At 71.1% G+C, this 230686-nt stretch carries 167 protein-coding genes, 11 pseudogenes and 1 riboswitch (2 of these 179 cut by a window edge); of the genes and pseudogenes, 94 read left to right on the top strand and 84 right to left on the bottom strand.

What is annotated here, in order from left to right:
* Positions 1-184, top strand: the 3' portion of a protein-coding gene (locus tag OG247_RS34295; protein ID WP_327255842.1) for an ABATE domain-containing protein. Its footprint begins 362 nt before the window's first position; only the last 184 of its 546 coding nucleotides appear in the window; the start codon falls outside the window, past its left edge; it ends in the stop codon at positions 182-184.
* A 73-nt stretch (positions 185-257) separates the two neighbouring features.
* Here OG247_RS34295 and OG247_RS34290 read toward each other — a convergent pair.
* From OG247_RS34290 to OG247_RS34280, 3 genes and pseudogenes are all read right to left on the bottom strand, one after another.
* Positions 258-516, bottom strand: a pseudogene (locus OG247_RS34290) (flavoprotein); the annotation flags it as partial.
* 132 nt (positions 517-648) lie between these two features.
* Positions 649-1050, bottom strand: a complete 402-nt coding sequence (locus OG247_RS34285; protein ID WP_327255841.1) for an NUDIX hydrolase — start codon at positions 1048-1050, stop codon at positions 649-651.
* Between the two features lie 94 nt (positions 1051-1144).
* Positions 1145-1540, bottom strand: a pseudogene (locus OG247_RS34280) (transposase); the annotation flags it as partial.
* Positions 1541-1924: 384 nt separating this feature from the next.
* On the opposite strand from OG247_RS34280, the gene OG247_RS34275 reads away from it, so the two are divergent.
* Positions 1925-3160: an IS110 family transposase gene (locus OG247_RS34275; RefSeq protein ID WP_327250255.1), complete on the top strand. Its 1236-nt coding sequence runs from the start codon at positions 1925-1927 to the stop codon at positions 3158-3160.
* A 33-nt stretch (positions 3161-3193) separates the two neighbouring features.
* Here the strand turns inward: OG247_RS34275 and OG247_RS34270 are convergent.
* A pseudogene (locus tag OG247_RS34270) lies at positions 3194-3565 on the bottom strand (helix-turn-helix domain-containing protein); the annotation flags it as partial.
* A 42-nt stretch (positions 3566-3607) separates the two neighbouring features.
* Between OG247_RS34270 and OG247_RS34265 the strand changes: the two are divergent.
* The 3 genes and pseudogenes from OG247_RS34265 to OG247_RS34255 all read left to right on the top strand — a co-directional run.
* Positions 3608-3798, top strand: a pseudogene (locus OG247_RS34265) (transposase family protein); the annotation flags it as partial.
* An 871-nt stretch (positions 3799-4669) separates the two neighbouring features.
* Positions 4670-4852: pseudogene (locus OG247_RS34260) on the top strand (CorA family divalent cation transporter); the annotation flags it as partial.
* Between the two features lie 574 nt (positions 4853-5426).
* The gene (locus OG247_RS34255) at positions 5427-6407 is read left to right on the top strand and encodes an LnmK family bifunctional acyltransferase/decarboxylase (protein WP_327255840.1); all 981 of its coding nucleotides are present in this window, start codon (positions 5427-5429) and stop codon (positions 6405-6407) included.
* An 18-nt stretch (positions 6408-6425) separates the two neighbouring features.
* On the opposite strand, the gene OG247_RS34250 is transcribed toward OG247_RS34255, so the two are convergent.
* Complete coding sequence (locus tag OG247_RS34250) at positions 6426-7649, bottom strand: beta-ketoacyl-[acyl-carrier-protein] synthase family protein (RefSeq protein WP_327255839.1); 1224 nt, start codon at positions 7647-7649, stop codon at positions 6426-6428.
* Between the two features lie 320 nt (positions 7650-7969).
* Here OG247_RS34250 and OG247_RS34245 point away from each other — a divergent pair, with 320 nt between their 5' ends.
* The gene (locus OG247_RS34245) at positions 7970-8197 is read left to right on the top strand and encodes a phosphopantetheine-binding protein (protein ID WP_327255838.1); all 228 of its coding nucleotides are present in this window, start codon (positions 7970-7972) and stop codon (positions 8195-8197) included.
* Positions 8198-9445 (top strand): cytochrome P450, encoded by a 1248-nt coding sequence (locus OG247_RS34240; RefSeq protein WP_327255837.1) that lies wholly within the window; start codon positions 8198-8200, stop codon positions 9443-9445.
* Here OG247_RS34240 and OG247_RS34235 read toward each other — a convergent pair.
* Both OG247_RS34235 and OG247_RS34230 read right to left on the bottom strand, forming a co-directional pair.
* Positions 9417-9701 carry an acyl carrier protein gene (locus OG247_RS34235; protein WP_327255836.1) on the bottom strand — a complete coding sequence of 95 codons (285 nt, stop codon included), beginning with the start codon at positions 9699-9701 and terminating at the stop codon, positions 9417-9419. The two genes, OG247_RS34240 and OG247_RS34235, sit on opposite strands and share 29 nt — an antisense overlap.
* The gene (locus OG247_RS34230; RefSeq protein WP_327255835.1) at positions 9698-11446 is read right to left on the bottom strand and encodes a fatty acyl-AMP ligase; all 1749 of its coding nucleotides are present in this window, start codon (positions 11444-11446) and stop codon (positions 9698-9700) included. The genes OG247_RS34235 and OG247_RS34230 overlap by 4 nt, the downstream gene beginning before the upstream one ends.
* A gap of 363 nt (positions 11447-11809) precedes the next feature.
* Between OG247_RS34230 and OG247_RS34225 the strand changes: the two genes are divergently transcribed.
* The 6 genes from OG247_RS34225 (at position 11810) to OG247_RS34200 (ending at position 18762) form a co-directional block, all read left to right on the top strand.
* Positions 11810-13033 (top strand): wax ester/triacylglycerol synthase domain-containing protein, encoded by a 1224-nt coding sequence (locus OG247_RS34225; protein WP_327255834.1) that lies wholly within the window; start codon positions 11810-11812, stop codon positions 13031-13033.
* Between the two features lie 53 nt (positions 13034-13086).
* Entirely contained in the window at positions 13087-14076 is a 990-nt protein-coding gene (locus tag OG247_RS34220; RefSeq protein WP_327255833.1) for an SDR family oxidoreductase, read from the top strand.
* A gap of 50 nt (positions 14077-14126) precedes the next feature.
* Complete coding sequence (locus tag OG247_RS34215) at positions 14127-14744, top strand: HtaA domain-containing protein (RefSeq protein ID WP_327255832.1); 618 nt, start codon at positions 14127-14129, stop codon at positions 14742-14744.
* 360 nt (positions 14745-15104) lie between these two features.
* Positions 15105-16433, top strand: coding sequence for an FAD-dependent oxidoreductase (locus tag OG247_RS34210; protein ID WP_327255831.1), 1329 nt, complete (start codon positions 15105-15107; stop codon positions 16431-16433).
* A 161-nt stretch (positions 16434-16594) separates the two neighbouring features.
* Complete coding sequence (locus tag OG247_RS34205; protein ID WP_327255830.1) at positions 16595-17434, top strand: methyltransferase domain-containing protein; 840 nt, start codon at positions 16595-16597, stop codon at positions 17432-17434.
* A 416-nt stretch (positions 17435-17850) separates the two neighbouring features.
* The gene (locus OG247_RS34200; RefSeq protein ID WP_327255829.1) at positions 17851-18762 is read left to right on the top strand and encodes a hypothetical protein; all 912 of its coding nucleotides are present in this window, start codon (positions 17851-17853) and stop codon (positions 18760-18762) included.
* Between the two features lie 98 nt (positions 18763-18860).
* Here OG247_RS34200 and OG247_RS34195 read toward each other — a convergent pair whose 3' ends face one another.
* Entirely contained in the window at positions 18861-19709 is an 849-nt protein-coding gene (locus OG247_RS34195; protein ID WP_327255828.1) for a terpene synthase family protein, read from the bottom strand.
* A gap of 642 nt (positions 19710-20351) precedes the next feature.
* Here OG247_RS34195 and OG247_RS34190 point away from each other — a divergent pair.
* A complete protein-coding gene (locus tag OG247_RS34190; protein ID WP_327255827.1) occupies positions 20352-20906 on the top strand; it encodes an EF-hand domain-containing protein in 555 nt (184 codons plus the stop codon).
* Positions 20907-21062: 156 nt separating this feature from the next.
* On the opposite strand, the gene OG247_RS34185 is transcribed toward OG247_RS34190, so the two are convergent.
* Positions 21063-21464, bottom strand: a complete 402-nt coding sequence (locus OG247_RS34185; protein WP_327255826.1) for a hypothetical protein — start codon at positions 21462-21464, stop codon at positions 21063-21065.
* A gap of 266 nt (positions 21465-21730) precedes the next feature.
* Here OG247_RS34185 and OG247_RS34180 point away from each other — a divergent pair, with 266 nt between their 5' ends.
* The 4 genes and pseudogenes from OG247_RS34180 (at position 21731) to OG247_RS34165 (ending at position 25272) form a co-directional block, all read left to right on the top strand.
* Positions 21731-21886 carry a hypothetical protein gene (locus OG247_RS34180; RefSeq protein WP_327255825.1) on the top strand — a complete coding sequence of 52 codons (156 nt, stop codon included), beginning with the start codon at positions 21731-21733 and terminating at the stop codon, positions 21884-21886.
* A 209-nt stretch (positions 21887-22095) separates the two neighbouring features.
* A pseudogene (locus OG247_RS34175) lies at positions 22096-22287 on the top strand (CorA family divalent cation transporter); the annotation flags it as partial.
* Between the two features lie 491 nt (positions 22288-22778).
* Positions 22779-24278, top strand: coding sequence for an arylsulfatase (locus tag OG247_RS34170; protein ID WP_327255824.1), 1500 nt, complete (start codon positions 22779-22781; stop codon positions 24276-24278).
* Positions 24279-24360: 82 nt separating this feature from the next.
* A complete protein-coding gene (locus OG247_RS34165; RefSeq protein WP_327255823.1) occupies positions 24361-25272 on the top strand; it encodes a formylglycine-generating enzyme family protein in 912 nt (303 codons plus the stop codon).
* Between the two features lie 87 nt (positions 25273-25359).
* On the opposite strand, the gene OG247_RS34160 is transcribed toward OG247_RS34165, so the two are convergent.
* Positions 25360-27354 carry a SpoIIE family protein phosphatase gene (locus tag OG247_RS34160; RefSeq protein ID WP_327255822.1) on the bottom strand — a complete coding sequence of 665 codons (1995 nt, stop codon included), beginning with the start codon at positions 27352-27354 and terminating at the stop codon, positions 25360-25362.
* A gap of 182 nt (positions 27355-27536) precedes the next feature.
* Here OG247_RS34160 and OG247_RS34155 point away from each other — a divergent pair, with 182 nt between their 5' ends.
* On the top strand, positions 27537-28868 hold the full coding sequence (locus OG247_RS34155) for a hypothetical protein (RefSeq protein ID WP_327255821.1): 1332 nt from the start codon (positions 27537-27539) through the stop codon (positions 28866-28868).
* 60 nt (positions 28869-28928) lie between these two features.
* Here OG247_RS34155 and OG247_RS34150 read toward each other — a convergent pair whose 3' ends face one another.
* Complete coding sequence (locus OG247_RS34150) at positions 28929-29861, bottom strand: HAD family hydrolase (RefSeq protein WP_327255820.1); 933 nt, start codon at positions 29859-29861, stop codon at positions 28929-28931.
* 450 nt (positions 29862-30311) lie between these two features.
* On the opposite strand from OG247_RS34150, the gene OG247_RS34145 reads away from it, so the two are divergent.
* The 3 genes from OG247_RS34145 (at position 30312) to OG247_RS34135 (ending at position 31937) form a co-directional block, all read left to right on the top strand.
* The gene (locus OG247_RS34145; protein ID WP_327255819.1) at positions 30312-31148 is read left to right on the top strand and encodes a YhjD/YihY/BrkB family envelope integrity protein; all 837 of its coding nucleotides are present in this window, start codon (positions 30312-30314) and stop codon (positions 31146-31148) included.
* A gap of 148 nt (positions 31149-31296) precedes the next feature.
* Positions 31297-31443, top strand: a complete 147-nt coding sequence (locus OG247_RS34140; RefSeq protein WP_327255818.1) for a hypothetical protein — start codon at positions 31297-31299, stop codon at positions 31441-31443.
* Positions 31440-31937: a GAP family protein gene (locus OG247_RS34135; protein WP_327255817.1), complete on the top strand. Its 498-nt coding sequence runs from the start codon at positions 31440-31442 to the stop codon at positions 31935-31937. Before OG247_RS34140 ends, OG247_RS34135 begins: the two co-directional genes overlap by 4 nt.
* A gap of 93 nt (positions 31938-32030) precedes the next feature.
* Here the strand turns inward: OG247_RS34135 and OG247_RS34130 are convergent, their stop codons facing one another.
* Positions 32031-32603 (bottom strand): potassium channel family protein, encoded by a 573-nt coding sequence (locus OG247_RS34130; RefSeq protein WP_327255816.1) that lies wholly within the window; start codon positions 32601-32603, stop codon positions 32031-32033.
* A gap of 179 nt (positions 32604-32782) precedes the next feature.
* Between OG247_RS34130 and OG247_RS34125 the strand changes: the two genes are divergently transcribed.
* Both OG247_RS34125 and OG247_RS34120 read left to right on the top strand, forming a co-directional pair.
* Positions 32783-33172: an SHOCT domain-containing protein gene (locus OG247_RS34125; protein WP_327255815.1), complete on the top strand. Its 390-nt coding sequence runs from the start codon at positions 32783-32785 to the stop codon at positions 33170-33172.
* Between the two features lie 241 nt (positions 33173-33413).
* Positions 33414-34505: a DUF2254 family protein gene (locus OG247_RS34120; protein ID WP_327255814.1), complete on the top strand. Its 1092-nt coding sequence runs from the start codon at positions 33414-33416 to the stop codon at positions 34503-34505.
* 101 nt (positions 34506-34606) lie between these two features.
* Here the strand turns inward: OG247_RS34120 and OG247_RS34115 are convergent, their stop codons facing one another.
* Complete coding sequence (locus tag OG247_RS34115) at positions 34607-35221, bottom strand: STAS domain-containing protein (protein WP_327255813.1); 615 nt, start codon at positions 35219-35221, stop codon at positions 34607-34609.
* Between the two features lie 417 nt (positions 35222-35638).
* Between OG247_RS34115 and OG247_RS34110 the strand changes: the two genes are divergently transcribed.
* Both OG247_RS34110 and OG247_RS34105 read left to right on the top strand, forming a co-directional pair.
* Complete coding sequence (locus OG247_RS34110; RefSeq protein ID WP_327255812.1) at positions 35639-36319, top strand: GAP family protein; 681 nt, start codon at positions 35639-35641, stop codon at positions 36317-36319.
* Between the two features lie 70 nt (positions 36320-36389).
* Positions 36390-36520: pseudogene (locus OG247_RS34105) on the top strand (CorA family divalent cation transporter); the annotation flags it as partial.
* Between the two features lie 355 nt (positions 36521-36875).
* Here the strand turns inward: OG247_RS34105 and OG247_RS34100 are convergent.
* Entirely contained in the window at positions 36876-37337 is a 462-nt protein-coding gene (locus tag OG247_RS34100; protein WP_442813490.1) for a DUF7144 family membrane protein, read from the bottom strand.
* Between the two features lie 253 nt (positions 37338-37590).
* Here OG247_RS34100 and OG247_RS34095 point away from each other — a divergent pair, with 253 nt between their 5' ends.
* The 3 genes from OG247_RS34095 (at position 37591) to OG247_RS34085 (ending at position 39189) form a co-directional block, all read left to right on the top strand.
* Positions 37591-38082, top strand: coding sequence for a DUF1269 domain-containing protein (locus tag OG247_RS34095; RefSeq protein ID WP_327255811.1), 492 nt, complete (start codon positions 37591-37593; stop codon positions 38080-38082).
* A gap of 185 nt (positions 38083-38267) precedes the next feature.
* Positions 38268-38891 (top strand): hypothetical protein, encoded by a 624-nt coding sequence (locus OG247_RS34090; protein ID WP_327255810.1) that lies wholly within the window; start codon positions 38268-38270, stop codon positions 38889-38891.
* A gap of 55 nt (positions 38892-38946) precedes the next feature.
* Positions 38947-39189 carry a tautomerase family protein gene (locus OG247_RS34085; RefSeq protein WP_442813679.1) on the top strand — a complete coding sequence of 81 codons (243 nt, stop codon included), beginning with the start codon at positions 38947-38949 and terminating at the stop codon, positions 39187-39189.
* Positions 39190-39686: 497 nt separating this feature from the next.
* Here OG247_RS34085 and OG247_RS34080 read toward each other — a convergent pair whose 3' ends face one another.
* The 4 genes from OG247_RS34080 to OG247_RS34065 form a co-directional block, all read right to left on the bottom strand.
* Entirely contained in the window at positions 39687-41006 is a 1320-nt protein-coding gene (locus tag OG247_RS34080; RefSeq protein ID WP_327255808.1) for a Dyp-type peroxidase, read from the bottom strand.
* The gene (locus tag OG247_RS34075; protein WP_327255807.1) at positions 41006-42160 is read right to left on the bottom strand and encodes a DUF4331 family protein; all 1155 of its coding nucleotides are present in this window, start codon (positions 42158-42160) and stop codon (positions 41006-41008) included. The genes OG247_RS34080 and OG247_RS34075 overlap by 1 nt, the downstream gene beginning before the upstream one ends.
* Positions 42161-42167: 7 nt before the next feature.
* A complete protein-coding gene (locus OG247_RS34070) occupies positions 42168-42752 on the bottom strand; it encodes a hypothetical protein (protein ID WP_327255806.1) in 585 nt (194 codons plus the stop codon).
* Between the two features lie 75 nt (positions 42753-42827).
* Complete coding sequence (locus OG247_RS34065; protein ID WP_327255805.1) at positions 42828-43640, bottom strand: SDR family oxidoreductase; 813 nt, start codon at positions 43638-43640, stop codon at positions 42828-42830.
* A gap of 193 nt (positions 43641-43833) precedes the next feature.
* On the opposite strand from OG247_RS34065, the gene OG247_RS34060 reads away from it, so the two are divergent.
* From OG247_RS34060 to OG247_RS34050, 3 genes are all read left to right on the top strand, one after another.
* A complete protein-coding gene (locus OG247_RS34060) occupies positions 43834-44280 on the top strand; it encodes a GlcG/HbpS family heme-binding protein (RefSeq protein ID WP_327255804.1) in 447 nt (148 codons plus the stop codon).
* Between the two features lie 2 nt (positions 44281-44282).
* Positions 44283-45677 (top strand): dihydrolipoyl dehydrogenase family protein, encoded by a 1395-nt coding sequence (locus OG247_RS34055; protein ID WP_327255803.1) that lies wholly within the window; start codon positions 44283-44285, stop codon positions 45675-45677.
* Positions 45678-45811: 134 nt separating this feature from the next.
* Entirely contained in the window at positions 45812-47623 is a 1812-nt protein-coding gene (locus OG247_RS34050; protein ID WP_327255802.1) for an SLC13 family permease, read from the top strand.
* Positions 47624-47823: 200 nt separating this feature from the next.
* Here OG247_RS34050 and OG247_RS34045 read toward each other — a convergent pair.
* Both OG247_RS34045 and OG247_RS34040 read right to left on the bottom strand, forming a co-directional pair.
* Positions 47824-48137: pseudogene (locus OG247_RS34045) on the bottom strand (glycoside hydrolase family 15 protein); the annotation flags it as partial.
* Positions 48138-48232: 95 nt separating this feature from the next.
* Positions 48233-49066 carry a class II glutamine amidotransferase gene (locus OG247_RS34040; protein ID WP_327255801.1) on the bottom strand — a complete coding sequence of 278 codons (834 nt, stop codon included), beginning with the start codon at positions 49064-49066 and terminating at the stop codon, positions 48233-48235.
* Between the two features lie 285 nt (positions 49067-49351).
* Here OG247_RS34040 and OG247_RS34035 point away from each other — a divergent pair, with 285 nt between their 5' ends.
* On the top strand, positions 49352-49780 hold the full coding sequence (locus OG247_RS34035) for a hypothetical protein (protein WP_327255800.1): 429 nt from the start codon (positions 49352-49354) through the stop codon (positions 49778-49780).
* Between the two features lie 215 nt (positions 49781-49995).
* Here OG247_RS34035 and OG247_RS34030 read toward each other — a convergent pair whose 3' ends face one another.
* Both OG247_RS34030 and OG247_RS34025 read right to left on the bottom strand, forming a co-directional pair.
* Entirely contained in the window at positions 49996-51093 is a 1098-nt protein-coding gene (locus OG247_RS34030; protein WP_327255799.1) for a hypothetical protein, read from the bottom strand.
* A gap of 181 nt (positions 51094-51274) precedes the next feature.
* Positions 51275-51550: a hypothetical protein gene (locus OG247_RS34025; RefSeq protein ID WP_327255798.1), complete on the bottom strand. Its 276-nt coding sequence runs from the start codon at positions 51548-51550 to the stop codon at positions 51275-51277.
* A gap of 1693 nt (positions 51551-53243) precedes the next feature.
* Here OG247_RS34025 and OG247_RS34020 point away from each other — a divergent pair.
* The 4 genes from OG247_RS34020 (at position 53244) to OG247_RS34005 (ending at position 57697) form a co-directional block, all read left to right on the top strand.
* Positions 53244-54113 (top strand): cytochrome P450, encoded by an 870-nt coding sequence (locus OG247_RS34020; protein WP_327255797.1) that lies wholly within the window; start codon positions 53244-53246, stop codon positions 54111-54113.
* Positions 54114-54145: 32 nt separating this feature from the next.
* The gene (locus OG247_RS34015) at positions 54146-54907 is read left to right on the top strand and encodes an enoyl-CoA hydratase/isomerase family protein (protein ID WP_327255796.1); all 762 of its coding nucleotides are present in this window, start codon (positions 54146-54148) and stop codon (positions 54905-54907) included.
* A 184-nt stretch (positions 54908-55091) separates the two neighbouring features.
* Positions 55092-56861 (top strand): hypothetical protein, encoded by a 1770-nt coding sequence (locus OG247_RS34010; protein WP_327255795.1) that lies wholly within the window; start codon positions 55092-55094, stop codon positions 56859-56861.
* 332 nt (positions 56862-57193) lie between these two features.
* The gene (locus OG247_RS34005) at positions 57194-57697 is read left to right on the top strand and encodes a GNAT family N-acetyltransferase (RefSeq protein ID WP_327255794.1); all 504 of its coding nucleotides are present in this window, start codon (positions 57194-57196) and stop codon (positions 57695-57697) included.
* 16 nt (positions 57698-57713) lie between these two features.
* On the opposite strand, the gene OG247_RS34000 is transcribed toward OG247_RS34005, so the two are convergent.
* The 8 genes from OG247_RS34000 to OG247_RS33965 form a co-directional block, all read right to left on the bottom strand.
* Positions 57714-59018 (bottom strand): hypothetical protein, encoded by a 1305-nt coding sequence (locus OG247_RS34000; protein ID WP_327255793.1) that lies wholly within the window; start codon positions 59016-59018, stop codon positions 57714-57716.
* 10 nt (positions 59019-59028) lie between these two features.
* Positions 59029-59826 (bottom strand): ABC transporter permease, encoded by a 798-nt coding sequence (locus OG247_RS33995; protein ID WP_327255792.1) that lies wholly within the window; start codon positions 59824-59826, stop codon positions 59029-59031.
* Positions 59820-60608 (bottom strand): ABC transporter permease, encoded by a 789-nt coding sequence (locus OG247_RS33990; protein ID WP_327255791.1) that lies wholly within the window; start codon positions 60606-60608, stop codon positions 59820-59822. Before OG247_RS33990 ends, OG247_RS33995 begins: the two co-directional genes overlap by 7 nt.
* A complete protein-coding gene (locus OG247_RS33985; protein ID WP_327255790.1) occupies positions 60605-61609 on the bottom strand; it encodes an ABC transporter ATP-binding protein in 1005 nt (334 codons plus the stop codon). The genes OG247_RS33990 and OG247_RS33985 overlap by 4 nt, the downstream gene beginning before the upstream one ends.
* A 9-nt stretch (positions 61610-61618) precedes the next feature.
* Positions 61619-62629, bottom strand: coding sequence for a hypothetical protein (locus tag OG247_RS33980; RefSeq protein WP_327255789.1), 1011 nt, complete (start codon positions 62627-62629; stop codon positions 61619-61621).
* 7 nt (positions 62630-62636) lie between these two features.
* Positions 62637-63707, bottom strand: a complete 1071-nt coding sequence (locus tag OG247_RS33975; protein ID WP_327255788.1) for a nitroreductase family protein — start codon at positions 63705-63707, stop codon at positions 62637-62639.
* Positions 63708-63720: 13 nt separating this feature from the next.
* A complete protein-coding gene (locus OG247_RS33970; protein ID WP_327255787.1) occupies positions 63721-64809 on the bottom strand; it encodes a SagB family peptide dehydrogenase in 1089 nt (362 codons plus the stop codon).
* A gap of 198 nt (positions 64810-65007) precedes the next feature.
* Positions 65008-65148 (bottom strand): hypothetical protein, encoded by a 141-nt coding sequence (locus OG247_RS33965; RefSeq protein ID WP_327255786.1) that lies wholly within the window; start codon positions 65146-65148, stop codon positions 65008-65010.
* A gap of 761 nt (positions 65149-65909) precedes the next feature.
* Between OG247_RS33965 and OG247_RS33960 the strand changes: the two genes are divergently transcribed.
* On the top strand, positions 65910-66326 hold the full coding sequence (locus OG247_RS33960; protein WP_327255785.1) for a VOC family protein: 417 nt from the start codon (positions 65910-65912) through the stop codon (positions 66324-66326).
* A gap of 34 nt (positions 66327-66360) precedes the next feature.
* Here the strand turns inward: OG247_RS33960 and OG247_RS33955 are convergent, their stop codons facing one another.
* Complete coding sequence (locus OG247_RS33955; protein ID WP_327255784.1) at positions 66361-66924, bottom strand: pyridoxamine 5'-phosphate oxidase family protein; 564 nt, start codon at positions 66922-66924, stop codon at positions 66361-66363.
* A 214-nt stretch (positions 66925-67138) separates the two neighbouring features.
* Between OG247_RS33955 and OG247_RS33950 the strand changes: the two genes are divergently transcribed.
* Both OG247_RS33950 and OG247_RS33945 read left to right on the top strand, forming a co-directional pair.
* Complete coding sequence (locus OG247_RS33950; RefSeq protein ID WP_327255783.1) at positions 67139-68002, top strand: hypothetical protein; 864 nt, start codon at positions 67139-67141, stop codon at positions 68000-68002.
* Between the two features lie 119 nt (positions 68003-68121).
* Positions 68122-68346 (top strand): hypothetical protein, encoded by a 225-nt coding sequence (locus OG247_RS33945; RefSeq protein WP_327255782.1) that lies wholly within the window; start codon positions 68122-68124, stop codon positions 68344-68346.
* Between the two features lie 22 nt (positions 68347-68368).
* Here OG247_RS33945 and OG247_RS33940 read toward each other — a convergent pair whose 3' ends face one another.
* The 13 genes and pseudogenes from OG247_RS33940 to lpdA all read right to left on the bottom strand — a co-directional run bounded on the left by OG247_RS33940 (position 68369) and on the right by lpdA (position 111213).
* Positions 68369-69250 carry a helix-turn-helix transcriptional regulator gene (locus OG247_RS33940; protein ID WP_327255781.1) on the bottom strand — a complete coding sequence of 294 codons (882 nt, stop codon included), beginning with the start codon at positions 69248-69250 and terminating at the stop codon, positions 68369-68371.
* Positions 69251-69330: 80 nt separating this feature from the next.
* Complete coding sequence (locus tag OG247_RS33935) at positions 69331-70125, bottom strand: SDR family NAD(P)-dependent oxidoreductase (protein WP_327255780.1); 795 nt, start codon at positions 70123-70125, stop codon at positions 69331-69333.
* A 67-nt stretch (positions 70126-70192) separates the two neighbouring features.
* Positions 70193-70411 carry an acyl-CoA carboxylase subunit epsilon gene (locus OG247_RS33930; RefSeq protein ID WP_327255779.1) on the bottom strand — a complete coding sequence of 73 codons (219 nt, stop codon included), beginning with the start codon at positions 70409-70411 and terminating at the stop codon, positions 70193-70195.
* 23 nt (positions 70412-70434) lie between these two features.
* Entirely contained in the window at positions 70435-72021 is a 1587-nt protein-coding gene (locus tag OG247_RS33925; protein WP_327255778.1) for an acyl-CoA carboxylase subunit beta, read from the bottom strand.
* A gap of 42 nt (positions 72022-72063) precedes the next feature.
* On the bottom strand, positions 72064-72831 hold the full coding sequence (locus OG247_RS33920; RefSeq protein WP_327255777.1) for a 4'-phosphopantetheinyl transferase family protein: 768 nt from the start codon (positions 72829-72831) through the stop codon (positions 72064-72066).
* A 4-nt stretch (positions 72832-72835) separates the two neighbouring features.
* Complete coding sequence (locus OG247_RS33915; RefSeq protein WP_327255776.1) at positions 72836-74272, bottom strand: MFS transporter; 1437 nt, start codon at positions 74270-74272, stop codon at positions 72836-72838.
* Positions 74269-75057 carry a thioesterase II family protein gene (locus OG247_RS33910; protein WP_327255775.1) on the bottom strand — a complete coding sequence of 263 codons (789 nt, stop codon included), beginning with the start codon at positions 75055-75057 and terminating at the stop codon, positions 74269-74271. Before OG247_RS33910 ends, OG247_RS33915 begins: the two co-directional genes overlap by 4 nt.
* 38 nt (positions 75058-75095) lie before the next feature.
* Positions 75096-80036: pseudogene (locus tag OG247_RS33905) on the bottom strand (acyltransferase domain-containing protein); the annotation flags it as partial.
* 35 nt (positions 80037-80071) lie between these two features.
* A complete protein-coding gene (locus tag OG247_RS33900) occupies positions 80072-88696 on the bottom strand; it encodes an SDR family NAD(P)-dependent oxidoreductase (RefSeq protein ID WP_327255773.1) in 8625 nt (2874 codons plus the stop codon).
* A 39-nt stretch (positions 88697-88735) separates the two neighbouring features.
* Positions 88736-94282: pseudogene (locus OG247_RS33895) on the bottom strand (SDR family NAD(P)-dependent oxidoreductase); the annotation flags it as partial.
* 153 nt (positions 94283-94435) lie between these two features.
* Entirely contained in the window at positions 94436-107755 is a 13320-nt protein-coding gene (locus tag OG247_RS33890; RefSeq protein ID WP_327255771.1) for a type I polyketide synthase, read from the bottom strand.
* Positions 107756-107921: 166 nt separating this feature from the next.
* Entirely contained in the window at positions 107922-109727 is a 1806-nt protein-coding gene (locus tag OG247_RS33885) for an acyl-CoA dehydrogenase (RefSeq protein WP_327255770.1), read from the bottom strand.
* Positions 109728-109812: 85 nt separating this feature from the next.
* A complete protein-coding gene (gene lpdA / locus OG247_RS33880; RefSeq protein WP_327255769.1) occupies positions 109813-111213 on the bottom strand; it encodes a dihydrolipoyl dehydrogenase in 1401 nt (466 codons plus the stop codon).
* Positions 111214-111615: 402 nt separating this feature from the next.
* Between lpdA and OG247_RS33875 the strand changes: the two genes are divergently transcribed.
* Complete coding sequence (locus OG247_RS33875) at positions 111616-112155, top strand: ArsR/SmtB family transcription factor (protein ID WP_327255768.1); 540 nt, start codon at positions 111616-111618, stop codon at positions 112153-112155.
* Positions 112152-113456, top strand: coding sequence for an MFS transporter (locus tag OG247_RS33870; RefSeq protein WP_327255767.1), 1305 nt, complete (start codon positions 112152-112154; stop codon positions 113454-113456). Before OG247_RS33875 ends, OG247_RS33870 begins: the two co-directional genes overlap by 4 nt.
* A 134-nt stretch (positions 113457-113590) precedes the next feature.
* Here the strand turns inward: OG247_RS33870 and OG247_RS33865 are convergent, their stop codons facing one another.
* The gene (locus OG247_RS33865) at positions 113591-113821 is read right to left on the bottom strand and encodes a hypothetical protein (protein ID WP_327255766.1); all 231 of its coding nucleotides are present in this window, start codon (positions 113819-113821) and stop codon (positions 113591-113593) included.
* 91 nt (positions 113822-113912) lie between these two features.
* On the opposite strand from OG247_RS33865, the gene OG247_RS33860 reads away from it, so the two are divergent.
* The 7 genes from OG247_RS33860 (at position 113913) to OG247_RS33830 (ending at position 120644) form a co-directional block, all read left to right on the top strand.
* Positions 113913-114287, top strand: a complete 375-nt coding sequence (locus tag OG247_RS33860; RefSeq protein WP_327255765.1) for a helix-turn-helix domain-containing protein — start codon at positions 113913-113915, stop codon at positions 114285-114287.
* Positions 114284-115495: a hypothetical protein gene (locus OG247_RS33855; protein ID WP_327255764.1), complete on the top strand. Its 1212-nt coding sequence runs from the start codon at positions 114284-114286 to the stop codon at positions 115493-115495. The genes OG247_RS33860 and OG247_RS33855 overlap by 4 nt, the downstream gene beginning before the upstream one ends.
* A gap of 737 nt (positions 115496-116232) precedes the next feature.
* On the top strand, positions 116233-117453 hold the full coding sequence (locus tag OG247_RS33850; RefSeq protein WP_327255763.1) for an ATP-binding protein: 1221 nt from the start codon (positions 116233-116235) through the stop codon (positions 117451-117453).
* Positions 117450-118298: a roadblock/LC7 domain-containing protein gene (locus OG247_RS33845; protein ID WP_327255762.1), complete on the top strand. Its 849-nt coding sequence runs from the start codon at positions 117450-117452 to the stop codon at positions 118296-118298. The genes OG247_RS33850 and OG247_RS33845 overlap by 4 nt, the downstream gene beginning before the upstream one ends.
* A complete protein-coding gene (locus OG247_RS33840) occupies positions 118291-118683 on the top strand; it encodes a DUF742 domain-containing protein (protein ID WP_327255761.1) in 393 nt (130 codons plus the stop codon). The genes OG247_RS33845 and OG247_RS33840 overlap by 8 nt, the downstream gene beginning before the upstream one ends.
* Before the next feature lie 4 nt (positions 118684-118687).
* Positions 118688-119248, top strand: a complete 561-nt coding sequence (locus tag OG247_RS33835) for a GTP-binding protein (RefSeq protein WP_327255760.1) — start codon at positions 118688-118690, stop codon at positions 119246-119248.
* A gap of 10 nt (positions 119249-119258) precedes the next feature.
* Positions 119259-120644: a cytochrome P450 gene (locus OG247_RS33830; RefSeq protein ID WP_327255759.1), complete on the top strand. Its 1386-nt coding sequence runs from the start codon at positions 119259-119261 to the stop codon at positions 120642-120644.
* A 266-nt stretch (positions 120645-120910) separates the two neighbouring features.
* Here the strand turns inward: OG247_RS33830 and OG247_RS33825 are convergent, their stop codons facing one another.
* Together OG247_RS33825 and OG247_RS33820 are read right to left on the bottom strand one after the other, a co-directional pair.
* The gene (locus OG247_RS33825; RefSeq protein WP_327255758.1) at positions 120911-125668 is read right to left on the bottom strand and encodes a HEAT repeat domain-containing protein; all 4758 of its coding nucleotides are present in this window, start codon (positions 125666-125668) and stop codon (positions 120911-120913) included.
* Between the two features lie 60 nt (positions 125669-125728).
* Positions 125729-126700, bottom strand: coding sequence for a helix-turn-helix domain-containing protein (locus OG247_RS33820; protein ID WP_327255757.1), 972 nt, complete (start codon positions 126698-126700; stop codon positions 125729-125731).
* A 121-nt stretch (positions 126701-126821) separates the two neighbouring features.
* On the opposite strand from OG247_RS33820, the gene OG247_RS33815 reads away from it, so the two are divergent.
* From OG247_RS33815 to OG247_RS33790, 6 genes are all read left to right on the top strand, one after another.
* Positions 126822-131159, top strand: a complete 4338-nt coding sequence (locus tag OG247_RS33815; RefSeq protein ID WP_327255756.1) for a S8 family serine peptidase — start codon at positions 126822-126824, stop codon at positions 131157-131159.
* Positions 131160-131363: 204 nt separating this feature from the next.
* On the top strand, positions 131364-132695 hold the full coding sequence (locus OG247_RS33810; RefSeq protein ID WP_327255755.1) for an NAD(P)/FAD-dependent oxidoreductase: 1332 nt from the start codon (positions 131364-131366) through the stop codon (positions 132693-132695).
* Between the two features lie 291 nt (positions 132696-132986).
* Positions 132987-135488: a protein kinase domain-containing protein gene (locus OG247_RS33805; RefSeq protein ID WP_327255754.1), complete on the top strand. Its 2502-nt coding sequence runs from the start codon at positions 132987-132989 to the stop codon at positions 135486-135488.
* Positions 135489-135571: 83 nt separating this feature from the next.
* The gene (locus tag OG247_RS33800) at positions 135572-136330 is read left to right on the top strand and encodes an RNA polymerase sigma factor (protein WP_327257733.1); all 759 of its coding nucleotides are present in this window, start codon (positions 135572-135574) and stop codon (positions 136328-136330) included.
* Complete coding sequence (locus tag OG247_RS33795) at positions 136327-137256, top strand: hypothetical protein (RefSeq protein WP_327255753.1); 930 nt, start codon at positions 136327-136329, stop codon at positions 137254-137256. The genes OG247_RS33800 and OG247_RS33795 overlap by 4 nt, the downstream gene beginning before the upstream one ends.
* 175 nt (positions 137257-137431) lie before the next feature.
* Positions 137432-138547, top strand: coding sequence for a TDT family transporter (locus tag OG247_RS33790; RefSeq protein WP_327255752.1), 1116 nt, complete (start codon positions 137432-137434; stop codon positions 138545-138547).
* A gap of 118 nt (positions 138548-138665) precedes the next feature.
* Here OG247_RS33790 and OG247_RS33785 read toward each other — a convergent pair whose 3' ends face one another.
* The 3 genes from OG247_RS33785 to OG247_RS33775 form a co-directional block, all read right to left on the bottom strand.
* Positions 138666-139346: a disulfide bond formation protein B gene (locus tag OG247_RS33785; protein WP_327255751.1), complete on the bottom strand. Its 681-nt coding sequence runs from the start codon at positions 139344-139346 to the stop codon at positions 138666-138668.
* 12 nt (positions 139347-139358) lie between these two features.
* Positions 139359-139517: a hypothetical protein gene (locus OG247_RS33780; protein WP_327255750.1), complete on the bottom strand. Its 159-nt coding sequence runs from the start codon at positions 139515-139517 to the stop codon at positions 139359-139361.
* A 112-nt stretch (positions 139518-139629) separates the two neighbouring features.
* Complete coding sequence (locus tag OG247_RS33775; protein WP_327255749.1) at positions 139630-140550, bottom strand: LysR family transcriptional regulator; 921 nt, start codon at positions 140548-140550, stop codon at positions 139630-139632.
* 132 nt (positions 140551-140682) lie between these two features.
* Between OG247_RS33775 and OG247_RS33770 the strand changes: the two genes are divergently transcribed.
* From OG247_RS33770 to OG247_RS33760, 3 genes are all read left to right on the top strand, one after another.
* Positions 140683-141945: a VWA domain-containing protein gene (locus tag OG247_RS33770; RefSeq protein WP_327255748.1), complete on the top strand. Its 1263-nt coding sequence runs from the start codon at positions 140683-140685 to the stop codon at positions 141943-141945.
* Positions 141945-142727, top strand: coding sequence for a hypothetical protein (locus OG247_RS33765; protein WP_327255747.1), 783 nt, complete (start codon positions 141945-141947; stop codon positions 142725-142727). Before OG247_RS33770 ends, OG247_RS33765 begins: the two co-directional genes overlap by 1 nt.
* Positions 142728-142856: 129 nt before the next feature.
* The gene (locus OG247_RS33760; RefSeq protein ID WP_327255746.1) at positions 142857-143630 is read left to right on the top strand and encodes a methyltransferase domain-containing protein; all 774 of its coding nucleotides are present in this window, start codon (positions 142857-142859) and stop codon (positions 143628-143630) included.
* Between the two features lie 11 nt (positions 143631-143641).
* On the opposite strand, the gene OG247_RS33755 is transcribed toward OG247_RS33760, so the two are convergent.
* The 4 genes from OG247_RS33755 to OG247_RS33740 form a co-directional block, all read right to left on the bottom strand.
* A complete protein-coding gene (locus OG247_RS33755; RefSeq protein ID WP_327255745.1) occupies positions 143642-147325 on the bottom strand; it encodes a pentapeptide repeat-containing protein in 3684 nt (1227 codons plus the stop codon).
* The gene (locus OG247_RS33750) at positions 147322-148410 is read right to left on the bottom strand and encodes an AAA family ATPase (protein ID WP_442813678.1); all 1089 of its coding nucleotides are present in this window, start codon (positions 148408-148410) and stop codon (positions 147322-147324) included. Before OG247_RS33750 ends, OG247_RS33755 begins: the two co-directional genes overlap by 4 nt.
* Before the next feature lie 93 nt (positions 148411-148503).
* The gene (locus tag OG247_RS33745; protein ID WP_327255743.1) at positions 148504-150576 is read right to left on the bottom strand and encodes a VMAP-C domain-containing protein; all 2073 of its coding nucleotides are present in this window, start codon (positions 150574-150576) and stop codon (positions 148504-148506) included.
* Entirely contained in the window at positions 150573-151838 is a 1266-nt protein-coding gene (locus OG247_RS33740; protein ID WP_327255742.1) for a hypothetical protein, read from the bottom strand. Before OG247_RS33740 ends, OG247_RS33745 begins: the two co-directional genes overlap by 4 nt.
* A 331-nt stretch (positions 151839-152169) precedes the next feature.
* Between OG247_RS33740 and OG247_RS33735 the strand changes: the two genes are divergently transcribed.
* Positions 152170-154521, top strand: coding sequence for an immune inhibitor A domain-containing protein (locus tag OG247_RS33735; protein ID WP_327255741.1), 2352 nt, complete (start codon positions 152170-152172; stop codon positions 154519-154521).
* A 39-nt stretch (positions 154522-154560) separates the two neighbouring features.
* Here the strand turns inward: OG247_RS33735 and OG247_RS33730 are convergent, their stop codons facing one another.
* The 4 genes from OG247_RS33730 to OG247_RS33715 form a co-directional block, all read right to left on the bottom strand.
* Positions 154561-154938 (bottom strand): VOC family protein, encoded by a 378-nt coding sequence (locus OG247_RS33730; RefSeq protein WP_327255740.1) that lies wholly within the window; start codon positions 154936-154938, stop codon positions 154561-154563.
* Between the two features lie 70 nt (positions 154939-155008).
* Positions 155009-156505, bottom strand: coding sequence for an NAD(P)/FAD-dependent oxidoreductase (locus tag OG247_RS33725; protein WP_327255739.1), 1497 nt, complete (start codon positions 156503-156505; stop codon positions 155009-155011).
* Positions 156506-156670: 165 nt separating this feature from the next.
* Entirely contained in the window at positions 156671-158263 is a 1593-nt protein-coding gene (locus OG247_RS33720) for an esterase/lipase family protein (RefSeq protein ID WP_327255738.1), read from the bottom strand.
* A gap of 108 nt (positions 158264-158371) precedes the next feature.
* The gene (locus tag OG247_RS33715) at positions 158372-159331 is read right to left on the bottom strand and encodes an oxidoreductase (protein WP_327255737.1); all 960 of its coding nucleotides are present in this window, start codon (positions 159329-159331) and stop codon (positions 158372-158374) included.
* Positions 159332-160132: 801 nt separating this feature from the next.
* On the opposite strand from OG247_RS33715, the gene cbiE reads away from it, so the two are divergent.
* The 4 genes from cbiE (at position 160133) to OG247_RS33695 (ending at position 163576) form a co-directional block, all read left to right on the top strand.
* Positions 160133-161368: a precorrin-6y C5,15-methyltransferase (decarboxylating) subunit CbiE gene (gene cbiE / locus OG247_RS33710; protein WP_327255736.1), complete on the top strand. Its 1236-nt coding sequence runs from the start codon at positions 160133-160135 to the stop codon at positions 161366-161368.
* Between the two features lie 59 nt (positions 161369-161427).
* Entirely contained in the window at positions 161428-162177 is a 750-nt protein-coding gene (cobM, locus tag OG247_RS33705) for a precorrin-4 C(11)-methyltransferase (RefSeq protein ID WP_266903575.1), read from the top strand.
* The gene (locus OG247_RS33700) at positions 162167-163042 is read left to right on the top strand and encodes a cobalt-precorrin-6A reductase (RefSeq protein WP_327255735.1); all 876 of its coding nucleotides are present in this window, start codon (positions 162167-162169) and stop codon (positions 163040-163042) included. Before cobM ends, OG247_RS33700 begins: the two co-directional genes overlap by 11 nt.
* 177 nt (positions 163043-163219) lie before the next feature.
* Positions 163220-163576 carry a hypothetical protein gene (locus OG247_RS33695; RefSeq protein ID WP_327255734.1) on the top strand — a complete coding sequence of 119 codons (357 nt, stop codon included), beginning with the start codon at positions 163220-163222 and terminating at the stop codon, positions 163574-163576.
* A gap of 77 nt (positions 163577-163653) precedes the next feature.
* Here OG247_RS33695 and OG247_RS33690 read toward each other — a convergent pair whose 3' ends face one another.
* The 3 genes from OG247_RS33690 to OG247_RS33680 are packed head-to-tail and all read right to left on the bottom strand — an operon-like array spanning position 163654 to position 167107.
* Positions 163654-165141, bottom strand: a complete 1488-nt coding sequence (locus OG247_RS33690) for a precorrin-2 C(20)-methyltransferase (RefSeq protein ID WP_327255733.1) — start codon at positions 165139-165141, stop codon at positions 163654-163656.
* Entirely contained in the window at positions 165138-165785 is a 648-nt protein-coding gene (locus OG247_RS33685) for a precorrin-8X methylmutase (protein ID WP_243338785.1), read from the bottom strand. Before OG247_RS33685 ends, OG247_RS33690 begins: the two co-directional genes overlap by 4 nt.
* Positions 165782-167107 (bottom strand): cobalamin biosynthesis protein CobG, encoded by a 1326-nt coding sequence (locus OG247_RS33680; RefSeq protein ID WP_327255732.1) that lies wholly within the window; start codon positions 167105-167107, stop codon positions 165782-165784. Before OG247_RS33680 ends, OG247_RS33685 begins: the two co-directional genes overlap by 4 nt.
* A gap of 477 nt (positions 167108-167584) precedes the next feature.
* A riboswitch (cobalamin riboswitch) is annotated at positions 167585-167687 on the top strand.
* 53 nt (positions 167688-167740) lie between these two features.
* Here OG247_RS33680 and cobN point away from each other — a divergent pair.
* Positions 167741-171358 carry a cobaltochelatase subunit CobN gene (gene cobN / locus OG247_RS33675; RefSeq protein ID WP_327255731.1) on the top strand — a complete coding sequence of 1206 codons (3618 nt, stop codon included), beginning with the start codon at positions 167741-167743 and terminating at the stop codon, positions 171356-171358.
* A gap of 30 nt (positions 171359-171388) precedes the next feature.
* Entirely contained in the window at positions 171389-171871 is a 483-nt protein-coding gene (locus OG247_RS33670) for a hemerythrin domain-containing protein (protein ID WP_327255730.1), read from the top strand.
* 41 nt (positions 171872-171912) lie between these two features.
* Here the strand turns inward: OG247_RS33670 and OG247_RS33665 are convergent, their stop codons facing one another.
* Complete coding sequence (locus OG247_RS33665; protein WP_243338778.1) at positions 171913-172131, bottom strand: hypothetical protein; 219 nt, start codon at positions 172129-172131, stop codon at positions 171913-171915.
* 300 nt (positions 172132-172431) lie between these two features.
* Here OG247_RS33665 and aroD point away from each other — a divergent pair, with 300 nt between their 5' ends.
* Complete coding sequence (gene aroD / locus OG247_RS33660; RefSeq protein WP_327255729.1) at positions 172432-173169, top strand: type I 3-dehydroquinate dehydratase; 738 nt, start codon at positions 172432-172434, stop codon at positions 173167-173169.
* A 201-nt stretch (positions 173170-173370) separates the two neighbouring features.
* Positions 173371-175590 (top strand): terpene synthase family protein, encoded by a 2220-nt coding sequence (locus OG247_RS33655; RefSeq protein ID WP_327255728.1) that lies wholly within the window; start codon positions 173371-173373, stop codon positions 175588-175590.
* A gap of 43 nt (positions 175591-175633) precedes the next feature.
* Here the strand turns inward: OG247_RS33655 and OG247_RS33650 are convergent, their stop codons facing one another.
* From OG247_RS33650 to OG247_RS33620, 7 genes are all read right to left on the bottom strand, one after another.
* Positions 175634-176905: a GNAT family N-acetyltransferase gene (locus OG247_RS33650; RefSeq protein WP_327255726.1), complete on the bottom strand. Its 1272-nt coding sequence runs from the start codon at positions 176903-176905 to the stop codon at positions 175634-175636.
* Between the two features lie 101 nt (positions 176906-177006).
* Positions 177007-178296, bottom strand: coding sequence for a YncE family protein (locus OG247_RS33645; protein ID WP_327255724.1), 1290 nt, complete (start codon positions 178294-178296; stop codon positions 177007-177009).
* Between the two features lie 120 nt (positions 178297-178416).
* A complete protein-coding gene (locus tag OG247_RS33640) occupies positions 178417-179580 on the bottom strand; it encodes an XdhC family protein (protein ID WP_327255723.1) in 1164 nt (387 codons plus the stop codon).
* Between the two features lie 82 nt (positions 179581-179662).
* The gene (locus tag OG247_RS33635; protein ID WP_327255722.1) at positions 179663-181126 is read right to left on the bottom strand and encodes an NCS2 family permease; all 1464 of its coding nucleotides are present in this window, start codon (positions 181124-181126) and stop codon (positions 179663-179665) included.
* 381 nt (positions 181127-181507) lie between these two features.
* Complete coding sequence (locus OG247_RS33630) at positions 181508-183913, bottom strand: xanthine dehydrogenase family protein molybdopterin-binding subunit (RefSeq protein ID WP_327255721.1); 2406 nt, start codon at positions 183911-183913, stop codon at positions 181508-181510.
* Positions 183914-183915: 2 nt separating this feature from the next.
* Positions 183916-184524, bottom strand: coding sequence for a (2Fe-2S)-binding protein (locus OG247_RS33625; protein WP_243338761.1), 609 nt, complete (start codon positions 184522-184524; stop codon positions 183916-183918).
* A gap of 2 nt (positions 184525-184526) precedes the next feature.
* Positions 184527-185423 carry an FAD binding domain-containing protein gene (locus tag OG247_RS33620; RefSeq protein WP_250744166.1) on the bottom strand — a complete coding sequence of 299 codons (897 nt, stop codon included), beginning with the start codon at positions 185421-185423 and terminating at the stop codon, positions 184527-184529.
* A 254-nt stretch (positions 185424-185677) separates the two neighbouring features.
* On the opposite strand from OG247_RS33620, the gene OG247_RS33615 reads away from it, so the two are divergent.
* Together OG247_RS33615 and OG247_RS33610 are read left to right on the top strand one after the other, a co-directional pair.
* Positions 185678-187357, top strand: a complete 1680-nt coding sequence (locus tag OG247_RS33615) for a PucR family transcriptional regulator (RefSeq protein WP_327255719.1) — start codon at positions 185678-185680, stop codon at positions 187355-187357.
* Between the two features lie 189 nt (positions 187358-187546).
* Complete coding sequence (locus OG247_RS33610) at positions 187547-188344, top strand: hypothetical protein (protein ID WP_327255718.1); 798 nt, start codon at positions 187547-187549, stop codon at positions 188342-188344.
* Positions 188345-188941: 597 nt separating this feature from the next.
* Here OG247_RS33610 and OG247_RS33605 read toward each other — a convergent pair.
* On the bottom strand, positions 188942-189670 hold the full coding sequence (locus OG247_RS33605) for a GntR family transcriptional regulator (RefSeq protein WP_442813677.1): 729 nt from the start codon (positions 189668-189670) through the stop codon (positions 188942-188944).
* Between the two features lie 51 nt (positions 189671-189721).
* Here OG247_RS33605 and OG247_RS33600 point away from each other — a divergent pair, with 51 nt between their 5' ends.
* Positions 189722-190636 (top strand): (2Fe-2S)-binding protein, encoded by a 915-nt coding sequence (locus tag OG247_RS33600; RefSeq protein WP_327255716.1) that lies wholly within the window; start codon positions 189722-189724, stop codon positions 190634-190636.
* 16 nt (positions 190637-190652) lie between these two features.
* Here the strand turns inward: OG247_RS33600 and OG247_RS33595 are convergent, their stop codons facing one another.
* Positions 190653-191042, bottom strand: a complete 390-nt coding sequence (locus OG247_RS33595; RefSeq protein WP_327255715.1) for a VOC family protein — start codon at positions 191040-191042, stop codon at positions 190653-190655.
* A gap of 333 nt (positions 191043-191375) precedes the next feature.
* Between OG247_RS33595 and OG247_RS33590 the strand changes: the two genes are divergently transcribed.
* Positions 191376-192461, top strand: a complete 1086-nt coding sequence (locus OG247_RS33590; RefSeq protein ID WP_327255714.1) for a DUF2637 domain-containing protein — start codon at positions 191376-191378, stop codon at positions 192459-192461.
* A gap of 53 nt (positions 192462-192514) precedes the next feature.
* On the opposite strand, the gene OG247_RS33585 is transcribed toward OG247_RS33590, so the two are convergent.
* The 4 genes from OG247_RS33585 to OG247_RS33570 form a co-directional block, all read right to left on the bottom strand.
* Entirely contained in the window at positions 192515-192901 is a 387-nt protein-coding gene (locus OG247_RS33585; RefSeq protein ID WP_327257732.1) for an ATP-binding protein, read from the bottom strand.
* 210 nt (positions 192902-193111) lie between these two features.
* Positions 193112-194854: a pyruvate dehydrogenase gene (locus OG247_RS33580; RefSeq protein WP_327255713.1), complete on the bottom strand. Its 1743-nt coding sequence runs from the start codon at positions 194852-194854 to the stop codon at positions 193112-193114.
* Positions 194855-194926: 72 nt separating this feature from the next.
* Positions 194927-195796, bottom strand: a complete 870-nt coding sequence (locus OG247_RS33575) for a protein phosphatase 2C domain-containing protein (RefSeq protein WP_327255712.1) — start codon at positions 195794-195796, stop codon at positions 194927-194929.
* A 1655-nt stretch (positions 195797-197451) separates the two neighbouring features.
* Positions 197452-201258, bottom strand: coding sequence for a S8 family peptidase (locus OG247_RS33570; protein ID WP_327255711.1), 3807 nt, complete (start codon positions 201256-201258; stop codon positions 197452-197454).
* Between the two features lie 201 nt (positions 201259-201459).
* On the opposite strand from OG247_RS33570, the gene OG247_RS33565 reads away from it, so the two are divergent.
* The 3 genes from OG247_RS33565 to OG247_RS33555 all read left to right on the top strand — a co-directional run bounded on the left by OG247_RS33565 (position 201460) and on the right by OG247_RS33555 (position 203438).
* Positions 201460-202437: a helix-turn-helix domain-containing protein gene (locus OG247_RS33565; RefSeq protein ID WP_327257731.1), complete on the top strand. Its 978-nt coding sequence runs from the start codon at positions 201460-201462 to the stop codon at positions 202435-202437.
* 24 nt (positions 202438-202461) lie between these two features.
* The gene (locus OG247_RS33560) at positions 202462-202953 is read left to right on the top strand and encodes a DUF456 domain-containing protein (RefSeq protein ID WP_327255710.1); all 492 of its coding nucleotides are present in this window, start codon (positions 202462-202464) and stop codon (positions 202951-202953) included.
* A gap of 107 nt (positions 202954-203060) precedes the next feature.
* Entirely contained in the window at positions 203061-203438 is a 378-nt protein-coding gene (locus OG247_RS33555) for a PPOX class F420-dependent oxidoreductase (protein ID WP_327257730.1), read from the top strand.
* Positions 203439-203592: 154 nt separating this feature from the next.
* Here OG247_RS33555 and rsgA read toward each other — a convergent pair whose 3' ends face one another.
* A complete protein-coding gene (gene rsgA, locus OG247_RS33550; RefSeq protein ID WP_327255709.1) occupies positions 203593-204717 on the bottom strand; it encodes a ribosome small subunit-dependent GTPase A in 1125 nt (374 codons plus the stop codon).
* A 341-nt stretch (positions 204718-205058) separates the two neighbouring features.
* Between rsgA and OG247_RS33545 the strand changes: the two genes are divergently transcribed.
* Both OG247_RS33545 and OG247_RS33540 read left to right on the top strand, forming a co-directional pair.
* Positions 205059-205991 carry a TetR family transcriptional regulator gene (locus OG247_RS33545; RefSeq protein WP_327255708.1) on the top strand — a complete coding sequence of 311 codons (933 nt, stop codon included), beginning with the start codon at positions 205059-205061 and terminating at the stop codon, positions 205989-205991.
* 98 nt (positions 205992-206089) lie between these two features.
* On the top strand, positions 206090-206506 hold the full coding sequence (locus tag OG247_RS33540) for a VOC family protein (protein WP_327255707.1): 417 nt from the start codon (positions 206090-206092) through the stop codon (positions 206504-206506).
* Here the strand turns inward: OG247_RS33540 and OG247_RS33535 are convergent.
* Together OG247_RS33535 and OG247_RS33530 are read right to left on the bottom strand one after the other, a co-directional pair.
* The gene (locus OG247_RS33535) at positions 206422-207183 is read right to left on the bottom strand and encodes a helix-turn-helix domain-containing protein (protein WP_327257729.1); all 762 of its coding nucleotides are present in this window, start codon (positions 207181-207183) and stop codon (positions 206422-206424) included. The two genes, OG247_RS33540 and OG247_RS33535, sit on opposite strands and share 85 nt — an antisense overlap.
* 157 nt (positions 207184-207340) lie before the next feature.
* A complete protein-coding gene (locus tag OG247_RS33530; RefSeq protein ID WP_327255706.1) occupies positions 207341-208465 on the bottom strand; it encodes a YihY/virulence factor BrkB family protein in 1125 nt (374 codons plus the stop codon).
* A gap of 17 nt (positions 208466-208482) precedes the next feature.
* On the opposite strand from OG247_RS33530, the gene OG247_RS33525 reads away from it, so the two are divergent.
* The 14 genes from OG247_RS33525 (at position 208483) to OG247_RS33460 (ending at position 222264) form a co-directional block, all read left to right on the top strand.
* The gene (locus OG247_RS33525) at positions 208483-210138 is read left to right on the top strand and encodes an acyl-CoA dehydrogenase family protein (protein WP_327255705.1); all 1656 of its coding nucleotides are present in this window, start codon (positions 208483-208485) and stop codon (positions 210136-210138) included.
* A 391-nt stretch (positions 210139-210529) separates the two neighbouring features.
* Positions 210530-211795: a helix-turn-helix domain-containing protein gene (locus OG247_RS33520; protein ID WP_327257728.1), complete on the top strand. Its 1266-nt coding sequence runs from the start codon at positions 210530-210532 to the stop codon at positions 211793-211795.
* Positions 211796-211800: 5 nt separating this feature from the next.
* Positions 211801-212364: a GNAT family N-acetyltransferase gene (locus tag OG247_RS33515; RefSeq protein ID WP_327255704.1), complete on the top strand. Its 564-nt coding sequence runs from the start codon at positions 211801-211803 to the stop codon at positions 212362-212364.
* A gap of 242 nt (positions 212365-212606) precedes the next feature.
* Positions 212607-212690 carry a putative leader peptide gene (locus OG247_RS33510; RefSeq protein ID WP_312847410.1) on the top strand — a complete coding sequence of 28 codons (84 nt, stop codon included), beginning with the start codon at positions 212607-212609 and terminating at the stop codon, positions 212688-212690.
* Between the two features lie 209 nt (positions 212691-212899).
* Positions 212900-214609: a nitrite/sulfite reductase gene (locus tag OG247_RS33505; RefSeq protein WP_327255703.1), complete on the top strand. Its 1710-nt coding sequence runs from the start codon at positions 212900-212902 to the stop codon at positions 214607-214609.
* Entirely contained in the window at positions 214606-214785 is a 180-nt protein-coding gene (locus OG247_RS33500) for a DpnI domain-containing protein (RefSeq protein WP_214956597.1), read from the top strand. The genes OG247_RS33505 and OG247_RS33500 overlap by 4 nt, the downstream gene beginning before the upstream one ends.
* Positions 214782-215495: a phosphoadenylyl-sulfate reductase gene (locus OG247_RS33495; RefSeq protein ID WP_327255702.1), complete on the top strand. Its 714-nt coding sequence runs from the start codon at positions 214782-214784 to the stop codon at positions 215493-215495. The genes OG247_RS33500 and OG247_RS33495 overlap by 4 nt, the downstream gene beginning before the upstream one ends.
* Before the next feature lie 101 nt (positions 215496-215596).
* Positions 215597-216142 (top strand): adenylyl-sulfate kinase, encoded by a 546-nt coding sequence (gene cysC / locus OG247_RS33490; RefSeq protein ID WP_327257727.1) that lies wholly within the window; start codon positions 215597-215599, stop codon positions 216140-216142.
* Positions 216139-217077, top strand: coding sequence for a sulfate adenylyltransferase subunit CysD (gene cysD / locus OG247_RS33485; RefSeq protein WP_327255701.1), 939 nt, complete (start codon positions 216139-216141; stop codon positions 217075-217077). Before cysC ends, cysD begins: the two co-directional genes overlap by 4 nt.
* Before the next feature lie 2 nt (positions 217078-217079).
* Positions 217080-218420 (top strand): sulfate adenylyltransferase subunit 1, encoded by a 1341-nt coding sequence (locus OG247_RS33480; RefSeq protein ID WP_327255700.1) that lies wholly within the window; start codon positions 217080-217082, stop codon positions 218418-218420.
* Between the two features lie 211 nt (positions 218421-218631).
* On the top strand, positions 218632-219759 hold the full coding sequence (locus OG247_RS33475) for an aliphatic sulfonate ABC transporter substrate-binding protein (protein ID WP_327255699.1): 1128 nt from the start codon (positions 218632-218634) through the stop codon (positions 219757-219759).
* A gap of 33 nt (positions 219760-219792) precedes the next feature.
* Positions 219793-220587: an ABC transporter ATP-binding protein gene (locus OG247_RS33470; protein WP_327255698.1), complete on the top strand. Its 795-nt coding sequence runs from the start codon at positions 219793-219795 to the stop codon at positions 220585-220587.
* Complete coding sequence (locus OG247_RS33465) at positions 220574-221476, top strand: ABC transporter permease (protein WP_327255697.1); 903 nt, start codon at positions 220574-220576, stop codon at positions 221474-221476. The genes OG247_RS33470 and OG247_RS33465 overlap by 14 nt, the downstream gene beginning before the upstream one ends.
* Positions 221477-221481: 5 nt before the next feature.
* Complete coding sequence (locus OG247_RS33460) at positions 221482-222264, top strand: sirohydrochlorin chelatase (RefSeq protein WP_327255696.1); 783 nt, start codon at positions 221482-221484, stop codon at positions 222262-222264.
* A 249-nt stretch (positions 222265-222513) separates the two neighbouring features.
* On the opposite strand, the gene OG247_RS33455 is transcribed toward OG247_RS33460, so the two are convergent.
* Entirely contained in the window at positions 222514-223518 is a 1005-nt protein-coding gene (locus OG247_RS33455) for a ketopantoate reductase family protein (protein WP_327255695.1), read from the bottom strand.
* A gap of 45 nt (positions 223519-223563) precedes the next feature.
* Here OG247_RS33455 and OG247_RS33450 point away from each other — a divergent pair, with 45 nt between their 5' ends.
* The gene (locus OG247_RS33450) at positions 223564-224421 is read left to right on the top strand and encodes an aldo/keto reductase (RefSeq protein ID WP_327255694.1); all 858 of its coding nucleotides are present in this window, start codon (positions 223564-223566) and stop codon (positions 224419-224421) included.
* Positions 224422-224439: 18 nt separating this feature from the next.
* Here the strand turns inward: OG247_RS33450 and OG247_RS33445 are convergent, their stop codons facing one another.
* Both OG247_RS33445 and mgt read right to left on the bottom strand, forming a co-directional pair.
* Positions 224440-225012 (bottom strand): DUF1697 domain-containing protein, encoded by a 573-nt coding sequence (locus OG247_RS33445; protein ID WP_327255693.1) that lies wholly within the window; start codon positions 225010-225012, stop codon positions 224440-224442.
* Positions 225009-226291 (bottom strand): annotated as a pseudogene (mgt, locus tag OG247_RS33440) (macrolide-inactivating glycosyltransferase). The gene OG247_RS33445 and the pseudogene mgt overlap by 4 nt, the downstream one beginning before the upstream one ends.
* A gap of 121 nt (positions 226292-226412) precedes the next feature.
* On the opposite strand from mgt, the gene OG247_RS33435 reads away from it, so the two are divergent.
* Positions 226413-227285, top strand: a complete 873-nt coding sequence (locus tag OG247_RS33435; RefSeq protein ID WP_327255691.1) for a phosphotransferase enzyme family protein — start codon at positions 226413-226415, stop codon at positions 227283-227285.
* A gap of 23 nt (positions 227286-227308) precedes the next feature.
* Positions 227309-227965: a hypothetical protein gene (locus OG247_RS33430; RefSeq protein ID WP_327255690.1), complete on the top strand. Its 657-nt coding sequence runs from the start codon at positions 227309-227311 to the stop codon at positions 227963-227965.
* Positions 227966-227985: 20 nt separating this feature from the next.
* Here the strand turns inward: OG247_RS33430 and OG247_RS33425 are convergent, their stop codons facing one another.
* On the bottom strand, positions 227986-228588 hold the full coding sequence (locus OG247_RS33425) for a DUF2867 domain-containing protein (protein WP_327255689.1): 603 nt from the start codon (positions 228586-228588) through the stop codon (positions 227986-227988).
* A 100-nt stretch (positions 228589-228688) separates the two neighbouring features.
* Between OG247_RS33425 and OG247_RS33420 the strand changes: the two genes are divergently transcribed.
* Positions 228689-229246: a TetR/AcrR family transcriptional regulator gene (locus OG247_RS33420; protein ID WP_327255688.1), complete on the top strand. Its 558-nt coding sequence runs from the start codon at positions 228689-228691 to the stop codon at positions 229244-229246.
* Between the two features lie 47 nt (positions 229247-229293).
* Here the strand turns inward: OG247_RS33420 and OG247_RS33415 are convergent, their stop codons facing one another.
* Together OG247_RS33415 and OG247_RS33410 are read right to left on the bottom strand one after the other, a co-directional pair.
* Positions 229294-230013: an exonuclease domain-containing protein gene (locus tag OG247_RS33415; RefSeq protein WP_327257726.1), complete on the bottom strand. Its 720-nt coding sequence runs from the start codon at positions 230011-230013 to the stop codon at positions 229294-229296.
* A gap of 115 nt (positions 230014-230128) precedes the next feature.
* Positions 230129-230686 carry the 3' end of an SAV2148 family HEPN domain-containing protein gene (locus OG247_RS33410; protein WP_327255687.1) on the bottom strand. 723 nt of this gene lie beyond the right edge of the window, so 558 of the gene's 1281 nt are visible here — the last part of the coding sequence; its start codon lies off the right edge, out of view — the gene reads right to left on this strand; it ends in the stop codon at positions 230129-230131.

The raw sequence follows: 230686 nt of genomic DNA, 5'->3' as shown, positions 1-230686 counted from the left end.
GGCGGCCGCCGCCCGGCAGGCACTCCTCCTCGCAGCCGGGCCGGAACAGGAAAGACTGCGGCGCTGCCACGCGCCCAGCTGCGGCATGTTCTTCCTCGCCCGGCGCCGCGACCAGGCATGGTGTTCGCTCGGCTGCGGGAACAGGGCGCGCTCGGCCAGACGAAAGCCGCAGGCTCCAGCCTGACTCGCCACCGCGGGAGTCCCCGCACGCATCAGAGCCCTGGGGCAGCCGCTTCGACTCCACCCAGGAAGCCTTCGAAGCTGGCTGGCGCGACGGCGATGGCGTCGGCCCTCGCGTACGACCGCGCGTCGCCGGGTGAGCGCCAGACGGATCGGATAACCAATCTGTTCCTCGATCGCCTGGCAGTCGAGGAAGTCGATGGCCTGCGGGGTGGCGATGACCCCGACTTCCCAGCCCCGCTCTTGTGCGGCAGTGATGAGTTTGCCGACATCGCCGGCGATCCCCGCAGCGCAGACGACGACGTACAGGACAGGCTTGCGTTGCGGCTCAGTCACACAGGTACGCCCGGTCGGCGGCTCAAGCGGTCGAGCTCTGGCTCGATACGACAACGGCCTCAGACAGCCATCTCGTGGGCCAGGTCCCGGACCGTCGGCTCCCGGCCCATCTGCGGCTCGCAGATGGGCCGATCAGCCGAGTACACCGTCCAAGTACGCCTCCACCGGTCCGAAGAGTCCGTGCGGCACATACGCCGAAATCTGGCCGCGTGTAACCCACGCGATCTCGGCGACTTCCCGCTCTGCCGCGACGTGCGCCGTACCACTGAGTACATCGCAGGCCGTGTAGGACACCAGCCGGCCGGTGGCGGGGTGGACCCGCTCGCCGAGCAACTCACGCGCAATCACCTGCAGACCGGTCTCTTCCTGCGCCTCCCGGACAGCAGCAGCCTCGCGTGACTCCTCCGGCTCCACCTTGCCAGCGGGGAACTGCCAGGACAGTTGCCCCTCCGCGATGCGACGCCGCACCAACAGCAGCCGCCCCTTGTGCACCACAACAGCGGCGGCAACGGGTCGCTCAGACTCGTCGGCCACAGAGACCACTGCCTCCTCATTCCACCTAAGGGTTGTCCCGTAATTGATCTTTGGGTGGATCGGGACAGGGCCGGCTGGCCGTTGGCGGGTGCTGCTACGCGGCCTGGACGAGGTTGTGGAGGTGGGCGATGCCGAGCATGGCGTGGTGGACGCCATCGCCTTTGAGGCGGCAGTCGCGCAGGATCTTCCAGTTCTTCATGCGGGCGAAGACGTGCTCGACGCGGGCGCGGACCAGCTTGTGGTCATGGTTGTGTTCGGCCTGCCAGTCGCTGAGTTTGCCGCCTTGGGGGCGGCGGTGCGGGATGACGAGGCCGGTGCCCGGATAGCCGCCGTCGGCGATGGTGGTAGTCCTGCCGACGGCGGCCTTGGCGCCGGACTCAGCCCAGGCCTTGCAGTCGTTGCGGTTCCCGGGGAGGGGCTTGCCGACCGTCACGACCAGGCAGGTGTGGGCGTCGATGACGACCTGATGATTGGTGGAGTACCGGTAGTTCTAATAGGTCATCGGTGACCCAGGCGCGTGAGTGCAAGGGCCACCAGGCGAGGTCGAGGCCCGGATCCCTCCGGTCAGGCCGGCCCTGCCTCGCCCGCGCCCTGCCGGGCGGAGACCTTCGGTAGTTCCGTGGCCTTGACCTCTCGTCAAAGACCGGTCCCGCCCGGCAGAGGCTCGAATATCACCAGCTTTCATGTTCTCAGCCCGCCGGCAGGGGCCGACCTCTCAACAGTTCGCGAGCCGATGAGCTCTCCAACAGACCGAGGTCCCTGCCGGTCGCTGGAGACACGAACGGCTCATGAGATGGCGTGCCCAGAGCACTTCTATTAGAGCGCCGCGTGCTCCGCATGGGATCGACCTGCAGGTTGAGACGGAGGCACAGTGTTGAGCGAGATCTTCTGTGGAATTGACTGGGCGGAGGGACACCACGACATAGCCCTGGTCGACCAGGACGGATCCCAGGTCGCCAAGCTACGGATCAGCGACGACAGTGCCGGCTTCCACGCACTGATCGAACTCTTGACCAGGCATGGCGACTCCGCAGAGCATCCGATCCCCGTTGCGATCGAGACGCCACGCGGCCTCCTAGTCGCCGGCCTGCGGGCAACGGGCCGACAGGTCTACGCAATCAACCCCCTGGCCGCGGCCCGCTACCGCGATCGCGCCAGCGTCTCCCGAGCCAAGTCCGATGCAGCGGACGCCCGTGTTCTAGCAAATGTCCTTCGAACCGACCGGCACGCCCACCGCCCCCTACCCGACGACAGCGAGGCCGGGCAGGCCGTCGCTGTCCTGGCCCGCGCTCACCAGGACGCCATCTGGGACCGGCAGCAGATGATGAACCGGCTCCGGTCGCACCTGCGCGAGTACTATCCAGCCGCTCTCATAGCCTTCCATGGCCCCGGCAAACCGGGACTCGACTCGCCACGTGCCCGCGTGATTCTCACCGCTGCACCGACGCCGGCCGACGCTGCCGTACTCTCCCGCAGCCAGCTGCGTGCGTTGCTCAAGCGGGGCGAGCGTCCGCGCTGCGGAATCGAGGCTGAGGTCGAGCGGCTTCGGGCAATCTTCCGCGCGGACTACCTGAGGCAGCTGCCGCAGGTCGAGCAGGCCCTGGGGCACCAGGCAGTAGCGCTCATCCGCCAGCTCGATGCCTCATGCAACAGCGTCGCTCAGCTCGCGGCGGCGACGGAGGAGGCATTCCTCGCGCACCCAGATGCCGAGATCATCACCAGCTTCCCTGGGCTGTCTGTGCTTTCCGGAGCGCGAGTTCTCGCCGAGCTCGGAGATGACCGCGAACGCTTTGCGGATGCCCGCGCCATGAAGGCGTACGCGGGAGCGGCCCCTATCACCCGGGCCTCCGGGCGAAGCCACGTAGTGGTCGCACGGACCGTCAAGAACCAGCGCCTGGCCTCAGCCGGGCACATGTGGGCCTTCGCAGCCCTTCGCACGCAGGCTCCACGCGCCCACTACGACCGGCGGCGCGCTGGTGGAGAGCGCCATACTGCAGCTCTCAGGAACTTGTTCAACAAACTGCTCGGCTGCCTCTATCACTGCCTGCAACGCCGCACGCTATTCGACCCCGATCGTGCTTTCGCGGCACCCCTGGAGCTCGCCGCCTGAGCACCTACTTGACCTACCGACGACATGAGATGTCTTGGACTTCTCCGCGATGGCGTGGTCGCGGGTGGGGACGAGGGTGCCGTCGACGATCAGAATGGTGCCCTTGGCGAAGCGTCGCCGGGGCTTGAGCGCGAGCAGCGGGCCGATGTGGTCGATGATGCGGTCGGCCGCCGATTTGGATACCCCGAACAAGGGGGCGATCTGGCGCAGGGTCAGGTTCGTGCGCCAGTAGGCGGCGACGAGCAGCACTCGGTCCTCCAGCGGGAGGCTCCAGGGCCGGCCCGGGCGCACCGCGTCAGCACCCTCCCGGCGCAGCAACGTCATCAGCTTGCGGAAGTCACGCGGGCTCAGCCCGGTGAACGGGGCTATCCAGGACGGCTCTGACGCCGTGATCACACCAGCCACAGCAAGAGCTCCCACCCGCGACCAGGAGCCCCGTTCACCGGGTTGTGTCCGAGGCAGTTCATCAAGTTGTCCACCACGCTGCGGTGGGAAGGTGCAGGTTCGGTCCGCAAGGGTCGGCCCTGAGGTCTGCCGCTGGAGGACCGGGTCCTGCTGGTCGCCGCATACTGGCGGGCCAACCTCCGCTGCGGCAGTTGGCGCTGCTGTCCGGAGTGTCGAAGTCGGCTGCCGACCGCAACGCCCCTGCGATGGCGCCGCAGCAGCGAATCGGTGGTGGCGACCAGCGCGGCGGCGGCCAGGTTCGCGGGGCAGCTCGGTGATCAGCGCCGCGAGGGCGTGTTGCTGGCGCAGTTAGGAGAGCAATCGCCGGCTGCCACGGTCAAGATGATCCCGAGGACGATGAGAGCCAGGACGATCCAAGCTACATGGGCGAAGTCCTTGCCAACTGAAAGTTTTGGAGCGCTGCTCTGTGGGACCTCATTGTGGCTCTCGGGCTCGCCACTGGGTCCGTCGTGTCCCTCTGCCGCCATCGTGTCATCCCCCGTCGCGGTGTGTCCTCTCATGGCACGACGCCAGATCTCGTCCGTCAAGGCCTGCGGCGGGTTGCTATAGAGAAGAGCCGCACCGGCTTGACGGATCGTCACGGACGGGGAGGGAGTGGACGCTGCGCTCTGGCCGGTTCAAGGCGACGACGTCCACCACGCCATGCTCGGCATCGCCCGCCTCCACAACTTTCTCCAGGCCCCATAGCCCGACCCACCGGCGATCAGCCCACCTTGTCCCGGCCATCTCAACGGTCAATTATGGGACAGCCCTTAGACTCGCGCAGGGACGTCCGCGATCGCCAGGTCGTACCGTTCCCTCTTCTTGCGTCGCGTAGCCATCCCTACCGCCGGGATCACGGTCCCAGCCAGCGGCAATCCGCCGCCACAAGCTGCCTCCGCTGGGGGGAATCTGGGGGGAATGAGGCCTCGCTGGGGGGCGGCTGGGGGGAATCGGCTGCATATGCAGGCAGCAGGGTGAAAGCTTCGGAAAGGTCGATCGCTGCAGGTCAGACCGCATGCGTAGGCGATTTCCGCAGGTCAGCGGGGTGAGGGTGACGACTTCAAGAAGGTTTCCTCATGGGCTGCCATTTTGTTTGCACCCACACTCGTCGGAACCATCTACGGCATGAACTTTGAGTCCATGCCTGAGTTGGACTGGGCCTTCGGATACCCCCTTGCGATCTGCCTTATGGGGGTGATTTGCGCCAGCTTGTACGTGATTTTCAAGCGACGGGACTGGCTCTAAGCCCTTCGCGTGACGCTCAGTCATCCTTCGCACTTCGCTTTCGCATCACTCACAGATCGACCCAGAAGCAGCCGTGGGGGGATTCTGGGGGGAATAGATGCGGGTGATCTCCTCACCTTGCCTCACACGGGCCCCTGACCAGGTCTTTTGTGGCGTCGACAGGCTCTGGGGGGAATCTGGGGAGAATCGAACGGCAGTCGGCACCTTATGCCTGCCGCAACGAGCCCGCCCGGCTTCCTGTGCAGCACTCCCTGCAGAGACCGCCGACCCTCCGGTGCATCACAGACAGTGACCTCCATGCACTCGCCGTCTACCGGCCTTCGGGTGGACACGGCACCGCGGCGACCGCAGCGGCGCCCCCACACCTCTCGGTCACCGGGCACCCTGCATGGCGGTCGCGCGTGGGCGTAACCGTTTGTCACGGTGGTCGTTCTGGGGAGCGTGGCCTGGGTTCGCTCGGTGGGATCAGCCACCGCGGTGGGCCGTCCGCCTTCGATTGACACCCGCCCTTGGTCGACCCGCCGACGGTCCGGTCCGGGGGGGGCGTGGCCGTAAGGGTGCAGAGGAGTTTCCCGTGACCGACCTGTCTGCATGGTCCGTTTCGCCGCTTGTCCTCGCACCTCTCGAGCTGACAGGGCCTGCCTCGGTTCGGCGGCTGGTGACTGTCACGCCGGGGATGTGCGGGTCCCTCAAAACGTTGGCTGCGACTGCCGGGGACTGGACCTGGGAGACCGTGAGTGCCGTCTGCGGGCTCGACGTGTTCAATGCCCGGGAAGTCGGAGGGGCACCCGCGTACCTGGCGTTCTACTACTCCCGGATCGTCTCGCGCGACTTGCAGCCCCGGCAGCTGACGTTCGGGGACAGGATCGAGGTCCAGTCCCAGGTTTTCGATGCCGGCCCGTTGTCCGTGGTGACCGTTCACCGGATCCGGCGCGTCGCAACTGCCGTCGACGCAGAAGCCGTTCCGTTCGATGCGACCGAGGCTTTCGCGAATCCTCGGCCCGACTGCCTTTACGTGGAGAACCTCAATGTCTGGCTCTCGCGGAGGGTCGGCGGCGGCAACACCAGTCTGGTCTATGCGCCGCCCGTGGGGTTCACGCAGGCTTCCCTCCCGAAACTTCCGCCCTCTTACTCGCCTCGTGCTTCGTGCGCCTCGGCACGGTATGCGCATGTGCTGCCGGATCCCGGGCGGGAGAGCTGGGTGCGAGTCTGCCCTGATCTTGTGGTCGACCATCCCGTGGACTTGGTCGACGACGTCAACGGCGTCGGCCTGCTCTACTTCGCGTCGTTCTTCTCGGTCGCCGAACGGCTTCAGCTTCGCCAGTGGCGTGCGCTGGGCCGGTCCGGCCGTGCTTTCCTCGACCGTCGTATCGGCGATTTCCGGATCTGTTATCTGGGCAACGCCGACATCGACGCGACGCTCAGCCTGCGACTGCGTACGTCGCGTGATCCCCTCGACCCGAAGCAGGAGAAGAGCGACGTCCTCGTCCGGGATGTCTCTACGGACCGCACCATCGCCGTGGTGAGTTCTCGCTGTCAGGTTCCCAGCAGCTGATCGGGCTTGCCGGCTGTGTCACGGCGCGCGGAAGGCCAGAACCACGTTATGGCCGCCGAAGCCGAAGGAGTTGCTCAGCGCCGTGCTCACGCGCTGATGTGCCGGCGTCTTGGTGACGAAGTTGAGGTCGAAGGCCGGGTCGGGGTCGTCGAGGTTGGCGGTAGCGGGGACCACGCCGTGTTGCAGGCTGAGAATCGTCAGGCAGGCCTCCACGGCTCCCGCGGCGGCCATGGCATGGCCGAGGACGCCTTTGGTGGAGTTGACGAGCGGGCCATGTGGCAGGACGGCCCTGATTGCTCGGGCTTCGACGGCGTCGTTGAGGAGCGTCGAGGTTCCGTGGGTGTTGACGTGGCCCACGTCGTACGGGGTGAGGCCTGCGTCGGCGAGCGCGTTGCGCAGAGCCTGTTCGGCTCCGCGGCCTTCGGGGTGACAGGCGATGGGGTGGTGGGCGTCGGTGGTGGACCCGAATCCGGCGAGCAGGGCTCGGGGCCGGTGGCCCCGGGCTGCGGCGTCGGTGGCGCGCTCCAGGATGAGTACGGCGGCTGCCTCGGCCATGACGAAGCCGTCGCGGGCCTGGTCGAAGGGGCGGGACGCGGCGGCGGGGTCGTCGCACCGCTTGGAGAGTGTGCCGAGTTGGGCGAGGCCCGTGGCGATCAACGGGGTGTTGCAGGATTCGGTGCCGCCTGCGATGACGATGTCGCACTGGCCGGAGGCTAGGAGGTCGCGGGCCAGTGCGATGGCGGTGGCGCCGGAGGCGCAGGCTGTGGCTGCCACCAGGCTGGGGCCCTGGGCCTGGAAGGCGATCGCGACCTCGCCGGCTGCGGTACTCGGCGCGATCATGGGGATCACCAGGGGGGATACGTGCCTGGGTCCCGCTTCGCGCATCAGCAGGTATTGGGTCTCCCAGATGTCGGTGCCGCTCAGTGCGCCGCCGATGACGACGCCCACGCGGGTTCCGTCCCAGGTGGTGTGATCGAGCCCTGCGTCCTGGAGCGCCTCCTTGGCCGCCATGAGGGCGAGTTGGGTGGCCCGGTTGAGCCGGTGGGCGGTCCGGCGCCCCAGTGCTGCCGGAATGTCCACAAAGGGGAGGGAGCAGCAGAAGTCGACGGGCAGGCCTGTGAGGTGGGGCGCGGTGGCCGCGGTGGGCTTGCCAGCGCGGACGCCCTTCCACGTGGTCTCCGTGTCGGTTCCGGCGGGGGTGAGCATGCCGATGCCCGTGACGGCGATGTCGGGGCGGCTCACCGTACGTCCCGCCGCGCTGCGTCCTTGGCACGGAGCCTGGCGGTCGGCGGCTCGTTCTGGAGGTGCCGCGCCTGTCCGGTGCGGGCTGAAGGGTCCACGGGTTCCTCACGGGGGTTCGCCCGTGGCGGGCGGGAGCCGCGGGCGGTGATCGGGGCACCCCGGGAAGCAGGGAGGCCGCAGCGAGTGCCGCCGGTATGAACGAGCCGTCGGGCCACTTGGTTACACGGCCGGCGCCTTCGGCCGTGGCGGGGCGTGACCGCCGTGGCTGTCCCGTAGTTACAGGGCTGTCCCTCGACAACAGCGGTGAAGGTGGAGAACCCATGTACGACAGGCTCGTGGCTCTGATGTTCCAGATGGGCATCGACACGTCCCAGGTGACACCGCAGAGCACCTTCCGTGCGCTGGAAATGGATTCGCTGTCCATGACGGAGGTGGCGGTAAGCGTGTTCAACGAGAGCGGTGTGATGGCTGAGAACCTGAGCTTGGACATGACGCTGGGCGAGGCCGTGGAGCAGTTCGCACTCGCGGGCGCGGCGCAGGCCTCGTAGATGGGGTCGGCGGATGCCGTCGAGGCGGCGCGGCTGGTTCTGGCGCTGCGAACGTGCGAGGACCAGGCCGCGGTGTACGCGCGTCTGGCGCAGCTGGGGCCGGTGCACGTGATGCCGTGGAAGGCCGTCGTGGTCAGCGACTACACGCTGTGCCGTCGGGTGCTTCTGGACCGACGGTGCGAGGTACTGGACGCGTCGTGGCGCGATCGTCTCACGCCGGGTTGGCGCGCCAATCCGTCCCTGGTCGCCTTCCACTCCTCGTTGCTGACGACGAACCCGCCCCGCCATGCCCCGTTGCGCGGCAGCCTCACGGCCGGACTGTCGCCGGGGCAGGTCACGGCGATGCGCCCGGCCGTGACGGCGGCCGTCGAGGGATGCCTGGACGACCTGGCGGGCGTCGTGGCCCGCGAGGGGGAGGCAGACCTCGTCTCCGTACTGTCGGAGAGGCTTCCCGGCGAGATGCTGTGCGCCTGGATGGGCCTGCCCGCCCATGATGCCCCGCACCTGATCCGCCTCGCCCGCCGCTGGTCCGTCGCGTGCGAACTTGGCCCCACACCCGCGCAGCTGGCGGATGCCGATCGCGCGTATGCCGGCTTGCGCGACTACCTTCTGCCGCACCTGCTGCACCGCTCCCACACGCCGGGTGAGGACGCCCTGTCGCAGTGGCTGGCGCCCGCGCCGGACGGCGGCGGACTCGATCCGGCTGAGGCTGTGACCCACGCGGCCCTGATGTTCCTGGGCGCGAAGGACCTGACGGCCCTCATCACGTCCGCGGCGCACACCCTGCTGACCGATGCCTCGCTGGCCGGCCGGCTGCGCGAGGATCCTGCGGCTGCGGTGACCACCGCCGAGGAACTCGCCCGGCAACGGCCGCCCATCGCGGTTCTGACCAGGGTCGCCACCGCGGGAATGCGCCTGGGTGACGTATCCGTGGAGGCCGGCCGCATCGTGCACACCCTTCTGCAGCCCGCGAACTGCGGCGGGCCGCCGGCGGGCACCGCTCTGGCGTTCGGCGCCGGCGCCCACTACTGCCCGGGAGCTTCCCTGACCCGGCTCTGTCTCCGGACGCTCCTGCCGCACCTCGCCCGCCGCGTCCCGGACTTGAGCCTGGCCGCCGCTCCGTCGACCGTCGAGGGGGTGGTCTTCCCTCGGCTGCGGAGTCTGCTCGTCGGCGCGGCCGCGGTGCGACAACGCCGGGTCGGGCGGGGGCAGGCCTCTGTCAGGGAGTTGGGGGTTGCTCCGAAGTGACCTCGGTCAGGCCTGTGATGTACGCGGAGAGCGACTCGACCGTGGGATGGCGGCGCAGGTCGGCGACAGGAATCGCCACGCCGTAGCGGCGTTCGAGTTCCGCTGTGATCAGCACCTCTTCCATCGACGTGACGCCCAGTGCGTCCAGCGGCACGGCGGGATCGATGTCCGCAGTGGCAACTTCCAGGAGCGCGGCCAGGTGGCCGGTGAGCCAGTCGGCGATCTCCGGGCAGGTCGCGGCCGTCGGGGCGGTCACAGGCTCTCCTGGGTGTCGGTCGGGGTGGGCAGGGTCGGCTGGTCTGCGAGGTAGCGGGCTCGGCAGTCACCGCGGCGGAGCTTTCCGCTGGTCGTGCGCGGCAGGCTGCCGCGCTTGGCGGCGATCACGGTACGGGGCCGGACGCCGTGGTGTTCGGCAACCGCTCGCTGGACGCGACGGCGCAGGGCGATGTCCTGGGCGGTGTTGGGGCCGGCGGTGAGCTCGACCATCACGATCAGCTGGTCGCCGTCGTCGCCGGGAACGGAGAAGGCCGCGACCCCGGCGGGTACGGCTTCGGGGATGGCGCGACGGACGGTGTCCTCGATGTCGGCCGCCGCGTGGTTGGCGCCGTGGATGATGATGACGTCCTTGGTCCGTCCGAGGACGAAGACTTCGCCGTCGTGGAGGAAGCCGACGTCGCCGGTGCGCAGCCAGCCCGGTTCGCTGCCCTCGGCGGTCTTGAGGGTGCGGCCGAAGAAGTGGGCGGTCGGCTGGGACTGGCGCCAGTAGCCGGCTGCCACATTGGGGCCCCGGACCCACAGTTCGCCGGTATAGCCGCCGGTCTGTTCGACGCCGGTCTCGGGGTCCGCGATGCGTACCTCCTGGCCGACGGGCCGTCCGCAGCCCACCACGACCGCCGTCGGCCAGTCCGTCGCCGCCTCGTCGGCGGGCAGGATACGGACGCGGCCCGCGGTGAGCTGGTGGCTGTCGAGGGTGAGCTCGGTCCACCTCTGGCCGACCCTGTTGCAAGCGACCAGTACGGTGGCCTCGGCCAGGCCGTAGCTGGGTTTGACCGTGTCCGGCGCCAGACCGGAGGCGGCGTAGGTGTCGGTGAAGCGGCGCAGAGTGTCGACGCGAACCGGCTCGGCTCCGTTGGTTAGGACACGGACGCTGCCGAGGTCCAGGCCGGTGGGGGCGGGGGCCTTCCGTACGCACAGGTCGTAGGCGAAGTTGGGTCCGCCGCTGAAGTGGGCGCGGTGTGCGTCGAGCAGCCTCAGCCAGCGCAGGGGGCGTTGGATGAATGCCAGCGGGGACATCAGGGCCAGGTGCGTGCCGGCGACCGCGGGTGCGAGGACACCGATGGACAGGCCCATGTCGTGGAAGAGGGGCAGCCAGCTCGCGATGGGGGTACCGGAGCTCAGACCGCAGCCCTCGATGACCTGGCGGGTACTGGTCATCAGGTTCGCGTGGGAGATGACGGCCCCGCGAGGGCTGCCGGTGGAACCGGAGGTGTACTGGAGGTAGGCGGGATCCTGTGGCGCGGGCGTGAGCCCGGACCATTGAGGTGCGCGGGACGGGTCGTTCTCCTCGACCACCCACACCGGCACCCGCCCCTCGGCGAGTTCCTGGCAGGCGGCCGTCTGGGGCCGTGTGGTGAGCAGACAGGCCGGCTGGGCGTCGGCGAGCATGCCCTCCAGCTGGCTCCTGCGCCGTGGGTCCTCGGGCGGGAACAACGGCACCGCGATCATCCGCGCGTACATGCAGGACAGCAAGGCGAGGCTGTACGCGGTGCTCTGGGGGCAGAGCACCGCCACTCTCGAGCCGCGTGGGAAGGATGCTTCCAGGGCGGCGGCCAGCGCTCGGACACGCAGGTCCACTTCGGCGAAGGTCAGCGTCTGCCATTCCCCGTCCGGGTCATGGCTGTAGTTGACGAAGCTGAGTGCCGGGTGGTCCGAACGGCTCACTGCGTGCCGTTGGAAGATGTCGGGCAGGCTCTGCCACTCACGAATCTCTGGGTCAGGCATTCCACACGTCCGGCCGTCATCGACTGTCACTGCCCGGCCAGGAACGACTGGGCGGTACAGCTCATCTCACGACGACGGCGCGTCGCCACAGGCAGGACGCTGTCTGTGGCATCCGGGTGATTCATTCCCCTGATCGAGTCGGATGGCTCGACGCACCACTGGTGTTACCGGTAAAGGGAACCTCTCCGTGTCGCGTCGACGGTGTACGCGGCCGCGCTCCCGTGCCGTGATCAGTGTCCTAACCGGACTGGCGATCGTTGGCCGCGATGAGGACACCGCCTGTTCCGCGCCCGACTTGGCCGCGGCACGCGCCGGCGCCGATCGACCGGAGGCTCGCAAATGCCAGGCAGGAGTGGAACGGAAATGACACAGCAGATCGGCCTGGGGGAAAACAGCGGTGTCCAAGTGTCGGAACGACGCACGGAACCAGTCGACAACATTAGGGAGTTCACCAGCATCCAGGACCGGGGAATGCTGGAGTGGGCGCGACGGCGCCCGGATGACGGCGTCGTGATCGGAGTGGCGCTGCGCCTACGCGGAGCCCAGCCGACTCCCGAGCGTCTCGCCGACCTCGTCACGACGCGCCTGCCCTGGCTGCCCGCGCTTGCCGAATGTCTGCGCGGTCCCGACCGCGAGGAGTGCTGGCATCCGGACGGCGGCTTCCAGGCCGCACGCCACGTGTACCGGCTCGAAGCGCAGGGTGATCGGCGTCCGCTTCTGGAAGTGATCACCAACCAGCCCGTGTGGGAGGACCAGCCCCGTTGGGGGCTGTGGCTGATGGACGGCGAACGCCCTGACGAGTACTGGCTGGCCTACCGGGTGCACCACGCCGCGCAGGACGGCGCCGCGGCCGCCCATACCGTCCGGCGCCTCTTCGACGCCCGCACCCCCGTCCCGGCTTCCCCCGAACGGGACCGTGGAGTCGGCGGACACTGGGCGGCCGCCCCCGATCCGGTCGATGGGCGGCTGCTGGCCACTGCCGAGGTGAGCGCTGAGGCCGTGCGTGCCGTCTCCCGGGCTTCGGGCGCTTCCCTCAACGACGTCTACCTCACCGCGCTGACCGGAGCCCTGCGTGCCTGGCTGCCCGCTCCCGACCGCGGCCTGCCCGTGCCTGTGCGGGTCCCGTTCAATGTCCGTCTGCGCGGTGAGCGGGCGGATCGCGGCAACCGGTTCGGGTACGCGCGGCTGCTGCTGCCCGTGGAGGAGCCTTCCGCCGCAAAGCGGCTGGCTGCCATCGTCGAGCAGACGCGGCTGTGGCCCAGGGACCGCAACCGCCGGCTCCTGGACGCGCTGCCCGACGCGATGCTCCTCCCGCACATCGCCACGTTCCTCAGTCCGCAGGACGCTCTCGCGACCGTCACCATGCTGCAGATCCCAGGCCCTCTGGCCCTGGACGGCTCCCCCGTGACCGGTGGCGTCGCGCTGCCCCCGCTCGTCAGCGGCTACCTGTTCTCCAGCGTGCTGTTCCTCCACGGCACCCGCGCCACGGTCTCGTTCACCGCCGAGAAGGGGCACGAGCACGTACGTGACCTACCGCGCCTGTGGGTACGCGAACTGACTGCTCTCGCCCACGCCACGCCCGCATGACCTGGCCAGCCGCCCGAACACCATCGACCAGCCCCTTTCGCTATGAGGCACCTGTGAATCGCTCGCGCCCCACCGTCCTGCTCACCGGCTCCACCGGCGTGATCGGGTCCGCTCTGCTGCCCTCTCTCGCCGCCCGCTACGAGGTCCTCGCCCTCGTGCACCGTCGTCGGCCCGAGGGGGTCGCGTGCGTAGAGGGCGACCTCACTATGGACGGACTCGGGCTGAGCGAGTCCGAGTGGAGCGAACTGGCCGGGCGCATCGACAGCATCGTCCACTGCGGCGCTCTCACCGACTTCTCGGCACCTGACCTGCGAGCCTTCGCCGACATCAACGTCGAAGGGACCCGCCGAATCCTCCAGCTCGCCCAAGACGCCGACGTCCCTGTGGTCCTGCTCTCCTCGGCCTCGGCCGTCATGGACGTCACCGAAGACGATCTGGCCGCCCGCAACCTGCGTGCCTACGGCCGGTCCAAGCGGCGTGCCGAGGAACTCGCGATCGACAGCGGCCTGCCCGTCGCCATGGTGCGCACCGCTCTCATCTTCGCCGAGCGCACCGCGGTCGCGCCGCCCGTCCGGCAGTTCCCCCACACGCTCTTCGACATCCTGCTGCGCGGGCGCACGGGAGGACTGCCCGTCCAACCCGACCACTGGTGCGACATCGTCCCCATGGAAACCCTCGTCGCCTACCTCACCGCGCTGACCGAGGTCCAACTCCGCGGTGACGCCGCCCTCACGTCCGGAGTTCACTGGGTCACCGCCGGGCCGGCCCGCCTCACGGCAGCCGACGTGGCCGACGCCTGCACCAAAGTCCTCACGGCCGCGGGCCGACCACCCAAGGAGCCTCTCCTGTCGCCGCCTGCCGTGGCGCGCACACGAAGCCACGGGCTGGCCCGCCTGGCCCAGCTCGGATTCCAACCGCCCGAGCGGGCACCCCTACCCTGCGACCTCGTACGTCTCCTCCCGGCCCAGCTGAACCGCGACGCGGTACTGGAGGCCCTTGAACACAACGTCCGGCTATGCGCGGACGCCTTCCCGCGCGGGTGATCACGAGGCGCGGGCCGCTTCCCCGCGGAGCGGCCGTCGTTACCGGGGGCATGAAGATTCTCGGTTCGAAGAAGCGCGTGGCGGTGCTCGCCCTCGCCATCGGGGCCACCCTGGCCGCCACCGCCGTCCAAGCGGGGGCCGTCAAGGCGGAACTCCCCTTGCAGGGAAGCGGCACCGTCTGCCTGACTCAGGAAGCGGCCCGCGCCCTGGACGCCCAGCACGTGACGATCTCGGCCACGGGAGCGGCCACCGGCAGCGGGAACTGTGTCACCTTCCCCGGCTCGGGCACCCTCTCCCCCGACCTCACCGGGGGAGAGCTCCCACTCCAGGGCGGTATGCGCTTCGCCCGCGGAGGGTCACACCTCGACATGACGCACCTGGTCATTCACATCCGCCTGGGCAAAGGCCACACCAGCGCGGACATCGCCCAGAACGGAGCGCCAGGCAAGAACACCACGGTCTTCCTGTTCCCCGTCTCCCTCAGCAAGGTTTCCTTCACCCCCGCCACCGTGGACACCAAGGACATTCCCCTGACCCTCACGAGCGAGGGCGCAACGGCCTTCGCCGACACCTTCGGTGTGGCACCGCTGCCGGCGGACGCCCCACTGCTCGCCTTCGACGGACAGGCCAAGATCACCAGCCCGTTCGAGGGTCTACCGAAGCCCTGAGCGCAGAAGAGATTGACTCGGAGCACGGCGCAGCAGCGTATCCGTGGGCGGGCTCCTCACCCCGAGGTGCCCGCCGGGGTTCGGTGGTCTCGGCTTGGAGGCACCGCCCATCGGGACCCCCGCTTGGCCTTCGACCGTGCTCAGGGAGAACTCGTGACTCCTACTCTTGGCCACCTCTGACGACAGCTGACCGTAAATGCACTGTCGCTGCCCGTTGCCCTCCGTAGACGATCACCACGTGAAGCATGCCGGCTAGCCGGAAGCAGCACACGTGTCCTTAAGGCAGACAGCCAACGTCGTGGTGCGCGGATAACGGCGTTGTCGACTCCTCGCCTTCGACTCAGGTGGAGGAGTGCTCCCGTGGCGGATGTGCGCCCAGGCAGACAGCAGGCCATCGTGCTGGGTGCGGGCTTCGCCGGGTTGGTCGCGGCTCGCGTGCTGGCCGACCACTTTGATCGTGTCGTGGTGATCGAGCGCGACGACTTGACTGGCGAAGGCGCGCGGCGCGGGGTGCCACAGAGCCATCACCCCCACGCCTTCCTGGCTCGCGGCCATGAGATCCTCCAGCAGCTCTTCCCGGGTCTTGCCCCGGAGCTCCTCGCGCTCGGGGCCTGTGACGCGGAGATGCTGAGCGAAGTCCGGTACGTCTTCCAGGGACATCCGATCAAACAGGTCCCCATCGGCCTGCACGTCACTCTCGCTTCCCGACCCTTCATCGAGGCGCAGATGCGCCGCCGCGTGGGGGAGCTGGCGAACGTGGAAGTACGTGAGCGGTGGGAGCTGACCGGGATCACCGCTGAGGGGTCGCGGGTGACCGGGGCACGGATCGTTTCCCTGAACACGGGGGTGAGCGAGACACTCAGCGGCGACTTGGTGGTGGACTGCCTGGGTCGCAGCGGGCGTAGCAGTGCATGGCTTGAGGAGCTGGGATTTGCCCGGCCCGGCGAGGAGCGGGTGCGCAGCGGTCTGACGTATGCAAGTGGGCGGGTGCGTTTGGCAGGTGGTGCGCCTTCGGGGGACCGGACGGTGATCGTGACGGCGGTGGCGGGGCGGGCGCGGGGGCTGGTTCTGATTGAGCAGGAGCGCGGGGAGTGGATGCTCTCGGTGCACGGCTACGGGCCCGGGAACGTTCCGCCTTCGGATGAGGCGGGGTTCATGGAGTTCGCGCGGGACCTTGCGCCCGCGGATGTCCGGCAGGCGCTTGAGGGTGCGCAGTTGCTGGGCGGGGTGGAGTTGTTCAAGGTTCCGCACAGTACGCGGCGCCGCTTCGACAAGCTGCGCCGCCTGCCGGGAGGGCTCGTCGCGCTCGGGGACTCGCTGTGCAGTTTCAATCCTGTCTACGGGGCGGGTATGACGTCGGCGGCCATGCAGGCGATCACCTTGGGTGAGTGTCTTGTGGCGACGCGGTCGCGGTCGCAGGCGCTGCCCCGCGCCTACTTCCGGGCGGCCTCCCGGGTGGTCAGCCAGCCCTGGTGGTTCGCGCTCCTGGCCGACTTCCTACTGCCGGAGGTCGACGGTAAGCGGCCGTTCGGGATGTCGGTAATCCGTCGGCATCTGACCAGGACGCTGGCTGCCGCCGAACGCGACGGTGAGCTGGCCGGGGATCTGTTTCGCACCATCGGGATGGTCGCGCCGATCACCCGGCTGGTGTCGCCCCGCTCCCTGCTGCGTATCTATCGCCGCCGGTGAGCGCCGGATCCGTGGGCTGCTACCGGACGAGGCCCGCGCACCGCCCGTGACGGACGGGCACCAGGCCTTGCGGCCACCGAATGGTCACGGAAAGTGGCAGGCCGAGCGCCTGCCGGCTGTTGTCACTCAACCAGTTACTGCGAAGACCACAGGGAGTTGCCGTGCAGGACAAGCGCAGGCCCACGCCGTATTCGTCGAGCGTCTCGATCGGCCAGTTCTATGACCAGATGGGGGCGTTCTTCGCGACGCTGTTCGGGGAGAACATCCACTTCGGACTCTTCGACCGGGACGATGCGTTGTCGATGGCGCAGGCGCAGAGCCGCCTGACCGACCGTCTGCTGGACCTACTACAGCTGGAGGAAGACAACTACCTGCTCGATGTGGGGTGCGGTACGGGGCATCCCGCGATACAACTCGCCGAGCGTACGAAGGCCACGGCCCTGGGCGTGAGCGTCAGCCCCTCGCAGGTGGAGGCCGCCATCGCGAAGGTTCAGAACGCGGGCCTGTCATCGAGACTGGCGTTCGCCGTGGCCGATGCCATGGACCTGCCGTACGAGGCGGGGACCTTTGACGCGGCCTGGGCGGTGGAGATGCTCTTCCACGTACCCGACCGACTTCAGGTGCTGCGCGAGATGGGGCGCGTCGTCAAGCCGGGCGGGCGCCTGGTACTCAGTGACTTCGTCGAAGTGCAGCCCGTCACGGACCAGGAGTGGGATCTCCTCGCGCAGGGGTTCGCGTTCTCCTCCCTGCTGCACCCGGACCGCTACGGCGAGGTGGTGGCCCAGGCCGGGCTCGAGGTGGTGCAGGTTCTGGACGTCACCGCCCAGACGCGGCAGAACATGCGGTGGATCGAGGAGCGGTACGCGGCTGACAAGGAGCGTCTTGCCGGGGTCTACGGTGCCGATTTCGCGGCCCAGATGGACCGACTGCTGCCGGTCGGGATGTCCATCTACACCGAAAAGCTCGGCTACGTAATCGTCGAAGCCCGCCGGCCCGCGTAGGGGTCGACCCCGGCGGCAGCGGCGGCACCGGAGGGCGCCCGTGGGCCCGGTTCGACGTGTTGGTTCCGGTCCCGGGTGACAGATCCGCCCAGGCCCGGCACAGAGCCCTGCTGACGGTGGGGCGTGGGGACGGCCCGGCTCGGTCCGGCGCCGGGGAGGCGGGGACAGTGACGGTGTCGATACCCGAGTACAAGAGATTTCCGTCGGCTGCCGAGCCGGGGCTTGTCCGGCGTGCCGTTCAGCGGGCATCGGCTTACCTGCAACGGTCCATGGAACAGGAGGAAGCACCCTCAGCGCTGCTCGCATTGGACCCCGGTTTTGGGGAGATCCTGCCAACGGCCGCGGCGCGCAGGGTACTTCGCGATCGCTTCGGACAGGACCCCGGCTTCGACCTGGGCGCCGAAGCCTTCTCAGCCATGCTCACCTTGACGTTGTTCCCTCCGTCGTGGGGCCGGCCCGCGTCCGCACTGGTCCGCCAGGTCGAGGCAGCCCGATGGGAGTCCAGGTACCGCTTCTTCACTGATGCCAACAGCTTCCCCGCGGACACCGACTGCACCGGCCTTGCCCTCAGCGCCCTCCACGAGCACGGCCGGCTCTCGTCTGCGGACCTGAAAGTGAGCGTGCACGACCTCCTGCGCTCTGCGGCCGAGTGCTCGCTCCCCCGCAGGGACAGCCGGGCCGACGATGCTCTCCATCCCGGCGTCCCCATGGTCTATTGGGAGGACGGACGCGAACCCCGCACGCTCAACCGCGGCCGCAAACACGACGCGGTCGCCTGCGCCAACGCCCTGTACGCCATCCATCTGGCCGACCCCCAGACCCTCACCGGCGCACAAACGGTCATCAGCGCCTCGATGCGCTACCTCACCGACCACCTCACCTCCCGCCGCTACCTCGACGGCACCCGCTACTACCCCTCCCCCGACGCCTTCCTCTACGCCGCATCACGCCTGTGCGCACGCTTCCCCTCCAGCACTCACGCACTGACCGGCCACCTGCGGCGGGCCTGGCAGGAGCGCGAGGAGTACGCCGACACGCAGGCCGCCCCTGAATCGGGGCCCGGAATGCCGTTGGACCTGGCGTTGCGGATGCTGACCGCCGGCAACCTCGCCCTCACCACCGGACAGGACCAGCGGCGACGGCTCCTCGCACGGGCACAGCGGCCGGACGGATCCTGGGCCGCCTGTCCCTACTACCGCATGGGCCGCTTCCCCGTGTTCTTCGGCTCCTCCTACCTCACCACCCTCTTCTGTCTCCGAGCACTCACCACGCCGGAGAGCGCCACCGTCACCAGACCACGCCAGGCCCAATGGAACGGGGACCGCTGATGCTGCTATGGGATTCCCCTCCTGCATCCGCTTCCAGCGAGGTGTCCGTCGCGCCCGGCGGCACCGGCCGCATTCCGTAAGGGGTGCGGGCCCGAGCGTCAAGGCCGGGTCGGTGTCTGGGCAACGACGGATGTGTTCGTCCCCGAGGCGAACCGGCCGGTGGTGGACAGCCAGTGCAGCGTCGCGGACATGAACTGCTCCACCAGAGCCACGTAACGTCTCAGCTCTTTCCCCCGGTCCGCCGGCAGAGGCGTGGTCCGCAGGGCTTGTGCCAACGAGGCGAAGTCCCGTCGACGCTGGTCGATCATGGCCCGGGCCCGGACACGCGCCACGGCCGCGGAACAGCAGCTCTCCCGGGCGATGACCGCCACGAGGTTGTCCTGGCCCGCCAGCTCATCGTCCGCGCCCGAGGCCAGATCGTTGGCCCACCCCGCGATGTCGGCCAGCGCCCACCGAAGATCCCGCACCCGCAGATCCACCCGTGGATCCTCCACCATAAGCGCGTGGCCGGTGCGCTCCAGGACAGTCAGCATGGGCACAAGGGTGATCGTGCGACGGCGCAGCCGCACATAACCCGCCACCGACAAGGCGGCGGCCCCCACCTGTCGCAGGGCGACCTCCTGCTCCGTGGCATCAAGGAAGTCCGTGTACTCCCGGGCGAAGCGCTCCCTCCACCGGTCCGGCATCCCCAACGCGGTCCGCTCCCACAGCCCAGCCAGCACCGACACATGAGGCGACATCACCCTGGCAGACGGGGCGGCACCGGGCTGGAGTACCTGCCGCAGTGGCGTTGCGAATGCCTCCAACGACGGTGGGGAATGAGCCAGTCCACTGCGATCGATAAAGTCGTCCACCCAGCAGATGAACACCGCCCACTGCACCGTGAGCAGCACATCCGCCTCGGCCCCATGCGGCAGAGCGCCACCGGCCAGCACGTCCAGGCGCATCGCGGCCAGCCGACGCTCCCCCGGCTCATCCGCCACCAGGCCATGTGCCCGAGCCCACTCCAGCACCTGCCCGAAGTCAAGGCTCCCAGGGCCTGATCTACCGTCACCCATAATTCGATCTTGTCAGAGCCCGCCCGCGACGGTAACGGCGTAAAAGAGTCAGGATCCACCAACACAAGCGCGCCAGCGCCCCGTCAAGCGCAGCCAACTCTCGCCGTTCAAAGCGACGCCCTGAATGCTTCCCCAGCAGCCTGCAGCCAGCCCCGCCCCGCCGGGAAGAACCCCCGACCCGGCGCCCGAACCAGTAGGACGCGCACATCACCTCCACCACGCGTGCGGCTCGGCATGCCCTTCACTGGCCGGCCCCACGGCTGCGCCCGATGAACGACCCGCCGCCCGCAGCCATCATCGTGCCCATCATCCCCTTGAAAGCGCCGTCGAACAGGGTCCTGTTGTTGGCGGAGAACGTCAGCGTCTTGCCCTTGTTGACGTGAGCGGACAGCCCGTATGCGTGTCCTGCCCTTCACTCGGAGTGCTTCCCGCAGCCTGTTCCGGGAACGACTCCTCGTGTCTGCTCGTAGCGTTCCTCGTGATCGCTGCCCGCCGTCCTGCGGGCGGCCTGTGCATTGAGGAATCCCGCACATGAGCACTGTGGTGACACGCCAGAAGTTCAGCACCCTGTTCGACTGGTTCGACCAGGACGGCGACGGGCAGCTGACTCAGGGCGATCTGAAGGCCACCGCGCTTGTCTTCTCGCGGGCGGCGGCCGAAGACGACCACGACAACGTCAAGGCCATCCACGACGCGTTCGAGCAGTGGTGGCAGCTGCTGCTCCAGCACGGTGACACCGACGGGGACGGGCGGGTCTCCCGGGAGGAGTTCATCACCGTGATGGAGGTCAACGTCACCACCCCCGAACACTTCGAGAGCGCCGTCATGGCAATCGCCGACGCGGTCATGAACGCCCTGGACACCAACGGCGACGGAGTGCTGAGCCAGGAGGAGTACGTGCGCCTCTACGACACCCTCGGCGTGCCGGGGGAGCTGTCGGCGCAGGCATTCACCCGGGTGGACCTGGACGGGGACGGGGTGATCAGCTTCGAGGAGTACAGGGCGGCAATCGTCGAGTTCTACCTGAGCGCCGACCCCCAGGCCGCCGGCAACTACCTCCTCGGACCCGTCCCCGCCTCGGCCTGACCGGCTTGAGCCTCCGAGGAAGGCGACGGCCGCCAAGCGCCCCGTGACGCCGCTCCTAGGCCTCTGTGCCGCTGCCCTCACCGCGGGCTTGGGCCAGGCCGCTGCGCGACCTGGCTGCTGGCAGGACTCGAGGAGGACGGGCAGGAGTAGGCGGCCCTAGTCGCGGAGCAAAAGAGCCTCAGGTCCGGTGCCGGTCAGGACGAGGGAGTCCTGGAACAGATTCAGCTCGATGGTCTGCGACCTGGCTTGAGCACTGGCGGGGCGGCCCGCGTATTCGGCAAGGACTGTGCCCGAGCCGTCGACGACGGTGATGAGGGAGGGGACGACGTTTCCGCCGGTGACGACGAGCTGCGGAACGGTGCCGATGTAGCGGATGCTGAGGGTGCCGACGTCCTCCGCGGCAACCTCGGCCGCCGGGACCTGGGTCAGACCAATCTCACTGTCGGGCTCGATCTCGGTCACTGGGATGCCGCTCAGCTCGGGCTGGGTGGCGCTGCCCCCGGTTCCGGGGATCGCCCCAAGGTCGGTGACTTCCGGCTGGGGCGTGGTGTCGGACATTTCGTCTCCTTGCTGGTCGGCGAGCTGCCTTCCCGCACTGAGCGTTGCAGCTCTGGCTGAACCAACCAGCAGATCCGGAGGGGAACGGCCGAAAACGGGTGGTGACGCAAAAGAGCTGGCGTGTGCGCGGCCGGAACTCTGGCGTGACACCCGGGCTCTGGGCCTCGGGTCGGTCAGCGCAACGACCGAACAGCCCGAAGGGCAGCTCGGTTCAGCCACCTGCGGGAACACCCTTTACCGCCACCAGCTTTGGATAGCTTCCCACCATGTATATGCAGATAGATCCCTTAAGGCCTGGGAGAGGCCCCGGCCGGGCGATCGCGGCCAAGACCGTCGACCTCAAGGGCGAGGACTGGAACCTGATCTCACTCGCCGAGCTCCTCCAGCCCCGCCTCGCCGCTCCCCTGAGTAACCTGTTGTGAGCGACGTTGGACGGCCCCCGACCTGCGGTGCTCCTCTTGGCGAGACAGTGTCCGCTGGGGGGAATCTGGGGGGAATGAGGCCTCGTGGGGGGGCGGCTGGGGGGAATCGGCTGCATATGCAGGCAGCAGGGTGAAAGACTCCGAAAGGTCGATCGCTGCAGGTCAGACCGCCTGCCTAGGCAATTTCCGCAGGTCAGCGGTGTGTGGGTGACGACTTCAAGAAGATCTCCTCGTGGGCCGCCATCCTGTTTGCACCCACACTCGTAGGAACCATCTACGGCATGAACTTTGAGTCCATGCCTGAGTTGGGCTGGGCCTTCGGATACCCCCTTGCGATCTGCCTCATGGGGATGGTCTGCGTCAGTTTGTACGTAATTTTCAAGCGGCGGGACTGGCTCTAACCCCTCGCATGACGCTCAGCCATCCTTCGCACTTCGCTTTCGCATCTCTCTCAGATCGGCCCAGAAGCGGCCGTGGGGGGTTTCTGGGGGGAATCGACTGTCAGCCTGCGCCTCGTGTCCGCCGCAACGGACGTCCGGATTCGTTGCCGAAGAGGAAGCCTCCCGAGTGCTGGGCGGCGATGGCTGCGGCCGGGGAACTGCTGGCGGCCGAGGACGGCCCGGACTAGGCAGAGGCGACGGCAGAACCGACAACATTGCCGGTCGCCGGCGACCGCCGTCGACGCTCGTACGGGTTGAACGGGTCCAGGCCTGGTTGGCAACACGGTCCTGTGACGGAGACAACCAGGGCCGGCCCATCGGTGCGGGCGTGACCGGCGGCCGACGGTGAGCGGTGGTCCGAGACCCCACCCGTTTGCCGTAACCCGCCGGGCTGCGGGGCCGGTCGCGCCGTACGTTCGCTCCAGGGGGCCGTGGCGAGCGAGGAGAAATCCGTGGGCGAGCAACCGAATGTCCTGGTGCTGTGGGGCGATGACATCGGCATCACCAACCTGAGCTGCTACAGCGACGGCCTGATGGGGTACCGGACGCCGAACATCGACCGGATCGCCGAGGAGGGCATGCGGTTCACCGACTACTACGCCGAGCAGTCGTGCACGGCGGGCCGCTCCTCCTTCATCACCGGACAGAGCCCGTTCCGGACGGGGCTGTCCAAGGTGGGCATGCCGGGGGCCTCCATGGGCATGCGCTCCGAGGACCCGACCCTCTCCCGGGTACTGAAGTCGTCCGGCTACGCCACCGGGCAGTTCGGCAAGAACCACCTGGGCGACCGGGACGAGCACCTGCCGACCATGCACGGCTTCGACGAGTTCTTCGGGAACCTGTACCACCTCAACGCCGAGGAGGAGCCCGAGGAGCGCGACTACCCGACCCCGGAGGAGTTCCCGGACTTCCGTGAGAGGTACGGGCCGCGCGGCGTGCTGCACAGTTGGGCCGATGGCAAGGGCGGCCAGCGGATCGAGAACACCGGGCCGCTGACCCGCGAGCGCATGAAGACCTGCGACGACGAGTTCGCGGACGCGGCACAGGACTTCATCCGTCGCCAGCACGGCGCGGACAAGCCGTTCTTCCTCTGGTTCAACACCACGCACATGCACTTCCGCACACACGTCAAGGAAGAGATCCTGGGACAGGCCGGGCGCTGGCAGTCCGAGTACCACGACGCGATGATCGACCACGACCGGGTGATGGGCTCGATGCTCGACCTGCTCGACGAGCTCGGTATCGCGGACAACACGATCGTGGTCTACGGGACGGACAACGGCCCGCACGCCAACACCTGGCCCGACGCGGCCACCACCCCGTTCCGCAGCGAGAAGAACACCAACTGGGAGGGAGCCTTCCGCGTCCCCGCCCTGGTCCGCTGGCCCGGGAAGATCAAGGCGGGCACGGTCTCCAACGAGATCGTCTCCGGACTCGACTGGCTGCCCACCTTCGCCGCGGCGGCCGGCGAGCCGAAGATCGCGGAGAAGCTGAAGGCCGGCTGCACGCTGGACGGACGCGAGTACAAAGTCCACCTCGACGGGTACAACCTGCTCCCCTACCTGACGGGGCAGGAGGAAAGCGGCCCGCGCAAGAGCTTCTTCTACTTCTCCGACGACGGTGAGCTGACCGCGCTGCGCTACGACAACTGGAAGCTGGTGTTCATGGAGCAGCGCGCCCCGGGCACACTGCAGGTCTGGGCCGACCCGTTCACCGTCCTGCGCGTCCCCAAGATCTTCAACCTGCGCACGGACCCCTTCGAAAGGGCCGACGCCACCTCGAACACGTACTTCGACTGGATGATCAGTCACGCGTTCCTACTGGTGCCCGCACAGCGGGTCGTCGGCGAGTTCCTGGAGACCTTCAAGGAGTTCCCGCCCCGGCAGAAGGCGGCGAGCTTCAGCATCGACCAGGTCTTCGCCAACCTGACCGCGGGCATCACCAGTGCCTGAAGCGTCCACCGTCCCACTCGCGGAGGTGCGGTTTTCCGGACCGGAAGGTCCGGAAAACCGCACCTCCGTCGTCCCCCCGGGGATGACGGCCCTCACCGGCGGCCGCTTCCGCATGGGCTCCGACCGGCACTACCCGGAGGAGGCACCCGCCCGCGAGGTGAGCGTGGGCGCGTTCGCCATCGACCGGTTCCAGGTGACCAACACGCAGTACGCGGAGTTCGTCGCCGCCGCGGACTACGTCACCGTGGCGGAGCGCCCCCTGCGCACCGCCGATCACCCCGGAGTGCCGGCCGCGAGGCTGGCCGCGGGCTCGCTGGTGTTCCGGCCGACGCATGGACCGGTCGACCTGCGCGACCTCAGCCAGTGGTGGGCGTGGACCCCGGGTGCGAGCTGGCGGCGGCCGGAAGGGCCCGGCAGCGGGTTGCGGGGCCGCAAGCAACTGCCGGTCGTCCACATCGCGTACGAGGACGCCGAGGCGTACGCCGCCTGGCGGGGACAGCGGCTGCCCACCGAGGCCGAATGGGAGTACGCGGCGCGCGGTGGACTGGACGGCGCGGACTACACCTGGGGAGACGAACCCCTCCCTGAGGGACGACGGCTCGCGCACTGGTGGCAGGGCGACTTCCCCTGGCGCAGCACCCGCCCCGGAGGCGTCTACGGGCCCGCCCAGGTCGGGAGCTACCCCGCCAACGCCCATGGCGTCCACGACATGGCGGGCAACGTCTGGGAGTGGACGGCCGATTGGTACGCCGCACCCGAGGGAGCCACGGCTCCGTCGTGCTGTGGCCCGAGCGAGCCCCGGGGCGGTACGGAACAGGCGAGTGTCGACCCCTCCCAGCCCGGCAGGCCGGTGCCGCGCAAGGTCGTCAAGGGCGGATCCTGGCTCTGCGCCGACGAGTACTGCCGTCGGTACCGGCCCGCCGCCCGCAGACCCCAGCCGGTGGACACCGGCATGAGCCACATCGGATTCCGCTGCGCGGCCGACCTCACCTGAGGCCGAGGCCGGGGGCCGAGCCCGGGTCCGACCCTGAGGCGGGGACGAACCTGAGGCCGAATCGCGTCCACCGCCTCCCGGGACGGATCACCGCCCCGGGAGGCGGACGCTCGCCCAGACCGTTTTCCCCTCCGCCGTGTGGCGGACGCCCCAACTGTCCGTGAGGTTCGCACAGATGTAGAGTCCCCGGCCGCCCTCGTCGCCCTCCCGGGCGTGCCTCAGGTACGGGGCCGTGAGTGAGGCATCCGTGACCTCGCAGGTCAGCAGGTGCGGCTCCCGGATCAGCCGCACGGCGATCGGCGCGGCTCCGTAGCGGATGGCGTTGGTGACCAGTTCGCTGACGACCAGCTCCACCGTGAACGGGTCGACCGGTGTTCCCCACCGCTCCAGGCAGCGGGCGGCCTTGCGACGGGCATCGGACACGGCCGCCGGGACCGCCGACTGATCCCACGCGGACACCTGCTCGTCGGGAAGGCGCCGGGTCCGGGCCACCAGAAGCACGTCGTCGGGATCGAGGAGCATCTGCAAGGAGTCCGCCATGTCCTCGGGGCGCTGCTCCGGATGCGACAGCGCCTGCGTCAGCCGCTCCACGGGAAGGCCGGGCGCTCCGGCCCCGCGCGAGGCGAGGCACACCGTACTGCCCGCCGGGAGGGTGTACGCGGCGCTCGGAAACGGCGGCCCGTCGGCGCCGAGGAACGGTCCGACCGGAACGGGCGCCGGTTCCACGGAACCGTCCGGACGCACCGTCACGACGAGGCAGTTCCCCGCCCGGGCGATGTCCAGCCGCCCACTCACCGGGTCGTGCACCGCGATCACGCAGCCGGCGGCGGGTTCCGCGACGTCAGCAAGCCCGCGCTGTTCGCGTACGAGCCGACGCGCGGTCACATGCAGTCGGGCCAGCAGTTCGTGCGGCTCCAGATCCAAGGCGGCCAGCGTGTGCACGGCCGTCCGCAGTTGGCTCATCGTGGCCACCGCGTTCGCTCCGGACTGCTCCACCCGCCCCGCCACCAGGGCCACGCGCGCGGAGGACAGCGCGATGGTGTCGCACCACGAACCGGCTCCGCTGCCTTCCGGACGGTGCCGTTGGCAGACCTCCGCCGCGCTGTGCGTCGTCTCCGGCTGCCGGCGCGGCCAGCTCTGCAGAGCGGTCATGACGATGTGCTCGCGCGAGTGCCGCAGGGCGTTCTCCAGGCACAGCGCCGTGCGGGCGGCGACACTCGCGGCCAGCGGGAGATCCTCGGAGACGAACGGGTCGGTGCCGGGCGGCCGGTGGAACGCGACGGCGCCGAGCACTCTGCCTCGTACGGTCAGGGACGCCACGAGGGCCTCGGATGACGGGGCGCCCTCCGGGGAGGTGCGCAGCACCGTCGGCTCGCCCGGCAGGTGCTCGCCGAAGAGCCCGGGCAGCAGTACGGAGCCGACGCCCGGAAGGTGGGCAGCCCCGTCCTGCCCACCCGTGGCAGCGCAGCGCAGGACCGGCGCCGTCGTCCGCACCGACAGGTCCGGATCCGCACCGCGCAGCACGTCGTCCGTCAGTGCGACCACCACCGAGTGCGCGAATTCCGGCACCGTCACCTCGACCAGGTCCTTCGCGGTGCGCAGCACGTCGAGACTCCGGCCCACGCGCTCCCGCGCGGCGTGCAACAGGCGCAGGCGTCCTTCGGCCCGTTCCCGTTCCGTGACGTCGACCGCAGTGGTGACCACACCGATCGGCCGGCCCCCGCGATCCGTCAGCCGGAACGTGGAGGTCGAGAAAACGTGTTCCCGGCCGGGATCGGACGGCGGCCGTCCCCGGACGAGGACGTCTCGCCTCGGGATCCCCGTGGACAGCACGTCGCGCAGGGCGTCCTCGTCCAGGTCGGCCGCGAACGGCGCGTACGCCTCGGACACGGGCATGCCGACGACCTGGTCCTGTGTGACGCCCCGCATCCCGGCGGCCACGGTGTTCACGCGTACGACGCACAGGTCCGGGTCCAGGACGTGCAGCCCGACCGCCGATTGGGTGAAGACGGCATCCAGTACGGCCTCGTCCAGCCCGTGCAGGGGAATGTCATCCGCATCGGACGGCTGGGGGGAGGACATGTCCACCTCGCCTTCCCGGATGCGGGGATGTTCCGTTTCGGATCCTCGCACGGCGGCCGGGGACCCGCATCCCGCCGGGGCGGCTACGGGCCCCGTGCCGGACCGACGCCGAATGGCGGTGTCCACGACAGTGGATTTAGCTGAAGCCCTGGATCCGAAAGTGGGAGAGGCGAGGGCGCGCCATGAGTCAGGCCGATGACGTCGGGAACGGAGCGCTGTCCGAGGGCGAGAGAGCCGAGCTGTCCGAACTGCGTCGCCGCGTGGGCACGCTGGAAGCCCAAGGACCCAAACCCGGGAAGCACCGCGCGCGTTCGTTCCTCGCCGTGGTGCTGATCACGATCGCGGCGATCCTGGCTCCGCTGAGTGTGGTCGCCGTCTGGACGAGCGACATCGTCGGGGACACCGACCGCTATGTGGCCACCGTCCAGCCCCTCGCCTCCGATCCCGACGTACAGGCCGGCGTGACGAACCGGGTCGCCAACGCGGTCATGGAGCACGTGGACGTGCCGCTCCTGCTGGAGCAGGTGGCCCCCGACGACCGCCCCCGGCTCGAAGCCCTGCTCGGCAGGCTCGACGGCCCCCTGACGAGCGGACTACGAGGGCTGGTCGAATCGGTGACGTCGAAGTTCGTGGCGAGCGACGCCTTCGCCACGCTCTGGACGGAACTCAACCGCCGGGCCCACCAGACCGTGGACAAGGCGCTGACCGGCAGCGGGGGCGGCGCGGTCGAGCTGAAGGGGGACACGGTCACGATCGATCTCGCCCCCGTTGTGGAGCAGGTCAAACAACGGCTCGTCGACAGCGGACTGACGGTCGCCTCGAAGATCCCCGAGGTGCACACCGACTTCACGGTCATGACCTCCGACCAGATCGGCAAGGCCAGGACCGGCTTCCGGCTCCTGCAACTCATGGGCGCCTGGCTGCCGGTCATCACGGTCGTCCTCGCCGCCGGCGGCGTACTGCTCGCCGCACGCCGACGCCGGGCCCTGGTCACCGCCGCGCTGGCCGTAGCGGTCGCCGTCGGCCTCCTGGGCATCGGGCTGCACGTTTTCCGTACGTTCTACCTGGACGCCCTGCCCGCGTCGGTCAGTCCCGCGGCGGCGGGCTCGGTCTACGACGCGCTCGTCCGCTTCCTGCGCACCAGCGTCCGTACGGTCGTCACGCTGGGCGTGATCGTGGCCGTGGGCGCCTGGCTCAGCGGCTCCGGCGGGCGAGCCGTCAGGGCGCGGCGGATGTGGCGCTCCGGGATCGGCGCCGTGAGGGGAGCCTCGGGCTTGTCGACCGGCCCGGTCGGTAGCTGGGTCCACCGCCGCAAGACCCGGCTGAACTGGGGCGTGGTGGTACTTGCCGCCGTGGTCTTCGCGGTATGGGACCACCCGACCGGCATGGTCACCGTCTGGCTGGCCCTCGCCGCGCTCGCGGCGCTGGCCGTCGTCGAGTTCCTCGCATCGGACGGTGCTGTGTCCCGGAGGGGGGAGCCGGCTGAGGCTGCGGATTCCGGAAGCCGGCTGTAGGTGGGGGAGCTCTTGGGGACCCTGTCCCGTGCTCTTTGCCCCGCCGTTTCCCCGTTCCGTTCAGGGAGCGTCGGGGTAGACCCGGGCCCAGTCCTCCCTGACACTGACGGTCAGCCACGCCTGCCGCTCAGCCTCGGCCAGGGCCCGCTCGGCGCCGGCGTCGTAGGGGATGTCGTCCCGGGTTCCGTCGTCGTGGTGGATGAGGAGGGCCAGGCCGTGGGGCGCCGAGGCGGCGTAGGTGAGCATTTCGATGTCCCCGTTGGAGTTTCCGCAGGCGAGCACCGGATGGCGGCCCAATCGGCTCCAGATCTGCACCGGTTTCTCCGGGCCGTCGTCCAGCACGCGGATGGCGTCGCCGTATACGACGGTCCGCTGGGTGTCGGACCAGCTCGCATCGGCCGTGGACCCGATGACCTGCTCGGGCCGAACGCCATACACCTCGGCTGCGATGACCCGCATGAAGTCACGCCCGCCGCCGGAGACGATCACGGTGGCGAATTCTCTGTCCCTCAGGTAGGCCAGAAGTTCCAGCATCGGCTGGTACGCGCACGCCGGATAGGGACGCCGCAGGACCGGATGGCGGGTGGTACGGAAGAATTCCCGCATCATCATGGCCACCGCGTCGGTGTCCAGGCCCCGCTGCGTGGCGATCACCGCCTCGGCGAGGACGGGCAACCGGGTGTCGTCCCCTGCGTAGTGGTCCGCGACCACCGAGGCGATCCACGCCGGATCGCCTGCGAGCACGGAAGCGTACGGTTCACGGTCCGCCAATGCGGGATCGGCCTGCGCCATCTGCCGCCACCGCTCGGTGAGGTAGTGCAGTTGTACGGGCATCGGCCTCTCCGGCCAGAGCGTGCCGTCGTTGTCGAAGACGGCGACCCGGTCGGGAGGCTCCAGGAAGTGCTCCCCGGCGGTCGTCACGGCCTCGACGAAGCGCAGCAGAGCCGTGCGGGTCTCTCCGTCACGCCAGGACGGGAGCACTGGATGACTCATCAGTGGATCCTCGGGTCGTGTAGTAGGGGGCAAGGCCAACAGAGCGGGGAGGCGGGCAGCTCCCCTCACCGTGCCCCAGCCCTCCCCCGCCCACGGGCAGCGACGCGCTCGGGCGGCGGGATGCCGCCGGACGGTCTAAAGCGGCGTGCCTCTGGCCCGGCGAGATCCCGAGGTGCTGACCAGGGCGCAGTCCCGCACCCTGTATGAGGGAAGGATCTGCACCATGTCGACTTCTGGAGGAACGCCGATGAGTGTGAGCGGCACACCTCTCGACACTGGCACGCCGCGCCCTTCCTGATGGGGGATGGGGAGTCCGGCAACCGTCGCGTGGACGGGCCGGACGCGGCGGACGCGACGGACAAGGACGTCGCGGCGCAAGACCACACGGCGGACGCTTCCGGTCGGAGTGCTGCCCTTCGGTCGTCTTGGTGGCGCGCAAAGTCCCGTGACGTGACGGTGACCGCACGGCGGCTGCAGCGCGGTGCCGAAGTCCGCTTCCCCGTGATCACGCATCTGACCGCTCGGATGCTTTCGGTGAACATCCTGGACGCCGCCACCCGGCTGGCAGCCCAGTGTTTCCTGACCGCGATCCCGCTCCTCTTCGTGTTCGGTTCCTTCGCACCACAGGGCGTGCAGAACCAGCTCCTCAGTTCCGTGCGCGCCGTCTTCGGGCTCGAGGGTGCCGCGAACGACCAACTGGAGCAGGTGTACCAGTCGGGCACCGAGTCCTTGCAGGAGGCCACCGGTGTCGTCGGGTCCTTGATGGTGGTGCTTTCCGCCACGGCGGTGAGCCGTGCGATGCAGCGGTTGTGCAGGCGTGCGTGGGCGATTCCCAAAGGGGGAATGAAAGTCGCCCCGTGGCGTTGGTTCGTCTGGATTGTCGTATGGCTGGCTGTCCTGGTGGTGCAGGCTCCGCTGCGTGACGGTTTCGGTACCGGGCTGTGGTTGGGTGTTCCCCTCACGTTGCTGTGCCAGACAGCCTTGTGGTGGTGGAGCCAGCACCTGCTACTGGGAGGCGCCGTCCGCTGGCCTCCGCTGCTGCCCGGTGCCGTGCTCACGGCGTTCGCGGTCACCGCACTGTCCGTCGGGGCCCAGTTCTACATGCCGGCGGCGCTCAACCGAACGCTGGCCGAATACGGGTCGCTGGGCCTGGTCTTCACCTTTCTGTCGTGGCTGATCGTGGTCTGCGCGGCGGTCGCTGTCAGCATCACCGTGGGTGCCGTTCTCGCGCAGGAAACGCACCTGGCCCACCGCCTGGGGAGCCCGCCCGCACGGCTGGGCGAATGAAGCCGGGCAGGGAGGGCGTTCGAAACCCAGCCTCCCCTGGGGCGGGCCGGCTGGTTGCCGGGGCAAGGCGGGCCGGGTTCATCAGCCGTCATTCGGATCCGGCCGCACGGCACGCGGCGTCGCGCATCGGTGAAGAGAGCGCACACACATGACACTCGACCTGATCCTCATCGGCCTGGCCATCACGCTCATTCCCTTTCCGGGCATGGCCCTGATCCTGCTGCTGTCCCCGGCGGTGGCGTACGGAAGGGGCTCGCCTTCATCCTGGGGTGGCTCGCGTGCCTGGTGCTGGTGATCTCCTGCGTTCTGCTGTTCACCGGCGGATCACCGCCCAAGGCGCACACCGCTCCCTCGACCGCCGCCCTCGCCGTCAAGCTGGCCATCGGAGTCGGTCTGATCGTCTACGGCACGCACAAGAAGCGAAGGGTGAGCCGTCCCAGGGAAGACCCGGCCTGGCTGGGGAGAGTGCGTCACACCTCGGGGTGGTCGGCGGCCGGCATGGCCGTCCTGCTCCAGCCGTGGGGCCTGGTCGCGGCGGGGTGCGCGATCGTGATGAACGCCGACCTGTCCCACACGGTCACCTGGCTGACGCTGATGCTCTACTGCCTGCTGGCCACCTCCAGTCTTCTGGCGATGGAGTCGTACGCGAAGTTCCGGCCCGCTCGCGCCGAGGCCCGGCTCCAGGCCCTGCTCCACGCGATCACGAGCCACCAGGACCAGGCCGTCGTCGTCCTGTCGCTGGCGGTGGGTTTCTGGCTGGCGGGCAGGAGCCTCTACGAACTCACCTGACAGCGGTGGTCCACGGTCGCAGGACCGCAAACGGGCGCGCGGGTGCTCGCTGCCGAGGGCCCTGAGGGTATGCAGACGCAAGCCATGCGAGGCTCACGGTGCACGTTCCTCCGGCGCGGATGAGGACCGACGCCGTTCCAGCCCGAGCCGTACCGCCCCCACCATGACCTTCGCGATCAGGCCTACCAGGATGAGGTCGGCCACCATTTGGAGCGACGCCGGCACCCGAGCCGTCTGCGAGACCGGCACGATGTCGCAGAAGCCGACGGTGGCGAAGACGGTCAGCGTGAAGTACAGGGCGTCGGTCCTGCTGAGCGGTTCCGAAAAGGAGCGGGCTCCTTGCTCTCGTGCGTACAGAAAGTATGTGGCCGCGAACAGCAGCAGAAAGATCGGGATGGCAGTGGTCAGCACTTCGATCGCACGCAAATGGCGGTGCGGCGAACGGATGACGCTGACCGCTTGCAGGGCGAGCAGTGCGCCGATTCCCAACAGGCCCAGGACGAGCACCGTGACGGTGCGCTGGTCGAGACCGCGGTCGAAGGGGAGCAGGAAGTACCCGATGGTGGTGGCTGCCACCACGACCGTTGAACGCCGGAGTGGCAGGAGCAGGCGCATGTGGTGCGGGTGAAGCCACCGGCCCCGGTCACTTCGCTGCGGCGTGCTCATGAGGGCCGCGGCTCCTTCTCGCTTCCATGCCGACGCTGTCTCCCGGCGCCCTCCAGCTCCGCGATCCGGTGGTGCAGATCCGCCGACTCCGTCCGCTCCTCGGATTCGATCAGCGGATGCGGCGGGGGGAGGGCGGAGGTATGACTGAAGGGGAAAACACACCTGAACGGAGCGGCCACGTGGACGACTATCCGCTACTGAACGTCTTCCTCACGATGATGTATTTCTTCCTCTGGATGATGTGGTTCTTCCTGCTCTTCAAGGTGATCACTGACATCTTTCGGGACCACTCCCTGAGCGGGTGGGCGAAGACCCTGTGGCTGATCCTCGTCATCGTCCTGCCGTACGTGGGCGTGTTCATCTACCTCATCGTCCGGGGCCGCACCATGGGCAGCCGGGACGTCGAGGAGGCCGGCGAGCGGGAAGCGGCGTTTCGGAAGTACGTGCAGGAGGCGGCCGGCTCCGGCAGCAGCCACGTGGACGGCCTGGCACGCCTGGCAGACCTCAAGAACAAGGGCGACATCAGCGCGGAGGAGTACGACCAGGCCAAGGCGAAGCTTCTCGCCTGACCTAAGCCGGTCGGCCCCTTCGGAGTACGGGGGTACGCCGACGGGCAGAGAGGGACATGTCGTGGCCGACCGGTCAGCGCCGCCTGCCCGCAAGCACCCCAACAGCCCCGTGGGGTTGTTCCATCGCCCGCGCCGCACGCTCCGAAGTGACCTGGCGCAGGCTGTCTGCATGGGGGCGGGCCTGCTCGCCGGCCTCGCTGCTCCCTCGATTGAATATGGCCCGCTGACAGACTCAGGGCCCGTGATCAACCTCCTGTTCACCATCGGCTTCGGCGTGATCAGCCTGGTCAGCATCATCTTCTCGCTGTTGTTCCTGGTCGTGCAGTGGGCGTCCACCACTTTGAGCCCGCGTCTCGGACTCTTCCGCGACGACCCGCTGGTATGGCGGACCTTCGCCGTCGCCATCGGCGCCTTCATCTTCTGCGTCACCGCCGCACTGGCCGTCGGCACCCGCGACCGCGTCTCGGTGGCAGTACCGGTCCTGGCCATGGTGCTGGCCCTGGCGACCCTGGCGCTCATGCGATCCCTCCAGGTCAGGGCGTTCAGCTGGATCCAGCTCTCCTCCTCCCTGGAAGCCATCGCAAACCGGGGCCATCAGGTTTTCGACAGCCTCTACGCAAAGCCCCACGACAGCACGGCCCGCCAGAACTTTTCACCGGCCGGTCCGGGGCGCGTGGTGCGGTGGCCGCATGCCGGCACGCTGCTTCAGCAGATCGATGTCTCCCGACTGGTGGAGAAGGCCCACCAGCACGACAGTGTCGTCGTCCTCACCCAGCCACCGGGGCACCCCCTCGTCCGGCAACTGCCCGTGGCCCGCGTCCACGGCGGCGACTTGCCCGACGATGCGGTCCTGGCCGCGCTCCTCCCGGGCGCCGAGCGCTCCTTCGACCAGGACCCGGGACTGGCCCTGCGCCTGCTCGCCGACATCGCCTTGCGCGCTCTCTCACCAGCGGTCAATGACCCCGCCACCGCGGTCCAGGCCATCGACCACATCGAGGACACCCTGCTGCGCCTGGCAACCCAAGATCTCGACGTCGGACAGGTCCGCGACACGGAAGGCGTGGTCCGGGTGATCGTCCCCGTGCCCGACTGGAACGACTACCTACGCGCCGCCCTCGATGACGTGGTCGTCGCCGCTCGAAACTCACCCATGTGTCTGCTCCGACTACGAACCCTGCTCCAACGGGTGCTGGACGCCTGCCCGCACGAGCGCCGCGCCCTCCCGCAGGAGCGGCTCACCTGGGTCGAGGGCCAAGCCACCGAGCGGTTCCCCGTGGTGTGGCGCGCGGCCGTCGGCGGCGAATGGCGTGCCGATGGGGAGAACCGCGGCTAGGACTTGCTTTTCCGGACGATTACCGGTGGGTCCGGACCGTCGGGACCGCAGCGAGCGGCCGAAAACCGCGGTCGCGGGAGGGCCGAACGGGATGTCGCCGGTCACTCGGGTGCGGAGCGGACCCGGTAAGCGGCTACGCCTGCGCGCACGGTGGGAAACATGTGGACCTCGCCGAACTCGGCTGCGAGACCGGTGTCTTTGAGGACCCGGCGCAGCGAGGCCTTGGGCCGGGCCAGGGCGAGCACCACGTCTCGCTTGGCGAGTTCGCTCCGCAGTTCGCGCAGGGTGTCGATGGCGGTGGCGTCGATGTAGGTGACGGCTTCGGTGTTGACGATCACCCAGCACACCGGGACGTCGGCTCGTGCCTCCAAGGCCTTGATCCGCTCGGCGAAGAACGGCACGTTGGGGAAGTAGAGGCCGGCGTCGAAGCGGTAGACCAGCAGGCCGGGCAAGGTCTGGCCGCCTTCGTTCTCGTCGATGTCGCGGTAGCCGTCGATGTCCTCAAGGTGGCCCAGGACGGCGTCGTGCGGACGCACGGTGCGGTAGACGAAGACCCCGATCGACAGGGCGACGGCCACCAGCAGTACGTTGAGTACGCCTACGGCGAGCACGACGATCAGCGCTGCGACCGCCAGGGCTGCCTCCGCGTCGCGGATCCGACGCAGCCTCAAGATCGCGCCGAAGTCGAAGAGTCTGAGGGCTAGCTCGCGCGTCACCTCGTCGTGCGACCGCCCTTGTGGGTGGGAGCGCCCCCGGCACACATCGCCGCAATATCCGCGGGCGCCGTTGCGTGGATCTTGTCCGGCTATCTCATTCTCGGCTCCCGCACCGGGGCGCGCCATGCGGGGCGGGCACACGGCGGCCGCCGATGCGAGTGCCCAGCTCGAGACGGGCGCGCGATGCCCGTCCAGGTGTCGAGCCCTTGCCAGGTCTGGCGCTCCGGTGCCATCCGGGCGGAGCGGGCACGGCGCCTGGGGTGCGGGGGGCGAGATTTGCTCCTAGCGTCGGCTGTGGGCAGCGAGATATGTGGCTCCGCATCTGCCGGGTGGGTGTGCGGTCGTCCCTGTGATGCGGACGCCAGGTATGCCCGAGGCCCCCGTCAGCCCCGCAGCGCTTGATCAAGGAGGTGTGCGGTGGGAGACGCGATCGGGCAGATGCTGCCCTCCGCTGTTGGTATCGCGATCAGCCCCATGCCGATGATCGCAGTCATTTTGATGCTGGCCACCCCCAAGGGGCGCACCAACGGTCTCGCGTTCGCCGCGGGGTGGACGGTGTCGCTGGCAGTGGCAGCCACGGTGCTGGTGCTGCTGGGCACCGGAGCTGACGCCGCAGACGTTGACGGTGGCCCGGCTGCCTGGACCAGCTGGCTGAAGCTGGCTCTGGGCGTGCTGTTCATTCTCCTCGCGTTCAAGCAGTTCCGAGGCCGGCCCCGGGAGGGCCATCCCACCCCGATTCCGAAGTGGATGGCGGCGATCGACCGGTTCACGCCCGGCAAGGCCGTGGGTCTGGCCGCTCTCCTGGCGGTGGCCAACCCGAAGAACCTCGTCCTACTTCTCGGCGGCGCGGTCGCCATCGCCGGCAGCGGCGCCGACACGGGCGGGAAGACGGTCGCGGTGGTCGTGATGGTGCTCGTGGCCTCGCTCTGCACGGCCGTACCGGTCACCGTATTCCTGTTCGGCGGAGCGCGTACGGCAGGGATTCTCGGCGGTTGGAAGACATGGATGTCCGCGCACAGTGCAGCAATCATGGCTGTCCTGTTCGCCGTGTTGGGCTCCAAGTACGTCGGTGACGCGGTCTCCGGCCTCTCGGCCTGACTTCCGGGAACGTTGAACGGCGCACCCGGCTGAAATAGGCGCTGGGAGGACCGCCACGTGGCGGAACTCTGCTCCCACACTCGTCGGAACGATTTACGGCATGAATTCAACACCATGCCCGAGCTGCAGTGGGCCGGCGGATACCCCTTCGCCATCCTGCTGATGGCGGTGGTATTCGGCGTAGGAGCTTACGAGGCGTGACGAGGGCGGTCGGGTCGAGGCAAGAGCCTGCCGGGCCGCCCGGCCGCCGAGGTCGTCGCCTGCGGGCAACAGTAGCGAGCAAGGCAGGGACGCTCCGCTGTTCAGCCAGGTCGCCAGGTCGCCAGGAGCAGGTGTGGCGCGTTCCGGACGCCCCGGGAAGACCGATCCGGCGAGCAGCGCGCTCCCCTCTCCGGGAGCTGTCCAGGCCGAAGGTGTTGGATAGCAGCGCAAGTCGTGGCCGGCGGCCCCTGCCGCGCGGGCAAGGAGAGCCGCAGGGGTGGACAGCGGAGGGGTGAGCACCACGGCGAAGTCGAGGGGCGCGACATTGAGCCCCTCGACGCAGGCCGTGATCAAGTCATCGGGGTCCCGGACGGTGGTCGTGGCCCGCGTGCGCTTCACGGTGCATACCCATGCACAGCGCCCAGACGATGAAGATGTTGACGGCAACCAGCACCAGGGCCCACAAGGGGTAGTACGGCACCCACAGGAAGTTGGCGATCGCGCCCAGCCCGGCGACGGCAACACCGAAGAAGCGTGCCCATAGGGCTCCGCTGAACACGGCGCAGCCGGCAAAGACGAGGACGATGCCCAGAATGAGGTGTACCCAGCCCCAGCCGGCAAGGCTGAACTCGAACACGTAGTGGCGCGTCGCAATGAACAGGTCGTCCTTGGCGATGGCCGCGATCCCTTCGAAGAGCGCCATCACTCCACCGAAAATCATCAAGGCTGCCGCCAGGACGGTGGTGCCCGATGTGGGCGCGTGCCAGGGGCTCGGGGGTGCGTCGCTTGCGAGGGGCCTGCTGTCGTCACTGGCCATTGCGACCTCCATGGGTTGCAGAGTCGGCCTGGCATGCTGGGACCTGAATGTGATCCTCCGTTTCAGCGTGTCACGCCAGCCTTCCATCGGCATTCCGACTGACGACGCTCACGACGCCGGTCGCGTCCGTGAGACGCAGAAGCGCCGGTAGGACCCGCCGTCGAGACGTGTCCAGGGCGACGGGATGCCGAAGAACCGGCGAAGGCTTAGCGTGCACTGAAGTCCCGTCGCCGATCCGGAAGCGGAGGCGTTCATGTCGGAGCTCATGGTGATTGGGTACGACGATCCCGAGACGGCCCGGCGGGCCTACGCCACCGTGCAGGAGCTTCACCGACATCGCGTCATCAGCGTGAGCGGTCTGGCGGTGGTGTCGGTGGACACGCAGGGCGAGACGCACGTGGACACGCCGAGCCGTCTCATCGGCCCGTCGGCTGCGGCGGGGGCCGTGTGGGGCATGGTCTTCGGCGTGCTGTTTCTCCTGCCCGGCGTCGGGCTCGTGGCTGGTGCGGCGGTCGGTGGACTGCTGGGGAAGCTCGGTAAGTCCGGTGTCGATGACGCATTCCGCCGGCGCGTCCAGGATCTCCTCACGCCCGGGCACGCGGCCTTGGCGATCATGGGCCTGATGGTGTCGGAGGAAAGGTTCGCCGATGCCATGCGGCCGCACGGCGGCACGGTGTTGAAGACCTCGCTCCGCGCTGCGGAGGAGAGTGAGCTGGCCGAGCAGCTCGGGGGTTCTCAGCTGTAGGTGTGCGAGGCGACCCCTGGTGGTCACACCTCGAAGGCGCGGCCGGAGTCGGGCGGGGACCCGTCGGGCGCGGTGCCGCTCGGCCTGCGGCGACCCCAGTCGGTCCACCCCGGTCGCGGCGGTCGAGGACGGCATCGAGCATGAGGTGATGGCTGCGTGGGCTCGTCAGCGTGAAAGGAAGCCTTATGACCGTGTCCGGGAAGCGTTCACCGGTTGGGCGGGGCGTGACGGCTCTCGCCTTGACGCTGGTCACCGTGGTTTCAGGGGTGGCCGCGCTGGCCTCGTGCAGTACGGGTGAGGGGGATCAGGCCAACAGGACGTTCAGCCCCCGGCCGACGCCACCCGATACCGCTTCCTTCTCCGGTATGCCGCCTTCCCTGATGAGTTCGGCCGCGGCGTCCGCACTCGCGTCGGCGTCGGCTGCGGCCTCGTCCGCGTCTGCCGCCGCTTCTGCTTTCGAGGCTTCGGTGTCGGCTGAAACACTGCGGGCGAACGAGGCTGCTGCCGCAGTGCTGGAAAAGGTGTCGGGTGGCGGCAATGCGGGGGCCGATGTCTCGCTGCGCGGCAAGCCCAGGGCGGAGACCGGGGGACTTCTGGCGGTCATCGTCAGCATCACCAACCGTACGGACAAGAAGGCGTCGTACGCCGTCCAAGTGGACTTCAGGGATGGCGCCGGCAAGGTCGTGGAGAGCAGGATCGTCGGAGCGGAGGGCCTTGAGCCTGGCGAGCTGGCCCAGCCTCTCGCCATCAGCCGCAAGCCCGCCGACTTGAACCTGACACCGCGGATCGAAAAGGCCCAGCGGTACTGATCGCGCGCCCTCGCGAGGCAGTGCCGACGTGCGCGCCGACCGGTCGGCGCATGCCATGCGACCAGGGCGGAATGCGCCCTCTGAGAGGGAGTTGGACATGCCGTTCATCGAGGTCAAGCACATCGCGAGCTGCAGCGCTGAGCAGAAGCGTGCGCTCGTTCGAGAGCTCACTTCCGCGTACGTCAGGGCCATCGGTACGGACGAGGGAAAGGTCTGGGTGACTCTGCAGGAGTTCGAAGCCCAGGACTGGTCGACTGGTGGTGAGCTGGTCAGTGATCGCGATGGTGCGTCTGGCTGAGCGCCTCAGGTCGGCGTGCCGCCGGCGGGGGTGTGCCGAGCCATCGGGCGGCGGCCGGGCACCTGGGCGGCGAGGTAGCCGGACGCGATTCCTCCGCTCAGGACTGATGCCGAGGAATCCGTAGGCGTTGCGCAGGTCTTCGTCGCTGGAGTCGAAGACCTGCGTGAGTTCCTCCAGGGAGGCGCCGCGCAGCCCGAGTACGGCACGGACGGAGTCGATCAGTTGCTCGCGGATCGACTGCGGTGAGAACGCGGCGACGACGAAGAGCACCGGCACCGCGGTCATGAAGACTTCGGCGCCGAGGCGGTTGGCGGAGTCGACGACACGGGCGTCCACCATCTGCCGGGAGAAGGCGTGCAAGAGACGGGTGTGGCGCCGCATCGCGTGGGAGCCGGTCCGGATGGCGGCTCGTGTGCGGTGGAGGGCGGCATGTCTCAGGTGTCCCCCAGCCGCCGCCTCTCGGGGGTTCGGCGGGCATTCGCTCACGCCCCCCGCAGTCAGTCCGTCAGCCGGCTGAGCCAGCGCAGCGCGGTGAAGCTGGGCATGAAGAAGTAGTCGCCACCACGCGTGACGACGAATGTCGGAAGCTCTGGGAGCCGGCGCCGGATGGGTCGCTCCGGGATGGTGAACACCCCTTCGCCCTGGTTCGCGCCGCACAGCGGGTCCTTTTCCTCACCGTGGCCGATGAAGATCCCGCTGTTCACCCACTCCTCCTGGACGAACTCGAACTGCCTCCGCAGCGACGCGCCGACACACGCGAAGATCATTCCCCGGTCGACGGCGTCGTCCTCCACCACTCCCTCAGGCAGCGGCGGTCCGTAGACGACCTCCCGGCGCAGCAGCCGGTGCCGACGCGGGTTGCCCACGACGTCGGCGTCACGGGGGTTCATCCGCCGCACGTGGGAGCCGACCGGGCACTTGAGGCCTCGTTCGTCCCCATCGGCTTTGAACGCGAAGTCATTGTTGCGGCTGGGGTCTGCCCCCAGGTCCGGGTCGTCCTGGTCGGGGGCGAGGGTGAGGGGTGCACCGCTGCGCCACCTGCCCATGATCTTCGCAGCGACCAACTCCTCGTCACCGGGGGCTGCGGCCTGTTCGCGTACGTACTGGCGGAAGGCGGCAACGCGCTGGTGGAGCTTGCGGATGACGAGATAGCTGCCGTTATGGCCGAGAGCCGCCGGCTGGGGCATGGGAGGGATCCGGCCGCTCTCGTCGGGGTAGCCGAGAATGAACTCCCCCGCCTTGAGGGGTTCTTCCCGCGGGTTGGAGCCCGGGATGCCGCTGCCTTCGACAGCGGGGTGGCTGACATTGTCCTTGAAGCCGAAGGGCTCGCGCCCGTCGGATGACCGGCAGTCCAGGCGGTAGAGGACCGTAATACCGCCGCGGGACAGCATGGCCTCGGCTCGCTCCAGCTGCGCGTCCAGCCGCTCCTGATCGGGAGCCATCGAGGTCAGGACCATGTGGACGTCCGGCGAGCCCAGCGGCGCCTCCCAATGGGTCGGCGCGCTCTCGCCGACGTCGTGGAGCCGATCGGCCTGAGCTGCCATGCCCGCCCTGAACTCGGGGGCGAAGCTCTCCAGGGATGCCTGGGGCGCGCCCAGTGCCTGCATGCCCTTGTAGGTGAGGGCAACGCTCAGCCATGCGTCGGCTTCGGGGCTTGCGGGTTCCTCGGCCGTGCGGAGGGAGGGGATCAGCTGGGCGAGCAGTTCACGTCCGGACTCGGCGTTGTCGATGCGCAGGAGCGTGAATACGCCGACGTAGGGGCACGGGAGTGGGTGCAGGACCCCGCCTTGGATGTCCTCGAGTTGCAGTGAAGTCATCACGGGCGGCCCGTCCTTGCGGCGGCGGGAGTGGGAGCCGGATTGGGCGGGGCCAGATACGGGAAGTCGTTGGTCGCAGGTACGGTCGCCTGGTCGACGCCGTCACTGATGCGAGGCCCGTTGCCGGCGCTGATGAACAGGGTGTAGTAGGAGTCGAGGAAGTCGTCGTTGAGGGCCCGGCCGCCGCAGTTGCCGTGCGGGCGGTCGGCGAGCATGTCCTGCTCGATGCCGAACCAGGTGTCCTCGGCGAACGGCTTGGTCACGTCCACGACGAGGAAGTCCTCGAGCAGCAGGTCGACGAGCGGGTGGTTGCCCTTATCGTCCGGCGGCCAGTCGGTCTTGCCGTCCAGGCCGTCGTAGAAGCTCAGGTTGGCACCCAGCCGGCTTCGGTAGGCATCCAAGTAGTCGTCCCTGAGATGGAATGCGTCTTCCTGGTTGTAGAGCTCGCGCAGATCGATGGTCCGGTTGAGCGGGTCGTATCCGGGCCACTGCATGCCGATGTTCTTGATCTCTGGGCGGCCTACGCGTTCCAGGCGGACCGGTCGCTTGCCGGCGGCCAGTGTCTCGCCGACGACCGCGACCAGGGAGCGGTCCGGGAGCCAGCGGGCGCAGTCGACCTCCACGACGATGCCGAGCACGTTGGCACCGTCCATCGTGTTCGTGGTGACCTTCCCGAATGCCGGTTTTCCGGTGGTGACGGTCTCCATGATCGATTCGAGCTGGAAGATGAACGGGTCCGAAACGAGACCGGCGAACATCCGTAGTCCGTCACCGTCACCGTCGCTGCCAGAGCGGTCGTGGACGATCGCGCGCGCCTCGTGATGGGTGGGTGTCGTGCAGGTGCCCACCTGCGCGGGGCGACCACCGCCCGTCGGCGCGGAAGGCTCCTGGAAGGTGCATTCCAGGACCAGCTCGGTGTCATCGGCGCCGACGTCGAACCGCGCCTTCGCTCCCGTCGCAGCGACCGAGACGGGACGGAGCCGGAATCTGCACACCACATCGTCGGCGAAGAACGCGGTGTCGTCGGCTCGGGGGAACACGGTCATCACCAGCGTCAGATGGCCCGAGCGCCCTGGGCTGGGAAAGGCGTAGAGGTCGCAGATGTCGGAGGCCGGATCCTCCAGCGCACGCGGCGACGACAGGTGATCGGACATGGATTCTCTAGCCCGCCGCGTGGTCGAGCAGGGCCTGGAACTGCGGAGTGCCCAGCAGCTCCTGAAAAGCAGGGTCGCGCACGGCCCGCTGGAACTCCGGGCTGTCCAAGAGGGCCTCGAAGTCGTTCTTCAACGCCAGCGCCTGCTGGATCTCCGGCACGGTGCCGTCGTAGAAGCGCATGTACTCGACTGCGGTCTCCTGGTGGTCGATCAGGTAGTCCAGGATGCCGGGATCGCGCATGCCGCCTGCGGGGAAACCCTCGATGTGCTGGAAGATCATGTCGAAGGCCGGGGCGTTGTGTTCGGCGAACGCCTCGATGTAGGGATCCCACTCACCGTCGTAGTTCGTGCAGAACAGCATGCGGGTGTCGTTGTCGAACAGGACCCACCGCCGGTCGTGCAGGGTGCCGATGAGCGTCCCGGCGTGCGCCTTCTGCTCGATCGGCCACTGGTCCAGCTTCTCCAGCGTCTCTCTGATCTGCTTCTCGTGGCCCTCCTTGACCTTCCAGAAGGTCGTCAGCTCGCCCGTGGAGCCCTGCTTCTTTCCAGGCCGCGTCCGCTGCGGCTGCGCCGCAGTCCTGTCCTCCGCCATGTTCCGATCCCTTCGTGAGTTCGCGCGCGCTTCTCGCGGGCTGACTGAGTTTCTGCCGATATCCCCTGCACGGCCTCAGCCGGTGTCGCCGTTCCCCGGCAGTGGCTGCGTACGCGTCCAGGCGTCGCGTTGACGCTGGCGCACCAGGTCTTCCGACTCCTGCGGATGCACATTGCGGTAGCGCCCGGAGTCGGCGGTGACCATGTGCACCATGGCTTTGACCAGGTCGGCAGGGTCGTGCTGTGTAGCGAACCGTTCGTCGAGTCGGGCCATGTCCTGCGGCCGGGTGAAGTGGCGCGCCGGGTCGTACCAGCGGTCGCGGCTGCGCACCATCTCGTCGTTGAAACCGGTCCCATAGGGCCCCGGGTTCAGGGTCGCCACCTGCACACCATGAGGGGCGAGCTCGTTGCTCATCGACTCCGCGATGCCCTCCAGCGCGTGCTTGGAGGCGGCGTACGCACCCAGGTACGACCCGGCGGTCAGCCCGGCGATCGACGACACGAAGATCACCCGGCCGCGGCCCCGCTCCACCATCCGGCGTACAACGCCCTGGGTCAGCGACAGGGTGCCGAAGACGTTGACCTCGAAGACCCGCCGCACCAGATCGAGCGGAATCTCGGAGATCGGGCCGCCCTCACCGATCGCCGCGTTGTTGACCAGCACGTCGATGTCCCAGCCCGCGGCCGCCTGCCGGTCTGCCTCTGACAACAAGTCGAGCTTCTCCACGCGCAGATCCCCGCCGCGTGCGGCCGCGGCACTCTTCAGCTCGGGGATCTGCTCGGCATGGTGCACGGCGGCGATGACCGACTGTCCGTTCGCCATGAGTTCCAGTGCGGCGTCGCGGCCGAAGCCTGATCCCGCGCCGGTAATGAGAACGGTCTTCGCCATGCCTCAGCTCCGAGTCATGTCCGGGCCCGCGGCGGAAATCGCGGGCCGAGGTCAAGCAGGGGTGCCCACACGCGGCAACCGGGTCCATCAATGCCGCAACCGGTACAGATCGAAACAAGTCGCGACAAACCTCACCCTGGGCAGAATGGCCATGGCGTCACATACCGGCGCACCCATCGTTACGGAGGCGCCGATGCCACACGTCCTGTCGCTGCCGAGCAGCACGCGCATGACCGCCGCCGGCATCACCGCGGCGCGTGAGCTCGGCATTCAGGTCTCCATCGCGGTCGTCGACGCCGGCGCACACCTCATCCACTTCATCAGGATGGACGACGCGATGCTCGGCTCCATCGACTTGGCTCGGCAGAAGGCCAGAGCCTCCCTGCTCTTCCGCCGACCCAGCGCCGAGCTGGGTGAGATCACTCGGCCGGGCGGGCGCGCGTACGGGCTGCAGTGGAGCAACCAGGGGTTGGTCTGTGTCGGCGGCGGGCTTCCCGTTGCCGACGAGTCCGGCACCACCGTCGGCGCGATCGGAGTCTCCGGCGGCAGCATCGAGGAGGACGTCATCGTCGCCGAAGCGTGCCTGAACTCCCTCGCGGACAGAGCGGGCGACGAACCGGCGCCGGAGCCACGACGGTGAGGGTGCTGGTCGTGGGAGGCGGCGCGGCGGGCGTCTCAGCGGCGATGCAGGCGCGTGAGCTGGGCGTAGATGTCGTTCTGCTGGAAGCAGCCGAGGTAGGCGGCACCAGCCTCAACCACGGACCCGCCCCGGTCCGCACCTTGGCCCGCGCAGCCCGTCTGGCCAGGGACTGGAACTCATGGGCCGACTTCGGCCTCGAAGGCAGCCGGCCCGTGCCCAACCTGCCGGCAGTCCTCGCCAACAGCGCCCGCGTCTCCCGCTACGCCCGCGACCGCAAACACATGAGTGCCCGGCTTCGCCACTTCGGCATCGAGCTGACCGAGAATCTCGGTCCGGTGCAATTCCTCGACTCCACCACCATGGCGGCCGGGGACGGCCGTACCTGGACTGCCGACCGGATCATCCTGGCCGTCGGAGGCCATGCGGCAAGCCTTCCCGTCCCCGGCGGAGAGCTGGCTCTGACCTACAGCGACCTTCCCACCCTCACCGCCTTGCCCGGCACGGCGGCCGTCATCGGCGGAGCCGACACCGGCTGCCAGATCGCTTCGATCCTGGCCGACCTCGGCTCACGGGTCAGCCTGTTCGAAGCGGGCCCCCACCTGCTCCCCCACGCCGACACCAGTGTCTCCACGGGCATGCGCGACGCCTTCCGCAGCCGAGGCATCGAGGTCTTCGCCGCCACCCCGGTCCAGTCCCTGGAAGGCGCCGGGGGCCGCGTACGGCTGCGCCACCAGGACACCGAGACGCCGTTCGACGCGGTGTTCGCCGCCATCGGATGGCCGGCCGACATTCAGCATCTCGGCCTGCCGCGAGCTGGTGTCACGGCGGAGCCGCACGCCATTCCGGTCGACGCCCACCTGCGGACCAACGTCGAGCACATCTACGCGGTGGGAGACGCCAACGGCCGCTCCAAACTCGTCCAGACCGCCAGGCTGGAAGGCCGCGTGGCGGCAAAGAACGCCGTCAACGGACCCACCGCCGTCGCCACGTACACGGTCGTACCCACGGGCAGCTTCACCGACCCCGAGTACGGCCAGGTCGGCCTCACCGAAGCACAAGCGGTCGACCGGCACCGTGCTGTCACCGCCACCGCGCTGTACGAGAACCTGCTGCGGCCCGTCACAGACGGACGCCCCGAGGGCTTCTGCAAGCTCATCGCCGACGCTGACCGCCACACCATCCTTGGAGCCCATGTCCTCGGTGAGTACTCGGCCGAAATCGTGCAGGTCGTCGCCACCGCCATGGCATCCGGCATGAAAGTCGAACAGCTCGCCGATCTTCAGTTCTCCTTCCCCACCTTCACCGAGGCAGTGGCCATGGCAGCCCAGAAGATCTGCCGCGACATCGGGATCGGCTCCTTCCCAGCCGTCTGGAGCGACCTGGAATCCGAGGGGTAGCGTCACCGTGATGGGCGAGAGCAGGTGGCAAAGACGTCTCCATGCGGGCGCAGGCGGCGCTGCTGGTGTATCCAAGGCCCGAGGAGGGCCAGCGGGCAGGATGTGCACGTGAGCCGCCCGGCAGGACGACGCCCGTGAACGACTCGACCCTGTGCCTCCTCGTGCTGGCCGCGGTCATCGCGCTGTTCGTCTGGAACCGGCTGCCGGTAGAGATCGTCGCGCTCGGCTCCGCCCTGCTCGTGTACGCAGTCGGCTTGATCTCCGTCGACGAGGTCTTCGCGGGCTTCGGAGACCCCGTGGTCGTATACGTCGCCTCGCTGTTCGTCGTCGGCGCGGCCCTCCAGGCAAGCGGCCTCACCGCGTGGGCAGAGCAGGAGCTTGCTGCCCGCGCGGGAACCGGCGAGAGACGCCTGCTCGCAGTGACCATGCTCCTGGCCTCGGCGATCGCCGCCCTCATCTCCGTGACCGGAGCGGTGGCCGCACTTCTGCCCAGTGTCGTCATGGTGGCCGTCCGGCTCGGACTGCCACCGTCCAAGCTCGCCATGCCGCTCGCGTACGCCAGCCACGCCGGGTCCCTTGTCGTCCTCACCGGCAACCCGATCAACGTCCTCGTTTCCGAAGGCGCCGAGGACTCGGGAGGCCGCCCGTTCAGGTTCTTCGAGTTCGCAGCGGTGGGCATCCCCTTGGTCGCGGGAACCGTCACCATCGCGGTGGTCTTCGGCAGTCGGCTGCTACCTCGACGCACGCCGAGCACGATGCCCGCAGACCTCAGCCGCCACGCCAGAACCCTGATCGGCCACTACGGCCTGGAAGAGGACGCGATCGGCCTTCAGGTACCACCCCTCTCGCCCCTCATCGGAACGCCGGCAGATCACTTGCCCGCTCTCGTCACCCCTGGCGTGTCCGTCGTCGGAGTGCTCTCCGCCGAGGCGGACGAACTTCTCGGCGACGCCCCCGTGCGCCACGCCGACACCATCCTCGTCCGCGGCGAGCACGAACTCGTGAAACGGTTCGCCGACCGATACCGCCTGCTGCCCCTGCCCGGACTGGTAGACCACCGGCTGAGCCGCGCCCTGATCAACCAGGAACGCGGAATGACCGAAATCGTCATCAGTCCCCGATCCGGGCTGGCCGGAGAGACCGTCTTCCCTGGCATGACATCAGCCGACGGAGAGCTCGTCGTCCTCGCGGTCCAGCGCCGGGGCCACGACATCGGCCCGGGGCCCGGTGTGCTCGCCGCCGGTGACACTTTGCTGCTCCACGGTCCCTGGCACGCCCTGAGCCGTACGACACGACGAACGGCCGACCTCCTCGTGGTCGACGCCCCCTCCGCCCTCAGGCGCCACGTACTGCCACTCGGTCCACGCGCCTGGCGAGCGCTGTCCGTCCTCCTGGCCATGGTGGTCCTCCTGGCAACAGGTGTGGTTCCGGCAGCCGTGGCGGTGCTGTTGGCCGCGATCGCCTTCGTCCTCCTGAAGGTACTGAGCACGACAACCGCCTACGACAGCGTCTCCTGGACCACCGTGATCATCGTGGGCGGCATGTTTCCGCTGTCCATCGCCGTCAAGGAGTCCGGGGCCGCCGACGACATCGCCGGCTTCGTGGTGTCAGCAGCGGGAGGTAACGGCTACCTGCTGCTCCTCGGCGTGTTCCTGCTCACCGCCGCGCTCGGCCAGTTCATCAGCAACATGGCCACGGCCATGATCATCATCCCGGTGGCCGTCTCCGCGGCCCAGAACATCGGCGTCTCCGTGCAACCCGTGCTCATGACCGTGGCGGTCGCCGCAGCGGCCTCGCTGCTGACGCCCGTCGCCACCCCCGCCAACCTCATGGTCATGGCCCCGGGAGGCTACAGATTCGGTGACTACTGGAAGCTCGGGCTGCCCGTCATGGCCTGGTTCCTCGCGGTGACCCTGCTGATTGTTCCGGTCGTGTGGCCGCTTTAGCCGCCACAGCGCGGTCGTCGGGCTTGAGTAGCGCTCCGCCTCCACTCGGCTGATCCTGGAACCGGCAAGAGAGCAGACGCCCTTGGCCGGCAACCTGCTGTGAGCTCGCCAAGGCTTCACGCCTGCGTCTGCGGTGACCACACAGCATCCCGACGCTATTTGCCCACCTCTTGTCACGGCAAACGGGGCCCCGAGCCGCAATCGCACGTGAGGTCGTGGGGCGCCCGGCCGTAGTCGAAGCGCGGGCGGCACTCCAGGATGAAGCGCACGGTCCCGCCCGCGTACCACCCGGATGATGCGCACTACTTGGTGTCGGTCGGTGGGCGTGTGCGGCTCGCGGACGGGCATGAAGTCGATGACCTCGCCCACGCCGTCGGGGGTGAGGAAACGGGTGATGAGGACTGCGGTGTCGGCCAGGTAGAGCTGGCGGGTGATGGCGTCGGCGCTGTCCGGCGGTTCGGGTCTGCAGGTCCCCGATCAGACCGTGCTCGGGGATCGGCGGGTAGGGGCGCATCGGCCCTCCGCATGGGGCCGCCGCTGCCCGGCCGGGCAGCGGCGGCCCGTCTGCGAGCCCTGTAAACAGTCCGCGTTCGAGCCTCAACGGTCGTGTCAGGGAGGCGCTGGGGCGAAGGGGTACAGCTCGTCAGCGCCGGGCTGGACGATGCCGTAGCTGCTTTCCGGTACTTCGTTCCAGGCGCCGGGCAGATCACCGAGAGGTTCGGACACGATGAGGCGGGTCTCTTCGGAAATGTCCCGCAGGAACGCGACATCGGGGTGCAGTCTGCGCAGTGCGTCCACCCTGCTGCTGTAGAAGAGCGACCGGGAATCGTGCGCGCTGGAGTAGCGGAAGGCCCAGACGCGTTCGCCGTCGGTGATGGCGAGCGTCATCTGGAGCGGCAACTCCACGCCGTGGTCGCGGCCGGCGCGCTCCACCACTCCCGCCATCCGCGCCACGGCGGCGGGCGGGTCCTGGTCCAGGCCGAAAGTGAGGGCCAGGTAGAACATCACCTCGGAGTCCGTGGTCCCCTCGATGTCGGCGTACAGCGCGGGGTCGACGAGCAGGGTGAGGTCACGGCGCATGAGGTGGAATCCGGAAATGGCGCCGTTGTGCATGAACATCCAACGGCCTTGCCGGAACGGGTGGCAATTCGACTGCTGCACCGCCGTCCCGGTCGACGCCCGGATGTGGGCGAAGAACAGCGATGAGCGGACATGGTCCGCCATCTCCCGCAGGTTGCGGTTGTTCCAGGCGGGACCCACGTCCCTGAGAAGCGCCGGAGAGTCGTTGTCCTCCGTGTACCAACCGATGCCGAAGCCATCCCCGTTCGTCGTCTCCACACCGAGCTTGGAGTGCAGGCTCTGGTCGATCAGGGAGTGGGCCGGTTTGTACAGGATGGTGTCGAGCAGCATGGGCGTCCCCGAGTAGGCGAGCCATCGGCACATGTGCGATCACCTCACCTGGGTCCTTGCAGCACGGCGGGAAGGGAATGCGCTTCCCGAGCGCCACCGGAATGGCGCCGCTCAATGAGCTCGCGCGTCATCTCTTTGCCGGAGCCGCCCTTGTGAGTTCGAGCGCCCCTGCATGTCATGGACTGCCGCGTTTTGCGGGCAACGTCGCTTGGATCTCGTCCGGCTCTCTCATTTTCGGTTCCTTCTGCGGGCAGCGCCACGCGGGCGGGAGCAGAGCGGCCGCCGACCGCTACGCGCCACATTGCCGCGCCGGGCTGGATGCGCAGGCACACCCCGCTGCTGGGCCGGCTCCTCGAGCAGCTCGCGACCGTACGAGTTCTGGACTGTGCGACCAGGCTGGCCGCCCGGGCCTTCCTCGGTGCGCTGCCGGCTGTCCTCGTCGCCGCCGCCGTCGCACCCGACTGGCTCCAGGACGAGCTGGTCTCCTCCATCCGCGCGACACTGGGGCTTCAGGACGCCGCACTGGACGAGGTGCGCGCCGTCTACTCCGCCACCGACCCCACGACCGTGGCCGGCACCAGTGGGGTGGGGATCCTGTTGTCGGCGACCGCCGCAGCGCGAGTCTGTCTTGTGCCCCGGGCAGCGTACGACGACGGCCCCGAGCAACAGCAGACTCGCCGAGCTCCTCCAGCCCGACTTGCCACCTGCTCCCGCCCCACCGCCACTCCCCTGAGCAACCTTTCGTGAGCATCATTGGACGGCCCCCCACCTGCGGTGTCCCTCTTGGCGAGACAGTGTCCGCTGGGGGAATCTGGGGGGAATGAGGCCTCGTTGGGGGGCGGCTGGGGGGAATCAGCTGAACACGTAGGCAGCAGGGTGAAAGACCAGGAAAGGCCAAGCGCTGCAGGTCAGACCACCTGCGTAGGCAGTTTCCGCAGGTCAGCGGCGTGTGGGTGACGACTTCAAAAAGATCTCCTCATGGGCTGCCATTTCCAGCGGCGGTGCTCGTTGAAGTCGTGGGCGGTCAGGTAGCCAATGACGCAACCGTTCGCCTGCAGCAGGTACGCCCGCACATTCTGCGGGGTCGCCTCAGGCTCGCCAAGGTGGGACCACGAGGGGAAGTCGTAGTGGTTCTCCCTCTGCGGCATCCGCGCAACCTTGTATGCCAGTTTCCTCCACGCGATAGGTGACTGCGTCGTCACGACGGCCAGGTCACTCCACCATTCGAGGTTCTTGGGCGCTCGGATACCGAACGCCCACGCCACATGGTGGGCGTTGTGCGCCTTCCCGTCGTCCGAGAGGTCTTTCAGGCTCATGCCGCAGGGACAGGCGTTGCCGGTCGGCGTCTCCGCAGGGCGGAACTGCACGGGTGTCGCGCCGTAACTGAGGTCCTGGTCTCTGCCGCCCACCCAGGGCCGGAAGGGGGCATCATCCGACTCGACATACCCGGTCCACCGGTCCACCCACCCAGGATACTGCGCGGGGAACATCTCCCGGATCTGCTTCTGAGCGGACGGCAGCGTCGGGCGGACCCACACACTTCCAGCAGTCGCCCGGCCGTTGAGGCGCACTCCGTACTTCTTGGCCTTGCCCCGTAGAAACCTCAGGAACGCGTGGGGCGGCGCGTCAAAGTCGATGCCTCGGATCAGCTCCCGCTCGCCGGGAGCGAGCCAGTCATCGACCGGGAGCGCCAGTCGGTCGGCGAGCGCGTGGAGCTCGCCGTAGTCGTGGTCGATCTCGGCTAAGCGCAGCGCTTCGACCGCAGCCTCGACGTGCGGGAACTGGACATGCAAGGTGACCCAGCGCGGGCCGCCCACGAACCAGAACTCGCCCGGGTAGCCGTCGCACCGGATGCGCTCGATACAGGCGCTGCGTGCCCGTTCGACCGCCTCCTCGTAGGCGGCGGGCAGTTCAGAGTCGTACCCCCGCGAGGTCAAGGCGTCCACGTACCCATCGCGATCGAGCTCGATCTTGGCATACCAGCGGAAGGCCCGAACGCCGATCCTCCGGGAGCTCGGGTCGCGTCGATCAGGGTCGAGGTAGGTAGTTCGCTCGGTCATCCGCTCTGCTCCGCAGCTCTAGCCGGATCGGTCAGCACCGATCATTCCGGCCGCCGCAGGCCTCGGGAAGAGCGCTATCGGACGAGGGCCGGGCTCATATCCCTGGTTCTGGGCGGCCGCCGTCGGCCCTGGATCTCAGATGGACTGTGAGACCGCCCCACGTAGCCAGGCCCGTGGTTCGTCAAGCTTCAGTGAGGCCGGTCAAGGTCCGCTGAGAGGAGACCAGGCTCTCAGGAACGTACTCGGGCACCGTGCCGAGCAGTGCGTCGATGGCCACGCTGCCCTTGCCGCCGGCCTCCGGCGTGAAGTGGGCGTAGTGGTCGAGGGTGATGGTCGGACTTGAGTGACCGAGCCACCGGGCCAGCGTGACGATGGACTCGCCCGCTTCGAGAAACCGAGGCGTAAGTGTGCCGGAGCACGTGGAAGCCGTCCTTCCACGAAGCCTTCCACCGCGCACCCTTCTCCCGTACGGGAATGACTCCGGCCGCGGCGAGGGCCGGCTTCCAGGCCTCGTCGTTGAAGATGTTGGCGCGGATGGCGTTGCCGTACGTCGTCGTGAGGACGAGCGGGGAGCTCTGCTTCTCCCGGTCGGGCTCCGGTCCGCCCCAGGGGAGCTCGACGTCGACCGCCGGATGGTCGAGGAAGTACGCGGCCAGTTCCGTGGCCGCCGACCGGGGCATGTCGACTGGCCGTCTTCCCGGGGGAGCCCTTGGGGTCGGCGCCCCCTCACCGTCCACGGGCGCCAGGAGGTCGGCGACAGGGCGCCGCTACGGCCCCGACCGGACGAACCGCGAACCGTCGGGCGCTAGAGCGGGCGCCACCCGGAAGTTCGGAGGAAGCGTCATGAGGAAATCCCGACGAGCCGCAAATGGCATAATCCCGGCAAACGTGACACAAGATGTCATCGGTGAGTTGATCGAGGCTTACGCGATCTGCTCAGGCTGTGAGAGCCTCACTTTCGGCTTGAAGATCACGAGTGAGCTCGTCAGGGCAGAACCGTGCCCTGACGGGTGCGGCGGGAGCATCACGTGGGTGGGAAATCACCGGAGACTGATCTGAGCGCCCAAGGGACGACAAAAGGGGCTAAGCAAGTGCCCGAGGCACACAGGCTGTCCAGGTCGCAGCCAGACCGCGCCAAATGGACATACGGAAAGATCCTTGATGCGGCCGGCCTTGTATTCGAGCGGGATGGATATCAAAGAAGGACCTCGCGGTAGCGATCCTCGAATCGACCCTTCAGGTCGACGGGCTTATCCCGCAGGAAATCAAGCTTCAAGAGTTGGTCGACACCGGATTGATCCCGAGTCACAGGATCCCTAGGGACCCGAAAATCATGGCTGCATTGCGCCTGTCGCCGACCCATGAGGCGCGAGATGTGTACGGAACTCCCTGGCCTGAATGGATCAAATTCAACACCGCCCAGCTGAACGAAGCCCAACGACGAGGCGAGGTGCGACGATATACGAGAATCTCATGACCGTAATCGCACATCCGCGGATTCTCAAGCAGATCGGCCACCCAGCCACTCGAGGCCGGGATCCCTATCAGGCCTTCCTCGACCAGGGTCCTGAGGGCCTGCGACCCTTCCCCGAAGCGCGTGTGAACCCAGGACGTTTTGCGCCGTCTGTTCACAAAAGCGACAATCCTTCGAACTCTCAAATGTGCGGTGTGGCGCAGATCGGTGTGGGGAAACTCTCCTTTTGCGTGGACGTTCAACGGTGAGGGTAGGCAGCACTGGCTGTCACTGTTCGATCTTGCAAGAAAGAGTTATTTTGAATACTTCCACGGCTACTGTCGGCGTCGACCGGCGGGCGTTAACGGCTCTTTTTTCTCGGCTGCGAACAGAGGCGGGACAGTCGGATCCGCTGCCCGCCTATCGGCAACTCGCGGAAATGGGAGAGCTTATCCCGGCGCCATGGGGCGGATACATTGTCACGTCCTACGCTCTCTGTGACCAGATCCTTCGAGACAAGGCTTGGAGCGTTCCCGACGCCGATTGGCGGACAAACAAATCGGCTCGATGGAATTCACCCGCCTCGCAGCAGATGGCCGCGTCTCTGCCGATGCTCAACCCGCCCCAGCACACGAGGGAACGGCGGTCTCTGGGGAGCCTCTTCCCCCACAGCTCGCTCGAAGTCCTTCGTCCGTCCGTGGAGCGGGCCGTCGACCGGCTGCTCACCGACTTCACCGACCAACTGCGCCATGGGTCAGCCGATTTCCACACACTCGTCAGCGAAGAACTGCCCATCATCACCATCGGCGAGTGGATGGGGATACCTGCCACCGACTACGGACTCCTGCGCACCCTGACGCATGACCAGGTTTTCGCGCAGGAGCTCTTCCCCACGCCGAGCCAGCTGGCCCTCTCCGATAGCGCTACCAGGCAACTGCGAACCTACTTCGCCGAGTTGATCCGTGCGCGCCGTAAGGAACCAGGGAACGACCCGGTTTCGGAGTGGCTTCGGACCTGGGATGCGCTCGAACCTGACCGGCACCGCGCAGACGAAGCCGTTCACGCTCTCGCGCTCTTCATGATTCTCGCGGCGCTGGAGACAACCTCGCATGTCCTGTCCACGTCGGTGCGCCTGCTCCTCGAAGACCCCGAGCATCTGGAATCACTGCGCCGTGACCCCGAACTCGTCCCGGGCGCCGTCGATGAAGTACTGCGCTACGACGCCCCTATCCACATGATCAGCCGTGTGGCCCAGACGGGTACCCAGCTCGGAGACACCCTGGTGCCGGCCGGCCAAATGGTGCAGCTCATGGTGGGGGCCGCCCATCACGATCCCGCACGCTACCCCGACCCCTATCGTTTCAGCCTCCGTCGCGGAGCGTCCCACCTGGCCTTCGGAGCAGGAATCCACTACTGCGCGGGCAACGCCCTGGCGCGGCTGGAAGCTGTCACCCTGCTCACCTCGCTCCTCAGTCGCTCGATACGGCCGCGCCTGAGCGGGCCCCCGCGATGGGCGCCCCGCGTGGCCTTCCGACGGATTACGTCCCTGCAACTCACCCTCACCTGACCACCGACTCGAGAAACGAGACACAGCCCCACATGTTCACGGACTTCAAGGCCCTCCAGGTGACCGACGAAGGGCCCATCCTCAGGGTGCAGCTCAACCGCCCCGAGACAGGCAACAGCGTCGACGGCCAGATGCTCAGCGAACTGCTGCAGGTCCTGCGCGCCTTGGAGGACGACACCACCGTCCGCGTGATGGTGCTGTCCGGTGCGGGAGACCATTTCTGCCAGGGAGGTGACCGCGCGGAGTTCCCCGCACTGCTGGAGAGAGACCCATCCGGCTCCGAGCTGAGGTCCCTCGCCGAAAAGGCCCAGCGGGTGTGCTCGACGCTCTCGCAACTGAGACTTGTCACCATCGCCCGCCTCCACGGCGATGTCATAGGCGCCGGCCTCGGCCTCGCGGTCTTCTGCGATCTGCGCGTCGGAGCAGACACCTGCCGATTCCGGATGCCGGAGGTTGGCCTCGGAGTCCCGCCCGCCTGGGGCGGTGTCCTTCCCCGTCTCGCGGAAGAGGCGGGGCAGGCCTGGGTTCGCCGACTCCTGCTCACGGCCGAGCGGTTCGACGCCGCCAGGGCGGAGCAACTGTCCATCCTGCATGAGGTGGTGCCTGCAGGTGATCTCGACGCTGCAGTCGCGCGCTGGGCGAAGCCGATCATTCGCCGTGACCCGACTACCGTGCGGATCACGAAGAGCATGCTGAACGCGCGCGCAGGCGCAACTCAGCTTGCCGTCGCCTCGCACTTCGACGACGAGTTGCTGACGGCTGCTGTCGCCAGGCGGGCGTTGCATCGGCGGTGACTTCAGCCAGGTGCAACGCCCGCCTGCGAGCGACTGGGGTGGCTGCCCGAACCCCTTCGCCATCCTGTTGTGAACGCTGCGGTGTGCTGGGCCCCTTGTGGTCGGTTGACAACTGTCGGCGGAGCCCGGCTCGGGGCGTCTGATCTTGAGACGGGCCGACGCACGGATGCATAGGGTGAGCGTCGTGACTGATTCCCCCGACGTGCGTCCGGCCACCGACGCGCATGCTGCCCTCATCCCCACCTTGTTTCCGGTGGCGGGTGCGGATGCTGAGCTCGTCTCCATTGGAGAGCGCTACTGGGCCTTGGCCGGGTTCCACCCTGAGCTCGGGACGGCGGTGTGGTGTGAGAAGACGGCGCAGATCGACACATCCGGTTGGGGCCGGCAGATCTATGCCGTCGCCGCCGCAGGGGTGCGGGCCGTGGTGGAGGGAGTGGCCTGCGCGAAGTGTGGAGGGCAGCTGAGCCTTACTTCGCGTACTGCCTTTCAGCAGTTGTGCGACGGCGGGCAGCAGGTCTGTGTCGACTGCACGGAGTCCTTGCTGGCGGCAGTGAAGGTGGTGCTGAATCCGGCGCGCAAGGCGAAGCGGGAAAAACAGAAGGAGGCGGAGGCGGCCCAGCGGGTCATCGCCGAGGCTCGGTCCCGGTGGCATCAGCAGCAGTCGAACGAGATGGTCGCCGGGTATCCCGTCGAGTTCCCTTCCATTTCGCAGGAGCTGCCGGTGGCCGGGATCCGGGAGATGGTCGGGGCTTTCGCTCTCCTGCGCTACGCGCCCGCATCGGATCCGTTCAGGAGCGTGGGCTCCTGGCCAGTACCACTGCACCCGGACAGCGAGGAGATTTCCAAGCTCCTCGGGTCGTTGGTGCGGGCATCCCTCATCGCCATCCATCCGTCGAGCCCTGCAAGTGCGGTGGTGTGGGAGCCGGCTTCCTTCGAGGATGCCGTTCGTGATGCCGGGGGTGACCTCGGCGCAGTTCCACAGCCCGAACTGACACACCAGTTCTATCCCACGGTCGCTCACTACTTCGCGCCCATCGGAACGAGCATGGGCAAGGCCGTGGAGGGGCTCGACGGGCATCTCGCCGCTGCGCTGGCGCCCATGGACATGACGGCGGGCGAGCAGGACGAGCTTTTGGCAGTTGCCCACGAGCTGCTGGTTGCCGAAGGGCTGCGCTACTTCGAACACCGGCTTGAGGAAGTACGACTGCCGGCAGTACCGGACAATCACGTGGCACGGCTCAGGACAGCGCTGGGCAAGGTGGCTGAGTGCCGTCCCCTGGGGGAGATCTACAACCTCGTCTGGCGGGTGACTCGGGGCGCGGCAGAGGCTGCGCAAAAGAACCCGCAGGCACCACGGGCCAACCTAAGCACCCACGCCCTCAACCAGTTCGAAGGGCACGTCCAGCGGGCGGTCGACGAGCCGGGCTGGGAGATCAAGCCCTTCAGCGAGATCCAAGGGCTCGGCCTCGCGGCGATGACCCGAACGCTCTTCTACAACGTACTGGACGTGCATCCCTGCGAAACCAGCTTGGCCGAGCTGGAAGTGAACTTGCCGGAACCCCGTCGTGAGGTGTCTGCCCGGGGCGTGAACCCGCCGCCCTTCGACGCGGCGGCCGATGACCCGCTCGCGGAGCTGATCGTGTGGCTGTCGACGGCTGACGGCTGGAACCCTCAGGACGTCCTAGAAGTCCTCGACGGCCTCAAGCAGGCACGCGACGACGGGGACTGGTTCGAAGGAAGGGTTCTGGCCAAGGAAGCGGCCAAACTGCTGGATCTCTACCGGCGCCTGGCGCCCGCCATCGGCGTCCGCAGCGCCATGCTGTCCGTGCTGGCGGCCACGGAGATGCTTCTCCACCCTGTCAGCGTCGGAGAGACGCAGATCGCCTCGGGCAGATGGATCTCGGCCAAGATCGTCGCCGTGCTCGTACCCGAGACCGCTGGTTCGGACACCTGAAGCGGGCCCATGCGTCGTGATCGTCATCTACTCGGGGCCCACGGCCTGGCTCCGGCTGGGGTCAATCGGCTGCGCAAACGGGGCAGCAGGGTGAAAGCCTCGGAAAGGTAGGCCTAACGAGTCCGGTGACAGCAGGCGCGAGGCTCAATCTGCCGGTCCCGGGCGAGCGGGCCGCGCTGTCGCACAGGCCTTTCCGCCGGTTGGGGACGGCTCCTCGATCGGAAGTTGCGACCTATCCGGCAGAGACCATTGGGGATACAGGCCCGGTTCAAGATCCAAGTCGGATCGGATCAATGGGTGGCTATGATGCGGTGATGGTGATACTCCGAGAGATGAACGAAGCCGACATCGACCCCGTGGCAGCCCTGCGCGTGCGCGGATGGCAGTCGGCATACGTCGATATCATCCCCCAGTCTTACCTGGATGGGATGTCCGCCGAGAATGACGCTCAGCGTCGCAGGGAGGGGTTCGCATCATCGAGAGGATCGGTGGTGGACCTGGTCGCGGTCGACGAGGACGGTGTTCCCGTCGGCTGGATCTGCTTCGGCCCGTATAGGGGCGAGACGGATGCCCCGATTCCTGGCGAGGTGTACGCCGTTTATGTCGAGCCCACGCTGATGGGACGGGGCATCGGCCGCGCCTTGCTCGATGCGGTACACGATCACACCGAGGCAAAGCAGTTCGAAACCATGCAGTTGTGGGTACTGCGGGACAACTCTCGCGCCCGACGGTTCTACGAAGCAGCCGGCTATGCGGCGGACGGCGCGGAGGAGAGCGAAATGTACGGCGATGTCGCAGCCACCGAGCTGCGGTACCGGCGTTCCATGCCCTCCTAATCCGCCTTATCCGCCTTCAGTTCGTCGCCCCACGGAGGATCGTCTCGCACCAGCCCGCGATCTGCTGTCCCAAGGCAGGGGGCACGAATGCTGTGGACGTCCGTCCTGTTTCCCATGCCGCGGTGGCCTGGATAGCGCTTCCCACCACGATCCCCGCCCTGGCCTCCTTGGTCACGTCGGCGGGCCGGCCGTACCGCATCCAGGCCCCGACGAAGGGCCGCGCGAGATCTGCCTGCGTGTGCCCGGCCAATGCACCGGCACGGTGTGACAGGAGGCGTGCCAGCAGGGTAAAGGGGTGACCGATGTACGTCGGATGCCATTCGGACACCTGAATACGACTGCCCTCGGCATAGGTCGTAAAACCGGTCATGGCACCGTTGACGAGTACGTCGGGCAGGACTGATGCGTTGAGCACGTCACTCGCTGCGGACACAGAGTCCTGAATCCACTCGAGTGAACGCGCGCCGAACCCCCGGCCGAGAGTCTCCTGTGATTGCCATTCCCGCAGGCAGTCACCGAAGCGCGAGGCAAGCTCCGCGGTCGAGATCGCGGTGACGGAGCTTCGCGCCATGGATGAGCGGATCTGCAGCTCGGCCATGGATTCCATCGCGGTGGCCCAGTGGTTCAGATCTCCCAGCTTTGCCAGACTGGTGCCGAGGGGAGCTTCCCTGAGCTCGGCGCCCAGGTCAGGGAAGGAAGCGATGAGATCCGGCCGGCATCCCCGCAGGAGTCCCCTCGACTCCGCGTCGTGCAGGGCATCGCCCGCCCACTGCGCCATGCCATGAGCCGCGGTATGGATCTCGTACATCCCGTGGCTGTTGGCGGCGCGGACGGTAAGACTTCCCCTACGCAGTTTGTACGGCTGAATGTCTGTCGGCTCCCCGAAATGGGCATCCAGCCGGCGGCGCAACGCGTTGAACCAGTCCGGCCTGGACCAGGGCAGGTGCGGCGCCTCAAGGATTTCCTCGACCACCGAATCGTAGAAGTGGTCCGAGGCCCCTGCCCCCCTCAGGGCGGTACGCAGAGCGTGGATCACGCCGGCGCGGTTCTCGTCGACGGGAATCCACAGCTTCTGGGCGAATGAACGGCCTTGGGCTTCGGCAACGAACAGGCGCTCCTCACCCCCTGGTATGTCTATCACCTGTCGCAGGAAGAGGAGACCTCCCAGCTCTTCCTGCAGACGCTGCGTGACGTGCACCGCTTCCCGGCAGTTTTCGTCGACGTCGACGGGGATCACGGCCGGAGCCCCGTTGATCCCGGCGACCATGTTCTTTCCGTTCTGGGGACGGAGCAGCATGACTGCGGCATTGATTCTGCTCATGTGGTGTCCTTCACCCCTCACGGCGCATTCTCGATTCAAGGCGGCTGAACGAAGCCAGCATGACGAGCGCCCACCCTGCTGCGACCAGGAGTTCGCTCCCCGCGTTCCAGAGAAGCGATGAACCGAAGTCCTGTACATCCATATTTCGTACGCCTGCGGCAACATGCCGCACGGGTAGCACATGCGAGGCGAGCTGCACCCCGACGGGAAGGACCGAGAACGGAACGACCAGTGCGGCGCCGATGGAGATCGTGCTGATGGCTACGTTCATCAGCAGGAAGACGTTGCTGACGACAAGTCCCAGCACTCCCAGAGCCATTCCGAAGAACGCCGATGACAGGCATCCGAAGAACAGAAGGATGACGAACGTGGCGAGTTCCCGGGGAGGCAGTGTGACACGGAGCGCGATCATTCCCGCCACAAGGGTCAGTGCCGATGCCACGATCCCCATGAAGCTATAGGGGATCGCTCGCATGAGCAGCAGGTAGCTCCTCGAACGGCGGCTGACGAGAAGGTGCTCGAACGTGCCGAAATGACGTTCACTCGTCAGAGCCATGACACCGCCCGCGACAGACGGTCCGCATGCGGCGAGCATGGCTCCACCGAGCAGGAAAAATCGCGAGTTCTCCACTCCAAGACTCGATCCGAGGAATGCGAAAAAGATCATCTCCATGATCGGGGTGGCCACCATGGCCAGTACGAACTGCCCTGGCGTGAGCCAGTTGAACAAGGCGCGGAACGAGAGGAACGAGGTCTTCCAGCAGGAGATCGCCTGCGCGGCGAGACCTGGTTGGGAACGGGTCACCACAGGTTCACTTCTCCCTTGTGCCGCGACCGCTTGGCTACGACGTTGATCGCCCACGAGCCCACGAACAGGTAGACGAGGCCCACGGCCGCACACCATGCCAACTGGGGTAGGTACGGCGAGCCGGCCGCGGCCGCCCGTACCGCTTCGGCACCCCAGGACATGGGGAGGATGCGGGAGACCGGGCGTAGCGGCTCGAAGAGACCGGAGACCGGGACCATGATGCCCGAGACCATCCACAGCGGCGCGATCATCGGTGAGGCCAGGCTCTCGGCCCGCCGTGCCTGAACAAACAGCGCCGCGACGAGTAGGCCGAAGGCACCCATCGACAGGGTGGTCACCACCGCGGCCAGCGTCATGCCCGCGACGTCCGCCGGAGCGACCCGTACGTCGAACACGAGCACTCCCCACAAACAGGTGAGCAACATCGATGCCGCTCCGAATACCGAGGCCGCCGTGGTGATGGGGATGACGATGGAGGAGAACTTTTTGGGCGAGCCCAGTAGGAACTCCAAGGTGCCCTGATGCCGCTGAGCCTTGATGACGGTGCCCGCGCCGAACATGATGGTGCTCCACATGCCCATGAGGCCGACGCCGATCATGAGGTTGAGGAGGTTGTGTTGTCTGCCGCCTGCCACATAGAGGAAGTAGGCGATGCAGGCGTAGAAGACCGGGGTGATCAGGTTCAGTGCGACGTCCGATGTCTCACGGCTCAGGTCACGGATGTGGAACCAGGTGGCTGTGGCGAACGAGACGGCGCCGTTGAGTACTCCTGCCGAGTTCACTCGGTTGCTCCCGTACTGCCCTGGCTGACAAGAGTGACGTAGGTGTCTTCCAGGGTCGGCTCCCGCAGCGACAGGTGAAGCAGCGTTGGTGCTCCGGCGCTTTCGAGCCCCTTCTTCACGATCGCTTCGGCTTCTTCCGGGGCGGCGAGGGACGTCCGGACCGTCAGCAACTCCCGGTCACCGAGGGGCTCAAGTGAAGCGTCGATGATGGATGGATGCCGAGTCAGGCCCTCACAGAGTGAGGAGTTCAGACCTCGGGTCTCGACCCGCACCACGATCCCGGACTCCGCCGCCGTGGCCAGTTCCCTGGCAGTGCCTTGCACGACGATCTGGCCATGGTTGATCACGGCGAGACGGTCGCAGAGCTCCTCCGCCTCGAACATGTAATGCGTCGTCAGCAGAACGGTCTTCCCCGTCTCCCGGAGCTGCAGCACCACCGACCTGATGTTCCGGGCAGCGACGGGGTCGAGTCCATTGGTTGGCTCGTCGAGGAAGACGACGCTGGGGTCGTGGAGGAGGCTGCGGGCTATGTGGAGTCTTTGCTTCATCCCGCGTGAATAGGTCTCCACCCGGTCCGTTCGACGGTCGGTGAGATCGACGAGCTCGAGCAGTTCGGCGACACGCCGGGACTGCTCGCGCACGGGGATCTCGTACAGGTCTGCGAAGAAGAGCAGGTTGTCCCGGGCGCTGAGCCGGTCGTAGAAGCCCTTCTCGCCACCGAAGGCGTAGCCGATGTGGGCCCGAACGCTGTGCGGGTCGGCCGCTACGTCGATGCCGTGGATGCGCACCGCCCCGCTGCTGGGCATGAGCAGCGTGGTGAGGATCCTGACAGTCGTGGTCTTTCCGGCTCCGTTCGGGCCGAGCAGTCCGAAGAGACTGCCCCGCTCGATCTCCAGGTCGATACCCCGAAGGGCGAGGACTTCCTCGTGAGTCCTACCGAGGAAGCGGCCCTTCCTGGAGTCGAAGCGCCGATGTAGATTCTGAATGGATATGGCAGACATGACCGATCATCAACCTCGTGTTCGCAGCTGGACGCGGTACTTGCGGAGCCTGGGGCCCAGCGCCTGATCGTCCTTCGACAGTGCAGGCTCCATACGGCCCGCGGTCACTGTGAGGCCAACGCCCATGCTCTCGCAGACCTGGTGGAGCGTCTCGGTCAGGTGGCCCAGGTCCAGTAGGACCGTGGGATAGACCTGGCTGGTGCGGTACCTCCAGTGGGCGCGCTCGATCGCCAGGTGGATCGACAGATCGAAGTCGCCGCCGGCGGACGGCTCCGGCGCGTCGCCGGTGTCCGGGTCGCAGACCAACGTCGGCAGAGCGACCAGGCTGTGCTCGCTCGCTTGGTAGTAGTAGGTTGTCCGCTTCCCGGATAGTCGCGAGGTGCTCACCGAGATGTCGAATGGGTGCGACGCCCCGAAGGACGGTGTTGTCCGACGGCTCCGCGGCAGCGGGCCGAAGTCCATCTCCGACTGCACGCCATGAGTCAGATACAGCAGCCGGCCGAGTTCACCAAGGAAGCCTGCTTCGGCATCCGGACCGCGGCGAGGAAGGAGAATCCTTGCCCATGCCGCCGGCGCCGGCGTGGATGACGCGGGCGGTTCGGCCTCGGCGGCATAGCTGTACATCAGCTTCATGTCGGCATCCCTCGTCCCGGAGTCCCGGTAGTCCGCCGGCGGCGAGATCATGGCCCACTGCCGATCCCGCAGGCTGCCGGCATCCCGCTCGGGGGGACAGAAGCCAGGGTCGACGAGAACGCCTCCTTCCACCAAGGAACGCAGGCAGAAGTCGAGGTGCTCCGCCGGCACACCGGCGCCTCTGAGGAGGTCAGCGGCAAACTCGGGCGTCACCGTTCCCGTTGAGGCCAGCCCGGTCAGCGCCCGCCCAAGCCATTCGGGAAATGTGTTCAGCATGCGCTGGCCGCCTCTGGCGGGGTCGTCCATGAGCCACTCGTCTCCCACCCGTACCAGGGACAAGGTGGGGGACAGCTGCCACACGTCGGCGACCGCTTCGATCTCGCTCATGGGCCGCCTACCCCGCGGTGAGGAGGTAGATCCCGGTCTCCTCGAATCGCTTCGTACCTATGAGGCTGTCGGTAAGAGCGGCGTAGTGGGCAGGCGTGGGAAACGTCTCGAAGCCCAGGGAAGTCCAGGCAAGCAAGTAGCGCTGTGCGAACTGGCCCAGGCACTCCATCATTGACCGATATCCGTGCGGGTTGTTCACATAGCGATACAGGTGACGCTCCCAGACAACTGAGAGAAGGAGGGAGCACGAGCCCGAACTCGCCCGCGACTGACCAACGAAAGCGGTCTGCACCTCATCCCTCAGGTCACCACTCCGGATGAGCCCGAGGCCGTGACCATCGGGATCGTAGTGGTAGATGCCGGGCTCGAGGCCTTCGACGTCATAAACAATGACGCTGGTTTCCACGTCGCCGAAGCTGTTGTGCATGAGCGCGGAGGGAGTCTTCTCGAAATTTGCCTCCGCTGCACGCCGCTGAGTGACGAGAGGAACGTTGACGTCCGTCAGTACGCGGCTGAGCTGTGCCGCTGTCATCCTCTGCTTGGTCCAGGGGCGGTGGCTGCGACGCGACAGCAGGACGTCCGCCAAGTCGCGGTCCGCCGGCTCGGCCGGTGCCGGCAGCGGCTGGTAGGGAACGTCCAGAGTCTTCCAGAAGGCCGGCGGGCGACGTTCCGCAATCCGGGCACGGAGGACCTCCTCGCTGTCGGCGGGCGCAGGTGATCCCACGACGTCCGAGTAGATCTGACGGTCTGCCATGAGGTGATAGACCAAGGCATCGGTCCAGCCGTACTTCTGCCACACACCGACTTGCGGCATGAGCTCGTGCTCGCTGTCCGACGGCCGGAAGATCCGAGTGTCGATCATGCGAGTCACCAGATGTTCGATGCTCCGCTCATCGGCTCCCAGGGCTTTCCGAAACCTGGCGACCAGCTCTTCTCTGCTGGTCGGTTCGCTCACCGAGGCGAGGACGGGAAGGCACCGGACGTCTGGCAGCCCGTACGTCTTGCCCTCGAGGAGCAGGTCGCATTGCAGAGGGTCCTCGAGACGGATCCGCATAAATTCATTCAGGAGATAAGTCACGATCCGATTCCTCTCAGGCCAGAAGCATGAAGGCCATGGTGGGCTCCGTCAGCCTCGGGTTTCCGAGCTTCTCACTGACTTCGCGATCGGCCACCGAGAATCCGCGGAAGAATTTGTGACCGAGCGCCCTGGCGGCGAGAGAAGCAGTCTCCAGAATGTGACCCACATCATGATGGATCGGTCGGTACGAATAGTTCTCCCGATACCGGTACATGCTCCGCTCCACGCGACTGGTGAGAACGATGGCCATCGTAGGAGAAATCCTCATCCACTCAGGCTTTCCGGCGATATTACGGGCGACCCAGTCCTGGTCGACGTCGCTCGTAATGAATTCCAGGACATGATCCCGCACGCCGTAGTGATATACACCTGCGGCGAGATGCTCGGCGTCGAGAATAATGAGATACGCCTCAGTGGGATGGCGAGCTCCGCCCGACGGACTGACCTTCCGCACTTGATCGCCCAAGGCCGGCGTCTTCTTCAGTCCGATCTGACCGAATGAGAAGTACAGGAAAGTGGAGAGGTCCTGCATGCTCATCGGAGCGCTCGGCTGGTCGGGGATGCCGGTTCTGGACAATACCTCGTGAAGCGTGACGTTAAGAGTCTTACAGGGCTCCGGCAGGGTGACTGTCGAGTTTGACATCGGGGCCTTGTGGATGGCCGGCTGCGATTCTTCCGCAAGATACTGATGCATGATCGCAATATCGGCCTGCGCACCGTCGCGACTTCGATAGTCGACCCGCTTGATCGAATCCGAAAGCACCTGGTACGTGAAGGCTTCTTGCCAGCCATGCGAGGACCAAAGCGGTGTGGCATCGAAGGTGTCCACCTGCTCGGGATCCTCGTCGGAGACCAGGACCCCTCCCTTGACCAGCCGCTTCACCTCCGTACGGGCAGCAGGTTCGGAGATCTCGACGATGCCGGCCAACCGGCCGACGACCTCGTCCTCGGGCTCCCACCCAGACAGGCTTACCAGGAAATCTACGAGCCGGGAGTCTCGCAGTGCACTGCCGTCGTACAGGACGCCTTCGCGTGGGCTATGGAACTGCAACTTATCCCCGATAGCCTGGAACTGCAGGTCCAGAGCGCGACGCACTTTCACTTTGCCTCCTGTCGTAGAGTCCGAATCCGCACGCTTCCCGTGAAACAAGTGGTGGGCCCGGCTGGAGCCTGGGCCCACCACTTAGGAACTACCAATCCGTTCGCGAGCATCAACAGCGTGAGTTGAGAAGCAGACGCGAGCGGTCGCCCGACTTTCCGATTTTCATCGGGAAGTCTGACAGTTAACGCTGTCGGCGTATCAGCCAAGCTGCTTCATGCCGGCGACAGGCTGGAACTCGGCCAGGTCCAGAGCGAAAACCTCGGCCTCGACAATGTCCTCCACGAGGATCTCGCGGACAGCCTCGACAGTCTCGTTAACAGCCATGAAGAACTCCTTCATTTGAGAGAGCCCCCGTCTGGGGACGTCTGATGATCTTCACCTTGGAGCGAGATTGTCAATAGCTTTGTAGTTTGCTCCATTGTCAAATCGAGCAAAATTCCGACACAGCGGACATCCGCGCCCGGCCCGGCCGGTTGCCTACCGCTAAAGGTGCATACCGGTCGCACGCGACAAATGAGCAACCCAGATCAAAGGACCTATGCAAGTAGGGAGTTGCTTCCCCTCCAGGCCGGCTGGTGCGAATTTCCCGGACGAGATCCATGACCAACTCTGCGCGGAATTCGTGGTGTTGCCCATACAGCTGAACGAATGGCTGGGGCGGAGGGCCGACGAGGGCCGAGGGCCGGCCCGACCAGTCGATCGTCACCAGTGCCCGACGACCTCGCGCATGTCGGCGTGGCGTCCGTGATCGCAGAGCTGTTAGCGGAGTTGGGGCCGGGAGGCCCGCAGAGACGCCGAGCTGCTCGACCGGCCGCGCCGGCGGGCTGTCGGTGCGGGCGCGAAGTGCAAGTTCGTCTTCGTCGACCGGCTCCTTGTCGCCCTGGTCCGTCTACGGCACGGCGTGACACACGTGGCCCTGGTCATCACCGACGAGCAAGGCCGGCTGCTGTTCTGCGGCGAAGTCCGCCGGTTGCACGAGGTCGTGGGCAGGCCCTACGGGTCTGCGACACGAGGTGGGCGGACGGGCGGGGGGAAGCCTCCGTGCGCACGCGGCGCACGTAGGCTGCCCGCACTGACCATTCGCCTCAAAGGGAGTGAACGTGGCTTCTCGCCTGAACCCGTACATCAGCTTCGCCGGCGAAGCGAAGCAAGCCATGGAGTTCTACAAGGAGGTGTTCGGCGGCGAGCTGGCCGTTCACACCTACGGCGGATTCGGCTCCGAGGCACCCCCCGGATACTCCGACAAGATCATGCACGGCATGCTCGAGACCACCAGCGGATTCACCCTGATGGGCGCCGACAATCCGCCCGGGACGGAACACAAGCCCGGCAACAACATCGCGGTGAGCCTGAGCGGTGACGACATGGACGAGCTGCGGGGCTACTGGAGCAAGCTGTCCGACGGCGGCACGGTGGCCGTCCCCCTGGAGAAGCAGATGTGGGGCGACGTCTTCGGCATGTGCACGGACAAGTTCGGCATCACGTGGATGGTCAACGTCAGCGAACAGCAGAGCTGATCCGGCGGCTTCGGGGTCCGAGGGCGTAGGTCTCTCAGCGGGCGAAGTGCCAGCGCGTCTGACTGAAGCTCTCGCCTCTGCCGAATCCGAAGGCGGTACGGGGCACCACCTCGAAGACGACGGCACGGCCCGCGTCCTCGGTCTCCTCCGTCGGTGGCGGGGCCGCCGTCGTCGTAGCGGTGCTGAAGGCCCCGTCCCGCACCTCGAAGTGCCATTCCGGGCCGTACTTCGCCTCCCAGGCCGCCGCCAGCCCGACCAGCCGCTCCTCGTCGGTGACCCGGACCGCCGCGCCCTCGACCACCAGGTCACAGCCGTCGGCGTAGGCGTTGGTGCCGGTGGTGAGGACGACGTTCGGGTTGGCGGCGAGGTTGAGCCGCTTGCGCTCCCGCTCGCCGGTGGTGAAGTGGAGCGCGCCATCCGTCCACACCGCCAGCAGCGGGGTGACATGGGGGCGGCCATCGGGACGGACGGTCGTCAGCCAGAAGATCTCGGCCTCCTCCAGGCGCGAGACGGCTTCCGCCCAGGGCGTGGCGGTGGCGTCGGGGGAGCTGTAACGGGCGTCAAGATCGGTCTGCGGTTCCTGTGCCGGTGCCGGCATGGCGGACTCCTCATGACTCTGGGTCCTCAACGTCGGTTCTTCACATGGTCCCTCTCCCCTACGGACCCCGCCCGCCGAACGGAGCAGCCCGACAGGCCGGAATCTGCCCGAAAGCGATGCCGGGCCCTGAGCCCGGGTGCGCGCCCCTGCGCACTTGCGTGCTCCGCCCACCTCGCCCGTACCTTCACGGCGTCCGGAGCGCTGGTACGAGCTGTTGGGGGAAGCGTTGAAGCCTGCCAAGAAGGTACTTCTGGATCTCGTCGAGTCGTCGAACGTCTCCGTCCGCTCCAGTGATGAGCTGGTCGGGAAGGTGGAAAAGGTCATAGCTGCGGATGACAAGGTGAGGGAGGAGAACGGGGACGAACTCCTTCGGCGCAAGCCGCGCCTCGCGGCGATCCCGCGGACGGAAATCAGCCGCCAGATGGAAGTCACCCTGTGGGACGTCCTTCATACGCTGGGCAGGGCGACAGCGCTGTCGGGCAGGGGTGCGGGGCGGGGGTTGGCCGAGCATTCCGTGACGATCCTGCCCGCGGACACCGTACTGCGCGCGGGGTGGGCGCTCACCAGCAAGGAGAAGGGCCAGAAGGTCAAGTACCGCTACCGTCCTCAGTACTTCGCCGAGGTCTGGCGACCCGGTGAGCCGTCCCTGGTCATGCCCATCGCGTGCAAGGGCAACCACGGCAACGCCGCTACTTCGGCGGGCCAGTTGGCATCGGCCTCAGTCCATGCCGAGGCGGTGCATATCGGTGGTTGGAACGAAACCCCGAGCCTGCTGTTCAGCACGGAGTTGCCGACGGACGGCACCGTGACCGTCCATACGCTCCAGGCTCCGGGCCGAGGCGCCTGGCTGGCCGGCGCTTCCGGGGAATCGGAAGCGAATCTGGGTTCCGGGCCCGCACAGGAGAACGTCATACCGGGCATCCAGCCGCCTCCCAAGGGCGACCTGATACCCGCGCCCGTACCCGGCTGCCAGGTCACGCCCAAGTACTACACCTGGTTCCAGGAGACTCTCGGTCACACCGCGGTGGCCGGCCTCATGGCCTTCACCGGCTCCGGCAAAGCCACCGCCGTCACCTGACCGACCGGCAGGGCAGCAAGCGCTTCGACGGCTTCGAGCATGCCGCCAGCACCAGCGTCCAGGACATCAGCCACGAACTCCTCGGAACCACGTACGCCGGCACCGACCACGTCTTCCGGTTGAACGGCCCCCGGGTCGAGGCGTTCTCCGGCGTGGATGCGCGGCTCTTCGGGCTTCTCTCCGAAGGGTGCGTCGAGGAGTACCGCGCCATCGTGCACGCGACCCGCCGCACTTGGCCCCTACTCGCCTGGGACGAGAAGTGGGGTGGTCCCGTGTCCGTGCAGGCCGACGGATCCGTACTCGCCATCCGGCTGCTGCCGGGCCAGGGTCGAGCACGCCGTTGACGCGGTCCCGAGGGCGTCTTGGTCAGCGCGTGCGGTCGTCGGCCGGGATGGGAGAAGGGGCCTTGGTGGCCCAGGCCAGCAGCATCCGCAGGGCGTCGTGCGAGGGGCTGCCCGGTTCGGCGGCGTACGTGATCAAGGCCTGGTCCGGGTCGTCCGTCGGGCGCAGGGTCTCGTAGGCGAGTTCCAGATCGCCGACCACCGGATGGTGGAATCGCTTGGTGCCCGAGGTCTTGTCCTGCACCGGGTGCTCGGCCCACCAGCGGCGGAAGTCCTCGCTCTTCATCGACAGTTCGCCGATCAAGCTCGCCAAATGGGGGTCCTCGGGGTGCCGTCCTGCGGCCAGGTGGAGGTAGGCCACGTTCTCGCGGGCGCAGGAGGTCCAGTCCGCGTACAGCTCGCGGGTCGTCTCGTCGAGGAAGGTGATCCGGGCGATGTTGCGCTCGGCTCGGTCCAGATCCGCGTAGTCGCCGAAGAGGGCGGCTGCTGCCGCATTCCAGGCCAGTATGTCCATGCGTCGGCCCATCACCATCGCCGGCATGTCCACCAGATCGTCCAGCAGCCGCTGGAGCATGGGGCGCACGCGTTGCGGCCGGGTCTGGCGCGGGGGAACGTGTCGTGCGGCGGACTGCGGTCGGGCGAGGCGGTGCAAGTGCCGGGCGGCATCAGCGTCCAGCCGCAGGGCGCGGGCGAGGGCGTCGAGTACCGCGCCCGAGGGGTTGGGTACGCGGCCCTGTTCCATCCGGGTGTAGTAGTCGACGCTCACTCCGGCGAGCTGTGCGATCTCCTCGCGGCGCAGGCCCGCGACCCGGCGCCGGCCTCCGAAGTCCGGCAGTGCAACGTCTTCGAGGTGCAGGAGGGAGCGGCGGCCTCGGAGGAACTCGCCCAGGTTGACAGCTGTGCTCATACGGCGATTGTCGCCGGTTGTGATGGGTGGCTGCCTGGCCCTGCCGGGGCCAGGCAGGGCCAGGCAGCCACCATTCGCTGTCAGCAGGTGGGGATGGCGGTCACCAGGCCTCCGTCGACGGCGATGTCCTGGGCGGTGATGTAGGACGACCGCGGGGAAAGGAGGAAGGCCACGGTCTCGGCGATGTCCTGGGCCTGGCCGAGCCGCCCCAGCGGCACCTGGGCGCGGATGGCATCGTGCGAGGCAGGGTCCGGGTTGGCGGCATCGAACATCTCGGTGACGATGTAGCCCGGGCTGATCGAGTTGACCCGGATGCCGCGCCCGGCGAGATCACTGCCCAGGGTGCGGGCCAGATTGTGGACGGCAGCCTTCGTGGCCGCATACACCGGTGCGACGGCCAGGCCCCGGTGCAGGGTCCACGAGGCGTTGATCACGATGGAACCGCCACCCGCCGCGTCGAGCAGCGGCAGCACCTTCTGGACCGTGAAGAACACCCCCTTGAAGTTGACGTCGACACTGAGGTCGAAGTCCCGCTCGGTGACCTCGCCACTGCGCTGGAACACGCCGACTCCGGCATTGGCGAACACCCCGTCCAGACGTCCGTGTCGTTCACGGATCAGGGCGGCCAAGCGGTCGAGATCGGTGAGGCTGGCGGAGTCGGCCCGGACGGTGAGCAGACGGGCACCCCGGTCGGACGCCGCGTCCAATTGTTCGGCTGCGCGGGCGAGTCGGGCATCGTCGCGGCCGGTGATGACGATATGGGCGCCGGCTTCCAGGAGCAGACGCGCGGTTGCCAGGCCCATCCCGCTGGTTCCGCCGGTGATCAGGACGACACGGTCCTGGAAGCCGGCTATTCCACTGTTGCTGTCGGTCATGACCACAGCTTCGCCACCCGGATTCGGGCCAACCAGGACCAGATCAACCTGGGTCTCCCAGAGCCTCCTAGCCCTGCCAGCTGCGGGGGCCGCGGAAGCCGGGGGTGCGTTCCAGGCGGCGCCAGCCGGCCTGGGAGCGGGCGGTCGCGGTGGTGGTGTCTTCGGGGGTGGCCGCGGCGCGGGCGAGGAGGATCGCGGTGATCGCGGCCAGCTCCTCGGGCTCGGCGTTGCCCTTCTCGACCTTCAGTAGCGTTGCGGTGGCCCCGTGCGTGGAATGTGGGCTCATCGGTGGCGGTTCTCCTTCGGGGGCTACTGGGGCGGGTTGCCGTGCTTGCGCGAGGGCAGGTCCGCGTGCTTGTTGCGGAGCATCGCGAGGGCCGCGACGAGGACCTCGCGGGTTTCCGCGGGGTCGATGACGTCGTCGACGAGGCCGCGCTCGGCCGCGTAATAGGGGTGCATCAGCTCGGCCTTGTACTCCTTGACCATGCGCGCACGCATCGCCTCGGGGTCCTCGGCGTCGGCGATCTGCTTGCGGAAGATGACGTTGGCCGCGCCCTCGGCGCCCATCACCGCGATCTCGTTGGTGGGCCAGGCGTAGGTGAGGTCGGCGCCGATGGACTGGGAGTCCATGACGATGTACGCGCCGCCGTAGGCCTTGCGCAGGATCAGCGAGATCCGCGGAACGGTCGCGTTGCAGTACGCGTACAGCAGCTTCGCGCCGTGGCGGATGATCCCGCCGTGCTCCTGGTCGACACCCGGCAAGAAGCCCGGCACGTCCAGCAGGGTGATGATGGGGATGTTGAAGGCGTCGCAGAGCTGGACGAAACGCGCCGCCTTCTCCGAGGCGTGGATGTCCAGGACGCCGGCGAGGTGGCCGGGCTGGTTGGCGACGATGCCCACGACCTGGCCGTCCATCCGCGCGAGCGCGCAGATGATGTTGCGGGCCCAGCGCTCGTGGATCTCCAGGACGTCGCCCTCGTCGACGAGTTCCTCGATGACCTTGAGCATGTCGTACGGGCGGTTCCCGTCGGCGGGGACCAGGTCCAGCAGGACCTCCGAGCGGCGGTCGGCCGGGTCCGCGGTCTCGTGGACCGGGGGGTTCTCGCGGTTGTTGGAGGGCAGCATCGTGATGAGGTAGCGGACCTCGGAGATGCAGGTCTCCTCGTCGTCGTACGCGAAGTGCGCCACGCCCGAGGTCTCGGCGTGCACGTCCGCGCCACCGAGGCCGTTCTGGGTGATCTCCTCACCGGTCACCGCACGGACCACGTCCGGACCGGTGATGAACATCTGCGAGGTCTCCCGGACCATGAACACGAAGTCCGTCAACGCCGGCGAGTACGCCGCGCCGCCCGCGCACGGCCCCAGCATCACCGAGATCTGCGGGATGACACCCGAAGCCTTCGTATTGCGCTGGAAGATCCCGCCGTACCCGGCCAGCGCCGAGACACCCTCCTGGATACGAGCGCCGGCACCGTCGTTGAGGGACACCAGCGGGGCACCCGCCGCGATGGCCATGTCCATGATCTTGTGGATCTTCGTCGCGTGGGCCTCGCCCAGCGCCCCGCCGAAAATCCGGAAATCGTGCGCGTACACGAAGACCGTACGGCCCTCGACCGTGCCCCAACCCGTGATCACACCATCGGTGTAAGGCTTCTTCGCCTCCAGACCGAACCCCGTCGCCCGGTGCCGGCGCAGCTGCTCGACCTCCTTGAAGGAACCCTCATCGAGCAGCAACGCGATCCGCTCACGCGCGGTCAGCTTGCCCTTGGCATGCTGCGCCTCGGTCGCCCGGTCACTCGGGCCACGCCGCGCCTGCTCACGCAAGTCATGCAGCTCGGCCACGCGGCCGCACATGGCGGCGGCCCGTATGTCCGCGCCTTCTTCGTTCCCGTGCATGTCGCACCGAATCCCTTGAACAGTGTTGGTTGAGCGGACGTCTCACGTGACGCCGAGAGAGCCGATGGAGACGGTGCGGAGCGTGGGCCCGTTCCCGGTGTTCCCGGTGTTCCCGGTGTTCCCCAGGACGGCGACCGCCCCGCGGTGCGAGGGGCCGCAGGGGACGTCGGTGATGGTCCAGCCGGCCGGCCTTCGGCGGATCTCGGCGCCCAGATAGTCCAGCGAGGGATCCCGGCTCAGCCCCGTGCCGATTCCCTTGAGGTACGCCTCTTTGCGCACCCATATCCGGCAGAAGGCCTCGCGGCGCGCCTCGTGCGGCACGTTCGTGAGCTCGAGAGCCTCTGCGGGGTGGAGTGACGGGAGACAGGTCGTCACCGTGTCGCTCCGGGGCAGCCCCTGTACGTCGACCCCGACCGGGGCCGAGGCCACGGCGACCAGCGCCGTGCCGTCGCTGTGCGAGAGGGAGAAGTGCAGTGCGGGGTCGGTCTCCCCCACGGCGACGGCGGGCCTGCCGTGCGCTTCGCCGCAGCCGGGGCACGGTTCCCGGACGAACCCGACCTCTCGCGGGGGCACGTTCAGATACCCACCGATGATCATCCGCAGGGCCACGTGCGAGGCGACGTAGAGCGAGGCGTGCTCCGGGCGGTCGAACGAGGCGCCCCGCTCCCGCTCCCCCGGATCAAGCACGGACTGGTCGAACCGGTCCGCCCCCATTCCATCGGGCACCTTGATCAGCCAGAGGTCCGGCTGAGGCGTCGGCGGGGAGTCGGGGCCTTCCTTCAGCCTCGGCATCGTGATCACGAGACTCATCAACCTAGTTGGATACCGCGGAGGCTTCCTGCTTCGGCGCAGGCTGCGGCTGCGGTTGCCCCGCGGCCGCCTTCCGCGGGCGCGGAATCGCAAGGGCGACCAAGGCTCCCGCGGCCAGGACCGCGGCCCCGACCCACAGGCCCGGGATCATGCCGTCGGTGAAGTGCTGCGGGGTGTCGTAGGAGCCGGAGCCGGAGAAGATGCTGGTGGCCACGGCGATTCCGAGGGCGCCACCGAGCTCTCGTACGGTCGTGTTGGCTCCCGAGGCCTTGCCGGCCATCTGCGGCGGGACGGAGCTCATGACCACCATGGCCGTCGGCGCGAACACCAGGCCCATGCCGGCACCCGCCAGCACGAACGGGCCGACGTACTCCCAGTCGGACGCGCCCACTCCGGCGACCGCGGCGAACCAGGCCAGGCCGGCACCGGAGACGAACAGGCCGGCCGCCATCAGTACGCCGCTGCCGATCCGCGGGGCGAACTTGCCCGCGAAGGGGGCGACGAGCATCGGCATGACCGCCCACGGCAGGGTCCACAGGCCGGCCTCGAAGGCGGAGTGGCCGCGGGCGACCTGGAGGTACTGGGCGATGAGGAAGATCGGGCCGAAGAGGCCGAAGAAGACGGCGAGGGAGACCACGTTGGCGAGCGAGAAGGCCTTGATCCGGTAGATGGCCAGCGGCAGCATCGGCGACGGGGCCTTGCGCTCCCACAGCAGGAACACGACGAACAGAACGGCGGCGGCCACGAAGGCCGCCACGACTCCCGCCGAAGTCCAGCCGTCCTCGCCGCCCTTGACGATGCCCCAGACGAGGGCGAGCACACCGGCGCAGGCCAGGACCAGACCCGGGATGTCGAGCTTGGCGGCCGCTCCGCGGCTCTCGTCCAGCACCTTGAGCACGAGCGGTACGGCGATCAGGCCGATCGGGATGTTGACCAGGAAGATCCAGTGCCAGTCGAGGCCGGTGGTGATGGCGCCCCCGACGAGCGGTGCGAGGGCGACGGCGAGGCTGCTGATCGCGCTCCACAGGCCGATGGCGACGCCGCGCTTCTGCGGCGGTACCGAGACCGTGAGGATGGTGAGCGAGAGCGGCAGCACGGCGGCGGCGGTGACGCCCTGCAGGGTGCGGAAGACGATCAGGGCGGTGGTGGAGTCGGACAGTCCGCAGCCGAGGGAGGCCAGGGTGAAGGCGGTGATGCCGATGACGAAGACCTTGCGCCGGCCGTAGCGGTCACCGAGTCCGGCGGCGGTCAGCAGGAAGCCCGCGAAACCGAGTACGTAGGCGTTGGTCACCCACTGGAGGTTCTCCACCGTGGAACCGAGGTCGTGGCGGATGGAGGCCAGGGCGTTGGTGACGACCAGGTTGTCCAGGGCCACCATGAACATCGGCAGTGAGACCGCGAGAACGGTCAGCCCGAACGACGGGCGGGGACGGGATGTCAACGGATCCTCCGTGCTGCATGGGTGAACGAGCGGATGTCTTCGGCGAGGGCCGCGGCGACCTGCGGGCGGTGCGACTCGGTGAAGAAGTGGCCGCCGGGCAAGGTGCGCAGGCCGAAGCCCCCTGCGGTGGTCTCCTCCCAGAGCCGTGCGCCCCCTTCGGTGGTCTGCGTGTCCGCGCTGCCGATCAGGGCGCTGACCGGACAGCGCAGCCGGGGAGCCGCGGCCCGGAAGCGGTAGGTCTCCAGCGCCTCGTAGTCGCCGCGTACGGCGGGCAGGATCATGCGGCGCACGTCGGGGTCGGCGAGGAGCTCCGGGGCGGTGCCGCCCAGCTTGCGGATCTCCTCGATGACCCCGTCGTCGTCACGCAGGTGCACGCCGAGGGAGCGCGGTACCGACGGGGCCTGCGCTCCGGAGACGAGGAGACCCGCCAGTTCGACGCCGGGGAAGGCGTCTTCCAGGCGCCGGGCCGTCTCGTACGCGACGAGGGCGCCCAGGCTGTGGCCGTAGAGCACCAGGGGCCGCCCGGTGTACGCGCCCAGGAGGGCGGCGGCCGCGTCGGCGAGCGCGTCGAGGCGGGTGGCGGGGGCTTCGGCGTGCCGGTCCTGGCGTCCTGGGTACTGCAGGGACCAGACCTCCGCGTGCGCGGAGAGGTCGCCCGACAGGGGGCGGAAGGCGGTGGCCGCTCCGCCGGCGTGAGGGAAGCAGACGAGTACCGGACCGTCGCCGTCCGGGCCCGGATGGTACTGCCGCAGCCACAACTCGCGCTGGGACGTTGTCGATTGCATGCGGGGACGTTCGCTCTCGGTGGTGTGGGGACGGGGGGTCATATGAGGCCGCCGCGCAGCCACGCTTCGACGGCGTCGGCGGTGGTCCGTACGTGCTCGTCGAGCATCGTGAAGTGGTCGCCCGGGACTTCGGTGCGCCGGGTGGTGAACTCCCAGCCGGGCCGGCCGCCTTCGGGCGCGGACTCGTCGGCGGGGACGCCGGGGACGGCCTCCTCGGCGCGCAGCAGCAGAGCGGGCGTACGGTGCGGGGCGGGCCGCCAGTCGGTGTGGATGCCGATGTAGCCGCCCATGGCCGTGAGCCGGGTGTCGTCCAGCGGCACGAACAGGTCCTCGTTGGCGACCATCTGGGAGGTCATGAGCGGCAGGCTGTAGCGGTCGGCGGTACGTGAGTACGTGTCCAGCAGGACGACGCCCACGGCCGGCCGGCCGAGCTCCTCGAGGTACTGGGCCACCCGGTGGGCGATCCAGCCGCCCGAGGAACGGCCCAGCAGCACCACGGGGTTGCCGCCGGACTCCTCCAGCACCACCTCGGCGTGGGCGCGGGCGAGCGCCTCGCGGTCGGCGGGGAGCGGCTCGCCTTCGAGGAATCCGGGGTGCGGCAGGACCGTCACGTCGCGGACGCCCTGGAACGCGGAGGCGAACTTCAGGTACTCGTGCGGGCCCGAGATGGCCCCGAGCGAGGGGAAGCAGAAGATCGCGGGGCCCTCTTCGCCCCGGGCGAAGCGCACCGGGCTCGGCCAGCGCGCCGCGTCCTGCCGCCGCGAAAAGACGGGCTGGAGCCGTGAGGCGGCCACCAGCAGCTGCACGGCCTCCACGGGCTTGCCCTGCTCGCAGCCCTGCCGGAACAGGGCCGTCAGGCCGCCGCCCGCTCCCCCGGCCGGACCGGACCGCGAGCCGTCGGCGAAGGCCTCCATGAGGTGGCGGGCCAGCAGGGAGACCGTCGGGTGGTCGAAGACCATGGTGACGGCCAGCGGCAGCCCGGTCTCCTCGCGCAGCCGGGTCCGCAGCTGGGTCGCGGTGATCGATTCGATGCCCAGCTCGATGAACGACCGGTCCGGGTCCACGGCGTCGGCCGAGGCGTGTCCGAGCGCGGAGGCGACGGCGCCCTGGACGAGGCGCCGCAGCGCTTCCTCCGCCTCCAGGGGAGGCAGCGCCGCGACCCGGGCACGCAGACCCTCGACGCCGCCGGGGGCGGAGTTGACGGCCTGCCGCGGCCGGGCGGCCACCGCCCTGGGGCGCATCGCCGGTCCGGCCCCGCCGCCCGCGGCGGCGTCGGCTCCGTCGGCGCGGGCGGGCGGCTCGGACCGTGCGAGGTGGATCGTCCCCGCGGTGAGGACCCGGCCGCCGGCCGCGTCCACGGCGGTCAGCGAGGCGGTGTCCACGCCCGTGCGGACGATCCGTACACGGAGCGCGGTGGCGCCGGTGGCGTGCACGGCCAGGTCCGTCCAGCGGTCCACGAGCAGCGTCCCGTCCGCCTCCTGGGCGGCCTGTGCGAGGAACGGGTGCAGCGCGGCGTCGAGCAGCGCGGGGTGGACCGCGAAACCGGCCTCGGACTGCCCGTCCGGGAGGGCGGTCTCGACGAAGAGCTCCCCCTCGGCGTGCCAGGCCTCGGTGACCAGTCCGAAGGCCGAGCCGTGGCCCAGGCCCCGGGCGGCGAGGACCTGGTACAGCTCGTCGACGGAGACGGGCTGCGCGTGCTGCGGCGGCCAGACGTCGAGACCGGTGGCGTCCGGCCGTGCGGAACCTCCTCGCCCTTCGGGCCCTTCGGTGGTGAGCACGCCGCGGGCGTGCCGGGTCCAGGCCTCGGCGTCCGGAGCGTTCTGCGGTCGCGTGTGGACGGAGAACCGCCGGCTGCCGTACTCCTCCTGCCCCGCCTCCAGCACCAGGCGCAACTGGACGGCGCCCTGACGGGGAACCAGGAGCGGGGCTTCGTGTTCCAGCTCGACGAGGTGCGGGCAGCCGGCCTCCGCGCCCGCGCTCAGGGCGAGTTCGGCCAGGACGGAGCCGGCTACGGCGTGAGCTCCGTGCACGGTGCGGTCGGCGAGCCAGGGGTGCGTGCGCAGCGACAGCCTGCCGGTGAACAGCAGCTGCCCGCTGCCGGGAACTCCCACGGCCGCGGCGGCCAGGGGATGGCCGACGGAGGTCAGACCGGCGGAGGCGACGTCCCCGACACCGCCGGACTCCAGCCAGAAGTGCTGCCGCTGGAAGGCGTACGTGGGCAGGGGTACCCGGCGCGGCGCGCGTGCGGAGGTGGCGGTCCAGTCGACCGCGCCGCCCCGTACGTACAGCTGCGCGACGGAGGTGAGGAAGCGGTCCACACCGCCCTGGTGGCGGCGCAGGGACTCGACGACGGCCGGCGGGCGGCCGGCGGGGGCCGCGGACTCGAAGGTGTCCTGGAGCCCGATGGCCAGTACCGGGTGCGGGCTGATCTCGACGAAGAGGCGGTGTCCTTCGGTCAGCAGGCCCCGCACGGTGTCCTCGAACTGGACGGTGTGGCGGAGGTTGCGGTACCAGTACGCGGCGTCGAGCCGGTCACCCTGTCCGCCCTGACCGTCCTGACCGCCCTGTCCGTCCTGTTCGCCCTGTTCGCCTGTGACGGGCCGGCCGGTGACCGTGGAGTGGAAGGGGATGCGGGGAGTGCGGGGGCGGATGGGGGCCAGGAGTTCGGCCAGACGCTCCTCGATGGCCTCGACGTGCGCGGAGTGCGAGGCGTAATCGACCGGGATACGACGGGCCCGCACATCGGCGGCCTCGTAGACGGCCAGGAGCTCCTCGAGCTGTCGCGCACTACCGGAGACGACGGTGGAACGGGGACCGTTGATCGTGGCGATGGACAAGTCGTCCCACGATGTGATCCGTTCGCGCACCTCGGCGGCGGGCAGCGGCACGGACACCATTCCGCCGTCCCCGGCGATCTCCACAAGAGCCTGACTGCGCAGAGCGACCACGAGCGCCGCATCCTCCAGGGAGAGCGCGCCGGCAACACAGGCCGCCGCGATCTCGCCCTGCGAATGCCCGACCACCGCAGCCGGCTCGACACCGTGCGAACGCCACAGCTCCGCGAGGGAGACCATGACGGCGAACAGAACGGGCTGGACCACATCGACACGCTCGAAGCCCGGAGCGCCCTTCGCACCACGCAGTACGCCGGTCAGCGACCAGTCCACGTACGGCGACAACGCCGCCTCACAGGACTCGATGCTGTCACGGAACACGGGTGACCGGTCGAGGAGACCCACGGCCATACCCACCCACTGCGACCCCTGCCCCGGAAACACGAACACGGGCTTTCCCGCGGTCTCGGAGGCGACGCCCTGCACGAGGCCGGGTGCTCCCTCACCATGGGCGAGTTCCTTGAGCAGGACGGCGAACTCCCCGGCGTCGGCCGCGATCAGCACCGCTCGGTGCGCCAACTGGGCACGGCCGGTGGCCAGCGAGTGGCCGACGTCGGCGGGATCCAGTCCGGGATTTCGGTCGAGGTGGGCGAGCAGCCGCTCCGCCTGGGCGCGCAGGGCGGCGGCGGTGCGGCCGGAGAGCGTCCACGGGACGGGCCCGGTGGATGCCGCCGCCGATCGCGCGTCCCCTGCGGCACGGTCCTCCGCGGCGCGGTCCTCCGCGGCGCCGTCTCCCACCGAGGCGTCCTCCGCCGTGACGACCTCATCGGGCGCCTGCTCCAGGACCACGTGCGCATTGGTGCCGCTCATACCGAAGGAGGAAACGCCGGCCCGGCGGGGGTGCTCGTTCTCGGGCCAGTCGCGCGCCTCGGTGAGCAGCTCGACCGAGCCCGCCGACCAGTCGATGTGCGGGGAAGGAGAGTCGATGTGGAGGGACTTGGGCAGGGTCGACTGCCGCAGGGCCTGCACCATCTTGATGATGCCGGCGGTCCCGGCGGCCGCCATCGTGTGCCCGATGTTCGACTTCAGGGAGCCCAGGTAGAGAGGCTGGTCCTCGGGCCGGTCCTGGCCGTACGTCGCCAGGAGGGCCTGCGCCTCGATCGGGTCGCCCAGCCGCGTGCCCGTACCGTGCGCCTCGACCGCGTCCACGTCCCGCGGCTCGAGGCGCGCATCGGCGAGCGCGGCACGGATGACCCGCTGCTGCGCCTTGCCGCTGGGGGCGGTGAGGCCGTTGGTGGCTCCGTCCTGGTTGACGGCCGTACCGCGGATCACCGCGAGCACCTCGTGGCCGTTGCGCCGGGCGTCGGAGAGCTTCTCGACGAGCAGGGTGGTGACCCCCTCGCCCCAGCCGGTGCCGTCGGCGGCGGCCGCGAACGACTTCGAGCGGCCGTCGCCCGAGAGGGCGCCCTGCTTGCTGAACTCCACGAAGGCGCCGGGTGTCGACATGATCGTCACGCCGCCCGCCAGCGCCATCGCGCACTCTCCGCGCCGCAGTGCCTGCACCGCGAGGTGCACGGCGACCAGCGAGGAGGAGCAGGCCGTGTCCAGGGTGACGGCGGGCCCTTCGAGGCCCATGAAGTAGGCCACCCGCCCGGAGGCGACGCTTCCGGAGACGCCGGTGGAAAGGTAGCCGCCGACCCCCTCGGGGAGTTCGGCCACGTTGGAGGCGTAGCCGTGCGAGTTGACCCCGGTGAACACGCCGACAGGTGTGCCGCGAACAGCCGACGGACTGATTCCGGCGTGCTCGAACGCCTCCCAGGCCGTCTCCAGGAGGAGACGCTGCTGGGAGTCCATGGCCAGGGCCTCGCGGGGGGAGATGCCGAAGAAGTCGGCGTCGAACTCCGGGGCGTCGTAGAGGAAGCCGCCCTGGTGAGTGACCGATTCGCCGTCGTCCAGCTGCCAGCCGCGGTTCACGGGGAAGCCGCCGATGGCGTCCCGCTCCTCGGTGACCAGCTGCCACAGCTCGTCCGGGGAGGTCACACCGCCGGGCAGCCGACAGCTCATGCCGATGATGGCGATCGACTCCCGGTTCTTGTCCTCCACCTCGCGCAGCTGGCGCTTGGTCTCGCGCAGGTCGGCGGTGGCGCGCTTCAGATAGTCGAGAAGCTTTTCGTCGTTGGTCACGGCATCTCCAGTTCCGCGTCGAGAAGTTCGAAGAGGTCTTCGGCGGAGACCTCGGTGAGGTCGGCGTCGCCGTCCGCGTGTCCGGACGTCCGGGCGGTCTTGTCGTTCCAGGCCGAGAGGAGTGCGCGCAGCCGCCTGCCGATCTCTTCCTGCTCCGTCGTGGCGGCCTCGGCGGAGGCGAGCAGCCGCTCCAGGCGGTCGATCTCCCTGTTTACAGAGACCGGGGCCTCGGAGACCGCGGCCTCAGAGGCACTCGCGGCCACCTCTACCTCCTCTCCGAGCCTGGCGATCAGGTCGGCCGGGGTGGGGCAGTCGAACATCAGGGTGGGCGGCAGTCTGAGGCCGGTGGCCGTGACCAGCCGGTCTCGCAGTTCTATCGCGGTGAGCGAGTCGATTCCCAAGTCCTTGAAGCTTTGTGTCATGTCGATGTCCCCGGGTTCGTCATGTCCGAAGACGTGCGCCGCGATGCGGCGGACGATGCCGGTGAGCCGGCGTTCGGCCGCATCGGCGGTGAGCCCGGTCAGCAGCGACAGGTCGGCCGCCTGCTCCGGCTCGGGCTCCTCCTGGGGCAGTACGGCCGCCGGTTCGCCGGTGGCAGCCGTCGGCCGGGGGGCGTCCAGCCAGTAGCGCCGGTTCTGGAAGGGGTAGGTGGGGAGCTCCACCTTGCGGGCCCCGGACGCCTCGTCCAGGGGGATGCCTTGGGCGAGCAGACCGGTCACGGCACTGGTGAGCGTCTGCGTCTCGGGGCGGCCGCGACGTAGCGTCGGTACGAGGGTCACGCCCTCGGACGCGCACGATTTGGCCAGGGCAGTGAGGGTGGCATCGGGGCCGACCTCGATGAAGCGGGTCGCGCCGTGGGCCTCCAGAGCTCGTACGGCGTCGTGGAAGCGGACGGTCTGACGGACGTGGCGGATCCAGTAGTCGGGGGAAGCGAACTCCTCACCGGGAATCAGCTCGCCCGTGACGGTGGAGACCACCGGCAGATCGGGCTTCCCGAAGGACAGGCTTTCCACGACCGTGCGGAACTCGTCGAGCATCGGGTCCATCAACGGCGAATGGAAAGCATGACTCACCTTCAGACGACGGGTCTTGACACCCCGCTCTTCGAGAATGGCCACCACCTCGGCCATGGCACTGTCGGCGCCGGAAAGGACCACGGACTGAGGCCCGTTGACCGCGCCCAGGCTCAACACGTCCTCACGGTCGGCGAGCAGCGGCGTGACGTCCTCTTCGGAGGCCGTCACCGCGACCATGCCCCCACCGGCAGGCAGGGCCTGCATCAACGCGCCCCGTGCGACGACGAGTCGTGCGGCGTCGGCGAGGGAAAGCACGCCGGCCGCGTGCGCGGCAGCGATCTCACCGATGGAATGCCCCGCCAAGACGTCAGGGCGCACGCCCCATGACTCCAGGAGCCGGAACAGCGCCACTTCGAGAGCGAAGACAGCCGGCTGCGTCAGCTCCGTGCGATCGAGAACACCGTCCGCACCCTCGAAAACGTCCTGCCTCAACGACCCAGCCAGGAACGGGTCGACAGCCCCACACACCGCATCGAAAGCCGACGCGAAGACAGGGAAGGCGTCATACAACTCACGCCCCATCCCGACCCGCTGCGAACCCTGCCCCGTAAACAGGAACGCCTGCAGGCCGGCGTCATCGGAGTGCTGTACGGAGCCCGCGACCACCTCGCCCGCCGTGACCGCGGCAAGGCCGGTGAGGAAGTCCTCGTGGTGCCGGCCGAGCACCACGGCCCGGTGGTCGAAGGAGGAGCGGGTGGCAAGCAGCGAGTAGGCGACGTCCATCGTGTCCAGCTCGGGGTGCGCGCGCAGGTGGTCCATGAGCCGCTGTGCCTGGTCGCGCAGGGCGGCCGGAGACTTCGCCGTGAGGGTCCACGGGACCAGCGCGTCAACGCTGTTCCGCTCGGAGGGCGTGCCCTGGCTTTCCTCTGCGGGTGCTTGTTCGAGGATGACGTGGGCGTTGGTTCCGCTGATGCCGAAGGAGGAGACGGCGGCGCGGCGCGGCCGGCCGGTCTCCGGCCACTCCCGGGCCTCGGTGAGGAGTTCCACCGCCCCCGCCGACCAGTCGATCCGGGAGGAAGGCTCACTCACGTGCAGGGTCCGGGGCAGGAGTCCGTGCTCGATCGCCTGGACCATCTTGATGATTCCGCCGACGCCCGCCGCCGCCTGCGTGTGCCCGATGTTGGACTTCAGGGAACCGAGGTACAGCGGACGGTCCTCCGTCCGCTCCTGCCCGTACGTCGCGAGCACGGCCTGGGCCTCGATCGGGTCACCGAGCCGGGTACCCGTGCCGTGCGCCTCGACCGCGTCCACCTCCGCGGCGGACAGACCCGCGTCCGCCAGCGCCGCACGAATGACACGCTGCTGCGAAGGACCGTTGGGGGCGGTCAGACCGTTGCTCGCACCGTCCTGGTTCACGGCGGAGCCCCGTACGACGGCCAGGACCCGGTGCCCATTGCGACGAGCGTCCGACAGCTTCTCCAGGAGCAGCATGCCAACGCCCTCACCCCACCCGGTGCCGTCCGCGTCATCGGAGAACGACTTGCAACGCCCGTCCGTAGCCAGACCGCGCTGACGGCTGAAGTCGATGAGGGCGGTCGGGGAAGCCATCACCGTGGCGCCTCCGGCCAGGGCGAGGGTGCACTCGCCGCGGCGCAGTGCCTGGGCGGCGAGGTGCAGGGTGACGAGCGAGGAGGAGCAGGCGGTGTCGACCGTCATCGCGGGGCCTTCGAACCCGAAGGTGTAGGAGACGCGGCCGGAGGCCACGCTGCCCGAGGCGCCGGTACCGCGGAAGCCTTCCAGCTCCTCGGGGAGTACGGGCAGGCGGCTGAGGTAGTCGCGGTACATCAGGCCGGTGTAGACGCCGGTGCGGGAGCCGCGCAGGGACAGCGGATCGATGCCCGCCCGTTCCAACGCCTCCCAGGACGTCTGCAGCAGCAGCCGCTGCTGCGGGTCCATGACGAGGGCCTCGCGCGGGGAGATCCCGAAGAAGGCCGGGTCGAAGTCGGCGGCGGTGTGCAGGAATCCGCCCTCACGGGCGTACGAGGTGCCCCGGTGGTCGGGGTCCGGGTGGTAGAGGTTCTCGGTGTCCCAGCCGCGGTCCTCGGGGAAGGGCGTGATGCCGTCCCCGCCGGACCCGACGAGCCTCCACAGGTCCTCCGGCGATTCCACCCCGCCCGGGTAACGGCAGCTCATGCCCACGATCACGATCGGGTCCTCGGCGGAGTCCCCCGAGGCCGGAGCGACGGTGGACGTGGCCGGCGCGGACTCGGCACCGTCGCCGAGCAGTTCGCGGAGCAGGTGAGTGACCAGCGCCCCCGGGTTGGGGTGATCGAAGACCAGCGTCGCGGACAGGCGCAGTCCCGTGGCGGTGTTGAGCGCGTTGCGCAGCTCGGTGGCGCTGAGGGAGTCGAAGCCCAGGTCCCGGAAGGCGCGTCCCGCGTCCAGCGACTGGGCGTCGCCGTGGCCGAGCACGTTGGCCACGTGGGTGAGGACGAGGTCCAGCACGGCCGTGGAGCGCTCCTCGGCGGGCAGCGCGAGGAGTCGGTCCCGCAGTCCGGACTCGCCGCGCGGCGTGGCTGCCGCGCGGGAGACGCTACGGGGCTGCGGGGCGCGGACCAGTCCGCGCAGCAGCGGCGCCACCGGGCGTGCCGGGTCCCGCGGTGCGGAGGTGTCGATGGGGACGGGGACGAGGGTCGCGTCGGCGTGTGACAGGGCCGCGTCCAGCAGGGCGAGACCCTGCTCGGGGGTGATCGCGGAGATGCCGGTGCGCGCCATCCGGGCGAGGTCGGCGTTGTTGAGGGTGGCTCCCATGCCGGCGGTGTGCGTGGTGTCGGCCCACAGGCCCCAGGCCAGGGAGAGGGCGGGCAGGCCCAGGTGGTGACGGTGCTCGGCGAGAGCGTCGAGGTAAGCGTTGGCGGCCGAGTAGTTGGCCTGCCCCGCACTGCCGAAGACACCGGCGGCGGAAGAGAAGAGGACGAAGGCGGAGAGGTCCAGTCCCCGCGTGAGCTCGTGAAGGTTCCAGGCCGCATCGACCTTGGGTCGCAGAACCTTCTCGATGCGCTCCGGAGTGAGCGAGGTCAGCACACCGTCGTCGAGGACACCCGCGGTATGGACCACCCCCGTGAGATCGGCCACGGAGCCCAGGAGTCCGCGCAAGGCCTCACGGTCAGAGACGTCGCACGCCGCCACGGTCACCTCGGCGCCCAACGCGGCCAACTCTTCCGCCAGTTCACCGGCCCCCTGCGCCTCCAGACCGCGTCGGCTGGTCAGGAGCAGACGGCGTACACCGTGTTCCGACACCAGATGCCGGGCCACGAGCGCACCCAGCGTGCCCGTACCACCGGTCACCAAAACCGTCCCGGAACCGAATCCGGTGCCCCCTCCGGTCGGCGCGGGCACCCGGGCCAGCCTGGCCGCCCGTACGACACCGTCACGCACGGACAGCTGCGTCTCGTCGCCGCCCAGCAGAGCGGCCGCGGCCCCGGCCGCCTCGACCTCGTCCACGTCCACCAGGCCGAACCGCCCGGGGTTCTCCGCCACCGCCGAGCGCACCAGGCCCCGCAGGGCGGCGGAGGCGGGCTCGCGGTCGGCGTCCCGCGTCAGGACCACCAGCCGCGCGTCCGCGAACCGCTCGTCCGCCAGCCACCGCTGGAGCAGTGCCAGTCCCTCCCGTACGACCGCTTGGGCGGTGTTCGCGTCGGCCCCGTTCACTTCGACGAAGGGAGCCACCACCACCTCGGGTACCGGCCCGTCAGCGGTGAGCGCGTCGAGGTCGGCGACGGCCGCGCAGCCCAGGGACGCGGCGAGGGCAGCGGCCGCCCCGGTCGAGCCGAGGACCGCCGTACGGACATCCGCGCGCGGCCCGGTCACCGGTACCCACTCCACCCGGAACAGCGAGTTCCGGTGCGCGGATCCTGCCAGCTGCCCGGCCGAGACCGGGCGCAGGGCCAGTGCCTCCACCGAGGCGACGGGCGCGCCGGTGGTGTCGGCCAGGGCGAGGGACACGGAGTCCGTACCCGGAACCGGGGCGATGCGCACCCGCAGCGCGGAGGCTCCGGCGGCCCGCAGGCGGACTCCGGACCAGGCGAAGGGCAGCCGGGCGGTGCCCTGCTGGTCGCGGAACCACAGGGCGTGCAGCGCGGAGTCGAGGAGTGCGGGGTGCAGCCCGTAGCGTGCGGCCTCCTGCGCCTGAGCCTCGGACAGCGCGACGTCGGCGTAGACCTCCTCACCCCGACGCCAGACGGCCCGTACACCCTGGAAGGCCGGACCGTACTCCAAGCCCGCTTCGGCCATGGCGGCGTACAACCCGTCCACAGCAACCGGCTCGGCACCCCGCGGCGGCCACACGCTCAAGTCGAAGCCGGCCTCCCCCACCTCCACCTCCACCGACAGCACACCACTCGCATGCCGCACCCAAGGACCGTCCTCCTCCGTACGGGAGTGGAGGCCGGCGGTGCGCCGTCCGGCCGGGTCCGCCGCGCCCAGCGTCAGCTGGACCTGGGTGCTGCCCGTCGCGGACAGCACCAGCGGTGCTTCCAGGGTGAGTTCTTCGAGGGTGGGGCTGCCGGCCCGTTCCCCGGCGTGCAGGACGAGTTCGACGAGTGCGGCGCCCGGCACGACGACGCTGCCGAAGACGGCGTGGTCGGACAGCCACGGGTGGCTGCGCAGCGACAGGCTTCCGGTGAACAGGTGCTGGTCGGCGTCCGCCAGGGTCACCCGTGCGCCCAGCAGCGGGTGACCGGCGTCGGCCAGTCCGATCGCGGAGGCGTCGCCCGCGCTTGCGCCTCCGGCCAGCCAGAAGCGCTGCCGCTCGAAGGCGTACGTGGGCAGGGCGACGCGCGGATCGGCGCCGAGCCCGGCGAAGAGGCCGGACCAGTCCACGGATATGCCTCGGGTGTGCAGCCGGGCGAGCGCGGTGACCAGCGACTCCAGTTCGCAGCCGCCCCTTTGCAGGGCGGGGACCAGCGCGTCGGCATCGGTGTCGAGGAGGCAGTCCTGACCCATCTGCGTCTGCATGCCGATCGGGCCGACCTCGAGGTACGTCGCGACGCCTTGGGCCTCCAGGGTGCGGATGCTGTCGTAGAAGCGGGCACCCTCGCGGATGTGGCGCACCCAGTACTCGGCGCCCGGGACCTCTCCGTCCGGGAACTGCCGACCGGTGAGCCCGTCGATCATCGGAACGGTCGGCATCCGGTAGTCGAGACCTCGGGCGAAAGCGTCGAACTCGCCGAGCATCGGCTCCATGTGCGCGGAGTGGAAGGCGTGGCTGACCTCGACCCGGTGGGTCCTGCGGCCCCGCTCGCGCCAGTAGGCGGCAGTCGCCTGTACGGCTTCCTCCTCGCCGGAGACCACCACGGCGCGCGGGCCGTTGACCAGGGCGAGGGAGAGCCGGCCGGCGATCCCGAGTTCGTCGAGGCAGGCGCGGACCTCGTCCTCACCGGCCTCCAGCGCGATCATCGCGCCCCCTTCGGGAAGCGCCTCGATCAGCCGGCTGCGCGTGGCGAGCAGCCGCGCGGTGTCCTCGAGCGGGAGGACCCCGGCGGCGTACAGGGCGGCGTAGTCACCGAGCGAACCGCCGGACACGATGTCGGGCCGCAGACCCCAGTGCGCCAACAGCCGGTACAGGGCTGCTTCCAGCGCGAAGATCGCGGGAGCCGACCACCCGGTGCGGTTGAGGAGCGCCGCCTCCGGTGTGCCTTCGGCGGCGAAGACGACCTCCTTGAGCGGACGCCCCAGGTGCGGATCGAGGACCGCGCACGCCTCGTCGAACGCCTCGGCGTAGACGGGGAAAGCGTCGTACAACTCACGGCCCATGCCGGGGCGCTGGCTGCCCTGGAAGGTGAACAGGAAGGCCAGCGCGCCTTCGACGGGGGTGCCGCGGACCAGTCCGGGGGTCTGCTCGCCGTGGGCCAGGGCGTCGAGGCCGTCCAGCAGTTCGCCTCGGTCGCGGGCGAGGAGGGCGGCGCGATGGTCGAGGGTGGCGCGGGTGGTGGCCAGGGCGGCGGCCAGGTCGGCCGGCCGGAGGTCGGGGTGTTCCCGCAGGTGGGCGGCCAGGCGTTCGGCTTGACCGCACAGTGCCGCCTCGGAAGCGGCGGACAGCAGGAACGGCAGGAGGGGCAGGCGGGCGGCGCCCGGGGTCGCGGGCCGCTCGTTCTCGACCTCGACCTCGACCTCGCCCTCGACCTCGCCTTCGCCTTCGACCTCGTTCTCGTTCTCGTCTGCGGGTGCTTGTTCGAGGATGACGTGGGCGTTGGTTCCGCTGATGCCGAAGGAGGAGACGGCGGCGCGGCGCGGCTGCCCGGTCTCCGGCCACTCCCGGGCCTCGGTGAGGAGTTCCACCGCCCCCGCCGACCAGTCGATCCGGGAGGAAGGCTCACTCACGTGCAGGGTCCGGGGCAGCAGCCCGTGCTCGATCGCCTGGACCATCTTGATGATTCCGCCGACGCCCGCCGCCGCCTGCGTGTGCCCGATGTTGGACTTCAGGGAACCGAGGTACAGCGGACGATCGCCCGTCCGCTCCTGCCCGTACGTCGCGAGCACGGCCTGGGCCTCGATCGGGTCACCGAGCCGGGTACCCGTGCCGTGCGCCTCGACCGCGTCCACCTCGGCGGGGGTCAGGCGTGCATCGGCGAGCGCAGCGTGGATGACGCGCTGCTGGGAAGGGCCGTTGGGGGCGGTCAGACCGTTACTGGCACCGTCCTGGTTCACGGCGGAGCCCCGAACGACGGCCAGGACCCGGTGCCCGTTACGGCGGGCGTCCGACAGCCTTTCGAGGAGGAGCATGCCGATGCCCTCGCCCCACCCGGTGCCGTCGGCATCGTCGGAGAACGACTTGCAACGCCCGTCCGTGGCCAGACCGCGCTGACGGCTGAAATCGACGAAGGTGCTGGGCGTCGACATCACCGTCACGCCGCCCGCGAGGGCGAGGGTGCACTCGCCGCGGCGCAGTGCCTGGGCGGCGAGGTGCAGGGTGACGAGCGAGGAGGAGCAGGCGGTGTCGACCGTCAGCGCCGGGCCCTCCAGGCCGAAGACGTACGAGACCCGGCCGGAGGCGATGCTGCCCGCCGTACCGCTGCCGAGGTAGCCCTCCAGGTCCTGCGGCGGGGTACCGATCTTCGAGGCGTAGTCGTGGTACATCAGGCCGGTGTAGACGCCGGTGCGGGAGCCGCGCAGGGACAGCGGGTCGATGCCGGCGCGCTCGAACACCTCCCAGGAGGTGTGGAGCAGGAGCCGCTGCTGCGGGTCCATGGCCAGCGCCTCACGCGGTGAGATTCCGAAGAGTGCGGGGTCGAACTCCCCCGCACTGTGCAGGAATCCGCCCTCACGGGCGTACGAGGTGCCCCGGTGGTCGGGGTCCGGGTCGTAGAGGTTCTCGGTGTCCCAGCCGCGGTCCTCGGGGAAGGGGGTGACGCCGTCCCCGCCGGACCCGACGAGCCTCCACAGGTCCTCGGGGGATTCCACCCCGCCCGGGTATCGGCAGCTCATGCCCACGATCGCGATCGGCTCGTGGGCCTCCTCTTCGATGTCGTTGAGGCGCTGATTGGCCTGACGCAGATCTGTGGTGACCCGCTTGAGGTATTCGACAAGCTTGGTTTCGTCCGCCACGGCGGTGTTCCTTCCAGGATCAGTTGTCCGACGGGGCGGTCAGGAGTCGCCGAATTCCGCGTCGATGAGGTCAAGGAGCTCGTCCGCCGTCGCCAATTCGATCGCCAGCGCACCGGAGTCGGTGGGCACGGGGGCGGTCTCGGGGGCCAGGGCGGCGAGCAGTGCGCGCAGCCGGGTCCCGGCGGCGGCGCGTACGCCGTCGTCGTCCGGGCCGAGCGCTTCGAGCGTGCCGGTCAGGAGGTCCAGTTGCTCCAGCACTCGGGCACCGGGCTCCTCGCGGGGCAGCAGCAGACCGAGGAGGAACTCGGTCAGGGCATTGACGTCGGCGTAGTCGAACACGATCGTCGCGGGGAGCTTCAGCCCGGTGGACGCGCCCAGCGCGTTGCGCAGTTCGAAGGTGCTGAGGGAATCGAAGCCGAGGTTCTGGAAGGAGCGCCCGGTGGCGACCGCCTGCGGTCCGGCGAAGCCCAGCACCGACGCCACGTGCGTACGGACCAGGTCGCGCACGTACCGGGAGCGGTCCTCGGCGGGCAGCGCCCGCAGCCGGTCCGCGAGCGGGAGCGCCGTGCCGCCGGGGGTACCCGCGGCACCGATGGCCCGCGCGGCGACCGACCGGCGGGCCCGGGCAGGGGCGAGCGCGCGCAGCAGCGGCGGGAGTTCGCGACCGCTGCTCTGGAGCGCCGCCAGGTCCAGGGGCGCGGGGACCAGCACCGCCGCGTCGCCGTATGACAGCGCGGAGTCCAGCAGGGCGAGTCCCTGTGCCTCGGAAAGGGGGAGGAATCCCGTACGGGCGATCCGGGCGAGGTCGGCGTTGTTGAGGGTGGCTCCCATGCCGGCGGTGTGCGTGGTGTCGGCCCACAGTCCCCAGGCCAGGGAGAGGGCGGGCAGGCCCAGGTGGTGACGGTGCTCGGCGAGAGCGTCGAGGTAGGCGTTGGCGGCCGAGTAGTTGGCCTGCCCCGCACTGCCGAAGACACCGGCGGCGGAAGAGAAGAGGACGAAGGCGGAGAGGTCCAGTCCCCGCGTGAGCTCGTGGAGGTTCCAGGCCGCATCGACCTTGGGTCGCAGAACCTTCTCGATGCGCTCCGGAGTGAGCGAGGTCAGCACACCGTCGTCGAGGACACCCGCGGTATGGACCACCCCCGTGAGATCGGCCACGGAGCCCAGGAGTCCGCGCAAGGCCTCACGGTCAGAGACGTCGCACGCCGCCACGGTCACCTCGGCACCCAACGCGGCCAACTCTTCCGCCAGTTCACCGGCCCCCTGCGCCTCCAGACCGCGTCGGCTGGTCAGGAGCAGACGGCGTACACCGTGTTCCGACACCAGATGCCGGGCCACGAGCGCACCCAGCGTGCCCGTACCACCGGTCACCAGAACCGTCCCCGGACCAAACCCGGAGCCCCTTGCTCCGGTTGCTTCCGTTGCTTCCGTTGCCTCCGTTGCTTCCGCGCGCACCAGTCGCCGGGCGAACGACGCGCCCGGCCGCAGATCGGTCTCCGGCTCCTCCGTGGCGACGACGGCCGGAAGCAGGGCGAGCGACGCGGGGTCCCCGTCCGTGCCGACCAGCACGATGCGGCCGGGGTTTTCGGCCTGGGCGGACCGCACCAGGCCCCGCAGGGCGGCGGAGGCGGGCTCGCGGTCGGCGTCCCGCGTCAGGACCACCAGCCGCGCGTCCGCGAACCGCTCGTCCGCCAGCCACTCCCGCAGGACGGCCAGACCTTGCCGCACGGTCGTGTGCGCGGTCGCCGCGTCGGGTCCGGGCGCCCCGAGGGTCCCCGGAGTCCCCGGAGTCCCGAGGAACGGTACGACGACCAGCTCGGGCACCGGGCCGGCGGCGGCGAGCGCCGCCAGGTCCGGATACGTGGTGTGCCCGGGGAGGAACACGGCGGCATCGTGGCCGACCACCGTGAGCCCGCCGGAACCCACGGGGGCCTCCGTGGCGGGCACTGGGCTCCACGCCACCCGGAACAGCGTGTCGTGGACCGCAGCCCCGCCGAGCTGCGCGGCCGATACGGATCTCAGCGCGAGTGCCTCCACCGAGGCCACGGGCTTGCCGTCCGCATCGGCGACCTGCACGGAGAGCGAGTCGGTCCCCGTGGGGGTCAGCCGGACCCGCAACTCCGTCGCGCCGGTGGCGTACAGGCGCACCGCGCTCCAGGCGAACGGCAGCTTCCGCTCGCCCTGCCCGTCGCCGCCGAGGAACACACCGTGCAGCGCGGAGTCGAGGAGTGCGGGGTGCAGACCGTAGCGTGCGGCCTCCTGCGCCTGAGCCTCGGACAGCACGACGTCGGCGTAGACCTCCTCACCCCGACGCCAGACGGCCCGTACACCCTGGAAGGCCGGACCGTACTCCAAGCCCGCTTCGGCCATGGCGGCGTACAGCCCGTCCACGGCAACCGGCTCGGCACCCCGCGGCGGCCACACGCTCAAGTCGAAGCCGGCCTCCCCCACCTCCACCTCCACCTCCACTGACAGCACACCACTCGCATGCCGCACCCAAGGACCGTCCTCCTCGGTACGGGAGTGGACCTCGATGGTGCGGGCCCCGGTCGCGTCGGACTCGCCGACGGACAGGTGCAGCTGGACGCCGCCTCGCTCGGGGATCACCAGCGGTGCCTGGAGGGTGAGTTCGTCCAGGGTTGTGGTGCCGAGGTGTTCGCCGGCGCTGAGTGCCAGTTCGACGAGGGCGGTGCCGGGGAGGAGGACGTTGCCGAGTACGGCGTGGTCGGCGAGCCAGGGGTGCGTCTGGAGGGAGAGACGGCCGGTGAAGGCGAGGGTGTCGGTTCCGGGCTGGTCGATGAATCCACCCAGGAGCGGGTGGCCGGCATCGCTCAGGCCGAAGGCCGAGGCACTGCCCTGGGCGCGGTTGCCGGGGGCGGGCGTGAGCCAGTAGTGCTGGTGCTGGAAGGGGTAGGTGGGCAGGTCCGTCCGGCGTGCGCCGGAGCCCGCGAAGAAGGCCTCCCAGTCGACCCTGCCACCGTGCGCGAAGACCGTGCCGAGAGCGGAGAGCAGGGTCCGGGCTTCGGGGCGGCCCTTGCGCAGGGAGGCCGCGAAGGCCGTCCCCGTTCCACCGCTGAGGGAAGTCTGTGCCAGGGCGGTGAGGGTGGCATCAGGGCCGACCTCGATGAAACGCGTGACGCCGTGGGCTTCGAGGGCTCGTACCGCGTCGTGGAAGCGGACGGTCTGGCGGACATGCCCGATCCAGTACTCGGGGGAAGCGAACTCCTCACCGGGAATCAACTCGCCCGTGACGGTGGAGACCACCGGCAGGTCGGGCTTCCCGAAGGACAGGCTTTCCACGACCGTGCGGAACTCGTCGAGCATCGGGTCCATCAACGGCGAGTGGAAAGCATGACTCACCTTCAGACGACGGGTCTTGACACCCCGCTCTTCCAGGACGGCCACCACCTCGGCCAGCGCCGAGTCGGCACCCGAAAGGACAACGGACTGAAGTCCGTTGACCGCCCCGAGGCTCAGCACGTCATCGCGGCCGGCGAGCAGCGGCCTGACGTCGTCCTCGGAAGCCGTCACCGCGACCATGCCCCCGCCCGCGGGCAGACCCTGCATCAACGCACCCCGCGCGACCACCAGACGTGCAGCGTCGGTCAGGGACAGCACACCGGCCACGTGTGCGGCAGCGATCTCACCGATGGAGTGACCCGCCAGGACGTCAGGGCGCACGCCCCATGACTCCAGGAGCCGGAACAGCGCCACTTCGAGAGCGAAGACAGCCGGCTGCGTCAGCTCCGTGCGATCGAGAACACCATCCTCACCCTCAAAGACGTCCTGCTTCAACGCCCTGCCCAGCAACGGGTCGACAGCCTCACACACGGCGTCGAAGGCCGAGGCGAACGCGGGGAACGCCCCATAGAGCTCACGCCCCATCCCGACCCGCTGCGAACCCTGCCCCGTGAACAAGAACGCCTGCGAACCGCGCACCGCGACTCCCAGCTCCGCATCGGCCACCGCCGTCCCCTCTGCGAGGGATGCGAGGGATGCGAGGGAGTGGAGGGCGCGCAGCGCCTCCTCCCGCCCCTCCGCCACGACGACGGCTCGGTGTTCGAGGGCTGACCTTGTCGTCGCGAGCGAGTACGCGATCGAGGGGACAGCCGCTTCCTGGTTCTCGTCCCAGAAGGCGGCCAGTCGCGCGGCCTGCTCCCGCAGCGCCTCCTGCGAGTCGGCGGACAGCACGAGCGGTACCACACCAGGAGCAGGGGTGGCCGCGGTGGCAGCGTCCGGTTCCTCTGCGGGTGCTTGTTCGAGGATGACGTGGGCGTTGGTTCCGCTGATGCCGAAGGAGGAGACGGCGGCGCGGCGCGGCCGGCCGGTCTCCGGCCACTCCCGGGCCTCGGTGAGGAGTTCCACCGCCCCCGCCGACCAGTCGATCCGGGAAGAGGGTTCGCTGACGTGCAGGGTCTGGGGCAGGAGTCCGTGCTGGATCGCCTGGACCATCTTGATGATTCCGCCGACGCCCGCCGCCGCCTGCGTGTGCCCGATGTTGGACTTCAGGGAACCGAGGTACAGCGGACGGTCCTCCGTCCGCTCCTGCCCGTACGTCGCGAGCACGGCCTGGGCCTCGATCGGGTCACCGAGCCGGGTACCCGTGCCGTGCGCCTCGACCGCGTCCACCTCCGCGGCGGACAGACCCGCGTCCGCCAGCGCCGCACGAATGACACGCTGCTGCGAAGGACCGTTGGGGGCGGTCAGACCGTTGCTCGCACCGTCCTGGTTCACGGCGGAGCCCCGTACGACGGCCAGGACCCGGTGCCCATTGCGACGAGCGTCCGACAGCTTCTCCAGGAGGAGCATGCCAACGCCCTCACCCCACCCGGTGCCGTCCGCGTCATCGGAGAACGACTTGCAACGCCCGTCCGTAGCCAGACCGCGCTGACGGCTGAAATCGACGAAGATGTCCGGCGTGTGCATCACCGCGACGCCTCCGGCCAGGGCCAGGGTGCACTCGCCGCGGCGTAGCGCCTGGGCCGCGAGGTGCAGGGTGACGAGCGAGGACGAGCAGGCCGTGTCGACCGTCAGTGCCGGGCCCTCCAGGCCGAAGACGTACGAGACCCGGCCCGAGGCGACGCTGCCCACGTCGGCCGTTCCCCTGAAGCCTTCGAGCTCCTCGGGGAGCTCGGACAGCCGGGTCAGGTAGTCGTGGTACATGAACCCCGTGAACACACCGGTGCGGGAGCCGCCGACGGACAGCGGATCGATCCCGGCGCGCTCGAACGCCTCCCAGGACGTCTCGAGGAGGAGCCGCTGCTGCGGGTCCATGGCGAGTGCCTCACGCGGTGAGATGCCGAAGAGTGCGGGGTCGAACTCGCCGGCACTGTGCAGGAATCCGCCCTCTTCGGCGTACGAAGTGCCCCGGTGGTCGGGGTCCGGGTGGAACAGGCCGTCCAGGTCCCAGCCACGGTCCGCCGGGAACCGGGAGACGCCGTCCGCGCCCGATTCCACGAGCCTCCACAGGTCCTCCGGGGATTCCACCCCGCCCGGGTAGCGGCAGCTCATGCCCACGATCGCGATGGGTTCGGCGGGGCCGTTCTCGATCTCCTGGAGCCGCCTCCGGGTCTCCTGCAGGTCGGCAGTGACCCGCTTGAGGTAGGAACGGAGCTTGTCCTCGTTCGTCGCCGTGGTCACTGGGTTCGCCTCGCGATGTCGTTCGTGCGTCGGAATCGGTCCGGATACGGGGGTGGGCGTGGTGCCGCTGGTGCTGGTGGTGGTGCCGGGGATGCTCACGGCTCACAGCTCGCCGTCGATGAGGGCGAAGAGTTCGTCATCGGTGGCCGCTTCGATCGTGTCCTCCGCCGTCGCGCTCCCCTGCTGTGTCTGCGCGGGCCGGTCCCCGAAGCGCGCCACCAGCTCCTCGAGCTTGCTGACGATGCGTCCACGAGCGGGGTCCCCGGCCTCGGCCGAGCCGAGCAGGCCGTCGAGTGCGGCCAGGTCGGTGAGAACCCGGTCGGCGGACGGGCGCCGGCCGCGCAGCAGTTCCTCGCGGAGCAGCTCGGCCAGGGCCTGCGGGGACGGGTGGTCGAAGACGAGCGTGGCCGACAGCCGGAGGCCGGAGACCCGGTTGAGGCGGTTGCGCAGCTCCACCGAGCTCAGCGAGTCGAAACCGAGGTCCTTGAACGCCTGCGCGGGATCGACCGACGCGCCCGAGGCGTGCCCGAGGACGTCCGCGACCTCGCCGCACACCAGGGCGACCAGTTGCTCGGTCTGCTGCGCCTGCGGCAGTACGAATATCCTCTCGGCGAGGGTGTCCTCACTCTGCGCTCCGCCAGGGGCAGTAGCCGCGGCACCGGCACCGGCAGCGGTCGACATCCTCCGTACGGCCGGGGCCGGGGCCGGGGCCGGGACCACCGCGCTCAGGAACAGCGGGAGGCTGCCTGCGGCCGCCTGTTCGCGCAGCGCCCGCCGGTCGAGACCGAGCGTCACCAGCGTGCTCTCGTCCGCCGCCCGGGCCGCGTCGAAGAGGGCGAGGCCCTGCGCTGATGACATGGGGGCGAAACCGGCGCGGGACAGCCGGTTCAGCGCGGTCCGGTCCAGGTGGGAGGTCATTCCGCTGCGCTCCGCCCACAGTCCCCACGCCATGGCGGTGGCGGGCAGGCCCTGAGCGCGGCGGCGCTGCGCGAGCGCGTCGAGGAAGACGTTCGCCGCCGCGTAGTGGGCCTGTCCCGCACTGCCGAACACGCCTGCCGCGCCTGAGAACAGGATGAACTCCGCCAGTCCGAGGTCACGGGTGAGCTCGTGCAGGTGCAGGGCCGCATCGGCCTTGGCCCGGAACACCGTTTCCAGCCGGCCCTCCGTCAGCGAGCCGATGACCCCGTCGTCGATGACCCCGGCCGTGTGGACGACTGCCGTCAGGTCGGGTACGGAGTCCAGGAGTCGTCGCAGGGCTTCGCGGTCGGAGACGTCGCAGGCCGCCACGGTCACTTCGGCGCCCAACGCTGTCAGTTCTTCGGCCAGTTCACCGGATCCCTGGGCCTCCGGACCTCGGCGGCTGGTCAGGAGCAGACGGCGTGCACCGTGTTCCGAGACCAGGTGCCGGGCCACGAGCGCACCCAGCGTGCCCGTACCGCCGGTCACCAGAACCGTCCCCGGACCGAGGTCCGCGGGAGCGCCCGAGGGCGCCGCCACCCGGGCCAGCCGGGCCACTCGTACGGCCTTGTCGCGGACGGCCAGTTGCGGCTCGTCGCCACAGGCGACGGATGCCACCAGCCGCAGGGTCCCGGCCCCGGCCTCGTCGACGTCCACCAGGGCGAACCGGCCCGGGTGCTCCACCTGCGCCGACCGCACGAGACCCCAGAGCGGAGCGTGCGCCAGATCGCGTACGTCCTCGTCCGCGTCGACGGCCACGGCCCGCGCGGTGACCAGGACGAGCCGCGAATCGGCGAGCAGCTCGTCGGCCAGCCACTCCTGGAGGAGCCCGAGGCCCCGGAGCCCGGCCGCCCGTACCTCGTCGGCCGTCACATCGGCGTCGGCCGCAGCCGGATCGGCCGCCTGGCCGACCGGGCAGAGCACGGCCTCCGGCAGCGGCTCGCCCGCCGCGACGGCGGCCCGCAGCGCGGCCAGGTCAGGGTACGGACCGTCCGGCCCGAGTACGACGGCCCGTACGGCGGGTGCGTCGGAAGCCGGCGCCGCCGGGACCCACTCCACCCGGTACAGCGGGTCTGCGGCCGGACGGCCGAGCTGCCCGGCCGGAGCCGGGCGCAGGACCAGGGAGTCCACCGAGGCCACGGGATTGCCGACGGCGTCGTAGGACGTGACCTGGATGCCGCCGTCCGGTCCGGCCGGGGCGAGGCGGGTACGCAGCTCCGTGGCACCGGTCGCGTACCAGCGCGCCCCGGACCAGGAGAAGGGGAGCCGCCGCTCGCCGCCGCCCTGGAGGAAGGTCCCGTGCAGTGCGGCGTCGAGGAGCGCGGGGTGCAGACCGAACCCGGCCGCGTCGGCGTGCTGTTCCTGCGGCAGCCGGGTCTCGGTGAAGACCTCGTCTCCGCGCCGCCAGGCCGCGGCCAGCCCGCGGAAGGCGGGGCCGTAGGCGTAGTCGGCCTCGGCGAACGACTCGTAGAGCGCGTCGAGGTCCACGGGCTCCGCATCGGCGGGCGGCCACGTCCAGGCCCCGGCGGGAGGTGTCGCGGACCCGACGGTGAGGAAGCCGCCCGCGTGCTGCGTCCAGGGCTCGCCGGCCTGGTTGTCCCCCGTGCGGGAGTGGATGCCCACCGGGCGCCGGCCGGCCTCGTCGGCCTCGTCGGCCTCGCCGACGGATACGTGGATGTCGATGCCGCCTTGCTGCGGGATCACGAGCGGAGCGGCCAGGGTGAGTTCCTCGAGGGTTGTGGTGCCGAGGTGTTCGCCGGCGCTGAGTGCCAGTTCGACGAGGGCGGTGCCGGGGAGGAGGACGTTGCCGAGTACGGCGTGGTCGGCGAGCCAGGGGTGCGTCTGGAGGGAGAGACGGCCGGTGAAGGAGAGGGTGTCGGTTCCGGGCTGGTCGATGAATCCACCCAGGAGCGGGTGGCCGGCATCGCTCAGGCCGAAGGCCGAGGCACTGCCCTGGGCGCGGTTGCCGGGGGCGGGCGTGAGCCAGTAGTGCTGGTGCTGGAAGGGGTAGGTGGGCAGGTCCGTCCGGCGTGCGCCGGAGCCCGCGAAGAAGGCCTCCCAGTCGACCGCGGCGCCGTGTGTGAAGACCGTGCCGAGGGTGGAGACGAGGGTGTGGGCTTCGGGGCGGCCCTTGCGCAGGGAGGCCGCGAAGACCATCCGTGCCCCGCCGCCAAGGGACCTTTGTGCCAGGACGGTGAGGGTGGCATCGGGGCCGACCTCGATGAAGCGGGTCGCGCCGTGGGCCTCCAGAGCTCGTGCCGCGTCGTGGAAGCGGACGGTCTGGCGGACGTGGCGGATCCAGTAGTCGGCGGAAGCGAACTCCTCACCGGGAATCAACTCGCCCGTGACGGTGGAGACCACCGGCAGATCGGGCTTCCCGAAGGACAGGCTTTCCACGACCGTGCGGAACTCGTCGAGCATCGGGTCCATCAACGGCGAATGGAAAGCATGACTCACCTTCAGACGACGGGTCTTGACACCCCGCTCTTCGAGAATGGCGATGACCTCGGCCATGGCACTGTCGGCACCGGAAAGGACCACGGACTGAGGCCCGTTGACCGCGCCCAGGCTCAACACGTCCTCACGGCCCGCGAGCAGCGGCGTGACGTCCTCTTCCGAAGCCGTCACCGCGACCATGCCCCCACCGTCAGGCAGGGCCTGCATCAACGCGCCCCGTGCGACGACGAGTCGCGCGGCGTCGGCGAGGGAAAGCACACCGGCGACGTGGGCCGCGGCGATCTCACCGATGGAGTGACCCGCCAAGACGTCAGGCCGTACACCCCACGACTCCAAGAGCCGGAACAGCGCCACCTCAAGAGCGAAGACAGCCGGCTGCGTCAGCTCCGTGCGATCGAGAACACCATCCGCACCCTCGAAGACGTCCTGCCTCAACGACCCACCCAGCAACGGGTCGACAGCCCCACACACCGCATCAAAGGCCGACGCGAAGACAGGGAAGGCGTCATACAACTCACGCCCCATCCCGACCCGCTGCGAACCCTGCCCCGTAAACAAGAATGCCTGCAGACCCTCCGACACCGACACACCACCCGCACCACGCCCGGCAGCCAGCTCCCCCAACGAAGCCACCAGCCCCTCACGGTCACCCGCCACCACCACCGCCCGACGCTCGAACACCGCGCGCGTGGTGGCCGCCGAGTAGGCGAAGTCCAGTGCCTCGGCCGGGGATGCGTCGCCCAGTGCGGCGAGCAGCCGCTCGGCCTGCGCGCGCAGGGCGGTCGGGTTCTTCGCAGACACCACCAGAGGCAGTACGGGCACCCCGATCCGGTCGTCGTCCCCGCCCGCCGTCCGGGGCTCCGGTGCCTCGGACTGCGGAGCCTGTTCCAGTACGAGATGGGCGTTGGTTCCGCTGACGCCGAAGGCCGAGATGGCGGCCCGGCGCGGTCGGCCGGTCTCCGGCCACTCCCGGGCCGCGGTGAGGAGTTCCACCGCCCCCGCCGACCAGTCGACGTGCGGGGAGGGCTCGCCGACGTGCAGGGTCCGGGGCAGCACCCCGTGCCGCATTGCCTCGACCATCTTGATGATTCCGCCGACGCCCGCCGCCGCCTGCGTGTGCCCGATGTTGGACTTCAGGGAGCCGAGGTAGAGCGGGCGGTCGTCCGTCCGCTCCTGCCCGTACGTGGCGAGCAGTGCCTGGGCTTCGATGGGGTCGCCGAGGCGGGTGCCGGTGCCGTGGCCCTCGACCGCGTCCACCTCGGCGGCGGACAGACCCGCGTCCGCCAGGGCCGCCTGGATGACGCGCTGTTGCGAGGGGCCGCTGGGGGCGGTGAGGCCGTTGCTGGCGCCGTCCTGGTTGACGGCGGAGCCCCGTACGACGGCCAGGACCCGGTGTCCGTTGCGTTGCGCGTCCGACAGCTTCTCCAGTACGAGGACGCCCGCGCCCTCGCCCCAGCTCGTACCGTCCGCGTCGGCGGAGAAGGCCTTGGAACGGCCGTCCCGGGCCAGCCCCTGCTGCCTGCTGAACTCGACGAAGAGGCCGGGAGTGGCCATCACCATCGCGCCACCGGCCAGCGCCAGGGAGCATTCGCCGTTGCGCAGGGACTGCACTGCCAGGTGCACGGCGACGAGCGAGGACGAGCAGGCCGTGTCCACGGTCAGGGCGGGACCTTCCAGACCCAGGGTGTAGGAGATCCGGCCCGAGGCCACGCTCGAGGACTTTCCGGTGAGGAGGTACCCCTCGACCTCCTCGGGGGCCTCGTGCAGCAGCGCGCCGTAGTCCTGGTGGATCACGCCGGCGAACACGCCGGTGTCGGTGGAGCGCAGGCTGTCCGGGGCGATGCCGGCCCGCTCCAACGCCTCCCAGGACGTCTGCAGCAGCAGCCGCTGCTGCGGGTCCATGGCCAGCGCCTCGCGCGGGGAGATCCCGAAGAAGGCGGCGTCGAAATCGCCCGCCCCGTAGAGGAATCCGCCGTCACGCGCGTACGAGGTGCCGCGGTGCTCCGGGTCCGGGTGGTAGAGCTTCCCGGTGTCCCAGCCGCGGTTGTCCGGCAAGGGTGCGATGACGTCCTGCCCCTGGCTGACGATGTCCCACAGTCCGTCGGGCGTGTCCGCGCCGCCCGGGAAGCGGCAGCTCATGCCCACGATCACGATCGGGTCGGCGGCGTGCGTGTCGCCGTCCGCCCGGACGGCCCGGACGGCGCGCTGTGCCCGCCCCTGTGCTCCGGACGTCGTCTCGCCGACCAGCATCGTCAGCAGGTGCTGGGCGACGGCCGCGGGCGTGGGGTGGTCGAAGACCAGGGTGGTGGGCAGGGTCAGGTCGACGGCGGTGGCCAGCCGGTTGCGCAGCTCCACCGACGTGAGCGAGTCGAAGCCCGAGGTCTTGAAGGCTTGGTTGGGCGCGAGCACGTCGGAGGGGGCACGGCCGAGCACGGCGGCCGCCTGGGCCCGTACGAGGTCCAGTACGGCACGCAGCTGTTCGGCCTCGGTGAGCTCGCGCAAGGTGCCGGCGAAGGCGGTGCCCGTGGCGGAAGCCGCCGAAGCCGCCTCGGCCAGTGCCTCGCGGGCTTCCGGCAGTTCGGCGAGCAGCGGGCTCGGCCGGGTGGCGGCGAAGCGCGGGGCGAACCGCTGCCAGTCGATGTCGGCGACGACGAGCGCGGGCTCCGGCTGGGCCGCTGCGTACCAGAGGGCCGCCACGGCCTGTTCGGGGTCCATGGCCGGAACCCCGCGCTGCAGCATGTGCGCCTCGGCGGCGTCGCCGACCATGCCGCCGCCGCCCCAGATGCCCCAGCCGATGGCCACGGCCGGCAGGCCCAGCGCGTGGCGCAGGTGGGCGAGGGCGTCGAGGGAGGCGTTGGCGGCGGCGTAGGCCGCTTGGCCGCCGTTGCCGAGGACGCCCATGACGGACGAGAAGAGGACGAACGCCTCCAGCTCGATGCCGAGTTCACGGGTCAGCTCGTGCAGGTGCCAGGCGGCGTCCGCCTTGGGCGTCAGCACCCGGTCCAGCTGCTCCGGCGTGAGCGCCTCGATGACGGCGTCGTCGAGGACGCCGGCGGCGTGCACGACGGCCGTCAGCGGCTGGTCACCGGGGACCGAGGCCAACAGGGCGCGCAGCGCCTTCGGGTCGGCGGCGTCGCAGGCGGCGACGGTGACGCGCACGCCGAGGGCGGAGAGCTCGTCGGCCAGTTCCCCCGCACCGGGGGCGTCGCCGCCGCGCCTGCTGGTCAGCAGCAGGTGTCCGGCTCCCGCGGCGGCCAGGCCGCGGGCGATGCGGGCGCCCAGCGCGCCCGTTCCGCCGGTCACCAGTACGGTGCCCCGGGGCTGCCATCCCGCGTCGGCCGCCGCGGCTGCCGCGGCCGCGGCGGTGCGCGGTGCGCGGACCAGGCGGCGGGCCAGGATCCCGCGGGCCCGGACGGCCAGCTGGTCCTCTCCCTGGGTGCCGGATGAGGCGAGGATGCCGCAGAGCCGGCGCAGGGTGTGCGCGTCGGGCTCGGCGGGCACGTCGATCAGGCCGCCCCAGCGGTCGGGGTGCTCCAGGGCGGCGACCAGGCCGAGGCCCCAAGTGCGCGCCTGTACCGGATCGCTGGGCGCGTCCGTGTCGTTCGTACGTACGGCTTCGCGGGTGACGGCCCACAGCGGTGCGCTGGTTCCGGTGTCGCCGAGAGCCTGGACGAGGGCGAGCGTCGCGGCCGGGCCGGAGCCGTCGAGCGCGAGGAGCGACAGCACTCCGGACAGCTCGGCGCCGTCGGCGACGACGCGTACGGCCTCGGCGGTCCGGTCCCGGGCCTGGGCACGATTGGGGTCGGGATCATGTGCACCGGACAGCTCCAGCGGCAGTACGCGAGCTCCGCGCGCCGTGAGTTCCGCGGCGGCGCCGGTGACCCAGGGGTCCTCCGCGTGCCCGGCGGGCACGGCGAGCAGCCAGGTGCCCGACAGCTGGGGCAGCGGAGTGTCGCCGAGGGTGCGCCACGTGACGCGGTAGCGGCGGCCCTCGGCTTCGGTGGTCTCGCGGCCCTGGCGGCGCCAGTCGGCCAGCAGGGACAGGGCGGGCGCGAGCGCGTCGCCGTCCTCGGCGCCGAGTTCACCGGCGAACCAGGTCGTGTCCTGGTTCTCGACGGCCTCCCAGAAGCGGTCCTCGCGGGCGTCGCCCGCACGGGCCGCGGCGCCGCCCGAGTGGGACGAGAGCCAGTAGCGGTCGCGCCGGAACGCATAGGTGGGCAGGGCCGCGCGGGGGCCCGGGGCGAGCAGCCAGTCCACCGCCACGCCCCGTACGTGGGCCTCGGCCAGGGAGGCCAGGAACCGCTCGGGTCCCCCCTCGTCACGGCGCAGGGAGGAGAGCACGGCGATGTCGGAGGCACCCGCGGTCTCCACCGTCTCCTGCACGCCGATCGCGAGGACGGGGTGCGGGCTCATTTCGATGAAGGCATCGAAGCCCTGGTCGAGGAGCGAGCGCACGGTGTCCTCGAACTGGACGGTGTGGCGGAGGTTGCGGTACCAGTACGCGGCGTCGAGCCGGTCACCCTGTCCGCCCTGACCGTCCTGACCGCCCTGTCCGTCCTGTTCGCCCTGTTCGCCTGTGACGGGCCGGCCGGTGACCGTGGAGTGGAAGGGGATGCGGGGAGTGCGGGGGCGGATGGGGGCCAGGAGTTCGGCCAGACGCTCCTCGATGGCCTCGACGTGCGCGGAGTGCGAGGCGTAATCGACCGGGATACGACGGGCCCGCACATCGGCGGCCTCGTAGACGGCCAGGAGCTCCTCGAGCTGTCGCGCACTACCGGAGACGACGGTGGAACGGGGACCGTTGATCGTGGCGATGGACAAGTCGTCCCACGATGTGATCCGTTCGCGCACCTCGGCGGCGGGCAGCGGCACGGACACCATTCCGCCGTCCCCGGCGATCTCCACAAGAGCCTGACTGCGCAGAGCGACCACGAGCGCCGCATCCTCCAGGGAGAGCGCGCCGGCAACACAGGCCGCCGCGATCTCGCCCTGCGAATGCCCGACCACCGCAGCCGGCTCGACACCGTGCGAACGCCACAGCTCCGCGAGGGAGACCATGACGGCGAACAGAACGGGCTGGACCACATCGACACGCTCGAAGCCCGGAGCGCCCTTCGCACCACGCAGTACGCCGGTCAGCGACCAGTCCACGTACGGCGACAACGCCGCCTCACAGGACTCGATGCTGTCACGGAACACAGGTGACCGGTCGAGGAGACCCACGGCCATACCCACCCACTGCGACCCCTGCCCCGGAAACACGAACACGGGTCGACGGGCACCGGCGGCGGTGCCGGTCACCAGCCGGTCGGCCGGCTCGCCGTCGGCCAGGGCGCCGAGCCCGGCCAGGAAGCCATCCCGGTCGCCGGCCACGACCACGGCACGCTCCCTGAGCGTGGCGCGGGTGGTGGCCAGGGAGAGCGCGACGGCGGCGAGGTCGGTGCCGGGATCGGCGGCCACCTGGTCGCGCAGGCGCGCGGCCTGGGCGCGCAGCGCTGCGGGCGTCGCCGCGGACACGGCCCACGGCAGTGCGGACGGGGCGACGGTGTCCGCCTCCGGGTCCTTCCCGGTCTCGTCGGTCTCGTCGGTCTGGCCAATCGTGTCGGACGGCACGATCTGTTCGATGATGGCGTGGGCGTTGGTCCCGCCCACACCGAAGGAGGAGACGGCGGCGCGGCGCGGCCGACCGGTCTCCGGCCACTCCCGGGCCTCGGTCAGCAGGTGCACCGCGCCCGTGGACCAGTCCACGTACGGCGAGGGCTCGCCGACGTGCAGCGTCCGGGGCAGCACCCCGTGCCGCATGGCCTCCACCATCTTGATGACACCGGCGACACCGGCGGCCGCCTGGGCGTGCCCGATGTTCGACTTCAGGGAGCCCAGGTAGAGGGGCTGGTCCTCGGGCCGGTCCTGGCCGTACGTCGCCAGGAGGGCCTGCGCCTCGATCGGGTCGCCCAGCCGCGTGCCCGTACCGTGCGCCTCGACCGCATCGACCTCGGCGGCGGACAGACCGGCGTCGGCCAGCGCGGCGCGGATGACCCGCTGCTGGGAGGGGCCGTTGGGGGCGGTCAGGCCGTTGCTCGCGCCGTCCTGGTTGACCGCCGTACCGCGGATCACCGCGAGCACCTCGTGGCCGTTCGCCCGGGCGTCCGAGAGCCGCTCGAGGACGAGCACGCCCGCGCCCTCGGCCCAGCCGGTCCCGTCGGCGTCGGCGGAGAACGCCTTGCACCGTCCGTCGGCGGAAAGGCCGCGCTGCTGGCTGAACTCGACGAACATGCCGGGGCTCGACATCACCATCACACCGCCGGCGAGGGCGAGGGTGCTCTCCCCCGAGCGCAGCGAACGGCAGGCCAGGTGGAGGGCCACGAGCGAGGACGAGCAGGCCGTGTCGATGGTGACGGCGGGCCCTTCGAGGCCGAAGGTGTAGGCGATGCGCCCGGAGGCCACGGCCGGGATGGTGCCGGTCAGGACGTACCCCTCGGAGCCCTCGCCTGCTTCGTGCAGCCGGGGCCCGTACTCCTGCGGGGAGAGGCCGATGAACACCCCCGTGCGGGTGCCGCCTAGCGTGTCCGGCGCGATGCCCGCCCGTTCCAGCGCCTCCCAGGAGCTCTCCAGCAGCAGGCGCTGCTGCGGGTCCATCGCGGTGGCCTCGCGCGGCGAGATCCCGAACGGCTCGGGGTCGAACTGCGCGGCGTCGTAGAGGAATCCTCCGGAACGCGTGTACGTACGACCGGGCACGCCGGGCTCCGCGTCGTACAGGGCGTCGAGGTCCCAGCCGCGGTCGGCGGGGAACTCGGAGATCGCGTCCCCGCCGTCGGCCAGCAGCTCCCACAGCTCCTCGGGCGAGCGGACTCCGCCGGGCAGTCGGCAGCTCATCGCGACGATGGCGATCGGCTCCTCGTCCGACGCTGTCCGGATGGCGTCGGAGGCGGCGTCGGAGGCGGATTCGCGGCCGCCCAGTTCGTCACGGAGATGACGGGCGACCTCGGCCGGGGTGGGGTGGTCGAACAGCAGGGTGGCGGGCAGCCGAAGCCCGGTCGCCGCGCTCAGCCGGCCGCACAGCTCGACCGAGGTCAGCGAGTCGAATCCCAGGTCCCTGAAGCTGCGGGTGGGATCGACCTCGTGCGGTCCGGCGTAGTCGAGGACCTCGGCGGCACGGGCCCGGACGAGCTCCAGGAGCGACTGCTGCTCCGCGGGCTCCGGCGTACGCGATACGGGCTCGGGTACGGATGCGGACGCGGACGCGGACGCCGCTACGGATACGGGCTCGGCCGTGGTTGCGATCCAGTACGGGCGGCGCTGGAAGGGGTAGGTGGGCAGGTCCGTCCGGCGTGCGCCGGAGCCCGCGAAGAAGGCCTCCCAGTCGACCCTGCCACCGTGCGCGAAGACCGTGCCGAGAGCGGACAGCAGGGTCCGGGCTTCGGGGCGGCCCTTGCGCAGGGAGGCCGCGAAGGCCGTCCCCGTTCCACCGCTGAGGGAAGTCTGTGCCAGGGCGGTGAGGGTGGCATCAGGGCCGACCTCGATGAAACGCGTAACGCCGTGGGCTTCGAGGGCCCGTACCGCGTCGTGGAAGCGGACGGTCTGACGGACATGCCCGATCCAGTACTCGGGGGAAGCGAACTCCTCACCGGGAATCAACTCGCCAGTGACCGTGGAGACCACCGGCAGATCGGGCTTCCCGAAGGACAGGCTTTCCACGACCGTGCGGAACTCGTCGAGCATCGGGTCCATCAACGGCGAATGGAAAGCATGACTCACCTTCAGACGACGGGTCTTGACACCCCGCTCTTCCAGGACGGCCACCACCTCGGCCAGCGCCGAGTCGGCACCCGAAAGGACAACAGACTCCGCTCCGTTGACCGCGCCCAGGCTCAACAGACCCTCACGGCCCGCAAGCAGCGGCGTGACGTCCTCTTCCGAAGCCGTCACCGCGACCATGCCCCCGCCCGCGGGCAGAGCCTGCATCAACGCACCTCGCACCACCACGAGTCGTGCGGCATCCGCAAGGGAAAGCACACCGGCCGCGTGCGCGGCAGCGATCTCACCGATCGAATGCCCCGCCAGGACATCGGGACGCACACCCCACGACTCCAAGAGCCGGAACAACGCGACCTCAAGAGCGAAGACAGCCGGCTGCGTCAGCTCCGTGCGATCGAGAACACCATCCGCACCCTCGAAGACGTCCTGCCTCAACGACCCAGCCAGCAACGGGTCGACAGCCCCACACACCGCATCAAAGGCCGACGCGAAGACAGGGAAGGCGTCATACAACTCACGCCCCATCCCGACCCGCTGCGAACCCTGCCCCGTGAACAAGAACGCCTGCAGACCCTCCGACACCGACACACCACCCGCACCACGCCCGGCAGCCAGCTCCCCCAACGAAGCCACCAGCCCCTCACGGTCACCCGCCACCACCACCGCCCGACGCTCAAGAGCGGACCGTGTGACCGCGAGTGAATACGCGAGGTCGGCGCGCACCATGTCCGGACCGTCCACCAGTCGGTCGCGGAGCTGCCGCGCCTGGGCCCGCAAGGCCTCATCGGTGCGTGCGGACAGGACGTACGGCAACGAGGCCTTGTCCTCGGTGGCCTCGGTGGCCTCGGTGGCCTCGGTGGCCTCGGCGGGCACCGCCGGGGCGGGGACCGGGGCCGGGCTCTCCGACAGGACGACGTGGCAGTTGGTGCCGCCCATCCCGAAGGAGGTGACACCGGCCACGAGCGGTGCGCCCTGCCTGTACGCGCCCTGCCCGTCCGGGTCCGGTTCAGCCGCCGCCCGGGGCCAGGGGCCGTGCTCCGTACGGACTTCGAGGCGCAGTTCCTCGAAGTCGATCTCGGGGTTGGGCGTCTCGAAGTTGAGGCTGGCAGGCAGTTCCCGGTGGACGAGGGAGAGGATGACCTTGATGAGGCCCGCGATGCCCGCGGCGGCCTCCAGGTGCCCGATGTTGGTCTTCACGGAACCGATCAGGAGCGGCCTGGTGACGCTGCGGTTCTCTCCGAACACCGCGCCGAGCCCGGCTGCTTCGACCGGATCGCCCAGCCGGGTACCCGTACCGTGCGCCTCCACGTACGTGACGTCCGCCGGGTCGGTCGCGGCCCGCTCGTAGGCGAGCCGGAGCACGTCCTCCTGGCCGCCGGGGACGGGCGAGGTGAGGCTCTGGCCGCCACCGTCGTTGTTGACGGCCGAGCCGCGGATCACGGCGAGCACCCGGTCGCCGTCGGCGAGGGCGCGGTCCAGCCGCTTGAGTACGACGAGGCCGCCGCCTTCGCCGTGGACGAAGCCGTTGGCGCGGGCGTCGAAGGCGTGGCAGCGGCCGTCCGGGGAGAGGCCGCCGAACTTGGTGGCGGCGACGAAGCCGTCCGGGACGACGTCGAGGTTGACCCCGCCGGCCAGCGCGATCTCCGACTCGCCGGAGCGCAGGCTCTCGCAGGCCTCGTGTACGGCGACGAGCGAGGAGGACTGGCCGGTGTCGAGGGTCAGGCTCGGGCCCCGCAGGCCCAGCAGGTAGGAGACGCGGTTGGCGAGGATGCCCCGGCTGACGCCGGTCATGGTGTGGATGCCGACGGCTTCCAGGCCCTGGCGCTGCGTCAGGGTCGCGTACGAGTCCGCCATCGCACCGACGAACACGCCGACCCGCCCGCCCCGCACCCCGGCGGGGACGATCCGTGCGTGTTCGAGGGCCTCCCAGGCGAGTTCGAGGGTGAGTCGCTGCTGCGGGTCCATGGCCGAGGCCTCTCGCGGGGAGATGCCGAAGAACCCGGCGTCGAATCCGCTGATGTCGTCCAGGAATCCGCCCCGCTTGCTGACCGACCGCCCGGGCACGGCCGGGTCCGGGTCGTGGAGCGCCTCCGCGTCCCAGCGGTCGGCGGGCACCTCGGTGACGGCGTCGGTGCCGTTGCTCAGGAGGGTCCAGAAGGCCTCGGGGCTTGCGGCCCCGGGCAGCCGGCAGGACATGCCGATGACGGCTACGGGGGCGTGCGGGGGCATGGCTGCAGGCATGGAAGAGGGCATGGCGGATCTGCTCCTTGGCCCTGGGCGCGGGCGTGATGTGGAGACGTACGGCAGCAGTTTCCGTACGCGGGCGGCAGGCGGCTCCCGAGTGGCGCTCCGGCGAGCCGTTGGGGACGAGGGCGGTCAGGCCTTGACCAGGACGGTCAGGCCTTGGCGACCAGGACGGTCACGCCTTGGTGGCGGGGTGCGCGACCACGGTGCCGGAGGTGAGGGCGTGGACGTAGTCGGCGTCGGCGAGGGGCGACCCGACCACCTCGTGGGGAACGTCGAGGCCGTCCGCGAGTTCCAGGGCGTGCGGGGCGACGCGCTCACAGAGCCCGTTGACGCACTGCGGGAGGGAGCGGACCTCGTCCGGGTCGAGAAGGCCGTTGGCGAGGTACCAGCCGTCGTGGGCGGCGATTTCCTCGAGGACGTAGAGGGCGCACAGGTCGGTCAGTACGGCCTTGGTGGCGGGCTCGTCGACCGACTCCAGCGCCTCTCGGACGGTGCCGAGGACGAGGGAGAGGGCGTGTGCCTCGGAGAGGGACTCGGCGAGTGCGTTGTGCTCGTTCCACATGTCGAGGGAGGACGTCCCTGCCGCGGTGGCCGCCCGGAGAGCGGCGGTGAGCTCCGCGTGCAGCATCCGTTCGCGGGCTCCGGCCAGCGCCGTCCAGACGTCCGGGGTGAAGCGGTCGCGCGCGGCCCTGTCGGGCGCTTCGTCGACGGGCGGGGCGTACTCCACGCCGGCGGCCAGGGTCAGGGCGCCGTCGAGCAGCATCATCTGGTTGTCGGCCGCGGCGGTGCTGAAGGAGTGCGCGAGGCCCTGGTAGTCGAGGTGGCGGCTGTCCGCGAAGAAGCCCAGGGCGCCGGCGGCCTGGCGGCCCCGTACGGTGACGCGCTCGGCGAGGCGGTCGACGGTGACCTTGAGCAGCGAGGTCGTACGGATGGTGCGGGCGCTGACGGCGGGCTTCTCCGGCGTGGCCACCGACTTGGCGACGATCCCGGCCACGTACGCGGCGGCGAGGGCGCCGAAGAGCGGGCGCTGCTGGTTGCGGTACGCGATGACCGGGAGATCGGCGGCGTGACGGCCCGAGGTGCGCCGGTGGTGGGCGTGCCGTACGGCGACGGCGGCGCTGGCCCGGCTGACGGCGGCCAGGCCGGTGATGGCGGCTTCCCAGGCGTGGCGGATGACGCTGAGCAGGCGGCGGGTGCGGGTGAGCGCGTCACCGGCCGGGTCCGTGAACTCTCCGGCGGGGGTCAGCGTGGCGCCGTCCCGCAGCCAGTGGCGGAAGGGGATGCGCACGTCGTCGAAGGAGACGAGCGCGCAGTCCAGCGGCAGCATGGCCGTCGGCCGTTGCGGCGCGATGCGCACCCCGGCGCAGGGCTGTCCGTCGGCGTCCCGGATCGGTACGACGAAGAAGAACAGGCCGCGGTCGATGCCGTCGGCGACGAGGCGCGCGCTGACGACGGCGGTGCGCGGCACGGGGGTGGAGACGCCCGGCGGGAACTTCACGGCGGCGGCGTCCGGGGTCCTCAGTACGAACTCCTCGCGCCGGGCGTCGTAGACGGCCTCGGTGCGGATGGCGGCGTTGCTGTTGCCGCGGCCGACCTCGGTCATCATCAGCGCGCCGATGGAGTCCATGTCGACCAGGGACCGTACGACGTCGGCGAGGTCCTCGCGGCCGCCGCCGAAGTCCCGGATCGCGCCCATGGTGGTGCAGTGGTGCAGGAAGACGGCGTAGAAGAGCGAAGGGTCCGCGAGAGCGGCGTGCTCCACCACGGCGAAGAGCCGTTCGCGGTCCTCGAGGAGCGGCTCGGCGAGGCCGAGGCGGTCGTTGAGGTGCTTCAGGCGCCGGTACGTCAGGGCGCAGCGCGCCGAGTCGCTCAGGTCGGCGGGCCGGTCGAAGACCGGGTCCGCGAACACCTCGCCGAGCTGCTTGGCATGCAGCGCGTACGCCGGATCGTGGATGAGTGACGTCAGTGCCGAATGCAAAGTAATTCCCCCGTTGTGCATATTGCGTCGTGCGCGGTGCGTCCTGCGAGTACCGGACCCCTTGTGGGTTCGTGCGGCTTCCGGGTCACATGTTGATCATGTGGCCTGCCAGTCCGTGGATCGCTTCCTGGACGGCCTCACCCAGCGTCGGGTGGGCGTGGACGTTGCGGGCGAGTTCGGTGACGGTGAGGTCCCATTGCTGGGCGAGCGTCAGTTCCGGGAGGAGTTCGGTTACTTCGGGGCCGATCAGATGGGCGCCGAGCAGTTCTCCGTGGCGGGCGTCGCTGATGAGTTTGGCGAAGCCGCCGGTTTCACCCAGGCCGTGGGCCTTGCCGTTTGCCGTGAACGGGAATTTCGCGACCCGGACGTCGAATCCCTGTGCGCGGGCCTGCGCCTCGGTCCAGCCGAAGCTGGCGATCTGGGGCTGGCTGTACGTGGCCCGAGGGATCATCACGTAGTTCAGTTCGGCCGTCTCCACGTTCGCGAGGGTCTCGACCGCGACGACGCCCATGGCCTCCGCCGCGTGGGCGAGCATCAGCTTGGCGGTGACGTCGCCGATGGCGTAGATGTGAGGCACCGAGGTCCGGCAGCGGGCGTCCACGTCGACGGCGCCGCGATCGGTGAGCACGACGCCGGTGTTCTCCAGTCCGTAGCCCTCGACCCGGGGCTGGAATCCGATGGCCTGGAGCACCTTGTCCGCTTCGAGGACGCGCTGCCGGTCGCCGCTGGTGACGGTGATCCGGAGCTTCTCGCCGGACTCGTCGATGCCGTCGACGCGGGTGGAGGTGAGCACCTCGATGCCGAGCCGCTTGTACCGCTTGGCGAGTTCGGCCGAGACCTCCTCGTCCTCCAGGGGGGCCATGCGGTCCTGGAACTCGACGATGGTGACCTTCACGCCGTAGTTGTGCAGGACGTACGCGAACTCGATGCCGATGGCGCCGGCTCCGGCGATGACGATGCTCTCGGGGAGCCGGTCCGCGAGGATCTGCTCCTCGTACGTGACGACCCGCTCGCTCAGCGAGGTACCGGGCAGGAGTCGCGGGGTGGCGCCGGTGGCGATGACGCAGTGGTCGAAGGTGACGTCCTGGGCGCCGCCGTCGCCGCCGACGACGTGCAGGGCCTTGGGTCCGGTGAAGGATCCGCGCCCCTCGAGCTGCGTGATCTTGTTCTTCTTCATCAGGTAGTGGACGCCCTTGACCCGGCCGTCCGCCACGCGCCGACTGCGCTGGAACGCGTCGTTGTAGTCGAAGGAGATGGTGCCCTCGACCTTGATGCCGAAGGTCTTGGTCTCGTGCGTGAGGATGTGGGCGAGTTCGGCATTGCGCAGAAGCGCCTTGGAAGGGATGCAGCCGACATTGAGGCACACGCCTCCCCAGTAACGCTCCTCGACGATGGCGACATCAAGGCCGAGCTGAGCGCCCCGAATGGCCGCGACGTATCCGCCGGGGCCTGCCCCGAGGACCACCAGATCGAAATGCGAAGCCACATCTCCTCCTCACCCTCGCTGGCGTTGCGGGGCGCTCAGAACGGCCGGAAATACCTGCAGGGTCCCCGCCCATCGTGAGGGAGAAAAGAACTCCGGAATTCCGGATGGATCTTTTCCCTTTCGCCCGTTCACGTCTTTGTGCGGGCCGGGCGGGAACTCCTGCCGGTGCCTTGATGCGTTTCATGATGACCGATCACGGCAGCCGCAGATCGTGACGTGTGGGGTTTCTGTCAGGTCACGGCTGCCGCTGTGACGTTGCCCCGGCGGCGGTGGCGGTCGGCTGCGCGGCGCCGCCGTCGAGGCTCGCGGAGGGCGTCTCCCCGGGTGGCCGCACCGGAGGCCGCACCGGAGGCCGCACCAACCCCCTTGCCAAATGGTCAAGAGTTGTTGACCATTGGCGACATGCCTGCCGATGAGATTCCCGAGACCCTTCACGTCACCACGGACGAGCAGCTGCGCGCCGTCTCCAACCTCACGCGCCACCGGATCATGGCCGTGCTCCGCTTCGAGCCGGCGACGATCACTCAGATCGCCCAGCGGGTGGGGCTCGCGAAGGGGAGTTCCAGCTACCACGTGCGGCTGCTGGAGCGGGCCGGCCTGGTGAAAGTGGTACGGACCCGGAAGGTCCGGGGGGTCACCGAGCGGTACTACGCGATGGCCGCGCGGTCGATCGTGCTGCCGGACCCGGGCGAGGGCGGGCCGGATCTGCTGATGCGGCACGCGGTGGCGGACCTGGAAGCCGCGCCGGCGGCGGGCGAGCGGCACGTGCGGATGGCGCACCTGCGGCTCACCGAGGAGCAGTTCGCGGAGCTGGGGGCACGGCTGGAGGCACTGGCGGACGAGTACCGGGAGCTGTCCGATCCGTCGCTGCCGGACGCGTCACTCGTCTTCGCACTGTTCCACCCGGCACGGCGCGACCAGGCCGAGGGGGACGCCAAGTGACCTCGGACATGAAGAAGTTGCCGACCGGGTTCGGACGGCTGTGGACCGCGCAGACGGTGTCCTCGCTCGGTGACGGGGTGATGCATGCGGCGCTGCCGCTGCTCGCGTTGACGCTGACGCGCGATCCGATGGCGCTGGCCGTCGTCACGGCCGCCGGGACGCTGCCGTGGCTGCTCTTCGGGGTGCTCGGCGGTGCGCTGGTGGACCGCTGGGACCGCCGCCGCACGATGTGGGTCGCGGACGCGGCGCGTGCGGTGCTGCTCGCGATACCGGCGGCCGCGGCAGCCCTCGACGTGCTGAGCATTCCGCTGCTCGCGGTCGTCGCCTTCCTGCTCGGGCTCGGCGGGCTCTTCTTCGACACGGCCGCCACGGCCTACCTGCCGGATCTGCTCGGCCGCGACCCCGTGCTCCTGGAGCGCGCCAACTCCCGTCTGCGCGGCAGCCAGACCGCCGCGTCCGGCTTCGCGGGACCGCCCGCGGGCAGTGCCCTGCTGGCGCTCGGGCGGGCGGTTCCGCTGCTCGCCGACGCGGTGTCGTTCGCCCTCTCCGCACTGCTCGTACGGTCGTTGCCCGCCGCGCCCCGGCCCGTACCGCAGGCCCGCGAGTCGCTGCTGCGCCAAGCGCGGGCCGGCGCCTCGTACGTCTTCCGGGACCGGCTGCTGCTCGGGCTCGCGCTGCGGCCGGCGGTCGGGAACATCGCCTTCCTCGCCGTGGAGACCGTGCTCGCCCTCTTCGCGCACGATCGTCTCGGCATCGGCACCTTCGGCTTCGGCCTGCTCCTCACGGCGGAGGCCACCGGTGGCCTGCTCGGCGCGGGCATCGCCTCCTTCCTCGGCCGCCGATTCGGCACCGGCACCGCGCTCACCTGCACGGCCGCTGTCGAGGGACTCGCCATCCTGGGCCTCGCCGTCGCCCCGAACCCGTACGTCGCCGGCCTCGCGCTCGCCGTCTGCGGAGCGGGCATGGGCGCCACGATGGTGCTCGCCCCCTCCCTCCGGCAGGCGATCGTCCCGGCCCACCTGATGGGCCGGGTCGCCTCCACCTCCCGCATGCTGGCCATGTGCGCCGCCCCGTTCGGCGCCTTCCTCGGCGGCTGGCTGGCCACCTCGTACGACATCCGCACCCCGCTCTACGCCGCCTCCGGCCTCCTCCTCGCCATGACCGCCATCACGGCGAACATGACCAGCAACCGCCGGGTCGAGGCAGCTCTGCGCAGCGCCGCTCCGACCGGCGGCCCAGGCCGCCCGGAACCCGGGGATCCCGCGCGGGAAGCCGCACACGAATCCGGTGGAACGGCCTGACCCGGCGGGAGAACCCACCACGGTGACCCGGCAGGCATGCTGCTCATCGACCGCGGCGACGACGGCGGGCCGCATGGCCGAACCGGAGGGAAGCCGCGCGATCGGCAGGCCGCCGCGCCGGTTGGCCGCGGGACTCACCGCTCCCGGCTGGTGACCAGCAGACCCCGGGTCCAGGCGATCAGCTGTCGCACGATGGCGGTGGCCTGTGCGCTGCGGCGCCGGGAGAACGGCAGGACCAGCAGTGCGGGCACCGAGGAGAGCGTCACGATGACGACGGGCACGAGCGCCAGCCCGACGATGAGCACCCGCGCGGCCCATCGGGCGCCGGCGACGACGACGGCAGAGGTCCATGCGGCGGTGGCCATGGGGCGGGTTCCTTCCAGGAGCGGCTGATTGACGACCCCAGCGTGGGGCGGGCCGGATAGGCTGCGACAGCCGCAAGGGTTGCCAGTACGGATGCAAGGCACGGGGGAGGCCGCGATGCCGGAGATGGCCCGCTCAGCTGCGAGTTCGTCCGCCACCGAGCGGGGCGAGACGCCCGAGGTTGCGGCCCTCGGCAACACGTTGACGGACCTGTTCAAGACCCTGGGCGTATCGCAGGAGGCGTACGCGGTCCGCGTCGACCTGCACGCCTCCACCGTCTCCCGCTTCCTGAACGGGCGCCGGCTCGCCACCGAGGACTTCATCGACCGCCTCATCCGCGAGGCGGAACAAAGGCTCGGTAGCCCTCTCATGGCGGAGGCCAAGGCCGAGGTCCACCGACAACGCCTGTTGCCCTGCGGTCCACCAATCCCGCCGGCTACGAACTGGAGTGCCTCCGGCAGGAGATGACGCGCTCCCAGCGCACGATCGCGCGCCTGACCCGTCAGGAGGAGGCGCTGCACGACCTGTTGGCGAAGCGCGAGTCCGAGGTCGTGTCCGTGAGGGGCGAGGTCGACTCCCTGCGCCGCGACTGGTCGGCGGACCTGACCGCCGCGGCCCGCCGCGAGGTCGAGCTCCGGCTGGCGCTCGACGACCACACCACCGTCCGCGACGCCCTCCTGGCCGAGATCGCGAGGCTTCGCGCCGACCTGGCCGATACGTCCGCCCTGCGGGCCGATGCCGAGACCCGCTGCCGGGACCTGGAGGACCGGGTACTGGCCACGGAAGAGGAACTGGCCGGGCTGCACCGGGACGGTGGGGCGCCGATCGAGGTGCTGCTGGGGCGCCTTGAGGGGTTCCGGTCCAGCGGTGACGTACGCACGCTGGGCCGCGAGCTGGCCGATGTGGCCTGGGCGCGGCCGGCCGAGGAGATCGTGGCGGTCCTGCAATGGCTCGGGGATGCGGGTGAGCGTTCCAGGGCGGAGTCCTTGCTCAGGGATGCCGCGCAGTCCCGGCCCCTCGGCGTTGTCACGGAGATCGGTGACGTGATCCCGCAGGGGCCGTTCCAGACGGCCTTCAGGTCCCATCTCGTCCGGTTCGCCGCCCTGTTCCGGTCCGTGCCGGAGCTGGCCGCGCTACACCGTCACCGGCACGGCGGGACCTGGCCCGCACCGGACGACGTCCTGGTGTGCCTCCTGCAGACGGATCGGCCGGCCGCCGAGGCGCTGGAGGTGATCTCGCTCCTGTCCGGCGAAGGCACACCGGTCCTGCCCAGTCTGTCCGCGGCCGCCGGCGTCTACCGTCCTCCCGACCGCGTCGTGGCGGTTCTCGCGGAGCTCGCACACCGCGGTGACGAGCACCTCGTCCGGGTCCCGTTGGGACACCTGATGAGGAACGTCCACGCCGCGGGGCTGGGGCCGCCTTTTGCCGCCGACCTGATGACGCTCCCCGAGGAGCGACGGCGCGCCCTGTGGGAACACATGGCCGCGGCACCGATGAGGACCCTGCTGGACTTCCTCGACACCCTCAACTCTTCACCCAAGACGGCCCAAGCGGCCGCGGAGCTGCTCGGCCGGGTCGAGGCCACGGGCCGCGGAGCCGACGTGCGTTCGTACCAGGGAAAACGCGCCCGGGCGTACCCGCACCACGAACTGGAGGCGGCGGCGGACGGCGGGTGACCCCAACCGAAGCCGGACGGCCGCGGCCGGAGAAAGAGCGAAATCACGCCACCAGGACGGAATGCCCGAGCGCCGAGTAGGCGCGCGCATGCGCCTCGCCCGGCCATGGACCCGCCGACCATCCGAACAGACCGGCCAGTCGGCCAGTCGGCCGGTTGGCCGGTTGGCGCGAATGGGTGGCGAAATGGTCGCCCTTTACGTCCATCCCTTTCCGGAGGCCCGTAAGAGTCGGCGTTGACGACCGGCTGCTTCATCCCGGATCCCCCGATCCGATCCTCGAGAGATGTCCACAAATGGGGGCAATACCCCGTACGCGCCCGGCACCAACGCACCGGGCGCCGCAACCTGCCGGTGAGGCCCGCCCGTCCGGGGTTCGGCCGGCAGCACGTCGGATAGATGTGAGAGATCACCGCTGCTCTCGTGAAGAACTGCTTAACAGATCGATTGCGGGACGGGCGGCCGGCACCGGATACAGGGGATCGAAAGACCATGTCAACCCGCCGTCGTGGCAGCCGGGTTGGGCGGATGCGGTGCTGTAGTGGGCGTCCTGCGGGCCGAAGATCCGGTGATAGCATCCCCGCATCTGTGATCTTGTTCCATTTCGACACAGATGCTGATTTGGATCGGCGGCATGCTCTCCGCGTAACAGCAGGTGAACCGTGCCGATCAGCTGTGTTGCGGGGCCTCGCGAGGTGTATCTGCAGCCGTCCGCATGGCACGCGCCGGGAAAGGTTTCCATGAATCGAGACGCACTTGTGTGGTGCCTGGTTGCGGTGGCGGCGATAGCCGTTGCCGCGGTCGTGGCACTCGTCGCCCGCAACAGAGCGCTGGGGGCGAAGAAGGAGCACACCGAGGCCGAGCTGAAGCACCAGCTGCTCACGGCGGACAGCTACCTGCACGCGTCGCACGCCGAGCTGCAGAGATTCCGCAGCGAGCAGGACGCCACGCTCCGCGCGGCGAAGGAGGCGGCGGAGGAGAACACCAAGGCGGTCCTCAAGGGCGCCGCCAGCCTCCTCCAGAGCCTCGCGGCCGAACAGACCACGCTCCTGGACGGGATCCAGCGCAAGTACGGCGGACACACCGTCCTCAGCGACCTGTTGGACGTGAACCACGCCAACGCCCAGATGGCGCGCAAGGCTCAGGGCATCGCCGTCATGTGCGGTGCGCCGCTCGGTCGTCGCAACAGGCCCGCCAGCGTCTACGACGTGGTGCGCAGTGCCCAGGGCCAGATCCGCAACTTCCACCGGGTCGCCATCATGCAGCAGACCAGTCTCGCCCTGAAGGCGTCGGCGGTCGCGCCCGTGGCCCTCGCCGTCGCGGAGCTGCTCGACAACGCCGCCAGTTTCTCGCAGCACGACGCGCCGATCGAGGTGACGTTCCAGCGCGTCCAGAACAACCTGTGCATCGTCATCGACGACGCCGGTGTCAGCATGAACGACGAAGAGCGTCAGCGGGCGACCGCGCTGCTCTCCGGGGAAATCGCCCCCCGCCTGTCGCAGCTCGGGACCCAGCCGAAGTTCGGCTTCCCGGTCATCGGCCTGATCGCGCGCCAGCACGGATTCAAGGTCGACGTCACCGGAGTCTCCCGGTACGGCGGCGTCAGGGCCGTCGTCCTCTTGCCCGAGGAGCTGTGGACCATGGAGGAGATACCGCCCGTCCAGGAGGCTCCGGTCAGCGAGATCCGGCGCACCGCCGAGAGCCGGCCGCCGCAGGGCGCGACGCCCCAGAGCACGACGCCCCTGAGCGCGACGGCGCGCACCATGCACGGCCTGCCCAAGCGCGGCGCACGCCAGGCGCCCATCGCGAGTGTTCCCGATCCGGACGCCGCCGCACCGGCGCCGCGGACCTCGGGGGAAACGGGCCGCGCTTCCGGGCGCAGCCTGGGCGCCTTCCAGCGCGGCACTCTCTCCGGCCGCAACCTTGACGCCACCTCGTTCGAAGGGCCCGAAGAGGCATGACCGCAGACCTCTCGTGGATGCTCGAGGACATCGTGCAGAACGTGCCCCGTGCACGGCACGCCGTCCTGCTCTCCGCCGACGGCCTTCCTCGCGGCGCGACCGAAGGCCTGGCAGAGAAGGACGTACGCACCATCTCCGCGGCCATGGCCGGGATGCAGTCGCTCAGCAGGGCGACGGCGCACTTCGCCGGGCCGGAGGAGGACCGGCAGTGGAACCAGACCATCATCGAGTTCTCGCACGGCTGGAGCTTCCTGATCGGGGCGGGGCAGGGCTCCTACCTCGCCGCGGCGGCGGCGCCCGATGTGGACATGCAGCAGATCTCCTTCCGCATGCACCGCCTCGTCGCCCGGCTGGGCAACAACCTCACGTCTCCCCCGCGGGTGAGCACCGAGGACGCCGGCGGCCCGCGCGGCAGCTCCCCCCGGCAGCAGAGCGCCGGTGACGCGGGATTCGTCCTCGGCGAGCTCGACCGGGTGATGTCCGAGGTCAAGGGCGCCCGGCACGCCGTGCTGCTGGGATCGGACGGCCTTCCCCGCGGGGCGACCGACGGGATGAGCCGCGACCTCGCGGACACGATCTCGGCGGCCATGACGGGCATCCACGCCTACAGCCGGGTCACCTCCCAGTTCGCCGGGGCCGTAGAGGACGCGCAATGGCGTCAGACGGTCATCGAGTTCCAGCACGGCTGGATCTTCCTGATGGCGGCCGGACCCGATGCCTTCCTGGCCGCCGCCGCCGAACACGACTGCGACATAGAACAGTTCACGACGCGTCTGCACGAGGTGGTTCCCAGACTGGCCGCGACGGCGACGGCGACGACGGGGAAGGGGACAGGCCGTGTCTGATGGGTTCGAACAGGACGAAGAGCTGGAACTGACCTCTCCGTTAGTCCCCCTCTTCGTGATCACGAACGGACGTGCGCTGCCCCCGGAGCACGAGTACGAGCACACGACGCTCGTGACGGCGGCGGTGGAGAACGGACGGGCCGCGGCGCGCACGCTGTCTCCGGAAGCGGGGCGGGTCATGGAGCTCGTCGCGGACGGCTTCCTGTCCGTGGCCGAGGTTGCAGGGCACACGCACCTGCCCCTGGGCATCGTCCGCATCCTGCTGGCGCAGTTGGAGGATGACGGTCTCATCCTCGCGAGGACACCGATACCGCGCGCCGAACGTGTCGACAGAGAACTGGTCAGCGCCGTGCTCGAGGGCCTGAAGAATCGATTCGGAGCGTAAACGCGTGTACCTGGATCCAGACGTCTCCCACGCGGTGAAGATCCTCATAGTGGGTCACTTCGGGGTCGGCAAGACCACCTGCATCGGCAGTCTCTCCGAGATCGAGCCCCTACGGACCGAGGAAGAGATCACCGAGGCCAGTGTGGGCTTCGATGACCTGTCGGGCACGCCCGACAAGAAGACCACCACCGTCGCCATGGACTTCGGCCGGCTCACCCTGAGCGACACCCTGGTGCTCTACCTCTTCGGAACGCCCGGCCAGGAGCGCTTCAAGGAGATGTGGGAGGAGCTCTCGCGGGGCGCGCTGGGCGCGCTGGTGCTCGTCGATCCCGAGCGCCTGCACGAGTCCTTCCCCGTCCTGGACCTCGTCGAGCGTTTCGGCCTGACGTACGCCATCGCCGTGAACCACTTCGAGGGCACCACGCACTACCCGCTCGACGAGGTGCACGAGGCCCTGAACCTCACCGCCGAGACCCCCGTCGTGGAGTGCGACGTACGGGACGAGAACTCCTCCGCGCGAGCCCTCATCACCCTCGTGAAACACCTCATGTCCCAACTCGGCTAGGAGCGCAGGAATGCAACAGCCACATGACCCGCAGGAGATACCCCCCGGCTGCCCCGCGCACGGGAACGTCCAGATGTACGGCTCCGCCTTCGGGGCCGACCCCGAAGGCCACTACGCGCAGCTGCGCCACTACGGTCCCAGCGCGCCCGTGGACATCGCCCCCGACGTCCAGGTCGAGCTCGTCACGAGCTACGACGCCGCTCTGTACGTCCTGCAGAACCCCGCTTCCTTCGTACGCGACTCCCGCCGCTGGAACGCACTGGGTGAAGGCCGCGTACCGGCCGACAGCCCGGCGCTGCCCATGATGGGATACCGCCCCAACGCGCTCATGAGCGACGGTGCGGCACATGCCCGACTGCGGCGGGCCGTCACCGACAGCCTCGCCACGGTCAACGAGCACCAGCTCATCAGGCAGACACAGCAGTCCGCCAACTACCTGATCAGTCAGTTCAGTACCGACATCCGCGGCCAGGCGGAGCTGATGGCCGAGTACGCCCAGCCGCTGCCCCTGCTGGTCTTCAGCGACCTGTTCGGCTGCCCGCCGGAGATCGGCGACCGCGTGATCGCCGGCATCAGCGGCCTCTTCGAGGGGAAGCCCGGTGCCGACGAGGTGCTCGGCGGGGCGCTCTCCGAGCTGATCGCCCTCAAGCGGCGGCGCCCGACGGACGACCTGACGACGCGTCTGATGGAGCACTCGGCCCAGCTGAGCGACGAGGAGGTGCTGCACCAGCTGGTCACCCTGCTCTCCGGTGGGACCGCGCCGCTGGCCGCGGCCATCGGCACCAGCAGCGCCCTGTACCTCGGCGAGGACTGGCAGGCCGGCCTTCCGGTCGAGGACGCGGTCTCCCAGACGCTCTGGAACTTCGCGCCGATCGCCAACTACGCCGCCCACTACCCGACGCACGACGTGGAGATCGGCGACAGGGTGGTCCGCGCCAACGACCCGGTCCTCGTCTCGTTCGCCGCGGCCAACACCGACCCGAAGCTGACGGAGCACCGCGAACAGCTCAGCGCCAAGGCGCACTTGGCGTTCGGAGCGGGCCCGCACGCCTGCCCCGCCAAGGACCCGGCCTTCATGATGGCCGTGACCGCCGTGGAGACGCTGCTCAACCAGCTCCACGACGTCGAGCTGCGCGTCCCGTTCAAGTCGCTCACCTGGGCGCCCAATCCGTGGAGCCGCTCGCTGGTCACCCTTCCTATCCGCTTCACCCCGAGGACCGTTCCCCAGGCGGCCGGGTCGGCCGCGCCGGCCGGATCGAACGCGGGTCGGATGCCCCAGCAGCAGGCGGCCGCCGCACCCGCCAACGCCGGTCCCTCGCGCACGAACGCCGGCGCCGCGCCGCAGCCCAAGGGCGGCCTGTTCAGCCGCTTCCTGGCCTGGACCAGGGGCGAGTGAGGCCGGAACGGAAAGGCCATCACGGGCTTCGCCGCCTGCGACCAGGTCCTGCACAGCCGTCAGTGACTGGAGCCCGACCGGGAATGGCGTGAGCGCCAGCGGACCGGGACCCGCTGGAACGCGCCCTCCTCACGGGAGATGGGCAACACGCTCGCCGCGCACGCTCACCCACGTGATCAGCAGGGTCGCGTCGCAGGACTCCGTGCTGGCGGCTTCGAGGTCCGCCGGGCCCCGGCATCACCGGGGCCCGTACCCTCCTCCTGCCTTCACCGGTGTCGGCCGGCCTTGGCCGTGGCCGGGCCGTCGTGGGCCTGGTGGGGTGTGACCCGTTCGAGGATCTCCGCGTAGAGGGACCGCTTGTCGGGGCGGGCGTGGACGGTGGCGTCTTTGAGTGCCGGGATCGCCGACGTGCCCATGGAGACGAGTCCCTCGGCCGCGGCCCTGCGGACGACGGCGTGCGGGTGCTCCAGCAGTCCCGTCACCGTGGGAATCGCGGGGGCCCAGGTCGCGCGGCAGAGCGTACGGATCGCCGTGCGCACCAGGTCCGGCTGGGGGTCGTCCAGCAGGACCGACGTGTGGTGCAGGTGGGTCTGCCGGTCCAGCATGGCCCGCGAGGTGCGGTGGGCGTGCAGGCGGACCTTCGGCTTGGGATGACGCAGCAACTCGCCGATCAGGTCCCGCAGTCCGGGGTCCCGGTCGGCCTCCGGGCCGGTGTGCCCCTCGGCCAGTCGCGTGAGTGCCTGGCGGATCCGCACCGGGTCGCCGGTCCGGGCCAGGTCCAACAGCTCCCGCCGGGACAGGGGGTGTGACGCTCCCGTCGACGCTGTCGGGGCGCGGTCGCGGAGCGCGGCCAGCGCGGCGGCATCCTGCTCCACGGTGTCCGGGCGGCGCAGCGGACCTTCCACGAGGAGCAGGCCGTCCGCGAGGTCGTCGCGTCCTTCGGCGCGCAGCCGGCGGCAGACCCGCGTCAGCGCGGGGGTCCGCAGCAGGGAACGCCCGCCCAGCAGGTCGAGCAACCCCCAGGTGCCGGCGCCGAGGCGATCGCCGAGGCGCTGCGCCAGTACGTCGGCGGGGACCCGGTGCAGGGCCTGCCCGACGGCGGAGCTGCCGGTCGGCGCGTCGTGTTCCCACCATTCCAGCAGCAGCGGGACCAGTGGTTCCAGGTCCCACGGGTCGAGCAGGCTCGCCACGTGGGCGACCCTGTCGTGCAGGATGTCGTCCGCGCGGAGTTCCCTCGCGTCGACGGCGCTCAGTGCGCGGGCCAGGTCGACGCTGACGGGTACGTCGATGCGGCCTCGCAGAAACGCTCGGAGCACGGGAACCCCGCACTCGGGCTCGGGCCATTCCAGGAGCGCGAGGGCCGCGGTGTGGCGGCGTTCCTGATCGGGTGCCCTCAGCATGGCCAGCAGGCGGTCCCGCAGTGCGGTCGAGCGGGGCTGGTCGAGGTCGTCGATCCGCACGGTCCTCGGCCGCGGCACCGGCGCCGGCGCGTGGGCGGTTTCGGTGAGGGTCCAGGGTGGTGCGTCGAGGGGCTGGAGGTCCGTCATCCAGTCGATGAGGGCGGCGCGGACCTCGGAGCCGGCCGAGGGGTACACCTCGATCAGCGCGGTCAGGCGGACCCGGGAGCCTGGGACGGCTGGGACGGTGCCTTCGCCCTCCCGGCCAGGGCGGTCGCGTCGGCGGAATTCCTCCAGGGAGCCCGGTGTGCGCACCGCGGCATCGAGCACGGCCCGCCACGCCTCGGCCTCGGCCTCAGCCGACGTAGTGCCTACCGCGGTGGATGCCGTGTTGGATGCCGTGTTGGGTGCCGTCGCAGCCGATGCAGTGGCCTCAGCGGACCGCGGTGCGGCGAAGGCCTCCCGCAGTGCGGCGGCCTCGGCCTGCCAGGGGCTGGTGCCCAGCCGGGCCGAGGCGAGCGCCTGGTCGAGGTCGGCGCGGACCAGGACCGCGCCGAGGGCGCGGAGCAGCGTCAGTGTGGACGGGCTGTCCGAGGGGGCGCCGGGCAGTGCGCGTACCGCCTCGGCGACGGCCTGCTTCTCGACCGCGGGGAGGGTCGGCGCGATCGCTTCGAGTACCGCCAGGAGTGCGTGCCGGTCTTCCGTGGCGGCCCCGGCGAGCCCGTCGAGCAGGACCGCGGTGGACCGGGCGAAGGCCGTCAGTTCCCCGGGCGTCCACGGTGCGGGGCAGAGCCGGAGCGTGAGCCGCAGGACGCGGGCTCGTCCGGCGGGTTCGGTGGCGGCCAGGCGCAGCCAGTCCGCCAGCAGGGGCCGAAGCACCCGCAGCCGGGTGGGGTGCGGCAGTTCGGGCCGCGCGGCGAGGCGTAGGGCGACCGGCGTGTGCCAGCCCCGCTCATCCAGTGAGTCGACGTCCGGGTCCGCTCCGGTGCCCACCGCCGACCGCGGTACGGCGGGCGTGGTGATGCCGTGTCTGGCCATGGCAGTGGACAGGTCCTCGACCGTCCCGGAGGCGAGGCGGACCCGACCGGCCGCCACCAGGGCGAGCAGGGCCGGAGCGACCCGTGACGCCTGGTCGTCCAGGGCGAGGACCGAGCGCGCCGGCAGGGTGCGGTCGAGGCCTTCCAGCAGCAGTGCGCGGGCGCGGCCGTCATCGGTGTGTTCGGCGGCGGCGAGGACGGTCGCCCGGTACGCGTCGCCGAGGATGGCGCGCAGCGCCTCGACGAGCGTGCCGCGCAGCCCCGGGTTGACGTGACGGCCGAGCCCGAGGAGCAGCGCCGGTACCGCCGCGGGGGTGCCCGCGCCGGCCAGGACCGCGGCGGCGGTCTTCTTGATGTTCATGTTCGGGTGGGCGAGACATGCGGCGATCGCGCCGGAGGCCCAGCGGGCGCGCGCGTGGCCGAGGGCGAGCAGTGCCTGCCGGATGGTCTGGACGTCCTGGGCCGCGGTCAGCGCGATCAACGTCGCCGACAGGGCCTGCGCGTCGTCTCCCGTGGCGTCTCGGGCGAGCAGCGCGATCACGTGCTTGCGCACGTGCCGGTCGCGGTGGCGCAGCAGGCGGTGCGCTCGCGCACGGGTGCCCACGTACGGGGCCCGGAGCAGGAGTTCGAGCAGGATCGCCTGCTCGCCGCTCGACAGTCCGGGCCGCTCCAGCAGGTCCAGCGCCATGGTCGCGAGGAGGGCGTGCCCCGCCTCTTGTGCGGTCCGCGCGTCGAGCAGGCAGGACGGCCTGATCCGTCCCCGCTCGTGGAGCCGGCGGCCCAGGTCGTGTACGGCGTCCAGGACCTCCTGCGGGACCACGGGCTCCCCGGCCGGCTGTCCGCCGTCGGGTCGCGGGACGGTTCCGCCCGGCTCCCCGGACGCCGCCAGCTCGGCCACGACGCGCAGGAGCAGGTCGGCGATGACCGGCAGTGTTCCGGCGCCGCCGTGTGCGGCCAGTCTGCACAGGGCCGCCACCGGCTGGTCCGGGTCCAGATGGGAACTCAGGAGGGCCAGTTCCCGCTCGTCGGGCCCGCCGAGGTCCGCCGCGATGCGCACCGGCAGATCGGTGGGATCGAGACGGACGAGGAGGGCACGCCGCCGTGACGGGTCGTCGGTCAGATGCCACAGCACCTCGAGGGCCCGGTTCCGCACCGCGCGGAGGTGCGGCGCGATCTCTCCTGCGCCCTGCTGTGCCTGCTCCGCGGCCAGACCGAGCCCTTCCCTCAGCGCCGCCTCCGTCCGGGGCCCGCCGATGGCCTCCAGCGCGTCCAGGGCCGCTGCGGGCGCCGCCGGCAGCAGGGCGATCACCGCGTCCTCGGCGTCCGCGTGGCGCACCGCACGGATCGCGTCGAGGAAGGGCCCCGGCACGGGAGCCGAGGGGAGGACCCGGGTGATCGCGTCCCCGATCGCAAGCTCCCCCGCCCCCTGTCCGGCGAGGGCGACCAGCAGCGCGAGCCGACGCGGCCAGTTCGGATCGACGGCGGGCGCGTCCACCAGGACGCGGAGCATTTCCTGTCGGCAGGTGAACAGGATCGTCGCGAGCTCGTGGGGCGGGATCGTGTGATCGGCCAGCGCCAGGCCGATGAGGGACGGGACGTGCGGACCGTCCGGGAAGTGCCCGCGCCGGTGGAGCCCGCGCAGGCAGGTCACCGCCGGACCGCCGAACAGCAGCGGGTCGCGTGCGGCGACCGCCGTCAATGCGCCGATGTCCCCGCGGTCGGCCAGCTCACCGAGCAGTTCCATCGCGCGCCGGCGAAGACGCGGCGGCAGACCCGGATCGTCGATGACCTGCCACAGCAGGTCGCGGTGTCCGTGGTGGACCGCGGCCTCGAGCGCGGCATCGGCCGCCCCGGGCCGTGTGGTCACCGATTCGGCAGCGAGGAAGGACGCCAGCCGCCCCGGGGGAAGTGGGTCCAACGCGGCCCAGGGCTGGGCGAGTTCCCCCAGCGCGGCGGCGGCGACGTCCGCGCTGCCGGAGCCGAGCAGGCTGAGCACGTGTGCGCGAACCAGTACGGGAGCCAGCAGGCCGGCGTGCAGCGCCTGCCGGGCCAGCCGCAGCGCATCGGCCTGGAACACCGGGTCGCCGCTGTCCACCAGCTCCTGCACGAGTTGCCCGGGCCGGTGCGCGGAGGCGGCGGTCGTTTCCCGCACGGCCTGGTGGAGCAGTTCACCCGGAGGCTCCTTCCGGAGCACTGCCGGATCGTTCAGGAGCTCGGCGCGCAGCCAGGCGATCCGTACCCGTACCGGCAGCCCCGCCGTACGCCACGACGGCCGGCCGGACTCCCGGAGGTACGGCCCCAGTCGTTCGTGGAGCCGCGCCAGGACGAGCGCTTCCTCCGGCGCCCGCGGCACCGCCACCGGTAGCAGCCCGGCGAGTTCGGCCATCTCCTGCTCGTCGCCCGTACGGCCCGAGGCGACGCGCTCGGCCAGGAGGGTCAGCCCCAGGTACCGCACGCGGGGATCCTCGTGCCGGACGAGGAGTCCGAAGACGGCCGGCGGGCAGAGCCGCGCGTCGAGACGGCCGGCCAGGTGGCCGACGTCGGCCCGGCGCACCGCGTCGAGAAGGGACTTGTCCGCCGGTATCGTCATGGCCGGAATCTAACCGGGACGTTCCCGACCACCAACTTGATTTCTCGGTGGTCGTCGCGGTCAGATCCAGCCCCGCCGGGCCGCGATGGCTCCCGCCTGGAAGCGGTTCGCCGCACCCAGTTGGTCGTGCAGGCGGCTCATCCGGCGGCGCATGGTCCGTACCGACCAGCCCAGCTGGCGGGCTATCGCCTCGTCCTTCAACCCGCTGACCAGTAGGGCGAGTAGCAGCCGGTCCTCCTCGCCGGGCTCCGCGGACTCCTCGCCGGAGCCCGCCGGCTCCGGCGAGGCGAGGAGCGGGGTCGCCAGGGTCCAGCACAGCCGCCAGTAATCCGTCAGCGCGTCGAGCAGCGAGGACGGGCGGATCACCGCCGCCCGTACGTCCGTCAGGTCCAGCGACAGGGGCATCAGCGCCAGCGCGTCGTCCGCGATCGCCAGTTTGATGCGCAGTCCGGGCAGCACCCTGGCCTGCTCCCCCTGGGCCACCAGCCGCCGGATGTCGTCCAGCACGCCCGGCCACTCCAGCGCTTCCGGGGCGTACACCGCGCGGTACGTCAGCCCACCGCGCATCGCCGTCTCCTCCACCGGATTGGCGGTGGTCAGTGCGTAGGGCGGCCGGTCCAGGGTGCGGACCTGTTGCTTCGCCTCCTGCTGGAGCCGTACGAACCAGCGGCCCAGCGCCTCCCGGCCGGAGACGATCTCGACCTCCTTGGCGTCGCCGCGCCGGGCGGCCTCGAAGAGTCCGGCCAGCTCGCCGGCGGCCGACCGTACCCGGCCCAGTTCCACGGTGCGCTCCTGGATCAGCGCTTCCACGGCATGCTGCGGGTCGATGGCCGCATAGCGCCGCCGGGGGCCGGACAGCCGCCCGACCAGACCGCGGTCGTGCATGCGGTCGAGTGCGCGCGCCACCCGCTCCGGGGACGCGGCGAGCTCGCCCGCCAGCTCCGCGGGCGCGGCCGCCTGCCGGGCGAGCAGTGCGCGGTAGACCTGTTCGTCGAAGGCGTCGATACCGACGGCAGCCAGCTCCTGGGACATGCGGGCCATCGTGGCCCACCTGTGCCAGCGGCAGCAATGGGCCACGGGGAATCGTTGCCCCATCCGGACCGGGCCGCATTAGGTACCGCCTATGGGTCACTCACACCGAAGAACTGCGCACATGGGCCTGGTGGCCGCGGTGCTCGGCGGACTGCTCGCCGCTGTCCCGCCGGCCGTCGCCGCCCCCGATCCCGATTCCGATTCCGATTCCGGTCAGGCGAGCCACGGCCCGCAACGGGTCATCGTCGAATTCGAGGGCGCCGCGGGGCTGGAGGCCGCGGCCGGCTCCGCCAAGAACGCCAGGAACGCGAAGGCCGCCGAGGTGACGGCCGCGCGCCGGACGCTGACCGGCAGGCAGGACGGGTTCCTGGCGAGGGCGAAGGACGCCGGCGTCGCCGCCACGTCCGTACGCCGGCACACGCTGCTGCTCAACGCCGTGGCCATGACCGTCGGCGCCGACGACCCGGCGAAGCTGCGGAAGCTGCCGGGCGTGAAGTCCGTCGGCCCCGCCGGCACCTCGCGCGCCCTGGACACCGATGCCAACGGGGTCGTGGGCAACCCGGCCCTGTGGGCCCGGGAGGACCCCGGCGGCGTCAAGGTCACCGGCAAGGGCGTCACCGTCGCCGTGATCGATACCGGGGTCGATTACACCCATCCCGATCTGGGCGGCGGCTTCGGCGAGGGCCACAAGGTCGTCGGCGGCTGGGACTTCGTTGACAACGATGCCAACCCGATGGACGACAACGGCCACGGCACCCATGTCGCGGGCATCGTCGCGGGCAAGGCGGCCGCCGGGGGCGGCGTCACCGGCGCCGCCCCGGACGCCGAGCTGTTGGCGTACAAGGTGCTCGGCGCGAACGGCAGCGGCGACGACTCGGGCATCATCGCGGCCATCGAGGCGGCGGTGGACCCGGCCAATCCGCACCGCGCCGACATCATCAACCTGAGCCTCGGCAACAGCGCGGGCACCGCGAGCGACCCGCTCTCCCGGGCGGCGTCCGCGGCCGTGGACGCCGGCGCCCTGGTCTTCGCCGCGGCCGGCAACTCCGGTCCCGGCTACTGGACCGTCGGCTCCCCGGCCGCCGCCCCCGGCGTCATCGCCGTGGGCGCCTCCACCAGCGGGATCCGGCTGCCCGTGCTCACGGTGGCGGGCGACACCCTGCAGAGCTACCGCGGCGGACGGTCCGCGAACCCGCCGGCCGCCCCGGTGACCGCCGGGGTCGTCAGCATCGGCATGGGCACCGCGGAGGACTGGGCGCGGGCGGGCGACGTCACCGGCAAGGCCGTGCTGTACGCGATCCCGCCGGCCGTGAACCCGTACGACGTGTGGCCCGAGGAGCTCGACACCTGGCGCGAGGCCGAGCGGCGCGGAGCCGCCGTCCTGGTGGGCGGCGTCGGCGGGGCAGGCGGCGGCCCGGTCGTGTTCGGCGGCAAGAGCCGCGCCAACCCGCTCCAGCCCCGGCGCGAGCAGGCCCCCACCCGCACCGCGTCCGCCGCGCCGAGCGAGGTGCTGCTCGGTGCCACGCCCGCGGAGTCCGGCGATTCACTGCGTCTGGACCGGCTGGTGGTGACCGGCGTGGACTACGAGACGGGGCAGCGGTTGGCCTCGCTGGCCGAGTCCGGCGGCGAGCTGGTGCTCGGCGGCCGCGACTCCACCGACGAGATGGCCTCGTTCTCCTCCCGCGGCCCGGACTCCGAACGGCTCGGCCTGAAGCCCGAGATCGTCGCCCCCGGTGTGGAGATCCTCTCCACGGTCCCCCGGGGCATCGAGCCCACGGGCTACCGGCGGATGTCCGGCACCTCGATGGCCTCGCCGCTCGCCGCGGGCTCCGCGGCGCTGCTGCGCCAGCTGCACCCGGACCGCCCCGCGGACCGGCTGCGCGCCGAGGTGATCGGTTCCGCGAAGCCGCTCGACGGCCCCGACCTGCAGTCGCAGGGCAGCGGCCGGCTCGACACCGCCGCCGCGGCCGGGGCGGGGCTGTACGCCTCCCCCGCCACCGTTTCCTTCGGCCTGGCGCACATGGACCGGCCGAAGGTCACCGGCAGCCGTGAGGTCGTCTTCCACAACACCGGCAGCGCAGCGGTCTCCGGCAAGGTGACCGTGACCGGCCCCGCCACCGTCACCCCGGACCACGTCGGCATCCCGGCGGGCGGCACCGCGAAGGTCACGCTGACCGTGGAGCGCGACCGGCCGGACGTCACGGACTACGCCACCAACTACCTGAGCGGCCGCGTCACCCTCACCCCCGAGTCCCCCGCGCTCCCCACGCTCCCCAAGACCCCCGCGTCCCCCGAGGAGGGCCGGGCGCTCACCGTCCCGTACCTGATGGCGGCGATCCCGCTGTACGTGGACCCGGCCGAGGACCCGTCCAACGACGGCTCCACCACCGTCTACGTCTACAGCCCGACGCCCCTCACCACACCGCCGGTGCTGACGGTCACCCCGCCCAAGGGCAAGGCCTACACCAAGACGACGGCGCCCACGGCGGACCCGTCCTACTACCGGACCGATTTCACCGGTCTCGGCTCGGGCGTCCACACGATGACCGCCCGCGCCACCACGTCCGGCGCGTCCGGCGCGGTGCGCCAGTACGGCACGGGCGCCTTCGAGGTGACGCTCGACGCCTCCAAGGCGAAGAACTGGAAGGCGGTCGGCCCGAACAGCGCCGTGGGAACCACCCAGCTGGCCCCCGGCGCCCCGAACCAGGCCGTGATGACCCAGGGCACCCGCCCGGGCGCCTGGCTCACCACCGACGGCGGCAAGAGCTGGCAGCAGCGGGGCCACACCCCCGTCAGCAACGCGCTGGCCGAGCCTTCCCTGGTCATCGACTCCCGCCATCCGAACCGCTGGTGGGAGGCCGTGGTCAGCGCGCACCCGTCCGCGTTCCCGGAGGGCGGCGCGCTGATGCGCACCGAGGACAGCGGCCGCAGCTGGGAGCGGATGGCCGGCCCGCCGGCCCCGGTCACCGAGCTGAGCGCCGATGCCCGCACCCGCGTCCTGCTCGCCACGTCCGAGTACACCGGTGAGCGGTTCGTCAGCCGGGACCGCGGCGCCACCTGGACACCGGTCGACCTCACGGGGATCACCGGATACGTCGCCAAGAGCGTGATCGGCGGCGATGACCTGTACCTCTGGGCCGGCCAGGCGATCTGGGTCATCCGCGACTTCGTCACCGGCTCCCCCCGGCCCGCGCGGAAGGTCTTCCAGACCACGCCGCGCGTGCAGATCATCGGCGGCTTCGACGCCGACGGCGCGCTGCTCGCCATCAAGGTGCAGGGTCAGGACTCGGGCCTGTACGTGAGCCGTGACGGCGGCCGCAGCGTGGAGAAGACCAGCCGCACCTCCAGTGGTCTGGTCGACGTCTCGGGCGGCGACATCTACCAGGACGACCTGAGCGGCGCAGGCGCCCTGAGCCGCGACGGCGGCCGTACGTGGACCACGACCGCGCAGCCCGTACCGGGTTCGGTGGTCTACGACTACGACCGCTGGGCCGACGGTTCCCACACGATCGGCTCCGGCGCCGCCGGTCTCTTCCGCTCCACCCGGGAGGGCGGCTACCGCCGGATCGGCGTCCAGGGCGAGTCCGTTCCGGCGCTGGCGACCTTCGGGGACCAGCTCCTCGCAGGGACCTCGGTCGGCACCTACCGCACCACGGTGCCCGCCGCGAGCCCCGAGTGGGGTGCGGCGGAGCACGAGGGCACGACCGGTACCGGTGTCGTCGGCTTCCAGCCGTCCGCGGCGGACCCGAAGTCCGGCTGGCAGCTGGTCAATTACCTCTACAACGTGGTGCTGCGGAAGACCACGGACGCCGGCCGGACCTGGTCGGACGTCGGCGCGCGGGAGGCGAACGGGACCGCGTTCCTGGTCGACCCCGCGAACCCCGACCGGATGATGATCTCGTACAAGAGCTCCAGCTCCGCGGGCCTGTACACCACCACCGACGGCGGAGCCCACTGGAAGACCCTCGATCAGGGCCGGTACCACGACACCATCGTGGCCGACCCCGGCAGGCCGGGGCGGATCTGGTTCGGCGGCTGGTGGGGGCTGTCCTACTCGGACGACTTCGGGGCCACCCTGACCCGGGTGTCCGAAGCGGAGGTGCACGCCATCCAGTTCACGGCGGGCGCCATGGTCACGGGCGGCCAGGCGATCCGGGTCAGCAAGGACGGCGGCAAGACCTTCACCAAGGCCGACACCGGCGCCCTGCGGATCAGCGTCTGCGACCTCCTGCGGGTCGGCGACACCCTCTACGCGGGCACCGGCACCCGCTGGATGGACTTCACGCCCACCGGCGGGCGCGGTGTACTGCGCTCCACCGACTCCGGGCTGACCTGGCAGAACATCTCCCGCTCGATGCCGAACAAGGACGTGCTGTCCCTGGCGGCCTCGCCCGACGGCCGGTACCTCTTCGCCGGCGTCGACCAGGGCGGCGTCCACCGCCTGGAGCTGGACGACTGAGTTCCGGCCCTCGCAGTCCGGGCCGGTGTGGCCGCCGCTCGAAAAGGGCGACCACACCGGCCCGGCCCGGCTCGACCGGCCCCGCCCGGTCTCCGCGACCGGCGCGATCTTGACAAGTCTTCATGAGCATGACACCAGTGGGTGCTGCACCACTCCACTCCCACTCCCGTCAGCGGCACCCACCCCGAAGGGGGCGATCAGCGCATGCCCATGCCTGAGAACGCGGAACACGACTACGACGTCGTCATCAGCGGAGCCAGTCTCGCCGGCAGTGCCGCGGCGATCCTGCTCGCTCGACGCGGGGTCCGCGTCGCCCTGCTGGAACGCCGCTCGGACCCCGAGGCGTACAAGGTGCTCTGCACCCACTCCATCACCGCCAACGCCCATCCGGTGCTGGACGAACTCGGCCTCGTCCCCGCCCTCAAGGAGGCGGGAGCGCTCAGCAACGCCGCTCGCTGGTACACCCGTTGGGGGTGGATCACACCGAAGGCGGCGGCGGGCGGACCCGAGTTGCCGTACGGGTACAACGTCCGGCGCAGCACCCTCGACCCGTTGATCAGATCCCGTGCGGCCCGGACCCCCGGCGTCGACCTGCTTCTCGGCCACCGCGTGACCGGGCTGCTCCGGGAGGCCGGACGGACCGCCGGGGTCCGCGCGTCGACCCCGCACGGCGAGCGCGAGATCCGGGCCCGCCTGGTCGTCGGCGCCGACGGAAAGGACTCGCCCGTGGCGGAGTTCGCCGGGCTCCGCACCTGGACGTACGAGAACACGCGGTTCGGCTACCTCGCGCACTACCGCGGCCTTCCGCTGCCCGGCGGGGTCGGCCAGACCTGGTTCCTCGAACCCGACATGGCGTACGCGTTCCCGAACGACGACGGGGTGACGGTCATCGCGGTGCTCCCGGAGAAGGAGAAGCTCCCGGCCTTCCGGGAAGACCTGGAGGGCAGCTTCTCCGCGTTCGTCCGCGCCCTGCCCGAGGCGCCGCCCATCGATGCGGCCGAGCGCGTTTCGAAGATCATCGGCACGATCGACTACCCCCTCCTCATGCGCAAGCCGACCGCACCGGGCCTGGCCCTCGTCGGCGACGCGGCCCTCACCGGCGACCCCCTGTGGGGCGTGGGATGCGGGTGGGCCCTGCAGAGCGCGCAGTGGCTGGCCGAGGCGGTCGCCCCGGCCTTGACCGGCCGGGGCAGGCTCGACAGATCGCTCGCACGGTACGCGCGCAGACACCAGTGGCGCCTTCGCGGCCACCAGCGCCTGGCCGTCGACTTCGCCAAGGCCCGTCCGTTCAATCCCGGGGAGCGGCTGGTGTTCTCGGCGGCGGCCCGCGATGAGGCGATGGCGCGGCACATGCACCTGTTCGCTTCCCGCCTGATCGGTCCGGTGCGCTTCCTGAACCCCCTGGCGATGGCCAAGGCCATGGTCGTCAACTTCAGACATCGGGAGGCGCCCGTACCGCCGGACGGCTCACGGGGCGGCACGCGGGACGGCTCACGGGGCGGCCACGGCGCGGAGGACGCCAGGGGGGCCGTCTGACACTGCCCGGCCGGATCAACTCCTGTGGACTCCGCCCCTGTCGCGGGCCGGCAGGAGGACGCGGACCGTCGTCCCCCGCCCGTGCGGGGCGTGGCCGCGACCTCGCCGTGGTGCGTGGCGGCACCTGGCCGCGCGATGAAGCACTGCGGGCCGCCCGGGTCTCTCCCCCGGACGCCTTGCGTTCGGCGTGACGTCTGCGGGTCGGCGGGGGCCCGGTGCCTTCAGCTTGTGATTGCGCAGGTCCGGGATAGGGTGCCGCCGACGGACGTACTCGGGTGGGCGGGGCGGGACATGACACTGCGGGACGGGGATCCGCGCGCGATCGGCGGGTATGTCCTGATCGCCCGGCTGGGTTCCGGCGGGATGGGGACGGTGTACTCGGGGCGGGCCGCTTCGGGTCGGCTCGTCGCGGTGAAGCTGGTGCACCAGCAGTTCGCGGACGACCCGGAGTTCCGGACCCGGTTCCGACAGGAGGTGGCGGCCGCCCGGCGGGTGAGCGGGGCCTTCACCGCCGCGGTGGTGGATGCCGACCCGGACGCGGAGCGGCCCTGGATGGCCACCCAGCTGGTGCCGGGGTGGACCTTGGGCGCGCGGGTGAAGGCGGACGGGCCGCTGCGCGGGAGCGAACTGCGCGTGCTCGCGCTGGGACTGGTGGAGGCGCTGCGCGAGCTGCACACCACCGGGGTGATCCACCGTGACCTGAAGCCGGACAACGTGATGTTGACGGACGACGGGCCGCGGGTCATCGACTTCGGGATCTCGCGGGCGGCCGGGCAGCAGACGCTGACCTCGACCGGGCAGATCCTGGGGACGCCGCCGTACATGTCGCCGGAGCAGTTGTCCGCTCCGGCCCGGGTGCGGGCCTCGTCGGACGTGTTCTCGCTGGGGTCGGTGCTGGTGTTCGCGGCGACCGGGCGGGGGCCCTTCGACGCGGAGTCGCACTACATGACGGCCTACCGCGTGGTGTCGGAGGCGCCGGACATCGCGGGGCTGGCCGATGCGCTACGGGCCGTGGTCGGGGCGTGCCTGGCCAAGGAGGCGGCAGCCCGGCCGGGACCGGACGAGCTGTTGGCCGCGCTGGCACGGATCCCGGCGCCCGACTGGGAGAGCCCGCTCCGCGGGGACGGGGACCCGGATGGGGAGGACCGTAAACCCCTCGGAGCCGGGACCTGGACCGGCTCGCGGGCCGGCGCCGAAGCGGAGCCGAAGGCCGGTGCCGTCGCGCATGCGGACTCAAGGGCAGACGCGGACGGAACCCGGGGCCCTGCGGGCTCGACCGCCGCCTCCCGGGAGGGGGCAGAGGACGTCGAAGGGCTGCTCACCCGGCCGTCGGGGCCACCGACCGGCCCCGCCGGAGACCCGGCGGGCCTGCGGCCCCGGCGGATGTCCGGGCCGCGCAGACGCACCCTGCTCACCGGGCTGCTCGTGGCTTCGCTGCTGGTCGGCGGCGGCTATTTCCTGGGGTTCGCCCCACGGGACGGCGGCACGCGGGACGACGCCAAGGCCCCTGCTCCGTCCACCGGGCCCTCCGTACTCCCCGGCTCCTCCGGCGCCGCCACGCGTACGCCCTCCCGGCCGTCGGTCACCGGGACCCTGGCCCCCTACGTGGCCACCGACGGCGGCAGCCCGGCCGGCAGCCGGGCCTACGCGGACGCGCCCGCCCGGCGCCCCGCCGGATGGCGGGCCTGGGACGGCGCGAAGGACGAGGGGGCCTGCGTGTACGCGGACTCCTCACTGGTGTGTACGCAGCTCCGCCCCGGCAAGGAGCTTCCGGGCGACGGACTCAGCCGGTTCAACGCGGCGACCGGCGAGCTCCTGTGGGGGCAGCTGTTGCAGGACTCCGTGGAAGGGCAGGCTCCGCTCGTGGCCCCCGGCGCGGTCACCGGCACCCACACGGTGATCGTGCCCGGCAGCAAGGCGTTCACCGCGCTGGACCTCGTCGACGGCACGCCCCGCTGGGAGTTCCCCACCAAGGAGAAGCTGAAGCGGGCGGTCCTGGACGCGGCCGGCAGCCGCGTGTTCGCGGTCTCCGCGTCGGGCACGGTCACCGCCCTGGAGACCCGGTACGGGAAGCTCCTGTGGCAGCAGGCGGTGTCCGGGTCCGAGGACGGTTACCCGGCGCTGCGCGTGGACGGGGACCGGGTGTACGTACAAGGACGGACCCAGAAGGCCGACATGGGCTTCCAGACCTTCGTGACCGCCCTCGACGGTGCCACGGGCAAGAAGCTGCCGTTCGGGACTCCCCAGGACGGCACCCGCTTCGCGATGCCGGGGACGTGCGAGACCCGCGGACTGACGCTGGCCAGGGACTTGTACGAGGCGACCGTCTTCCTGTGCAGCAAGGAGAACGGGGCCGGCGTGCTGCGCGGTGAGCCGGCCCAGCGCCGGAGCGCCGACCTGCCGTACGCCGGAACGACCCTGTCCGGGCCCGCCGCGGCCGGGGACAAGGTGTACCTGATGGCGACCGCGGCGGGCGGCGATCCGGGCTTCATGGAGCTCAACCAGGAGTCCGGCGGCGCCGTGTGGCGGATTCCGCTGGCGAAGGAGTGCACCGACCCGGAGCGCCCGGAGGCCGCGAACGCGGTGGTGGTGACCGATGGGCTGGCGTACGTACGCTGCCGGACCTCGGGGATGGTCATCGACCTGGCCTCCCGCAAGCAGACGGGCCGGTTCACCGTCCCGGGCGGCGTCCGCCCCGGGACGGACGGCCCGTCCGGCTTCCTGGTGGTGGGCGGAATCGTCTTCACTCCCACCGCCAAGGGGTGGTCCTCCGTCGAACCCTCCCCGGTCTAGGGCCTGTCGGCACGGGACCTCTCGCCGTCCGAGTAAGGCGGGCCGTCGCGCCGGGATGAGCCCCCGGGCCCCGGTGCCGCATGATGTCCCGCGTGCACAGTGCGGAGGAGTTCGGCGGAGCCGACAGCGGAGCGGGCATACCGGGGACCCGGGCTGCCCCGGGAACCCAGGGCTCCCCGGGAGACATGACGGGCGCCGTGCTGGCGGCGCAGCAGGGGGACGAGGCGGCCTTCCAGGCCCTGTTCCGTGCGGTACAGCCCGTGCTCCTGCGCTACCTGACCGTCCTGGTCGGCGAGGACGCGGAGGACGTGGCTTCCGAGGCCTGGCTCCAGATATCCCGGGATCTGGGCTCGTTCAGCGGGGACTTCGACGGGTTCCGCGGCTGGGTGTCGACGATCGGCCGGAACCGGGCCATGGACCTGCTGCGGCGACGTCGCCGCAGGCCGGCCGTGAGCGTACCGGTCGAGTACTTGCACGACCGGGCGGCCGCGGAGGACACCGAGGGCGCCGCGCTGACCACGATCGGGACCGGTGCGGCACTCGCCCTGATCTCCCTCCTGCCCCGCGATCAGGCGGAGGCCGTGCTGCTGCGGGTGGTCATGGACCTGGACGCGGCCGGCGCCGCGCGGGTGCTGGGGAAACGGGCCGGGGCGGTACGGATGGCATCGCACCGCGGGCTGCGCAAGCTCGCCGAACTCCTCGAACAGCAGGGCGCGGAGACGGCGGAGACCGCGGGCAGCGGGGGCAGACCGGGTGAACCGGGTGGTCAGGGGCGGTCCGAAGAAACTTCCGCCCCAGGAGTGACACCGACGACGGCTCCGACGCTGAAGGGCACGACATGAGCACCCACCGATCCCGCCGGATCGATCGCGCCACGGCCGAGCAGTTGCTCGCCGGTGCCCGGTCGCAGGCCCCGGGCACGCCGGGTGCGTCCGATGTATCCGAGTCGGCGGATTCGCACGGCCCCTCGGACCGTCACGAAGCCCTCGCGGGGCTGCTCGCCGCAGCCGCCGCTCCGGCGGGCAAGAACGAACTGTCCGGCGAGCCGGAAGCCCTCGCCATGTTCCGGACCGCCCGCCTCGCCGCCTCGGCCGTACCCGCATCCGGACCCGCATCCGCTTCCGCTTCCGCTTCCGGACCCGTACCGGCCTCCTCGAGGCGGTCGTTGCCGACCCCGGCGACGCTCCTCGGCGCGAAGGTCGCAGCCGCCGTACTGGCCGCCGCCCTCGGCGGTGTGGCCGTCGCGGCGGGCACGGGCAGCCTGCCGACCATCCTCGGCAGCGCCCCCGAGCACGCCCTCCCGGCCTCCTCCCCCACGCCCAACACCCTGCTCGCGGACGCGCCGCCCCCCGGGGCGTCTCCCGCGCCGTCCCCCGGGGCGTCCGGCCGCTCGTCCGAGGCGTTGCCCGCGGACTTGCCCGCGGACCTGGCCGAGCTGTGCCGGGCCTTCACCCGCGCCCCGGGTCCGCGCCCCGAGGAGGTGCTGGCCGAGCGGCGGTTCACCGCGCTGGTCGCGGCGGCGGGCGGCCGGTCCGGTGTTCGGGACTACTGCGCTCCCGTCCAGGGCGGCGAGCCGGAACCGAGTGCCTCCGCACCGACGCGCAACCCACGGGCCGCCACCCCCAAGCACCCCGGCAAAGCCGATCCGAGCCGGCGTCCCGTCACCCCGGGGCCGAGCGCCGGACAGCACGGTCCCCGCACCCGGCCGCCGGGACCCCCGGCCCGCTGTGGAGGCTGCCGCCCCGGCAGTTCGTCCACCGCCGGTTGATGTACCTGGTGGCCATCCAGTCCGTGTTCACCGCCATCGCCGGATCGCGCCTGCGCCGGCAGCGTACGGAACGCCGGGGAAGCCTCCGGCTCCCCGTCGTCCCGCCTGCGCCCCGCGGCCCCGTCCGCCGGGACGCCGACTGGTCGGGGTGAGCGCGGCCGGTCACCGTTGACGTATGACGGCACCCTCCCGGACCAGTTCCGCGCTCCCCACCCTGACCGGATCCCGGGGCTCGCGCGTGCGACAGCTCGGCCCGAACTGGTACGCGAGCGTGATGGGCACGGCCATCGTGGCCAACGCCGGTGTGGCCCTCCCCTGGCACATCCCGGGGCTCCGTACGGCGTGCACGGTGGTCTGGGCCCTGTCCGCGGTGATGCTGGCGGTGCTCCTCGTCACCCGGACGGTCCATTGGGCCCGCCACGGCGACCAGGCGCGCGCCCATCTGCTCGATCCGACGGTGGCACCGTTCTACGGCTGCCTCTCCATGGCCCTGCTGGCGGTGGGGGCGGGCACGCTGCTGATCGGGAAGGACTGGATCGGACTGGGCGCGGCCGTCGCCGTGGACGCGGTGCTCTACACGGCCGGCACGGCCGTCGGGCTGCTGGTGGCCGCCGCCATCCCCTATCTGATGGCGCTGCGGCACGAGCTGAAGCCGGGCAGCGCCTCACCGGTGTGGATCCTGCCCGTGGTCGCGCCCATGGTCGCCGCCGCGCTCGGACCGCTCCTGCTCCCGCACCTGCCTGCCGGCCAGTGGCAGCAGGCCCTCCTGCTCGGCTGCTACGCGATGTTCGGCATGAGCCTGCTGGCGACGCTGTGCCTGCTGCCGATCGTCTTCGCCCGGCTGCTGGCGGGCCCGCGGCTGCCGCTCGCCCTGACGCCCACGCTCTTCCTGGTGCTCGGCCCGCTGGGGCAGTCCACGACGGCGGCGAACAATTTCGCCGACGCGGCGCCGCAGGTGCTCCCGGCCCCCTACGCCGAGGGCTTCAGGATGCTCGCGGTGCTCTACGGGGTGCCGACGATGGGCTTCGCCCTGCTGTGGTTCGCGCTCGCGGGCGCGGTGGTCCTGCGGGCCCGGCGCCAGGGCATGGGGTTCTCGATGACCTGGTGGGCCCTCACCTTCCCCGTCGGCACCTGTGTCACCGGCGCGGAGGGGCTCGCACGGCACACCGGGCTGACCGCCTGCGCCTGGCTCGCGGGTGGGCTGTACGTGTTCCTCGTGCTGGCCTGGCTCACGGCCGGGATCCAGACGCTGCGCGGACTGTTCGCCGGCACCCTCGCCCCGGCCACGTAGCGGATCCGGGCCTGCGGGATCCGGGCCTGCGGGACTCTGACCCGCGGGATCCGGACATGCCGATGCCCCGTGCCGGGCCAGGTGGCCGGCCGGGGAATCGGCATGTGCGGGGGGAAAATCAGAAGAGGTCGGTGAAGAACTGGTAGCTGGTGGGGTCTCCGGGCATCTGCCAGTGGAATCCCTGCAGGAAGAAGCAGGCCACGAAGTTGCTGACGGCGAAGAGCGCCAGGACGGCCAGGGTGAGGGTGGCGGCGCGGCGAAGGGCGGGCGAGCCGGCCGCGGCATCCAGGGGTGCGGCCTGATCGGCCAGGACGAGGTTGACGCCGGCGGCGAGGGCGGCCAGGAAGAAGGTGATGGCGGCCCAGGTGTACAGGTGCAGGCCCAAGAGCGCGCCGGCGTACCCGGGGTCCCCGGGGGCGATGTGCATCAGCACCTGTGCGCCGGAGACGGTCCCGCCGATGAGGGCCGAGACGATGGCGACGCCCCAGCCGGAGGCGAACTCTCGGGTGGTCACCGGTCCCTTCCGGGAGCGGGCGATGATCATGGCGGGCCCGATGGCGCTCAGCAGCATGAACATCCGCTGCAGGAGGCACATGGGGCAGGGGTACTCCCACAGCCCGAATTGGAAGACGTAGGCGCCGCCTATGGTGGCGCACATGCCGAGGACGTAGGCGTGGGCGAACCAGAGGCCGAGGCGGTGCGAGAGCCCGGCGGGGCGGACGACGGGGGTGGCGGTGGGTTCGGCGGTCGCGGCGGTCGCGGCGGTCGCGGTGGCTTCGGTGGTTTCGGTGATAGGCATTCCTGCTCCTCCTCAGAAGCTCAGGTTGAAGGCGCGGTCGAGGTGGGGGAGGAAGCCGAGGAGCGTGACGCTCAGGGTTCCCGCCCACAGCAGGAGCCGTGTCCTGCCCGGCCCGTCACGGACGACCGCCAGGACGCATACGGAGATCAGGAGGAAGAGGATGGTGTACATGGTGTCCCTGCTTCATCGGAGGCTTACGCGTTCATCCTCCGGCGGGGAGTTCCGGCCCGGTAGTGGCAACGGATCAATGGATCCATAGAGCGGATCTATGACCTTCCGCCGCCTACGCCCCCGCGGGGAGCTGCCTGCGGGCCAGGGCGTACAGGTCCCGGGCCGGCCCGGTCGGACGCCGGCCGGTGGGCCAGACGGCGCGTAGCGAGCGGCCGAGTTCGAGACCGGTGACCGTCGGGGACCGCAGGGTGCCGGCGGCCAGCTCGTCGGCGACGGCGAGCGAGCTGAGCACGGCGGGGCCCCCGCCGCCGGCCACGGCGGTCTTGATGGCGGTGGTGGAGCCCAGTTCCAGCAGGGCGGAGGGCTTCCAGTCGGGCAGGTGGGCCGTGATCGCGCGCTCGAAGGCGGTGCGCGTACCCGATCCCGCCTCCCGCTGGATCAGCGAGGCGGTGGCCAGTTCGTCGAGGGTGATGGCGGTGCGCCGGGCCCAGGGGTGCGCCGGCGCCACCACGACCAGGAGCCGGTCCCTGGCCACCGCGTGGCTCTCCAGCCCCTTCGGCGCGCGGGGGCTCTCGATGAAGCCCAGCTCGGCGCGGCCGTCCAGGACCGCGCGGGCCACGTCGGCGGAGTTGCCCGATTCGAGGGCGACGCTGGTGGCGGGGTGCTGCGCCCGCAGCCCGATGAGCCACTTGGGGACCAGGTACTCGGCGACCGTCTGACTGGCCGCGACCTTCAGGTGGGAGCTGCGCCGTTCGCGCAGGGCGCCGATGCCGGCGTCCAGCTCGTGCGCCGCGTCGATCACGGTCCGGGCCCACTCGGCGATCAGCGCCCCGGCCGGGGTGGGCTTCGAGCCGAGTGAGGAGCGTTCCAGTACGGGCAGGCCGACGAGCTTCTCCAGGTAGCGGATGCGGGAACTGGCCGAGGGCTGGCTGATGCCGTGTGCCTCGGCGGCCCGCCCCAGACTGCCGAGCTCGATGACGCTGAGCAGCAGGTCGAGGGCGGGCAGGTCCGGGACGCGCGGAGAGATGGGCATAGAGCCATTCTATGGATCCCTGGTCGGCCGTCCCGGTGCCGCGCCGCGCGGCACCGGCCGGTGGCGGATCCATGAGCCTGCCGAACGGGTGCTCGGTTTGGTGGGTGCGGGGAATCTCAATACGATCCGGCGATGATCACTAGAAGATGGGTGAGGGCCAGTGCGTGCGGCCTGTTCGTCACCCTCGCTGTCGGGTTGTTCCCGTCAGGTGCCGCCGCCGGTGAGCCGGTGGCCAAGGAAGCGCCCAAGGTCGAGTTGGTGCTGGACGTCAGCGGCTCGATGCGGGCGCGGGACATCGACGGACAGACCCGGATGTCCGCCGCGAAACAGGCGTTCAACGAGGTACTGGACGCCGTACCCGACGAGGTGCAGCTCGGCATACGGACCCTGGGCGCCAACTACCCCGGCCCCGACAAGAACCTCGGCTGCAAGGACACCAAGCAGCTCTATCCGGTGGGCCCCTTGGACCGGACCGAGGCCAAGACGGCGGTGGCCACACTGGCCCCCACCGGGTGGACGCCCATCGGACCGGCGCTGCTGGGGGCCGCCGAGGACCTGAAGGGCGGCGACGCCACCCGGCGGATCGTGCTCATCACCGACGGCGAGGACACCTGCGCCCCGCTCGACCCCTGCGAAGTGGCCCGGGACATCGCGGCCCAGGGGATCCACCTGGTCATCGACACGCTCGGGCTGGTTCCCGACGTCAAGACCCGCGACCAGCTGATCTGTATCGCCGAGGCCACGGGCGGCACGTACACCTCCGTGCAGCACACGGCGGAACTGTCGGGCAGGGTCAAGCAGTTGGTGGGCCGGGCGGCCACACCGGTGGTCAATCCGGTGGCCACCGAGGGCGCCAAGCAGTGCGCGGGCGCGCCGGAGTTGAAGCCCGGGCTCTACAGCGACCGCGAGAGCTTCGGGGAGCACCGCTGGTACCGGGTTTCCGTGGCCCCGGGCCGGGAACTGCGGGCCTCGGTCAGCATCGGGTCCGACCGCGCCGTGAACAACGACTACGGCGTGCTGCTGCGCGCCACGACGCAGAGCGGCCGGGAGATCGTACGCGGCCAGGAGGCCGGTGACGGGCGGACCGACCTGATCTCGTCCGGGCTGCGCTATCCCAAGGCCGGCAGCGACGACGACGAGGAGCCGGCCGAGACCGTGTGCCTCCAGGTCAGCAACTCCTTCTCGGCGCCCGCCTCGGTGAAAACCACCCCGGGCATGCCGGTCGAGCTGACCATCGACGTGGTGGACGGACCGGACGCGGCCTCCGACGTGGCCTCCTTCGGCCTCGGGCGCGGCTGGTGGCTGCTCGGCGCACTGGCGCTCACCGGCCTCCTCGCCGGACTGGTGTGGGGCTGGGTCTCCCGCTGGCGTATCGCGGTCTGGAGGACCAACTGATGAGTGCCCTGAGACATGACCGAAGCGTGCGACGCGCGCTGACCGCCGCCCTGCTCGTGGGCGGCGGCCTGCTCGGGGTGGCGGCCTCGCCGTCGCCGAGCCCGAGCGGCGCCGGGAAGGGTCCGACCGAGGCCGGAACGGCCTTCCGTACCGCCACCCCGCTCCAGTTGGGGCAGGAGGCCACGGCCGACGCCTCCACGGGCGATTACCTCTACTGGGTGCTCCCCCTGGACTCGGGCCAGCGCGCCACCCTGCGGGCCTCGGTCACCCTGCCCGCCGCCACGGGCCGGCACTCCGCCTCCACGTGGCAGCTCGACGTGTACGACGGCCTGCGCCGCCGCCAGCCCTGCATGTACGGCACGCAGACCGGTACGGCCGCCAAGGACGCCGCTACCGTCGACCTGTCGTGCACCCTGCGCCCGGTCCGCTCGGGCGCCGACCAGTGGGCCAACGACCCGCTGCCGGGGGCCTATTACGTCCGGCTCACGGTCACCGACCTCGCGCAGGAGGACCTCGGCCAGCCGGTACGGGCACGCCTGCGGGCCGAGGCCGAGGACATGGGCGGCGCCTACGCCGCCGACAACACCCTGGCCGTGCCGATCGTCCCCGGCGCCGGCACGGCGTCCGGTGTCGCACCGGCCGACGGCTGGTCGGGCACCTGGTGGTCGGACCGCTGGCTCTGGACGGCGGCCGGCGGCCTGCTCGCCGCCCTCGCGGGCATCGGCGGCTACCGCCTGACCCGCGGCGCGGGCCGACCGGGACGGGTGCCGCCCACCGCCTGATCCCGCCCGGGTGCGGGGCCCACGGGCCCCGCACCCGGAAATCCGCGCAGCATCCACACGCCGGAGCCGTTGCCTCCCCCGGAATCCGCCGAGATGATGCGCCACACACGCACATGCGGGGGGCGGCACATGGACGACATGGACAGCGGTGAAGCACGGGGCGATCAGTACGACGACGAGTCGGAGGACTACGTCGCCTACTGGCAGGGGCGCGACTACGAACACGCGGCGGAGATAGCCGCGGTCAAACGACTGATCGGCGGCCGCCGTTACGGACTCGTCTGCGAAGTGGGCGGCGGGTTCGGGCGGTTGAGCCCGCTCCTCAAGGAGTACGCGGACCGGGTCATGATGTTCGACCCGAGCGCCAAGCACGTGGCCATCGCCGGCCGGCTGCTCGCCGACCGGCCCGGGATCACGGCGCACCACATGCGCCCCGGCCACCTTCCGCTGGACGACGGCTCGGCCGATCTCCTCTCCATGATCCGCGTCATGCACCACCTGCCCGACCCCGGCCCCACGCTGCGCGAGATGGCGCGCGTGCTGAAGCCCGGCGGACGCGCCCTGATCGAGGTGGCCAACTCCGCGCACATGCTGAACAAGCTGCGCTACGCGAAGCGGCTGCGCGGTGTCCCGCGCGGGCCCGTGGACATCCGCTCCGCCGAGAAGGTGGCGGAGGGCAGCATCCCCTTCGTCAACCACCATCCCGACACCGTCGTACGGCAGTTCGCGGACGCCGGGCTGCGGGTCGAGGACAAGCTGTCCGTGTCCAACATGCGCAGCGGCCGGCTGAAGCGGAGCCTGGGCGAGGACCGCCTGCTGGCGGTCGAGCAGCGCGTCCAGAGCCCGCTGGCCGCCCTCAACTTCGGGCCCAGCCTCTTCTTCCTGCTCCGGCGGAGCGGATAGCGCTCAGCGGCTCAGGCCTCTGTGCCTCCATCAGCCGCGCCGCCCAGGGTGAACGTCGCGGCGCCCGACGGCGGCAGGAGGGTCCGCCACGCCTCGGGCAGCCCCGTGCGATCGGCGAAGGTCGTGTTCATGAACTCCCCGTGGTCCGCGAAGTCGGCCGCGTCGAAGGTCACCCGGTCCGCGAAGAACGTGCCTTTGAAGAAGGTCGGTCCGGCGAAGGTGGCGTGGTCGAAGGAGGCCCGGCCCTCGAAGCGGACCTGGTCGAACACCGCGCCGGAGCCCCATACGGTGGACGCGAAGGTGGCGGGCCCCAGGAAGGTGGTCCGCCTCCAGTCGCTGTGGCCGTGGAAGACCGTGTGCGCGAGGTCGGCGGCACCGCCCACCCGCATCCGGCCCAGCCGCGCCCTGTCCCACACCTCGGCCCCGGTCATGTCCAGGTCTTGGACGAACACGGCCTCCGCGAATCCGGCGTTGCCGTTGAAGTCCGCCCTGACGAAACGCGCTTCACGGTCGAACACGGCAGCGTCGAAGGTCGCGCCGCGCCGGAAGTCGGTCCGGCCGAAGGAGGCACTTCCCCTGAAGTGAGCCGCTTCGAACGCCGCTTGCCCCTCGAAGACGGACCGATCGAAGGAGACCCGTCCCCCGAACTCGCCCCCGGGCGTGGCCCAGTCACCGGTGAAACGCGCCCGGTCGAAGAGGGCCTGGCCCGTCCTCACCTGCCGCACCCCGGGCTCGCGCAGCGCGAGCAGCAGCTGGTCGAGCAGGTCGTCGCTGAAGGTGGTGCCCCGCAAGTCCACCTCCGAGCCCGGCCGCAGCGCGTGGAGGTACTCGGCCCGTTCCACCGCCGACACGTGGGTGAGGCAGCGCAGGCGGCCGGGCAGTCGGATACCGATGCAGCCGCCCGGATCCGCCTGCGTGCCGCCGTACCCGCAGCGCGGCCAGCCGACGCCCGGGTCCTCGGTCCTCAGCTCGGCATCGATCAGCGCCCGGCCCACCTCGGCGGGCGAGTCGGTCCAGATCCACCCGCGCGGATGCCGCTCCGCGAGTGGCATCGGCTCGATCGCGAGGGATTCCAGCCCGCCGACACCGAGCAGCGATTCGCCCTTCACGATGACGAGCGTTCCCGGCTCTCCGGAACGGAGCCGCACGCCGAGGTGTTCCATGCGGCGGACCAACACGTGAGCCTCGTGCGCCGCCGGGCCCTGCATGTCGGGCGTGAACAGCCCTCTGGCCAGGGCCACCACCAGGGAGATCTCCCATTCGCCGGAACCTGCGCGCAGCCGCTCCAGTTCCCCGGGGAGCGCGGCCAGCATCACGCCGGACCTTCCGAGAGCACCCGGATCCTCGATGGGGACGAACAGAACCCCGTCTCCATTGGAGCGCACCCGGCCGCCCTCGTCGGGCTCCCCCTGCGCCCGCAGGAGGATGCCGCTCACCACCTCCTCCACCGACCGGTGGATCGGCCCCAGGTGCACATGGATGCGAACTGCCAGGCAGACACCCGAGCGTTCGCTCCCTGAGGCCCGGTGCGCCGCCACGACCTCGCGGAATCCGGGCTGTTCCATCAGCGCCTGCCCCGTCAGGAACACCATCCGGTCGGGCAACACGCTGTGCACGATGCCCGCCAGCAGGCCGTCGCGGGAGACCGGGGAGCCCGCGTAGTGGGTCCAGACCTCCGGTTCGGCGGAGAGCCGGACGAGCTCCCCGTTGCGCTCCCCCTCGTACGGGAGGACTTCGCCGGTCAGCGCCACCGCCTCGCCCTGGTCGGTCGCGCCGTCCACGACCAGGTGCTCCCCGGGGGCCGCGAACCCCTCCGCCCAGGCCGGCTCCGTCCAGTCCGCCGGGTCCACGAGGTCCATGTCGGACACCAGCAGGAGCACTTGGGGCGCCGCCCCGTCTCCCCAGGTCTGATAGCAGAGGAACTCCTGTTCCCCGACCCGGACCCAGGCGGTGGCGCTCGTCCGCTGGGTTTGAGCCGCCTCGCCGATCGTCAGCACCAGTCGGGGCGACAACAGCACGCCCACCGCCTGCTCCCGATGCGGCTCGAAGCGGACCCTCACCACCCGGTCGGCCAGACCTGACACCGGCCCGGCGGCCAGGGCGAACGGCAGTGCCTCCGGGGCCAGTTCGCGGCGCCCACCGCCCCGGGGTCCGCGTCGGATCGCCGTGAAGTCCCGGCCGGTGCCGCGCGTGTGGGACATGTACTCCCACACGCGCCGCCGCACCAACTCCCGCACGGCGGCCACGTCCCCGCGCAGCTGCGACCCGAGCAGGGCTTCCCGTACGCCCGGCAGGAACTCGAACTGGGCGGTGTCGGCGTCCTGTTCACCATCCCAAGGGGCGAGCAGCCCGCCCAGGGCGACTTCCGCGAGGTGTCCGTGCTCGGAGTCCCGCAGCAGGGAGCGGCGTACGAGGGTCATCACGGGCAGGGTGAGGGGTACGGCGGCCAGGTGGTCGGCGAGGCGCTGGGCCGTCGGCGAGGCGCTCGCACGGAAGCGCTCCACCGCCTCCAGGGGGTCCGGGAAGAACTTCGGGGCCCCGGGTGTCCCGTACGGGCCCCCGCGCGCGGGTTCCGCGTCGAGGCGCAGGCACGCGAGCCGCCGCCAGCGGCCGTCGCCCGACACCACCCGCACCAGCCGGGCCAGGCTTCCGGAGGCGATGCCGACGACCGGGATCACCGCCCCGCCGCCGCGGGCCCGCCGGGCGATCGGGACGCGCTGCCAGGAGCGGGTGGCCGCCGCGGGCCGGTCCGCGCGCACGGCGAAGGGGACCGGCTGGACCGCCCCGCGCGTCCAGAGCCGCTCGGGCAGGACGTTCAGTACGGCCACGGCGTTGTGCGCCGACCACTGCCGGAGCACACCGCGCAGGGGGGCTTCGCGCCAGCCGCCGGCGACCGTGTCGGAGAGCACCAGGATCAGCCGCCGGCCCGCCGGGTCGACGAGCTCCAGGGGGTTGCGGGGCGGGCTGTCGCGATGGTGCGCGACCATGGGGGCGCCGCCGGGGCCGGTCCCCGTGAGCCGCCAGGTCCGTACGTCGCGAAAGACCCCGCTGCGGGTGAGGACTCCGCGCACCTCCTCCACCAGGTCGGACCAGAGCAGCATCGAGTGGTGGGAGTCGACGACCAGGGCCACGTCCAGCCAGCGGCTCTCGGCGGGGCGCAGGACCGGGGTGAGCACCATCCGCTCGATGCTGCGCTCGACGGTGAGCTGTTCGTCCAGCTCCTCCCCCGGGCCGCCGATGCTGCGGCGGCCGATCGGCCGCAGGGCGCGCATCAGGGCGAGCGGGTCGTCGAGGGTGGCGGCGCGCGGCAGCCGCACCGCGGTGCCCCGGCGCGCGGCCGGCGCGGGCGACGCGGGCGCGCCGCCCGGGGTGCCTCCGGCGGCCCGGCCGGCGGCGGGCTCCGCGGGGCCGTCGGGGGCGGGGGGTGCGAGTGGGGGTGCGGGTGCGGCCGCGGGGAAGTACTGGACGCCCGGTTCGACGGCGCCGCCGCGCGCCTTGGCGGGTAACTCCGTGCCATCGGGGGCTGGTTGTGGGCCGCCCGCCGGGGGTGACCCGGGGGGATCCGGGCGGGGGCCGGCCGCGTCGACCCTGGTCGCGAGCCACAGGATGTCGGCGATCTCCTCCGCTCCGACTCCGGGGCGGGGGCTGTTGTCCTCGGCGCCTTCGGCCAGGGCGGCGAGGAGTTTCTCGATCACGCGGAGGGTCCGGTGAGGTGGTGCATGACGGTGGCGAGGAAGCGTTCGCGGTCGCCGGGGGCGGACCAGGCGCCGGCCAGCCGGAGCTGGATGGCGTTGAGGAGCTGGTCGGTGGCGAGGTCGCCGTCCTCGGCGCGTTCCAGGAAGCTCCGGACGAGATCGCGGTACTCGTCGCTGTTCTCGATGTCGACGCCGAGCCGGCCGCGCACGATGCGGGCGAGTTTGTCGGGTCCCGGCGGGTCCAGGTGGAGCCGGACGCAGCGGCGCAGGAAGGCGGGCGGGAAATCGCGTTCGCCGTTGCTGGTGAGGACGACGATGGGGAAGTACCGGCACTGGACGCGGCCTTGGGAGATCCGGACGACCTCCTCGGTGTCGTCGTCGGTGCCGATGGCGACGGTGGGGGCCTCCTTGACGAGGCGGGCGAGCTCGGGGATGACGAAGCCGCCGTCCTCGAAGGCGGTCAGAAGGTCTCCGGGGAGGTCGATGTCGCTCTTGTCGATCTCGTCCACGAGCAGGACGCGGGGGCGGTCCTGGGGCAGGAGAGCCGTGCCGAGGGGGCCGAGACGCAGGTAGCGGGCGATGGACGGTCCGCCGTCGGCCGGGGCGGGAACGTGCCCGTCGGCCGGGGCGGGACCGTGCCCGTGGGCCGCGGGCGGCTCTGCGCCGGGCGTGCGCAGCTGCTCAAGCCCGGCCTCCTGGAGCCGGCCGATCGCGTCGTACAGGTACAGGCCGTCGCGCAGGACGGTGCGGCTGGTGACCGGCCAGTGCAGTACGGGTCCCAGGCCGAGGTCGGCGGCGATGCTGGAGGCGAGCGTGGACTTGCCGACACCCGGCTTGCCGGTGATCAGCAGCGGCCGGCGCAGGTGCAGGGCCGTGTTGACCACGTCCTTCTCCAGCTCGTCGGGTACGTATCCCTCGCCGCGCCGCCAGGTGCGCTCCCAGGCCGGTCCCTCGCAGCCGGGGGGCGTGTACCCCGGGTCGGGGACGCCCTTGAAGTCGCGCCAGGGCGGTGGCGGTCCGGCCTCGAGCCTGGCCCGGCGCTCGGCGGCCTCGCCGGTCCCTTGGTACAGCCACCAGTCCTTCACCACAGCCTCTGCCTCCATCGTCGGTGTCGCGGGCCGTCGCCGCGAGCGGTCATCGGGATCGGTGCGGATGCGAAGTCGGGAGCGGGATCGGGTTCAAGCCAGGGACCGCAGGGTGAGGGTGTCGTCGGGATCGTCCCACAGGAGGACCAACCGGTCTCCCCCCGGCGGCTGTCGGCGATCGCCTCCGGGGGCGCCCGCGCCCGCGACGGCGGCCGCCCGGCGCACCGCGCGCACGCGGGCGGGCAGTGCGAGCACGTCGAGTGCGCCGGGGTCGGGCGGCCGCCCGTCCTCGCCGGCCGGCACCAGCAGGGCGAGCAGGTCGTCCGCGGGCCCGCCCGGAGCGGGGCCGCGGTGCCACAGGGCCACCGGGACACCGCCCTCCAGGACCGCCTCCACCACCGCCGCCGTCCGCGCCCCGGCCCGGGTGTGCGCCAGTACGCACGCGGGCGCCGGCCCCGCGCCCAGTTCCATGCCGAGCCCGTCGGCCGCGTCCGCGTCGGCCACCACGCGGACCGCCTCCGGGTGCCGGCCGCCCTGGGCCCACAGCCAGCGCCATTTGCCGCGCCATTCGGCGCCGCTGTACTCGCGCTCCTGCGGGCAGCGCACCACCACCTGGTAGAGCACCCCCAGGGGCCGGGTCCGCCTGCCCGGGCCGCGCGGTACCGGCCACTGGTCGAAGTCCAGGTCCAGCAGCTCGTACGGCACGTGGAACTCGATCCGCTCCACCGCGCCGGACGGCCGCCCGGCCTCCGCGTCGACTCCCAACGCCCTGTTCGCCGCGATGAGTTGCCCTACGAGTACGTCCCGTACCGCGTCCAGCCGGACCGGCTCCCCCTCCGATTCCCAGATGTGCTCGGTCGCCTCCCGCCGCAGCCACATCCGGGCGAGGAACCCGTCCTCCCCGCCCGGCGGCGTCTCCAGCCGCACGTGCAGGGCCGTCCTGCGCGGCGGCGGGGGCGGGGGCGGCAGCGCGGGCAGGCCCAGGCGATCGCGGGTGGCCCGTACCCAGTCGCGCAGCCGGGCCGCCCACGGCTCGTCTCCCGCCGCGCCCTGTTCTCCGAGGAACCGCACGAAGGGCACCGGCAGCGGCATCCCGCCCGGCCCGCCGTGGCGTTCGTCGAGGTCCTGGACCACCTCCAGCAGGGTGTCGCCGGGCAGTCCGCCCCGGGCGGGGGCCGCGCAGCCGGCCGCCTTGAACGCCCACAGGTACGCCTCGTAGGCACAGCGGGGCAGGTCGCGGTCCTCGAAGAGCTCGCCGAGTCCGTCCCAGGCGGCCTGGTCGAGGCGGCCGGCGCGCGGCGGCGGCATTCCGGGGAGATCGTCCTCGAGGAAGGAGCAGGCGTCCCAGTCGCGGTCCACGACGAACTGCGGGAGCTGCCAGCCTTCGCCGCGTTCGCGCAGGCCGAGGAAGGTGCGGTGGATGGAGCGGGCGGTGTCGGCGAGCCCGGAGACGGCCTCGCGCACCGGGCGTTCGCCGAGTTCGGCGAGGAGTTCCTCGGTGAAGCGGCCCGCGCCGCGCTCGGCGTCGTTCTTCGCGGCCTCGCCCTCGCGGGAGGCGTACAGCCGGAACTGGCGCCGTCCCGGGACGGTGGCGCCGCCGCCGTAGTCGCTGGTGCCGAAGTTCCACCGGGCGTCGCGGGGTGCGTCGACCCGGCAGGCGTCCACCAGGGCGGCCTGGTACCGGAAGAGCTCGCGCTTGACGAGGTTGGTGCGCCACCAGCGCAGTGCGGAGTCGAGGTTGAGGTGGCGGATCTGGCCGGGCCTGGCGTCCGCGGAAGGCAACATCAGTTCCCCGCGGCGCGGTTCCGTGTAGCCGTGCCCGGCCCAGAAGATCACGAGCAGATCTCCTTCGCACGCGGGGAGTTCGTCGAACAGCACCGTTTTCACGTTCGCCTCCGTCGCCGGGCGGTGCGTGGTGCGCAAGGCCCGCAGGGCGGCGGAGGCCGACCAGTCGAGCGAGTCCGGGTCGTCGAGCGGGGACAGCAACAGCCGTACGTGGTCCGGCGGCACCTCTCCCGGTCCGGTGAGCCAGCGGGCGAACCGCAGGGCGTCGCGGGCCGGACCGCGCAGGTTCCAGTGGCGGCTGACGTCGTAGCTCTCGACCCCGGCGACGAGCGCGAAGGTGCGCGGCCCCAGGTCGGCGGGCAGCAGGTCGAGGGGATTCACCCGATCTCCGCTTCGGCCACCGCCTGTTCGATGCGTGCGTAGAGGGCGTCCTGTTTCCAGTAGGCGCTGTGGCAGGCCGGGAAGGGCTGGCGGCTGCCGATCTCCTGGTCGCTGACGCGCGGGTCGCCGGGGAAGACGGGCTCGGCGAGGTAGGAGAGCACGTCCTGGCGGTCGTAGACGTTGAGCCAGCGCGGGAAGGCGTACGGGAGCCTGGTGCCCGGCACGATCCCGGCCAGCGCGCCGAGTTCGTGGAGGAAGGGTGCCTGCGAGCCGACGGTGACGAGCAGTTCGACTCCCGGCACCGGCTCGCCGCGGGCGGCCGCCAGGGCGAGGAGGTCCACCAGGGCGATGCCGCCGAGGCTGTGGCCGATGAGTACGGTCGGCCCCGGCTCGGCGGTGATCCGCTCGTGCAGGAACGCGCGGAGGTCGGCGCCCCGGGCCTGGTAGCGCAGGATGTCGCCGAGGGCGGGGGTGGCCCCGACGGTGAGGGAGCCGCGCCAGGCGTTGAGCAGCGGCTGGGTGGTGACGCGCAGGGCGAGCCGGCCGAGGACGGCGGCGGCCCGGGCGCCGGGGACCCGGGCGTCGCCGCCGAGGCGGGTGGTGATCAGCTCGACGAGGCGGTCGCGTTCGGCTCCGGTGCAGTCGGCCTCGGCTCCGGCCGAGGCGAGGGCGGCGGCGGTCACCGCGCGGGCCAGGGCCTTGGCCAGCTCCCGGGCCTGCGGCTGGCCGGTGGCCCGGGCTCCGGCGCGGGCGGCCTCGGCGGAACGGGAGACGGTCTTCAGGGCGGCGGGGAATCCGGCGGCGAGGCCGGTGCCGAGCAGTAACGCGGCCTGTTCGCCGCCGTCGGGGACCCCGGAGACTTCGGCGAGCAGGTCCAGTACGTGCTCGCCCGCGGACTGGACGCCGGGCATGGCGAAGCCGTCGTCATCGGGCGCGCCGTCGGGGTGGCCGTCGGGGTGGCCGTCGGCTCCGGTGTCCCAGCCCGCTTCCGCCAGTACCCGCAGCTCGCAGAGCGGGTCGGCGATCAGCAGCCCCCACTCGGCGATCTCCTCGTCGTCCGGGCCGGGGCCCGCGCCGGGCGCGCTCAGTCCGGGCACGGAACGGCCCTGGGCGCTCAGGGCGGCCCCGTACCGCTCCCCCCAGAAGCAGGAGTCGACGGCCGCCCCGGGGAACCGGGCGGACAGCCGGTCCCGGACCAGGGCGAAGAGCAGGTCGTGCCGCTCGCGCCGCACCCCCGTGCCGTGCACAAACAGAAATCGCATCGCGGCTCCGCCCCCTCGCACAGTCGTCCCCGCTCGGCACGATAGCGCCGCGCGGCGAACGGGGCCCTCGGAACGTCGAGTTCGGGGGCCAGGGCGGACGCCCTGCCACACCGGGCGTCCGCCCTGGCCGCACACGGTCGCCCGCCCGCTCCACTCCGCGGCTCCCCCGCCTCGCTGCGCGGCCCCCGCCTCGCTGCGCCCGGCCTTGCCCGGCCTCCGGCCGCACCGGGCGTCCACCTCTCCCACACCTATCAATCACCTGTCACATGTGAAATATTACTCCCGCTTCGGCCAACCCGGCCGACCCGAACCTCCAGAAAGGTCAGCTACCTTGCGCAGACTCGCTGCGGTGGGAGCGGCGATATCCCTCGCCCTCCTCGCCGCCCCCGCGCTCGCCGCCACCGCACCCCCGACACCGGCCCCGACGCCCGCCGGGCAGCAGCAACAGGCCGATCAGCAGCAGGCCCAGCAGGCCGCCGCCCCGCCGCCCGCACCCCTGGAGCTCCAGCGCCAGGCCCTGCGCCGCCAGGCCCTCGAGGAGGTGGCCGCGGGCCGTCCGGGCGGCCTGCGGGCCGACGCCGACGGCAGGCTGCCGCGCCTGGCCAAGGTCGGCAAGCGGTACGTCGAACTGGCCCGGGAGCGCAAGGACAAGGTCTTCGTGATCCTCGCCGAGTTCGGCGACCAGGTGGACAACACCACCGAGTTCGAGGGCAAGCCGCGCTTCGGCGGCGCCCCGGGCCCGGCGCACAACACGATCGGCAAGCCCGCCTCGGACGACAACCACACCCTGTGGCGCAGGGACTTCGACCGGTCCTTCTACCAGAAGCAGTTCTTCTCCACCGACCCGCAGTCGGCGTCCCTGCGCGCCTACTACCGGCTCCAGTCCTCCGGCCGGTACGACATGGACGGCATGGTGACCGACTGGGTCAAGCTGCCCTGGAACGAAGCCCGTTACGGCACGGACAACTGCTCCGAGTCGGGCCAGTGCCGGACCAACTGGGACATGATCCGGGACGCCACGGACTCCTGGTACAAGTCCGAGCGCGCAAAGGGCCGTACGCCCGAGCAGATCAAGGCCCAGCTCGCCGAGTACGACGTGTGGGACCGCTACGACGCCGACCACGACGGCAACTTCGACGAGCCTGACGGCTACCTCGACCACCTCGTCGTCGTCCACGCGGGCAAGGACCAGACCTGGGGCGGCGGTACGCAGGGCAAGGACGCCGTGTGGGCCCACCGCTGGTTCGCCTACTGGAACCAGGCCGGCAGCGCGGGCCCGGAGGGCAACAAGGCGGGCGGCGCCCCGGTCGGCGACACCGGCATCTGGGCCGGGGACTACCTGACCGGCGGGGAGAACAGCGGCGCGGGCCTCTTCGCGCATGAGTTCGGGCACGATCTGGGCCTGCCCGACCTGTACAGCTCGGACGGGGACAACAGCGTCAACTTCTGGTCGCTGATGTCCTCGGCGTCCTACCTGGGCAAGGGCCGCAATTCCACGGGAGAGTTCCCGGGCGACCTCGACCCCTGGAGCAAGCTGCAGCTGGGCTGGCTCCGGTACACGGAGGCCGACGCGGGCCGCACGACGCGGGCGACGCTCGGAGTGTCCGGCTACAACACCGAGGATCCGCAGGCCCTGCTGGTGCACCTGCCGCCGTCTTCGACCACGACCGATCTGGTCGAGCCGTACGCGGGCGCCAGCCAGTGGTGGAGCGGCACCGGCGACTTCATGGACAACACGCTGTCGCGCACGGTCGACCTCTCGGGGATCGCGGCCGGGACGGCGGCCCGTCTGGACGCCCGCCTCTGGTACGACATCGAGCAGGACTTCGACTACCTGACCGTGGAGGCCTCCACGGACGGCGGGGCCGCCTGGACGGCACTGCCCGGCACGGTGGACGCCACGCCGATCGGGGCGAAGGGGATCTCCGGCACCTCGGCGGGCTGGACACAGCTCTCGGTCCCGCTGACCCGATTCAGCGGCACATCGGTCCAGTTGAGGCTGCGCGTCACCTCGGACAGCAACACCCACGGCAAGGGCGTCACCTTCGACGACATCCGCGTCACGGCGGGCGACGGCGACGGCCGGGAGCTGCTGCGCGACGGGGCGGAGCAGGGAGCGAACGGCTGGACGGCGGTCAAGTGGTCGCGTACGGAGGGCCGCACGGGCAGCGAGCAGCACCCGCGCGCGTACTTCGTGGAGAACCGCCGCTACACCGGCTACGGCAGCCTGCTGCGGACGGGACCGTACAACTTCGGCTTCACGGGCGACAAAGTGGAGTTCTACCCGTACCAGCAGGGCGTGCTGATCTGGCTCTGGGACACGGCGTACAGCGACAACACCACCAAGGCGCACCCCGGCGGCGGCATGCTGCTGCCCGTCGACTCCCGCCCGGAGCCGCTGACCCACCCGGACGGCACGCTCCTCAACGCGCGTGCGCAGACCTTCGACGCACCGTTCTCCCTCGGGAGGAGCGACCGGATCGTCCTGCACAAGGCGGGCGCACCGACCGTGATCCCGGCCCGGAGCGGCGTACCCGTCTTCGACGACCGCCACGGGGCGTACTGGAACGCGGCGCTGCCGCAGCTCGGGGTCAAGGTGCCGGACACCGGGACCCGGCTCACGGTGGTCAAGGAGGCCGCGGGCGGGGCTCTGACGACGGTGCAGCTCAGCCCGTCGAAGTGACCGTCCCGGCCTGAAGGCGGGGCCGGCGGGGGCCGCGGGTCAGTGGCGCACCAGACAGAAGGGGTGCCCGGCCGGATCGGCGTAGACCCGCCAGCCCTCGCCGACCCGGTCCCCCTCCAGCAGGGTGGCCCCACAGGACAGGACCTCCGCATGCGCCACGTCCAGGTCCGCGACGGCGAAGTCCAGGTGGAGCTGCTGGGGCCGGGCCGGGTCCGGCCAGCGGGGCGGCCGGTGGTCCTCGGCGTACTGGAAGGCGAGGACCTGGCCGGCCGGGAGGTGCAGGGTCGCCCAGGTCGCGTCGGTCGCCCAGCGCCGGTCCGGACGGTTCACCTCCCCGCCGGTCAGGCGCTGGTAGAACGCGGCCAGCGCCGCCGGGTCGGGGCAGTCCAGCACCACGCACTGCATCTCGGCGATCACGGGCCGATCCTAGGGCGTGTCCTTCGGATCGGGCCGGGCCTGATCCGAAGGACACGCTTAAGGACACGTTTTAGGCGCTCCGGCGCTCGCGCCGCTCCGCCGGCGGGGCGTGGTGGGCCGGGTAGGCCGTGGTTTCCGGGGTGGCCGGGAGGTGCCGCTTGGACAGGACGCGGAACATCGTGACGGGGTCCAGGAGGGTGCCCGGCGGGCGAGTGAGCGACAGCACGCCGAAGAAGCGGGAGGCTATCGCCTGATCGGTGTTGGCTCCCGCCATCACCCGGGACATGTAGCGCTGCAGGATCCGCGTGGCCCGGTCCGGCGGCGGTCCCTCCGTCACCGGGTAGCGCATGTCCTCGCTGGTCGCGATCTGCCAGGGCACGGCGGCCGCCGCGAGGGTCCGGCGCTGGATCCGGCGGGAGGCCGCGGCGATCTGCTCCGGGTCCAGGGTGCGGATCTCCTTGGCCAGGGCCTCCGCGGCGAGCGCGGCGACCGTCATCCCGTGCCCGTACACGGGGTTGACCCGGCAGGCCGCGTCGCCGAGGACCACGAACCCGTCCGGCCAGCGCTCCAGGCGCTCGTAGTGCCGCCATTCGTTCATGTTGTTCCGGAAGGCGGTGGGCGAGGACAGCGGGACCGCGTCCCGGATGGCGTCGTACAGGGCAGGACTGCGCAGGCTCCGGGCGAACGGAAGGAACTCCTCCTCCCGCGTGGGCGGGGCGTGTTCGCCGTTGCCGACGAGGGTCACCAGCCAGCGGTCCCCGTCCAGCGGCATCAGCACCCCGCCGCGCGGGAGTTCGGGCCGACCCTGGACGTACATGCCCTGCCAGCGCCGGCCCGGATCCTCCGGGATCTTGAAGTAGCGGCTGGAGTACCCGAGATGGGAGTCGTAGCGGGTGACCACCGGAGCCGGGTGGCCGAGCGCCGTGAGCCAGGCGGGGGCCTTGGAGGAACGGCCGGTCGCGTCGACGACGAGCCGAGCGGCCAGCCGCTCGCCGCCGCGCAGTTCCACGCCGGTGACCGTACGGCCGTCCGGCCCGGCCACGAGCCCGGTGGCGGCCGCACCGGCCCGGACCCGGACGCGGGCGTTGCGGAGCACTTCCCCGCGCACCGTCGAGTCGAGCAGCTCCCTGCTCGCGAGCAGGACTCTGGCCCCGGACACCGGCCCGAACCAGTCGGCGGGGCTGAGCCAGAGGAAGTCGCGCGGCGAGTCGAAGAGGCCCGCCCCCGCCGCCACCAGCTTGTCGGTGATGCCCGGCAGCATCAGCTCGATCAGCTCCACACCCCGCGACCACAGGATGTGCGCGTGCCGGGACTGGGGTATCCCGGGGCGCAACACCGGCTCGCCCTCCGGTAGTTCGTCCCGCTCGATCAAGGTGACCCGGGAGAACCGCATCGCGAGCACCCGCGCGGCCAGCAGCCCGGCCATGCCCGCGCCGAGGACCACTGCATGGTCCCCGGCGCGGTGCTCGGCGCTGCGCCCGGCCTGCGGATCGGCCTGCGGATCGGCCTGGGAATCGGTGTGCGGGCCGGTGGTACGTAGGTGGTTGTCCGTCGTGTCGTCGTCCATGCCGCCGAGTGTGGCTGTGGACGGGGCGCCCTGGTCAGGGCCCGGACGGGGCGCCCGGAGGCTCGACGGGGGCGGACGGGCTCATACCGGGGCGCGCCCCTCGGGACCTCCGTCCTCACCTCGGTCCGGCCCTCGGTCCGGCCCTCGGTCCGGACTTCCGGCGGATCAGGGGCAGAGGGCGGTCCAGGTGACCTTCACGTGCCCTCCGTCGTCCCCGCGGAACTCGCTGGTACGGGTCCCCGGCTGATCGGTGTACGGATCCCAGGCCACCGTGCCCCGGGCGACCAGGTCGTCGGCCGAGGAGGCGTCGTAGTCCCAGAGGAACACGCCGATCTCGAACGGGCCGGGCCCGTACGTGGTCCCCGAGCCGACGCGCTGATAGAAGTACGGGTCGGGGTTGGTGCGGTTGCCCTGGTTGGGGAAGGTCGACGGGTCCGAGCCGGAGCGCGACCACACGGCGGTGCGCGCACCGTCACCGGTCCGGACCGCGATGTCCCCGTAGAGGGCGGGGCGGGTCGTGCCGTCGTCGAAGTAGGTCAGTTCCGCCTGGTCCACACGGACCCGGCAGGCGGGGACGCCCTGCGCCGGGGTCACGGTGTAGGTGACGGAGGTCTCGCCGCCGTCCACTCCGTTCATCTTCGCGGTGAACCGGCCGAAGCCGAGCGCCGGGTCCCAGTGGACGCGGCCGGCGGCCATCACGTCGTCGTTGTTCCCGGCGCTGTAGTCGGCGTCGACGAGGTAGGCGGTGACGGTCGCCCGGCCGGTGAAGACCTGACTCCGTGTGGAGTCGTCGAGCCCGAACCACGGGTCGTGGTCGGGAAAGGCGGTGGCGCCGGACCGGTCGCGGCGCCAGAGGGAGCGGGCGGTCCCGTCGGTGGTCAGGGTGAGCCCGTCGTAGAGCTCGGGCCCGCTCTCACCACTGGAGGAGAACCGCGCCGAGTCGACGGTGATCCGGAACGGACCGGTCTTCAGGTCGACTTGACTCACCGGATCCTTGGAGAACTCGGCGACGATCTGCCGCCGGACCCAGTCGTTGCCGAGCAGTCCGTAGTGCGAGGGACAGCCGCTGTCGCCCACGGGCAGGACGTGGTTGACGGCTCCGGCCAGCTCGGTGGAGCGCGGGGCGCGGCTGTCGCCGGGCGGGATCTGCTGGTCGCAGGTGGAGCTGAAGGTGGTGTAGCGGGTGGCGCCCGGGGTCTCGTCGCCCGCGTTGAGGGAGTTCAGGAAGGGGCTGCCGGGGGTCATGTCGGCGAGCGAGGCCGCGTGGATGTCGCAGAAGGTGGCGAAGGGCCCGCAGGGGGCGGCGTCCCCCGCCCCGTGGTTGGGTCCGCCGAGCGAGACCCACGCGCGGACCCGGTAACTCCCGCCGTCCTTGAGGTACTTGCGCGTCAGCAGCGAGCCCATGCTGTGAGCGACCACGTCGACGGGGCGGCTGCCGAACCGTTCGGTGAGGAAGGCGCCGAAGCGGGCGGCGTTGGAGTCGTTGGTGGCGGCCCAGTCGTAGCCGAATTCGGCGAGGTCGCTGGAGAGCCACCCCTGGGCGTGCAGGTGGTCCTCCAGCCCGTCGAGGGAGGCCGCGGTGTCCCCGAAACCGTGGACGAGAACGACCGGCGTACGGCGCTCCGCGCGGTCGGCGCTTTCGGCGGCCCGCGCCGTCGGGGCGACGAGCAGAGCGGCCACCAGCGCCGCGGCGAGGGCCGCGGCCAGGGCGACGAGCATCGGGAACAACAGGGGCACGGGCAGGGCGGATCTGCGCATGGCTCTCCCAGGGGATCCGGCGTGACGCGACTCGGGCTCAGACTCGGACTCGGACTCGGACTCGACAGCCTGAAGTGACTGGCGAGTAGCAAGTTAGCCCGCGCGGATTCAGCGCGATAGAGACGTGTACGAGACTCCGGTGAGCTTTTCGGAGGCACCCCAGAGCCGTTCGCCGGACTTGTCGTCCAGGGTCCATTTCGCCCGCCGGGAGCGGACGGGCGCACCGCGCAGGCCGAGCCGCGGCCCGATGAACTCGTCGGGCCTGACCCCGGGCGCGGTGGCCGCGTACAGGGTCGGCAGCGCGCCGGAGGCGGCGGACTGCGCGATGACGGTGTTGCCGATCGCGTTCCCGAGGGCGGTGACGGCCGCGGTGAACCGCGAGCCGAGGGTCGTACCCGCCTGCGGGGTCGCCCCCACGTGGAGGTTGGTGGCGGCGTAGCCGGGGTGGGCGGCGGCCGCGACGACCTCGGATCCGGCGGCCGCCAGGCGGCGGGCGAGCTCGTGGGTGAAGAGCAGGTTCGCGCTCTTGGAGCGGCCGTAGGCGATCCAACGCCGGTAATCCTGCTGGCTGTTCAGGTCGTCGTGCGCGACGTCCCCGAGGGCGTGGAAGCTACTGGAGAGGTTGACGATCCGGGCCCCGGGCGGGGCGGCGAGGAGCCGGGGCAGCAGAAGCCCCGTGAGGGCGAAGTGGCCGAGGTGGTTCACCCCGAACTGCGTCTCGAACCCGTCGGCGGTCCGGCCGTACGGCAGCGCCATCACGCCGGCGTTGTTGACGAGCAGATCAAGGCTGCCGTTCCGGCGCCGCCCGTACGCGGCCGCGAACTCCCTCACGGAGGCCAGCTCGGCCAGGTCCAGAGCCATGAACTCCACGTCGGCGCCGGGCACTTCGCCACGCAACGCGACTTCGGCGGCCCGGCCGCGAGCCGCACTCCGGCAGGCGAGCACCACCGAGGCGCCGCGGCGGGCGAGTTCCCTGGCGGCGGCGTAGCCGATCCCGCTGTTGCCTCCGGTGACGATGGCCGCGCGCCCGCTCTGATCCGGCATCCGGCTTGCCTTCCAGCCCGCCATGGCAGCTCCTCCCGTCCCGGCGGCCCCCACGGCCCACCGGCCCCCGCACCCTACTCCCGGCATCCAGCCCGGAACACGGCCCCGCCATCGGCTGCGCACCACGGCTGCGTGGGCCGAAGTCCCCTACCCGTCCTTCCCCCGTTCCCCGGGCTCCGCCCGGACCCCCCTGGGGCTCCGCCCCAGACCCCGCGCCTCAAACGCCGGCGAGGCTGGATCTTCACCGACCCCGGATTGCCCGTGTGCGCAGCACAGCCGGCACAGCACACCTTGCGCCGTGCGCCGCAGACACCTTGCGCAGTGCACGCCTTGCGCCGCACACGGCGCGCAGCAGCGCAGGTCGGCGGCTTTCCCTGAGGGAACTACACCCCCGCCGCGATCCTCCAGCCTCGCCGGCGTCTGAGGGGCGGGGGTCCGGGGGCCGGCCCCCGGCAACGGCGCCGCACCCGGCAACGGGTCCGGGGCGCAGCCCCGGGGAACGGGCGAAGGGCGGGTAGGGGACCTCCCCCCAGGGCCCGCACGCGCAGGCCCGCCCCGGCCTCCTCAGCCCCGCCGGCGTTTGAGGCGCAGGAGCCCGGGGACTACTCCCCGGCAGGGCCCCGCACGGCACCGACCCCCGGCGCGCCGGTACCCACGACACACGCCCGGGGCCGAGCCCCGCACCGACCCCCGGCCCCGCCGGTACCCACGACACACGCCCGGCCCCGGGCCCCGCACCGACCCTCGGGGCCCGCCCGCCAGGGCGAAGAGGCGGGCCCAGTAGGCTGCGGGTCCACCCGCTTCCAGTACCCCGAGGTCCACCCCGTGAGCTCCGCACCGCCCCCCGTACCCGTGTCGGTCGTCGGCCTCGGCGCCGACGGCTGGGACGGGCTGACCGCCCCCGCCCGGGCCGCGCTGGCCGGGGCCGAGGTGCTGATCGGCGGGCCCCGGCAGCTGGACCTGCTCCCCCTCGGGGAATGCGGTGGCGCCCGGGTCGCGTGGCCCAGCCCACTGCGCCCGGCCGTGCCGAAGCTGATGGCCGAGCACGCGGGCCGCCGCATCGCGGTGCTGGCCAGTGGTGACCCGATGTTCTACGGGATCGGCCGCGCCCTGTCCGAGGAGCTCGGCCCCGACGCCCTGCGCGTCCTGCCGCACCCCTCCTCCGTCTCCTACGCCTGCGCCCGCCTCGGCTGGCCGGTGGAGGACACCGAGGTGGTCACCGTGGTCGGCCGCCCGGTGGCCCGGCTCGCGGCCGCGCTGTACGAGGGCCGCCGGGTCCTGGTGCTGAGCGCCGGAGCACCGACCGCAAACGAGATCGCCGCTCTGCTTCGAGAGCGGGGCTTCGGCCCCAGCCGGATGCGCGTCCTGGAACAGCTCGGCTCCGAGCACGAGGACGCGTACGAGGGCCTCGCCCAGAGCTGGGAACACCCGCCCGGCGACCCCCTCAACGTGATCGCCGTCGACTGCCGCCGCGACCCCCACACCGGGACCCCCCGACTCGGCGCGACCCCCGGCCTGCCCGACGCCGCCTACGAGCACGACGGCCAGCTCACCAAGCGCCACGTCCGCGCCGCGACCCTGTGCGCTCTCGCCCCGGCCCCCGGGGAACTGCTGTGGGACATCGGCGGCGGCTCCGGCTCCATCGGCATCGAGTGGATGCGTACGCACCCCTCCTGCCGGGCGGTGACCGTGGAGCGGGTGACGGAGCGGGCCGCGCGCATCACCCGGAACGCGGCCGCCCTCGGCGTGCCCGGTCTGCGCGTGGTCACCGGCTCCGCGCCCGACGCGCTCGCCGGGCTGCCCGCCCCCGACGCGGTGTTCATCGGCGGCGGCCTGACCGCGCCGGGCCTGCTCGACGCGGCCTGGGAGGCGCTGGCACCCGGGGGCCGGCTCGTGGTCAACACGGTCACCCTGGAGTCGGAGGCGGTTCTCACCGACCGCTACCGGCGCCACGGCGGCGAGCTGGTGAAACTGGCCGTCGCGCACGCCGTGCCGGTCGGCGGTTTCACGGGCTGGCGCCAAGCGATGCCCGTCACCCAGTGGACGGTCACCAAGCCGTAGCCGTCCCACCCGTCCCACCCGCACTCCCAGCCCAACCCCGAAATGGTGGATCAGACGATATGACCGTGTACTTCATCGGTGCGGGCCCCGGCGCCGCCGACCTGATCACGGTGCGCGGCGCCCGGACGCTGGCCGCCGCCCCCGTCTGCCTGTACGCCGGCAGCCTGGTCCCGCGCGAACTGCTCGCCGAATGCCCGCCGGACGCCCGCCTGATCGACACGGCGCAGCTGAACCTGGACGAGATCATCGCCGAGTGCGTACGGGCCCACGCGGCCGGCCAGGACGTGGCCCGGCTCCACTCCGGTGACCCCTCCGTCTTCAGCGCCGTCGCGGAGCAGATGCGGCGGCTCGACGCCGCCGGCATCCCCTACGAGGTCGTCCCGGGCGTCCCCGCCTTCGCCGCGGCGGCCGCCGCGCTGAAGCGGGAGCTGACCGTCCCCACCGTCGGCCAGACCGTGATCCTGACCCGGATCTCCCAGCAGGCCACGCCGATGCCGCCGGGCGAGGACCTCGCCACCCTGGGCCGCAGCGGGGCGCTGCTGGTGCTGCACCTGGCCACCCGCTACGTCGACCGGGTCGTGGACGAACTCCTGCCGCACTACGGGGCCGAGTGCCCGGCGGCGGTGGTCGCGATGGCCAGCCGCCCCGACGAGCTGATCCTGCGCGGGACGCTGGCCGACATCGCCGCCCAGGTGAAGGAGGCCGGGCTGGTCCGCACGGCCGTCATCCTGGTGGGCCGCACCCTGGGCGCCGAACAGTTCCGCGACAGCCACCTGTACTCCGCCGAGCGCGACCGGCATGCCTGCTGACCCCACCCCACCAGGCCCCGACCCGGCCGGCCCCTATGCTGCCGGCCCCGGGGCTGGGCAGCACCCCGGCCCGGTCGGTCCCAGCCCGGCCGAACCCCATGCAGCCGGCCCCACCCACGGCCCGGGCCGGCACGTCCTGATCCTCGGTGGCACCACCGAGGCCCGCCGGCTGGCGGAAGCGCTGGCCCGCGGGGAGGGTCCACCGTGCCGGGTGACCACCTCGCTGGCCGGCCGGGTGGCCGCGCCGGTGCTGCCGCCGGGCGAGACGCGGATCGGCGGCTTCGGCGGGCCCGCCGGACTGGCGGCCTGGATCTCCGCCCACCGGGTGACCCACCTGGTGGACGCCACGCACCCCTTCGCGGAGCGCATGAGCTTCAACGCGGCCGGGGCGGCGGCCCTTTCGGGCGTGCCCCTCCTCGCCCTGCGCCGTCCCGGCTGGGCCCCCGGCCCCGGAGACGACTGGCACGTCGCGGACTCCCTCACCGAGGCGGCCGCCCTGCTCCCGGGCCTCGGCGCCCGCGCTTTCCTGACCACCGGCCGGATGGGCCTGCACAGCTTCGCGCACCTCACCGAGCCCTGGTTCCTGGTGCGTTCGGTGGATCCCCCGGCCGCGCCCGCGCCACCGCGCCTGGAAGTCCTGCTGGCCCGAGGCCCGTTCACCCTCGACGACGAGCGCGAACTGCTCGCGCGCCACGGCATCGACCTCCTGGTGACCAAGGACAGCGGCGGCTCCGCCACCTCTCCCAAACTGGCGGCCGCCCGCGAAGCCGGCATCCCGGTCCTCGTCGTCCGCCGCCCGCCGACCCCCGAGGGCGTCCCCCGGACCGGGTCGGTCGACGAGGTACGCCGCTGGCTGTCCGGCTGAGCGGCTGAGCGGCTGAGCGGCTGAGCGGCTGAGCGGACCCAGGATCCGTCCCCGGCCCGAAGGACGTGGCCGCCCGCCACGCCGAGTGATCGCGGAGGATCGATTCGCCGGGCGGAGCGCTCCTAGGGTCGTGCCCGCAGTGCCCGCCCGCCTCCACGGAAAGGGATCCACTCCCCCATGAAGCTCCGCACCGCCGTCGCCGCCGCAGCGGCCGCCTTCTCGATGGTCCTGTCGCTGCCCGGTTCGGCCTTCGCCGCCGAAGGCTATTTCCACTACAAGTACGTCGACGCGTTCGCTCAGGAGCAGCACGTCACCCTGCACGACCCCCACAGCGGCAAGTGCGTCAACCTGTACGCCGTCGGCGACGACGAGGTGCAGCCCGGCTACGGCCCGCACAACGACACGGACTCGGCCGTGGTGGTGTACGCGGGCGCCAACTGCCAGGGAGCCGAGTGGAGGCTGCGCGCCCACGGCAACCCCGCGCGCGACGACCTCCTGGTCCGGTCGGTGCGCTTCGCCGTCAACCCCGGCTAGCGGGCGGGCAGGACCCCGCTCACGGCGGAGGCCCGGGGCGGCACACCGCCCCGGGCCTCGGATCCGCTCGTCCCCGGTCAGCCGTAACGGCGCGGGGTCCAGGTCACCTTCGACCCGTCGGGCCGCTCCGTGACCTGGGTCTGCGAGGAACCGATCAGCAGGATCGTCCGCATGTCCACCTCGGACGGCTCCAGTTCGGCCAGCGTGACGATGCGGATCGACTGCTCCGGCCCGCCCACGTCGCGCGCCACGACCACCGGGGTCTGTGGTGCGCGCAGCTCCAGGAGCAGTTCGCGGGCCTGCGCCACCTGCCAAGTGCGGCTGCGCGAGCCCGGGTTGTACAGGGCCAGTACGAGATCGGCCGCGGCGGCCGCGCGCAGTCGTTCCGCGATGACCTCCCAGGGCTTGAGCCGGTCCGAGAGAGAGATGGTGGCGTAGTCGTGGCCGAGCGGGGCTCCGGCCGCGGCGGCCGCCGCGTTGGCGGCCGTCACCCCGGGCAGTACCCGTACGGGCACGTCCTTGTACTCGGGCTGCCCCGCGACCTCCAGGACGGCGGTGGCCATGGCGAAGACCCCGGGGTCGCCGCCGGAGACCACGGCCACGCGCTTGCCGCGCCGGGCGAGGTCGAGGGCGAACTCGGCGCGCTCCGACTCGACCTTGTTGTCCGAGCCGTGCCGGATCTGGCCCGGCTTGACCGGTACGCGGTCCAGGTACGTCGTGTATCCGACCAGCACCTCGGCGTCGGCCAGCACCCGCCGGGTCTCGGCGGTCAGCCACAGCGGCCCGGCCGGACCGGTGCCGACGACGGCGACCTCGCCGGGTCCGGACGGCACGCTACCGGGGTTCCCGATCCGGCTGGGCAGCACGGCGACGGCGAAGTAGGGGACGGAGTCGGGGTCGGTGTCCGCAAGGACGCCGGTCCGCTCGCCCTCCATCGTGGCGCGCTCCACGTAGCGCGCCTCGGCGAGCCGGCCGCTGTTCTCCATGGCTCGCCGGATGGCGGGGAAGGTGCGGCCGAGCTTCATCACGACCGCCGAGTCGGTGGCGGCCAGACGGGCCGTGAGCTCCTCCTCGGAGAGGGTGCCGGGCAGGATCGTCAGCACCTCCTCGCCCTCCACGAGCGGGGTGCCGAGCCGTGCGGCGGCGGCGCTCACCGAGGTCACCCCGGGAATCACCTCGGTCTCGTAGCGGTCGGAGAGCCGCTTGTGCATGTGCATGTACGAGCTGTAGAAGAGCGGGTCGCCCTCCGCGAGCACGGCGACGGTGCGGCCGGCGTCCAGGTGGACGGCGAGCCGGGCGGCGGAGGCCTCGTAGAACTCCTCCATCGCACCCTGGTAGCCGCCGGGGTGGTCGGTGGTCTCGGTGGTGACCGGGTAGACCAGCGGCTCCTCGATGTGGTCGGCGCGCAGGTGCTTCGCGGCGATGGAGCGGGCGATCGAGCGGCCGTGACGGGCGGAGTGGTACGCGACCACGTCGGCCTCCGCGATCACCTCGACGGCGCGCAGCGTCATCAGCGAGGGGTCGCCCGGCCCGAGCCCCACTCCGTAGAGTCGTCCGGTGCTCATTCGGCCACGCTCGCGATGGCGTTGACGGCGGCCGCGGCCATGGCGCTGCCGCCGCGCCGGCCACGCACGATCAAGTGGTCGAGCGCGGAGGGGTGTTCGGCGAGGGCGTCCTTGGACTCGGCGGCGCCGATGAACCCGACGGGGACCCCGATGACCGCGGCGGGGCGCGGGGCGCCCTCCTCGATCATCTCCAGCAGCCGGAAGAGCGCGGTCGGAGCGTTCCCCACGGCGATCACCGAACCCTCCAACAGGCCCCGGTCCCGCCAGACTTCGAGGGCGGCGGCGCTGCGCGTCGTGCCCATCTTCGCGGCGAGCTCCGGCACGGCCGGGTCGGAGAGGGTGCAGATCACCTGATTGTCGGCGGGCAGCCGCTTGCGGGTGACCCCGCTGGCGACCATCTGCACGTCGCACAGGATCGGCGCACCGGCCTCCAGGGCGGCGCGCGCCCGCAGGACGACCTCGGGCGAGTAGCCCAGGTCCCGGGTCAGGTCGGTCATCCCGCAGGCGTGAATCATGCGCACCGCGACCTGGGCGACCGAGGCGGGCAGCCCGGAAAGGTCCGCCTCGGCGCGGATCGTGGCAAAGGACTGGCGGTAGATCTCGGCGCCGTCCTTCTCGTACTCGAACACGGTGTACTCGCTCATTTCTTCACTGCGTCTTCGGACACTCGGGGTTGGCTGCGCGCGTCGGCGACGGCCTGGGCAAGTTCGTGGGACGGCACCGGGCGACCGTCGAGTTGGTACCCGTCGGGGGTGGCGACGAGGTCGACCCAGGCGGCGCCGCGCGGATGGCCGCACCGGCGCTCGCACCCGGACCAGTGCACGGGCGCGCCGGCCGGAGCCGCACCACCGGCGTCCACGACGGCCCGCGCGTCGGCGCGTACGTCGGACAGCGCCTTGGCGCAGCCCGGTCGTCCGGTACAGGCGGTGACGGATTCCCAGGGGCCGTCGGGCGCGACGGACAGTCCGGCGGCCACCAGCCGCGCGTAGCCGTCGACGGGCCGCCGGGTGCTCGCGCGGGGCAGCACGATGCTCCGCCACGGGGTGATCCGCAGTTCGCCGTCGTCTTCGCCGCTTCCACCGGCGACACGCACCAGCACCCGCCACTGGTCGGCGGTGAGCCGGCCCAGCGGGGGCAGGACGCACAGCGGCGTCCGGTCACCGGTGCCGGGCCCCCAGCGCCTGGGCGGCGGTGCGTAGGGCCAGGTCACCTCGGGAACGACGGCCGCCGTGATGCCGGCCGTCCCGAGCCGTACGGCGAACTCCCCGGCGTCCAGGGCGTGTACGGCGGGCAGTTCGGACACCCGCCAGGCGCGCGTGCCGGCGGCGTCAGCGGAGTCGAGGAAGTACTCGGCCGCGAGCAGCGCCGCCCGGGGCGCGTCGATGGCGTCCACCTCCACGGCGCCGGGGGCCGCGCCGAGCCGGACCAGTGCCCGGCCGCGTGGTGCGCCGAGCACGGTGACATCGGGGTCGAGCGCGGCGACGTCCCCGCGCCCGTCGTCGAGGGCGAACAGGAACCGTCCGGACAGGTCCGCGGCGCGGGTGCTCGCGCACAGCAGCCGGTCCAATTCCCCGACCCAGGGGGTCACATGGGGCCGCTCAGGCCCGCGGCGGCCCAGGATCCCCGACATCGGGGTCGCCACGATGTTCCGTACCCGCTCGTGGCCGGGGGCGGGCAGCAGCCCTGCCCCGTGCAGCAGCTCCGCCAGCCCCGCGCCGCAGCCTTCGGCGAGCCCGCGCAGCTGCACGTTCCCGCGCGAGGTGAGTTCCAGATGCCCGTCCCCGAACCGGTCGGCGGCGAGCGCCAGTACCGAGGCCTGCCGGCCGGTCAGCAGACCCCCCGGGATCCGGACCCGCGCCAGATACCCGTCGTCGGCGGCATGCAGGCGCAGCGCGCCGGGGCAGGCGTCGCCGCGATCCCGTATGACGGGTTCGTCCCGCGCTGTGGCGGAGGGGGGCGTGGGCATGGCGGCGAGCATACCCACGATTCTGCGCCCACCCCCTGTGTCGATCACCACCCCGAACCGGCCACCCGGGACCGAACCCGATCCCACCCGCACCCACCCCCTGCCGTCCCACCACCCGCACCTCCGCCCCCTTCCACCCGCCGTCCCGACCCTCCGGGCCCGACCATCCGGGCCCGATCACCGTCAGACCCCCCGGTCCCTCCCGGCCCACCGAATCCAGCCCACCGGGGTTTGGCACCCGGCACCCGCCCAATCCCACCCGGCCGGCGTTCGACACCCGACTCCCGCCGAATCCAGCCCCGCCGGCGTTTGAGGCGCGGGGCCCGGGGCAGAGCCCCGGCAGCGGCGCCGCACCCGACCACGCCGCCAGCACAGGCACGGCACCGGCACCGGCACCGGCCCAACCCCCGGCCCCGGCCCGAGACCCCCGCCCACCAGCCCCCTAAGATGAGTCCCAGGCGGCCAACAGGCCCGCCATCGCCGAGGACGGCGACATGGGAGGAAGCCCGGTGCGAATCCGGCGCGGTCCCGCCACTGTGAATCCGCGCGGCCCCGGCCGCACCGGATGAGTCAGGAACTCCCGCCGTCCTCACTGCCCGGGGCGCGGAAACCCCGAGGAAGGCCTGCCGCCGCATGATCCTGCTGCTGTCGACGTCCGACACCGATCTGCTCAGCGCCCGCGCAGCGAACGCGGGGGACGCTCCCGTCCCGTACCGGTTCGCGAACCCCTCCCGCCTTCCCCTCGACGACCTCCCCGGTCTCCTCGACGGCGTCACCCTGGTCGTCGTACGCCTCCTCGGCGGCCTGCGCGCCTGGCAGGACGGACTGGACCTGCTCCTGGCCCCCGGCCAGACCCGCCCGGTGGTCGTCCTGACCGGCGAACAGGCCCCCGACGCGCAGCTGATGGAAGCCTCGACCGTCCCGATCGGCATCGCCGCCGAGGCGCACGGCTACCTCGCCCACGGCGGCCCGGCCAACCTGGACCAGCTCGCCCGCTTCCTCTCCGACACCGTGCTGCTCACCGGCCACGGTTTCGAGCCCCCGGCGGCCTCCCCCACGTGGGGCCCGCTGGAGCGCACCCCGCAGCGCAACGAGGGACCCCGGATCGCGGTGCTCTACTACCGCGCGCACCAGATGAGCGGCAACACCGCCTTCGTGCACACCCTCTCCGAGGCGATCGAGGCCCACGGCGCGCAGGCTCTGCCCCTCTACGTCTCTTCCCTCCGCTCCCCGGAGCCGGAGCTGATCGAGCAGCTCGCGTCCGCCGACGCGATCGTCACCACCGTCCTGGCCGCCGGCGGCACCAAGCCCGCCACCGCCTCGGCCGGCGGTGACGACGAGTCCTGGGACGCCGGCGCCCTGGCCGCCCTCGGCGTGCCGATCCTGCAGGCCCTGTGCCTGACCGGCTCCCGGTCCGCCTGGGAGGAGAACGACGAGGGCCTGTCGCCCCTCGACGCCGCCACCCAGGTCGCCGTACCGGAGTTCGACGGCCGCCTGATCACCGTCCCGTTCTCCTTCAAGGAGCTGGACGAGGACGGCCTGCCCGCCTACGTCGCCGACCCCGAGCGGGCCGCCCGCGTGGCCGGCATCGCCGTGCGCCACGCGCGCCTGCGCCACATCGACCGCCGCGACAAGAAGATCGCCCTGGTCCTCTCCGCGTACCCCACCAAGCACTCCCGCATCGGCAACGCGGTCGGCCTGGACACCCCGGCCAGCGCCGTGGAGCTGCTGCGCACGCTCATCGCGGGCGGGTACGACTTCGGCCCCGTCGAGGACGTCCCGGGCCTGGTCTCCGGCGACGGCGACGAGCTGATCCGCGCCCTGATCGAGGCCGGCGGCCACGACCAGGACTGGCTCACCGAGGAGCAACTCGCCCGCAACCCGGTCCGCATCCCGGCGGCCGACTACAAGCGCTGGTTCGCCGAGCTCCCGGCCGATCTGCGCGAAAGCGTCGAGCGGCACTGGGGCGAGGCCCCGGGCAACATGTTCGTGGACCGCTCGGCCAATCCCGAGGGCGACATCGTGCTGGCCGCCCTGCGCCGCGCCAACCTGCTCATCCTCATCCAGCCGCCGCGCGGCTTCGGCGAGAACCCGATCGCGATCTACCACGACCCGGACCTGCCGCCCTCGCACCACTACCTGGCCGCGTACCGCTGGATCCAGGCCCGTGCCGAGGACGGCGGTTTCGGCGCCGACGCGATGATCCACCTGGGCAAGCACGGCAACCTGGAGTGGCTGCCGGGCAAGAACGCCGGCCTGTCGGCGTCCTGCGCCCCCGACGCCGCGCTCGGCGACCTGCCCCTCATCTACCCGTTCCTGGTCAACGACCCGGGCGAGGGCACCCAGGCCAAGCGCCGGGTGCACGCCACCCTGGTCGACCATCTGGTGCCGCCGATGGCGCGCGCGGAGTCGTACGGCGACATCGCGCGCCTGGAGCAGCACCTCGACGAGTACGCCCAGATCTCCGCGATGGACCCGGCGAAGCTGCCGGCCATCCGCGCCCAGATCTGGACCCTGATCCAGGCCGCGAAGCTGGACCACGACCTGGGTCTGGAGCAGCGTCCCGACGACGACGGCTTCGACGACTTCCTCCTGCACGTCGACGGCTGGCTGTGCGAGATCAAGGACGCCCAGATCCGCGACGGTCTGCACGTCCTGGGCGGCGCCCCGACCGGCGACGCCCGCGTCAACCTGGTCCTCGCCATCCTGCGCGCCCGCCAGATCTGGGGCGGTACGACGGCCCTGCCGGGTCTGCGCGAAGCGCTCGGCCTCGACGAGTCCGCGGCCACCCGCACCACCGCCGACGAGGCGGAGGAGACGGCCCGCGCGCTGGTCCAGGCGATGGAGGACGCGAACTGGGCCCCGGAGGCGGTGACTTCCGTGGCCGCCGGTCACTCGGCGGACGTGGCGGCCGTACTGGACTTCGCGGCCCGCGAGGTCGTCCCGCGCCTGGCCGGCACCACCGACGAGATCACCCACGTGGTCAGCGCCCTGGACGGCGCGTTCGTCCCGGCGGGCCCCTCCGGCTCCCCGCTGCGCGGTCTGGTCAACGTGCTGCCTACCGGCCGCAACTTCTACTCGGTGGACCCGAAGGCCGTCCCCTCGCGCCTCGCGTGGGAGACCGGCCAGGCCCTCGCCGATTCCCTCCTGACCCGCTACCGCACGGACAACGGCGAATGGCCGGCCTCCGTCGGCCTGTCCCTGTGGGGCACGAGCGCGATGCGCACCTCGGGCGACGACGTGGCCGAGGCCATGGCGCTGCTCGGTGTCCGCCCGGTCTGGGACGAGGCCTCGCGCCGCGTCACCGGCCTGGAGCCGATCCCGCTCGCCGAGCTCGGCCGGCCGCGCATCGATGTGACCCTGCGCATCTCGGGCTTCTTCCGCGACGCGTTCCCGCACGTCATCGGCCTGCTGGACGACGCCGTACGGCTGGCCGCCTCGCTGGAGGAGCCCGCGGAGGACAACTTCGTACGGGCCCACGCGCAGGCCGACCTGGCCGTGCACGGGGACGAGCGGCGGGCCACCACCCGTATCTTCGGCTCGCGCCCGGGCACGTACGGTGCGGGCATCCTGCAGCTGATCGACTCCCGCGACTGGCGCACCGACGCCGACCTCGCGGAGGTCTACACGGTGTGGGGCGGGTACGCGTACGGCCGGGGCCTGGAGGGGCGAGCGGCGCGCGAGGAGATGGAGACCGCCTACAAGCGGATCACGGTCGCGGCGAAGAACACCGACACCCGTGAGCACGACATCGCCGACTCCGACGACTACTTCCAGTACCACGGCGGCATGGTGGCCACCGTCCGCGCCCTGCGCGGCACGGCCCCCGAGGCGTACATCGGGGACTCGACCCGGCCCGAGACGGTCAAGACGCGCACGCTGGTCGAGGAGACCTCCCGCGTCTTCCGCGCCCGCGTCGTGAACCCGAAGTGGATCGAGGCGATGCGCCGCCACGGTTACAAGGGGGCCTTCGAGCTGGCGGCCACGGTCGACTACCTCTTCGGCTACGACGCCACGACCGGCGTGGTGGCCGACTGGATGTACGACAAGCTGACCGAGACGTACGTCCTGGACCCGGAGAACCGCGCCTTCCTGGAGGAGGCCAACCCCTGGGCCCTGCACGGGATCGCGGAGCGGCTGCTGGAGGCCGAGTCCCGCGGCATGTGGGAGAAGCCGGACCCGCAGGTCCTGGAGGCGCTGCGCCAGGTGTACCTGGACACGGAGGGCAACCTCGAAGGCGAAAGCGACTAACCGGGCACCGGCTGGATCAGACTGAGCCGCATGTGCCATTACTGCGGCTGCCGCGAGATCCCCCTGATCAAGGAGTTCATCGCCGAGCACGAGGCGGTGACGAACGCGGCCGGCGACGCCCTGCGCGCCCTGGACGCGGGGGACCTCCCGAGGGCGCGCGCCCTGGTCACGGAGATGACGGCCGTCCTGCTCGCCCACTGGAAGGGCGAGGAGGACGGCCTGTTCGCCGTCATGGAGCAGGACCCGGAGTACGCCCCGTACATCGCGGCGCTGGTCGGGGAGCACCGCGAGCTGGCGGCGTTCCTCGCCGGCGCCGACCTGGCGGACCCGGCGGACACGGCGGACACGGCGGCGCTGCGCCGGGCGGTGGAGGAGCTCCACCACCACATCGCCAAAGAGGAGGACGGCCTCTTCCCCGCGTCCCTCACCGCCCTGACGGGCGACGACTGGGACCTGTCCATCAAGGCCTGGCGCGCGGCCCACCCCGGCGGTGGCCTGAGGCCCGCCGGGTAGCCGGGGATCCCCGGTGATCCCCCGCCCGCTCCCGCTCGTTCCTACTTCGTGGTCTGGTTCAGCGCCACCAGGGCCTGCGCCCAGCGCGCGTACTTCAGCTGGCCGAAATCGGCGACGGTCTTCACGCCGAAGGCTTCGAGCAGCAGCTCGCCGTCCTTGTCGGTGACGCCCTTGAGCGCGGCCACCGGCGCCGCGAGCACCTCCGCGAGCGGCTTGTCGGCCCACGCCTTGTCCAGCACCTTGTCGAGGTCGATCGCCATGAGTCTCTCTCCCGGAACTCGAAAGTATGAACTGATGGCACAAATCTAGAACAATCAGACAAACATCTCAGGGTGCGACACCCCCTCGGCCGGGTGGGCCGGACACCCACCGGACCCCCACCGACCGGACCCCCACCCACCGGACCCCCCACCCCACCGGGGGCGGCCCGAAGGAAGGTCCAAAGGAGCAGCCCAAGGGGCGGGCAGCCCCCCTTGCCCCGGGCGATTCCACGTATAATCCGCCCCGTTCACCTTGTACTTCGCGTCGGATTTCGGAATCGAAAAGGCTGTGACCAAGAAATGAATTCACTGCGGGCGCTTCTCGACGGCGGGATTCCGCTGGTGGCCGTCAGCTTCGACGACAGCGAGACCGAGCCGCGCGCGCACGCCGCGAAGAGCGCCGGCGTCGATGTGGCCGAACTGCGCGTCGACCGGTACGCGGCGACCGATACCGCCCATGTCCTGGCGCAGGTGGACGCGTTCAAGACACTGCCCGTACTGGCCACCATCCGGTCCGCCCGCGAAGGCGGCGACTGGAAGGGCACCGAGGCGCAGCGGCTCGAACTGTTCCGCGCGCTCGCCCCTCAGGTCCAGGCCGTGGACATCGAGCTCTCCTCCGGGGAAATCCTGTCCGAGGTGATCGAGGCCGCCCACCGGCACGACACGGTGGCGCTCGTCTCCTATCACAATTTCGAATTCACCCCGGACACCGAGGAACTCCAGACCGTCATCGACGACGCGAAGGACGCCGGCGCCGATGTGGTCAAGGTGTCCACCATGGTCCGGTCCGAGGGCGACGTACGACGGCTGGCCTCGCTGCTGCTGCGCGCCGGAGCCGAGGACACCCGGCTGATCGTCATCGCCATGGGCGAGGCCGGTGCGGTCTCCCGCGTCTTCTTCCCCGCCCTCGGGTCGCGGATCACGTACTCCTTCTTCGGTGCCAGCTCCGCCCCGGGCCAGCTCGACTTCCCCGAGACCTTCGGCCTGCTGCGCAAGTTCTACCCGGCGTTCGACGAGCGGAAGTCCGCGGAGGGCTGAGCCCCCGCGCCGGGGAGGGGCGGCCCTCCCCGGCCGCCACCACAGCAGCCTCTCTACCGGCCCCCCGTCCCATCCGCCACAGAACGGCACACACGTCACCTGATGAAGTGAACTCCTCCTTATCCCACCGGCAACACGGGTAGTGCCCTGCTGATCTCGTGAGGAATCAACGAGACAGTCAGATGAAAGGCCCACCCTGCCGTGACGCAGCCGTTTCAACTGCCGGATTTCTATGTGCCTTATCCGGCACGACTGAACCCCCACCTGGAGGACGCCAGGGTCCACACCAAGAAGTGGGCCCGCGACTTCGGGATGCTGGAAGGTTCCGGCGTCTGGGAGGAGAGCGACCTCGACTCGCACGACTACGCCCTGCTCTGCTCGTACACCCACCCCGACTGCGGCAGCGAGGTGCTGTCCCTGGTCACCGACTGGTACGTGTGGGTGTTCTTCTTCGACGACCACTTCCTGGAGATGTTCAAGCGCTCCCAGGACCGCGCGGGCGCCAAGACCTATCTCGACCGGCTCGGCGCCTTCATGCCCATGGACCTGGCGGACGGGTTCCCCGAGGCCACCAATCCCGTCGAGGCCGGACTCGCCGACCTGTGGGCCCGTACCGTCCCGGCCATGTCGATGGACTGGCGGGAACGGTTCTCCCTGTCCACCAAGAACCTGCTCGACGAGTCGATGTGGGAGCTCGCCAACATCAACATCGGGCGGGTCTCCAACCCCCTCGAATACATCGAGATGCGCCGCAAGGTCGGCGGTGCGCCCTGGTCGGCCGGCCTCATCGAGTACGTCTCCGCAGAGGTTCCGGCCCGCGTCGCGCACTCCCGTCCCCTCGGCGTGCTGCGCGATGCCTTCTCCGACGCCGTGCACATCAGGAACGACATCTTCTCCTACCAGCGCGAGGTCTCCGAGGAGGGCGAACTCTCCAACGCCATCCTGGTGCTGGAGACCTTCCTCGACTGCAGCACCCAGGAGGCCGCCGAGGCCTCCAACGACCTCCTCACCTCCCGGCTCCAGCAGTTCGAGCAGACCGCGCTCGCCGAACTCCCCCAGCTCTTCGCCGACCACGCCATGAACCCGGCGGAGATCGGCGCCGTCCTCGCCTACGCCAAGGGGCTCCAGGACTGGCAGTCCGGCGGCCACGAGTGGCACATGGTCTCCAGCCGCTACATGAACAAGGAGGCCCGGGCCACCGCTCCGCTCACCCTGCCGTTCATGCCCTCGGGCCTCGGCACCACCGCACTCGACCTCCGCTCGATCCTCGCCCCCCGCGCCCTGGAACTGCGCAAACGATCCTTCACCCACGTCCCCTTCGAGCCCACCGGCCCGTCGGTCGTACCCGACGTCTACATGCCGTTCCCGCTGACCCTCAGCCCCCACCACGCCCGCGCCCGCGAGGAGTCCGTCGCCTGGGCCGGGGAGATGGGCCTGATCGATCCGCAGCCCGGCGACCCCGGCTCGGCGATCTGGAACGAGGAGAAGCTGCGCGGCTACGACTTCGCGCTCTGTTCCGCGGGCATCGACCCCGACGCCACCCCCGAGGCCCTGGCCCTCAACGCCTGCTGGCTGACCTGGGGCACGTACGGGGACGACTACTACCCGGTGGTCTTCGCCCAGTCCAAGAACCTGCCGGCCGCCAAGGCCACCACCGCGCGGCTCGTCGCCATGATCCCGGTGGACCACGCGGAGCAGCCGGTGGGGCTGACCGCGATGGAGCGCTCCCTCGGCGACCTGTGGGTGCGCACCAGCAAGGACATGACCCCCGAGGTCCGGGCCGAGTTCCGGGCCACCCTCGTGAGCATGCTGCAGAGCTGGCTGTGGGAGATGGAGAACCAGATCCAGAACCGCATCCCCGATCCGGTGGACTACGCGGAGATGCGCCGGCACACCTTCGGCTCGCACCTCACGATGTACCTGTGCCGGCTGGGCCAGGCGGGCCGGGGCATCCCCGACGACATCTACGCCTCGGGCACCATCCGCTCCCTGGAGAACGCGGCCGCCGACTCCGCGTGCCTGATGAACGACATCTTCTCGTACCAGAAGGAGGTGGAGGTCGAGGGCGAGGTGCACAACTACGTGCTCGTCACCCGCAACTTCTTCGACATCGGGTACGAGGAGGCGCTGCACATCTGCCACTCGCTGATGACCCAGCGCACCGAGGAGTTCGAGCACATCGTGGCCAACCAGCTGCCGCTGCTCTACGAGGACTGGAAGCTGGACGCCGGGGCCCGGGCCGGACTCGACGCGTACGTCGGCGAGTTGAAGGACTGGCTGGCCGGAATCCTGAACTGGCACGAGAAGACGGTCCGTTACCGCGAGGAGGACCTGCACCGCCTGGGTGACGGGATCTCCACCGGGGTCCTGAGCTCCGACTTCGGCATGTCGGCGGCCCGAATCTCCCTGCCCACCCGCTGAGCCGGGTCCGCTGCGGGGGCCGTCCTCCCCCGCAGCGGCCCCTTCAGAACTCGTCCGCCGTATGCGGCAGCAGCGCGGTGCGCAGCCCCGCGTCCAGGGCCGCCGCCGCGCCGGGCGTGTGCTCCACCACCAGCGCGGCCGCGGCCAGTTCGACGGCCCGGGTCCCGCCGAGGTAGCAGGCCGCGAGCTCCCGTACGTCCAGGGTCAGGTCCGGGTCCCGGCCCGCGGCGGGCTCGTACGCCGCCCCGTCCGGCCCGGCCTTCAGGAGGAACCGCCCCGCGTTCTCGGGCAGCCGTACGTCGGTCAGCTCGAGTACGAGTTCCACGGGCGCGGCCCACGACCGCCCGGTCAGTGCCGCCGCCACGTCGACCAGCCTCAGCCAGAGCGCCGGGAACACGGCGGTGACCCGGACCTGGTCCCGGTCGGCGGCGAAGTGCAGCAGCGGGTCGTCGGCCGGCCGGCCCCACGCGGTGACCCGGCCGGTGAGGTCGAGGGAGGCCACGCACTCCCACAGGGCGGCGGCGACCTGCGGGGTGTCGGCCTCCAGTTCGTCGACCCGGACCAGGCCGGGGGTCCGCGCGGCCCCGGTGTTCTCCGTGCTCGAATCGGGTTTCGTGCGGTAGAGGACGTAACCCGCGATCGGCTCGCCCGGTTCCCCCAGGACGATGATCCGGGGCGGGCTGAGCTCCTCGTCCTCTTCGTCCTGCTCGGTGAGCCACTCCTCGGTCCAGCGCCGGTCGCTGCGGGTGGGCCGCCCGGCCCGGACGGCGCGGGCCGCCTCGTGGTACGGGCCGACGACGGCGACGGCGTCCTTGGGGGCCTCGGGGTCCGCGGGGTCCGCGGGGGCGACCAGGCGCAGCGGCCGCCGGTCCGGCTCGATGCGCAGGGCCAGCGGCCGGGTGGAGTCGATCTCGATGGTGGCGCCCTGGGTGGCGCTGCCGTAGCCGAAGCGTCCGTAGATGGCGGCCTCGGAGGCCCACAGGGCGGCCACGGGGCTGCCGGCCTCCCCGGCCCTGCGCAGCATCTCGCCCATCAGGGCGGTCAGTACGCCGCGCCGCCGGTGGGTCGGGGCGACGGAGACGAAGGTGAGCCCGGGGCAGGGCAGGTCCGCCCCGGGCACGGAGAGCCGGAACGCGTGCGCGGCCATGAAGCCGACCATCGCGTCGCCGTCGTAGGCCCCGATCCGCGTGCAGTGGCTGAGCAGCTCGTGGTGCCGCTCGCGCCCCTCCTTCTCGGGACGGTCGTGGAAGACCAGGTACGCGAGCTCCAGAGCACGGTCGATGTCGGACTCGGGCACCTCGCGGATCTCCACCATGATCAGGAGACTAATCGGTCATGGCGGACCAGTCACTTCATAAGGGGTGGGTTCCCGCCAGGTCGGTCCGGGTCGGCGGGTTCCCGCCGAGCCGGTCCGGGTCAGCGCGCCGCGGGTCCCGTCCAGTCCGCCGGGACGTGCCCGAGCCGGACCCGCTGCGGGTGGTCGCCGACGGGTACGGACACCCGCTTGGTGCCGGTCGCGAAGTCGATGGCCGTGACCTGGTCGGCGCCGCTCTCGGAGATCACGCAGCCGGAGCCGTCGCCGTCGACGGTGGCCCAGTACGGCTTGGCGGCGGGTACGAGCGGCCCTTGCTCCAGGGTGGTCCGGTCCACGACGGTCACGTAGTCGTCCATGGTCCCCGCGATGCACAGCTTGGCCCCGTCCGGGCTCATGGACATGCCGTGGTGGCGGGAGTCGTTGACCCAGGTGGTGCGGTCGGTGCTGGTGGCGGGGTTCTCGGGGAGGGTCTTGATCCGGGTGATCCGGTCGGCGGCCACGTCGTACTCGACGAAGCCGTTGAAGAACGACACCTGGAAGTAGAGCTTCGACTCGTCCGGGGCGAAGGACATGGGCCGCACCGCGTCGGACAGGTCGGAGCGGCCGAAGGCGTCCAGGCGGGCCCGCATGTCGATCACCCGGACCGGGCGGAGGGTCTGCGCGTCGGCGACCGTGATCCTGCGGTCGCCCTTCGTCCAGTCCAGCCAGGGCGCGTCGAGGGCGGAGGTCACGTCACCGATGGAGCTGTTCCACAGGAAGCGGCCGTCCCGGGTGAAGGTGTTCTCGTGCGGCTTGTCACCGGTGGCGAAGGAGCCGGCCTGCCGGCCGCTGGCGATGTCGAGGACGTGCACGGTGTTGGCGGTGGAGGCCGAGACCGCCACGCGGGTGCCGTCCGGGGAGACCGCCATGTGGTCGGCGCGGTAACCGGCCACGGGGAAGCGCCAGTTGATCCGTCCGGTGCGGACGTCGATGGAGACGACGTCGGCGAAGCTGGGGCGGGAGGCGACGACGGCGGAACCGTCCGGCGTGGTGTACATGTCGTCCACGAACTGGTCGTGGCCCTCGCCCGCGGTGGCCCGGACGCCCAGGAAGTAGGCGAGCTTCACCGGGTTGAGGTAGATCTCCCGGAGCCGCTCATCCTTGTCCGGAATCATGTTGATCCGGCCCACCTTGGCCAGGTTCCCGGTGGAGGCGAGGACGTCGGCGGTGCCCTCCCAGTTGTTGCCCACGAACAGGACCTCGCGCGGGGCCGGGCCGGCGGCCCCGGCACCCGTCGGCAATCCGGCGCCCGCCGCGGGCGCGGGACCCGCCGCGAGGGCGGCCAGCGCCAGCGCGGCCACGGCCGCCAGGGCGGGCAGGGCACGGCGGTTACTCGATCGGCTGGCAGACATCCGGTCAACTCCGTTAAAGGGAGACGCTGTTACCGGCCGGTAAGATAGGCGGAACAACGAAAGGGCGCAACCCCCACGGGGTTGCGCCCTTTCCACACCGTGCTAAAGCCCGTCACCTCTTCAAGCGACGGAACCGATCCTGCTGATCACCGTGTTCGCGACGTCCGGGTGGATCGGGATGTGCGCACCGGTCAGGGCCGCGCCGGTGCCGCCGCGCCGGTTGGCGACGATCTCGGCGGCGATGGACAGCGCGGTCTCCTCCGGGGAGCGGGCCCCGAGGTCCAGGCCGATCGGGGAGCGCAGCCGGGCCAGTTCGAGCTCGGTCACGCCGACCTCGCGGAGCCGCTTGTTGCGGTCCTCGTGGGTGCGGCGGGAGCCCATGGCGCCGACGTAGGCGACGGGAAGCTTGAGGGCCAGTTCGAGGAGCGGGACATCGAACTTGGCGTCGTGCGTGAGGACGCACAGGACCGTCCGGCCGTCGACCGTACCGGCGGAGGCCTGCTCCTCCAGGTAACGGTGCGGCCAGTCGACCACGATCTCGTCCGCTTCGGGGAAACGGTTCTTCGTGGCGAACACGGGCCGGGCGTCGCACAGCGTCACCCGGTAGCCGAGGAACTTGCCGATCCGCACGAGGGCGGAGGCGAAGTCGATGGCCCCGAAGACGATCATCCGGGGCGGCGGGACACTGGACTCGACCAGCACCTTGAGCGGCTCTCCGCAGAGGCGACCGTCGGCCCCGATCTCCAGCACGCCGGTCTTGCCGGCGTCGAGCATGGCCCGCGCCTCGTCGGCGATGGCGCGGTCCAGCTCGGGGTGGCCGCCGAACCCGCCCTCGTAGGAGCCTTCGCCCCGGACGAGTACGGCGCGGCCCATGAGCTCGGCCGGGCCCTCGGCGATCCGGGCGACCGCCGCCGCCTCCCCGCGGGCGGCGGCGGCCAGCGAAGCCGCGAACACCTCCCGGGCGGGAGAGCCCACGGGGACCGGGGTCACCAGGATGTCGATGATTCCGCCGCAGGTCAGTCCGACGGCGAAGGCATCGTCATCGCTGTACCCGAAGCGCTCCTGGACGGTCTCGCCGTCCTCGAGCGCCTGCTGGCACAGCTCGTACACCGCACCCTCCACGCATCCGCCGGAGACCGAACCGATGGCCGTGCCGTCACTGTCGACGGCGAGGGCCGCTCCGGGCTGCCTGGGTGCGCTCCCGCCGACCGCCACGACTGTGGCGACGGCGAAATCGCGTCCCTGCTCGACCCACCGGCTCAACTCTTCGGCGATATCCAGCATGGGGGGCCTCCTCGGAGGGGTTCAGATTCCAGTATCGGATACGTGGAGGGTGCGGCTCTTGGTACGGATCGGATCAGCCGGGTCAGCTGACCCCGAGCCAGCCCTCGATCGGGTGGAGCGCGAAGAAGACCAGGAAGATTCCGGTCAGCGCCCACATGAAGGCACCGATCTCGCGCGCCTTGCCCTGCGCCAGCTTGATGACGACGTAGGAGATGACACCGGCGGCGACGCCGGCCGTGATCGAGTACGTGAAGGGCATGATCACGACGGTCAGGAAGACCGGGATCGAGGTGGCGCTGTCGGCCCAGTCCACGTGGCGGGCGTTCTGCATCATCATCGCGCCGATGACCACGAGGGCCGCGGAAGCGACCTCACCGGGGACGATCTGCGTGATCGGGGTGAAGAAGAGGCAGAGGGCGAAGAAAAGACCCGTGACGACGGAGGCGAGGCCTGTGCGGGCACCCTCGCCGACGCCGGTGGCCGACTCGACGAACACGGTCTGGCCGGAGCCACCCGCTACGCCACCGATGGCGCCACCGGCACCGTCGATGAACAGCGCCTTGGACAGGCCCGGCATGCGGCCCTGGTCGTCGGCCAGCTTGGCCTCGGTACCGACGCCGATGATGGTGGCCATCGCGTCGAAGAAGCCGGCGAGCACGAGGGTGAAGACGATCATGCCGACCGTCATGACACCGACGTCGCCCCAGCCGCCGAAGGAGACGTCACCGAAGAGCGAGAAGTCCGGCATGGAGACCGCGGAGCCCGAGAGGACCGGCGGGCCGCTCTTCCAGGCCTTCGCGTCGATGTCCGCGACGGCGTTCAGGATGGCCGCGAGGACGGTGCCGCCGACGATGCCGATCAGGATCGCGCCGGGCACCTTGCGGGCCTGCAGGGCGAAGATGACGAGCAGGGTCACGCAGAAGAGCAGGACGGGCCAGCCGGCGAGCTCTCCGCCGTGACCGAGGGTGACGGGGGGACCGAATTCCGAGCCCTTGCCGACGAAGCCCGCGTTCACGAGGCCGATGAGGGCCACGAAGAGGCCGATGCCCATGGTGATCGCGTGCTTGAGCGCGAGCGGGATCGCGTTCATGATCATCTCTCGGAGGCCGGTGACGACCAGGAGACAGATCACGACACCGTAGATCACGCACATGCCCATGGCCTGAGGCCAGGTCATCTGCGGGGCGACCTGCGAGGCGAGCACGCCCGACACGGAAAGACCGGCGGCGAGCGCCAGCGGCACCTTGCCGACGAAGCCCATGAGGAGCGTGGTGATGCAGGCGGCGAAGGCCGTCGCGGTGATCAGGGCCGCGGGGGCCATCGTGGTGCCCGCGACGTCCTTGCCCGAAAGGAGCAGGGGGTTCAGCAGGAGGATGTACGCCATCGCCATGAAGGTCGTGATACCGCCACGAACCTCGTTGCCGACGTTGGATCCGCGCTTGCTGATGTGAAAGTACCGGTCGAGCCAGGACTGACCGGCGGGGGTCGGAGAGCCTTCTCCGGCCTCCTCCGCACTGGTCTTGGGCTCTACAGAGGACTGGGTCATGGTGCCTAACTCCCAAGGTTCAAAGGGGCACCCGCATAAAGATTGGAGACACGGGATTTGGGAAAACGCGTTTGGCTGCACGACCCGGGGTGACGGCCCGAGGCGACGCAAATAGCGCACTGAGTCGAGTGCACTGCGTGTACTGCGGGTACTGCGTGGGTGCGGTACGGCTGGTACTGCTGGTGACACCGGGGGTAGGTGGTGTGACCGGGGGTGATATCTGGGTACTTCCGGTGAAAACTTGACCGCGAGCGGTGCGGCGCTGATGACTCCGGACTTCTGTGCTCCGGGCGGTGCGACTGGAAGTGTGACGTTCCCGTGTCACACCGCCCGGAAATCTGGGGGGGGTCCGGGGGCCTCGCGGCCCCCGGACCAGCCGTCCTAGAGAGTGCCGGTGAGCAGTTCCGGACGGATCGGCGTCTTGTTGATCTCCAGACCGGTCGCCGCCCGGATCGCCGCGATGACGGCCGGGGTGGACGAGAGGGTCGGGGCCTCGCCCATGCCGCGCAGGCCGTACGGGGCCTTCGGGTCGGCGAGCTCCAGGACGTCGACCGGGATGGTCGGGGTGTCGAGGATGGTCGGGATCAGGTAGTCCGTGAAGGAGGGGTTGCGCACCTTCGCGGTCTTCGGGTCCACGATGATCTCTTCCATGATCGCGACGCCCAGACCCTGGGTGGTACCACCCTGGATCTGGCCGACCACGGAGAGCATGTTGAGCGCCTTGCCGACGTCCTGGGCGGTCGCCAGCTCGACGACCTTGACGAGGCCGAGCTCGGTGTCCACCTCGACGACCGCGCGGTGCGCGGCGAAGGTGTACTGGACGTGGCCGTTGCCCTGGCCGGTGACCAGGTCGAAGGGCTCGGTCGCGGCGTGACGGAACTCGAGCTCGATGTCGATCGCGTCCTCGCCCTCCAGGATGTCGGCGAGGTCCGCGAGGACCTCTCCGCCGTCCGTGACGACCTTTCCGCCTTCGAGGAGCAGCTCGGCGGTCGCCCACGCGGGGTGGTACGAGCCGTTCTTGCGCCGGCCGATCTCCAGGACCGCCTCGCGGACGGCCTCACAGGTGTTCTTCACCGCGCCACCGGTCATGTACGTCTGCCGCGAGGCGGACGTGGAACCGGCGGAGCCGACCTGCGTGTCGGCCGGGTGGATGGTCACCTGCGTGACGCCCAGCTCGGTACGGGCGATCTGCGCGTGGACGGTGATGCCGCCCTGGCCGACCTCCGCCATGGCCGTGTGGACCATCGCGACGGGCTCGCCGTTGATGACCTCGAGGGTCACGCGGGCGGTGGAGTAGTCGTCGAAGCCCTCGGAGAAGCCGACGTTCTTGATGCCGACCGCGTAGCCGACGCCGCGGACGACGCCTTCACCGTGGGTGGTGTTCGACAGACCACCGGGCAGCGCGCGGACGTCCGCGCTCTCGCCGGCGGACTCCCACTGGCGCTCCGGCGGCAGCGGACGGGCCTTGACCCGGCGCAGCAGCTCGGCGACGGGCGCCGGAGCGTCCACGACCTGACCGGTGGGCATGATCGTGCCCTGCTCCATGGCGTTGAGCTGGCGGAACTCGACCGGATCCATGCCCAGCTTCGCCGCGAGCTTGTCCATCTGGGCCTCGTAGGCGAAGCAGGCCTGGACGGCGCCGAAGCCGCGCATCGCGCCACAGGGCGGGTTGTTCGTGTAGAGCGCGATCGCCTCGATGTCCACGTCCTCCAGGACGTACGGACCGACCGAGAGGGAGGAGGCGTTGCCCACGACCGCCGGGGAAGCGGACGCGTACGCGCCGCCGTCCAGGACGATCTTGCACTTCATGTGCGTGAGCTTGCCGTCCTTGGTGGCGCCGTGCTCGTAGTACAGCTTCGCCGGGTGACGGTGCACGTGGCCGAAGAAGGACTCGAAGCGGTTGTAGACGATCTTGACCGGCTTGTTCGTGGCCAGGGCCAGGAGGCAGGCGTGGATCTGCATCGAGATGTCTTCGCGGCCACCGAACGCGCCGCCGACGCCCGAGAGCGTCATGCGGACCTTCTCCGGCGGCAGGCCCAGGACCGGGGCGATCTGCTGGAGGTCCGAGTGCAGCCACTGGGTGGCGACGTACAGCTCGACGCCGCCGTCCTCGGACGGCACGGCCAGGCCGGACTCCGGGCCGAGGAAGGCCTGGTCCTGCATGCCGAAGGTGTACTCGCCCTCGACGATGACGTCGGCGCGCTTGCGGGCCTCTTCCACGTTGCCGCGGATGATCGGCTGGCGGTGCACGATGTTCGGGTGCGGGACGTGACCGATGTGGTGGTCGTCACGGCCCTCGTGGATCAGCGGCGCGCCCTCGGCGAGGGCGGAGGCCTCGTCCGTGACGAGCGGCAGCTCACGGTAGTCGATCTTGATCTTGGCGGCCGCGCGGCGGGCGGTCTCCGGGTGGTCGGCGGCCACGAGGGCGACCGGCTCACCGTGGTGACGGACCCGGCCGTTGGCGAGAACCGGGGTGTCCTGGATCTCGAGGCCGTAGTTCTTCATCTCGGCCGGCAGGTCGTCGTACGTCAGCACCGAGTAGACACCCGGCATCGCCAGGGCCTCGGAGATGTCGATCGAGACGATCTCGGCGTGGGCCACGGGGCTGCGGAGCGTCTGGCCCCACAGCATGTCCTCGTGCCACATGTCCGAGGAGTACGCGAACTCACCGGTCACCTTGAGGGTGCCGTCCGGGCGCAGCGTGGACTCGCCGATGCCGCCCTTGGTGTGCTTCTGCGTGACGTTGGTCGGCGTACCCGCCGGGACCGTGCGCGTGTTCTGGGCCATGGTCAGACCGCCTCAGACTGACGGGCGGCCGCGAGGCGGACCGCGTCGAGGATCTTCTCGTAGCCCGTGCAGCGGCAGAGGTTGCCGGACAGGGACTCACGGATGTCCTGGTCGGACGGGGAGGGGTTCTCCTCCAGCAGCGCGTCCGCCTGGACCAGGAGGCCCGGGGTGCAGAAACCGCACTGGACGGCGCCGGCGTCGATGAACGCCTGCTGGATGGTGGAGAGCTCGACGCCCTCGCCGGTCTGCGAGTCGCCCGGCTTGGCCTGCCACTGCTTGGCCGCGTCCAGGGTGACGCCGCCCTTGCTGCCGCAGCCGCCGCCGGTGCCGCAGGCACCGCCGTGGCCGTGCTCGTCGCGCTGCTTGGCGAACTCCGCCAGGCCCTCGACGGTCACGACGTCGCGGCCCTCGACCTGACCGGCCGCGACCAGACAGGAACAGACCGGCACGCCGTCGAGACGGACGGTGCAGGAACCGCACTCGCCCTGCTCACAGGCGTTCTTCGAACCGGGCAGGCCCAGGCGCTCGCGCAGGACGTAGAGAAGGGACTCGCCCTCCCAGACGTCGTCGGCTTCCTGCTGACGGCCGTTGACAGTGAAATTGACGCGCATGATTACGCAGCCCCTTCAAGCGAGCGGCCGTTGTTCGAACCGCGGTACTGCTCCCACGTCCAGACGAGCTGGCGGCGAGCCATGATGCCGACCGCGTGGCGGCGGTACTTCGCCGTGCCGCGGACGTCGTCGATCGGGTTGGCCGCGCCGGAGGCGAGGTCACCGAACTGCTTGGCGATCGACGGGGTGATGACCTTGCCGGACTCCCAGAAGCCACCCTCTTCGAGCGCGGCGTTGAGGAACTCCTCGGCGGCCTTCGCCCGGATCGGGGTCGGCGCGGCCGAACCGATACCGGTACGGACCGTGCGGGTCTCGGGGTGCAGCGCCAGGCCGAACGCGCAGACGGCGATGACCATCGCGTTGCGGGAGCCGACCTTGGAGTACTGCTGGGGGCCGTCCGCCTTCTTGACGTGGACGGTCTTGATGAGCTCGTCGGCGGCCAGCGCGTTGCGCTTGACGCCGGTGTAGAACTCGTCGATCGGGATCAGGCGGGATCCGCGTACGGACTCCACCTCGACCTCGGCGCCCGCCGCGAGCAGCGCGGGGTGGGAGTCGCCGGCCGGCGAGGCGCAACCGAGGTTGCCGCCGACACCGCCGCGGTTACGGATCTGCGGGGACGCGACCGTGTGCGAGGCGAGCGCGAGTCCCGGAAGCTCCGTGCGGAGGTTCTCCATGATCTGCGTGTACGGGACGGAGGCGCCCAGACGTACCACGTCCTCGCCGACCTCCCACTCCCGCAGGAGACCGATGCGGTTCAGGTCCAGGAGGTACTCCGGCCGACGGTGGTCGAAGTTGATCTCGACCATCACATCGGTGCCACCCGCAATCGGCACAGCTGTGGGGAACTCGGCCTTAGCGGCGAGCGCCTCCTCCCAGCTGGCGGGGCGAAGGAAGTCCATGTGCGGCTCTCTTCTTCTTAATCGGGTCGTTCACTTCAAGCCAGGAGGCCGTTGGGCCCTCGACTGGTCGTTCACGTGCTGTTAACGCGGTGTGGACTCAGTACACCGGCCCTGCGTCCCCCGGGTGCAGTCACCGAAACCATGAAGGAGTTGGCTGGGGACCTCCCTCGTCTTGTAGATTCGTATGAAAGGCAGGATGCGACGACCTGCCCGATTTCCAACGGCAACATTCGAGACAGATCGGCGGCGACATCATGCGGCTGCGCGCACTGCTGGAAACCGAGGCGCTGGGGCTGCGGCTGCTGGGCGGCGAGGAAGAACTCGACCGGACGGTCCGCGGGGTCATGACGACCGACCTGAGGGATCCCAGCCGATACCTATCCGGAGGGGAACTGGTCCTCACTGGCCTGGCATGGAGACGAAATTCAGCCGACTCCGAGCCGTTCGTACGAATCCTCGCGAGCGCCGGCGTGGCCGGGCTCGCGGCCGGCGAGGCCGAGCTGGGAGACATTCCCGACGACCTCGTCACGGCGTGTCTGCGCAACCGTCTCCCGTTGTTCGCTGTAAACGAAGACGTTGCATTCGCCACCATCACCGAGTACGTGGTGCGGCAGGTGTCGGGAGAGCGCGCCGGGGACCTCGCGGCCGTCGTGGACCGCCATCGGCGGCTCATGACCTCCGGTCCCGCCGGTGGTGGACCCGATGTGGTGCTCGATCTGCTCACCACGGACCTCGATCTCCGGGCCTGGGTGCTCTCGCCCACCGGCCGGCAGATCGCCGGGGCGGGCGAGCCGCTGGCGCCGGGCATCTGCGCGGCACTGGCGAGCGAGCACCTCGCGGCGGTCCGGACGGGCCGCAGGGGCCCGCACCGGATCTCCCTCCAGGGTATTATGTACTCCCTCTTCCCGATCAGGGGACACGGGCGCGGACCCGCAGGTCCGGCGGCCCGGGACGTCCGCGAGAGCGTGCTCTCCGACTGGCTGCTGGCCGTCGAGGCCGACGCCGGCGACTGGCCGGCCGAGCGGCTCGATCTGCTCCAGGGCGTCACCCAGCTCATCGCGGTCGAGCGGGACCGCCGCGACGCGGCCCGCACGGTGCGCCGCCGCCTCGCCCAGGAGGTCCTGGAGCTGGTCCAGACGGGCGCTCCGCCCGCCGAGATCGCCGCCCGCCTGCGGGTGGCCGCGCCGGTCCTCCTGCCCGGCCTGGGCACCGCCCCGCACTGGCAGGTCGTCGTGGCCCGGGTGGACTGGGACGGCGGTGACATCGCGGGCGGCCCCGTAGCCCAGTCGCTGCTGGAGGAAATCCTCGTAGACCCCTCCGTCTCCGGTCCCGAACCCTCGGACCGGATCGCCGTCGCGCATGCCGGGGACGAGGCGATCGCCCTCGTACCGCTGCCCGCGCCCGCCGGCGAGCCCGGCGAGGAGAAGGGCCCCGACACCGCCCTGCACGCGGAAACGCTGCTCGCGGCCGTACGGGACCCCCTGGCGGCCGGACTCGCCGACGACGGCCGGCTCACCCTGGGCGTCAGCGCGGCCGTGTCCTCCGCCGAGGGCCTGCGCGGGGCCCTGGAAGAGGCCCGGCACGCCCGCCGGGTCGCCGCGGCCCGCCCGGGCCGGGTCTGCGCCGCCGGCCACCACGAGCTGGCCTCGCACGTCCTGCTGCTCCCGTTCGTCCCGGACGACGTCCGCCGCGCCTTCACGGCCCGGCTGCTCGACCCGCTGCGGGACTACGACCGCCGCCACCGCGCGGAACTCATCCCCACCCTCGAAGCCTTCCTGGACTGCGACGGCTCGTGGACCCGCTGCGCGACGCGTTTGCACCTCCACGTCAACACGCTGAGGTACCGGGTCGGGCGAATCGAGCAGTTGACGGCGCGGGATCTTTCCCGGCTGGAGGACAAGCTCGATTTCTTCCTGGCACTGCGCATGAGCTGAGAAGATCCACCGCCTGACCGGCCGGGGGGCCGGTCCGGGGCGGACGGGGGGCCGGCAGGGGGTGACTGATGATCCGTCCGGACTTTGTGAAAGAGTTCACCCGACCCCTTGGCCGAACCTGCCGATCCGTGCTCTCATTTCGCCCCAGGGCTCAACGACGTGCTGCTTGGTTGCTTTGGGGAGGGCAATGTGGCGGATACCGCCATGTCCAGTGCCGGAACTACCGGGGGAGACGACCCCCTCCAGCGGGCGATATGGCGGCTGCGCTCGCGTGGCTGTTGGACCGACGCGGCGGCCCTGCTGACACCGCACCTGCACGATGCCGGAGCCGCCGTGCAGCGGACCGGACTGCTGGTCGAACGCTGCCTCTTCACGGGCCAGGGCTGGGCCGAAGCCGAGGACGCCCTGCGGGTGGCCGAAGCGGTCTCCCAGGACGACGACGACCGGGGCGCGGCCGCGTGCGAGCGCGGTCACCTGGCGTACGCGGCGACCGTACTGGGCGTACGCGACCGGGCCGACGAGGCCCGCTCCGCGCTCGGCCGGGCGGCGGCGCTGCTGTCCCCGGGGTCGCGCACCCGGCCGCTGCTGGACTTCCGGCGGGGCCTTGTCGCCGAACACTTGGCGGACGCCCCGTCATCGGCCCTGCCGGCGTACCGGCGGGCCCACGCGGGCGCCCTGGCCCACGGCGACACCCTCCTGCTGTCCTTCACCTGGCGGCACCTGGCGGCGCTGGCCCTGCGGGACGGGGAGGTCGCCGAGGCCCGCAAGGGCTTCGCGGAGTCCCTCCGCATCCGGGAGGACCTGGGCTTCCTCGTCGGCACCGCCCCGGCGCTGGCGGCCCTGGCCGAAGCCGAACCGGAACCCGAAGCCGCCCGCCTCCGCGCGGAGGCCCGCCGCCTCTTCCACCTCCTGGGCGGCATCCCCACCTGGCTGGCGGACCAACTCCACCCGGTACCCCCGCCTGCACCTGCACCTGCACCTTCTTAACGCGCCGCTCGCGCGGTGCGGCCCTGGCGGGCCTTACCGGCTTCGCGCCGCTGCGCCGGACTCCGTCCGGCGGTGGCGCCGGTCGGGGCTGCCGCCCCCGCCGTGCCGGGGCGGGGTCCGGTGGGCGGGTGCGGGTGGTTCGGCCCTGCGGGGCGGAGTCCCCTACCCGCCCTTCGCCCGTTCCCCGGGCGCTGCCCGGAGCCCGGTCCTCAAACGCCGGACAGGCTGAAGGCGGGGTCCCGGGCTGCGCCCGGACCCCCTGGGGCTCCGCCCCAGACCCCGGTCCTCAAACGCCGGACGGCTGAAAAGACCACCCGGCCGGGGTCGCAGGCTCGGACGGTCGGGGACGGGGGCGGGGTGGGGTGTTGGCCGGGACGTAAAGCGTGATTTGTGGCGCAGGCACACCCCACAACTGTCGAAGAAGTACACAGGGCGCCTAAATCATGCAGTCCAGGCCGACACCCCACCCCGCCCCCGGCACCGACCAACCCGCAGCCAGACCGACCGCCGGCCACACCCCAGCCCCGCCGGCGTTTGAGGCGCAGGGGCCCGGGGACCGGTCCCCGGCAACGGCGCCGCACCCCGTCCCCGAGGGGGTCAGCGGGGCGCGAAGTGGCCGCGGATCAGGGATTCCGCCCCCGAGAGGTCGCCCGCGGAGAGCGCGGACACGACCGCCACGTGTTCCGCCGCCTCCGCGACAAGCTCCGCCCGCCGGATGCGCCGCGGCCCCGGCAGGGGCCACTGGGAGCGGCGGTGGAGATCCGACGCCACCAGGAGGAGCTGGGCGTTGCCCGCCAGCGCGAGCACCGCACGGTGAAACTCCCGGTCCGCGTCGGCGTACCGCGCCGGATCACCCGCGTCGGCCGCCTCCACGGTCTCCGCGGCCGCAGGCCCCAGCGCGACCCAGGCCGCGGACGGCACCGTACGGGCCAGCCGCAGCATCACGGGGACTTCGAGCAGCGCCCTGACCTCGGCCAGTTCCGCCAGCTCCCCCGGGGTGCGGGTCAGGACCCGGAAGCCCCGGTTCGGGAGGCATTCGACGACCCCCTCCAGCGCCAGCTGCTGCATCGCCTCGCGCACGGGCGTCGCGGAGACCCCGAAGCGCTCCCCCAGGGCCGGGCCCGAGTAGATCTCCCCCGGGGCCAGCTCGCCGGCGATCAGCGCCGCGCGCAGGGCGTCGAGGATCTGCCCGCGCACGGAATGCCGTACGACCTTCCGGTTCTGCTGCTCCGGCACCCGGGCTCGGGCCGTCTCGCGCACTCGGTCCTCCCACGGGTTTCGATCTGCCCCCGAAGAATAGCCCTCCTTCCCACGCCCCACGGAGATCAGGTAAGGTAAGGCTTACCTGTTAACGATCGCGTGGATCGGTGGTTCGCCATGACCGTCACGGCCGTCGCGCCCGCCCCGGGCCACGTCCACCCCGTACGCACCCCCCGCACCCCCCGCAACCCCCGCAACCCCGCCCCGGCCGGCTCTCCGGTGGCGGACGCCTACGCACGGCTGACCGAGGCCTACAGCGGCCTGCGCGTCACCGAGCTCGCCCCGCACGAACCCTCCCCTCGCGGTGTGGGGTGGGTCGGTGCGGACGAGCTCGCGGCGGGCGGCGAGGCCCTGGAGGCGTTCCTCGCGTGGGACGAGGCGCAGATACTCCGCGACTACGGGCGCCCGGGCCGGCACGACGTGGTGGCGGGGTTCGGACTGCACCGGTACGCGTGGGAGGCCTGTCTGCTGTTCACGGCCCCCTGGTTCCTGGACCGGCGCGTGCCGCTCCTCCCCCCGGAGGCCGTGTCCTTCCACCGGACCGACGGCCGGATGGCCGTCCGCGTCCGCTCCTTCGCCTGCCTGCCGGACGACCCGGCGGCAGCGCTCCCCGGGGCCCGGGTCGTGCCCGACGAGGACGCGCTGCGCGCAGAGGTAAGGGCCGCGGTGGCCCAGCACCTCGAACCGCTCGTGGAGGGCTTCGGCCCGCGGATGCGGCGCGGTCGGCGCGCCCTGTGGGGCATGGTGACCGACGACGTGGTCGAGAGCCTCTGGTACGTGGCCAACCTGCTCGGCGAGGCCGAGGAGCAGCGGGGCGTGCGCGAGCTGGACCGGCTCTTCCCCGGCTCGACCGCCCCGTACACCGGTGGCGCGGGCTTCCGTACCCTCGAAGCCCCGGACGGTCGGGAGCTCCCGACCCGTGACCGGGCGAGCTGCTGCTTCTTCTACACCATCCGCCCGGACGACACCTGCGTCACCTGCCCCCGCACCTGCGACGAGGACCGCGTCGCGCGCCTGACGGCCGACGGCTGAGAGGCGCGGTCCGGCCTTACGGCGCCAGGGTGCGCAGTACGCAGAACTCGTTGCCCTCGGGGTCCGCCATGACCACCCAGCTCCGGTCCGGGCCCTGGCCCACGTCCGCCCGGGTGGCGCCGAGGCCGAGCAGTCTGGTCACCTCGTCCTCGGTACCGGCGTCGATCGGGCTGACGTCGAGGTGCAGCCGGTTCTTGACGGCCTTGCCCTCGGGCACCCGGACGAACACCAGGGTGGGCGGCATGTGACGGGCCCGGATGTCCTCGGCGGTCGGCACCCAGGAGCCGATCTCGACCATGTCCTCGCTCCGGTCGATCACCTTGACGTCCAGGACCGCGCACCAGAAGGCGGCGAGCCGCTCCGGATCGTGACAGTCGACGCTCAACTCGGTGAACCTGCTCGTCACGGCTCTTCTCCCAGACAGTGCGGACCGGCGCCACGCGGGGCGCCGACGGCTGGCCAGTGTCACCCACCCGGCCGTACGACCACCACCGGGTTTCCGCGCCGCCACCCCCGCCGCCTCAACCCACCCATCCGACTGACGGAAATCGAACTCGACTCTGGTCGCACGAGCTGGAGTTCGATCAGCAACACCCTATCCGGCGGGCTCCGCCCCCCGTTGGCGTCCACTTGCCCCGAAACCCGCGTGCACGGCTCACCGGCTGCGCCACTATGGCGCCCGGAAAGCCGCACCGGCCACAAGCCGAACAGCCGCATACGCGAGGCAAGGGACAACCGCATGAGACTGACCGACATATCGCTGGACTGGCTGCTGCCCGGCAGCCTGCTGATCCTGGGCGTACTTGCGGCAGTGGCGGTACTGGCCCGGGGCAAGCGCGAAGGCGAGAAGGCCGGGGTGGCCGAGGACAGTTGGGAGCGCAGCGAGGAGCGGCGGCGGCGCAAGGAAGCCGTCTACGGGACCGCCTCGTACGTCCTGCTCTTCTGCTGCGCGGCGGTCGCCGCGGCACTCTCCTTCCACGGGCTGGTCGGCTTCGGCCGGCAAAACCTCAACCTGTCCGGGGGCTGGGAGTACCTGGTCCCCTTCGGTCTCGACGGCGCCGCCATGTTCTGTTCGGTGCTCGCCGTCCGCGAGGCCAGCCACGGCGACGCGGCCCTCGGTTCGCGCATGCTGGTCTGGCTGTTCGCGGGAGCCGCCGCCTGGTTCAACTGGGTGCACGCTCCCCGCGGCCTCGGCCACGACGGGGCTCCGCAGTTCTTCTCCGGCATGTCCCTCTCGGCGGCCGTGCTCTTCGACCGCGCGCTGAAGCAGACCCGCCGGGCCGCACTGCGCGAACAGGGCCTGATTCCGCGGCCGTTGCCGCAGATCCGGATGGTCCGCTGGCTGCGGGCACCCCGGGAGACCTTCGGCGCCTGGTCGCTGATGCTGCTGGAGGGCGTCCGCACCCTCGACGAGGCCGTGGACGAGGTGCGCGAGGACAAGAAGGAGAAGGAGAACGACCGGCACCGCCGGCGGGAGCAACACCGCCTGGACCGGGCGCACATCAAGGCGCTCGGCAGGCAGAACCGGGCGTTCGGGCGCGTGGCCCGCGCCCGTCAGGTCGAGGTGCCGGGGCTGGCCCCCGGAGCGGGCTCCGCGCCGGTCGGCGCGGAGCCGGCCATAGCGGAAACCGGACAGCTGCCCCTACGGCGCCGGCCCTCCCTGCAGGCCGTGAGCGGAACCGAACCCCCTCACACGACTGACCCGGCCAACACGGCCGTCGGCCCCCGGACGGTGGACCTCACCGCCGAGGACGACACGCAGACGCTCCCCCGACTCGACTCACTGGAACGCAAACTGAAGGACCTGGAGCAGCAGTTCGGCTGAGATGACGGGCACGCGCCCGTCCGGGATCCGCTGCGCGGGGTCCGCCCGATCACTCAGGCGGGCCCCGCCTCCCTCGCTCCGTCGAGTTCGAACCACACCACTTTGCCGCCGCCCAGCGACAGCCCGAGCGCGTCCACGCCCCAGGCGTCGGCGAGCGACTGCACCAGCACCAGTCCCCTGCCGTGCGTACCGTCGTCGGCGGACGGTACGTGCGGCCGGGGCCGGCGGGCCGCGTAGTCACGGACCTCCACCCGCAGCCGGTCGGCGGCGAGCGTCGCCGAGACCTCGGCTCCCTGATCGGTGTGGACGAGGGCGTTGGTGACGAGCTCGGTGATCAGCAGCTCGGCCACCTCGGCGGCCTCCGCCCTGCACCGGTGGCGCATCAACTCCCGTAAATCCTTGCGGACTTCCCCGACCGCTTTGAGATCGGCCCGCCGCACGCTCCGGGTGATCCCCGACGCGTCCACCGCCGCCTCGCCCTCGGCCGACGGTTCGCGCGGCACCGGCCGCCCTCTCCGCCACAGCTTTCCGGCCTTCGCCCCCACCCGCACGGCGATGTACCTCCCGCATGCCCGCTGCTCCCGAAGGCCCGCCTGTCGAACAGGCCTACGGGATGCATGCCCCCCGGGGGAATCCGCACGCATCCGGGCTCAGGGGCGCGGCACGTTACGGAGGTTGGATCGAGCCATCTGGATCATCCGGCCCACCCCTCCGTCCAGCACGATCTTGCTGGCCGAAAGTGCGAATCCGGTCACCATTTCGGCGCTGATCTTCGGTGGAATGGACAGGGCGTTGGGGTCCGTGACCACATCCACGAGAGCGGGCCCCTTGTGCTTGAAAGCGTCCCTCAAAGCCGCTGTGAGCTGCTTGGGCTTCTCCACCCGGACCCCGTACGCGCCCGCCGCGCGGGCGATCGCCGCGAAGTCGGGGTTCTTATTCGTGGTTCCGTACGAAGGAAGGCCGGAAACCAACATCTCCAACTCGACCATCCCGAGCGATGAGTTGTTGAAGAGGACCACTTTGACGGGGAGGTCGTACTGCACCAGGGTGAGGAAATCTCCCATCAGCATGGAGAAACCACCGTCGCCGGACATCGACACCACTTGACGTCCGCGATCGGTGAACTGTGCGCCGATGGCCTGCGGAAGGGCGTTGGCCATGGAGCCGTGGCTGAAGGAGCCGATGATGCGGCGCTTTCCGTTCGGGGAAAGATAGCGCGCCGCCCAGACGTTGCACATGCCTGTGTCCACGGTGAATACGGCGTCCTCGTCAGCGAGTTCGTCGAGGACCGCGGCCACGTACTCGGGGTGGATGGGCGTGCGCTTCTCCACCTTGCGCGTGTACGCCTTCACCACTCCCTCCAGGGCGTCCGCGTGCTTCTTCAGCATCCGGTCGAGGAACCGGCGGTCCGTCTTGGCCTTCACCCGGGTGTTCAGCGCGCGCAGGGTCTCCCGTACGTCGCCCCAGACGGCGAGGTCCAGCTTGGTGCGGCGGCCGAGGTGTTCGGGCCGGATGTCCACCTGGACGATCTTGACGTCGTCGGGGAGGAAGGCGTTGTACGGGAAGTCCGTGCCGAGCAGGATCAGCAGATCGCACTCGTGGGTGGCCTCGTAGGCCGCGCCGTAGCCGAGCAGCCCGCTCATGCCGACGTCGTACGGATTGTCGTACTGGATCCATTCCTTGCCGCGCAGGGCGTGCCCGATGGGGGCCTTGACCCGGCCGGCGAACTCCATGACCTCGGCGTGCGCGCCGGCGGTGCCGCTGCCGCAGAAGAGCGTGACCCGGTCGGCCTCGTCGATGAGCCGGACCAGCTTGTCGATCTCCCCGTCGCCGGGCCGTACGGTCGGCCGCGCGGTCACCAGCGCCTGCTCGGCGCTCCGCTCCGGTGCGGGCAGGGAGGCGATGTCCCCGGGCAGGGACACCACGCCGACGCCGCCGCGCCCGATGGCGTGCTGGATGGCGCTCTGCAGGACCCGGGGCATCTGGCGCGGGTTGGAGATCAGCTCGCTGTAGTGGCTGCATTCCGTGAACAGCCGGTCGGGGTGGGTCTCCTGGAAGTAGCCGAGGCCGATCTCGCCGGAGGGGATGTGGGAGGCCAGCGCGAGGACCGGGGCCATGGAACGGTGGGCGTCGTAGAGCCCGTTGATCAGGTGGAGGTTGCCGGGGCCGCAGGAGCCCGCGCACGCGGCGAGGGTGCCGGTGATCTGTGCCTCGGCGCCCGCCGCGAAGGCGGCGGTCTCCTCGTGGCGCACCTGGATCCACTCGATGCCGCCGGTGCGGCGGATCGCGTCGACGACGGGGTTGAGGCTGTCCCCGACGACTCCGTACATCCGGCGCACGCCGGCGCGCACGAGAATGTCGATGAACTGCTCCGCCACGTTCTGCTTGGCCATGGAGGGGGCGCCCTTCCCTTTTCCGGTTCGGCTCTGCCGGGTGCGCCTCCCATCCACGCATGATCCGCCGGGTTACGCCTCCCAGACCGCGGCGGCCGTCCGGTCGTCGGCGTAGCCCTTGAGGCGGAGCTGGGTGTCCGCGAGGAAGGCGGCGAGGCCCGGCGGCGGTGCGTCGGCCCAGCGGGCGGCGAGCTCGACGGAGAGCGGTTCCTCCTCGCGCATCGGGTCCGCGAGGCCGCCGGAGCACAGCAGCAGGGTGTCCCCGGGGCGGGCCACGGAGGCCCTGAACCGGAAGCGGAAACCGGCGGGGACGGCGGGCGCCGGGGCGGGGGCGGATGCCGGGGCGGGCTCCTCCAGGTCCCGCCACTGTCCGTCCCGGAGCCGGAACAGGCCGCCCGCGCCCGCGCCGAAACAGACCCGGGTGCGGCAGCCGGGGTCGACCGGCAGCAGCAGTCCGCGCAGCCCGGCCGTGTAGCCGTCCTCCGGGAGCCCCAGCTCGGCGGCGCGGGCACGCAGTTGCCCGTAGCCGCGGTCGGTGAGCCGCTGGAGCCCCGAGCGCAGGGCTTCGCGCCGGCCGTCCCGGACGTCCTGCGACAGCCGCTCGTGACTCCGTCCGACGGCTCCCGCGACGGAGCGGCACACCTCGGCGGCGGCCTCGGCGGCTCCGGGCGCGGCCCGGTCCCCGCCGGCGAGCACGACCAGGACCAGCGCGTCGGGGCCGGTGCCGAAGCGGGCGGTGAGCAGGAAGTCCTGCCGGGCCTCGCCCCGGAACCGGGCGGAGTCACCGCGCACGGAGGCGGCGCGCAGCGTGTAGCCGCCGTACTGGGCCCCCTCCAGCACGGTGTCGGGGGTCAGCGCGGCGAGCCCGGCCGGATCGGCGGCCGGCAGCGCGATGGGCTCCGCGGCGTAGGTGGGCGGCCGGTCCCCCAAATGCGCCACCACGGGCCGCGGCCCCCCGAAAACCCCACTCCCGGAACCCCCACTCCCAGGCTGTCCCCCACCCCCGGCCCCTTGCCCGGCGCCCTGCGCGTCCCCTTGCCAGCCCCTTTGCTCGGCCCCTTGCCCGGCGCCCCGCTCGGCCCCCTGCCTGGCCCCCGGGCCGGCTCCAGATCGGTCTCCAGGGCCGTCTTCTTCCCCGGCCATGCCGCCCGCCCGCCTGCCCGCCCCGCCGGACGGAGTCCCGTCACCGGAACCCGACCCGAGGCCGACGCCGGACCCGTCCCCGGACGCGGGAGCGGCGCCCCAGCCCGACCCGGAACCGGGATGCGTTCCAAGGGCGAAGCCGGTGCCGGTGCCAGAACCTGAATCGAGCCCCGGACCGGCACCGAGGCCGGACACGGGGACGGGACCAGAACCCGGCCCAGAGCCATGCCCGACACCGAGCCCGAAGGCGGAACCGACCCCAGAGCCAACACCGGGACCGGAGAGGGAACCGGAGGCCGGATCGGAGCCGGAGGCGGGACCGGGACGGGAGGCGGGGTCGGGACGGGAGGCGGGGTCGGCCCCGGAGGCGGGACCAGGAACAAGGCCGGTGTCAGAGCCGGTACCGGACCCGTGGGGGATGGCACCGGACCCGAGGCCCCGCCCGGAAGCAGAACCGACGCCGGACCCCGACGCCGGACCGGAGCCCGGGCCGGACCCGGAAACGACACCCCGCGGCGAGCCGGTCCCCGGGCCCGACCAGGGGTCGCCGCCGCCGCCCGCACCGGGTGCCGCGCCGGACCCCGCCGGGGTCGCCGGGGCCTCGTGCCCGGCTCTGCCGTACGTGTCGTCGGGGCCGCTCCCGGCCCCTGCCGGGTCCGGCTCCGGGGGCGCAGCCGCTGGGGGTGCCTCGTCCCGTAGGCCCCAGCTCCAGTCGGTCGGTTCCCCCGAGTCCTCGGCGGGCAGCGCGGGCGGGACGGCGACGCTCCCGAGCGCGTACCAGGTCTGGCCGCCCTCCCGGGGGTCGCGGGGCGGCGGCAGCACCGAGCCGCCGTACGCGTCCCCCGCCCCGGCCTCCGGCTCCACCGCCGGTCCGGAAGCCGCCAAGGGCGGCTCCGTTTCCGCCTCGGGCGCCGGCCCGGGCGTCGGCACATGCAGCCCCGCCTCCGGCACGGAATCCACCACAGGCGGCCCGGTCTCGGGCGCCGGCCCGTAGCCCGCCACAGGCGGCCCGGCCGCCGGCAGAGGCCCGTAATCCGCCGCACGCGGCCCGACCCCCGCCTCCGGCCCGGACGGCCCGACCTCCGGCAAAGGCCCGGAATCCGCCGCAGGCGGCCCCGCCACCTGCGCCACCGGATCCGAATCCGGATCCGGATCGTGTTCCGTCAGAGGGCCCGGATCCCGCCGGGGATGGGGTACCGCCGCCGGGGACGGAGTCGGCGCCACCAGGACCGCCGCCGAGCGGAAGCGGTGTTCCAGGGTGTCCCGGGGGTCGGGTTCCGGTCCCCCGTCGGGGTCTTCGTAGAGCTTCTGCCACCAGTCATCCGCGCCCGCGTCCCGCTGACTCATGGCCCTCATTGTCGGGCTCCGGTGCAGCCGAAATCCGGCGAACGCAGGAAAAAGGGGGGCCCATCGGACCGCCGTCCGATGGACCCCCCTGCCTTATGTCGTACGACTTAGCGAATGTCGTACGCCCGCGCGACCATCTGGGTGACGGTGGCGCCGTTCTTGTCGGTCAGCTCGACCTTGAGCATGACCTGCTTGCCCGCGGCTCCGGCGTGGTCCACGGTCGCGGTCCACTGCCCGCCGCGCTCGCTCACCTTCGCCTCGGTCCAGCTGCCGCCCTCGTCGTACGAGTAGGACAGCTTGGCCGACTTGAGCGCGCCCGGCGCGTAGCCCGCGTGCCCGCTGACCGCCAGGCCGATCTTCTGGCCGTTGGCCGCGGCCAGGGTCTTCATGCCGTCCAGCGGGGCGGAGATCCGCGGGAAGATGACCGGCAGTGCCTGCGAGTACTGCGTCGCGTCCAGCTTCGAGCGGAAGGTCCAGGTGGTCTGGATCGCGGAGGAGCGCTGCCAGGTACGGGACGGCTGGCCGATCTTCTCCAGCTGCTGGGTCAGTTCGTACGTGGCCTCGCGGGCCGGGACCTCGAAGGCCCCGAAGGGGTAGCCGGTGTCGCCCAGCGACTCGCCGTCGACCTTGAGCGAGACGTTGCCGAGGTCGCCGAAGCCGCCCTGCTGGGCGTAGTGCCCGGTGTCGCCCCACATGGCGGAGGCGAAGCCGATCAGGTTGCCCTGGCGCTCGGCGGCCAGCTGCTCCTTGCCCGCGGTGTCGCGCGGCGCGACCGGGCCGATGACCCCGTCGTACCAGTTCTCGGCGCGCTGGGAGCCCGCCTTGTACGTGCGGTGCTGGTCGGTCATGAACTCGCCCCACGGGAAGCTGCTGGAGACCATGTGGTCCCAGGCGGTGTCCCCGGCGGAGTAGTACTCGGTGCGCTTGCCCGGTACCGCGACGGTGTCGATGGAGCCGAAGTACACGGCGTTGCCGAGCGGGCGGTAGGCCCCGGTCACGTCGACGTAGTCGGCGGCGACGCCCATCGACTGGTAGGCCGATTCGACGGCGCCCAGGTCACGGTCGCGCACCCGGTAGGTGCGGTCCCCGTGGACCTGGCCCTTCTCGATCTGGGCCAGGTTGTAGACGTACGGGCTCTTCGCGCTGCCCTTCCAGCTCAGCGTGACCGCGCCCTTGCCGAGCTTGGCCAGTAGGGCCTGTCCCTCGGCGGATTCGACGGTCAGCACCGGGAGGGCGCCGCCCGCGTAGCCGGTGAAGGCCTGCCAGCGGCCGGGGGCGTCGCGGTAGACGAGGACGGCCTTGGCTCCGGCCGCCTTCGCGTTGCCCGCGATCTCGTACGCCGACCCCTCGTCCGCCGTCTTGACCAGGACGATCGCGTCCTTGGCGGCGACGGCGGCGAGCTCCTCGGGCGTGCCGGAGCCCGCGCCCACGAGCGGGGCGCGGCCGGTTCCGTCGAGGTTGTCGCTGCCGGTGGAGGCGGTGATCGGGTGCAGCACCGGGCCGCCGTTCGCCTTCAGCTCGGAGAGCAGCGGGGCGGCCGCCCGCCAGTAGCTGCCGAACTCGAAGTCGCCCTCCTTGGCCGTGCCGTCGACCGAGGCGTAGTAGCCGCGGATCGTGCGGCCGCCCATGGCGGTGCCTGTGTGCGCCCATTCCTCGCCCCAGGAGCGGGAGAAGGCCAGGGTGGTGGCGCGCGCCTCGGTGGGCTTGTCGGTGGCGATGCTCAGCTTGGCCGCCTTGCGGGCGTCCAGCACGATCACCGTGTCCTTCTTGATCTCGGTCTGCGGCCGGCCGAGGTAGGTGAGCGAGTCGTACATCCGGTCGCCCTCGCCCGCGTCGGGGGTGCCGACGAAGGCGGACAGGAAGTACGAGCCCGGGCGGACCCGGTAGACCTGGTCGGCGGCGCCCTCGTTGAAGCGGCGCTCACCGGTGGCGTCGTCGGTGCCGATCACGTCCAGCGAGGACGGGCCGGCGGCCGGCTTGCCCGTGCGGTCGAGGAGCTTGACGCGCAGGGTGACCGTCTCCGGCTCCACGTAGAGGGAGAAGGGGGTGGAGACGTGCACGCCCTTCGCCGTGGCGACGACGCGGCCGGTGACGTCCCCGTACTGGGAGCGCTCCAGCTTCGCGGCGGGGTCCAGGGCGAGCGGCACCTTGACGGTGGCGCCGGCCGGGACGGTCACGGTGCGCTGGTCCAGACGGGCGACCTGGCCGCGGACGGCGGAGCCGTCGTTGCCGGTGACCTTCTCGACGGAGAGGTTCAGCGTGACGGGCTTGGTCCCCGTGTTGGTGTACGGGAACGAGAGGGCGGTGCGGTCGCTGCGGTCCTGCGGCCAGTTGTAGGTGCCGCCCTGGAGCGCGGGGGCGCCGGTCACGGTGGTGTCGATGGCGGCCTTGACGTCGAGCCGCCCGCCACCGGTCTCCCGTACGTCGCCCGGGACCGAGGTGTTGGCGGAGCCGACCAGCGCGGCCTTGATCTGCTGCGAAGTCCAGTCGGGGTGGCGCTGCTTGACGATGGCGGCGGCGCCCGCGACGTGCGGGGTGGCCATCGAGGTCCCGGACATGGAGCTGTACGCGTACACCCCGCGGCCACCCATGGCGGCGGCGGAGATCCCGACGCCGGGGGCGGCGATCTCGGGCTTGAGGGTGTGGTTCAGGCCCGCCGGGCCACGGCTGGAGAAGGAGGCCGTCTTGTCGTCGCGGTCGACGGCGCCGACGGTCAGCACGCTGGGCGCGCAACCGGGCGAGGAGACCGTGTTGTTGCCGGGGCCGGAGTTGCCCGCGGCGATGACGAACAAGGTGGTGCTGCTCTGGGCCAGCGCCTCGGTGGCCGCGGCCATCGGGTCGTCGCAGGAGAGCTGGGAGGGGTCTCCCAGGCTCATGGAGACCACGTCGGCCTTGCTGTCGACGGCCCACTGCATGCCCGCGATGATCCACGAGTCCAGGCCGTAGCCGGAGTCGTTGAGGACCTTGCCGCTGAGCAGCTGCGCGCCGGGGGCGACGCCCTTCTTCGCCCCGCCGCTCTCGGCGCCGGAGCCGCCGACGGTGGAGATGGTGTGGGTGCCGTGGCCCTGGCGGTCCTCGGCGGTGTCCGAGTCGGTGAAGTTCTTCGCCTCGGCCACCCGGCCCTTGAGGTCGGGGTGTGCGAGGTCGGTGCCGGTGTCGAGGACGGCGACCTTGGTGCCCGTGCCGTCGAATCCGGCGGCCCACGCGGCGGTGGCGCCCACCTGCTTGGTGGAACGCTCCAGGTTCGCCTGGACCTTGCCGTCCAGCCACAGCTTCTTCAGCCGGGGTGAGGCGGCCGAGCGCGCGTGCGGGTTCACGTTCGCGCCGGTGACGTCGGCCCAGAAGTCGGCGGCCTTCGCCTTGTCGGCGGCGAGGGCGACGCCGCCGATGGAGCCGAGGACCAGCGACTGCTCGGCGCCGGCCGGAACGGGCGGGGCGCTGCGCGCGAGGCCGGCGGAGGCCTCGTAGACGGCGATCAGCGGAAGTTTCTTGGCGTGCGTGTCGTCGTAGCCCTGCCGGATCAGGCCGGTGACGTTGAAGAGTTCCTCGTCGGCCTTGCCCGCGGCGAGCGCCGTGATCGCGCTCTCGGGGTAGACGTAGAGGTCCTTGCCCGCCTGGCGGGTCTGCACGATCGGCTGCGAGCCGTCCGCGCGGGGCATCGCGGTGGCCGCGGTGCGGCCGGCCGCGTCGGTGGACACCAGGATCCGGTCACCGGTGACCAGGGTCACCGTGACGGGCGTGGTGGGCTGCCGGGAGGCCGCCTCGCTCCCGGTGAGGGCCCTCTTCTCGGTGCCGGTGCCGGTTCCTGCTCCGGACGCTCCGTCGCTCGGCTGTGCCGTGGACGGGCCCACGGCCGTGACGGCCAGGACGGCCGCGATGGCCGCTCCCAGTGCCGTACGCGATATCGGGCGCATCGCTCTCCCCAGGTGAATTCCGGCCAACTACGGCATTGCACGGCGAAAACGCCGCGTAAATGGCTTCTGGCCAGCGGATGTTGGTGCTGCGGTGGCGCCACCTTGGCAGAGGGGCGGGGGGTGCGGCGATGATGTCGACGGCGGGTTTGCGCCGTGGCCGCTTCCCGCCAGGAACGGTTCCGAGAGGGTTGGGTGGACGAGTTGCTGAGTGCGATAGGTCTCGACGAAGGACAGGAGTCCGCTTACCGCGCGCTGGTCGCGCTGGGGGCGGCGGAGATACCGGACCTCGCGCACCGGCTGACCCTGCCGGTGCAGCAGACCGAACGGACCCTGCGCCACCTGGAGCGCCACGGGCTCGCCGCCCAGTCCTCCGCCCGGCCCGGCCGCTGGGTGGCGGCCCCGCCCGGGGTGGCCCTGGGCGCCCTGCTCACGCAGCAGCGGCACGAACTGGAGCAGGCGGAGCTGGCGGCGGCCCTGCTGGCGGAGGAGTACCGGGCGGAGGCCGCCGAGCCGGCCGTTCACGATCTGGTGGAGGTGGTCACGGGCGCCAGCGCGGTGGCCCACCGCTTCCACCAGCTCCAGCTCGGCGCCGTGGAGGAGGTGCTCGCGCTGGTCAGCGGCCGGCCGCAGGTGGTGACGGGGACGGACAACGAGGCGGAGGACCGGGCGGCCGTACGGGGAGTCTCCTACCGGGTGGTCATCGAGCGGGAGGTGCTCACCCTGCCCAGCGGGATCCGCGAGGCGTCCACGGCGCTGGCGCGCGGCGAGCACATCCGGGTGACGGCCGAGGTGCCGACCAAACTCGTCATCGCGGACCGCTCGCTCGCGATGGTCCCGCTGACGGCGCGCGGCGCGGAGCCGGCGGCGCTCGTCGTGCACGCGTCGGGGCTGCTGGAGTCCCTGATGGGCCTCTTCGAGGCGGTCTGGCGGGAGTCCCTCCCGCTGCGGCTGGGCTCCACCGGGGCGCCGGAGGAATCCGATGGCGGACCCGACGTCACGGACCTGGAGATCCTCACCCTCCTCCTGGCGGGGATGACGGACGCCAGCGTGGCGAAGCACCTGGAGCTGGGCCTGCGGACGGTCCAGCGGCGGGTCAAGGGCCTGATGGAGCTGTCGGGTGTCACGACCCGGCTCCAGCTCGGCTGGTACGCGTACGAGCGGGGCTGGGTGGCCCGATAGCCCCGGGCCGGGCAGGCTGGGCAGATGGACCTGCCTCAGCTGCCCCAGTTGCTGCTGGTGGGGCTGGTGCTGGTGCTCGGATTGCTCGGGGTACTGGTCCCCGGCGCCCCCGGCACCCTCCTCGTCTGGGCCGGAATCCTGTGGTGGGCGCTGCACGAACGCTCGTCGGTGGCCTGGGGCCTGCTGGCGGGCGCGACGGCGCTGCTGCTGGTGGTGCAGGTGGTGAAGTGGCTGCTGCCCCCGCGGCGGCTCCGGGGGGTCGGCGTCACCCGCCGGATGGTGGTGTACGCGGGCGTGGGCGCGGTACTGGGCTTCGTGCTGCTCCCGGTGGTGGGCACGGCCCCCGGCTTCGTCGGCGGCATCTACCTCTGCGAGCGACGCCGCCTGGGCACCCCCGGGGAGGCGTGGGCGTCGGTGCGGGCGGTGATGCGGGCGGTGGGGACGAGCGTGCTGGTGGAGCTGTTCGCGTGCCTGCTGGTGGTGGGGGCGTGGGTGGGGACGCTGCTGTGGGCCTAGCCGACGACCTGGTCCCCGCCGACCGGGACTTACGGCGTAGGCCCGACTAGGTCCTCGGCCCGATGCGCCGTGCGGCCCCGGCTGGGATCGTCTCCCCCATGACCGACATGGCGGAGTTCAAGGGTTTCAGCGAGGCCGAACGGACATACCTGCGCTCGCAGCACCTGGGCCGGCTCGCGACGGTGGACCCGGCCGGGCAGCCCCAGGCGAACCCGGTCGGATTCTTCCCTCAGGACGACGGGACGGTCCTGGTGGGCGGGCTGGCGATGGGCACGACGAAGAAGTGGCGGAACCTCACCGAGAACCCCCGGCTGTCACTGGTCGTGGACGACCTGGTCAGCACCCGTCCCTGGACGGTGCGCGGCATCGAGATCCGCGGCCGGGCCACGCTGGAAGTGGGCCCGCACTCCTTGGGCCCCCACTTCAGCCCGGAGGTCATCCGCATCCACCCGGACCGCGTGCTGTCCTGGGGCCTGGACACCTAGCCCACCGCTGCGCGGAGCAGGTTCCCCTCCCCGCGCAGCGGCACACCCGCGCCCGGTGCCGGGTGGGGCCCAGCCCCGGGCGGGGGCGTGCCCGGCCCGGGGCGGGGGGCGTGCCCGGCACCGGGGCGGGGCGCGGCCCCCGGGCCGGGAGCCGTCAGGCCCGGCCGGTCCGCTTCGCGGCATAGTTCGCGCGGCCCACCGCCGAGCGGAGCCTCCAGTCGCGCCTGATCTCCGACCGGAGCCGCGCGTCGGTCTTCGCGACGATCCGCTGGTTCTCCCGCAGCAGCTTGCGGTAGCTCTCCAGCCGCCGCTCCGGCAGCTCCCCGGAGTCCACCGCGGCCCGTACGCCGCACCCCGGCTCCGCCTCGTGCGCGCAGTCGTGGAAACGGCACCGCTGCGCGTACTCCTCGATCTCCGAGAAGACCTGCCCGACGCCCGCCTCCGCGTCGAAGAGCCCGACGCCCCGCAGCCCGGGGGTGTCGATCAGCACGCCACCGCCCGGCAGCACGAGCAGGTTGCGCGTCGTGGTGGTGTGGCGGCCCTTGCCGTCGACCTCGCGCGCCGCCTGGACCTCCATCACGTCCTCCCCCAACAGCGCGTTGGCCAGCGTGGACTTGCCCGCGCCGGAGATCCCGAGGAGCACGCTCGTACCGCCCCCGACCACTGCGGCGAGCACGTCCGTGCCCTCCCCGGTCACCGAGGAGACCGTGAGGACGGCGACCCCGGGGGCCGTCGTCTCCACGTCCTCGACGAGGTGTCCGAGGGTGACCGGGTCCGGGACCAGGTCCGCCTTGGTCAGGACCACGAGGGGCTGCGCCCCCGATTCCCAGGCGAGCGCGAGGAACCGCTCGATGCGGCCGAGGTCCAGTTCGACGGCCAGCGACACCGCGATGATCGCGTGGTCGACGTTCGCGGCGAGGATCTGGCCCTCGGACCGCTGGGATGAGGTGGACCGTACGAAGGCGGTCCGGCGCGGCAGGTACGTCTTCACGTAGCGCGGGTTGCCGTGCGCCTCCAGCACCGCCCAGTCTCCGGTGCAGATGACCCGGAGCGGGTCGTGCGGGGTGACGAAGGCGGTGTCGGCGCGGACGATGCCGTCCGCCGTCATGACGTCGCACTGGCCGCGGTCGACCCGTACGACCCGGCCGGGAAGCAGGCCCTGATCGGTGTACGGGGCGAACTCGGCCGCCCACGCCTCGTCCCAGCCGTAGGGGGCCAGGGCGTGCGGAAGCGAGGAGGAGGAAGAGGAGGAAGGAGAAGAGAAAGCGGGGAGAGACAAGGGAAACCCTTCACAGGGTGGCCCCGGCGGTGCGCGCCGCTACCGGGCGCGAAAGAGGTGAGAGGTCAGCCGGAGACCACAGAAGTGACATTGATGGTCTTCTGAGTGCGGGCAACGCCCTGCGCCATGACAGTCATCAATGAACTCACCTCCGGGTCTGCATACGTGCTGACGAGCCGTCCCGCACCGGTCGGCGGGAACGTCCCCACCGTAACAAGCACCCTCAGGCCCGCGCCACTTCTTTTACGGAGCGTCCTGAAGCCGGGTTTCGAACTTACCGCCGGTCAGGGCGGGCCCGAGAGATCCGCAGTCAAGTCGACCACAGAGATTAAGCTGTTCCGATGGAGACCAGCGGAACCGCAGATTCTGAGACGATTTACGAGACGCAGTGCACCGTGGTCGCCGCCTCGCGGAACACGTCGATGAGCGAGACGGCTCCCGATACCCGGCGCCGGATCCTGCGGGTCTCCATGGAACTGTTCGGGGTCCGCGGCTTCCACGAGACCTCGCTGCGGGAGATCGCCGAACAGGTGGGCGTCTCCAAGCCGGCGGTGCTCTACCACTTCCCCGGCAAGGCCGACATCCTCGGCGCCCTGGTCGAGCCGATGCTCCGGGATCTGGCGGCCGCCCTGGCCCGCGCCGCGGCGGGCGGTCCCCGCACGGCCGACGGGTCCGGCTCGGCCGAAGGGTCCGGCGCATCCGTCACGTCCGGCGCATCCGTCACGTCCGGCGCACCCGTCACGTCCGGCACCTCCGGATCCTCGGACCGGACCCGGTGGGCCGTCATCGAAGGGGTGCTCGACGTCTGGCTGGACCACCGCCACCTGCTGCGCCTCAACCTCCAGGACATGGCCCTGGCCGTCCCCGGCCCGGCCTTCGCCCGCCTGCGCGACGCCATGCTCCGCGCCAACTTCCTGGTCGCGGGGCCGAATCCCGGATTCGCGGAACGGGTGCGGGCCGCCCAGGCCGTGGCGATGCTCTCCGATCCGGTGGTGCTCTTCGCCGACGCTCCCGTCCCTGCCCTGCGCGAGGCCGTCCTGGACGGCGTACGACGCCTGCTCGACGGTCCGCACGGCCCGAACGGCCCCGACGCGTCGGCGCGGCCCGTGCCGGGGGGACGGCGCGGGCGGCCCGCCGCCATGAGCCCGGCCATGATCGAGGCCGCCCGCCGGATGCACGCGGCGGGCAGCGGGGCCACCGCGATCGCCGCCGCCCTCGGCGTCTCCCGCGCCACGGTCTACCGCCACCTGCCCCAGGAGGATGCCCCCGAGTGACCGGGCCTGGACGGTCCGGGCCGGCCCGCCCGGCCACGGGTCCGCCGGTGTCCGATTCGTTCAAGACCGGCCCGGCCGGGCGTGCCTAGGGTGAGTTCATGACTCCCCGACTCGACATGATCGGCATCATCGTCTCCGACATGGCCGCATCGCTCGCCTTCTACCGCCGCCTCGGCATCGACGTGCCCGCCGAGGCCGACTCCCAGCCGCACGTCGAAGCCGTCCTGCCGGGCGGACAGCGGATCGGCTGGGACACGGAGGAGGTCATCCGCTCCTTCGACCCGTCCTGGACCCGCCCGACGAGCGACGGCCGGGTGGGGCTCGCGTTCCTGTGCGACTCCCCCGCCGAGGTGGACTCGCTGTACGCGGAGCTGACCGAGGCCGGGAACACGGGCCATCTGAAGCCCTGGGACGCCTTCTGGGGGCAGCGCTACGCCGTCGTCCTGGACCCGGACGGCTCCGGGATCTCCCTCTTCGCACCGGCTGGAGCAGGCGAAGCGCCCGACCCTGCCTGACCCGCCCCTGCCTGACCGGACCCCGCCTGACCGGACCCCGCCGCGTAGGCCCCCGGCGTGGTCCCCGCCAGGGCGCGCACCTCGCGGGTGTAGTGCGCCTGGTCGGCGTATCCGGCCGCCGCTGCCACCGCCGCCTGCGACAGCCCGCGCCGGGTCAGCGCGAGGGCCCGCTGGAGGCGCAGGATCCGCCCCAGGGTCCGGGGCCCGTAGCCGAAGGCGTCGAGGGAGCGCCGGTGCAGCTGCCGCTCCCCGAGGCCGACCGCCCCGGCCACGGCGGCCACGCCCTGCCCGGCGCGCAGCCGGGCCGTCACCTCCGCGACGAGGGGGTCCGGTGGGGCGCCTTCGGCCGCGCGGAGCCGGGCCAGCTCCTCCAGTCCCGCGCGGGGATCCCCGTACGCGGCCACGAGCGCGGTGAGGCGCCGTACCTCGGCGGCGGGCCACAGGTCCGCCAGCTCGACCCGCCGGTCGCGCAGTACGCGGGCCGGTACGCCGAGCAGCGCGGGCGCCGTGCCGGGGGCCAGCCGGATGCCGGCGAAGCCGGAGCCCGGGACTTCTCCGGCGGGGTGCGCGGCGGTGTCGGGTCCGGCCACCAGGAGCCGGCCGTCCACCCACAGCAGGTCCATGCACCCGTCGGGCAGCACCATGCCGGCGCCGGCCCCGCCGGCCCGCCAGAGCACCGCTCCGGCGACCGTCCGGGACGGCCGTTCCTCGTACCGTGCCGCAAGCCCTTCCTCGTACCGTTCCCCGGGCCGTTCCCCGGGCCGTTCCTCCGGCCCCGGGCCGGGCACGGCGTCGTCCGCGCGATCCTCCACGGACACCACGCTACGGCGGCGGTCAGTGCTTGCGCAGGCGGGAGTGGTAGTCCTCGGGGGGCAGGAACTTCGACCAGCGCTCCGGGAACTCCGAGGGCATGCCCCCGTCCTCGTCGCCCTCGTCGTCCTCCGACTCCCCCTCGGCCAGGGCCCGCCAGGCGGCCGCCCGGGCCACGAGCTGGGCGGCCTCCGCCTCGCGGACCCGCTCGTTCGCCTCGCGGGCCGCCGCGGTGGCCACCGAGGGCCAGACCCGGTCGATCGCGGCGTTGACGGCGGCCCCGACGAGGACGGCGAAGGCGGAGATGCCGATCCACAGCAGGATCGCCACGGGGGCGGCCAGCGACCCGTAGATGGTCGGGCCCTCCACCGTGTTGGTGAGGTAGATCCGCAGCAGGAAGGAGCCGAGCACCCACATGGCGAGGGCGACCAGCGCGCCGGGCACGTCCTCGATCCAGGGCGAGCGGACCGGGACGGAGACGTGGTAGAGCGTGGTCAGGAAGGCGATGGAGAGCAGCGTGACGACGGGCCAGTACATGACCGCGATCACCTCCGTGCTCCAGGGCACCAGCCGCACCACCGCGTCCGGGCCGACCACCATCAGCGGCAGCACGATGGCGCCGATCAGCAGGGCGGCGATGTAGAGGACGAAGGCGAGCAGCCGGGTCTTGACGATGCCGCGCTGTCCGTCGAGCCCGTACATGACGGTGATGGTGTCGATGAAGACGTTGACGGCGCGCGAGCCCGACCAGAGGGCGAAGGCGAACCCGAGGGAGATGAGGTCGGGCCGGCCCCTGCCGGTGACGTCGTCGAGCATCGGTTTGGCGATGTCGTTGACGCCCCGGTCGGAGAGGACGGTGCCGACCGCCCCCAGGATGTTCTCCTCGATGCTGGCGACGGTCGTTCCGCCCGACCAGCCGTCCACGTAGCCGAGCAGACCCAGCAGGCCCAGGAAGAGCGGGGGCAGCGAGAGCAGGGTGAAGAAGGCGGCCTCGGCGGCGAGTCCGAGGATCCGGTACTCGATGCACGAGTTCACGGTGTCTTTGAGCAGCAGCCACGCCATCTTGCGCTTGGAGACGTTGCGGTAGAGGGCGCGGGCCCGGTGGAGACGTCCCGGAATCCGCTCGGGTGTTTCTTTCGCGTGCTGCACGTCCTTACGGTATCGGCATGGCAGCCACCACCCACACAGTCAGCAATCAGGCCCCGCCCCTCGTGGGCCACGACGTCTACGGCAGCGACCGGGTCCTCAGCGAGGGGGTCGAGCGGCACCTCGCGGACTCCGCGCCCGAACTCGCCGCGGAGGTAAAGGAAGAGCTCACGGGTCTCGGGCGCGCGGCGGGGTCCCGGCAGGCACAGGACTGGGGGACGCAGGCGAACGAGAACCCGCCGAAGCTGCGGACGCACGACCGGTACGGCCATCGGATCGACGAGGTGGAGTTCCATCCCTCGTGGCACCGGCTGCTCGGGCACGCCGTGGGCGCCGGGCTCACCGACGCGTGGGGGCGGCCCGCGGGGCATCTGCGGCGGGCGGCCGGGTTCTTCGTGTGGTCGCAGGCGGAGGCGGGGCACGGTTGCCCGGTCTCGATGACGCACGCGGCGGTACCGGCGCTGCGGACCGATCCGGAGCTGGCGGCCGAATGGGAGCCGCGGCTGACCTCGCACGTGTACGAGGAGGGGCTGCGGCCGGCCGGGCAGAAGGCCGGGGTGCTCTTCGGGATGGGCATGACGGAGAAGCAGGGCGGGAGCGACGTCCGGGCGAACACGACGGCGGCGGTGCCGCTGGACGCCTCCGGCGAGTACCTGCTGACCGGGCACAAGTGGTTCTGCTCGGCTCCGATGTGCGACGGGTTCCTGGTACTGGCGCAGGCGCCGGGCGGGTTGACCTGTTTCCTGGTGCCGCGGGTGCTGCCGGACGGGACGCGCAACGTCTTCGCGATCCAGCGGCTTAAGGACAAGCTGGGCAACCGGTCGAACGCGTCGAGCGAGGTGGAGTTCGACGGGACGTGGGCGCGGCGGGTGGGTGAGGAGGGCCGGGGGGTGCGGACCATCATCGAGATGGTCGCGGCGACCCGGCTGGACTGCGTGATCGGTTCGGCCTCGCTGATGCGGCAGGCCCTGACGCAGGCCGCTCACCATACGGAGCACCGCTCTGCTTTCGGAGCACCGCTCATCGACCAGCCTCTGATGCGCAACGTCCTCGCCGACCTCGCCCTGGAGTCCGAGGCCGCCACCACTCTCACGCTCCGCCTCGCGGCCGCGTACGACGCCGTCCAGAGCACGGGCAACGAGCAGGAGCGGGCCTTCCTGCGCATCGCGGTGCCCGCCGCGAAGTACTGGGTGACCAAGCGCTGTACGCCGATGGTCGCGGAGGCCCTGGAGTGTCTGGGCGGAAACGGCTACGTCGAGGAGTCCGGGCTGCCCCGGCTGCTGCGCGAGTCCCCGCTGAACTCCATCTGGGAGGGATCGGGCAACGTCCAGGCCCTCGACGTGCTGCGCGCCCTGCAGCGCGAGCCGCAGGCGCTGAACGCCTTCCTCCAGGAGGTCGGTCTGGCGCGCGGCGCCGACCACCGGCTGGATTCGGCCATCAAGAACCTGCTGACCGAGCTCGCGGACCTGGAGGGCATCGAGGCGCGGGCCCGGCGGGTCGTGGAGCGGATGGCCTTGGTGCTCCAGGGATCCCTGCTGGTGCGCTGGGCCCCGCCGGAGGTCGCCGACGCCTTCTGCGCCTCGCGCCTGGGCGGGGACTGGGGCGCGGCCTTCGGCACGCTGCCGCACAGTCTGGATCTGGGATCCGTGGTGGAACGGGCCCGGATCGCGGGCTGAGAGAGGGCCCCAACCCTCCGCTCGCCGTCTGCGGGAAGGCCCCAACCTTCCGAACAGAACCGCCCGGCGACATCCGGGCCCGTTGACCTGGAACAGGGATGGCGCCGCGCCGACTCGGCACCACCCCTGATCCGAGAAGCCCCGAGGAAGGAGCTGTCACGCCGCTCGGCGACGTCCGCACAGTTTCGATCGGCCGACCGGGACTTGGCGAGAGTTGCAAGACGTTGCAACCTTTGACTCGGAACCGCCCTCCGGGCGTACCGGTCCGCCCCTGGAAGGGGTGCGTACCGGACGCCCCACCGGGCGGGAACCGTCGCACATCTGTTCGCACGGGGAGGTTCCGGTGGCCCACACCACAGGCAGCGCGGTCGATGCGGCACGCATCTCGGCCATGGACGCGCGGGAGGCCGCGCGTCTGCTCAAGGGAGTACGGGCGGCCGCGCTGGCCGGGGACCGGCCGCCGGCCGCGCCGCGCCCGGAGATCGCCGAGTCCTGGCGCCGGATGATGGCGGGCGGGGTCCACCCGGACCGCGACAGCCGTTCGCGGATGCTGTCCTTCGCCGAGACCGAGGAGCGGCGCCAGACCTCTCCGCTACGGGACTTGCTGCCCGTCCTGCGCGAGGGGCTGCTGCCCTCGCTGGACGAGGCCCTGCACATCATGGTCGTCGCCGACGCCGACGGGCGGCTGCTGTGGCGGGAGGGCCACTCCTCGATCCTGCGCAACGCGGACCGGCTCGGCTTCGGGGTGGGCGCCGACTGGGACGAGTCGGTGGTCGGCACCAACGGGGTCGGCACCGCCCTGGTGACCCGCAGACCGGTCCAGGTGTTCTCGGCGGAGCACTTCGTCTCCAGCCACCACGACTGGACCTGCGCCGGAGCCCCTGTACGGGACCCCCGCGACGGCTCGCTGCTCGGGGTCCTCGACGTCAGCGGGCCGCTGGCCACCATGCACCCGGCGACCCTGGCGTGGGTGAGCTCGGTGGCCCGGCTCGCGGAGCGGGAGCTGCGGGTACGGCACCTGGAGTCGCTGGAACGGCTGCGGTCGGTGGCGGCCCCGGTGCTGGCCCGGGTGCCGGGGCGGGCGCTGGCGGTGGACGGCAACGGGTGGACGGCGGCCGTCACGGGGCTCGCACCGGTCGAGCGGATCCCGCTGCCGAAGTCCTTCGGGCCCGGCCGGGTGTGGGTGCCGCAGCTCGGCGACTGCCTGGTGGAGCCGCTGCCGGGCGGCTGGCTGGTGAACGTCACGGAGGCCCGTACCGGCGCCGGGGCGGCCGCCCGCGTCGTCCTCGACCTCAGCCGGCCCGGGGCCTGGCGCGCCACCGTCTACGGGGCCGCGGGCAGCTGGTCGCAGGATCTGAGCCCGCGCCACGCGGAGCTGCTGTTCCTGCTGGCGGAGTCCCCCCGGGGGCGCTCGGCGGCGGAACTCTCGCAGGAGCTGTTCGGGGACCCGACCCGCACGGTGACGGTCCGCGCGGAGATCTCCCGGGTGCGCCGCAACCTCGGTGGCGTGCTCGCCCACCGTCCGTACCGCTTCGCGCAGGACGTGGAGGTGGAGCTGATCCGCCCCGCGGACCCGGCCGCGCTGCTGCCGCACTCCACGGCGCCGGCGGTGATCAGCGCCCGGTTGGGTCCGGCCGGGACCGGCATGATTCCCTGAAGTCCATGAGCACCATCACACTGACCACTTGGTCCCTGGAAATGACCGCACCGTCCGACCTCGTCCCGGCGGCCGTCCCGGGCCCCGAGATCCGGATCGTCCGGTCGGAGGTCCCCTCCCCCGAGTTCAGCCGGTTCCTCTACGCCTCCGTGGGCGGAGACATCCACTGGACGGACCGGCTGGCGCTGACCCGCGCGCAGTGGGTGGAGCAGCTGGGCCGTCCCGGGGTGGAGACGTGGGTGGCGTACGACCGGGGCACCCCCGCGGGGTACGTGGAACTCGACCCGCAGCCCGACGGTGTGGTGGAGATCATGTACTTCGGCCTGATCCCCGACTTCCGGGGCCGTCGCATCGGCGGCCACCTGCTGACCGTGGGCATCGAGCGGGCGTGGTCCCTGGCCGAGCGCTGGCCGGAGCTGGCCCCGACGCGGCGCGTCTGGCTGCACACGTGCAGTGAGGACGGGCCGACGGCGATGGCGAACTACCAGCGGCGCGGCTTCAAGGTCTTCAAGGAGGAGACCGAGGAGAAGGCCTCCACCCCCACCCCGGGCCCCTGGCCGGGCGCGTAGCCGGTCCGCGGCGGCGATCTTTCAGCCCCGCCGGCGTTTGAGGCGACCTTTCAGCCCCGCCGGCGTCTGAGGCGGGAACGGTGGAGGGGTGGGTAGGGGACAGCCCCGCGCAGCGGAACGGGTGGGGCTCAGGGGGCCTCCGAGGTGACTCCCGTCACGGGGATCTTGCGATGTGAGACGAGTTCGTCCGGATTGTGGACAGTAGTGGACTCCTCCAATCGCCACATGCCACGCTTCCCCCCATGAACGGAGCTGGAATTGCCTTGGTGAGTCGGCGGCACGTCGACCTCGGCCGCATGTCCAGCGCCATCTGTCCGGCGCGCTGACGCACAGCACCGCCGCGACAGCGCCCCGCATCGACGTCGCCGCGGAAGCGAACACACCGCTCGCCGTCAGCCTCCACAGCAGTCCCCTGTAGGCCGTTCGTCGCCCCAAAAAGGCGACGAAACAGCCACATCCGCTCCACGCGCGCCAGGGGTCACGCCGCCGCTCCCCCCTGCCCCTGCCTCGAGCCGCCGAAGAAGGACGTACCGCCATGGCCGCCACCCCCGATACGACCGCAGCCGCCGCACCCGCCGCCGCCGCGCGCCGCAAGACCGGCCGTCACCGCGGTGAGGGCCAGTGGGCCGTCGGACACCACACGCCCCTCAACGGCAACGAGCAGTTCAAGAAGGACGACGACGGTCTCAATGTGCGGGCGCGCATCGAGAACATCTACTCCAAGGCGGGCTTCGACTCGATCGACCCCAACGACCTGCGCGGCCGTATGCGCTGGTGGGGCCTCTACACCCAGCGCAAGCCCGGGATCGACGGCGGCAAGACCGCGATCCTGGAGCCGGAGGAGCTGGACGACAAGTACTTCATGCTGCGCGTCCGCATCGACGGCGGCCGGCTGACCACCGAGCAGCTGCGCGTCATCGGTGAGATCTCCGAGGAGTTCGCCCGCGGCACCGCCGACCTCACGGACCGGCAGAACGTGCAGTACCACTGGATCCGCATCGAGGACGTCCCGGAGATCTGGCGCCGTCTGGAGGCCGTCGGCCTCTCGACCACCGAGGCCTGCGGTGACACCCCCCGCGTGATCCTGGGCTCGCCCGTCGCCGGCATCGCGCTGGACGAGATCATCGACGGCACCCCCGCCATCGACGAGATCTACGCCCGCATCGTGGGCAACCCCGCCTTCTCGAACCTGCCCCGCAAGTTCAAGTCCGCGATCTCCGGCTCGCCGCTGCTCGACGTGGCGCACGAGATCAACGACATCGCCTTCGTGGGCGTGAACCACCCCGAGCACGGCCCCGGCTTCGACGTCTGGGTCGGCGGCGGCCTCTCCACCAACCCGAAGCTGGGTGTGCGCCTGGGCACCTGGGTCTCGCTCGACGAGGTCCCGGACATCTACGAGGGCGTCATCTCGATCTTCCGCGACTACGGCTACCGCCGGCTGCGCACCCGCGCCCGCCTGAAGTTCCTCGTCGCCGACTGGGGTCCGGCCAAGTTCCGCCAGGTCCTGGAGGACGAGTACCTGAAGCGCAAGCTGACCGACGGCCCCGCGCCCGAGCAGCCCAGCGGCCAGTGGCGTGACCACGTCGGCGTGCACCAGCAGCAGGACGGCAAGTTCTACGTCGGCTTCGCGCCCCGCGTGGGCCGCGTCGACGGCGCCACCCTGACGAAGATCGCCGCCGTCGCCGAGCAGCACGGCTCCGGCCGGCTGCGCACCACCGCCGAGCAGAAGATGATCGTGCTCGACATCGAGGCGGGCCAGGTCGACTCGGTCGTCGCGGCCCTGGAGGCGCTGGACCTGCGGGTCAACCCGTCCCCGTTCCGCCGCGGCACGATGGCCTGCACCGGCATCGAGTTCTGCAAGCTGGCCATCGTCGAGACGAAGGCGCGCGGCGCCTCGCTGATCGACGAACTGGAGCGCCGCCTGCCGGGCTTCGCCGAGCCGCTCACCATCAACATCAACGGCTGCCCGAACGCCTGCGCCCGTATCCAGGTGGCGGACATCGGTCTCAAGGGCCAGCTGGTCCTGGACGACGAGGGCAACCAAGTCGAGGGCTACCAGGTCCACCTGGGCGGCGCACTCGGTCTGGAGGCCGGCTTCGGCCGCAAGGTCCGCGGCCTCAAGGTCACCTCGGCCGGTCTGCCGGACTACGTCGAGCGGGTCGTCTCGCGCTTCGAGAAGCAGCGCGAGGACGGCGAGCGCTTCGCCGCCTGGGTCACCCGTGCCAAGGACGAGGACCTCTCGTGAGCGAGCGCGCCGCACCGTTCTACTGCCCGTACTGCGGCGACGAGGACCTGTTCCCGAACGAAACAGGGCACGGCGCCTGGGAATGCAGGGCCTGCAATCGAGCCTTCCAGCTGAAGTACCTGGGGCTGCTGGCCCGGGGTGTTCAGTCCAATGACGCTGGAGGGGACGAGATATGACCACGATTCAGGACGCCGATCTCAAGACCGCCGACCTCAAGGAGCTGGCCGAGCAGGCGGGCCGGGACCTCGAGGACGCCGCGCCGCTGGAGATCCTCACCTGGGCGGCCGAGACCTTCGGCAAGAAGTTCGCCGTGACCTCCTCCATGGAGGACGCGGTGGTCGCCCACCTCGCCTCCCGCGCCATCCCCGGCGTGGACGTGGTCTTCCTCGACACGGGCTACCACTTCGAGGAGACCATCGGCACCCGTGACGCGGTCGAGGCCGTGATGAACGTCAACGTCATCACGCTCACCCCGCGCCAGAGCGTCGCCGAGCAGGACGCCGAGTACGGCCCCAAGCTGCACGACCGTGACCCCGACCTGTGCTGCGCACTGCGCAAGGTCAAGCCGCTCGAAGAGGGCCTGACCGCGTACGACGCCTGGGCGACGGGCCTGCGCCGCGACGAGTCCCCGACCCGGGCGAACACCCCGGTGGTCGGCTGGGACGAGAAGCGGCAGAAGGTCAAGGTCTCGCCGATCGCCCGCTGGACCCAGGACGACGTGGACGCGTACGTCCTGGAGCACGGCGTGCTCACCAACCCGCTGCTGATGGACGGTTACGCCTCCGTCGGCTGCGCCCCCTGCACCCGCCGGGTGGCGGAGGGCGAGGACGCCCGCGCCGGCCGCTGGGCCGGGCTCGGCAAGACCGAGTGCGGGCTGCACGGCTGATGACGACCACCAGTACGGCCACCACCACGGCCACCGGCCCCACCACCGGGACGGCCGCCGGCGCGACCGACGAACGTACAGAACCGACGGAGACGAACCAGATGAGCGTGAGCGACCAGGGCGCCACCGTGTGGCTGACCGGGCTGCCGAGCGCGGGCAAGACCACCATCGCCTACGCGCTGGCCGAGCGGCTGCGCGCCGAGGGCCACCGCGTGGAGGTCCTCGACGGCGACGAGATCCGCGAGTTCCTCTCGGCCGGTCTCGGTTTCAGCCGCGAGGACCGGCACACCAACGTGCAGCGGATCGGCTTCGTCGCCGAACTCCTCGCGTCCAACGGCGTGAAGGCGCTCGTCCCGGTCATCGCGCCGTTCGCGGACAGCCGCGAGGCCGTCCGCAAGCGGCACGCCGCCGAGGGCACGAGCTACCTCGAAGTGCACGTGGCCACTCCGGTGGAGGTGTGCTCCGAGCGTGACGTGAAGGGCCTGTACGCCAAGCAGGCGGCGGGCGAGATCTCCGGTCTGACCGGGGTCGACGACCCGTACGAGGCACCGGAGTCCCCGGACCTGCGTATCGAGTCGCACACGCAGTCTGTCCAGCAGTCGGCTTCGGCCCTGCACGCGCTGCTCACCGAGAGGGGTCTGGCATGACCGCCACCGTCGCACACGTCCACGAAGGGACGGACGCGCCCTACGCGCTGTCGCACCTCGACGCCCTCGAGTCGGAGGCCGTGCACATCTTCCGCGAGGTGGCGGGCGAGTTCGAGAAGCCGGTGGTCCTCTTCTCCGGCGGCAAGGACTCGATCGTCATGCTGCACCTGGCGCTGAAGGCGTTCGCGCCGGCGCCGGTGCCGTTCACCCTGCTCCACGTGGACACCGGCCACAACTTCCCCGAGGTCCTGGACTACCGGGACCGCGCGGTCGCCAAGCACGGCCTGCGCCTGCACGTGGCCTCCGTGCAGGAGTACATCGACGCCGGCAAGCTCCGCGAGCGCCCCGACGGCGTCCGCAACCCGCTGCAGACCGTCCCGCTGACCGAGGCGATCCAGCAGCTGAAGTTCGACGCCGTCTTCGGCGGCGGCCGCCGCGACGAGGAGAAGGCCCGCGCCAAGGAGCGCGTCTTCTCCCTGCGCGACGAGTTCTCCCAGTGGGACCCGCGCCGCCAGCGCCCCGAGCTGTGGCAGCTCTACAACGGCCGCCACGCCCCGGGCGAGCACGTGCGCGTCTTCCCCCTGTCCAACTGGACCGAGCTGGACGTGTGGCAGTACATCGCCCGCGAGAAGATCGAACTGCCGGAGATCTACTTCGCCCACGAGCGCGAGGTCTTCCAGCGGGGCGGCATGTGGCTGACGGCCGGCGCGTGGGGCGGCGCCAAGGACGGCGAGACCACCGAGACCCGCCTGATCCGCTACCGCACCGTCGGTGACATGTCCTGCACCGGCGCCGTCGACTCCGACGCCACCACGCTGGACGCCGTGATCACCGAAATCGCCGCCTCCCGGCTCACCGAGCGGGGCGCGACCCGCGCCGACGACAAGCTGTCCGAGGCCGCGATGGAAGACCGCAAGCGCGAAGGGTACTTCTAACCATGACCTCGACCACCGAGCAGTTCGCCGATCTCTCGGCGACCACGCTGCTGCGCTTCGCGACCGCGGGCTCCGTCGACGACGGCAAGTCCACCCTGGTCGGCCGCCTGCTGCACGACTCCAAGTCGGTCCTCACCGACCAGCTGGAAGCCGTGGAGCGGGTCTCGGCCAGCCGCGGCCAGGACACCCCCGACCTCGCACTGCTCACCGACGGCCTGCGCGCCGAGCGGGAGCAGGGCATCACCATCGACGTGGCCTACCGCTACTTCGCCACCGCCCGCCGCCGGTTCATCCTGGCCGACACCCCCGGGCACGTGCAGTACACCCGCAACATGGTCACCGGCGCCTCCACCGCCGACCTCGCCGTGGTGCTGGTCGACGCCCGCAACGGTGTGATCGAGCAGACCCGCCGGCACGCCGCGGTCGCGGCCCTGCTGCGGGTCCCGCACGTGGTCCTCGCCGTCAACAAGATGGACCTCGTCGGCTACGAGGAGTCCGTCTTCGCGAAGATCGCCGAGGAGTTCACGGCGTACGCCACGGGCCTGGGCGTCCCGGAGATCACCGCGATCCCGATCTCGGCCCTGGCCGGCGACAACGTGGTGGAGCCCTCCGCCAACATGGACTGGTACGGCGGCCCCACGGTGCTCGAGCACCTGGAGACCGTCCCGGTCAGCCACGACCTCACCGCCTGCCCGGCGCGTTTCCCGGTGCAGTACGTGATCCGCCCGCAGACCGCCGAGCACCCCGACTACCGCGGCTACGCCGGCCAGATCGCCTCCGGCGTCCTGCGCGTCGGCGAGGCCGTCACCGTCCTGCCGTCGGGCCGCACCTCGGTCATCGAGGGCATCGACGCGCTCGGTGAGAGCGTCGACATCGCGTGGGCCCCGCAGTCGGTGACCCTGCGTCTGAGGGACGACATCGACATCTCGCGCGGCGACCTGATCGCGCCGTCGTCGAACTCCCCCGCCACCACGCAGGACGTCGTGGCGACGGTCTGCCACGTGGCGGACCAGCCCCTCGCCGTGGGCGCCCGGGTGCTGATCAAGCACACCACGCGCACGGTGAAGGCGATCGTCAAGGAGATCCCCTCGCGGCTGACCCTGGACGACCTGTCCCAGCACCCCAACCCCGGGCAGCTGGTGGCCAACGACATCGGCCGGGTCGTCGTCCGTACCGCCGAACCGCTCGCGCTCGACTCGTACGCCGACTCGCGCCGCACCGGGTCCTTCCTGCTGATCGACCCGGCGGACGGCACGACGCTGGCGGCCGGCATGGTCGGCGAATCCTTCGCCTCCACCGCCGAGACCACCATCCAGGCTGATGAAGAAGGCTGGGACTTCTGATCATGCTTGCCGATATCTACTCCACCTTCGCGAAAGAGGGCGGCCGCGTAGGCAGCGGCTCCCTCGGCAGCGGCCAGGGAGGTGTGGGGCGATGTGCGTGATGACGTACGCGCACCGCATGCGCGCCCACACCCCCCGCGAGCCGTACCTGCCCTTGCTCAGCAAACGAAGACGTGCGTCGTGACACGACGCTACGAGAGGAAGCCCTCCCGTGCCTGCCATCGGAACCACCGGTAAGACCCTGCGCCGCAGCATCGTCGCCGCTGCCGCCCTCCCGCTCCTGATCGGCGCGCTCGCCTCGTGCGGCTACGGCTCCGACGCGAAGAAGGACGACGCTCCCGCGAAGGCGAACGTCGCCGCCGACGCGAAGGAGCTGTCGGCCTCCGAGGTCCGCATCGGCTACTTCCCGAACCTGACCCACGCCACCGCGCTGGTCGGTCTCCAGGAAGGCCTGATCGCCAAGGAACTCGGCGCCACCACGATCAAGCCGCAGTCCTTCAACGCCGGCCCCTCCGAGATCGAAGCCCTCAACGGCGGCTCTCTCGACATCGGGTTCATCGGCCCCTCGCCTTCGATCAACGCCTACGTCAAGTCCAAGGGCTCCAACCTGCGGATCATCTCCGGCTCCGCCTCCGGCGGCGTCAAGCTCGTCGTGAACCCCGCCAAGATCAAAACCCTGGACGACCTCAAGGGCAAGAAGATCGCCACCCCGCAAAAGGGCAACACCCAGGACGTCGCGTTCCTCAACTGGATCGCCGAAAAGGGCTGGACGGTCGACCCCGAATCCGGCAAGGGCGACGTCTCCGTCGTCCGCACCGACAACAAGGTCACCCCCGACGCCTTCAAGCAGGGCTCCATCGACGGCGCCTGGGTCCCCGAGCCCACCGCCTCCAAACTCGTCGCCGACGGCGGCGCCGTCCTCCTCGACGAAACCACCCTGTGGCCCGACAAGAAGTTCGTCATCACGAACATCATCGTGTCCCAGAAGTTCCTCACCGAACACCCCGACGTCGTCGAGGCCGTACTCACCGGCACCGTCAAGACCAACGCCTGGATCAACGCCAACCCGGACAAGGCCAAAGCCTCCGCGAACGCCAAGCTCGCCGCCGAAGGCGGCAAGCCCCTCGACGCCAAGGTCATCGACCCGGCATGGCCCAGCATCCTCCTCACCAACGACCCGCTGGCCGCCACGCTCAAGACGCAGTCCGAGTGGGCGGTCAAGGCCAAGCTCATCGAGCAGCCCGACCTGGGCGGCATCTACGACCTCAAGCTCCTCAACAAGGTCCTCAAGGCCGCCGGCCAGCCCGAAGTCTCCGACGCCGGCCTCGGCGCCAAGTAACCCCGTAATCCAGCAACCCAGGAGGTGACGACCATGGCCACCATTCTCGCCAAGGCTGCCGAGGGCACGGTAGCGGAGCAGACGCACGCCGCACGCATCGAGCACGTCTCGAAGTCCTTCTCCGGCCCGGCCGGATCGCAGCTCGTCCTGGACGACATCAGCCTCGATGTCGCTCCCGGAGAGTTCGTCACCATCCTGGGTGCCTCGGGATGTGGAAAGTCCACGCTCCTGAACCTGGTCGCCGGACTGGACAAGCCGTCCGCGGGGTCGATCGAGACCCCCGGCGGGCGCCCGTCGCTCATGTTCCAGGAGCACGCCCTCTTCCCGTGGCTCACCGCGGGCAAGAACATCGAGCTCGCCCTGCGTCTGCGCGGGGTGGCCAAGGCCGACCGCAAGCCGGAGGCCGAGCGCCTGCTCGAGCTGGTGCGGCTCGGCGGCTCGTACGGCAAGCGGGTCCACGAGCTGTCCGGCGGCATGCGCCAGCGCGTGGCCCTGGCCCGGGCGCTCGCCCAGGACAGCCAGCTGCTGCTGATGGACGAGCCGTTCGCCGCGCTCGACGCCATCACCCGCGACGTGCTGCACGGCGAGCTCACCCGCATCTGGGAAGAGACGAACCTGTCCGTCCTGTTCGTCACGCACAACGTCCGCGAAGCCGTACGGCTCGCGCAGCGTGTGGTCCTGCTCTCCTCGCGCCCCGGCCGGGTCGCGAAGGAGTGGACCGTGGGCATCCCGCAGCCGCGCCGCATCGAGGACGCGGACGTCGCGGAGCTGTCCCTCGAAATCACCGACCACCTGCGTGGGGAGATCCGCCGCCATGGCCAGCACTGACACCACCCCCGGGGCCCCGTCCAAGGCCAAGGCCGACGACCTCGCCGGGCTGGAGGCCGGGCTCGACGCGCTCGACGCCGTCCAGACCCACCGCACCCCGGTCCGCGAAGTCCTCGTCAAGAAGGTCCTGCCGCCGGTCATCGCCGTCGGCCTGGTCCTCCTCATCTGGCAGATCCTCGTCGCGGCGAAGATCACCGACGAGACCAAGCTCCCTGCCCTGTCCTCCGTCTGGGACAGCCTGTCCGACATGTGGATGAAGGGCACCCTGCTCGAGGTCATCTGGACCAGCGTCTCGCGCGGTCTGCTCGGCTTCCTGCTGGCCCTGGCCATCGGCACCCCCCTCGGTCTGCTCGTCGCCCGGGTGAAGTTCGTCCGCGCCGCGATCGGCCCGATCCTGCAGGGGCTGCAGTCGCTGCCCTCGGTCGCCTGGGTGCCGCCGGCGGTGCTCTGGTTCGGCCTCAACGACGCGATGATGTACACCGTCATCCTGCTCGGCGCCGTCCCGTCGATCGCCAACGGCCTCGTCTCCGGCATCGACCAGATCCCGCCGCTGTTCCTGCGGGCCGGCCGCACCCTGGGCGCCACCGGCCTGCGCGGCGCCTGGCACGTGGTCATGCCGGCCGCGCTGCCCGGCTACCTGGCCGGCCTCAAGCAGGGCTGGGCCTTCTCCTGGCGCTCGCTGATGGCCGCCGAGATCATCGCCAGCTCCCCCGACCTGGGCCTCGGTCTCGGTCAGCTCCTCGAAAACGGCCGCAACAACATCGACCTGCCCGGCGTGTTCCTCGCGATCATCCTGATCCTGGTCGTCGGCATCGCGATCGACCTGCTCATCTTCAGCCCGGTCGAGCGGTGGGTGCTGCGCACCCGCGGCCTGCTGGTCAAGAGCTGATCACCGTGTCGGCGCACTCCACGCACCGGGCACAGGCCCCCGCCCTGCTCGTCCTCGCCCACGGCAGCCGCGACCCGCGGCACGCGGCGACCGTGCACGCCCTCACCCGGCGGGTGCGGGCGCTGCGGCCGGGGCTGCGCGTGGAGACCGCGTTCCTGGACTTCGACACCCCGACCGTCGACCAGGCGGTGGCCTCGCTCTACCTCTCGGGCGTACGCGAGATCGTGGCGCTCCCGCTCCTCCTGACGCGGGCGTTCCACGCGAAGTCCGACATCCCGGCGGTGCTCGCCGGAGCCACGTCCCACCTGCCGGACCTCTCGGTCCGGATCGCGGATGTGCTCGGCCCGTCGCCGCTGCTGCTGGCGACCCTGGAGCGCCGGCTGTGGGAAGCCGGCCTCACCCCGGCGGACCGCGCCACCACCGGTGTGGTGCTCGCGTCCGCCGGTTCCTCAGACCCGGAGGCGATCGCGGTGATCGCTGAAATCGCGCGGGAGTGGCGGCACACCGGTTGGTGCGCCGTGCGGCCTGCGTTCGCCTCCGCTGTTCTCCCCCGGGCGGAGGACGCCGTACGGGCCCTGCGCGCGGAGGGCGTCCGCCGGATCGCGGTGGCCCCCTACGTCATCGCCCCCGGCCGGCTCCCCGACCGCATCACGGCGGGCGCCGAGGCCGCGGGTGCCGACGTGATCTCCGGCGTCCTGGGCCCCTCCCCAGAACTGGCCCGGCTGCTGCTCCGCCGGTTCGACGCGTCCGCCGCATCCCCTGCCCGCATCCCGGCCCTGGCGGCCTGACCCTCCTGCCGCGGCCTACCGCTGCGCGGGGCGGAGTCCCCCACCCACCCTTCCACCGTTCCCCGGGCTCTGCCCGGACCCGGTCCTCAAACGCCGGACGGGCTGGATACATCCAGCCCCGCCGGCGTTTGAGGCGCGGGGTCTGGGGCGGAGCCCCAGGGGGTCCGGGCGCAGCCCGGGGAACGGGCGAAGGGCGGGTAGGGGAACTCCGCCCCGCGCAGCCGTGGTGCGCACCCGCACCCCGGCGGCTCAGAGCCTCGCCGCGGCCTCGTCGGCGAGGGCCGTCAGGTCCTCGATGGACATCGCCCCGGGCGGCAAGCCCTCCCGCGCGAAGATGTTCGCCGCGTGCCGCAGCGTGTCATTGACCGGCGTGGCCACCCCGTGCAGCCGCCCCAGCAGGACGACCTCCCCGTTGAGATAGTCCGCCTCCACCGACCCCGTACCCCGCGCCAGGCTCTGCCAGGACGACCCGCCCCGTACCGTCCCGGCCGGCGCATCGACCTTGCCGTCGCGCACCGCCGCCTGCTCCGCGTCCGAAGTCCAGTCGAGCCCCGCGGCGGCGAAGGCGGCCTTCGCCTCGCGCACGGCCCGCAGCAGCAGTGCCGCCTTCGCGGGTTCGGGCTCGGGGCCGGTCGTGGCCTGGATCGCGTTGCCCAGATTGCCCAGCAGCTTCGCGTACTTCCACCGCATCACGTCCTCGGTGACCGGCGCCCCGAACCCGGCCTTCTCCAGGTCGGCCGCGATCCGCCGGACGGGCCCGTCGGCGCCTCCGGCGGCCTTCCCGAGGTGCAGGATCCCGGTCAGCGGCGCGCAGAGCGCCGAGACCACCCCCGGCTCCAGGAAGGTCGCCGGCAGCCACACGCAGACCCCGTACACGCGCGCGAAGCGCCGTAGGGCGAGGCGTTCGCTCTCCACGCCGTTCTGCGCGCACAGCACCGGCAGCCGCTGCGCCGCCGTACCGCCGCCCGTGACCTCCGCGTCGGCCCAGGCGTCGAGCGCGGCGAGCGCGTCCTGGGTCTTCACGGTCAGCAACAGCACGTCGTCGGGGCGCAGTTCACCCAGCTCGGCCGGCCCCTTCACGACGGGGAGCCGGTGCATCCGCTCGCCGTCCGCCGTGGTGAGCCGCAGCCCGTTCGCCCGCAGAGCCTCCGCGTGGGGGCCGCGCGCGACGAGGACGACCTCGTTGCCCGACTCCGCGAGCCGTCCGCCGATGGTCGCGCCGATCGCTCCGGCGCCGATGATGATGTAACGCATGCCGACGAGCCTGGCACATCCGCGGGCCTGGGTTACGGTCGGGCCATGTCTGTTGACGTGGATGAGACGTTCGCCCTCGGCGGGGACCTGCCCGTGCGCCGCCTCGGTCTCGGCACCGGCGGCCTGGTCGGCTCCGGCTACTGGGGCCCGCGCGCCGCCCGCCCCGCATCGGTCGCGCTGCTGCGCACCGCCGTCGCACGCGGGGTCACCCTGATCGACACCGCCGACAACTACGGCCCCCACCTGGCCGAGGAGCTGGTGGCCGAGGCCCTCCACCCGTACGGGGAGCGGCTGGTGGTCTCCACCAAGGGCGGCGTGGTGCGCACCGGCCCCGACCAGTGGCACGCGGCGGGCCGCCCGGAGGACCTGCGCTCCATGTGCGAGGCGAGCCTGCGCAGGCTCCGGCTGGACCGGATCGACCTGTACCAGCTGCACCGCTTCGATCCGGCCGTCCCGCCGGCGGAACAGCTGGGCACGCTGGCCGAGCTGCGGGCGGAGGGCAAGATCCGCCACATCGGGCTGAACACGGTGACGGCGGACCAGCTCAGGGAAGCCCTGTCCCTGGTTCCGGTGGCCTCGGTCCAGAACCCGTACAACCTCCTGGACCGCTCCTCGGCGGAGCTCCTCGCCCTGTGCGAGGCCCGGGGCATCGCCTTCCTCCCCTACTACCCGCTCGGCAACGGCGCCCTGACACGGGAGAGCGCCGCCGCACTGACGGCGGTCGCCGCCGAACACGGCGCGTCCACCGGCCAGATCGCCCTGGCCTGGCTCCTCCAGCACTCCCCGGTCCTGTGCCCCACGCCGGGTACGGGCTCCCCGGACCACCTGGCGGAGAACCTGGACGCGGCAACGGTCCACCTGACCCCGCACGAGATGACCCTGCTGAACGGGCTGGCGGAGTAGGTCCTGCGCACTGCGGGGTCAGTCCCGCGTGAGTTCCACCAGCTTGGCGACCGTGTTCCAGTTGCGGCTGGTCACGTCCAGGCCCTTGACCACCGCCGGCTTGGCGAGGGCCTCGCCGAGCTTGGAGCGGCCGAGGCCGTTCGGGGCGTAGAGGTAGATGACGCGGTCGCCCACGCGGTACTCCTCCGGGAGGTACGCGGGCGCGTCGATCGAGGCGAAGCGGGACGGGTCGGGCTGCTCGGAGCAGAAGGTGGCGTGGAGCTGTTTGCCTTCGAGGTCGGCGGCCGGGAAGGGGCAGGCGTCGGCGACGGCGCGCAGGTAGGCGCCGTCGACCACCAGGCAGGGGACCCGGAAGCCGAAGTGGGCTTCGATGGCTGCCTCCAGGTCGCGGGCGAGGGCCGTCGGGGTCTTGTCCGTCGTACTGGTGAAGACGGCGTTGCCGCTCTGGAGGTACGTCTGCGCATCCTCGTGGCCGAGGCCGTCCAGGACCTGGCGCAGCTCGGCCATCGGTACCTTCTTGTTCCCGCCGACGTTGATGCCCCGGAGCAGCGCCGCGTACTTCGTCTTGGTCGCCTTGGTCGTCTTGGTCATGCCTGCACGATAGGGCTCGCCCCTGACAGTGCCGGCCGTGCGTGCAGTTCGGCCTCGATCAGGTCGGCCGCCTGGCGCGTGCCGCCCTGCGTCGCCATGTCGCGGCGGATCCGGTCCGCGCGGGCGGCCACCTCCGAGTCGGCTACCAGGGCGAGGACGGCCTCGCGCAGGGTCGCCGCGTCGGCCTCGGCCATCGGGACGTGCCGGGCGACACCGAGGGCGGCCAGCATGTCCGCGTTGCCGAACTGGTCGACGGCCTGCGGGACCGCGACCATCGGGGTGCCGGTGGCCAGCCCTTCCTGGCAGCCGCCCGTGCCCGCGTGGGTGATGAAGGCATCGGCCTGGCGCAGGATGTCCAACTGGGGAACCCAGCGGTGGACTTCGACGTTGGCGGGGATCTCGCCGAGCTCGGCCTCGTCGGTGAACTTGCCGATCTGGAGCACGACGTGCCAGTCGGGCAGGTCCCCGAAGGCCTCCGTGCAGGCCCGGTAGAAGGCCGGCTGCTTGGTGAAGGTGGATCCGAAGGAGACCAGGAGGACCTTTTTCCCCTCGGCGCCGGCGGGGCGTGTCCAGGTGCCCTGGGTGGCGCTGCGGTCGCCCTGGCAGGCGCCGACGAAGGTGTGGACGGCCTCGTCGACCCGGTCGGTGTGGGGCTGGAGGGCGCGCGGCATGAGTACGACGCTGCGGCGGGGGCGGCCGACGAACCGGTCGCTGTCCTCGGCGATGCCGTTCTCGTCGAGCCAGGCGCGGAAGCGGGCGTAGTACGACTTCCCGCGCTCGGACGTCCGCAGTTCGGCGGTCATCGGCCCGGCGACTTCTTCCTCGTAGCCGGTCCAGGCGACCAGGGTCGGGGAGAGGGAGACCGCGGGGACGCCCCAGCGGTGGGCGAGGACGATCGCCGGGTAGGCGGTGATGTCGTGGAGGACGAGGTCCGGCTCGTCGCCCTCGAAGGCGGCCGCGAGCTGCGGGAGGGCCTGGACGGCGTCGGCGAGGAAGGGCTCGATGTTGTCGATGAGCTCGGTGCCCCACGCGTCGGGGTCCTCGTCGGTGGGGAGGGTGGAGTTCCAGATCACCGGGGTGGCGCCGGTCTCGGAGATCCTGTCGGCGTACGCGGCGGGGATGGCGTAGCTGACGCGGTGGCCACGGGCGACCAGTTCGCGGATCACTTCGATGCTCGGGTTCACGTGGCCGGCGGCGGCGATGGAGAACATGGCGATGTGGGCGGGCTTCGGGGTCGTGGTCATGAGGAAAAGATAACGAGACGAGACGTCTCGTGCAACCTGTGGAGGAAATTTCTTGAGGCCGGGCCGGATGCGAAACTTGTCCGGTCATGAGCACCCGGGTACGCCCCGGTGCCACCCCGGGCACCGGGGAAACGCACGGACCGCGGAGACGACTGCATGGACGAGGCACGCGCCCGGGAAGCCCTGACGGCGGCGGGCCTGGCACGGGCGGGGGCCGGGGCGTCCGCGCCCCGACTGCTGGCCCTCGGCGAGAACGCCGTCTTCGCGCTCGACGACGGCCTCGTCGCCAAGGTCGGCCGGGAGGCGGATCTGCTGCCGCGCGCCGAGCTGGAACTCGCGGTGGCGGCCTGGCTCGCGCGGGCCGGGGTCCCCGCGGTCCGCGCGGCCGAGCCGGAGCCCCGGCTGGTGGACGGGCACCCGGTGACGTTGTGGCACCGGCTCCCCGACGCGGTCCGCCCGGCGGGCCCGGGGGACCTCGCCGCGCTGCTGAGGCAGATCCACACCCTGCCCGCACCCCCCTTCACCCTGCCCCCGCGCGATCTGCTGGGCGGGGTCGAGCGCTGGCTGCGACTGGCGGGCGGCGCGATCGATCCGGCGGACGCCGCGTACCTGCGGGCCCGACGCGACGGGTACGCCGCCCGGGTCGCCGCCCTCACCCCGCACCTCGCTCCGGGCCCGATCCACGGCGACGCGCTGCCCCGCAACGTCCACGTGGGCCCGGACGGGCCGGTGCTCGTCGACCTGGAGACGGTCTCCTGCGACCTGCGCGAGCACGACCTGGTGGTGATGGCCCTCTCCCGCGACCGGTACGGCCTGCCCGGCGCGGCGTACGAGGAGTTCACGGCGGCGTACGGCTGGGACGTGCGCGACTGGGAGGGCTGCGCTGTCCTGCGCGGCGCCCGCGAGACGGCCAGCTGCGCCTGGGTCTCCCAGCACGCCCCGGCCAACCCGAAGGCCCTGGCCGAGTTCCGGCGCCGCGTGGCCTCCTTGCGCGAGGGCGACCCGGAAATCCGCTGGCACCCGTTCTAGGGGTGGCGTATCAATTCCCGCATATGAAACTCCCCCTCTCCATTCACCGGGCCCGCCTCGGCCCGCAGGAGTTCAAGGTGATCCGCCCGGCCCGGCCACCGGTGCGCGCGGCGCTGTCGGACGGCTACTGGTATCTGGACGTCCAGGTCGACCAGCAGGCCGCGCAGCTCGTCGCCGGGCTGTGGTCGCTCGCCGCCACGTCACCCCGCTCGCTGGTCCACGTACCGCTGCGGCGCGCCGACCCCGACACCGGGGAACCGGGCCTCGACCTGGTCCTCCTGCACCACTCGCTCCAGTTCGCGCCCTCGCGCTGGAAGGAGCTGCGGGCCCGGCTGGGCCCGGGCCGGCCGCAGACGGCCGACCTTCCCGGACCGCCTTCGGCCGACCGCGGCACCGGCCGCGCCACCGACCGCCGGCCGGAGCGGCACCACCGGGAGAACCGGGACCGGTTCCACCAGCACGTCCACGCCGGGGCCCTGTTCATGACGGGCAGCGCCAGGCTGTTCGCCGACACCTCATGGCTCTTCGCCGACGTGGCCCACCGGGGGCCGGGATACGTCCAGGCCCACCCCGGCCACGCCCACTACTGCGCCCGGATGGGCCAGGGCGACGGCCTCATCGCCGCGCACGGCGGCAGCGGGCTCCACGTCGTCTACCGCGATCAGTGGCCGGAGCACTGACCCGCCGCCCCTCGTGAGGTTCAGGCCGCCGCGCCGGAGCCCGTACGGGCCCGCCATGCGCGGCCGATGCCGCGCAGCATCGCCGGGTACACCCCGAGGTGGCGGAAGGGCTTGATCCCCGCCATGTAGACGGCGCCGAGGAGCCCGTTCGGCTTGACCAGGACGGCCATCCGGCCGTGGTAGCCGCCCGCTCCGTCCCCGTCCGGGACCCAGCCGATGTGCAGGACCCCGTGCACGGTCCGGTTGGCGGTCTCCAGCGCCCACTCGTCGTGCGTCTGGTAAACGGTGCTGAACGACGAGGACCCGGACCCCGGACCCCGGGCGCTGCCCCGGAGGTCCTCGGGCAGCCGGTCCCGCAGGCTCGGCACCCGGCCGCCGAGGCCGTCGGCGGGCTCGTCCCAGCCGAGCAGGGCCCCCAGCTTCCAGCGGACCGCGAAGAGCGCGCGCAGCACCGGGGAGGCGTCGTGCTGCCCCCAGCCCTTCTCGAACTGCTCCACGAGCCGTGCGAGGTCGTCCGGACCGCCCGGCGTCGGGAGCTCCCACACGTCCTCGACCCGGAAGTCGCCGGCGATCTCGTGGATCCGCCAGGGACGGTCGGTGTGCGCGGTTCTGGGGAGTCTCATGAGCGGGCCCCTGTCTATACGATGCCGTATAGACAGCAGACTAACACCGATCTATACGCCACCGTATAGATCGGCTGGAACACATGAGGGGAGACGCATCGTGGGCGCGACCCGTACGCCGCGCGGCAGCTGGATCGAGGAAGGGCTGCGGGCCCTGGCCGCGGGCGGCCCGGAAGCCGTCCGGATCGAACCGCTCGCGCAGGCTCTCGGCGTCAGCAAGGGCGGCTTCTACGGGTACTTCGGCAACCGGGACACCCTGCTCACCGAGATGCTCGACACCTGGGAGCGCGAGGCCGCCGAGGCCGTGATCGAACAGGTCGAGGGTGCGGGCGGAGACCCCCGGGCCAGGCTGAAGCGGCTGTTCGCGATCGCCGCGGCCTCCGGCAGTCCCGCGCGGGGCGTCGCGACCGATCTCGCGATCCGCGACTGGGCGCGGCGCGACGAGTCCGTCGCGGAGCGGCTCCGGCGCGTCGACAACCGCCGCATGGACTACTTGCGTTCGCTGTTCGGTGCCTTCTGTCCCGACCAGGACGACGTCGAGGTCCGCTGCATGATCGTCTACTCCATGCGGATCGGCGGCTACCTCATCGCCGCCGACCACGGCCCCCTGAGCCGCTCCGAGGTCATGGAGCGCACCCGGGACTGGCTGCTCCGCTAGCGGAGCAGCGCGCGAACCCGAGCCCGCGCCCGAACCCGAGCCCGCCGTCAGACCCGGTACGGCACGACGGGCCAGGCCCGCTCGACTATCGCCTCGGGGTCCGAGGTCCGCCGCAGGTAGCTCTGCAGCGAGGCCGCCTGCTCGGCCGCCGCGCGGATCTGGAGCTCGTGCAGGTCCGCCAGGGCGACCGTCCCTATCGCAGCGTGCACGGCCCCCATCCGCCGCGCGGCGCGCGCCGCCGCCAGCGCGTCCGCGCCCGCGTCGTGCGCCGCTTCCAGGGTCACGCCGTAGTGCTCGCAGAGGGCCTGGAGGGTCCGCCTGCCCTTGCGGTACCGGTCCGCGTGCTTGTCCAGTACCAGCGGGTCGATGACGGGCGGCGCGGAACTCCCCGGCCAGCGCTCGCCGAGCGGACGGATCCCGTGGCGGCGGCACTCGCGGTCCAGCAGGGTCAGGTCGTACCGCGCGTTCATCACCACCAGCGGGGTCCCCGAGCTCAGCGCCTCCACGAGCGTCCGGGTGATCTCCTCGATCGCCGGCGCCGCCGCCATGCCCCGTGAGCGGGCGTGGTCCGTGGAGATGCCGTGGATGGCCGAGGCCTGTTCCGGGATGGACACGCCGGGGTCGACCAGCCATGTCCGCTCCCGCGCCACCTGCCCGTCCGGCCCGACCGCCACGACGGCGGCCGTCACGATCCGGTCGGACTCGATGTCGGTCCCCGTGGTCTCCAGATCGAAGGCCACCATCGGCCCGCCGTGCCAGTCCCCCATCCAGTCCCCCGCCCAGTCCCCCATCGCGTGCCCCCCGTACCCGTCCCTTTGCGTCAACGGCTTTCAGCCTGTCACGACCCACTGACAGCCGGGGAGCCGGGGCGGCCGCCCCCGCTCACGACACCGGGCGGGAGTCCTGCCAGATCGACTCGAATTCCTCCCGGTAGGTCGGGAAGAGGCCGTGCTCGTGACCGGGTCGCACCTGTGCGGCCCGCCCGCCGCCCCGCAGGACGAGGACCGGCGCTTCCATGCCCCGGGCCCGGCGCAGGTACGACTGGACCACCGCGATGCCCGAGGACTCGCCTTCCACCAGGTACGCGGTGAAGCGCGGGGTCTCGTCGAAGACGTGGATCTCGAAGCGCGAGGGGTCGCGCAGGCCCGCCCGCACCCGCCGCACGTGCAGGATGTTCATCTCCACCGAGCGGCTCAGCTCGCCCTTGCGCAGGCCCAGCTCCCGCTCGCGCCGCTTGACCGCGCTGCTCGCCGGGTTCAGGAACAGCAGCCGTACCCGGCAGCCGGCCTCGGCGAGGCGTACGAGTCTTCGGCCGGAGAAGTTCTGGACCAGCAGGTTGAGCCCGATGCCGATGGCGTCGAGCCGCCGCGCGCCGCCGAAGAGGTCTTCCGCCGGGAGCTGGCGCTGCAGTCGCACCCGGTCCGGGTGGACGGAGATGAC

The organism is Streptomyces sp. NBC_01244, from assembly GCF_035987325.1.
Lineage (GTDB): Bacteria > Actinomycetota > Actinomycetes > Streptomycetales > Streptomycetaceae > Streptomyces.
This window is presented reverse-complemented; position numbering and strand designations above follow the sequence as displayed.

Bases quoted from the DNA above. Each gene is read 5' to 3' on its own strand.
- OG247_RS33775 (WP_327255749.1), bottom strand. From the start codon at position 140,550: ATGCCCATCTCTCCGCGCGTCCCGGACCTGCCCGCCCTCGACCTGCTG.
- OG247_RS34000 (WP_327255793.1), bottom strand. From the start codon at position 59,018: ATGAGCAGAATCAATGCCGCAGTCATGCTGCTCCGTCCCCAGAACGGA.
- OG247_RS33620 (WP_250744166.1), bottom strand. From the start codon at position 185,423: ATGGACTTCCTTCGCCCCGCCAGCTGGGAGGAGGCGCTCGCCGCTAAG.
- OG247_RS33600 (WP_327255716.1), top strand. From the start codon at position 189,722: ATGACCGTCACGGCCGTCGCGCCCGCCCCGGGCCACGTCCACCCCGTA.
- OG247_RS33790 (WP_327255752.1), top strand. From the start codon at position 137,432: ATGACGGCACCCTCCCGGACCAGTTCCGCGCTCCCCACCCTGACCGGA.
- OG247_RS33645 (WP_327255724.1), bottom strand. From the start codon at position 178,296: ATGTCTGCCAGCCGATCGAGTAACCGCCGTGCCCTGCCCGCCCTGGCG.
- OG247_RS33800 (WP_327257733.1), top strand. From the start codon at position 135,572: ATGTCCCGCGTGCACAGTGCGGAGGAGTTCGGCGGAGCCGACAGCGGA.
- OG247_RS33740 (WP_327255742.1), bottom strand. From the start codon at position 151,838: ATGCGATTTCTGTTTGTGCACGGCACGGGGGTGCGGCGCGAGCGGCAC.
- OG247_RS34030 (WP_327255799.1), bottom strand. From the start codon at position 51,093: ATGACCGAGCGAACTACCTACCTCGACCCTGATCGACGCGACCCGAGC.
- OG247_RS33965 (WP_327255786.1), bottom strand. From the start codon at position 65,148: ATGAAGGAGTTCTTCATGGCTGTTAACGAGACTGTCGAGGCTGTCCGC.
- OG247_RS34015 (WP_327255796.1), top strand. From the start codon at position 54,146: ATGTTCACGGACTTCAAGGCCCTCCAGGTGACCGACGAAGGGCCCATC.
- OG247_RS33670 (WP_327255730.1), top strand. From the start codon at position 171,389: ATGTGCCATTACTGCGGCTGCCGCGAGATCCCCCTGATCAAGGAGTTC.
- OG247_RS33825 (WP_327255758.1), bottom strand. From the start codon at position 125,668: ATGACGATACCGGCGGACAAGTCCCTTCTCGACGCGGTGCGCCGGGCC.
- OG247_RS33685 (WP_243338785.1), bottom strand. From the start codon at position 165,785: ATGAGCGAGTACACCGTGTTCGAGTACGAGAAGGACGGCGCCGAGATC.
- OG247_RS33935 (WP_327255780.1), bottom strand. From the start codon at position 70,125: ATGACCGACAGCAACAGTGGAATAGCCGGCTTCCAGGACCGTGTCGTC.
- OG247_RS33955 (WP_327255784.1), bottom strand. From the start codon at position 66,924: ATGCCGGCACCGGCACAGGAACCGCAGACCGATCTTGACGCCCGTTAC.
- OG247_RS33560 (WP_327255710.1), top strand. From the start codon at position 202,462: ATGGACCTGCCTCAGCTGCCCCAGTTGCTGCTGGTGGGGCTGGTGCTG.
- OG247_RS33875 (WP_327255768.1), top strand. From the start codon at position 111,616: ATGCCTGCCGATGAGATTCCCGAGACCCTTCACGTCACCACGGACGAG.
- OG247_RS33470 (WP_327255698.1), top strand. From the start codon at position 219,793: ATGGCCACCATTCTCGCCAAGGCTGCCGAGGGCACGGTAGCGGAGCAG.
- OG247_RS33615 (WP_327255719.1), top strand. From the start codon at position 185,678: ATGCGGCTGCGCGCACTGCTGGAAACCGAGGCGCTGGGGCTGCGGCTG.
- OG247_RS33715 (WP_327255737.1), bottom strand. From the start codon at position 159,331: ATGGCGGGCTGGAAGGCAAGCCGGATGCCGGATCAGAGCGGGCGCGCG.
- OG247_RS34060 (WP_327255804.1), top strand. From the start codon at position 43,834: ATGCCACACGTCCTGTCGCTGCCGAGCAGCACGCGCATGACCGCCGCC.
- OG247_RS33920 (WP_327255777.1), bottom strand. From the start codon at position 72,831: ATGAGTCTCGTGATCACGATGCCGAGGCTGAAGGAAGGCCCCGACTCC.
- OG247_RS33425 (WP_327255689.1), bottom strand. From the start codon at position 228,588: ATGAGACTCCCCAGAACCGCGCACACCGACCGTCCCTGGCGGATCCAC.
- OG247_RS33795 (WP_327255753.1), top strand. From the start codon at position 136,327: ATGAGCACCCACCGATCCCGCCGGATCGATCGCGCCACGGCCGAGCAG.
- OG247_RS34080 (WP_327255808.1), bottom strand. From the start codon at position 41,006: ATGACTTCACTGCAACTCGAGGACATCCAAGGCGGGGTCCTGCACCCA.
- OG247_RS33630 (WP_327255721.1), bottom strand. From the start codon at position 183,913: ATGGCCCAGAACACGCGCACGGTCCCGGCGGGTACGCCGACCAACGTC.
- OG247_RS34035 (WP_327255800.1), top strand. From the start codon at position 49,352: ATGCGCAGGCACACCCCGCTGCTGGGCCGGCTCCTCGAGCAGCTCGCG.
- OG247_RS33810 (WP_327255755.1), top strand. From the start codon at position 131,364: ATGCCCATGCCTGAGAACGCGGAACACGACTACGACGTCGTCATCAGC.
- OG247_RS33680 (WP_327255732.1), bottom strand. From the start codon at position 167,107: ATGCCCACGCCCCCCTCCGCCACAGCGCGGGACGAACCCGTCATACGG.
- OG247_RS33635 (WP_327255722.1), bottom strand. From the start codon at position 181,126: ATGACCCAGTCCTCTGTAGAGCCCAAGACCAGTGCGGAGGAGGCCGGA.
- OG247_RS33555 (WP_327257730.1), top strand. From the start codon at position 203,061: ATGGCGGAGTTCAAGGGTTTCAGCGAGGCCGAACGGACATACCTGCGC.
- OG247_RS33455 (WP_327255695.1), bottom strand. From the start codon at position 223,518: ATGCGTTACATCATCATCGGCGCCGGAGCGATCGGCGCGACCATCGGC.
- OG247_RS34095 (WP_327255811.1), top strand. From the start codon at position 37,591: ATGTCGGAGCTCATGGTGATTGGGTACGACGATCCCGAGACGGCCCGG.
- OG247_RS34155 (WP_327255821.1), top strand. From the start codon at position 27,537: ATGAGTCAGGCCGATGACGTCGGGAACGGAGCGCTGTCCGAGGGCGAG.
- OG247_RS33495 (WP_327255702.1), top strand. From the start codon at position 214,782: ATGACCACGATTCAGGACGCCGATCTCAAGACCGCCGACCTCAAGGAG.
- OG247_RS33525 (WP_327255705.1), top strand. From the start codon at position 208,483: ATGGCAGCCACCACCCACACAGTCAGCAATCAGGCCCCGCCCCTCGTG.
- OG247_RS33930 (WP_327255779.1), bottom strand. From the start codon at position 70,411: ATGAGCCCACATTCCACGCACGGGGCCACCGCAACGCTACTGAAGGTC.
- OG247_RS33545 (WP_327255708.1), top strand. From the start codon at position 205,059: ATGGAGACCAGCGGAACCGCAGATTCTGAGACGATTTACGAGACGCAG.
- OG247_RS33815 (WP_327255756.1), top strand. From the start codon at position 126,822: ATGGGCCTGGTGGCCGCGGTGCTCGGCGGACTGCTCGCCGCTGTCCCG.
- OG247_RS33760 (WP_327255746.1), top strand. From the start codon at position 142,857: ATGGACGACATGGACAGCGGTGAAGCACGGGGCGATCAGTACGACGAC.
- OG247_RS33725 (WP_327255739.1), bottom strand. From the start codon at position 156,505: ATGGACGACGACACGACGGACAACCACCTACGTACCACCGGCCCGCAC.
- OG247_RS33860 (WP_327255765.1), top strand. From the start codon at position 113,913: ATGCAAGGCACGGGGGAGGCCGCGATGCCGGAGATGGCCCGCTCAGCT.
- OG247_RS33780 (WP_327255750.1), bottom strand. From the start codon at position 139,517: ATGTACACCATCCTCTTCCTCCTGATCTCCGTATGCGTCCTGGCGGTC.
- OG247_RS33690 (WP_327255733.1), bottom strand. From the start codon at position 165,141: ATGAGCACCGGACGACTCTACGGAGTGGGGCTCGGGCCGGGCGACCCC.
- OG247_RS33435 (WP_327255691.1), top strand. From the start codon at position 226,413: ATGGACGAGGCACGCGCCCGGGAAGCCCTGACGGCGGCGGGCCTGGCA.
- OG247_RS33590 (WP_327255714.1), top strand. From the start codon at position 191,376: ATGAGACTGACCGACATATCGCTGGACTGGCTGCTGCCCGGCAGCCTG.
- OG247_RS34230 (WP_327255835.1), bottom strand. From the start codon at position 11,446: ATGCCTGACCCAGAGATTCGTGAGTGGCAGAGCCTGCCCGACATCTTC.
- OG247_RS33695 (WP_327255734.1), top strand. From the start codon at position 163,220: ATGAAGCTCCGCACCGCCGTCGCCGCCGCAGCGGCCGCCTTCTCGATG.
- OG247_RS34075 (WP_327255807.1), bottom strand. From the start codon at position 42,160: ATGTCCGATCACCTGTCGTCGCCGCGTGCGCTGGAGGATCCGGCCTCC.
- OG247_RS33785 (WP_327255751.1), bottom strand. From the start codon at position 139,346: ATGCCTATCACCGAAACCACCGAAGCCACCGCGACCGCCGCGACCGCC.
- OG247_RS33445 (WP_327255693.1), bottom strand. From the start codon at position 225,012: ATGACCAAGACGACCAAGGCGACCAAGACGAAGTACGCGGCGCTGCTC.
- OG247_RS33890 (WP_327255771.1), bottom strand. From the start codon at position 107,755: ATGCCCTCTTCCATGCCTGCAGCCATGCCCCCGCACGCCCCCGTAGCC.
- OG247_RS33850 (WP_327255763.1), top strand. From the start codon at position 116,233: ATGAATCGAGACGCACTTGTGTGGTGCCTGGTTGCGGTGGCGGCGATA.
- OG247_RS33450 (WP_327255694.1), top strand. From the start codon at position 223,564: ATGTCTGTTGACGTGGATGAGACGTTCGCCCTCGGCGGGGACCTGCCC.
- OG247_RS33925 (WP_327255778.1), bottom strand. From the start codon at position 72,021: ATGCACGGGAACGAAGAAGGCGCGGACATACGGGCCGCCGCCATGTGC.
- OG247_RS34190 (WP_327255827.1), top strand. From the start codon at position 20,352: ATGAGCACTGTGGTGACACGCCAGAAGTTCAGCACCCTGTTCGACTGG.
- OG247_RS33505 (WP_327255703.1), top strand. From the start codon at position 212,900: ATGGCCGCCACCCCCGATACGACCGCAGCCGCCGCACCCGCCGCCGCC.
- OG247_RS33765 (WP_327255747.1), top strand. From the start codon at position 141,945: ATGAGTGCCCTGAGACATGACCGAAGCGTGCGACGCGCGCTGACCGCC.
- OG247_RS34180 (WP_327255825.1), top strand. From the start codon at position 21,731: ATGTATATGCAGATAGATCCCTTAAGGCCTGGGAGAGGCCCCGGCCGG.
- OG247_RS34225 (WP_327255834.1), top strand. From the start codon at position 11,810: ATGACACAGCAGATCGGCCTGGGGGAAAACAGCGGTGTCCAAGTGTCG.
- cobM (WP_266903575.1), top strand. From the start codon at position 161,428: ATGACCGTGTACTTCATCGGTGCGGGCCCCGGCGCCGCCGACCTGATC.
- OG247_RS34005 (WP_327255794.1), top strand. From the start codon at position 57,194: ATGAACGAAGCCGACATCGACCCCGTGGCAGCCCTGCGCGTGCGCGGA.
- aroD (WP_327255729.1), top strand. From the start codon at position 172,432: ATGAATTCACTGCGGGCGCTTCTCGACGGCGGGATTCCGCTGGTGGCC.
- OG247_RS33570 (WP_327255711.1), bottom strand. From the start codon at position 201,258: ATGCGCCCGATATCGCGTACGGCACTGGGAGCGGCCATCGCGGCCGTC.
- OG247_RS34215 (WP_327255832.1), top strand. From the start codon at position 14,127: ATGAAGATTCTCGGTTCGAAGAAGCGCGTGGCGGTGCTCGCCCTCGCC.
- OG247_RS33465 (WP_327255697.1), top strand. From the start codon at position 220,574: ATGGCCAGCACTGACACCACCCCCGGGGCCCCGTCCAAGGCCAAGGCC.
- OG247_RS34065 (WP_327255805.1), bottom strand. From the start codon at position 43,640: ATGGCGAAGACCGTTCTCATTACCGGCGCGGGATCAGGCTTCGGCCGC.
- OG247_RS33865 (WP_327255766.1), bottom strand. From the start codon at position 113,821: ATGGCCACCGCCGCATGGACCTCTGCCGTCGTCGTCGCCGGCGCCCGA.
- OG247_RS33515 (WP_327255704.1), top strand. From the start codon at position 211,801: ATGAGCACCATCACACTGACCACTTGGTCCCTGGAAATGACCGCACCG.
- OG247_RS33650 (WP_327255726.1), bottom strand. From the start codon at position 176,905: ATGGTGGAGATCCGCGAGGTGCCCGAGTCCGACATCGACCGTGCTCTG.
- OG247_RS34195 (WP_327255828.1), bottom strand. From the start codon at position 19,709: ATGCGCCTGGACGTGCTGGCCGGTGGCGCTCTGCCGCATGGGGCCGAG.
- OG247_RS33580 (WP_327255713.1), bottom strand. From the start codon at position 194,854: ATGGCCAAGCAGAACGTGGCGGAGCAGTTCATCGACATTCTCGTGCGC.
- OG247_RS33415 (WP_327257726.1), bottom strand. From the start codon at position 230,013: ATGGGGGACTGGCACGGCGGGCCGATGGTGGCCTTCGATCTGGAGACC.
- OG247_RS33480 (WP_327255700.1), top strand. From the start codon at position 217,080: ATGACCTCGACCACCGAGCAGTTCGCCGATCTCTCGGCGACCACGCTG.
- cysC (WP_327257727.1), top strand. From the start codon at position 215,597: ATGAGCGTGAGCGACCAGGGCGCCACCGTGTGGCTGACCGGGCTGCCG.
- OG247_RS34140 (WP_327255818.1), top strand. From the start codon at position 31,297: ATGACACTCGACCTGATCCTCATCGGCCTGGCCATCACGCTCATTCCC.
- OG247_RS33720 (WP_327255738.1), bottom strand. From the start codon at position 158,263: ATGCGCAGATCCGCCCTGCCCGTGCCCCTGTTGTTCCCGATGCTCGTC.
- OG247_RS34245 (WP_327255838.1), top strand. From the start codon at position 7,970: ATGTACGACAGGCTCGTGGCTCTGATGTTCCAGATGGGCATCGACACG.
- OG247_RS33520 (WP_327257728.1), top strand. From the start codon at position 210,530: ATGGACGCGCGGGAGGCCGCGCGTCTGCTCAAGGGAGTACGGGCGGCC.
- OG247_RS33700 (WP_327255735.1), top strand. From the start codon at position 162,167: ATGCCTGCTGACCCCACCCCACCAGGCCCCGACCCGGCCGGCCCCTAT.
- OG247_RS34070 (WP_327255806.1), bottom strand. From the start codon at position 42,752: ATGGCGGAGGACAGGACTGCGGCGCAGCCGCAGCGGACGCGGCCTGGA.
- OG247_RS33625 (WP_243338761.1), bottom strand. From the start codon at position 184,524: ATGCGCGTCAATTTCACTGTCAACGGCCGTCAGCAGGAAGCCGACGAC.
- OG247_RS33430 (WP_327255690.1), top strand. From the start codon at position 227,309: ATGAAACTCCCCCTCTCCATTCACCGGGCCCGCCTCGGCCCGCAGGAG.
- OG247_RS33770 (WP_327255748.1), top strand. From the start codon at position 140,683: ATGATCACTAGAAGATGGGTGAGGGCCAGTGCGTGCGGCCTGTTCGTC.
- OG247_RS33510 (WP_312847410.1), top strand. From the start codon at position 212,607: ATGAACGGAGCTGGAATTGCCTTGGTGAGTCGGCGGCACGTCGACCTC.
- cysD (WP_327255701.1), top strand. From the start codon at position 216,139: ATGACCGCCACCGTCGCACACGTCCACGAAGGGACGGACGCGCCCTAC.
- OG247_RS33855 (WP_327255764.1), top strand. From the start codon at position 114,284: ATGACGCGCTCCCAGCGCACGATCGCGCGCCTGACCCGTCAGGAGGAG.
- OG247_RS33980 (WP_327255789.1), bottom strand. From the start codon at position 62,629: ATGAGCGAGATCGAAGCGGTCGCCGACGTGTGGCAGCTGTCCCCCACC.
- OG247_RS34040 (WP_327255801.1), bottom strand. From the start codon at position 49,066: ATGTGCCGATGGCTCGCCTACTCGGGGACGCCCATGCTGCTCGACACC.
- OG247_RS34100 (WP_442813490.1), bottom strand. From the start codon at position 37,337: ATGGCCAGTGACGACAGCAGGCCCCTCGCAAGCGACGCACCCCCGAGC.
- OG247_RS33830 (WP_327255759.1), top strand. From the start codon at position 119,259: ATGCAACAGCCACATGACCCGCAGGAGATACCCCCCGGCTGCCCCGCG.
- OG247_RS34240 (WP_327255837.1), top strand. From the start codon at position 8,198: ATGGGGTCGGCGGATGCCGTCGAGGCGGCGCGGCTGGTTCTGGCGCTG.
- OG247_RS34130 (WP_327255816.1), bottom strand. From the start codon at position 32,603: ATGAGCACGCCGCAGCGAAGTGACCGGGGCCGGTGGCTTCACCCGCAC.
- OG247_RS34085 (WP_442813679.1), top strand. From the start codon at position 38,947: ATGCGACCAGGGCGGAATGCGCCCTCTGAGAGGGAGTTGGACATGCCG.
- OG247_RS33910 (WP_327255775.1), bottom strand. From the start codon at position 75,057: ATGCAATCGACAACGTCCCAGCGCGAGTTGTGGCTGCGGCAGTACCAT.
- OG247_RS34160 (WP_327255822.1), bottom strand. From the start codon at position 27,354: ATGTCCTCCCCCCAGCCGTCCGATGCGGATGACATTCCCCTGCACGGG.
- cobN (WP_327255731.1), top strand. From the start codon at position 167,741: ATGATCCTGCTGCTGTCGACGTCCGACACCGATCTGCTCAGCGCCCGC.
- OG247_RS34200 (WP_327255829.1), top strand. From the start codon at position 17,851: ATGCTCACCTTGACGTTGTTCCCTCCGTCGTGGGGCCGGCCCGCGTCC.
- OG247_RS33820 (WP_327255757.1), bottom strand. From the start codon at position 126,700: ATGTCCCAGGAGCTGGCTGCCGTCGGTATCGACGCCTTCGACGAACAG.
- OG247_RS33845 (WP_327255762.1), top strand. From the start codon at position 117,450: ATGACCGCAGACCTCTCGTGGATGCTCGAGGACATCGTGCAGAACGTG.
- OG247_RS34185 (WP_327255826.1), bottom strand. From the start codon at position 21,464: ATGTCCGACACCACGCCCCAGCCGGAAGTCACCGACCTTGGGGCGATC.
- OG247_RS33640 (WP_327255723.1), bottom strand. From the start codon at position 179,580: ATGCTGGATATCGCCGAAGAGTTGAGCCGGTGGGTCGAGCAGGGACGC.
- OG247_RS33665 (WP_243338778.1), bottom strand. From the start codon at position 172,131: ATGGCGATCGACCTCGACAAGGTGCTGGACAAGGCGTGGGCCGACAAG.
- OG247_RS33805 (WP_327255754.1), top strand. From the start codon at position 132,987: ATGACACTGCGGGACGGGGATCCGCGCGCGATCGGCGGGTATGTCCTG.
- OG247_RS33985 (WP_327255790.1), bottom strand. From the start codon at position 61,609: ATGTCTGCCATATCCATTCAGAATCTACATCGGCGCTTCGACTCCAGG.
- OG247_RS33540 (WP_327255707.1), top strand. From the start codon at position 206,090: ATGACTCCCCGACTCGACATGATCGGCATCATCGTCTCCGACATGGCC.
- OG247_RS34090 (WP_327255810.1), top strand. From the start codon at position 38,268: ATGACCGTGTCCGGGAAGCGTTCACCGGTTGGGCGGGGCGTGACGGCT.
- OG247_RS34150 (WP_327255820.1), bottom strand. From the start codon at position 29,861: ATGAGTCATCCAGTGCTCCCGTCCTGGCGTGACGGAGAGACCCGCACG.
- OG247_RS33940 (WP_327255781.1), bottom strand. From the start codon at position 69,250: ATGAGCACAGCTGTCAACCTGGGCGAGTTCCTCCGAGGCCGCCGCTCC.
- OG247_RS34165 (WP_327255823.1), top strand. From the start codon at position 24,361: ATGACGGCCCTCACCGGCGGCCGCTTCCGCATGGGCTCCGACCGGCAC.